Annotated in this window: 176 protein-coding genes, 9 tRNA genes and 2 pseudogenes (2 of these 187 running past the window's edge); 98 read left to right on the forward strand and 89 right to left on the reverse strand. The window is 45.8% G+C overall.

From position 1 onward, the window contains the following. The 11 genes from ureE to NAF29_RS05705 all read right to left on the reverse strand — a co-directional run. Nucleotides 1-272, reverse strand: the 5' portion of a protein-coding gene (gene ureE, locus NAF29_RS05655) for an urease accessory protein UreE (protein ID WP_251260521.1). 217 nt of this gene lie to the left of the window's left edge; 272 of the gene's 489 nt are visible here — the first part of the coding sequence; it begins with the start codon at nt 270-272; the stop codon falls past the left edge of the window. A 20-nt stretch (nt 273-292) separates the two neighbouring features. Continuing rightward, nucleotides 293-1,999: an urease subunit alpha gene (gene ureC / locus NAF29_RS05660; protein ID WP_251260522.1), complete on the reverse strand. Its 1,707-nt coding sequence runs from the start codon at nt 1,997-1,999 to the stop codon at nt 293-295. After that, nucleotides 1,992-2,315 (reverse strand): urease subunit beta, encoded by a 324-nt coding sequence (locus tag NAF29_RS05665; RefSeq protein ID WP_251260523.1) that lies wholly within the window; start codon nt 2,313-2,315, stop codon nt 1,992-1,994. Before NAF29_RS05665 ends, ureC begins: the two co-directional genes overlap by 8 nt. A gap of 9 nt (nt 2,316-2,324) precedes the next feature. Next, nucleotides 2,325-2,627, reverse strand: coding sequence for an urease subunit gamma (gene ureA / locus NAF29_RS05670; RefSeq protein ID WP_251260524.1), 303 nt, complete (start codon nt 2,625-2,627; stop codon nt 2,325-2,327). A gap of 12 nt (nt 2,628-2,639) precedes the next feature. After that, nucleotides 2,640-3,521, reverse strand: coding sequence for an urease accessory protein UreD (locus tag NAF29_RS05675; RefSeq protein ID WP_251260525.1), 882 nt, complete (start codon nt 3,519-3,521; stop codon nt 2,640-2,642). Then, nucleotides 3,518-4,213 carry an urea ABC transporter ATP-binding subunit UrtE gene (urtE, locus tag NAF29_RS05680; RefSeq protein ID WP_251260526.1) on the reverse strand — a complete coding sequence of 232 codons (696 nt, stop codon included), beginning with the start codon at nt 4,211-4,213 and terminating at the stop codon, nt 3,518-3,520. Before urtE ends, NAF29_RS05675 begins: the two co-directional genes overlap by 4 nt. Before the next feature lie 2 nt (nt 4,214-4,215). Beyond that, complete coding sequence (gene urtD, locus NAF29_RS05685; protein ID WP_285817645.1) at nt 4,216-4,989, reverse strand: urea ABC transporter ATP-binding protein UrtD; 774 nt, start codon at nt 4,987-4,989, stop codon at nt 4,216-4,218. 53 nt (nt 4,990-5,042) lie between these two features. Continuing rightward, nucleotides 5,043-6,128 carry an urea ABC transporter permease subunit UrtC gene (gene urtC, locus NAF29_RS05690; protein WP_251260528.1) on the reverse strand — a complete coding sequence of 362 codons (1,086 nt, stop codon included), beginning with the start codon at nt 6,126-6,128 and terminating at the stop codon, nt 5,043-5,045. Between the two features lie 3 nt (nt 6,129-6,131). Beyond that, nucleotides 6,132-7,793 carry an urea ABC transporter permease subunit UrtB gene (urtB, locus tag NAF29_RS05695; protein WP_251260529.1) on the reverse strand — a complete coding sequence of 554 codons (1,662 nt, stop codon included), beginning with the start codon at nt 7,791-7,793 and terminating at the stop codon, nt 6,132-6,134. A gap of 96 nt (nt 7,794-7,889) precedes the next feature. Next, entirely contained in the window at nt 7,890-9,176 is a 1,287-nt protein-coding gene (gene urtA / locus NAF29_RS05700) for an urea ABC transporter substrate-binding protein (RefSeq protein WP_251260530.1), read from the reverse strand. A gap of 24 nt (nt 9,177-9,200) precedes the next feature. After that, nucleotides 9,201-10,235, reverse strand: a complete 1,035-nt coding sequence (locus tag NAF29_RS05705) for an outer membrane beta-barrel protein (protein WP_251260531.1) — start codon at nt 10,233-10,235, stop codon at nt 9,201-9,203. A 255-nt stretch (nt 10,236-10,490) separates the two neighbouring features. On the opposite strand from NAF29_RS05705, the gene NAF29_RS05710 reads away from it, so the two are divergent. The 4 genes from NAF29_RS05710 to NAF29_RS05725 all read left to right on the forward strand — a co-directional run bounded on the left by NAF29_RS05710 (nt 10,491) and on the right by NAF29_RS05725 (nt 17,566). Continuing rightward, complete coding sequence (locus tag NAF29_RS05710) at nt 10,491-13,901, forward strand: hybrid sensor histidine kinase/response regulator (RefSeq protein WP_251260532.1); 3,411 nt, start codon at nt 10,491-10,493, stop codon at nt 13,899-13,901. Further along, entirely contained in the window at nt 13,882-14,799 is a 918-nt protein-coding gene (locus NAF29_RS05715; RefSeq protein ID WP_251260533.1) for a response regulator transcription factor, read from the forward strand. Before NAF29_RS05710 ends, NAF29_RS05715 begins: the two co-directional genes overlap by 20 nt. Before the next feature lie 102 nt (nt 14,800-14,901). Further along, entirely contained in the window at nt 14,902-15,486 is a 585-nt protein-coding gene (locus NAF29_RS05720; RefSeq protein ID WP_251260534.1) for a hypothetical protein, read from the forward strand. A gap of 46 nt (nt 15,487-15,532) precedes the next feature. Beyond that, the gene (locus tag NAF29_RS05725) at nt 15,533-17,566 is read left to right on the forward strand and encodes a multiheme c-type cytochrome (protein ID WP_251260535.1); all 2,034 of its coding nucleotides are present in this window, start codon (nt 15,533-15,535) and stop codon (nt 17,564-17,566) included. Here NAF29_RS05725 and NAF29_RS05730 read toward each other — a convergent pair. After that, nucleotides 17,563-20,946, reverse strand: a complete 3,384-nt coding sequence (locus NAF29_RS05730; protein ID WP_251260536.1) for an FG-GAP repeat domain-containing protein — start codon at nt 20,944-20,946, stop codon at nt 17,563-17,565. The genes NAF29_RS05725 and NAF29_RS05730 overlap by 4 nt on opposite strands. Before the next feature lie 221 nt (nt 20,947-21,167). Here NAF29_RS05730 and NAF29_RS05735 point away from each other — a divergent pair, with 221 nt between their 5' ends. The 7 genes from NAF29_RS05735 (at nt 21,168) to NAF29_RS05765 (ending at nt 35,934) form a co-directional block, all read left to right on the forward strand. Continuing rightward, nucleotides 21,168-21,920 carry a PEP-CTERM sorting domain-containing protein gene (locus NAF29_RS05735; protein ID WP_251260537.1) on the forward strand — a complete coding sequence of 251 codons (753 nt, stop codon included), beginning with the start codon at nt 21,168-21,170 and terminating at the stop codon, nt 21,918-21,920. A 194-nt stretch (nt 21,921-22,114) separates the two neighbouring features. Continuing rightward, complete coding sequence (locus NAF29_RS05740; protein WP_251260538.1) at nt 22,115-25,498, forward strand: carboxypeptidase-like regulatory domain-containing protein; 3,384 nt, start codon at nt 22,115-22,117, stop codon at nt 25,496-25,498. Nucleotides 25,499-25,512: 14 nt separating this feature from the next. After that, nucleotides 25,513-26,016: a hypothetical protein gene (locus tag NAF29_RS05745; RefSeq protein ID WP_251260539.1), complete on the forward strand. Its 504-nt coding sequence runs from the start codon at nt 25,513-25,515 to the stop codon at nt 26,014-26,016. Nucleotides 26,017-26,043: 27 nt separating this feature from the next. Then, nucleotides 26,044-27,087, forward strand: a complete 1,044-nt coding sequence (locus tag NAF29_RS05750) for a hypothetical protein (protein WP_251260540.1) — start codon at nt 26,044-26,046, stop codon at nt 27,085-27,087. 100 nt (nt 27,088-27,187) lie between these two features. Further along, a complete protein-coding gene (locus NAF29_RS05755; RefSeq protein ID WP_251260541.1) occupies nt 27,188-34,663 on the forward strand; it encodes an Ig-like domain-containing protein in 7,476 nt (2,491 codons plus the stop codon). Nucleotides 34,664-34,672: 9 nt separating this feature from the next. Next, nucleotides 34,673-35,077, forward strand: coding sequence for a hypothetical protein (locus NAF29_RS05760; protein ID WP_251260542.1), 405 nt, complete (start codon nt 34,673-34,675; stop codon nt 35,075-35,077). Further along, a complete protein-coding gene (locus NAF29_RS05765; protein ID WP_251260543.1) occupies nt 35,074-35,934 on the forward strand; it encodes a thioredoxin domain-containing protein in 861 nt (286 codons plus the stop codon). The genes NAF29_RS05760 and NAF29_RS05765 overlap by 4 nt, the downstream gene beginning before the upstream one ends. 73 nt (nt 35,935-36,007) lie before the next feature. Here the strand turns inward: NAF29_RS05765 and NAF29_RS05770 are convergent, their stop codons facing one another. The 4 genes from NAF29_RS05770 to lolB form a co-directional block, all read right to left on the reverse strand. Beyond that, nucleotides 36,008-36,952, reverse strand: a complete 945-nt coding sequence (locus tag NAF29_RS05770) for a ribose-phosphate pyrophosphokinase (RefSeq protein WP_251260544.1) — start codon at nt 36,950-36,952, stop codon at nt 36,008-36,010. A gap of 39 nt (nt 36,953-36,991) precedes the next feature. Further along, nucleotides 36,992-37,066, reverse strand: a tRNA-Gln gene (locus NAF29_RS05775). 6 nt (nt 37,067-37,072) lie between these two features. Then, nucleotides 37,073-37,921, reverse strand: a complete 849-nt coding sequence (ispE, locus tag NAF29_RS05780; RefSeq protein ID WP_251260545.1) for a 4-(cytidine 5'-diphospho)-2-C-methyl-D-erythritol kinase — start codon at nt 37,919-37,921, stop codon at nt 37,073-37,075. Between the two features lie 4 nt (nt 37,922-37,925). Further along, nucleotides 37,926-38,558: a lipoprotein insertase outer membrane protein LolB gene (lolB, locus tag NAF29_RS05785; protein WP_251260546.1), complete on the reverse strand. Its 633-nt coding sequence runs from the start codon at nt 38,556-38,558 to the stop codon at nt 37,926-37,928. 354 nt (nt 38,559-38,912) lie between these two features. Here lolB and hemA point away from each other — a divergent pair, with 354 nt between their 5' ends. The 14 genes from hemA to NAF29_RS05855 all read left to right on the forward strand — a co-directional run bounded on the left by hemA (nt 38,913) and on the right by NAF29_RS05855 (nt 56,216). Further along, nucleotides 38,913-40,178, forward strand: coding sequence for a glutamyl-tRNA reductase (gene hemA, locus NAF29_RS05790; RefSeq protein WP_251260547.1), 1,266 nt, complete (start codon nt 38,913-38,915; stop codon nt 40,176-40,178). Between the two features lie 29 nt (nt 40,179-40,207). Further along, nucleotides 40,208-41,299, forward strand: coding sequence for a peptide chain release factor 1 (gene prfA, locus NAF29_RS05795; protein WP_251260548.1), 1,092 nt, complete (start codon nt 40,208-40,210; stop codon nt 41,297-41,299). Then, on the forward strand, nt 41,299-42,135 hold the full coding sequence (gene prmC, locus NAF29_RS05800; RefSeq protein WP_251260549.1) for a peptide chain release factor N(5)-glutamine methyltransferase: 837 nt from the start codon (nt 41,299-41,301) through the stop codon (nt 42,133-42,135). The genes prfA and prmC overlap by 1 nt, the downstream gene beginning before the upstream one ends. A gap of 31 nt (nt 42,136-42,166) precedes the next feature. Continuing rightward, nucleotides 42,167-42,538 (forward strand): SirB2 family protein, encoded by a 372-nt coding sequence (locus tag NAF29_RS05805; protein WP_251260550.1) that lies wholly within the window; start codon nt 42,167-42,169, stop codon nt 42,536-42,538. A 67-nt stretch (nt 42,539-42,605) separates the two neighbouring features. After that, nucleotides 42,606-43,850 carry a DUF819 family protein gene (locus NAF29_RS05810; protein ID WP_251260551.1) on the forward strand — a complete coding sequence of 415 codons (1,245 nt, stop codon included), beginning with the start codon at nt 42,606-42,608 and terminating at the stop codon, nt 43,848-43,850. A 59-nt stretch (nt 43,851-43,909) separates the two neighbouring features. Next, the gene (gene kdsA / locus NAF29_RS05815; protein WP_251260552.1) at nt 43,910-44,767 is read left to right on the forward strand and encodes a 3-deoxy-8-phosphooctulonate synthase; all 858 of its coding nucleotides are present in this window, start codon (nt 43,910-43,912) and stop codon (nt 44,765-44,767) included. Between the two features lie 242 nt (nt 44,768-45,009). Beyond that, nucleotides 45,010-45,885: a patatin-like phospholipase family protein gene (locus tag NAF29_RS05820; RefSeq protein WP_251260553.1), complete on the forward strand. Its 876-nt coding sequence runs from the start codon at nt 45,010-45,012 to the stop codon at nt 45,883-45,885. A 254-nt stretch (nt 45,886-46,139) separates the two neighbouring features. After that, nucleotides 46,140-47,813: a sodium:solute symporter gene (locus NAF29_RS05825; RefSeq protein ID WP_251260554.1), complete on the forward strand. Its 1,674-nt coding sequence runs from the start codon at nt 46,140-46,142 to the stop codon at nt 47,811-47,813. Between the two features lie 249 nt (nt 47,814-48,062). Then, on the forward strand, nt 48,063-48,593 hold the full coding sequence (locus tag NAF29_RS05830; protein ID WP_251260555.1) for an acyltransferase: 531 nt from the start codon (nt 48,063-48,065) through the stop codon (nt 48,591-48,593). Beyond that, nucleotides 48,577-49,785: a hypothetical protein gene (locus NAF29_RS05835; protein ID WP_251260556.1), complete on the forward strand. Its 1,209-nt coding sequence runs from the start codon at nt 48,577-48,579 to the stop codon at nt 49,783-49,785. The genes NAF29_RS05830 and NAF29_RS05835 overlap by 17 nt, the downstream gene beginning before the upstream one ends. Continuing rightward, a complete protein-coding gene (locus tag NAF29_RS05840; RefSeq protein ID WP_251260557.1) occupies nt 49,778-50,905 on the forward strand; it encodes a glycosyltransferase family protein in 1,128 nt (375 codons plus the stop codon). The genes NAF29_RS05835 and NAF29_RS05840 overlap by 8 nt, the downstream gene beginning before the upstream one ends. Before the next feature lie 104 nt (nt 50,906-51,009). Further along, nucleotides 51,010-52,272, forward strand: a complete 1,263-nt coding sequence (locus tag NAF29_RS05845) for a hypothetical protein (RefSeq protein WP_251260558.1) — start codon at nt 51,010-51,012, stop codon at nt 52,270-52,272. Next, on the forward strand, nt 52,269-54,392 hold the full coding sequence (locus NAF29_RS05850) for a bi-domain-containing oxidoreductase (RefSeq protein ID WP_251260559.1): 2,124 nt from the start codon (nt 52,269-52,271) through the stop codon (nt 54,390-54,392). The genes NAF29_RS05845 and NAF29_RS05850 overlap by 4 nt, the downstream gene beginning before the upstream one ends. Continuing rightward, nucleotides 54,393-56,216, forward strand: a complete 1,824-nt coding sequence (locus tag NAF29_RS05855) for an alginate lyase family protein (RefSeq protein WP_251260560.1) — start codon at nt 54,393-54,395, stop codon at nt 56,214-56,216. Here NAF29_RS05855 and mgtE read toward each other — a convergent pair whose 3' ends face one another. After that, entirely contained in the window at nt 56,217-57,566 is a 1,350-nt protein-coding gene (gene mgtE / locus NAF29_RS05860) for a magnesium transporter (protein WP_251260561.1), read from the reverse strand. 233 nt (nt 57,567-57,799) lie between these two features. Here mgtE and NAF29_RS05865 point away from each other — a divergent pair, with 233 nt between their 5' ends. From NAF29_RS05865 to NAF29_RS05875, 3 genes are all read left to right on the forward strand, one after another. Beyond that, nucleotides 57,800-59,014, forward strand: a complete 1,215-nt coding sequence (locus tag NAF29_RS05865) for a sugar ABC transporter substrate-binding protein (protein WP_251260562.1) — start codon at nt 57,800-57,802, stop codon at nt 59,012-59,014. A gap of 6 nt (nt 59,015-59,020) precedes the next feature. Next, nucleotides 59,021-61,189 (forward strand): GGDEF domain-containing protein, encoded by a 2,169-nt coding sequence (locus tag NAF29_RS05870; protein WP_251260563.1) that lies wholly within the window; start codon nt 59,021-59,023, stop codon nt 61,187-61,189. A gap of 246 nt (nt 61,190-61,435) precedes the next feature. Further along, nucleotides 61,436-62,590 carry a TolB family protein gene (locus tag NAF29_RS05875; protein ID WP_251260564.1) on the forward strand — a complete coding sequence of 385 codons (1,155 nt, stop codon included), beginning with the start codon at nt 61,436-61,438 and terminating at the stop codon, nt 62,588-62,590. A 63-nt stretch (nt 62,591-62,653) separates the two neighbouring features. Here the strand turns inward: NAF29_RS05875 and NAF29_RS05880 are convergent, their stop codons facing one another. Beyond that, nucleotides 62,654-65,137, reverse strand: coding sequence for a glycoside hydrolase family 6 protein (locus tag NAF29_RS05880; protein ID WP_251260565.1), 2,484 nt, complete (start codon nt 65,135-65,137; stop codon nt 62,654-62,656). 547 nt (nt 65,138-65,684) lie between these two features. Between NAF29_RS05880 and NAF29_RS05885 the strand changes: the two genes are divergently transcribed. Further along, the gene (locus tag NAF29_RS05885) at nt 65,685-66,866 is read left to right on the forward strand and encodes a helix-turn-helix domain-containing protein (RefSeq protein WP_251260566.1); all 1,182 of its coding nucleotides are present in this window, start codon (nt 65,685-65,687) and stop codon (nt 66,864-66,866) included. Nucleotides 66,867-66,952: 86 nt separating this feature from the next. Next, nucleotides 66,953-67,267: a hypothetical protein gene (locus tag NAF29_RS05890; RefSeq protein WP_251260567.1), complete on the forward strand. Its 315-nt coding sequence runs from the start codon at nt 66,953-66,955 to the stop codon at nt 67,265-67,267. A 148-nt stretch (nt 67,268-67,415) separates the two neighbouring features. Here the strand turns inward: NAF29_RS05890 and NAF29_RS05895 are convergent, their stop codons facing one another. Then, entirely contained in the window at nt 67,416-71,576 is a 4,161-nt protein-coding gene (locus tag NAF29_RS05895) for a cellulose binding domain-containing protein (RefSeq protein WP_251260568.1), read from the reverse strand. Nucleotides 71,577-72,209: 633 nt separating this feature from the next. On the opposite strand from NAF29_RS05895, the gene NAF29_RS05900 reads away from it, so the two are divergent. Beyond that, nucleotides 72,210-73,973 (forward strand): cellulase family glycosylhydrolase, encoded by a 1,764-nt coding sequence (locus NAF29_RS05900; RefSeq protein WP_251260569.1) that lies wholly within the window; start codon nt 72,210-72,212, stop codon nt 73,971-73,973. Nucleotides 73,974-74,141: 168 nt separating this feature from the next. Here the strand turns inward: NAF29_RS05900 and tsaA are convergent, their stop codons facing one another. Together tsaA and rcsF are read right to left on the reverse strand one after the other, a co-directional pair. After that, nucleotides 74,142-74,831, reverse strand: a complete 690-nt coding sequence (gene tsaA, locus NAF29_RS05905; protein ID WP_285817614.1) for a tRNA (N6-threonylcarbamoyladenosine(37)-N6)-methyltransferase TrmO — start codon at nt 74,829-74,831, stop codon at nt 74,142-74,144. Then, nucleotides 74,828-75,214, reverse strand: a complete 387-nt coding sequence (gene rcsF, locus NAF29_RS05910) for an Rcs stress response system protein RcsF (protein WP_251260570.1) — start codon at nt 75,212-75,214, stop codon at nt 74,828-74,830. Before rcsF ends, tsaA begins: the two co-directional genes overlap by 4 nt. Before the next feature lie 92 nt (nt 75,215-75,306). Between rcsF and NAF29_RS05915 the strand changes: the two genes are divergently transcribed. Further along, nucleotides 75,307-76,239: a hypothetical protein gene (locus NAF29_RS05915; protein ID WP_251260571.1), complete on the forward strand. Its 933-nt coding sequence runs from the start codon at nt 75,307-75,309 to the stop codon at nt 76,237-76,239. A gap of 66 nt (nt 76,240-76,305) precedes the next feature. On the opposite strand, the gene NAF29_RS05920 is transcribed toward NAF29_RS05915, so the two are convergent. Continuing rightward, complete coding sequence (locus NAF29_RS05920; protein WP_251260572.1) at nt 76,306-76,701, reverse strand: H-NS histone family protein; 396 nt, start codon at nt 76,699-76,701, stop codon at nt 76,306-76,308. A 181-nt stretch (nt 76,702-76,882) separates the two neighbouring features. Beyond that, nucleotides 76,883-78,316 carry an OmpP1/FadL family transporter gene (locus NAF29_RS05925; protein WP_251260573.1) on the reverse strand — a complete coding sequence of 478 codons (1,434 nt, stop codon included), beginning with the start codon at nt 78,314-78,316 and terminating at the stop codon, nt 76,883-76,885. Between the two features lie 221 nt (nt 78,317-78,537). On the opposite strand from NAF29_RS05925, the gene NAF29_RS05930 reads away from it, so the two are divergent. Beyond that, entirely contained in the window at nt 78,538-78,900 is a 363-nt protein-coding gene (locus NAF29_RS05930) for a GNAT family N-acetyltransferase (protein WP_251260574.1), read from the forward strand. Nucleotides 78,901-78,909: 9 nt separating this feature from the next. Here NAF29_RS05930 and NAF29_RS05935 read toward each other — a convergent pair whose 3' ends face one another. Both NAF29_RS05935 and NAF29_RS05940 read right to left on the reverse strand, forming a co-directional pair. Continuing rightward, the gene (locus tag NAF29_RS05935; protein ID WP_251260575.1) at nt 78,910-79,620 is read right to left on the reverse strand and encodes a DUF3379 family protein; all 711 of its coding nucleotides are present in this window, start codon (nt 79,618-79,620) and stop codon (nt 78,910-78,912) included. Further along, complete coding sequence (locus tag NAF29_RS05940) at nt 79,613-80,128, reverse strand: sigma-70 family RNA polymerase sigma factor (RefSeq protein WP_251260903.1); 516 nt, start codon at nt 80,126-80,128, stop codon at nt 79,613-79,615. Before NAF29_RS05940 ends, NAF29_RS05935 begins: the two co-directional genes overlap by 8 nt. Before the next feature lie 158 nt (nt 80,129-80,286). Here NAF29_RS05940 and NAF29_RS05945 point away from each other — a divergent pair, with 158 nt between their 5' ends. Continuing rightward, nucleotides 80,287-80,580: a YfcZ/YiiS family protein gene (locus tag NAF29_RS05945; RefSeq protein ID WP_251260576.1), complete on the forward strand. Its 294-nt coding sequence runs from the start codon at nt 80,287-80,289 to the stop codon at nt 80,578-80,580. 116 nt (nt 80,581-80,696) lie between these two features. On the opposite strand, the gene NAF29_RS05950 is transcribed toward NAF29_RS05945, so the two are convergent. The 6 genes from NAF29_RS05950 to NAF29_RS05975 are packed head-to-tail and all read right to left on the reverse strand — an operon-like array spanning nt 80,697 to nt 87,814. Next, the gene (locus NAF29_RS05950; protein ID WP_251260577.1) at nt 80,697-82,346 is read right to left on the reverse strand and encodes a BatD family protein; all 1,650 of its coding nucleotides are present in this window, start codon (nt 82,344-82,346) and stop codon (nt 80,697-80,699) included. Then, a complete protein-coding gene (locus tag NAF29_RS05955) occupies nt 82,347-84,383 on the reverse strand; it encodes a VWA domain-containing protein (RefSeq protein ID WP_251260578.1) in 2,037 nt (678 codons plus the stop codon). Next, complete coding sequence (locus NAF29_RS05960; RefSeq protein ID WP_432763230.1) at nt 84,380-85,390, reverse strand: vWA domain-containing protein; 1,011 nt, start codon at nt 85,388-85,390, stop codon at nt 84,380-84,382. The genes NAF29_RS05955 and NAF29_RS05960 overlap by 4 nt, the downstream gene beginning before the upstream one ends. After that, nucleotides 85,384-85,899 carry a DUF4381 domain-containing protein gene (locus NAF29_RS05965; protein ID WP_251260580.1) on the reverse strand — a complete coding sequence of 172 codons (516 nt, stop codon included), beginning with the start codon at nt 85,897-85,899 and terminating at the stop codon, nt 85,384-85,386. Before NAF29_RS05965 ends, NAF29_RS05960 begins: the two co-directional genes overlap by 7 nt. Continuing rightward, the gene (locus NAF29_RS05970) at nt 85,896-86,858 is read right to left on the reverse strand and encodes a DUF58 domain-containing protein (protein WP_251260581.1); all 963 of its coding nucleotides are present in this window, start codon (nt 86,856-86,858) and stop codon (nt 85,896-85,898) included. The genes NAF29_RS05965 and NAF29_RS05970 overlap by 4 nt, the downstream gene beginning before the upstream one ends. Next, nucleotides 86,858-87,814 (reverse strand): AAA family ATPase, encoded by a 957-nt coding sequence (locus NAF29_RS05975; RefSeq protein ID WP_251260904.1) that lies wholly within the window; start codon nt 87,812-87,814, stop codon nt 86,858-86,860. Before NAF29_RS05975 ends, NAF29_RS05970 begins: the two co-directional genes overlap by 1 nt. Nucleotides 87,815-88,198: 384 nt before the next feature. Here NAF29_RS05975 and fadI point away from each other — a divergent pair, with 384 nt between their 5' ends. Both fadI and fadJ read left to right on the forward strand, forming a co-directional pair. Beyond that, a complete protein-coding gene (gene fadI / locus NAF29_RS05980; protein ID WP_251260582.1) occupies nt 88,199-89,515 on the forward strand; it encodes an acetyl-CoA C-acyltransferase FadI in 1,317 nt (438 codons plus the stop codon). Next, nucleotides 89,512-91,638 (forward strand): fatty acid oxidation complex subunit alpha FadJ, encoded by a 2,127-nt coding sequence (fadJ, locus tag NAF29_RS05985; protein WP_251260583.1) that lies wholly within the window; start codon nt 89,512-89,514, stop codon nt 91,636-91,638. Before fadI ends, fadJ begins: the two co-directional genes overlap by 4 nt. Before the next feature lie 467 nt (nt 91,639-92,105). On the opposite strand, the gene NAF29_RS05990 is transcribed toward fadJ, so the two are convergent. The 3 genes from NAF29_RS05990 to NAF29_RS06000 all read right to left on the reverse strand — a co-directional run bounded on the left by NAF29_RS05990 (nt 92,106) and on the right by NAF29_RS06000 (nt 100,100). Next, nucleotides 92,106-92,480 carry a hypothetical protein gene (locus NAF29_RS05990; RefSeq protein ID WP_251260584.1) on the reverse strand — a complete coding sequence of 125 codons (375 nt, stop codon included), beginning with the start codon at nt 92,478-92,480 and terminating at the stop codon, nt 92,106-92,108. Between the two features lie 203 nt (nt 92,481-92,683). Further along, on the reverse strand, nt 92,684-97,171 hold the full coding sequence (locus NAF29_RS05995) for an EAL domain-containing protein (protein ID WP_251260585.1): 4,488 nt from the start codon (nt 97,169-97,171) through the stop codon (nt 92,684-92,686). Nucleotides 97,172-97,316: 145 nt separating this feature from the next. Continuing rightward, nucleotides 97,317-100,100 carry an insulinase family protein gene (locus NAF29_RS06000; protein ID WP_251260586.1) on the reverse strand — a complete coding sequence of 928 codons (2,784 nt, stop codon included), beginning with the start codon at nt 100,098-100,100 and terminating at the stop codon, nt 97,317-97,319. 201 nt (nt 100,101-100,301) lie between these two features. Here NAF29_RS06000 and sixA point away from each other — a divergent pair, with 201 nt between their 5' ends. Beyond that, on the forward strand, nt 100,302-100,781 hold the full coding sequence (sixA, locus tag NAF29_RS06005) for a phosphohistidine phosphatase SixA (RefSeq protein WP_251260587.1): 480 nt from the start codon (nt 100,302-100,304) through the stop codon (nt 100,779-100,781). On the opposite strand, the gene smrB is transcribed toward sixA, so the two are convergent. Next, entirely contained in the window at nt 100,778-101,371 is a 594-nt protein-coding gene (gene smrB, locus NAF29_RS06010) for an endonuclease SmrB (protein WP_251260588.1), read from the reverse strand. The two genes, sixA and smrB, sit on opposite strands and share 4 nt — an antisense overlap. An 11-nt stretch (nt 101,372-101,382) precedes the next feature. Here smrB and prmB point away from each other — a divergent pair, with 11 nt between their 5' ends. The 3 genes from prmB (at nt 101,383) to NAF29_RS06025 (ending at nt 104,695) form a co-directional block, all read left to right on the forward strand. Then, on the forward strand, nt 101,383-102,303 hold the full coding sequence (prmB, locus tag NAF29_RS06015) for a 50S ribosomal protein L3 N(5)-glutamine methyltransferase (protein ID WP_251260589.1): 921 nt from the start codon (nt 101,383-101,385) through the stop codon (nt 102,301-102,303). A gap of 111 nt (nt 102,304-102,414) precedes the next feature. Continuing rightward, nucleotides 102,415-103,515: a chorismate synthase gene (gene aroC, locus NAF29_RS06020; RefSeq protein WP_251260590.1), complete on the forward strand. Its 1,101-nt coding sequence runs from the start codon at nt 102,415-102,417 to the stop codon at nt 103,513-103,515. Between the two features lie 10 nt (nt 103,516-103,525). Further along, on the forward strand, nt 103,526-104,695 hold the full coding sequence (locus tag NAF29_RS06025) for an MFS transporter (protein WP_251260591.1): 1,170 nt from the start codon (nt 103,526-103,528) through the stop codon (nt 104,693-104,695). 30 nt (nt 104,696-104,725) lie between these two features. Here NAF29_RS06025 and NAF29_RS06030 read toward each other — a convergent pair whose 3' ends face one another. Continuing rightward, nucleotides 104,726-105,589, reverse strand: coding sequence for an NAD(P)-dependent oxidoreductase (locus NAF29_RS06030; protein WP_251260592.1), 864 nt, complete (start codon nt 105,587-105,589; stop codon nt 104,726-104,728). A 208-nt stretch (nt 105,590-105,797) separates the two neighbouring features. Between NAF29_RS06030 and NAF29_RS06035 the strand changes: the two genes are divergently transcribed. Both NAF29_RS06035 and NAF29_RS06040 read left to right on the forward strand, forming a co-directional pair. Further along, a complete protein-coding gene (locus tag NAF29_RS06035; protein WP_251260593.1) occupies nt 105,798-106,337 on the forward strand; it encodes an elongation factor P hydroxylase in 540 nt (179 codons plus the stop codon). After that, a complete protein-coding gene (locus NAF29_RS06040) occupies nt 106,338-107,468 on the forward strand; it encodes an ATP-NAD kinase family protein (protein WP_251260594.1) in 1,131 nt (376 codons plus the stop codon). 12 nt (nt 107,469-107,480) lie between these two features. Here the strand turns inward: NAF29_RS06040 and mnmC are convergent, their stop codons facing one another. Then, the gene (gene mnmC / locus NAF29_RS06045; RefSeq protein ID WP_251260595.1) at nt 107,481-109,463 is read right to left on the reverse strand and encodes a bifunctional tRNA (5-methylaminomethyl-2-thiouridine)(34)-methyltransferase MnmC2/FAD-dependent 5-carboxymethylaminomethyl-2-thiouridine(34) oxidoreductase MnmC1; all 1,983 of its coding nucleotides are present in this window, start codon (nt 109,461-109,463) and stop codon (nt 107,481-107,483) included. A 159-nt stretch (nt 109,464-109,622) separates the two neighbouring features. Here mnmC and fabB point away from each other — a divergent pair, with 159 nt between their 5' ends. The 10 genes from fabB (at nt 109,623) to purF (ending at nt 121,841) form a co-directional block, all read left to right on the forward strand. Beyond that, on the forward strand, nt 109,623-110,834 hold the full coding sequence (gene fabB, locus NAF29_RS06050) for a beta-ketoacyl-ACP synthase I (RefSeq protein WP_251260596.1): 1,212 nt from the start codon (nt 109,623-109,625) through the stop codon (nt 110,832-110,834). A 147-nt stretch (nt 110,835-110,981) separates the two neighbouring features. Then, nucleotides 110,982-112,115, forward strand: coding sequence for a 4-phosphoerythronate dehydrogenase (locus tag NAF29_RS06055; RefSeq protein WP_251260597.1), 1,134 nt, complete (start codon nt 110,982-110,984; stop codon nt 112,113-112,115). A 17-nt stretch (nt 112,116-112,132) separates the two neighbouring features. Further along, on the forward strand, nt 112,133-113,149 hold the full coding sequence (locus NAF29_RS06060) for an aspartate-semialdehyde dehydrogenase (protein WP_251260598.1): 1,017 nt from the start codon (nt 112,133-112,135) through the stop codon (nt 113,147-113,149). Between the two features lie 198 nt (nt 113,150-113,347). Next, the gene (locus NAF29_RS06065; protein WP_251260599.1) at nt 113,348-116,035 is read left to right on the forward strand and encodes a FimV/HubP family polar landmark protein; all 2,688 of its coding nucleotides are present in this window, start codon (nt 113,348-113,350) and stop codon (nt 116,033-116,035) included. 89 nt (nt 116,036-116,124) lie between these two features. Next, entirely contained in the window at nt 116,125-116,919 is a 795-nt protein-coding gene (gene truA / locus NAF29_RS06070; RefSeq protein WP_251260600.1) for a tRNA pseudouridine(38-40) synthase TruA, read from the forward strand. 97 nt (nt 116,920-117,016) lie between these two features. Continuing rightward, nucleotides 117,017-117,895: an acetyl-CoA carboxylase, carboxyltransferase subunit beta gene (accD, locus tag NAF29_RS06075; protein ID WP_251260601.1), complete on the forward strand. Its 879-nt coding sequence runs from the start codon at nt 117,017-117,019 to the stop codon at nt 117,893-117,895. Then, nucleotides 117,895-119,151, forward strand: a complete 1,257-nt coding sequence (gene folC, locus NAF29_RS06080; RefSeq protein ID WP_251260602.1) for a bifunctional tetrahydrofolate synthase/dihydrofolate synthase — start codon at nt 117,895-117,897, stop codon at nt 119,149-119,151. Before accD ends, folC begins: the two co-directional genes overlap by 1 nt. A 5-nt stretch (nt 119,152-119,156) precedes the next feature. Continuing rightward, a complete protein-coding gene (locus NAF29_RS06085) occupies nt 119,157-119,732 on the forward strand; it encodes an SPOR domain-containing protein (protein WP_251260603.1) in 576 nt (191 codons plus the stop codon). 67 nt (nt 119,733-119,799) lie between these two features. Next, nucleotides 119,800-120,303 (forward strand): CvpA family protein, encoded by a 504-nt coding sequence (locus NAF29_RS06090; protein WP_251260604.1) that lies wholly within the window; start codon nt 119,800-119,802, stop codon nt 120,301-120,303. 14 nt (nt 120,304-120,317) lie between these two features. Further along, on the forward strand, nt 120,318-121,841 hold the full coding sequence (gene purF / locus NAF29_RS06095) for an amidophosphoribosyltransferase (protein ID WP_251260605.1): 1,524 nt from the start codon (nt 120,318-120,320) through the stop codon (nt 121,839-121,841). A 69-nt stretch (nt 121,842-121,910) separates the two neighbouring features. Here purF and NAF29_RS06100 read toward each other — a convergent pair whose 3' ends face one another. Beyond that, entirely contained in the window at nt 121,911-122,510 is a 600-nt protein-coding gene (locus NAF29_RS06100) for a Yip1 family protein (protein ID WP_251260606.1), read from the reverse strand. Nucleotides 122,511-122,766: 256 nt separating this feature from the next. After that, a complete protein-coding gene (locus NAF29_RS06105) occupies nt 122,767-125,781 on the reverse strand; it encodes an EAL domain-containing protein (RefSeq protein ID WP_251260607.1) in 3,015 nt (1,004 codons plus the stop codon). Nucleotides 125,782-126,266: 485 nt separating this feature from the next. Between NAF29_RS06105 and miaE the strand changes: the two genes are divergently transcribed. The 3 genes from miaE (at nt 126,267) to NAF29_RS06120 (ending at nt 130,663) form a co-directional block, all read left to right on the forward strand. Further along, complete coding sequence (gene miaE / locus NAF29_RS06110; RefSeq protein WP_251260608.1) at nt 126,267-127,028, forward strand: tRNA isopentenyl-2-thiomethyl-A-37 hydroxylase MiaE; 762 nt, start codon at nt 126,267-126,269, stop codon at nt 127,026-127,028. A gap of 350 nt (nt 127,029-127,378) precedes the next feature. Continuing rightward, nucleotides 127,379-129,454 carry a TonB-dependent receptor gene (locus NAF29_RS06115; RefSeq protein WP_251260609.1) on the forward strand — a complete coding sequence of 692 codons (2,076 nt, stop codon included), beginning with the start codon at nt 127,379-127,381 and terminating at the stop codon, nt 129,452-129,454. Between the two features lie 90 nt (nt 129,455-129,544). Continuing rightward, on the forward strand, nt 129,545-130,663 hold the full coding sequence (locus tag NAF29_RS06120; protein ID WP_251260610.1) for a PepSY-associated TM helix domain-containing protein: 1,119 nt from the start codon (nt 129,545-129,547) through the stop codon (nt 130,661-130,663). Between the two features lie 61 nt (nt 130,664-130,724). Here the strand turns inward: NAF29_RS06120 and NAF29_RS06125 are convergent, their stop codons facing one another. From NAF29_RS06125 to NAF29_RS06170, 10 genes are all read right to left on the reverse strand, one after another. Continuing rightward, on the reverse strand, nt 130,725-131,921 hold the full coding sequence (locus NAF29_RS06125) for an alginate export family protein (RefSeq protein WP_251260611.1): 1,197 nt from the start codon (nt 131,919-131,921) through the stop codon (nt 130,725-130,727). Nucleotides 131,922-131,956: 35 nt separating this feature from the next. Continuing rightward, nucleotides 131,957-132,802: an ABC transporter ATP-binding protein gene (locus NAF29_RS06130; protein WP_251260612.1), complete on the reverse strand. Its 846-nt coding sequence runs from the start codon at nt 132,800-132,802 to the stop codon at nt 131,957-131,959. A gap of 10 nt (nt 132,803-132,812) precedes the next feature. Then, a complete protein-coding gene (locus NAF29_RS06135) occupies nt 132,813-133,718 on the reverse strand; it encodes an ABC transporter permease (RefSeq protein ID WP_285817652.1) in 906 nt (301 codons plus the stop codon). Between the two features lie 139 nt (nt 133,719-133,857). Continuing rightward, nucleotides 133,858-135,198 (reverse strand): CmpA/NrtA family ABC transporter substrate-binding protein, encoded by a 1,341-nt coding sequence (locus tag NAF29_RS06140; protein WP_251260907.1) that lies wholly within the window; start codon nt 135,196-135,198, stop codon nt 133,858-133,860. A 531-nt stretch (nt 135,199-135,729) separates the two neighbouring features. After that, on the reverse strand, nt 135,730-137,475 hold the full coding sequence (locus NAF29_RS06145) for a sugar phosphorylase (protein WP_251260613.1): 1,746 nt from the start codon (nt 137,473-137,475) through the stop codon (nt 135,730-135,732). Further along, nucleotides 137,472-138,707, reverse strand: a complete 1,236-nt coding sequence (locus NAF29_RS06150; protein ID WP_251260614.1) for a glycosyltransferase family protein — start codon at nt 138,705-138,707, stop codon at nt 137,472-137,474. Before NAF29_RS06150 ends, NAF29_RS06145 begins: the two co-directional genes overlap by 4 nt. Nucleotide 138,708: 1 nt before the next feature. Then, nucleotides 138,709-139,557, reverse strand: coding sequence for an HAD-IIB family hydrolase (locus tag NAF29_RS06155; protein ID WP_251260615.1), 849 nt, complete (start codon nt 139,555-139,557; stop codon nt 138,709-138,711). Continuing rightward, nucleotides 139,554-140,474, reverse strand: coding sequence for a hypothetical protein (locus tag NAF29_RS06160; RefSeq protein ID WP_251260616.1), 921 nt, complete (start codon nt 140,472-140,474; stop codon nt 139,554-139,556). Before NAF29_RS06160 ends, NAF29_RS06155 begins: the two co-directional genes overlap by 4 nt. 101 nt (nt 140,475-140,575) lie before the next feature. Continuing rightward, nucleotides 140,576-141,307, reverse strand: a complete 732-nt coding sequence (gene lpxH, locus NAF29_RS06165; RefSeq protein ID WP_251260617.1) for a UDP-2,3-diacylglucosamine diphosphatase — start codon at nt 141,305-141,307, stop codon at nt 140,576-140,578. A gap of 5 nt (nt 141,308-141,312) precedes the next feature. Further along, a complete protein-coding gene (locus NAF29_RS06170) occupies nt 141,313-141,810 on the reverse strand; it encodes a peptidylprolyl isomerase (protein ID WP_251260618.1) in 498 nt (165 codons plus the stop codon). Between the two features lie 169 nt (nt 141,811-141,979). Between NAF29_RS06170 and cysS the strand changes: the two genes are divergently transcribed. Continuing rightward, nucleotides 141,980-143,362 (forward strand): cysteine--tRNA ligase, encoded by a 1,383-nt coding sequence (cysS, locus tag NAF29_RS06175; protein ID WP_251260619.1) that lies wholly within the window; start codon nt 141,980-141,982, stop codon nt 143,360-143,362. A gap of 81 nt (nt 143,363-143,443) precedes the next feature. Here the strand turns inward: cysS and folD are convergent, their stop codons facing one another. Beyond that, complete coding sequence (folD, locus tag NAF29_RS06180) at nt 143,444-144,304, reverse strand: bifunctional methylenetetrahydrofolate dehydrogenase/methenyltetrahydrofolate cyclohydrolase FolD (protein ID WP_251260909.1); 861 nt, start codon at nt 144,302-144,304, stop codon at nt 143,444-143,446. A gap of 148 nt (nt 144,305-144,452) precedes the next feature. Between folD and NAF29_RS06185 the strand changes: the two genes are divergently transcribed. The 9 genes and pseudogenes from NAF29_RS06185 (at nt 144,453) to NAF29_RS06225 (ending at nt 153,763) form a co-directional block, all read left to right on the forward strand. After that, nucleotides 144,453-144,529 (forward strand) — tRNA-Arg (locus tag NAF29_RS06185). Between the two features lie 214 nt (nt 144,530-144,743). After that, a complete protein-coding gene (tig, locus tag NAF29_RS06190; protein WP_251260620.1) occupies nt 144,744-146,048 on the forward strand; it encodes a trigger factor in 1,305 nt (434 codons plus the stop codon). Nucleotides 146,049-146,143: 95 nt separating this feature from the next. After that, complete coding sequence (gene clpP, locus NAF29_RS06195) at nt 146,144-146,755, forward strand: ATP-dependent Clp endopeptidase proteolytic subunit ClpP (RefSeq protein ID WP_285817616.1); 612 nt, start codon at nt 146,144-146,146, stop codon at nt 146,753-146,755. A gap of 109 nt (nt 146,756-146,864) precedes the next feature. Then, the gene (clpX, locus tag NAF29_RS06200) at nt 146,865-148,145 is read left to right on the forward strand and encodes an ATP-dependent protease ATP-binding subunit ClpX (protein ID WP_251260621.1); all 1,281 of its coding nucleotides are present in this window, start codon (nt 146,865-146,867) and stop codon (nt 148,143-148,145) included. Nucleotides 148,146-148,288: 143 nt separating this feature from the next. Next, the gene (gene lon, locus NAF29_RS06205; protein WP_251260622.1) at nt 148,289-150,622 is read left to right on the forward strand and encodes an endopeptidase La; all 2,334 of its coding nucleotides are present in this window, start codon (nt 148,289-148,291) and stop codon (nt 150,620-150,622) included. Nucleotides 150,623-150,951: 329 nt separating this feature from the next. Further along, on the forward strand, nt 150,952-151,224 hold the full coding sequence (gene hupB, locus NAF29_RS06210; protein WP_251260623.1) for a nucleoid-associated protein HU-beta: 273 nt from the start codon (nt 150,952-150,954) through the stop codon (nt 151,222-151,224). Between the two features lie 204 nt (nt 151,225-151,428). Further along, nucleotides 151,429-153,318, forward strand: coding sequence for a SurA N-terminal domain-containing protein (locus NAF29_RS06215; protein WP_251260624.1), 1,890 nt, complete (start codon nt 151,429-151,431; stop codon nt 153,316-153,318). Between the two features lie 131 nt (nt 153,319-153,449). Next, nucleotides 153,450-153,662 (forward strand): annotated as a pseudogene (locus NAF29_RS06220) (transposase domain-containing protein); the annotation flags it as partial. Next, nucleotides 153,614-153,763 (forward strand): hypothetical protein, encoded by a 150-nt coding sequence (locus tag NAF29_RS06225; RefSeq protein ID WP_251260625.1) that lies wholly within the window; start codon nt 153,614-153,616, stop codon nt 153,761-153,763. The pseudogene NAF29_RS06220 and the gene NAF29_RS06225, both read left to right, overlap by 49 nt. 489 nt (nt 153,764-154,252) lie before the next feature. On the opposite strand, the gene fadE is transcribed toward NAF29_RS06225, so the two are convergent. Beyond that, nucleotides 154,253-156,709 (reverse strand): acyl-CoA dehydrogenase FadE, encoded by a 2,457-nt coding sequence (fadE, locus tag NAF29_RS06230; protein ID WP_251260626.1) that lies wholly within the window; start codon nt 156,707-156,709, stop codon nt 154,253-154,255. A gap of 160 nt (nt 156,710-156,869) precedes the next feature. On the opposite strand from fadE, the gene NAF29_RS06235 reads away from it, so the two are divergent. Then, nucleotides 156,870-157,637: a class II glutamine amidotransferase gene (locus NAF29_RS06235; RefSeq protein ID WP_251260627.1), complete on the forward strand. Its 768-nt coding sequence runs from the start codon at nt 156,870-156,872 to the stop codon at nt 157,635-157,637. Here the strand turns inward: NAF29_RS06235 and NAF29_RS06240 are convergent. Genes NAF29_RS06240 through purM form a run of 3 tightly spaced genes read right to left on the reverse strand, consistent with a single transcriptional unit; the run spans nt 157,630 to nt 160,084 of the window. Then, nucleotides 157,630-158,370 (reverse strand): DUF3108 domain-containing protein, encoded by a 741-nt coding sequence (locus NAF29_RS06240; protein ID WP_251260628.1) that lies wholly within the window; start codon nt 158,368-158,370, stop codon nt 157,630-157,632. The two genes, NAF29_RS06235 and NAF29_RS06240, sit on opposite strands and share 8 nt — an antisense overlap. A 23-nt stretch (nt 158,371-158,393) precedes the next feature. After that, on the reverse strand, nt 158,394-159,044 hold the full coding sequence (gene purN / locus NAF29_RS06245; protein ID WP_251260629.1) for a phosphoribosylglycinamide formyltransferase: 651 nt from the start codon (nt 159,042-159,044) through the stop codon (nt 158,394-158,396). After that, nucleotides 159,041-160,084: a phosphoribosylformylglycinamidine cyclo-ligase gene (gene purM, locus NAF29_RS06250; protein ID WP_251260630.1), complete on the reverse strand. Its 1,044-nt coding sequence runs from the start codon at nt 160,082-160,084 to the stop codon at nt 159,041-159,043. The genes purN and purM overlap by 4 nt, the downstream gene beginning before the upstream one ends. A gap of 219 nt (nt 160,085-160,303) precedes the next feature. Here purM and NAF29_RS06255 point away from each other — a divergent pair, with 219 nt between their 5' ends. Next, on the forward strand, nt 160,304-161,344 hold the full coding sequence (locus tag NAF29_RS06255; protein ID WP_251260631.1) for a DUF2066 domain-containing protein: 1,041 nt from the start codon (nt 160,304-160,306) through the stop codon (nt 161,342-161,344). After that, the gene (gene hda, locus NAF29_RS06260; RefSeq protein ID WP_251260632.1) at nt 161,344-162,081 is read left to right on the forward strand and encodes a DnaA inactivator Hda; all 738 of its coding nucleotides are present in this window, start codon (nt 161,344-161,346) and stop codon (nt 162,079-162,081) included. Before NAF29_RS06255 ends, hda begins: the two co-directional genes overlap by 1 nt. Here the strand turns inward: hda and NAF29_RS06265 are convergent. From NAF29_RS06265 to bepA, 3 genes are all read right to left on the reverse strand, one after another. Continuing rightward, entirely contained in the window at nt 162,078-162,488 is a 411-nt protein-coding gene (locus NAF29_RS06265) for a DUF2069 domain-containing protein (protein WP_251260633.1), read from the reverse strand. The two genes, hda and NAF29_RS06265, sit on opposite strands and share 4 nt — an antisense overlap. A gap of 69 nt (nt 162,489-162,557) precedes the next feature. Continuing rightward, a complete protein-coding gene (arsC, locus tag NAF29_RS06270; protein ID WP_251260912.1) occupies nt 162,558-162,911 on the reverse strand; it encodes an arsenate reductase (glutaredoxin) in 354 nt (117 codons plus the stop codon). A gap of 100 nt (nt 162,912-163,011) precedes the next feature. Further along, on the reverse strand, nt 163,012-164,499 hold the full coding sequence (gene bepA, locus NAF29_RS06275) for a beta-barrel assembly-enhancing protease (RefSeq protein ID WP_251260634.1): 1,488 nt from the start codon (nt 164,497-164,499) through the stop codon (nt 163,012-163,014). Between the two features lie 137 nt (nt 164,500-164,636). Between bepA and NAF29_RS18480 the strand changes: the two genes are divergently transcribed. Both NAF29_RS18480 and NAF29_RS06280 read left to right on the forward strand, forming a co-directional pair. Next, a complete protein-coding gene (locus NAF29_RS18480) occupies nt 164,637-164,855 on the forward strand; it encodes a sulfurtransferase TusA family protein (protein ID WP_432763226.1) in 219 nt (72 codons plus the stop codon). A 45-nt stretch (nt 164,856-164,900) separates the two neighbouring features. After that, nucleotides 164,901-165,980: an AI-2E family transporter gene (locus tag NAF29_RS06280; RefSeq protein ID WP_251260635.1), complete on the forward strand. Its 1,080-nt coding sequence runs from the start codon at nt 164,901-164,903 to the stop codon at nt 165,978-165,980. A gap of 77 nt (nt 165,981-166,057) precedes the next feature. Here the strand turns inward: NAF29_RS06280 and bcp are convergent, their stop codons facing one another. After that, nucleotides 166,058-166,522 carry a thioredoxin-dependent thiol peroxidase gene (gene bcp / locus NAF29_RS06285; RefSeq protein ID WP_251260636.1) on the reverse strand — a complete coding sequence of 155 codons (465 nt, stop codon included), beginning with the start codon at nt 166,520-166,522 and terminating at the stop codon, nt 166,058-166,060. A 136-nt stretch (nt 166,523-166,658) separates the two neighbouring features. On the opposite strand from bcp, the gene dapA reads away from it, so the two are divergent. Then, complete coding sequence (dapA, locus tag NAF29_RS06290) at nt 166,659-167,540, forward strand: 4-hydroxy-tetrahydrodipicolinate synthase (RefSeq protein ID WP_251260637.1); 882 nt, start codon at nt 166,659-166,661, stop codon at nt 167,538-167,540. Between the two features lie 10 nt (nt 167,541-167,550). After that, the gene (gene bamC, locus NAF29_RS06295; protein ID WP_251260638.1) at nt 167,551-168,666 is read left to right on the forward strand and encodes an NlpB/DapX family lipoprotein; all 1,116 of its coding nucleotides are present in this window, start codon (nt 167,551-167,553) and stop codon (nt 168,664-168,666) included. A gap of 84 nt (nt 168,667-168,750) precedes the next feature. Here the strand turns inward: bamC and NAF29_RS06300 are convergent, their stop codons facing one another. The 4 genes from NAF29_RS06300 to NAF29_RS06315 are packed head-to-tail and all read right to left on the reverse strand — an operon-like array spanning nt 168,751 to nt 171,120. Further along, on the reverse strand, nt 168,751-168,936 hold the full coding sequence (locus NAF29_RS06300) for a DUF2897 family protein (RefSeq protein ID WP_251260639.1): 186 nt from the start codon (nt 168,934-168,936) through the stop codon (nt 168,751-168,753). Nucleotides 168,937-168,945: 9 nt separating this feature from the next. After that, complete coding sequence (locus NAF29_RS06305; protein WP_251260640.1) at nt 168,946-169,617, reverse strand: M15 family metallopeptidase; 672 nt, start codon at nt 169,615-169,617, stop codon at nt 168,946-168,948. Beyond that, nucleotides 169,614-170,753, reverse strand: a complete 1,140-nt coding sequence (gene dapE / locus NAF29_RS06310; RefSeq protein WP_251260641.1) for a succinyl-diaminopimelate desuccinylase — start codon at nt 170,751-170,753, stop codon at nt 169,614-169,616. Before dapE ends, NAF29_RS06305 begins: the two co-directional genes overlap by 4 nt. A gap of 4 nt (nt 170,754-170,757) precedes the next feature. After that, nucleotides 170,758-171,120, reverse strand: coding sequence for an arsenate reductase (locus NAF29_RS06315; RefSeq protein ID WP_251260642.1), 363 nt, complete (start codon nt 171,118-171,120; stop codon nt 170,758-170,760). A gap of 236 nt (nt 171,121-171,356) precedes the next feature. On the opposite strand from NAF29_RS06315, the gene NAF29_RS06320 reads away from it, so the two are divergent. Both NAF29_RS06320 and NAF29_RS06325 read left to right on the forward strand, forming a co-directional pair. Next, nucleotides 171,357-172,934, forward strand: a complete 1,578-nt coding sequence (locus NAF29_RS06320; RefSeq protein WP_251260643.1) for a methyl-accepting chemotaxis protein — start codon at nt 171,357-171,359, stop codon at nt 172,932-172,934. A gap of 77 nt (nt 172,935-173,011) precedes the next feature. Continuing rightward, nucleotides 173,012-173,515 carry an arsinothricin resistance N-acetyltransferase ArsN1 family B gene (locus NAF29_RS06325; protein ID WP_251260644.1) on the forward strand — a complete coding sequence of 168 codons (504 nt, stop codon included), beginning with the start codon at nt 173,012-173,014 and terminating at the stop codon, nt 173,513-173,515. Nucleotides 173,516-173,613: 98 nt separating this feature from the next. Here NAF29_RS06325 and NAF29_RS06330 read toward each other — a convergent pair whose 3' ends face one another. Next, the gene (locus tag NAF29_RS06330; protein ID WP_251260645.1) at nt 173,614-174,246 is read right to left on the reverse strand and encodes a helix-turn-helix transcriptional regulator; all 633 of its coding nucleotides are present in this window, start codon (nt 174,244-174,246) and stop codon (nt 173,614-173,616) included. A gap of 124 nt (nt 174,247-174,370) precedes the next feature. Between NAF29_RS06330 and NAF29_RS06335 the strand changes: the two genes are divergently transcribed. Continuing rightward, nucleotides 174,371-174,976 carry an NADPH-dependent FMN reductase gene (locus NAF29_RS06335; RefSeq protein WP_285817658.1) on the forward strand — a complete coding sequence of 202 codons (606 nt, stop codon included), beginning with the start codon at nt 174,371-174,373 and terminating at the stop codon, nt 174,974-174,976. Between the two features lie 27 nt (nt 174,977-175,003). Further along, nucleotides 175,004-175,423: a VOC family protein gene (locus NAF29_RS06340; protein ID WP_251260914.1), complete on the forward strand. Its 420-nt coding sequence runs from the start codon at nt 175,004-175,006 to the stop codon at nt 175,421-175,423. 103 nt (nt 175,424-175,526) lie between these two features. On the opposite strand, the gene NAF29_RS06345 is transcribed toward NAF29_RS06340, so the two are convergent. From NAF29_RS06345 to NAF29_RS06375, 7 genes are all read right to left on the reverse strand, one after another. Beyond that, the gene (locus tag NAF29_RS06345; RefSeq protein WP_251260647.1) at nt 175,527-175,736 is read right to left on the reverse strand and encodes a cold-shock protein; all 210 of its coding nucleotides are present in this window, start codon (nt 175,734-175,736) and stop codon (nt 175,527-175,529) included. Between the two features lie 352 nt (nt 175,737-176,088). Next, nucleotides 176,089-176,568: an Lrp/AsnC family transcriptional regulator gene (locus NAF29_RS06350; protein WP_432763231.1), complete on the reverse strand. Its 480-nt coding sequence runs from the start codon at nt 176,566-176,568 to the stop codon at nt 176,089-176,091. A gap of 352 nt (nt 176,569-176,920) precedes the next feature. Further along, nucleotides 176,921-177,397: a hypothetical protein gene (locus NAF29_RS06355; protein WP_251260649.1), complete on the reverse strand. Its 477-nt coding sequence runs from the start codon at nt 177,395-177,397 to the stop codon at nt 176,921-176,923. A gap of 86 nt (nt 177,398-177,483) precedes the next feature. Continuing rightward, nucleotides 177,484-177,912 (reverse strand): YqaA family protein, encoded by a 429-nt coding sequence (locus tag NAF29_RS06360; protein ID WP_251260650.1) that lies wholly within the window; start codon nt 177,910-177,912, stop codon nt 177,484-177,486. A gap of 32 nt (nt 177,913-177,944) precedes the next feature. Further along, nucleotides 177,945-178,316 (reverse strand): DUF7793 family protein, encoded by a 372-nt coding sequence (locus NAF29_RS06365; protein WP_251260651.1) that lies wholly within the window; start codon nt 178,314-178,316, stop codon nt 177,945-177,947. Nucleotides 178,317-178,463: 147 nt separating this feature from the next. Further along, a complete protein-coding gene (locus tag NAF29_RS06370; protein ID WP_285817617.1) occupies nt 178,464-179,921 on the reverse strand; it encodes a dihydrolipoyl dehydrogenase in 1,458 nt (485 codons plus the stop codon). A 90-nt stretch (nt 179,922-180,011) separates the two neighbouring features. Then, nucleotides 180,012-180,746: a glutathione peroxidase gene (locus NAF29_RS06375; RefSeq protein ID WP_251260652.1), complete on the reverse strand. Its 735-nt coding sequence runs from the start codon at nt 180,744-180,746 to the stop codon at nt 180,012-180,014. A 396-nt stretch (nt 180,747-181,142) separates the two neighbouring features. Between NAF29_RS06375 and NAF29_RS06380 the strand changes: the two genes are divergently transcribed. The 3 genes from NAF29_RS06380 (at nt 181,143) to NAF29_RS06390 (ending at nt 188,322) form a co-directional block, all read left to right on the forward strand. Beyond that, nucleotides 181,143-183,983: a beta-helix domain-containing protein gene (locus NAF29_RS06380; RefSeq protein ID WP_251260653.1), complete on the forward strand. Its 2,841-nt coding sequence runs from the start codon at nt 181,143-181,145 to the stop codon at nt 183,981-183,983. A gap of 122 nt (nt 183,984-184,105) precedes the next feature. Continuing rightward, complete coding sequence (locus NAF29_RS06385; RefSeq protein WP_251260654.1) at nt 184,106-186,775, forward strand: TonB-dependent receptor domain-containing protein; 2,670 nt, start codon at nt 184,106-184,108, stop codon at nt 186,773-186,775. A 341-nt stretch (nt 186,776-187,116) separates the two neighbouring features. Beyond that, a complete protein-coding gene (locus tag NAF29_RS06390; protein ID WP_251260655.1) occupies nt 187,117-188,322 on the forward strand; it encodes an aminomethyl transferase family protein in 1,206 nt (401 codons plus the stop codon). An 82-nt stretch (nt 188,323-188,404) separates the two neighbouring features. Here the strand turns inward: NAF29_RS06390 and asnB are convergent, their stop codons facing one another. Continuing rightward, nucleotides 188,405-190,078 carry an asparagine synthase B gene (gene asnB / locus NAF29_RS06395; protein ID WP_251260656.1) on the reverse strand — a complete coding sequence of 558 codons (1,674 nt, stop codon included), beginning with the start codon at nt 190,076-190,078 and terminating at the stop codon, nt 188,405-188,407. A 251-nt stretch (nt 190,079-190,329) separates the two neighbouring features. Then, a complete protein-coding gene (gene cysK, locus NAF29_RS06400) occupies nt 190,330-191,292 on the reverse strand; it encodes a cysteine synthase A (RefSeq protein ID WP_251260657.1) in 963 nt (320 codons plus the stop codon). A gap of 162 nt (nt 191,293-191,454) precedes the next feature. On the opposite strand from cysK, the gene NAF29_RS06405 reads away from it, so the two are divergent. From NAF29_RS06405 to NAF29_RS06420, 4 genes are all read left to right on the forward strand, one after another. After that, complete coding sequence (locus NAF29_RS06405) at nt 191,455-192,210, forward strand: sulfite exporter TauE/SafE family protein (protein WP_251260658.1); 756 nt, start codon at nt 191,455-191,457, stop codon at nt 192,208-192,210. Nucleotides 192,211-192,252: 42 nt separating this feature from the next. Then, entirely contained in the window at nt 192,253-192,621 is a 369-nt protein-coding gene (locus NAF29_RS06410) for a diacylglycerol kinase (protein WP_251260659.1), read from the forward strand. Nucleotides 192,622-192,745: 124 nt separating this feature from the next. After that, nucleotides 192,746-193,924 carry an efflux RND transporter periplasmic adaptor subunit gene (locus tag NAF29_RS06415; RefSeq protein ID WP_251260660.1) on the forward strand — a complete coding sequence of 393 codons (1,179 nt, stop codon included), beginning with the start codon at nt 192,746-192,748 and terminating at the stop codon, nt 193,922-193,924. 5 nt (nt 193,925-193,929) lie between these two features. Beyond that, on the forward strand, nt 193,930-197,076 hold the full coding sequence (locus NAF29_RS06420) for an efflux RND transporter permease subunit (protein ID WP_251260661.1): 3,147 nt from the start codon (nt 193,930-193,932) through the stop codon (nt 197,074-197,076). Nucleotides 197,077-197,160: 84 nt separating this feature from the next. On the opposite strand, the gene NAF29_RS06425 is transcribed toward NAF29_RS06420, so the two are convergent. The 4 genes from NAF29_RS06425 to cysZ form a co-directional block, all read right to left on the reverse strand. After that, a complete protein-coding gene (locus NAF29_RS06425) occupies nt 197,161-199,320 on the reverse strand; it encodes an FUSC family protein (protein WP_251260662.1) in 2,160 nt (719 codons plus the stop codon). Between the two features lie 218 nt (nt 199,321-199,538). Continuing rightward, entirely contained in the window at nt 199,539-202,253 is a 2,715-nt protein-coding gene (locus NAF29_RS06430; RefSeq protein ID WP_251260663.1) for a nitrate reductase, read from the reverse strand. After that, nucleotides 202,253-203,530 carry an NAD(P)/FAD-dependent oxidoreductase gene (locus NAF29_RS06435; protein WP_251260664.1) on the reverse strand — a complete coding sequence of 426 codons (1,278 nt, stop codon included), beginning with the start codon at nt 203,528-203,530 and terminating at the stop codon, nt 202,253-202,255. Before NAF29_RS06435 ends, NAF29_RS06430 begins: the two co-directional genes overlap by 1 nt. Nucleotides 203,531-203,767: 237 nt before the next feature. Beyond that, complete coding sequence (gene cysZ / locus NAF29_RS06440; RefSeq protein ID WP_251260665.1) at nt 203,768-204,526, reverse strand: sulfate transporter CysZ; 759 nt, start codon at nt 204,524-204,526, stop codon at nt 203,768-203,770. Nucleotides 204,527-204,776: 250 nt separating this feature from the next. Here cysZ and smc point away from each other — a divergent pair, with 250 nt between their 5' ends. The 5 genes from smc (at nt 204,777) to NAF29_RS06465 (ending at nt 213,790) form a co-directional block, all read left to right on the forward strand. After that, on the forward strand, nt 204,777-208,235 hold the full coding sequence (smc, locus tag NAF29_RS06445) for a chromosome segregation protein SMC (protein ID WP_251260666.1): 3,459 nt from the start codon (nt 204,777-204,779) through the stop codon (nt 208,233-208,235). A 22-nt stretch (nt 208,236-208,257) separates the two neighbouring features. Continuing rightward, nucleotides 208,258-209,085: a cell division protein ZipA gene (zipA, locus tag NAF29_RS06450; RefSeq protein ID WP_251260667.1), complete on the forward strand. Its 828-nt coding sequence runs from the start codon at nt 208,258-208,260 to the stop codon at nt 209,083-209,085. Nucleotides 209,086-209,149: 64 nt separating this feature from the next. Next, the gene (ligA, locus tag NAF29_RS06455) at nt 209,150-211,186 is read left to right on the forward strand and encodes an NAD-dependent DNA ligase LigA (protein WP_251260668.1); all 2,037 of its coding nucleotides are present in this window, start codon (nt 209,150-209,152) and stop codon (nt 211,184-211,186) included. A gap of 81 nt (nt 211,187-211,267) precedes the next feature. Continuing rightward, a complete protein-coding gene (locus tag NAF29_RS06460; protein WP_251260669.1) occupies nt 211,268-212,515 on the forward strand; it encodes a diguanylate cyclase in 1,248 nt (415 codons plus the stop codon). Between the two features lie 393 nt (nt 212,516-212,908). Beyond that, nucleotides 212,909-213,790 (forward strand): dienelactone hydrolase family protein, encoded by an 882-nt coding sequence (locus tag NAF29_RS06465; RefSeq protein WP_251260670.1) that lies wholly within the window; start codon nt 212,909-212,911, stop codon nt 213,788-213,790. A gap of 99 nt (nt 213,791-213,889) precedes the next feature. On the opposite strand, the gene NAF29_RS06470 is transcribed toward NAF29_RS06465, so the two are convergent. The 3 genes from NAF29_RS06470 to NAF29_RS06480 form a co-directional block, all read right to left on the reverse strand. Further along, a tRNA-Val gene (locus tag NAF29_RS06470) sits at nt 213,890-213,965 on the reverse strand. Nucleotides 213,966-213,975: 10 nt separating this feature from the next. Continuing rightward, nucleotides 213,976-214,051, reverse strand: a tRNA-Val gene (locus tag NAF29_RS06475). 10 nt (nt 214,052-214,061) lie between these two features. Continuing rightward, nucleotides 214,062-214,137 (reverse strand) — tRNA-Val (locus NAF29_RS06480). Between the two features lie 245 nt (nt 214,138-214,382). On the opposite strand from NAF29_RS06480, the gene gltX reads away from it, so the two are divergent. Then, complete coding sequence (gltX, locus tag NAF29_RS06485; RefSeq protein ID WP_251260671.1) at nt 214,383-215,864, forward strand: glutamate--tRNA ligase; 1,482 nt, start codon at nt 214,383-214,385, stop codon at nt 215,862-215,864. Nucleotides 215,865-215,913: 49 nt separating this feature from the next. On the opposite strand, the pseudogene NAF29_RS06490 reads toward gltX, so the two are convergent. Further along, nucleotides 215,914-216,797, reverse strand: a pseudogene (locus NAF29_RS06490) (transposase domain-containing protein). A gap of 252 nt (nt 216,798-217,049) precedes the next feature. Between NAF29_RS06490 and rhlP the strand changes: the two are divergent. Continuing rightward, complete coding sequence (rhlP, locus tag NAF29_RS06495; protein ID WP_285817618.1) at nt 217,050-217,880, forward strand: rhombotarget lipoprotein; 831 nt, start codon at nt 217,050-217,052, stop codon at nt 217,878-217,880. 58 nt (nt 217,881-217,938) lie between these two features. On the opposite strand, the gene NAF29_RS06500 is transcribed toward rhlP, so the two are convergent. Both NAF29_RS06500 and NAF29_RS06505 read right to left on the reverse strand, forming a co-directional pair. Further along, complete coding sequence (locus NAF29_RS06500; RefSeq protein ID WP_251260673.1) at nt 217,939-218,826, reverse strand: reprolysin-like metallopeptidase; 888 nt, start codon at nt 218,824-218,826, stop codon at nt 217,939-217,941. Then, nucleotides 218,807-219,499 (reverse strand): protease inhibitor BamI-like protein, encoded by a 693-nt coding sequence (locus NAF29_RS06505; protein ID WP_251260674.1) that lies wholly within the window; start codon nt 219,497-219,499, stop codon nt 218,807-218,809. Before NAF29_RS06505 ends, NAF29_RS06500 begins: the two co-directional genes overlap by 20 nt. A 380-nt stretch (nt 219,500-219,879) precedes the next feature. On the opposite strand from NAF29_RS06505, the gene NAF29_RS06510 reads away from it, so the two are divergent. The 4 genes from NAF29_RS06510 to NAF29_RS06525 all read left to right on the forward strand — a co-directional run bounded on the left by NAF29_RS06510 (nt 219,880) and on the right by NAF29_RS06525 (nt 220,444). Next, nucleotides 219,880-219,955: transfer RNA gene (locus NAF29_RS06510), tRNA-Ala, on the forward strand. A 105-nt stretch (nt 219,956-220,060) separates the two neighbouring features. Next, nucleotides 220,061-220,136: transfer RNA gene (locus tag NAF29_RS06515), tRNA-Glu, on the forward strand. A 78-nt stretch (nt 220,137-220,214) separates the two neighbouring features. Next, nucleotides 220,215-220,290, forward strand: a tRNA-Glu gene (locus NAF29_RS06520). A 78-nt stretch (nt 220,291-220,368) separates the two neighbouring features. Next, nucleotides 220,369-220,444 (forward strand) — tRNA-Glu (locus NAF29_RS06525). A gap of 263 nt (nt 220,445-220,707) precedes the next feature. Here the strand turns inward: NAF29_RS06525 and NAF29_RS06530 are convergent. Beyond that, on the reverse strand, nt 220,708-221,046 hold the full coding sequence (locus NAF29_RS06530) for a DUF3718 domain-containing protein (protein ID WP_251260675.1): 339 nt from the start codon (nt 221,044-221,046) through the stop codon (nt 220,708-220,710). A gap of 246 nt (nt 221,047-221,292) precedes the next feature. Then, nucleotides 221,293-221,907 (reverse strand): arylesterase, encoded by a 615-nt coding sequence (locus NAF29_RS06535; RefSeq protein WP_251260676.1) that lies wholly within the window; start codon nt 221,905-221,907, stop codon nt 221,293-221,295. Between NAF29_RS06535 and NAF29_RS06540 the strand changes: the two genes are divergently transcribed. Together NAF29_RS06540 and NAF29_RS06545 are read left to right on the forward strand one after the other, a co-directional pair. Next, nucleotides 221,906-222,598 (forward strand): ABC transporter ATP-binding protein, encoded by a 693-nt coding sequence (locus NAF29_RS06540; protein WP_251260677.1) that lies wholly within the window; start codon nt 221,906-221,908, stop codon nt 222,596-222,598. The two genes, NAF29_RS06535 and NAF29_RS06540, sit on opposite strands and share 2 nt — an antisense overlap. Beyond that, nucleotides 222,595-225,075, forward strand: a complete 2,481-nt coding sequence (locus NAF29_RS06545; RefSeq protein ID WP_251260678.1) for an ABC transporter permease — start codon at nt 222,595-222,597, stop codon at nt 225,073-225,075. The genes NAF29_RS06540 and NAF29_RS06545 overlap by 4 nt, the downstream gene beginning before the upstream one ends. Here NAF29_RS06545 and NAF29_RS06550 read toward each other — a convergent pair. The 3 genes from NAF29_RS06550 to NAF29_RS06560 are packed head-to-tail and all read right to left on the reverse strand — an operon-like array spanning nt 225,072 to nt 226,664. After that, on the reverse strand, nt 225,072-225,983 hold the full coding sequence (locus NAF29_RS06550; RefSeq protein WP_251260679.1) for a TIGR01777 family oxidoreductase: 912 nt from the start codon (nt 225,981-225,983) through the stop codon (nt 225,072-225,074). The two genes, NAF29_RS06545 and NAF29_RS06550, sit on opposite strands and share 4 nt — an antisense overlap. 12 nt (nt 225,984-225,995) lie before the next feature. Continuing rightward, a complete protein-coding gene (gene folX, locus NAF29_RS06555; RefSeq protein WP_251260680.1) occupies nt 225,996-226,367 on the reverse strand; it encodes a dihydroneopterin triphosphate 2'-epimerase in 372 nt (123 codons plus the stop codon). Nucleotides 226,368-226,406: 39 nt separating this feature from the next. Then, nucleotides 226,407-226,664, reverse strand: a complete 258-nt coding sequence (locus NAF29_RS06560; protein ID WP_251260681.1) for a hypothetical protein — start codon at nt 226,662-226,664, stop codon at nt 226,407-226,409. 155 nt (nt 226,665-226,819) lie between these two features. On the opposite strand from NAF29_RS06560, the gene NAF29_RS06565 reads away from it, so the two are divergent. Further along, complete coding sequence (locus NAF29_RS06565) at nt 226,820-227,443, forward strand: hypothetical protein (protein WP_251260682.1); 624 nt, start codon at nt 226,820-226,822, stop codon at nt 227,441-227,443. Between the two features lie 42 nt (nt 227,444-227,485). Further along, nucleotides 227,486-229,243 carry a gamma-glutamyltransferase gene (gene ggt, locus NAF29_RS06570; protein WP_251260683.1) on the forward strand — a complete coding sequence of 586 codons (1,758 nt, stop codon included), beginning with the start codon at nt 227,486-227,488 and terminating at the stop codon, nt 229,241-229,243. A 22-nt stretch (nt 229,244-229,265) separates the two neighbouring features. On the opposite strand, the gene NAF29_RS06575 is transcribed toward ggt, so the two are convergent. Both NAF29_RS06575 and NAF29_RS06580 read right to left on the reverse strand, forming a co-directional pair. Continuing rightward, on the reverse strand, nt 229,266-229,709 hold the full coding sequence (locus NAF29_RS06575) for a hypothetical protein (protein WP_251260684.1): 444 nt from the start codon (nt 229,707-229,709) through the stop codon (nt 229,266-229,268). Nucleotides 229,710-230,029: 320 nt separating this feature from the next. Next, a protein-coding gene (locus NAF29_RS06580) for a sulfatase family protein (protein WP_251260685.1) crosses the window boundary here: on the reverse strand, nt 230,030-230,686 show its end. It continues 774 nt past the right edge of the window; only the last 657 of its 1,431 coding nucleotides appear in the window; its start codon lies off the right edge, out of view — the gene reads right to left on this strand; it ends in the stop codon at nt 230,030-230,032.

A 230,686-nucleotide genomic window follows, 5' to 3' on the forward strand; every position in this document is an offset into this window, starting at 1 on the left:
TGATAACAAGCTTTGGCAAAGGTAAGCCAACAGTCAGTTCGAGCCGTCATGACTTGTTCCGACTGGGCTTGCACTTTGAAGTGATGTCCGCACTCGCTGATCAAGTAGTCGCCTTGGCGCAGCACGTCGCCTCGGGGTAAAAATATGCCAAGCTCAAAACCTTGCGCAGACGTTGTTTTGAATCGCCCTTTTTGACGCAGCTCATACGGCAAGATCACCGCGTCGATGACATCGGCATGGCAGTGATCAGACTTTTTAGTAATTCGGTACATAATTCCTCCAAATTAATCGCTTAGAACAGGCAGTAGCGTTGCGCTAGGGGCAATACTTCAGCAGGTTCACAGGTAAGTAGTTCGCCGTCTGCTCGCACTTCATAGGTTTGTGGATCAACGGTGATGTGCGGCATGTAGCTATTGAGCAACATGTCATGTTTGGTGACTTTTCTGCTGCCTTCGCAGGCGACAAGTTGCCGTTTCAAGCCTAGCTCTTCTGTCAAGTTAGACGCTGCGGCTACCTTGCTCGTAAAGGTGACAGAAGTCTTTGCGGCGGCGCTGCCAAAACCGCCAAACATATAGCGATAGTGGACCGGCTGAGGGGTAGGGATGGATGCATTTGCATCGCCCATAGGTGCTGCGGCAATAAATCCACCTTTGATTATTAAAGACGGTTTGATCCCGAAAAATGCAGGTTTCCACAGCACTAAATCTGCAAGTTTTCCAACTTCGATCGACCCTACAGTTTGGTCGATACCATGCGTAATTGCTGGGTTAATGGTGTATTTGGCAATGTAGCGCTTGGCGCGGAAGTTGTCGGCGCCAAGATCTTGATCTTCAGGTAATAACCCGCGCTGGACTTTCATCTTATGTGCGGTTTGCCAGGTGCGACAAATCACTTCGCCCACTCGTCCCATGGCTTGGGAGTCAGAAGCAATCATCGAGAATGCGCCTAAGTCATGCAGAATATCTTCAGCAGCAATGGTTTCTTTACGGATACGAGAATCCGCAAAGGCAACATCTTCAGGAATATTCGGGTCAAGGTGATGGCATACCATCAACATGTCTAAATGTTCGTCGACCGTATTGACGGTGTAAGGTCGAGTCGGGTTAGTGGACGAGGGCAGTACGTTTGGCTGTGAGCAAGCGGTAATAATGTCTGGCGCGTGGCCTCCACCTGCACCTTCAGTGTGATAGGTATGGATACAGCGTCCTTTGAACGCCGCTAAGGTATCTTCTACAAAACCCGACTCATTCAGTGTGTCGGTGTGAATCGCAACTTGTACATCGTACTGTTCGGCGATGCTCAGACAGTTATCAATAGAAGCGGGAGTTGTTCCCCAATCTTCGTGCAATTTTAGCCCGACTGCGCCCGCTTCAAGCTGCTCAGCCAATGGTTCGGGCAGGCTGCAATTGCCTTTGCCCAGAAAACCAAAATTCATCGGCAAGTCATCGGTGCTTTGCAACATTTTATGTATGTTCCAAGCTCCTGGGGTACAAGTGGTAGCGTTGGTGCCTGTAGCGGGGCCCGTGCCGCCGCCGAGCATCGTGGTGGTGCCGGACATAATGGCTTCTTCGATTTGTTGTGGGCAAATAAAGTGGATGTGCGAGTCGACTGCACCAGCCGTCAATATTTGACCCTCACCGGCAATGACTTCGGTGCTTGCGCCGATATGAATATCAACGCCTTCTTGAATATCAGAGTTACCGGCTTTACCAATAGCTACGATGTTGCCGTCTTTCATTGCAACGTCGGCTTTAATGATGCCCCAATAATCGAGGATTAAGGCGTTGGTGATGACACAATCAACCACGTCTTTTCGGCAAAGTTGGCCTTGGCCCATGCCATCTCGAATGACTTTTCCGCCACCAAATTTAACTTCGTCACCATAGACGGTGCGGTCATCTTCCACTTGAATAAAAAGTTCGGTGTCACCTAAGCGAACTTTGTCGCCAGTGGTTGGTCCGTACATGTCTACATAGGCTTGGCGCGATAATTTAGTCATGGCTATCTCCTTCCAACTTACCCATTACGTCGCCTCTAAACCCGTATACTGTGCGAGTTCCCATGAGTTCTACGAGCTCTACTTCGCGGCTTTGACCCGGTTCAAAGCGCACCGCTGTACCTGCTGCAATATTAAGTCGCATGCCGCGCGTGATTTCGCGGTCGAATTCGAGTGCAGGGTTTGCTTCATAAAAATGATAGTGGCTGCCAATTTGAACAGGACGATCACCATGATTGATAGCCGACACTTTGCACGTTTTTCGGCCTTGGTTAAGTGTGATTGGCGCGTCTGACAGTATGTATTCACCTGGCTTCATAAGGTGCTCCTACAGAATGGGATTGTGCACGGTGACTAACTTGGTACCGTCGGGAAATGTGGCTTCCACTTGCACTTCGTGAATGAGGTCGGCAATGCCGTCCATGACATCATCCTTGGTGAGCAAGTGGCGACCTTCGCTCATCAGTTCGGCAACTGTTTTGCCATCACGGGCGCCTTCCATGATCGCGGCCGATATATAGGCGGTGGCTTCTGGGTAATTGAGTTTCACACCGCGAGCTAAACGTCTTTCCGCAAGCAGTGCCGCAGTAAACAATAGTAATTTATCTTTGTCTCTGGGTGACAATTCCATGGTGATAGTCCCTTAAGTATTCCAAATGCGCGGCGGGCATGCTGGTTTGTGAATGAGGTGAGGGCGCAGCAAAGCCCAGCATTTTCTAAGTTGCTTTTGGGCGTGTTCACTGCAATGTCCTAGGTATCGAATGACTACTAAGTTTAGACGATAGGTCATGCTCAAATGTGGATTCGAGCAGTCGCCGAGTTCTTCTCTTAACAGTTGAATAACCTGTTCTGGGTTTGATAAACCAAACACCACTAAGGTTCCGGAAACCAATTGACCATTGAATCCAGCTTGAGCATGAATGAGTGCATCGTTAGACGTGAGCAATTGGCGCTCTAGCATGAGAGGTCTGTCGTTGTGATAAACAGAAATTCGTTGTTCTATGCTGCCCTGCGAGAAGGGCAGATCGCTTTTCGGGCGGCCAAGACAAAAAATGTCTAAGCCGATGAATTTTGCGTCTCCGTAAAGGTTAACCTGAGTGGTCAGCTTGCCATGTGCACCGTCAAAAATAATGGTTTCCATGGGAAGCCATTCGCAGCTTGCATCCTCAACCTGAATATCAACGCGTTGTTGTTGAACTACATCGTTGCTGTCGGAACAATAGATTTTTCCAGCTGAAGGTGTGGTCACCATGACTTCACTGTTGGTGCTGCAATCAATTTGAATGTGCAGATCATCGCCAGAAACCAAACCTCCCGGAGGGTGGAGTAAATATACATGACACAAACCACCTTCGGGGTAAAAAGGACGCTGAACACGCAACGGCCCCTTGAAGGTCATATCGAGCATGCGGGTGCGTTCGCCATCTCGGTCAAATCCAAGCGCCAAGTGGGCAGGCCAATGACGCGGATTGAGCGCCGGCTCAAGGTTGGAACTTAACAATTTAGAAGGCTGTGGTTTTGTCATACGGTTAAATACTGTTTCACCAGTTCCTCATTAAGCTCTGGCATGGCACCGGTTGCAACTTGGCGTCCTCGGTCTAGTAAACAGAAACGGTCGGCCACCTTTCGTGCAAACGGGAGTTTTTGTTCCACCAATAGTACAGTGAGGCCAATTTCCTGATCGAGTCGGCGAATAATGTCTCCTATCTCAGCCACTACATTGGGTTGAATACCTTCAGTGGGTTCATCCAAAATAAGCATTTTGGGATCGATGACCAAAGCTCGACCGATGGCCAGTTGTTGTTGTTGCCCGCCCGACAAGTCGCCGCCTCTGCGTTGCAGCATATCTTTAAGAACTGGAAATAGGTCGTAGATGTAATCGGGGACTTTGTTGGAGCGATCGGATCGCGCAGGCAAGCCGATGCGAAGGTTTTCTTCGACCGTCAGCAGCGGAAAAATTTGGCGACCCTGTGGCACATAACCAATGCCAAGTGGTGCTCGGCGTTCAGCAGACAAGGTTGCAATGTTTTGGTTTTGATATTCGATGCTGCCATCTTTAACCGGTAGCAACCCCATAATGCATTCGAGCAGGGTGGTTTTGCCCACTCCGTTGCGGCCCATAAGGCAGGTGCATTCGCCTGTTGGGACTTCTAAATCTAAATCCCATAGGGTATGACTTTGGCCGTAAAACTGATTGAGTTTTTTAACACTTAACACCTTTATTCTCCCAAATAGACTTCGACCACTTTGGGGTCATTCTGAACGTCATTCATGCTGCCTTCGGCTAACACTGAACCTTGGTGCAATACGGTGACCTTCTGCGCTAAAGAGCGTACAAAGTCCATATCGTGTTCGACCAAAATAACGGTGTGTGGCCCTGCTAAATCAGTGAGCAATTGGCCGGTTCTATCCATTTCTTGATGTGTCATCCCAGCAACGGGTTCATCGACCAATAATAGTTTAGGGCTTTGCATGAGCAACATGCCGATTTCTAACCACTGCTTTTGGCCATGAGACAATGCGCCAGCAGCCAGCCAGCGTTGCTCTGATAGTCCAATCTGAGCCAATACATGATCAATATGATCGATTTGGCTAGGTGTTAATTTGGCAAACAATGTGGCTAGCACTGATTTATCGCCCGCCATCGCTAATTCCAAATTGGAAAACACCGTTTGTTGTTCAAATACAGTGGGTTTTTGAAATTTTCGACCAATGCCCGCTTGAGCAATTTCAGGCTCCGACATTTCTAATAAGTTGATGCGCTGACCAAACCAAGCCGAGCCGTGGTCTGGGGAGGTTTTACCCGTGATGATGTCCATCATGGTGGTTTTCCCCGCCCCATTTGGGCCGATGATGCAGCGCAGCTCGCCTTCTTTGATGTAGAGGTTTAAGCCGTTAATAGCTTTAAAGCCGTCGAAACTGACGCTGATGTCTTCGAGGTATAAAAGGAAGCCTTTTCCCACATCCAGCATAGGACTAGTTTTGGGGACCATGAAATCGAATACGCGATCACGTTGTTGAAACTCACGCATAGTTGACGACAAACTCATGATTGCGCCTCCTTATTTTTCATTAAGCCCACAATGCCTCTTGGCAAGAACAAGGTGACCAATACAAACATGGCTCCGAGCGTGAACAACCAAACTTCGGGCAACGCTGCTGTGAGGTAAGTTTTGGAATAGTTCACTGCAATGGCACCGACCACTGCACCATAGAGTGTGGCGCGGCCACCAAGAGCAACCCAAACCACCAATTCGATGGAATTCAACGGCGAGAATTCGGACGGATTAATGATGCCAACTTGAGGTACATATAAAGCCCCTGCAACACCTGCTAGAACCGCCGAGAAAGTGAAGATCCAAAGTTTGACGTTTTCGACTTTATAGCCGGTAAAACGCGTTCTGTTTTCCGCATCGCGCACGGCCATTGCCACGCGTCCAAGCTTACTAGTGACAATGAACCGACAGGCGATATAGCCCAATGCTAATGCAATTCCTGAAGCAATAAATAACCCCATGCGAGTTGCGTCAGATTGCAAATCAAACCCTAAAATGTCTTTGAAGTCGGTGAGGCCGTTGTTGCCTCCAAAGCCCATTTCATTTCGGAAAAATGCCAGTAGTAACGCGTAGGTCAGTGCTTGAGTGATAATCGACAGATAAACGCCAGTCACTCGCGAACGAAATGCCAACCAACCGAACACAAATGCTAGGATGCCAGGCACCAACATGATCATGATGGCGGCAAACCAAAATTGATCGAACCCGTACCAAAACCAAGGGAGTTCATTCCAATTCAAGAACACCATAAAGTCTGGGAGTAAAGGGTCGCCGTAGACTCCGCGGTCACCAATTTGACGCATCAAATACATGCCCATGGCATAGCCGCCCAGGGCGAAAAAGGCAGCATGCCCCAAACTTAAGATTCCCAGGTAGCCCCACACAAGGTCAACCGCAACGGCTAATAAAGCATAAGTTAAGTACTTGCCGAGTAATGTCATAGTGTAGGTTGAAACGTGTAAAGTATGTCCCGGCTCGAACAGCATATTGAGGCCGGGAATTGCAACAATCACGATTGCTAACACCAAGAGAAACAATTGTGTTGAGCGGTCGAACATGGCTGGTTTATACGACATTGCTTAGCCCTCCGCCGAACGACCTTTCTGCGGGAATAGCCCGCGAGGTCGTTTTTGAATAAATAAAATGATGAACACGAGTACCAATATTTTGGCCAACACGGCGCCAGCCCAAGGTTCCATAATCTTGTTGGCGATCCCCAGAGATAATCCTGCCACCATGGTGCCCCAAAGATTTCCGACTCCCCCAAATACCACCACCATAAACGAGTCGATGATGTAGGCTTGACCCAAGTTCGGCCCCACATTGGTGAGCTGGCTTAATGCCACTCCGGCAATGCCGGCAATACCAGAACCTAAACCAAATGTCATTGCATCAACCCACTGTGAGCGAACCCCCATGGCTCTGGCCATGGCTCTGTTTTGCGCGACTGCGCGCACTTCGATTCCCAAACGGGTGTATCGCAAAACCATGAACAGCACTGCGAACACAATCATGCAGAATACGATGATATAGAGGCGGTTGAGGGTTAGGCTTAGCAGAGGATTAATATCGATAGTGCCCGACATCCACTCCGGTGTGGCAACGGAACGGTTAAGCGGTGAAAACACTGTTCGAACCGCTTGTTGCAGTATTAAGCTAATACCAAACGTGGCCAACAGTGTTTCAAGCGGGCGTCCGTATAAAAATCGAATCACGCCGCGTTCAATTAAAATGCCCACCGTGGCAGACACCAAAAATGCTGCCGGAATGGCGACAAAAATTGATGCGCCAATGTTATTTGGCATGAGCAGTTGAACGACATATGTGGTGTACGCGCCAAGCATAATGAGCTCGCCGTGTGCCATATTAATCACACCCATAACGCCAAATGTAATGGCCAAGCCAATGGCTGCGAGCACCAGAACAGAACCCAAGCTCAAGCCAAAGAAAAGTGTTTCGGCAAAGCTAGCGATAGATGCTTTTTGCTCGATGACTTTGAGCGCTTTGTTCGCTTCGTGTTTAAGCGAGAGCTCAGGCGTGTGTTCTAGAAATTGTTGGAGTGCGTTGCGAGCAGAAGGTTGCAGGCTGTCACTGAGAATCGCGATGGCTTCACGTTGAAGCTGCTTGTTTGATGTTGGAGCGTTCAAGTCAGTCACGGCAAGTGCAACGGCAATAAGTTCCTTCACATCAGCGTCTTGCTCTACTTGAAGTTGATCAGATAAAGCCTTGTACAAAGAAGGTGTGACCTTGCCGATGAGCTGGTTTACGGCTTTCATGCGCGCCGGAGCATCTCCGCTGGCAAGGTTTATTTGAGCCAATGCCACTTTGATTTCAGTGCGCAGATTATTGTTAATCCCGACTTTTTTAATCTTTCGTTTACTGAGTGTCTCTGAGGGCGTGGAATCATCAGAAAATAGCGGTTTTACAATGAGCTTTTTATCTTCCTTACCAACAATTTCCACTAACGTATTGGACTTTTTATGGCGATATAGATCACCTTCGAGCAGCATGTTAAGCACGGTAACGGCTCTTGGGTCATCACTTTTGGAGAGCAAGGCAACGCCAGCGCTGATGTTGCTGAAGCTCTTTGATGTGAGTTGTTGTAGGCCCGCTTCATAACTGTTTTTAGCGGGATCAGTTGTAGCATTTGCGTTGCCTAGAAACAGAAAAACAGCCGATAAAAGGCTGGTGAATATAGCGACCGTAAAAGGCCTGAAACATGCCAATGCTCTGAATACCATTGCTAAACTCCTGCTGGTATTGGGGATGGGCCTACCCCGTGTATTGCGTAAATGAGGTGGCCTTTCGGCCACCGTCTTCAATCTAATCTCAAAGGATTAGTAGTTTTGGCCTGAGCATTTTGCTGTTTTAACGTTGTAGTTACCGCAAGACAAAGGCGCGCGCCAATCTGAGATCAGGTCTTTGGAACCTTGCAAGTAATCAGACCACGCATCACCAGGGACTAAGCCAGATGTTTGCCATACTGTTTCGAATTGTCCGTCGGACTGAATTTCACCGATTAAGACAGGCTTCGTAATGTGATGGTTTGGCATCATCGCTGAGTAGCCACCTGTTAGGTTAGGAACCGACACACCGATGAGTGCATCACCAACCACTGATGGATCAGTTGTTCCTGCTTTCTTCACGGCTTCAACCCACATGTTGAAACCAATGTAGTGTGCTTCCATTGGATCGTTAGTCACGCGATCTTCATTCTTGATGAACGAATGCCATGCATCGATGAACTCATCATTTTCCTCAGCTTCAACGCTCATGAAATAGTTCCAAGCGGCTAAGTGACCCACCAATGGCTTGGTGTCCATGCCTGAAAGCTCTTCTTCGCCCACTGAGAACGCAACCACAGGGATGTCGTCTGCACCAATACCTTGGTTACCAAGCTCTTTGTAAAACGGAACGTTGGCATCACCATTGATGGTTGAAACAACAGCTGTTTTCTTGCCTGTAGATCCAAATTTCTTGACGTCAGATACAATGGACTGCCAATCAGAGTGACCAAATGGCGTGTAATTGATCATGATGTCTTCCGCTGCCACACCCTTGGATTTCAAGTAGGCTTCCAAGATTTTGTTGGTTGTGCGTGGGTAAACGTAGTCGGTACCTGCGAGTACCCAACGTTTCACACCAAGGTCATTCATCAAGTAATCAACGGCTGGAATGGCCTGTTGGTTTGGAGCGGCACCTGTGTAGAACACGTTTTTAGATGATTCTTCACCTTCGTATTGAACGGGGTAAAACAACAGACTATCGAGTTCTTCGAATACAGGAAGCACCGATTTACGTGACACAGATGTCCAACAACCGAATACGGCTTCAACATCATTTTTTTCAATCAGCTCACGTGCTTTTTCAGCAAACAGTGGCCAGTTTGAAGCCGGATCTACAACAACCGCTTCGAGCTTCTTACCGAGTAAACCGCCTTTTTTGTTTTGCTCATCAATGAGCATCAACATGGTGTCTTTCAGAGTGGTTTCACTGATGGCCATGGTGCCAGACAGTGAGTGAAGTACGCCGACTTTAATGGTGTCTTCTTCTGCCATAACGTTTGACGCTAGGCTCATGCTGCTTGCGATGGTGGCCGCTAACAATAATTTTTTAAGATTCATTGTGGTATGTCCTTTTAAGTGGGCTTAGAACGTCAACAAGGCTTCAATTGCAAAGCTATCAACGTCTTGGTCTTCAACCCCATCGGCTTCTAGGGTATCCATGCGGTATTCAAGAACGAGTAGTAGGTTGTCTGTGAGCGGTACACTGGGTGAAATGGTGAAACCACTCACGTCTTCAACGGTCACGCCTTCGCCAGATTCCACTTCCCATGCGTGGTAACGGAGCGTTAAACCGGCCATGCCGAAGTCATAGTTCGCCATTAACAAGTAGCCGTCTGCTTCTGTGTCTGTTATGTCGAGTGCTGGATTGAACCCTTCGACGGTGCCAACAGATGCAGGTGTGTTTTCAGAGGTGTTATATTCCGCTGCTAACGTTAATGGCCCTTCTGCATAGCTGGCCCATACGTTAATCATGCTGACGTCTTCACCGGTGTAGTCATTTTTATCCGCGAGGTAAAAGCCTTTCACGGTCACTGATTCAAGAGGCGTGAATGCCAACATGGTTTCGATGGCAGGATCTGAGAAGTCATCGCCTTCGCCCATTAAGTCGCCGGTGTCGGCCACAACTGACAATGCAGCACTGAACATGTCACTGCTATATAAACCTGACACACCTTGTTGGTATCCGCCGTAGAAGTATTTGGCGTACCCTGTTCCTGAATACTGGTACAAGCCTGTTGGATCTTCTGTTTCCCAACCTGAGTAGCTCAGGAATCGACCGGCTTTTGCGGAAAACTGGTCGGTAAATTTATAATTGATAAAGGCTTGCTCAAGATGCGTTTCTTCACCTTCGCCGTTGTCTTGCCATTCGATATCGGTGTGAACCGATAACTTGCCATCGAAGTCATAAGCGAGCTGAATCTCGGCTTGGTCTAAGCCGGCATTTGAATCAGAGCTGCCGCCATCCGGGTCAACATAGGTGTATGACATGTCAACAAAGCCTGATACGCTGAGTCGACTGTAATGATCGGCAAGTTCGTCAATCACTTCGTTGGCCATGGCCGCAGGACTTGCTGCCAATACCGCTGCTGCGAGAGCACTGATTTTCCACGTTTTCATAAGTCTATTTCCCTGAGTTGTAATTCGCATTGCTGATTTAGAAATTGGCCGATGACTGCATACGTGTTTGTGAGTATTATTTTGTGTAACAACTTTACAATCGCGTAACATCGGTAAGCTGGCGTTAGTATTAAAAGTTTCGGGAGATGAACCAATTGGCAGTTTGGCTTATGCAACTACGTCAAATGACGCATATTCACCTTAAAGTCAGCGCGGTAGCTTTGGTTTACAGTGGAATGGAAGAGTGGGGAAGTTATGACTAGTAAGTCACCTTCTCCGCAGCACAACTCGGGTAGCATGCAAAAAATCCTCGTCGCGCGTCGCAAGTACAACAAGCTCGTTGCTAATGAAATGTTAGAAGACTTTGCGCTGCGTTTTACTGCAAAAAGGGCGCGTAAGTGGTCTGCGGGTTGGATTGCAAACACTGCGCTGGGCACCGTGTCCTTTTTAGTTTTAGAGGCTTTAGGGGGAGCTATCACACTTAATTATGGTGTGATCAATGCACTTTGGGCGATTCTAGCTGTGGTATTGGTGGTGATTGTAAGTGGGTTACCCATTAGCTATTACGCTGCTAAGCATGGAGTCGATATCGACTTACTGAGTCGAGGCGCCGGTTTTGGCTATATTGGCTCGACCATTGTCTCGCTGATTTATGCCTCTTTTACGTTTATCTTCTTTGCGCTAGAAGCCGCTATTATGTCGATGGCTTTGCAGCTGTTGTTGGGGATTCCACTTTCAATCGGTTATGTTATCAGTGCCGTGGTGGTTATCCCTCTTGTGATGCACGGCATCACTAACATCAGTCGCTTTCAGGTCTGGACGCAACCGATCTGGTTGCTGATGCAACTTATTCCTTTATTTTATGTGTTTACCCACTCCAGCGTGCAAGTGGACGAATGGCTCGCCTTTGGTGGATTAAGTAACGCATCAGAGAATAATTTTGACTTGCTCATGTTCGGTGCAGCTTCGGCTGTTTTACTCGCTCTTTTGGCGCAAATTGGCGAACAAGTCGACTTCTTAAGGTTTTTGCCCGAACCCAATAGCATGAATAAGGCTAAATGGTGGGCTGCGCTGATCATCGGTGGGCCAGGTTGGGTTATTTTTGGTGCTGCCAAATTGATATTGGGCAGCTACTTAGCTTATTTGGCATTGAAGCACGGGGTGGCACCTGCTTTGGCAGATGATCCTGCACATATGTATCAAATCGTGTTTGGCTATGTAACGGACAACCCGCGTGTGAGTGTTCTTCTGGCTGCCGTCTTTGTTATTGTCTCGCAATTGAAAATTAACGTGGCGAATGCTTATGCAGGGTCTTTAGCGTGGTCGAATTTCTTTTCTCGCATCACCCATAGTCATCCTGGCCGAGTGGTTTGGATGGTATTCAACGTCGCCATTGCATTGTTGTTGATGGAGCTTGGCGTTTACCACACGCTCGAACAAATGCTGCAAATATACTCGGTGCTGGTCTTGGCTTGGATTGGTTCGGTTGTGGCCGATTTGATCATTAATAAGCCTTTGGGCTTGAGCCCAAAAACCATCGAATTTAAACGCTCTCAACTGCATGACATAAATCCTGTGGGTGTGGGATCAATGCTCATTGCGTCGGTGGTTGGTTTCTTGGCTCATTTTGAGTGTTTTGGCCCTGTCGCTAAAGCGCTGGGGTCGTATATTGCGTTTGCTTTACCGTTCGTCACCGTGCCATTAATTGCGGTGCTTACTCAAAGCCGATATTACCTCGTGCGCGAGCCTGAATCGATTCCATCCGATTCTGCTTTGTGCAGCATTTGCGAGATGACATTTGAGCGGGAAGACATGTCATGGTGTCCTGCGTATGCCGCCCCAATCTGCTCTCTGTGTTGTTCGTTGGATGTGCGATGTAATGACAAGTGTCGTCCTAAAGCGACCTTTGCTGCGCAAATGAAAAGCTGGTTTTCTCCTGTTTTATCTCCGCTCTGGATGAATCGTTTGTCGTCGTCGGTGGGGCAGTTTTTAGCGGTGATGCTTTCGATCAGCGCCATTATGGCATTGATTCTTGGTTTGGCTTATCGGCAACTTCCTATGTTGTCGAGAGCTCACCAAGAAGGCGTGAGCCTAGCCTTCATTAAAGCATTTGCGTTGCTGTTGATATTAATTGGTGTGGTCAGTTGGTTATTTGTGTTGGCTAGAAGCAGTGGCCGTGTTGCGATGCAGGAGGTGCAATCGCATTCGAGGTTGTTGGCGGTGGAAATTGATGCGCACAAAGATACTTACCAGGCTCTGCAACTCGCGAAAGATTCAGCTGAAACGGCCAATCACGCTAAAAGTCGCTATTTGGCAGGGATTAGCCATGAGCTCCGAACCCCGCTCAATGTATTGCTAGGGTATGCTCAATTGCTCAGCAATGATTCGGAGTTGCAGCCACAAAAGCGAGAATACGCGCAGATTTTGAAACGAAATGGAGAGCACTTGTCTGACTTGCTCGAAGGCTTATTGGAAATCTCCAAAATCGAAGCTGGGCGCTTAGAGCTGCAGCGAGATGAAGTACAAATTCATGCGTTATTGCAGCAGTTGGTTGAAATGTTTTCGATGCAGGCAAGCCGAAAGGGTCTGATATTCAATTATGAACCTTGCAGTCACCTGCCAGAATATGTGGCGGCCGACAAACAGCGCTTGCGACAAATCCTGATTAATCTATTGAACAACGCCGTTAAGTTCACACCATCGGGGCAGGTCACGTTGAAGGTATCGTACCGAAATCAGGTTGCGCGCTTTACGGTCGAAGACACTGGGGTCGGCATAGCTCAAGAGAATCATCAAATCATATTTAGACCGTTTGAGCGTGTTGATTCAGGCAGTGGTGGCCGCGTAGCAGGAACGGGATTGGGATTGACGATTTCGAGCTCGTTGGCAGATTTGATGGGCGGCGAAATCAACTGCCATAGCGAGCTTGGCAAGGGGAGCCAGTTTGTATTGAGCCTGATGTTGCCTCATATCGAACGACCCGAGTCAAATGCTCAGCTTACCAATGCCAAAGTGGTTGGTTATGGCGGAGTGCAAAAGACGGTGCTGGTTGTGGATGATGATCCGGAACAGCGCCGTTTAATGACCGATATTCTAGAACCCATTGGATTTAATGTTCTTGCGGTGGGCGGTGGATCAGAAGCTTTAGCACTGATAGAAAGTCGCCGAGTCGATATTTACTTACTGGACATTGCAATGCCAGAGATGAACGGTTGGCAATTGGCGATTCGTTTGCGCCAAGATGACATTCGCCAACCCATCATCATGGTCTCGGCTAATACCCACGAAATAGAAAAAGATAATTTGTTGGAAAACTATCATAACGACTACGTAACCAAACCTGTTTCGATAGAGCTCTTGTTAGGAAAAATAGGGCGGCAACTGGCGTTAAGATGGGTGTTTGAGCAAAATAAAGACGATTCTGAACCGCAAACTCAACTCACAACGCGTGACCTTATTCCTGAGCAAAGTGAGTTGTTGCAGCTAAAAAGCTGGGCTGAAATTGGTTTCATGTCGGCGTTTTCAGAGCACTTGCTGGGACTTGAACAAAGCGGTGTTGCAGGGCAGGAATTTATTGACGCACTACGAAAAGATATGAAGCAGTGCGATTTTGAAAAAATAGTGATTTATCTGGATGGACTAATAGATGAAAGCAGTCGCCTCTGATAGCGCCATAGTGCTGGTGGTTGATGATTCTCCCGAATCGTTAGGCATGCTTAATATCGCGTTAAATAATGCGGGGTTAATGGTGTTGGTTGCGCTTAATGGCGCGCAAGCTTTGTCGATTATCGAACGTATTACCCCTGATGTGGTGTTGCTAGACGGCATCATGCCTGAAATGGATGGCTTTGACACATGCCGAGCCATTAAACAAAAGTTACCGAATATCCCGGTTATTTTCATGACCGGGCTGACCGATTCAGAGTACGTGATTAAAGGCTTTGAAGTGGGCGGCGTTGATTATGTGACCAAACCAATCGTACCCGACGAGGTGCTGGCTCGTATTCGCGTGCATACTCAAAATGCCAAATTAACCCAGTCTGCCCAAGCCGCGCTAGATTATGCTGGGCAATATGTATTTTGTGTGTCGAACGATGGGGCGCTAGAATGGGCCACCCCGCATGTGCATGAGCTAGTGGACAGTTTGAATGGAGATGCACCGTGTGCTTGGGAACAAATTCAGCAATTGCTTGCCCCTTGGCTGGCCCAAGGCGATCAATCACAACCTTTAGAGTTGACCAATTTTGAACCTCCGTTGCAGGCCTACTTTGCTGGAGAGCACGGCAGTAATCATTTACTTGTTCGATTAGTGACACCAAAGAAAACCAAAACTGCAGAAGCACTTCAGCAAGAATTGCCGCTCACCAAACGTGAGGCTCAAGTACTGTATTGGGTGTCGTTTGGAAAAACGAATTGGGAAGTGGCTCAAATTTTAGACATGAGCCCTCGAACCGTGAACAAACATCTGGAGCAAGTTTTCAAAAAAATGGGGGTTGATAACCGAACCGCCGCGGCAGCTATTTCAATTCGAATATTGGAGAGTGACGAAGAAGCGGTTGGTTAACTATAAAATGTTCTATATATTGGTCTGCAATGAAAGGGAGCACGAAGCTCTCTTTTTTATGAGCATGTTTTGATGGGGCAACAACGCCGAAAAGGATTTTAGATGTTCACACACGGTGATAAGGTAACGAGCTTTTCTAGAGGCGGTTGTCGTTTTAAAAATGCAAAATTAGTGATTGAAGATTGCACCGCTACCATCAAACCCAATTGGCAAAGTTACGCATTCGAAAGTGCCTTCCACTTGGCGAGTATTGTGACATTACTCTTCATTGGCTCTATTTTACTTGAAGCAAACACTGACGATTCCATGCAGGGGCTGACTTACCTCATCGCGTTCTGTCTCGGCTTTAGTGCCCTTGTTCGAATCATTTGTTTCTTTGTTCGCAAATCCCAATACTTCGATCTCAATCAGAGATTGTTCTACTCAGAACGTGCTCAAAAAGATGCGATCTCAATTGATGATATCACCACACTGCAGTTGAGCAATAAAGACGTATATGCAAAACAAAAAAGCTTTAGCTGTGGCGAGTTGTGTCTCGTAACGCGAAGCGGAGAGGGTGTCATGCTATTGAATAATGAGGATATTAGAGAAGCCGAATATGATTCAGCCTCATTGGCTAAATTTCTAAGTGTACCCTTGGAACGTCTGCGAAACGGTGAAGTGTATTTGCCGAACCAAGCGTCATAAGACCCGACGATAATAGGTGCATTGAGCAAGGTTAGGCTACAAAGTAATGACTAAACCCAACAAAAATCAACGTGAAATAGGCTTGTTGCATTGGTTTACCGCACTATTTTTTGTGTTGTTTGTCACGGGGATAGTGCCGTGGCTTATTGCAGGTATACCACCATTATTGTCGCAAACTTTATCCTTGCTGCATTTAGTCTCTGGGATTGGTATCACGGGTATTTTTGCTACCTATAGTTTTTCCCATTTTCAACGAACCGTAGGGTTTCGACGTGCATCGGTTATTTTTGTGGGCGGGCTTTTATTTTTTGGTTTTTGCTATTTGATTGCCACAGGTTTTGCCTTGGCTTACCTAGGCGTTGTTGCTCGCTATGCATGGGTTTTTGACTCTCATAACTGGATAGCATTGTTGTTTTCAGTATTGCTGATTTTCCACATTGGGCATCACTACTTTAGTTTTCCTCAGCGAAGGCGCGCTGCGGTACCTTCTCGTTTTGTCACATTGGACGTGGCTATTATAAAACCTATTTTGGTGGCTTTATTGGTGGCGGCGGGTGCGTCCGTATCATTGTTGTTTCTGGATGCGTCTATCGTCTCGGAAGACTCCCAATATGCCGATTTACATCAGCAATACAGTGATGACTATGGAGAACATCCATTTAGTCCAAGTTTAACGCAAACCGCGTCAGGAAAATTTGTAGCTCAGCGAGACATTGCAGGTTCTGCACGCTGCATTGAGTGTCACCAAACTATTGGCGAGCAGTGGCTTGCCTCGGCTCATCGCCATGCAGCCAATGATCCAACCTATGTTAGAAACATTAACTTACTGGAACAAAATAAAGGGATATCAGCCACGCGATACTGCGAAGGGTGCCACGCGCCCATTGCACTTTTGTCGGGGACGCTGACAGAAGGTGGCCAGCATGGTGGTGTATCGGGCACTGTTGCAAACCAAGAAGGGATTAGCTGCATGTCTTGTCATGGTATGGCTGAGCTGACTGGCTCCGAAGGCGTCGCGAGCTATATGTTTAAAGAGCGCTCAAATTATTTGTTTGAGCATAGCCAAATTTGGCCGCTATCTGCGTTGAATGAACAAGCCATTCGCCTCAAGCCTCAACTTCACTCTCAAGAGCTTCGCCCAAGTGTGATGGGAACATCGGAATATTGTGGTACCTGTCATACTCAATTTATGGATAAGTCGATGAACAATTGGGGATGGGTAAAAATGCAAGATGAGCTTCTTGCATGGGCTGAAAGCAAGTTCAATAAACCGAAAGATTCACGCTTCTCACATCCAAATAACAAGCAGTGTCAAGATTGTCATATGCCTATGGTGCAAGGGCATGGTATGGCAACAGATGCGGATGGCAACATCAAATCTCATTACTTTGTGGGAGCCAATGTTGCGTTGGCCAAACACTTTGGGAATGAGAAACTCTTTGAACTAACAACGGAGTTTTTACAGCGCGATAAAATTGAATTGACTATCGACCCACCCGAAGACAAATTTGCGAAGCAAAGTGACTTGTTTGTTTCATCAGACATTCGCTCACAACAAAAATACCCCGTAGGGATGTATCGCGGTAGCACCACTCAAATTACATTGTTGCTTAGTAATCAGGGCGTGGGTCATCACTTTCCTGGCGGAACAATTGACTTAAATGAAGCTTGGATTGACCTGAAAGTCTATGACGGAAATCAGAAGCTTATTCTTACCAGTGGTGATTTGCTTGAAGACGGAAGCATCGAACAAAACGCAACCGTCTATAAAGAGGTCGCGATTGATCGCTACGGAAAAGAAGTTTGGCGACATGACTTGTTTAACATGGTGGGCCGAAGCTACGTGAATGTGATCCCGTCGGGAACAACGGATATTGTTGAATATGAGGTGGCAGTTCCTGACTGGGCGACGTCGCCATTAACCATTACAGCAACTTTGCGTTTCCGTAAGTTTAATCAGCGTTACATCAACTGGGTTAGGCAAGACCAACATTTATTGAGTAATCCTATCGTGGATATCGCGCGTGACAGTATCAGTGTACCGCTGCTTAAAACGCCAAGCACTCATCAATCCCATTAAATACCTATCATCTGTGCGTACGCTTGTGTTTGCTGCGTCATTAAATGTTGGTGCTGCAAGAGCCATTGCTTGTTGAGCGTTGCATTGTTTTGCACTGCATTTTGAATGAATTTTTCCAACCAATTAGCATCCACTTGAACCGGTGGGATTGAACGATAGTTGGAGTTCAAGCGCAACAGCTGACTGACATATTCAAGGTGTTTTTGTTCGGTAGCCAACGGCTGAATCCACTGTTTGTTCAGTTGATAGAGCTTCTGAATCAAGATATTTTTTGAAACCTGATTTGAAGACATTAAGACATACGTGACTCCCTGAGGGAAAGTCGCTAAGGCTTCTTCTAACTGAGCCTGCGATAACGTGGGCTGAATGGAAAGTTGTTCATCACATAGTGCTCGTAAAGTGGGTCGAATTGAGCATTGGTAAGCAACCTCATAGGCTGTTTTTATCGGCAATTCTTGACGTCCTACTTGGTTGATTAATTGTGCAAGAACTTTGCTCGAAAAGTAGGGCAGAAGCCAATCGGCTTTGCTGCCAAGTTCAATCCAAGTATCGGCATAGTCATCAATGGTAGTTCTATAAACTTGATGCCAGCGGATCGCTAAATGTGATTGCTGCGCATCTGGCAGAGTGTCTGCTTGGGCAAGCGCAAGGCGCTTTTTCGTGGCAGTGCTGGCGCTCGATAGAGCGTACAAGTGCGCAAGCTGTGCGTGTGACGTCAAGGCTGAATGTTCATATTCAGTGAGAGCTGATTTGTGAGTGTTCTGCTCAGCAGCAGTGCGACTGAAAGCTAGGTTGTCGATAATCACCCTGTCTTCATGGAGTGCAAAAACGTTGCGATCATCTGCACTGATCGTCATATTGAAATGTTGAAAATCAAAGCCAAATTTGGACAAAGTGACTAAGCACTCAGCCTTGATGATGGCATCTGATGCCTTTTCGCATGTTGAACGAACGTGTTCCGTCGACTTTGTATACTTCAAAAAGCCGAGAGCGCGAATGGTTGATGCCGTCGTTCGACGTTGATCTGAACTTTTTTGCTGTGCTAACAGTGGCAACAACGACTCACCAATGGTTGGATCTTCGCTTGCTGCAAGTGCGTGTAAACCGCACTCAATGACGTCAATTGAATCGCTATTGAGCACCTTGTGAACAAGAGGTGCTTTTAATAACTGTTTGGTTTTAGGAGCAACTTCTTCTTCCCAAAACCAGTAATTCAATTCCTGTGTCAGAGCACAAAAGTTGCTGTGCGAGAGACGTGCTATCAATACCTCCATGTAGTCCACATAAAGGCTACTTTCAGTGCCTCCCATGAGCCGAATAATATTGGCCATTAATGGTGGAGGAGAAAATTGAGGGTTGTTGAGCATTGCCTGTTCGATAACCCAGCTTGTAAGAACCTGAATGACTGGCGTATTGGAAACCGATAAGTGTTTATTGTTGAGTTTATAGTCGATTAGATATTGTGTGAGCTGAATGAGTTCATCATTAGAAATATGAGGACGTTGAGCGAGATAACCAAACAACTGCGAGTGACCTGCATTCACAAGGGAAGCAAGCGAGGGCGTTTCTGAAGCTCTCAGGTGATGACTTTGATTCACTATTTTGAGCGACGCAGAATTGACGTTTACGGCATGAATTTTGTTGCGCTCCAGCTTAGCGAAGCTAAGTTGCTTACCGTTTTTTAATGACACATTTAATGTGAGGTTCTGAGGGGGGGCATAAAACGCAAAATGAACTCGCTTTTGGTTGGATGATAGGAATGGTTGAGGCTTAGAATAGAGCGCTGTTTTTGATCGCTTTTGAGTGACGTTAGCGAGTTCGTATGTTAAATGCCAAGTACTCCCTTCACAGGCAAACATTGGAGTGCAAGCGAAAGAAACCCAGTTTCGTGTTGGCGAATGATTTACGTATAAGGAAAAGAAACCATTATTGTTGTTGAACGCAATGTCAATGAGCCCATCGTTATTGAAATCAGCGAGCGCCGCGCCGCGCGAAGAACGTTTGAGTGCCGGTAAAAGTGTTGCGTTTTGAGAATCAAACTGGCCGCTTTCGGTTTGGAGTTTAACGGTATTTAAACTGCCTTGAGGCTTGTATGGGCTATCGATATGACGACTGGTAAATCCGCGGCTAAATACAACATCTTCGATACCATCATTATTCAAATCTGAAATTAGAGTTGCCCATGACTGAGTGGCGTTGTCGAGATCAGTATTGAGCTGGGTGTTCCACGAAAGATCGGCTTTTGATTGAGCGCCCAAATCGTATAGTTGAGTGCCGCCAAATTCATGTTGAGTCAGAATCACCGAAGGAGACCCTGCCCAGTGAATTTGGGAAGCTTGTACAATTGGAGTTTTAATTGTTTGGAGCAGTTTCCGCAAGAAATTGGGCTTATACAATGATGCAATAGAATCGCCATTTTGAACATATGAATTCGACCCTGCAGCGTTGGCTACGTATAACCCCGATTCTTGCGAGTCGATGTGTTGGGCTCCGCTGAGTTGTGAAATAGGAACAATGGACAAGGTACGATCAAATGAGTCGAGCGACTCAAGGTTGCCAGTATTTTGGGGACTGAATCCTTTCTCAGGGCTGAGCAATATTTGATTTTGTTGGCCAGAATAATTGCGGGTGTCGAACTGCGAATGTCGTTGGTATCCATATTCTTGCGCTCCAACTTTCAGGTCGTTGGAAAATTCTGCGAAATTGGAAATGATGAGGTCGTCAATTCCATCGTTATTACCATCCCAAACTGTGGCCGACAAAGGCCAAGTTTGGCTGTTTTTCAATGGAATTGTGATGGCATGGAACGTTGGCGTGCCATCGTTGCTAAAAATCGTCAGCTGCCCTTGCTGAGTCAGCACCAGATCAGCGAATCCATCTTGATTGAAATCGCCTACGGCACAACCATATCCCTCAATTATTTGTGATTGCGATAATTTTTCTGTGGCATCGGTAAAGTAAGAGCCGCCCACATTTTGATATAGCTTGGAGCCTTGTTTTTGGTTCCACCAATGTTGTTTACCGTAGCGCCGAGTTTGGCCTTTGCCCCCAACAATAAATAAATCTTCAAAACCATCATTATTGAAGTCGAGAGCACAAACGCCGCTACCGAATGTGTCCTTCAACCCCGCGATTTCTGCGGCTCTGTGCTCGTGCTTAAAAGCAATGCCTTTGGAGACCGAAGACTCAATGAACTTGGCCGTAGGGACTGAGTTTGTTGAAACAGAGATTGGATCTGAAGGCTCTGTTTGAACCGAACTTTTATCAAGTTGTTGCACCACGAAAAAAGTGACCAAAACTGCAGCAATGGGTAGCCAAAATAAGGTGTGGTTTTTGTTGAATAGCTGAGTCACGTCTTGGCCTTCACTTGAATCTTCCATGAGCTCAGTAAAGTAACGGAATGCGCCTATTAAAAAAAGCTTTAACCACACAAGCGTTTTTTAATGTTCATAAAACAACCACTTTACTGTCACTATTTATTCGTAAGATTACGCTCGAGCATTTACTTTATTGATAGCACAAAAACACATAAGAATTGATTGTATTCTCATCGGTCCGTGCTATATTTCGCCAAAGTAAGAGGTATGTTCTGGAGCATTGAATGCCTCAAAGTGCGTCAACAGCACTGGGAATTTTTGTTTTGCAGCGCTTTGCAAAGCTGACTTTTAATAGAATGACAGGGATGTATTGCTTTATGGCAAACCTACCAAAAAATATTTTGGCGGTTCTTATCGCCTTCCAAACCATGCTGTTTTGTGGAGTGCTTCACGCTTCAGTGATTACCAATGGTGATTTTTCTTCTGGTTTAGATGGTTGGAATGACGCCAGCTCAACGGGAACTGTGGGCTCTGAAGGCGGTGCTGCTTACTTGCAGTCAGGTAGTGGGGTCTCTCCTTTTTCGTCCATTCTTGTTCAAGGTGACGACGGAAGTTTCTCGTTTAATGACGCTCTGCTGATTGCGGCTGATTATGAATATCTAACCTTCGATTTGTGGCAAATATCAGCAGACGTTGATGCCTCTGAAACAGGCGCTGCAAGCTTCGATGACTCTATCAGTTTGATAATTTATGACGCATTCGACTTTAATTACGATTTGTATTTGGCCCCCTTCGATGTCACCTCAGTACAAACTTCTTTTATGGTCGATATTACCAGCTTGATTGGTCGAAGCGTTGCGCTTTCATTTGAAGTGAGTGATGAGAATGACGGCTTTAATAGCAAATTTGGACTCGATAATGTGGCTTTTCTAAAGTCTATTGTGGGCCCAGTTCCTGTTTCTGAACCCAGCACGATTGCACTGTTTATGGTGATGTTGGTGTCTTTGGTCTTTGGAAATCGTAAGTTTAAAAAATAATAATTAGCTATTTGGATGTTGCTGATTCATTAAAACTTACTACTTTAAATTGTCACTGTTTATATCTTAAACAGACTTAAGGATGACTGTTGGTGCCGGCCCTAGGCTGGCGCTTTACATGGAGAGAAAAATTGAACATTTTCCAAACAAGCTACAAGTTTTTGTGGTTGGTGCTTATCTGTTTGTGCCCGTTCATGCCCACTTCATATGCTGCCGAAGCGATTGAAGGCTGGGATGAAAACTCACAACTTGAAGTCAGCCTCAGTAATCCTTCTCGAAATCGACGCTCTCCTGATGCGACAGTTGACATTACACTAAAAAACAACGGTGACGCTGATATTGCTGGCCCCGTTCGAGTTTTCGTGACCGATTTGAGCCCTGCTTCTGTTTCCTTGTCTGATGCAGACGGCCAAGAGTCAAGCACATCCTATTTTATGTTAGTGACGCCGTCACAAACTCTGAAAGCCGGAGAGTCCGCTCAAGTTCGTACTGTGACCGTTGCCGGTGGTGGTCGAGTGACGTTTGACATGAAGGCCAAGGCTTACATTCCAACTCCACCGAAGAGTTTAATTGTTGATATTACCTCCCCAAACACCTTGTTGACGGTGGGCACATCACCAGTATCGGTTTCCGGAACAATCAATAATGAACTTGCAGCGTTAACCTTAAATGGCGTGCCCGTGAGTCATACGAACGGCCAGTTTATGGCTGATGTAGAGCTCGAGGAAGGGTTCAATTCAATTGTTGCCAGAGCAACAACTTCAGCCGGTGAGCAAGTTACAGACTCCATTTCAGTGTCGTTGGATATGACACCGCCTTATTTAACTGTGGATTCGCATATAGATGGCGCAATCGTCTATACCGAAACCATTACAGTGACGGGACTCGTCAATGACATTGTTCGCGGGACTATTGAATCTGAACAAGCAAAAGTTCAGGTCAACGGTATTGACGCTATAGTTTCGAATCGAAGCTATTCCGCGCAAAATATAAAGCTTTCAGAAGGCCAGAATACGGTTGAAATTGTAGGTGTCGATGAGACCGGAAACCGTGCTTCTATCTCCTTTGCGGTTCAGTATAAAAAGCCGCTTGGACGACGCCTCGTTCTCATTTCAGGTCAAGATCAAACCGCAAATATTGGTGATATCTTACCTACGCCTTTAACGGTTCAGGTGGTGAATGATGCTGATGAACCCGTGGTTGGCGAATCTATCGTATTTCGAGTGATGCAAGGCTCAGGCATCGTCGGTGTTGATACGCCGAATGTTGGTCGAGCGGTTGTTGTATCAACCAACGACAGCGGTTTAGCAAGCACAAAATTCCAGCTTGGTGCTCGCACCGGTGTATCCAACCACAAAGTTAAAGCCGCAGCAGTAGGCTACGACGATGACGTTATTTTTAATGCCTCGGCGAACAGTGTTGTCGCTGACAAGATCAGCGTGAACTCGGGCAACAATCAACGTGGCATGGTGAATCAAGCGTTGCCCGCGCCGTTTGTTGTTGCGGTGACCGATAACGGTGCCAATACGGTGAAAGGGGCACGCGTTCGCTATGAAGTGATTACTGGCGACGGTGTTTTCCAAAACGGCGAGTCAAGCTTTGAGACTATCACGGATAGTGATGGCCGAGCTTCTGCACAATTGACGTTGGGAGAGCTAGAAGGCTTAGATGCGCAGAAAGTTGAGGCAATCTTAATTGACTCTCCGATTGGCGTGCAGCTCTTAGCTGGATTCTCAGCCACAGCATTTGCCGCTGCTGATGCCGGTAATACCAGCGTTTCTGGAGTGGTGTTGGATAACCAAGATACACCGCTTCCAAACGTAACAGTCCGTATTGAAGATACCGACCGTCTCGCGCTAACCGATTCGCAAGGACGCTTTGTGATTGAACAAGCGCCGGTCGGCCCTGTCCATATTATTGTGGATGGCTCAACCACAACGGTCAGAGGTGAATTTCCAACATTGAGTTATCACCTAGTGACCGTTGCCGGTGTTGATAACCCAATGTCTAGCCCTGTTTACATGGTCAAGCTTGATACGCTAAACGGCAAAATGGCGGGGCGCGAAGATATTGTGCTGACGCTGGATAATTATCCAGGGTTTAAGTTGGAAGTCGCCAAAGATTCAGTCACATTCCCTGATGGCAGCCGAGAAGGCATTGTGTCCGTGACAGCGGTGAATGCCTCTAAAGTTCCAATGGCGCCGCCAAATGGAATGCAGCCTCAATTTATTGTAACAATTCAACCCGTGGGCGCCACATTCTCGCCAGCTGCAAAACTGACATTACCGAACGTTGACGGTCATGCGCCGGGTGCTCAAGTTGAGATGTATTCGTTTGACCATGACTTAGAAGAATTTGTTTCCATTGGTCTAGGTTCGGTCAGTGAGGATGGCTCGGTCGTGTCGTCAAATCCAGGTGTGGGTGTCGTCAAAGCAGGTTGGCATTGTGGTTCACAGCCAGGTGGCTCGGGCACGGCTCACAACTGCCCTACATGTCAAAAGTGTGAAGGTAGCTCGTGCGTTAGAGATCCTGCGCAAGACAATAATGAACGTCCTGCCGATCAGCAAACGCCAGGCGACTGTAAAACAAATCTCTGTAAAGGTAACCGCGCAGAGCCGGGCGATATTCCACAAAATGACGTCCAGTTCGATTGCCGTAAACCCGGGTGTGAGGGCGATAAGCCTGTCCATGATGTGCCTGACGATAACGATATCAGCGAAGACGATAAGAAATGTAGTACCTGCTCTGGCGGCGATAAAATTGTTGATAAGGACAAAGAAGGTGCCAAGTGTAGCGGCGGAGACACAACCAAAGCCTGCTATACCTGCAAGAAGGGCTCTTGTGGAAACCACTGTGATGCAAGCAGTGTAACTAAAAAGTACACGACGACTGCGCCCGCTGGGTTCGACAAAATTATTTCTGGATTCGTCGACAAAGTAAACGCTGTGCCTCAGGTTGTAATGTCATACGGTGGCGTTGCGATATCAGGCTATGTCATTGAAGGCGAGCATTGTTGTACAGATTGCAGTAAAGGATTGAACGCCGTTCCATATCAAATAACGGGTGGGGAGGTTGGCGGCAATGCGACCATCACAGCTGCAGGCGCGGGAATTGCCGTGAATATTGGCCCTAAATATTTTGCTGGATTTCAGGTGAAAGCGAAGGTTGTGCTTTCTCCTTTAGCAGGTGAAGCAGTTGTTGCACTCTCTGGAAAAGGCGAATCTGAAAAGGTTTCAACCTGCCAAGAGGCTGATTGTTCTGAAGTCAGTATTCAAGCAGGCGTTAACCTAGCTGTGGGGGCAATCGGAGACGTGAGCGGTAAAGTTGAATATTGTGATACTCCTTCAGATTGTGACATCGAATTATTTTCAGCAAGGGGACGTGCCGAAGCAACAGGCAACCTAGCAATTCAATTGAAAGGTAACACCTTTCTCGGAGAGTCTTGCCCAGCAGGAGACATTAGTGCGGATATCGGAAAGTTCAGTTTACTTGTTCGAGCATTAGTGAGTGGTTCGGTCGGCCTTTATAGTTTCGAAGAAGAAATTAAAAAAGAACTCGTTTTGTATGAAGGCATTTAGTAACAGGTTTAAGCGTGAAAATTTCTAATTCTCGGTCGTTTATATTCTTGAAAGTTGTCGGGGCTTTTTTTTTGAGCGTTATCATCGGGAAGGTGTGGGTCTCAGATAGCTTAAATACAACCGGCATTGTTATTTCAACAATATTGGGCGCGTTGATGTTGTCTCTTATATTGCTGTCATGGGTGATTGAACTGCGCCCGGGTAAGATAATTTCAACGCTTGGTATTCCAGGGGTAAAACGCACCAAGATTTATAACAACATCAAGTGTGTTCGCTTAGGAGTTGACTCTCAAAATGTTCAGGGGCGCGGAAGCAACATTGTGATGACGGTGACGGCGGAAATGAGCGATGGCGTTGGACGTATTGCTTTGAAGGGTAACTTTCCATCTAAAGATGAAAAGAACCTAGATCAATATGGGGTAAAGCTCTCGGAAATTTTGGGCGTTCCTATTGAGGTCGAACCTAGGTTCAAACTTGTATATGAAGGTCGCTTCGGACATGCGCCTCGAATCAATTAATTTGAGATAACTATGAAAACTCTTTGCATGCTAATTGTTGTTTTATTTTCTGCGAATTTATTTGCGGGCGATATATATATTGAAAAAGATAATAAAGGGAATCCGTTGTTAGTGGTGTCAGTCCAAAATGAGTTGGTCACTGAGAAAATCTCGATTGGAAAACTTTCATCCAAAGCGAATACCTCGCCGTTAGCTGTATTGAATGATTTTTATTATTGGGCTTATAGAAATGACATCAAGCAACTGATGTCTCTTTTTTCAAAAACTGATGGCAGCTATATTCGCCTGGAAAATAAAGCTCAGGATGGAAAGTCGCCCTATAACAACTTTTCAAAATTAACTGACGTTAACGTGAATGAGCAGTTCTCATGGGGAACCTATTCTATTTACAGCGTGACTTGGATTGTGGGTTCTAAAAATTACCAATGGCTTGATGCGATTAATTGCAATAAGGGAACCTGCACGTATAGCGATTTTCTGCTGCGTTTTACGCCACTTGAGTCAGCTGTTTCACATGTGATCTCAGGCAAAAATAACTCTCTGCCCGTTGACAAAAGTAAGCTTAAAAAATTTACTGCTTTTCCTAAACGCTCAACGTCGAACCCTCTAGAAGTGAGTTACACGTTTGAGAGTGACGTATTTTCACTTTCATCGGAAGATGAAATGCGGAAAGATTTCGTGCTTAATCTGTATTTTAGAGCACTTAAAAAAGCTCAAGAAGCACCTGAAAAAAAAGTCGATGTGAAACGCTATTGGAACATCTCTGGTGAATCTGAATTCATCCCAAGCTATTCCTATTCAAATGGGAATATCAGAGTGCAGGACTATCAATTACGCGCATTTGATTTGCGTTTTTCATCTTATGAAGACGTGAACGTGTTAGGGCGTATTCCATCAGCAGAGAGCGATTTTTACCTTTGTAAAGGTCGTCTCGCTGAAGGGCAAAGCGAGTTGTTTTTTGTTCCTGTTTTGGACAACAAAATATTTGTACCAACGAAACCAAATGTGATTTGGAACTTTATTAATACCATAGAGTTTGCAGCACACATTAATACGGCTTCTTATTTGTGACAGGAATTGTTGTCGTCACAAAATATTAATTATAGCTATCGGGTTTAATCGATTAGATCGGATAGAACAAATTGCTAGGACAAAGGAAAGGGACCGAGTGATGAATAAGGGATTAGGAACGTCGAAGTGGATGATGGCTGTAGGCCTTGGATTATCCACTTTTACCATGAGTTCACACGCTTTTACGCTCAACGATAAGTGTGTTATCAACATCTTAAACCGAACCATTCAAGTCAGTGAAGACGGTGGTTGGGCGCTTCCTAATGTTCCCTCTAATATGGGACAAATTCGAGCTCGTGCAACCTGTATTCTCGATGATGGTCGAACCATCTCGGGACAAAGTGATTACTTTAACGTTGTTCGCAATGCCGTCACCAAAGTTGGTGATATTGAGTTTGAAGCACTAGAACCCATTCCCACGTCGCTCCATTTTTCTTCAACAGAGACGCTTTCCCTTAGCGCAGTTGATGAAACATTCCAACTCTCTGTCACTGCTTTTTACGCCGACTCGAGCGTCAAGGATGTGACCTCGGGTGACACAGGTATCAATTATTCCAGCACCAATAGCGCCATTGTAACGGTGGATTCCAATGGTGTGGTGACGGCTCAGTCAAATGGTGTAGCCTTGGTGAGTGCGCGTAAAGACGGCGTGTTAGCAAGTCGACGCGTTGCTGTGACGATTGGCGGCGATCTGGATGGCGACGGTATTCCTGATGAAGTGGAACGCGAGTTAGGTTTAAACCCAAATGATCCAATTGATGCATTAGAAGACCAAGATAAAGATGGTTTGTCCGCAATTGATGAATATCTAGCGGGTACCGACATGTTTAACAAAGATAGCGATGGCGATGGTATCGACGATCGTGAAGAGCTGGAGGCTGGCGACGATGGTTTTGTGACCAACCCACTGCTTGCCGATTCAGATGGCGATGGTATTTCAGATGGCCTTGAGATTTTAGGTGGTTCAAATCCGATCGATGCCACCAGTGGTGATTTAGCTGATTATTTAGATTTTATCGTTGCAGCGCCAGAAAACCTTTTTCTTACATACAATGCAATTGACGGTGAAGCTAGCGGGCAATTAACAGTTACAGGCTACATGCTCGATGGCTCAGCAGTTGACCTGACTTCCCAGTCATCGGGTACACGCTATAGTGTGGACGATATCAGTATTGCCAGCTTCGGTTTGACCGATGGTCAGATTTTCGCAGGGCAATCAGGGTCGACCAAAATCACCGTGACAAATGATGACAAGCAATTTGTTGTAGACGTCAATATTAATGAATTTGAGCCAGTTGCACAGGCCGCGCTTGCGATTCCAGGTTATGCCAACAACGTCGATATTCAGGGCAATGTGGCCTATGTTGCAGCGGGTAATGCAGGTCTTCAAGTTGTAGATGTAAGGGACAGGAAGAACCCTGCGATTGTTGGGGCTGTTGATACATCCGGCACTGCTATTGATGTCAAAGTGGTAGGCGATGTTGCCTATGTGGCGGACGGAGAATCAGGTTTGCAGCTGATCGATATTTCAGAGCCGGAATCACCCATTATTTTATCGGTTCTTGATACTGCTGATATTGCACAAGATGTAGCGATTAAGGACGATTTTGCCTTTGTTGCAGATGGCCGCTCTGGTTTTGAAGTTATCAATGTTGCGAACAAGAATAAGCCTTTCAGCGTGGGGGCTTCTGAACAAATCACAGACGTTAAAGGAATTGCGGTAGAAGGCAAATACCTTGCCGCTGTCGGCGGCACATCGTTGGCCTTATTTGATATCGAGGATGTCACCAACCCGATTCGTTTGTCCGCCGTGAATATTGGTACTGTGAAAGACGTAACTATCGACAACGGTTACATTTACGTTGCTGCTTATTCGACGGGCTACCGAGTATACAAGATCGGTGATGATGGAAGTTTAGAGTTGAAAGGCGGGGATCGGACCTTCGTTCCGCGTGATGTTGCAGCGACCAATGGCTTTGTGTTCTTTGCAGAACAGTTGTTTCCAAATGTTGTGGCTTATGTAAATACCAAAGACGCCGAAAACCCATTCTTCCAAGACACCATTAACTTGAGTCCTTTGGGAGACTATGCCGGTACAGGTCTTGCGCTCGATGCCACCCATGCCTTTATTACCGAGGAGCGTTTTGTCGTTAGCAGTGATTACAAAGCTTCCGGAGACAGCAAGCTGTTCATTGCTCAATACCGTGAGTTAAGCGATTTAAATGGTGTCGCGCCCACGATTACCATGACGGCTCCTGCAAAAGATGGCGTGACGGTTGAGGGCGCTCGCCTTACGCTTGCAGCCAATGCACAAGATGATATCGCAGTGGCTCGTGTCGATTTTTACGTGAACGAAGAGAAAGTTGCACAGGATACAACCTTCCCTTATTCCATCCCGTTCACTGTGCCGTTAGATAATGAACACATCGGTATTAGAGCGGTTGCATTGGATTTAGCGGGTACAGAAACTGAAACTCCGTTGATCACTTTGGAAGTTCAAAATGATGAAGATTCAGATGGCCTAGGCGATGAGGAAGAAATACAAACATGGTTGTCTGACCCTGCAAACCCTGATTCGGATTCTGACGGATTAAACGACGGTGAAGAAATTGCCCGCGGCACCGACCCAAATAAAGAAGATTCGGATGACGATGGTATTAACGATGGCGATGAAGTTCGCGATGGCACAGATCCGACGAACCCGGATGTGACGGCGCCAGTTGTATCGTTAACAGAGCCTGCGGCCGATGCCACAGAAGTGCCTGAAAATACGTCTATCGTGATTAGTTTTTCTGAAGTGTTAACTAAAAAATCGGTTCGAGCCGCTTCGGTCGTGGTGCTTGAAGAAGGCATATTACCGGTGGATGGAACCGTGAAACTGATCGGTGGCGATCAGCAGTTGCTGTTTACACCTTCCGGTTTATTGTCAGATTACACCCCATATACCGTCACAGTCTCTGGCGTGCGTGACACGGCAGGAAACGAGTTAGCTGAAGATTACAGCTTCGAATTTGAAACGGGCAATACGGTCGATACTGTTCGGCCGACGGTTGCGGCTATTAACCCAGTGAATAATTCAGTTGACGTTCCTGTGAATGCTGCATTGGTTGTGACCATGAGCGAGCGTATCGACCCCGATACGATTACCAATGATTCATTTTACGTGCTCGATACTTCGACCAATTTGAGAATTGAAGGCCTGATCGATGTCAAAGATGATAGTCAGTCGATCACTTTTACGCCGAATACAGCTTTCTTAGTCGGGCGACGTCATCGCGTGTATTTGTCATCTGAAGTTCGTGATTTGTTTGGCAACCAAATGTCGGCGCGCAGTTACTACTTTACCACTGCCTTCGAAGCCGATGGTGTTGCTCCGACAATAACCTCAACAACGTTGACTGACGGACAAACGGGAGTTCCTACAAATACCAAGTTGAAAGTGCGTTTTGATGAGGCCATTAACAGTTATTCAATTAAGAGTATTGAATTACTCAGCAATGGTGTTGCCGTGGCGGTAACGCAATCAGCAAGCAATGACCTTAAGCAAGTAACAATTAGTCCTAAATTGAACTTAGAGCCAAATACTAACTACACGCTAATAGTGGATGGTTTATCGGATCTGAGCGGTAACTTACTTGCTGTGCCCACTGAGATCGGATTTACCACATCTGATGGCACGGATACACAAACCGGCAGCCGCCAACAGTACAGTCCTCGCCATGGCGCGGTTGATGTTGGACTGAACGCGGTGATTAGCACGACGTACAGTGAGCGCATCGACCCCACAAGCTTGGTGAGCAATACGTACTACGTGACGAACCTGACCGAGAATCGTCGCATTGCGGGAGCGCTGAGTTTGAGTGCGGATGGACGTCAGGTGACGTTTACACCGGATGAGCTGCTCCAAGCTGGGCATCGTTATCAGGCATTGGCAAACTACGGCACGTTTATGTTGGACTTAGCGGGCAATCGTGTGGGCTCATACGAGAACATCACATTCACTGCCGGTGATGCAGAAGATGATGCAGCACCGCAAGTGTTAGTGACGAACTTAAGCGCTGAGACCACCGAAGTGGCGGTGAACACGCCAGTGAAGCTTCGCTTTAATGAAGAGCTTGCACCGTATTGCGTGTCGAGCGATACCGTGACGCTGACCGGTAATGCAGGAGCGGTTGCGGGTACGGTGAGTTTGAGTTCAAATCGCCTTGATGTTGTGTTTACGCCGAGCGCGCATTTAGCGGCTGGAGTTGAATACACCTTGAGTATCGATGGTGTGTGTGACGCCTCAGGCAATGCATTGACGGGCCAAGCAGTAACCTTCGAGACATCGGCTGTGGGCGAAATGGATACGACCACACCTCGTGTATTGTCAATTGTGCCGTCATCAGGCTCCCAAGATGTGAGTGTTTCAACTCGTATTGAAGTGACCTTTAGCGAAACATTAGATGTGTCGAATGCGGCAGAGATTATTCGCATTTACGCCAACGGCCAAAGCGGCGAAATCGCGGGTGATTACGCGTTTGATAAAAATGTCATGACCTTCACTCCGGCCCAGGTATTGCCGGGTGATACGCGCATTAATGTGCAGGTTTATCACGTTAAAGATAGGGTTGGAAATTCAGGTTGCTGCTGGAATTACAACTTCCAGACCGAAGCACAGTTTGATACGGACGCACCGATGGTGACATCGATTACACCGCGTGACGGGGTGATGGATATTGGTGTGAACACACCGATAGTGCTGACGTTCAGTGAATCGTTAAACGCCGCGACAGTGACCAACAACAACTTCAAGTTGTACAGCAACGGCAGCATTATAACGCCAAGCGTGTATCGCTCAGCTGATGCTCGCACGGTGACGTTGCGTGGCACATGGCCTGCAGGTCAATCGGTGTCAGTGATTGCCACGAACAACGTGAAAGACTTAAGTAATAACGCGCTGAGCGACTATGTGAGTTTGTTCAGTACCGCGGTGGTTGATACAGATACCAGCCGTCCGAGCGTGTCTCGCTTGTATCCAAACAGTGGTGCGACGAATGTTCCGTCGGTGGATAGTATCGTGATGTACACCTCAGAGCCGATGGATGAAAGTACATTGAACGATGCGTTCCATGTGGCTGAAAATGGCGTGATAGTGAATGGCCGTTTAGAGTTGACGGCTCAAGGTCAAGCCATTGAATTTACGCCAGATGAGGCTTTTGCTGAGAATGCCTTAGTGCATGTGTATTTAGACAGCACGGCACGTGATGACTCGGGCAATGCGGTGAATCAGTATCAAGGTCATTTCCGCATGGCTACGAGCGCTGCCACGGCGGGCGTGCGTCCAAGCGCGAGTGCTTATGTTCCAAGTAACGGCAGCCAGAATGTCTCGTTGAACCCAACGATTCAGGTACGTTACAACCAGTTGATGGATGAAGATTCAATTAACGACAGCTTGATTGTTTTACGAGACAACACAGGTGCAGTGATCGCTTCTGATATTTCACTGGATGCGGATGGTCAAACGGTTCACATTAAGCCGTTATCATTGCTGGCCGCCGACTTGTATCACTACGTGAGTTTATCGAGCAATATTCTGGATGCTGACGGAGACCGTCAAACTTGGAATCGTAGCTTTAGCTTTACCACAGGCGCAGATGCTGTTGAAGACTTGCAGCAGCCGATGGTGATTGCTATGAGCCCGGCCGAAGGGATGACAAATGTTGCCTTGAACCCGCGCTATCATGTTCGTTTTGACGAAGCGGTTAACCCTGTTTCATTCGCGAGCGAATCGTCAATGAGCGTATCGTTTGCCGCGAGTAATCAAGAGATCTTGTATCACCGTTACTCGCCATTAGCTGCGAATACGGCGTACCAAGAAGAAGTTCCTGAAGTGAAGGACTTCTCTGGCAACCTTGCAGTCAATCATCAAGTGTCATTCAGCACAGGCGAAAGCCCTGATTTGAAAACACCGAACTACGCCACGTATCGTCCGGTATCGAATAGCACTGTTGCTGTGAATAGCAGTGTGAAATGGGTGATGAACGAAGTCATTGATGCCGTCTCAGTAAGCAACTCCACGGTTTATGTGCAAGATGTTGATAATGGCTGGGTACGTGTTGCAGGTCAGGTATCACTGGATACAGATGGTCAAACGATTCATTGGGTGCCAGAAGAGCCGTTACCGGCAGGGCGTCGCTATTACGCTTACTTGTCGAGCGTGACGGACATCAGTGGCAATGTGAATTCTGCCGATGCATTTTACTTCTACACCAGTCTTGAAGAAGACTTGGAAGCGCCACGAGTGGTGAGCACCTCGGTCTTTGATGGACTGGCTGGCGTGCCAATCAATGCTCGCTTGCGTATCCAACTGAATGAAGCGGTGAATGAGCAGATGCTCGATGATGTTTATGTGAGTGTGAATGGTGAGAAACAAGCCGTGAACATGAGCTTCAACAGCGCGCGCACTTTACTGACATTGATTCCAAAAACCTTGTTGCCAAATGATACCGAAGTGCTGTTGCATGTCGGAGGATTAACGGACTTGTCAGGTAACGAGCAAGACTCAGCGATAGATATCCGTTTCACGACTGAGTTTGGTATCGATGTGTTAACCGGCAGCCGCCAACAGTACAGTCCTCGCCATGGCGCGGTTGATGTTGGACTGAACGCGGTGATTAGCACGACGTACAGTGAGCGCATCGACCCCACAAGCTTGGTGAGCAATACGTACTACGTGACGAACCTGACCGAGAATCGTCGCATTGCGGGAGCGCTGAGTTTGAGTGCGGATGGACGTCAGGTGACGTTTACACCGGATGAGCTGCTCCAAGCTGGGCATCGTTATCAGGCGTTGGCAAACTACGGCACGTTTATGTTGGACTTAGCGGGCAATCGTGTGGGCTCATACGAGAACATCACATTCACTGCCGGTGATGCAGAAGATGATGCAGCACCGCAAGTGTTAGTGACGAACTTAAGCGCTGAGACCACCGAAGTGGCGGTGAACACGCCAGTGAAGCTTCGCTTTAATGAAGAGCTTGCACCGTATTGCGTGTCGAGCGATACCGTGACGCTGACCGGGAATGCAGGAGCGGTTGCGGGTACGGTGAGTTTGAGTTCAAATCGCCTTGATGTTGTGTTTACGCCGAGCGCGCATTTAGCGGCTGGAGTTGAATACACCTTGAGTATCGATGGTGTGTGTGACGCCTCAGGCAATGCATTGACGGGCCAAGCAGTAACCTTCGAGACATCGGCTGTGGGCGAAGTGGATAACTCAGCGCCTCAATTAGTTTCGATTTCACCGGAGCATCGCTCTGTTGACCAGCCGCTCAATACGCCGATAGTGATGACATTTGATGATAGTCTCGATACTAGAGACATCACTGCGAACGTCAGTAGTGCTCAAATTCGAATTTATAGTGGCTCTAATTATTATGATGGAACCTTTAATGTCATCGAAAACGAAGTGACATTTACACCGACCAATCCATTACCGGAAAATACATCGGTTACTATCTATCTGCGCTATGTACCTGATCGTGTCGGCAATACAACATGTTGCACTAGCCGATCTTTTACAACAACGTCGTTATAAGGAGTGGGTATGACTGTGCTCAATAACAAATGGCTGCTCGCATTAGCGATCGCATTCACTGGCGTTTGTATCTTTTACTTCGCAGGCCAGTCTTCAGACGAAGCTCAGCAAAAGCCTTCACAGGAGTCGTCGGCGAGCAGTACGTTGCAAGCCTTGGACAACGGTGATGATGAGGCATTGCCTGATTATCGACATGAAGTTCACCCCTCAACAGTTGAACAAACTGTAGAAGTGGACTTTGATGCTGATGCACTTCTGGCTCAAGCGGAGCAAGGAACACAATTAATGATTGAAGAGTACAATCAGGTATTGGATGATCCTGAACAGCGTGAACGCATTGAGGCCGACTATAAAGAATCAGGTGAAGATGTAAAAAAAGCGCTTTTAGCAAAAATGAAGCGTGGTGAACTGTGAGTCGGTTATGGGCTGTCGTTTGCCTTTGTGCAGCCATTTTTCAAACATATGCCAAGCCGTTGTTGATCCCAAGCAAAGAGTTGCATTCTGAGTTCTTAATTGAAGCCTGGAAGCCAAATGCCCCCAGTATTGTGGTGTTTAAAGACCCTAATTGTGGGTATTGCATTAAAGCGTTGCAAAACCTCGAACGGTATCAAGACTTCAATGTATTCATGTTTTGGTCACCTATTTTGGGTGCGTCTAGCGTTGCCAAAGTGAATGATATTTTTGAATGTTCAGATCCATTGAGTCTGGATGTATTTTCCGCCGTGGTTAATCGGCAGCCAGTGTTATGCAACGATGCTGATGGGGGTAAAACGCTTAGGCTTCGTACTTTAAATGATGCAATGATCTCTAATTATGACCCAAACTCAGTGCCGTCTTATTACTTTGGAGGGCAGCGCGTTAATGTGTCATCTTTAGAACGCTTTCAAAAAGATATCATCCGCAACATTATGCCAGTTCAGCTTGATTGGAGTCGATATGAGCCCATTCGCATCGATCAGCAAGGTCACCAAGGCTTAGCCAATGCCATTGTGTTTATGCCGGCCTCAAGGCCAAATAAAGTTGATGTAGCAGCGCTATTGAAAAACGATATACGTTATAACTGGTATATCGCAGGAGAACAATGCGAGGCGTCAGCTTGCGATCAGGACATACATGCGAAAGCTTCTTCTGAACTTCGATTACTGTTGAATGTGACCAATACCGAACAACCTACAGTGGTAATTAACGGTATGGTAATACAACCAGAGCGTTACGCGTATTACCTGCATGCTGATGTGATTGATACGTTACAAGGGCTCACTGCTGGTTAACGTGAGTTAAATCATGACCATTAAAAAGGCGCCGAATGGCGCCTTTTTGCTTCAACAATGCAAGTCGTACGATTTACCTGAACATGGCTGAAATTGATTCTTCGTTACTCACGCGGCGAATGGCTTCAGCCAATAAACCTGACATGGTTAATTGACGAACAATCGGTAATTTAGCCATATCTGGATGTAGTGGAATTGTATCGGTCACAACCACTTCATCGAGCACAGAATCTTTTAAGTTGGCAACAGCTGAACCAGAGAAAACTGGGTGTGTTGCGTAAGCAAACACACGCTTAGCGCCTTGTTCTTTGAGCGCTTCAGCAGCTTTTGCTAAGGTGCCGCCGGTGTCGATCATGTCATCAACTAAGATACAGTCTCGGCCAGAAACTTCACCAATGATATTCATCACTTGGCTAACGTTTGCACGAGGTCGACGCTTATCGATAATTGCTAAGTCGCAATCGTCCATCAGTTTGGCAACTGCGCGAGCACGAACAACACCACCGATATCAGGTGAAACGATGACAGGTTTGTCAAAGTCGCGGCTCAGCATATCTTCGAGAAGGATAGGGCTGCCGAATACGTTGTCCACAGGCACATCAAAGAACCCTTGAATTTGCTCGGCATGCAAGTCGACTGTTAAAACACGATCGACGCCTACACTCGAAAGGAAATCAGCAACCACTTTGGCTGTGATTGGCACTCGAGTTGAGCGAACGCGGCGGTCTTGGCGTGAATAGCCGAAGTAGGGAATCACAGCGGTGATGCGGCCGGCAGATGCGCGACGCATGGCATCAACCATGACGATGAGCTCCATGAGATTGTCATTTGTTGGGGCACATGTGCTTTGAATAACAAAGACATCTAATCCACGAACGTTTTCTTTAATCTCTACGGCGATCTCGCCGTCACTGAAGCGACCAACGGTGGCTTGGCCTAACCGAACGTACAAGCGGTCGGCAATCTTCTGGGCGAGTTCTGGTGTTGCGTTACCAGCAAAAAGCTTCATATCGGGCACGATGTTAACCTCGGGGTCGTCGTTGCCTGGTTTCAGAAATGGCTGGGGTACCAGGATTTGAACCTGGGAATGGCGAGATCAAAACCCGCTGCCTTACCGCTTGGCGATACCCCATCACAATTATTTGATGCACTTTATAGCCTGATGCAAAGGAGAAATATTGCAACCTTTACAAACAAAACCTGTCATTGAACTTGGTAATCTTAGCAGTGCCTGATGAGCATGTGAGGCTGAGTCGAACGCAGCAAACACACAACTCCCAGTGCCCGTCATTCTGGACGGCGCATATTCTACCAACCAGTTCAGGGCCTTTTCAACTTGTGGATGCGTATCACATACAATTTGTTGACAATCATTGCCTACTTTAGTCATATCGAGGTCAGTGGGCGCTAACTTGGGAGTGTCTCTGGGTAAGTCTTGATGCGTAAATACGTCGACGGTGCCAACATGAACGCCAGGATGAATCACCAAATAAGTACACTCGGGTGGTTCCATATCAGTAAATTTTTCGCCCACGCCTTCAGCAAATGTTGCTTTGCCATGAATGAAAATAGGTACGTCGGCGCCGAGTTCCAATCCAATTTTTGCTAATGCCTCAATACTCAAATTTAAAGCCCACAACAGGTTACAAGCCATCAGCGTGGTTGCTGCATTCGAGCTTCCGCCGCCAATACCGCCTCCCATGGGCAAGCGTTTGACTAATTCAATATCGATGCCTTTTTGGCAGCCCGTTTTTTGCTGCAATAAGCGGGCTGCTTTGACTATCAAATTGTCATTGTTTGCAACACCATCGATTGGGGTGTTGAGGCAAACATTACCATCATCCCGAACGGCAAAGCTCATTTCGTCGCTGTAATCAATAAATTGAAACAAAGTTTGAAGCTCATGATAGCCGTTGGCTAAACGGCCATTCACGTGCAAAAACAAATTTAATTTCGCAGGGGACGGGAGAGTGATTGAATTCAACATTGAGTTATCGCCACTGGTGAATCACCAGCTTAATGGTGAGCTCTGGGTGTTTTAGGGTAATAGTCGAGGGCAATGCAGGCATTGATTTAGATTCAGGGTAATACGCATTATAGGTAACTTTCCATTCATCACCCCAACCTTCAAGTGTTTGGTTAAAGCCTAAAAGGTGGCCGTTGGCATCGAGTGACATATTGGAAATATGGTTGGGTTCTGCATTGCCTGTGAGCCACTGAGTCATCGCTGAAATAGGCATTTTAAACCCGCTTAATTGCCAAACTAAAGTAGCAAGAGATGATCCGGTATGCTCTTGTCCATCGGCCTTAATACGAGCAATAGCCCCAGATTGTTCCGCCTCAAGTAATGTTACGCCAAGCATATTACTGAGTATTAACTTGGAGTGAGTCGAGTGATGCGCCCAGTTCATTCGTGTGCTTTGGCGGTCATCCGGTGTGATAATGGCAATTTTGCCAGATGCATGCCATTGCTCAAGCTTGTTGAGAGCATGACGGTGTGCCACGTATTTTGACATAAGCTCTGATGTGACATTGACATGTGTTGAATCTGGAGGGAGTTCGGGAGAGAACAAAGCACAGCCATTAAGTGTTAAAAAAAGGGCGAGTAAGAGGCAATGCTTCATGCAATTTCTGGGTCTTTGATCGTTTTGTGCAAAGAGTATAACAGCGCAGATAAGTGCTTTCACTAACTCGATAGCGAACTTTGGTGATGAGAATATATTTCATATTAAACGTTTTCACTCAGCAGTGAATTGTTAATTTCTTTTCAATGAAGCACAAAACAGTGGGCGATGGGATGAATGCTCACTTTAATTACGGGGCTGTTTTGACGTAGAATGCAATTATAAATCACAATTTATGTGTGACATATAATATTGAGTAAGGTGGGCAATAGGCCTGACTTTAACGATAAATAAATGAGCTGAATGCCAACGCGCGTTCAGCCGCCAGTAGAGTTAGGTCCAGATTAAACAGTTATGGCATTAATTGCATTGGGAATTAACCATCAGACAGCACCGGTCTCGTTGAGAGAACGCGTGGCGTTTGATCCTGACTGTTTGCCCGATGCATTAAAGCAACTTCAAATGCGCCAAGGCTGCCAAGGTGCAGTGATTTTATCGACCTGTAATCGGACAGAACTTTATGTGGAAGATGAAGGCTCGCCAGAGCAGTTGCTCGATTGGTTAGTGGCTTTTCATCAGGTTGATCGTACAGAACTCGAACAGCACGTTTACGCCCTCAAAAAAACTGAAGCGATCAGTCATTTGATGTGTGTTTCGGCTGGCTTAGACTCGTTGATCTTGGGCGAACCACAGATTTTAGGGCAAGTAAAACAAGCGTATGCACAGGCAAAATCGCTTGATACTGTAAGCTATTTACTCGAGCGATTGTTTGACCGAGCGTTTACCGTCGCCAAACAAGTTCGGACTCAAACCGACATTGGTGCAAGTGCGGTATCTGTCGCCTACGCAGCGGTGAATCTTGCAAAGCACATTTTTGGGCAATTGGACAAAGCCAAAGTGTTGTTGGTTGGAGCTGGTGAAACTATCGAGCTTGTCGGAAAGCACCTTCAAGATCAAGGTGTTACTGAATCTGTGGTGTCAAATCGAACACTGGCAAGAGCATCAGCATTGGCGGATCAATTTAATGGTCGGGCAGTGACGCTGCATCAGTTGGGCGATGAATTGAATAAAGCTGACATTGTGATTAGTTCAACGGCTAGCCCAATGCCCATTGTGGGTGTGGGCGCTGTAAGTACGGCGCTTAAAGCACGTCGTCGGCAGCCCATGTTGCTTGTTGATTTAGCCGTGCCGCGCGATATAGAGCCCGAGGTAGGGGACTTGCGAGACGCTTATTTATATACAGTGGATGATTTGCAAAACATTATCGCTGACAACATGTCTTCACGCGAAGCTGCGGCCAAAGAAGCCAATGCAATGGTGCAAGAGCATGCCAAATTATTCATGCAATGGGTGAGAGCGCAGAAGTCGGTCTCGGCCATTAAGCAGTATCGTCAACAAGGTGAAATGAACCGAGATGAATTGGTGAATAAAGCCTTGTTGTCGCTCGACAATGGTCAACCCGCCGATCAAGTGGTCCGTGAGTTGGCTTACAAATTGACGAATACCCTGATGCATCCCACCACAAAAGCGTTGCAACAGGCTGGAACCGAACAACAGTCACAACGACTGGCACATCTCGCAGACAGTCTTGGACTGGCTCTTAAGAAAGACGAGCATTAGCTGCTCGCATACTCACATATCAGGTTTTCATGAAACAGACGATAGTCACCAAGCTCGAGACTTTGATCGAGCGCTATGAAGAATTGCAGGCGTTACTAGGTGACGCCAGCATTATTGCGGATCAAGAAAAGTTTCGCGCTTTGTCAAAAGAGTATTCTCAACTCGAAAGTGTTGTGACCTGCTACCAATCGCTTCAGCAATCCGTGTCGGACTTAGAGTCCGCCGAAGAAATGCTGCAAGAAGATGACGAAGAAATGCAAGAAATGGCTAAAGAAGAGATCAGCGAAGCCAAAACAACCATTGAAAGGCTCGAGCAAGAGTTAGAGGTGTTGTTGTTGCCGAAAGATCCAAATGATGCGCATAACTGTTATTTGGAAATTCGAGCCGGTGCCGGTGGTGATGAAGCCGCTATTTTTGCAGGTGATTTGTTTCGCATGTATAGCCGCTACTGTGAGACGCGCAAATGGCGTGTTGAGGTGGTCACTGCCAACGAAAGTGAACACGGCGGATTTAAAGAAGTCATTGCACATATCACAGGTGATAGCGTGTATGGTCAGTTGAAGTTTGAATCGGGCGGGCACCGTGTTCAGCGTGTACCAGAAACTGAAAGCCAAGGCCGCGTACATACGTCTGCATGTACCGTGGTAGTGATGCCTGAAATTCCAGAATCTGAAGCCATTGAAATCAATTCAGCAGACTTAAAGGTTGATACATTCAGGGCTTCTGGAGCGGGTGGGCAGCACGTTAACAAAACTGATTCAGCCATTCGTATTACACACATTCCTTCAGGCGTTGTTGTGGAATGTCAGGAAGAACGTTCTCAGCATAAAAATAGAGCTAAGGCGATGTCTGTGCTACAAGCTCGCTTGCAAACGGCTGAAGATGAAAAGCGTCAATCAGAAGAAACATCTATGCGTCGTTCGTTAGTCGCCAGTGGTGATCGATCTGAACGAGTTCGAACTTACAACTACCCTCAGGGGCGTGTGAGTGAACACCGCTTGAACTTAACTTTGTATCGACTCGATGAAATTATTAACGGCGATTTAGATCCACTGCTGACTCCTCTCATGCAAGAGCACCAAGCCGATATGCTTGCCGCGTTGGCTGAAGGAAACCAATAATGCGCTTAGACGACGCATTGGCTTGGGGCGCTGGAATGCTAAAAGAGCATGAAGGTTCAGTTGATGCAGCAGTCTTGATGATGCATGTGTTGCAGCAGCAGCGAAGCTACTTATACACATGGCCTGATAGCCAATTAACGGCCGATCAGGAAGTTCGCTATAAACAGTTGGTGGCTCAACGCAAATCGGGTATTCCCGTGGCACACTTAACTGGAAATAGAGAATTTTGGTCTTTGCCATTACAAGTGGATTCCAGCACATTAATTCCGCGTCCAGATACTGAATGCTTGGTGGAGTGGGCTTTGGAGTTATTGCCTCGCAAAGCTTCTCAAGTATTGGATCTAGGTACTGGTACCGGGGCTATTGCACTGGCGCTTGCCAGTGAATGCAATGCGTGGAAAGTGATGGCATTAGAACAACAAGCTCAGGCCGTCGCATTGGCTCGAGCGAATACTCGCTCGCTTAATTTACAGGCTCAAGTAGAAGTATTACAAAGTAACTGGTTTAGTTCCTTGACGGGCTCAGGTACCTTTGATCTGATTGTGAGTAACCCGCCTTACATTGCAGAAGATGATAAGCATCTTGATGAGGGGGATGTGCGATTTGAACCCAACTCGGCATTGGTCTCTGGGGCGGACGGGCTCGATGATATTCGACACATTATTCAGCAAGCTCCAAACTACTTAGCACATGGAGCCTGGTTATTGCTCGAGCATGGCTTCGAGCAAGGGCCAGCTGTTCAAGAGTTATTGACAAGTAATGGCTACAAAGAGATGCAAACGCGCTCAGATCTGGCGGGTAATCCGCGAGTGACCGGTGGCGTATGGCAACCCTAAATTCAATCAACCCGAAACAGGGATAGTTACTATGTATATGGGATTTAAACACCTTCACCTCACACTTGTTGTGGTGTCAATATTACTGTTAATCATTCGATTTGTTTGGTTGATGCGCGGCAGTCATTTACTACAAAAAAAGCTATTCAAAATCATGCCTCACGTGGTGGATACCTTCTTATTACTGACCGCAATTGGCATGGTGGCTATGGTTCCTTGGTTGGAGCAGGGCTGGCTACAAGAGAAGCTAGTGTTAGTGCTGGCGTATATCGTTCTTGGGTTCGGTATCTTTAAGCTCGCAACAAGTAATGTGGGCCGAATAGGTTGTTTTGTTGGTGCGATGGCGTGTGTTGGACTGATTGCAAATCTAGCTCGTACCAAAGTGCCATTCTTACTCGGGTAAAGTGTGTTGAAGTTGCACGCAACAGCTTCAACATTGATGTCTTGATTACGTTTAGGAGCGTACAGATATGCACCAAGCACTCATTACCAATGATGCCGTTGTTTTAGGCTTATTGGCTGTAATTTTGGGGGGTGTGTTTATGACTCATGCCAGTCCTCATCCTTTTTGGAAACGCTTCTATACCTTTATTCCTGCTGTGCTTTTGTGCTATTTCATCCCATCGTTATTGAATACATTTGGCATCGTCGATGGACATGAATCTAGTATGTACCACGTATCAACGCGTTACTTATTACCAACTTGTTTAGTGTTGCTGACGTTGAGTATCGACTTCAAAGCTATTATTGGTTTGGGGCCGAAAGCGTTAATTATGTTCTTAACCGGTACCGTTGGGATCGTTGTGGGTGGACCTATTGCGATTTTGATCATGTCAATTATATACCCTGACGCAGTTGGCGGACAGGGACCCGAAGCGGTCTGGAGAGGCATGACGACAGTTGCTGGCAGCTGGATTGGTGGTGGTGCAAACCAAGCCGCTATGAAAGAAGTCTACGAAGTTGGCGATAAAATATTTTCGTCGATGGTAACTGTCGATGTGATTGTGGCCAATATTTGGATGGCTTGCTTGCTATTTATGGCGGGCCGAGCAAAGCAAATAGACGCTAAAAATGGCGCTGATAGCAGTGCCATTGAACGCTTAAAAGATAAAGTTGAAGCGTATCATGCAGAACACTCCCGCATTCCCTCGGGCGTTGATTTGATGAAAATTACGGCGGTGGGCTTTGGCGTTACAGGGCTTGCTCATTTGGGTGCCGACTTCTTGGGGCCCTGGTTTGCCGAAAACTATCCTCAGCTGAAACAATATAGTGTGCATAGCACCTTCTTTTGGTTGGTGGTTATTGTCACGACTGTAGGCTTGTCGTTGTCGTTCACTAAGGTCAGACATCTTGAAGCGGCCGGTGCGTCTAAAATCGCTTCGGTCATGATTTATATTTTGGTGGCTTCTATTGGCTTACATATGGACGTGACTGCCATTGTTGAGTCGCCCCAGTATTTCGCCGTGGGTATGATTTGGATGGCGATTCACGCCAGCTTGATGTTGCTGGTCGCGAAGAAAATTAAAGCCCCGCTATTTTTTATGGCGGTGGGTAGTCAAGCAAACGTTGGCGGAGCGGCTTCCGCTCCTGTTGTGGCGTCTGCATTTCACCCGTCACTTGCGCCGGTTGGTGTGTTATTGGCGGTATTGGGCTATGCCCTTGGAACATATATGGCTTGGATGTGTGGGCAACTCATGCAAATCGTTGCTCCCTAGTCATTGAATACACTTAGACTCTCTATTTTATCTCGCGATACGAGAAACAAGGAATAACGATGCAACATAAAACGGTGAAGGTTCAGTCAATTGAAGTGGCGAACGATAAACCATTCGTATTGTTTGGTGGTATGAATGTATTGGAATCACGCGATCTTGCTATGTCTATGGCGGAACATTACGTGAAGGTCACTGACAAGTTGGGAATCCCTTTCATTTTTAAGGCATCTTTCGACAAAGCTAACCGTTCATCTGTATTTTCCTATCGTGGCCCTGGTCTTGAAGAAGGAATGAAGATCTTCCAAGAGATTAAAAGCACCTTTGGCTGCCCTGTGATCACTGATGTTCATACCGCAGAACAAGCCGCGCCTGTGGCTGAAGTGGTTGATGTGATTCAGTTGCCAGCTTTTTTGGCACGTCAAACTGATTTAGTTGAAGCGATGGCTAAAACAGGTGCTGTGATTAACATTAAGAAACCACAATTCTTAAGTCCTGGCCAAATGAAGAACATTGCTGAGAAATTTGCTGAATGTGGAAATGAACAGCTCATTTTATGTGAACGCGGCAGTAACTTTGGCTACGACAACTTAGTAGTCGACATGCTTGGCTTTACACAAATGATTGAAGCAACAAAAGGGTTGCCTGCGATTTTTGACGTGACCCATTCTCTGCAATGTCGCGATCCTTTGGGCGCAGCTTCAAGCGGCCGACGTTCTCAGGTCACTGAATTAGCTCGCTCGGGCATGGCTGTTGGTTTGGCTGGACTGTTCTTGGAATCACACCCTGATCCAGATAACGCGAAGTGTGATGGCCCGTCTGCATTGCCTTTGAGCAAATTAGAAGGCTTCTTGAGCCAAATGAAAGCAGTGGATGATGTGGTCAAAAGTTTGCCTGCGTTAGATACTGTAAATCCTTAATTTTGTATTGAATTGAGACCAAAGCCGGAGTTTTTTGCTCCGGTTTTTTTATGGCCTGAGCGCTACATTTTCGTCAAATAGACTGTCTATTGAGGTTCTCGATTTCGAAAGCAACAGCGCTTAAATAATATACTCACTCAATAAAATTCCTCTTTAAACTCACAAAATCTAATATTTGCCTGCCTGCTTTTTAGGGAGTGAACCATACTCAATTATCAAACCATTAACTTAAAGGCGTGTCGATGGGACAGAAAATACCTAAATCAGAGAGCAATTCACTCGTTCCCATTTTTGCTGGAGGGGGGACGCGCCTTCCTGCTCATATCGGTATTCTGGCCGCTTTAAATGAAATGAATATTAAATTTGATCGGATTGTTGGTGTGTCAGGTGGGAGTATTATTAGCTCATTTTACGCCAGTGGAAAGTCGTTGGACGACATTCGAAAAATTGCTCTGAGCACCGACTTCGAGCAATTTAAGGGCTTTTCTCTGCTGAGCTTACTCCGCAATGGCGGGCTGTGCTCGGGAGATAAATTTGAAACCTGGCTTGATCAACAGCTAGATGGAGCTCGTTTTGATGACCTTCCTCTTGATCTACATGTGGTGGCTACCGATGTAAAAAGCGGTAAACCCGTGGTATTCGACCGCCGGCATACGCCAATGGTTAAAGTCTCCACAGCGGTACGTTACTCAATGTCAATTCCATTGATCTTTGCCTTCAAACCCTATGAAAAGCATCTAATGGTAGATGGTAGCATCCTTTCTGAAGATGCGTTGCATCGAGATTGGGCTGAAGATGGTACTCCTGTTGTTTGCTTTAGACTTCGTGGTGATGGCGATGAAAAGCCCATTGATACCAGCGGCCTATTTCCTGTCGTCAACTATGTCTTATTGTTGATTAGAGCTTTTATGACCACCATCAGTCGAGAGTACGTGAATGATAAGTTTTGGCATAGTACTGTGGTGGTGAATACAGGAAATACATCGCCCGTTGATTTTCAGTTGAGTCAAGAAGATAAACTCCGGTTGTTTAGAGCGGGTTACAACACGGCAATGGATGTGGTTCCAGCAAAAATCCTACGCTCTTCAAACGTGAAGGGCTTTATGGCGAGTGCCTAACGTACTTCAAAACCTATTCTTATCAATGTTGATGACGTGTGCCGCTTAGTCCTCTCTAGGCTGTATCAATGGAGTCATTGGTCAACTAGCGTAAGGTCGTGAGGCGTGCCCTTTACGCGTTTCGCGATTATTTGCACTCTAATTCCTATCAATTCATAAGCTTGTTTTCACAACACTCCCATCTCGATTAAATCGATTTGTGTGAGTGTTTGAGGGCATGCCTTATTTTCATTTCATGACATTGGGAATATTTCATGACTAGCTTATCCATGCTTGATTGGTCGGTAGTTGCTGCCTACTTTTTGATCATTGTGGCGGTTGTTTATTTCAGCTCGCAACAACAAAAAACAACATCAGACTATTTTCTTGCTGGGCGGCATGCGCCTTGGTTTGTGGTCGGGGCATCTTTGTTTGCGTCCAATATCGGCTCTGAACATATCGTGGGTTTGGCGGGTAACGGCGCAATTAATGGGCTAGTGATGGCCCATTGGGAATTGCATGCTTGGGTAATGGTATTGTTGGCTTGGGTATTTGTGCCGTTCTACTACAAATCTGGCGTGTTCACCATGCCGGAGTTTTTGGAAAAACGTTTCGATACGCGCTCGCGTTGGGTGCTGACCATTGTGAGCTTGGTGGCTTATGTGTTCACTAAAGTGTCCGTGACGGTCTATGCCGGTGCGTTAGTCTTCAAAACTCTGCTACCCGATACCTTTGGAACGCCCGACAATGCCTTTTGGGTTGGCGCTTTTGCGACGGTTATTTTAACCGGTATTTACACTGTGTTTGGTGGCTTAAAAGCCGTTTTATATACCGAGGTCGCGCAAAGTGTGCTGTTGCTGATTGGTTCTGCATTTATTACTTACATTGGTCTAGAGCAGTTGGGAGGATGGGGTGAGCTGAAAACCATGGCGGCAGCCAATGCGGATACATTTGCTCTTTGGCGGCCGCTGTCTGATCCCGATTTTCCTTGGTTGGGAGTGATGATTGCCTCCCCGGTGATCGGTATTTGGTATTGGTGCACCGACCAATACATTATTCAACGCACGTTGGCGGCGAAAAGTTTGAAAGACGCGCGTCGCGGAGCTTTATTTGGTGGTTTTTTAAAGGTGTGGCCGGTGTTCATCTTCTTAGTGCCCGGTTTGATCGGTTGGGCATTGCATCAAAAAGGTATGATGATGATTCCAACCAAAGGTGAAGGCGCGATCGATGGCGATCAAGTGTTTGCAACAATGGTTGCTTCACTTTTGCCTGAAGGCTTAAGAGGGTTGGTGGTAGCCGGCTTACTGTCGGCATTAATGAGCTCGTTGGCTTCGCTTTTCAACTCTTGTTCAACTTTGTTTACGGTGGATATTTACCAGCGCCTAAAACCAGAGAGTACCCAATCGCAGTTAGTAAATGTGGGGCGTATTGCAACGCTGGCAGTGGTGGTGGCGGGAATGATTTGGATTCCTGTCATGCATAAAATGGCCGGCGGCGGTATTTATAAATATCTGCAAAGTGTGCAAGGCTACCTTGCGCCACCGATCACCGCGGTATTTCTGCTTGGACTCTTCTGGAAACGTATTAATGCCAACGGTGCATTCTGGGGAATGATGATTGGATTTAGCTTGGCCTTAGCCAAATTAATGCTTGAAGCGCTTTGGGATAATGGCATTAAAGTGACAAGTCTTGAGTGGTTTATCGACATCAACTTCCTTTACTATTCGGGCATACTATTGGCTCTCAGCGCCTTGTCGATGGTGATTATTTCCTACATGGGAACAGCTCAAAACATCGATGAGATGGGAGGGGCGACCTATAGTGCGTTAACCGATGACGACAAAGCCGAAATTCGCGCAAGTTGGAACCGGTGGGATGTGATTGGCACAATGATTGTGATGGGCTTGGTACTGACGATTTACCTCTATTTCAGTTTTTGGTTGGGGTAAATTATTACCTTGCTCTTTAACACTGCCAAAGATAGGCCCTACAAAGAGCGTTATATTTGACCGATGAGAAAGCAGCCTTGATGGTTGCTTTTTTTATGCCCGTAAAATGCTGTGATTTTTGTTTATAGTCTCACACCGGAAGACTCGAAGCGTGGACTTTTAAAGGGATGGCGTTTACTCTGCGACTGTAAACAACTTGTAAACAGCCTTATTTTACGTGCGCTAAAAGAATAAAAATAAAGAGATTCAATGTACTCGGTTTATAAAATTTTATTGTTGTTGATTCGGAACTCTCCGCTGTTTGACCTGAAGGGCTTCAGGAATATTCGTTGGGGGCTTTATCGCCGCTTATTCAAAAACCCGATGATTTATGCGGCCGAAGGTGCGGTGATCACCACTGCTCATCGCAACCCACACAGTCACTTTACTTCAAAGGGTAAGCTGAACATTGGCCAGTACGCTTACATAGACTATTCGGGCGGCATATCGATAGAACCCGATGTAGCGATATCGGAACATGCGTCTATTTTCACACACGATCATGACGTCAATGGGGCCAACAAGAATTGGGCATTAAACCAGATCCAATTTTCATCGCTTCATATTGGTCAGTATGCCTGGGTGGGCGCAAACGCAATTGTGTTGCCATCCGTATCTGAAATTGGCGAAGGAGCAATTATTGCGGCGGGTGCCGTATTAACAAAAAACGCAGAACCCTATGGTATTTATGGTGGTAATCCAGCCAAACTCATCAAGATGCGTCATGTTGCAGAAGATTAACCTAAAGCTTGTTGTAGCATTCGGTCTATATGGAACAGGGTTGTTTGCATTGTTGTTGGCAGATTTAATGATCTCTGCCTTTTGGACTGAGACGCAAATAGCAAATTGGGCTGAATTCAAATCATTGCTGTTTATTGTTGGTGGGCTCGCAGCTTTGGGTTGTGACCAAGCGGTGTTGCGATTTCAACACTCAGGAATGAGCATTATTCGCTACATGGTTCCACGCTCCGCATTATTTATTGTGATAGCGACAATAGGGTATGCCCAGTTCAGCGATGATGTTGACATCGCAATCGCAATGAGTGCGAGCCTGTGTTTTGCGTTACTTTCTCTTTTTGCAGGAAATTTTAGAGCCTCTCAACTTTTTGTTCTAAGCCAGCTGAGCACCCAAACATGGAAGATCTTGCTGTTGTTTATGCTGCTCGCCAGTTACTTCTTTTTACCTGAATTACAGCTTCAGCAAATACTTGTTGGTGCCCTAGCTGCCGCAGTGGCATTCGCTATTGTGATGGGGTGGAAAACGCTGGCGCAACAAAATGAGGCCGTGGACCGCAAAGAACTGCAAACTATCGGTGCGTCTTTCATGCTGCACAATGCCACTCTTGTCACTGCTATTTACGGCGAGCAGCTCATCTTAAATACATTATCTGGAGAACAAGCTTCGGTTGCTTTGTTTCGTCATGTTGCAGTGTTTACACCTATCGCTCTGGGGTTTAGCGGTTTTGCTGGGTTTGTGATCGCACCCAAAATAAGAGCAATGCAAGTCATAAAACCTTATCAATATCGACGATTCCTGTTTATTTCAGGGGGAGTGGGACTTGCGACTGTTGGATTGTCATTGGTTGTTGGCTTAGGCATTCATTATTTTGTTTTTCTTGATGATTTTGAGATATTTTGGCCGTTGGTTGCTGTGATGATGGGAACATGCTGGTTGCGTGCTATTTATGTCGTTCCTTCCAGCGTGATTGGCACACTAGCCGATGCGGCTATTTTACGTCGCACTGCACTGGCAAATTGGTTGTTTTTGGCACTGTACTTGATCGTGGCAGTGATTATTGTTGGCCAACTGAGTGTGCTTCATGCCGCATTAGCGGTGGCAATCCTGTCATTTTTGAATTGGTGTTGTCGCATTGCATATGCAAGTTACTGTGCGGTAGTGCATGTGTCTGTGAAGGAAAATTATAATGAGTAAGCCTGTTTATATTGTTGCGCCAGTGTCTTCTTTGTCACTGAGAACGCGTTTGTTGAAATTGGCTAAATTTGTTCATGGCGATTTAAATCGGCCAATTTCCTTTCATGGTTGGGAGCGAGAGCCTGGCGAGTCCGAGGAAAAATATTTAGATTTTCAGATCCAATCGTCAACGGTTCTCAAAGGGGCCGGTTATGGCGGACAAAAAGTAAAAATCTACTATGTATTTTGGATGCTGAAAGTATTTTTCTTGGGATTGAAATTGCCAGCTCGTTCAACCGTCTGGAGTTTGGGATTTGAGTCTGCTTTTCCTTTAGTCATTGCATCTTTATTCAAAAAACACCGTGTTATTTTTGATGATGCAGACCGTTTTTCCATGTTATTCAAACTTCCATTTGGCCTGACGCGCGTGGTGCAAACACTTGAAAAATATTGCTCCCACCATTGTGCCGTTCATGTGGTGCCGGGTCGAAGCCGGTACCAGTTTCAAAGTACGAAATTTTATGAACTAAAAAACCTTCCATCGGCTTTTGAGATTACTGAATCAAAGTCTCTAGATATTAAATTTCAACGCGACTCAAACCGGCTTGTGATCAATGTGAATGGTTGGTTAGCGTCACATCGGGGACTTGAGCAAGCATTAGCCCTGGCTAAAAAAGTGGAATCACTACCCATCGACTTTTTGCTGGTTGGAAAGTTACAAGCGGAAATGACCGATGCCATTGAGGCACAATCCAATATGACGTGGGTCGGGCAGGTTTCAAATTCAGAGTCGTTAGCCTACTACCAGCAATCTGATTTGGTGCTGACTTATTACGACCCAGCGCAGGAAATTAATCGTCACGCCGAGTCGAATAAGTGGGGCGATGCTTTGGCACTCGGAATCGGAATCATTGTCAATGAAGAAGTGCTGACGGCACATCATTTACGCGATGCCAATGTGGCTATATCTTGCCCTTATCATGATGTCGAAACCTTGTTCGAACATGTCACGGAATTGGTAAAACAACCGCAAAAATTGGTCGAACTCAAGCAAAACGCATTGGCTTATTACCAACAACAAGGTGGTTACGAAGAGAAGGTCAAGGGCGTATTTAATACCGCTGAAGGAGCCACCGAATAATTCGGCGAGAAACTCAGATTTTAGTAACAGCATTTGCGATCATCGCCACCATTTACGTGGCTGGGTACCTTTATTTTTTTGCGAAAGCAGGAAAAGAATCCCTATTGTCGCAACCGTTTGCCATGTTCTTTGGCTTTTATTGGTTACTCCACGTTTTTATGCCGAGCCTTCAATGGCACGTTCAGTATTTCAGGTACCCTGGCGCTAATGCATATCAAGAGCCTCTTTATGTGCTCTCTATGATTTTGTGCTTTTTGGGGATGATTGTGACGCAATTGGCCTACCGGTATTTATTTCAAGATGGCATGCGAATTAGCTTGAAATATAAAACATTTGAGCTGCGAACCTTTGGTGTGTTTTTCGTCTCAGCGAGTTGTATTTTTGCTACTGGCGTTGCATTCGGCGCGAAGCAAGCATTGGTGATTCTCTCCGTCGGTTTTGAGAATTATATGGCTGACCGTATTTCTTTTGGTGTGGGAGGCGGTATAAAGCTGCTGCTTGCTCACTGGATGTATGTTTCTGTCATCGTTTTCTTCTTTGGCTTTAAGGTATACCAAAAATTTGTTTGGCCTCGGCGCCTTTGTTTGTTGATGGCGACTATCGCGTTTTGTTGCACACTTTTGTATTACGGCCTGAATAGTAATCGAAATTCAGTGTTCATTCTGTTGCTCAACCTGATTGTTGTGTGGCGCTTGTTCGTGACCCCTGAAGATCTGAAAGCAACAAAAGCGAACAATATTAAATTGGTTCTTTTATTGTCTGTGATGGGATTGTTTTTCGCGGTCGCAAGCAGTCTGCGATATGACACCCACCCCGCCAAAGGCGGTGAAGATAAAAACGTCGCAGAAAAAGTAGTGAAAACTCTCAATGGTGGTTTTGGAAATCATGAAAACATTGTTTGGTTATTGCATAACCCTCAACCGTTACTTTATGGAACAACCTATGTTGCGGCCTTTGCTAACTTGATCCCAAGATCATTTTGGCCTGAAAAGCCTGTTGGTGGTGGGCCGGTGATTAAAAATATGATTTGGCCCGGCTCCTATCAGGTGGGTCGAAAAGGAAACTCTAGTCTCACCACAGGTTTTTTTACTGAAGGGCTGATGAATTTTGGATATCTGGGCTTTTTAATTGTTCCTGTGTTGTGGTCATTGTATTGTAAGCTGCTTGCAACGGTTGCTAAGAACCAGAGTAACCCACTGTGGGCATTAGCATTTACGTTTTTGTTTTTACAGGCGTCAACAGCTTTTATGTACGGCGAATTTCTGGGATTTTTTGCTCGTGTGGTGTTGTCTGTCTTTCCCGTACTTGTAATCGCAATGTTGATGTCAGCATTTCGTTTGGATGACTCAGAGGATAATAAGTCATGAAGCAATTGGTGCAGTATTTGGACTCAGGAAAAACCGAACTTGTGGATGCGCCTGATCCATCACCAGGAAGTCATAAGCTCTTGATTGATAGCCGTTGTACTTTGGTTTCTGTGGGCACTGAAAAAATGCTGGTGAGCTTTGGTAAAGCGTCCTACCTAGAAAAAGCGCGTCAACAGCCAGATAAAGTGCGCCAAGTGCTCGACAAAGTTAAAACAGATGGATTAATGACAACGGTTGATGCGGTGCGTTCTAAACTTGCAGAGCCTATTCCATTGGGATATTGCCATGTGGGTACGGTGGCTGAAATTGGAGGCAAGTGTCATCAATTTCAAGTCGGCCAACGTGTGGTTTCCAATGGCGCCCATGCCAGTCGTGTGTGTGTGGGGGAAAATTTATGTGCAGCAATTCCAGACAATGTAACGGATGAACACGCATCATTTACTGTTCTTGCGTCCATTGGTCTTCAAGGTATTCGTTTAGCTCAGCCCACACTAGGCGAAAAAGTGGTGGTCATAGGGGCCGGCCTAATTGGTTTGATGACGATTCAAATGCTGATTGCCAATGGCTGTGAAGTTTTAGCCATCGATTTTGATGAAAGCAAGCTTGAATTGGCCCAACAATTTGGCGCGCGCACTTGCAAAGCTGGTAACGATGGCGAATCGGTCAAAGCCGCACTGGCTTTCACTTCGGGCGTTGGGGTGGATGCTGTGTTAGTGACTGCATCCACACAATCTAGCCAACCGATGAGCGATGCTGCGACCATGTGCCGCAAGCGAGGACGAATCGTCTTGGTAGGTGTGACGGGCCTTGAGCTTAATCGCTCTGATTTTTATGAAAAAGAACTGTCTTTCCAAGTGTCATGTTCATATGGACCGGGCCGTTATGACGACGATTATGAACAACAGGGTCAAGACTATCCGATAGGCTTTGTAAGATGGACTGAACAACGTAATTTTGAAGCCGTGTTGCAACTAATTTCCTCAGGAAAACTAGATGTAGCGACTTTAATTAGCCATCGATTTAAGTTTAATGATGCCATTGAGGCTTACGATCTATTGACCAGCAATTCAGCTGTTCTTGGCGTGATTTTGACTTATCAACCCACAGAGCCAGTGGTCAAAGTTGATTTAAGTACAGGGCTGGAAACTGGCAATCAAGCGATTGCAGGAAAGCCTGTCATGGGAGTTATTGGCGCGGGTAACTTTTCCTCCCGAGTGTTGATTCCTGCCTTGAAAGCAAACAATGCAAGCCTACATACCTTGGTTAATCGCGGTGGTCTATCAAGCACAATTCATGGCAAAAAGGCAGGTTTTCAGTTTGCTTCTTCCTCGACGGACGACGTGTTTGAACAAAGTGCGATTAATACCGTAGCGGTATTGACACGACATGACAGCCATGCGGAGCTCACAGAGCAAGGGCTTCAGCAAAACAAAAATGTGTTTGTTGAAAAACCAATTGCGATTAATCACGAGCAACTACAGCGCGTAAAAGATGCACATGCTGCCAGCAGCGGTATCTTGATGGTCGGATTTAATCGTCGCTTCTCGCCCTATGTTGTGAAAATGAAATCACTGTTGCCAAGTGATGCTCCAAAGTCGGTTGTGATCACCGTGAATGCAGGCCACATCCCTGCTGAACATTGGACTCAAGATTTAAATGTGGGCGGTGGCCGATTAATGGGAGAAGCGTGCCACTTTATTGATTTGGCGCGTCATTTGGTGGATGAAGTGATCATCGAAGCTAAGATATCCGTCACACATGACACGCAACAACAAGTTGATGTGCCAGACAGCTTCACTATTTTGTTAACGCATGCCGACGGCAGTCACTCATCCATTCATTACTTGTCCAATGGTGCTGCGTCATTTCCGAAGGAGCGAATTGAAGTGTTTTGCCAGGGCAAAGTATTGCAACTCGATAACTTCAGAAAACTAGTTGGCTTTGGTTTTAATGGATTCAAAAAGCAGTCTGGCTGGCGTCAAGAAAAAGGTCATGCACAAGGTATTTCGGCATTTTTGAATGCCATTGAAAAAGGCCTTCCATCTCCTATTGATGCCGAAGAGTTATTTGAAGTCGCTGCGTTAAGTATTGATTTATCGGAACAAATATCAGGGTCTTAGGTGTCGAAATTTTTAAAGCTTAAAGCGTACTCTGACTTAGGTATTAAAAACTTGAGTCGGGTTCACTTCTATCGAAAAGGCTTGGCCAATGGGCGTTATCAACGCCAAATGCCGGTGAATACGATGGTGGGGGCTAAATCTCCACTTTTCCAACTCTCGTTGCCGAAAACAAATCACGATAAACCTTTAAATGATTCACCTTGGCTCCATCAAAAAGCGCTTTTTTGGGGGGATCAAACTGTTGATATCGAAAGCTTCCCTGAGTGGTGCTTTTCTTATTTAACTCAGCGCTCAGTGAAGCATTCAGACCGCCATTGGACACAATTGCCTGACTTTGATGAAGAACTTGGTGACATCAAGGCTGTTTGGGAATTGTCGCGGTTCGATTGGCTGTTGGTGTTCATAGAAACAGCCATTGCCCATCAAAACATCGACTTACTCTATAAAGCTAATCAATGGTTGAGCAATTGGTGCCAACGAAACCCCGTCAATCAGGGGCCTAATTGGAAGTGTGCACAGGAAGCATCATTGCGCTTGCTTCGAGTGCTCATGGCTGCAAGGTTACTTGATCAGCTGACCGAGCCCAGCGATGCATTGGTAGATTTTGTAGAACAGCATTTACAGCGAATTGATGCCACCCTATTTTATGCCATTGCCCAAGACAATAACCATGCGACGAGCGAGGCTGTCGCACTATATGCAGGGGGCAGTTGGCTTAGTCGTGTGAAGCCAAAGCACCGCCGTGCTCGCAATTGGTATCGCTCTGGGCGTCAGCTGATGGCTAGAGCAATGAAACGCTTAGTCGACAGTGATGGTTGTTTTAGCCAGTATTCCGTGAATTACCATCGAGTCATGCTCGATACGATGAGTTTGGCCAAAATGTGGCAACATTGGTTGGGTTTACCTGAACTGCCGAATGTGGTGATGAAACAGGCAAAAAGAGCGAGCACTTGGCTGGAAACTTTGTTGATACCTGAAACGGGTGACGTACCTAATTTGGGCGCTAATGATGGTGCATTATTTTTTGCTTTTAGTGCGAATCACTATCGCAATTTCGGTTCGTCAGTTGCTTTGGCGAATGTACTGTTTGGCGATGAGCGTTCAATTCAAACTCCAAAAGCAAATGTGTTGCTTGAAATATTTGAAGTAGAGCACCAAGAAGCACGGGGGACTCAAATTCACGACCTTCGGCGCAACGGGCTTGCCGTCCTTTGTGGTGGGAGGTGGAAAGCACTACTTAGAGCTCCTGTGTACAAATTTAGAACCCATCATGCTGACGGAGGCCATATCGACTTATGGCATGGGGGACGACCCGTTTTTCTTGATTCAGGCACATTCAGCTACTTGTTGCCAGATCACCGGATGAACCAATACAGCGGAGTGTGGGGGCACAACACGGTGGTGTTTGATGAGCGAGACCAAATGCTACGTGTTAGTCGCTTCTTGTATGCCGCGCAGCCCAAGATCAGACGTTTCAAGCAATCGCATCATCACGCTGAGCTTCGATATAAAGATTGGCTGGGCGCTGAACATACCAGAGCCGTAAAGCTGGATGAGGAAACATTTAGAATTGAAGATCAGGTCAGAGGTTTTAAAAACCAAGCTGAGCTGCAATTTAGGCTGCCCGAGCAAGATTGGCTAAGGCAAGGGAACCGAGTCACGTTGGAGCGAGTGACGCTTGACTTTGAACTCCCAGAGGAGGCTACGCTTGAAATTAGAGACAGTGAACATTCATTGTTTTACGGTGCCAGTTCACCCGCCTTATTGATTCGAATTACTTTGTTGAAAGCAGGGCAGGTTGTGACCCGCGTATCGCCATTGTAGTTAGCCATCCATACCAAGCAGAAGGGTTGCAAAACCAAAGTAAATTAATACTCCGCTGGCGTCGACAATGGTGGTTACCAACGGACCTGAAGCTGTAGCTGGGTCCATTTTTAACTTGGACAAGATAAATGGCAGACAAAGCCCTATCAAGCTCCCTACAACCACCACAAAAAACATTGAAATGGCAACGACAATTGCAATTTCAGGGCCGCCACGAAGTAGGCCAAGCAAATAAACGGTAGCGCCCATAGTCAGACCCAGCGCGCTTGCCACAAAAGCGTCGCGGCCAAGGACTTTTGCCCAGTCTTTGAACTCCACATCACCCGTTGCTAGGGCTCTTACCATCAATGCCGCAGCTTGCGAACCGGCATTCCCGCCACTGCCCACCAGCAGCGGCATAAAAAATACCAACGCGATTTGAGCGGCAATAGTATCTTCAAAAAAAGCCAAACCTGCGCCCGATAGCAGAGCACCAAAAACGAGTAACACCAACCAGCCGACGCGTTTCCTGTAGAGCTCCCAGAAGCCAATTTGACTCATTGGTGTGTCGAGTGCAGAGACAGACGCTGATTTTTGTGCATCTTCTGTGGCTTCTTCTTCCGCGGCATCCATTGCATCATCGTAGGTGACAATACCGACTAGTCGCTGATTGTCATCGAGCACTGGCAGAGCAAGTAAATCATATTTTCTGATGACTTTGGATACATCCTCTTGATCGCTCGATAGCGAAATAGAAACAACTTCAGTTCGCATCAGGTCTTTCACCAGCGCGGTAGGGGAGCACAAAATGAGTTCTTTTAAAGAAACAGTGCCGAGCAACTGGCGAACTTCGTCGATGACATAAGTTTGGTAAATCGTTTCTTTATCGGGGGCTTCTAAACGTAGCTTTTTCAGCGCTTTTTTTACTGTCCAATCAGCCTTCAGCGTGGCATAGGAGGAGGTCATGATAGCGCCAGCTGTCTTCTCTGGGTAACTCGCTAATCTGCGAACATCTTCTCGTTCAGCTTGTGCTAACCCGGGCAACAATGCATACCGTTGATCCTCCGATAGTTGGTTGTATAAATCGGCGCGTTTGTCTGCTTCCATAGTGGAAAATAGAGCTGCGAGATCATTGCGATCCATAAGTTCTGCGATATCGGCTTGTTGTTGATTACTCAAATAAACAAATAATTTGCCTTGCGATGGTAATGAGAGCAGTAGGAGCAGGTCGAGCATGTCAGCGACGCTAAAGTGCTGCATAACGCTGGCAAAATCGGCTTCATGCATTTGATCCAACAGCGTTCTAATATCGCGTTTATTCCGCTGTTTGAGCAAGGCTACAAGCGTTTCTTGAAGTACAGAAAAGTCCATACAGTCATTCCTTAGGAAACAAATTGAAATCAACAATAACAATTAATAATGTTGTTTTTGAGTTGCATCGCTATACCAACGCAGAGTGTTAGGCATTGTGGAGATGTCTAACAATATGAACGATTTACCCTTTAAATTATGACACAGCGCAACTGAATCACACATGAACAGCGCATATTAGTAAAAATTCACTAACCTTGTCGTTAGGTTGTGTTGAATATTGGAACTATCGATTGCTTCTTTCCTTCATGCTCAAAGTGAAACAAATCTCTGTCCGAAGCGCTTGCTCGATGCTTATCTGTACCGCTTGGTTTGCAGAGGCCGCTTCTATTGAACTTTGGCACTCTCACCAAGCCCATAATTTTATTGAGTTACGCGCAAAACAATTCGAAAAATTGACTGGGCACCCTGTAAGGGTCGTGGCCTATGACTCAGAAAAATTCAAAGCCGAACTATTGCTGAGTGCTGCAACTGGCAATTTGCCAGATATGATTTTTGTCCCGTCTGATTATTTAGGCTTATATGAAGAGTTGAAATTGATGCCTATTGATGAAGAGATCGCGCAGCTAGATATTGAGGAGAAGGCTTTAGATACAGTCACTATCGATGGAAAGTTTTGGGGAGTTCCAATTATTCAAGGAAATCACCTGCTGTTGTACTACAACAAAGAGTTAGTCAAGAATCCAGCCAACTCTTGGGACGAATTAGTTAACCAGAAGAAATATAAATTCCCAGAATACAACAGTGTTGTGGGGATGAATTACAACGCAATGTATTGGTTTGTAAGCTTTTTAGGAGCCTACGGAGGCGCTCCGTTAGACGGGGGGGTAATCACATTGGATACGCCTGCGATGAGGAAAGCGCTTCAGATGTACAAAAGATTAGCGACCGAAAAAATTCTGAATTCAGCATGTCTTTATGAGTGTGCGTTTGATGATTTTGTGGCGCATCAATATCCATATGCAATTAATGGCGATTGGGCTTACTCTGCGTTGAAAACCAAAATGGGTGACAAGCTTGGGTTAGCGACCTTACCTGAACTCTCCATTGGCCCTTTGAGATCGATGAGCGCAACGCATGCACTCGCTTATCCTAACGTTCGAATTAACCCAGAGCATCATCAAAAGCGACATCAATTTCATCGTTTTTTACTATCGGAAAAAACGCAGCTGGATAACTACGAACGCTTTCATTTATTACCGGTTAATTCGAGCGTCATGAAGCAGGTTACTCAAAACTCGAAGGGTGACTCCAATACTATTTTAAAGCAATTTGAAGGGTCTGTTGCCATGCCTAGTAGCGTACAAATGGCAATTGCATGGCAAGCTATAGCACAGGGCTTTATTCGTTTTTCTGAGCAAAATTATTCGGCGCAAGAAGCGGCAACCTACATGCAAAATTTGGCAGATAGAGAGCTCAATAAAATAATGCGTCACAAGGAGCTGTAACTTCTAATGAAGCTAAGAAACTTGCTCAGCCTGTTTAGTTTTGCCATAGCAATTTTGCCAATTGTTACGATTTCGTTGTTATTGCTATATCAGCAGAACAAAAGTATTGAACGTTCAATGTCAGAAGATTTCAAGCAAACGATGGTGAATTTGGAGCGCGATGCAGACTTTAATATCGAACTTTTTGCCAATGCATTCAAAGTTTTTACGCGAGATAGAAGATTAATACTAGCGTTGGAAAATTTCTTATTTACCGGCATCGCTCGTAAAGAAATGGCAGAATTTTCTAGTCAAAGAAGGTTGCTTACATCTTTGTATTTGATGAATCGTGATTTAGACGTCGTAGAAGAATACAAGGGTCGAATATCAGCACTAGAGCAAAGTACATTGTTGAGTGAAATAAAAGACACTCAGCAACAAGGTAAGTTATCGACCGATTACTTTTATATTATTCCTTTTGAAAACCAAGATTTGATTGTCAAAAACAAATTTTTTCAGCATGAAATTGATTCTCCCTATGGGTTAGCTGTTGTCACACCTTTATTTTTAAATATTTTACAAGATGGCTCTAAGCAAGAGCCTGAAGGTTTTTTGATTGCAGTGGTCTCGGTGGATGCTTTATATCAAGTGATTGAAAAGCACCTCGCTCCAACAGAGGGGGTTGAAATTATAGGAGACAAAGGGCGCGCATTGATGAGTTCATATAATGGGAATTGGCATGAAGAGGGTTCCGGTTACGCCAATGTGGAACAACAAATTACCATTGGTAACGATTTTATAGCCAACCCCATGTCTTTTAAGTTAGTGCTTCATGCGGACAAAGAAGCTAGAACAGAGAGCTTGAAGCAGTCGTATGAAACGGTCGTGATAGGGGTGTTGCTGACACTTCTTGTCACTTTGATTGCTGTGATTCTACTTTTTCGTCAAGTCTCCGCTCCTTTTGCTCGACTCGCGAGCTCATTGAAGGGGTTTAGTATTGGCAATTACGAACCCGTAAAAGAACAAAATAGGTTCATTGAATTTGAAGAAGTTCGGCTATTGCTGAATCAAATGGGAGATACTATTAGAAAGCAATTCTCTCATTTAGAAGAAAACAATGATGAGCTTGAGCGAGCCAACCAGTTAAAAGATAAGTACCTTGACGATGTGAAAACTTTAAACGCATCGCTTGAGCAGCGAGTGGCGGAACAAACCAGTGAATTGCGTTCAGCTTTGAGTCGTGAAGAGTCAAATCGAAATGTATTGGAGGGTATTGTAGACGTTAGTATCAAGCTTCAGCGAATCGGTAAGCGTCAAGATATGTTCTCATTAGCCGTTGATTCATTGCACGAAATTATGGCGAAGGTTCCAGTCGCTTTTTACTTGGGTGCGAGTAAATATGGACAATCTGATTATTATTCGGTTGCTATGGATGCCTCAGATAACAGTTATATTCGCTGCAGCTTAAGCCGTTTTGACTATCGTAAATCCAGTGCAGTACCTAGGCAATTAGACGGCATGAGCACTTCATATCAAGTGTTTACAATGGGAGCCAGAGACGACTTGTTTTTAGGAGCGCTAGTGATGAAAAAACAGGATGTCACTTCTGATGCTGTCGCTATTATTGGACTGTATGCGAAGCAAGTCAGCACGACTTTAGATGCGCTCCAACTCAAATCAGAGTTAGAGAATGTTGCCCGAACCGATGAGCTCACGAACTTACCTAATCGCAAAGCATTTAACGAAGATTTGAATTTGGTGAGTCATCGCCATGTTCGTTATCCTCAAAGTCATATTGGAATGTTTGTGATTGATGTCAATGGTTTAAAAAACACTAATGATAAATTTGGCCATGATGCGGGTGACAATTTAATTTGTTCGGTGGCCAATATGTTGTCGCGCATCTGCCGGCAATCCGATCGGGTTTATCGATTGGGAGGAGATGAATTTGCAATTTTGATTGCAGAAGGTTCCGATGAAAGCTGCCGTGGAATGATGGCTCGATTAGTTCGAGAAAATGAACGGCAGGTACTTAGTGTGAATGACAAAAGTGGTAATAGTTCACGATCAGTTGTGAGTTTCAGCACGGGGTATGCTTCTACAGAATCGGTTGTTGTCGCTGACTTATTTCAAGTGGCAGACGCACAAATGTATCGGCAGAAAGAAGCGTATTATCAAACCAAACTTAATGATTAAGGTCAGGATTTTTCTCCCAGCTAATGACACATGTTGTTTTAGCATCCTAGCTTATCACGCCTTTATTTTTTCTGACCCAGTAAAGCCTCAATGACTCCATAAATAGTGAGCTTATAGGTGAAGTAAAGCACATAAATGAAAACGTTTTCTTAGTGGCTGTTCTCGGCTGATTTATACTTGGAATAGATGTGATTTAACGATGAAACATTTGATACTAGATTGACAATGGAGCAGTTGAGAAAGACTATGTTTAGGAACAATTTACGTTTACCCCTAAAGTTGATTGCTTTGGGAATCTCCAGTTCATTGATGATGAACGCCTCATATGCTGAAATTATATTCAATGCCAAGGTAATGGGGCCTGTCACCAATATTTATTCGATGAAAGAGAGTGGAGAGCTTAAGGCGCTGACTCAGAATAAGTATTGGCGAGATGTTCAACAGGATGTGAGTCAAACAGGGCAAGTTATCTTTGTTTCCAATCGCCAAGACGAGTTAAAGCCAGACATACATCGCACCTCAGAATCGCTTCACTTGTACCTACGACAATCAGCAACAGGGCACGTTGAACAAATTACCGACGGCAGTTTCAATAGTGTCGAGCCCTTGTTTAGCCCCAATGGTCAGTATGTGGTGTATAAGCGCGTCGCGAAAGGCAAACCGAATGAGTTGGTTGTAAAAAGCTTATCGCCCGTCAATTCATCGCAAGTTCTATTGTTGGCATCCCAAGTAACCGGGTTTAGCTGGTCTCCATCTGGGGATTCAATTGCTGTGACTTATGTTGAATCGGGTATCTCAAAATTGTCGCTCTTGGGGCTGACGAATCAGCAAGAAACCAACCTTCTTAGGGTTCAATGGTCGAGTAAAGAACTTGAAAGTACATCAAATAAAATGGATGACGTGTTTTCTGGGCAGTATGTATCGCCGAGCTTTTCGCCTGATGGTCAATACATTGCGTTCATTCGACACCCCAATCAGCAATCGTCATTTCGTCAGTTGAGCGTGATACATTTGGAGACTGAAAAGGTGGTAAATATGGCGTTGCCCAAGGCTCAGGTTCAAGCGCCTATTCAGTGGAATGACGCAAGCGATCAGTTACTTTACTCTGCATTGGTCAATTATCGTTTTCGTTACGACGAATCAAAAATGGATCGGGTGTACGAAGGTGCAATGGAAGTGTTTGAGTCGAATTTAAAAGGGCAAACCAAACAGTTAACAAATTCAGGAGCCATGCATTTTCGACCTGTTTATTCGCCGGATGAGCGCCAAATTGCTTACTTGTTTTCCGACCGACTTGGAGATAACAGGCAGTTTGCGCTACGAGTGATGACATTAGCAGATGCTCACGAGAAGGAGTTATTTAATAAGGTATCTGTGCAATCTACTCTGATTTGGCGCTGATACTTCATCATAAAAAAGGGGAGCAAATGCTCCCCTTATACGGATTAATAAAGCCGTTGCAACTTAGTCAAAACGAAGTTTGATGGACGTTGCCGCATCAATTCGGGTGACCTTAACCGACGTCACTCCAGCAAGGCTTTGGCTCACAAAGTGACCTTGCGCCACATAAGAACCCCCAGCGTGCTCTACTAACACATCAAACTCACCGCCGTTGTTTTCAACGTATAGGTTCTGCTCGATAGGGTTTGGAAACTCCACATGAATGGCCGCTTCACAGCCAAGATCGATTTCCACTTGTGTTCCTTTTGCTGCAATAACAACAGGTTGAAGTGGGTCGATGCCTGGGCAATCATCTCTCGGTGGTGGTGGCGGTGGTGGCGGACCCGCAGGATCACTTGCTGCTGGGTAAGCTTTGTCAATGAGTACTGCAAATTGCTCAGGGAACCAACGTCCTGCATGCGGAGCGTTCTCCATGCCGCCCGTGCCAACTGCATTGTTATAACGGTTAGGAGCGTTTGGATCACACATGGGATCATGTTGCTTTGCTGGGTCGTTTGGATCAGGCTCAAAGTCAGGATCACTAATGCCATCTGATTCTCCCGGTGGTTTCACCCAGACAAAAGCGTCAATTCCTTCATACGGTGCTGCCCAAGGTTTGAAGCCAATGCCTCCTGGTTGGTTACACCAGTTTCCGCGATGGAGTCGGCGATCAACACGAGACTCGTTGACAAAGGTGTCAATGTCGGTTGCACTGCTCACTTGCGTTGGACGTTCAGCGCCACCCCAGCCATTTCGAGCGGTATCGATTAACATGCCCAACGATTCCGGAGCGCCAAGTTCGATCATGGCTAAACGCCAATCTTGAACATATGCCTTCTCTTCTAAGTAGTCATTCCACTCATAAAAGTCCGCGGAGCGAATAGGGAAACCAGCAAATGCTAGGTTCGCATCTGGCATGAATGGTTCTACCACAGGTGTATAGTTCGCTGAGTTTGAAATGAAACCATTGATGCTATCCCATCCTTTGTCAGTGCCTTTAATCACATCTGCAATCAATCGCGAACCAGCAGCAAAGTTATCGGACCAACCTAGCCAACCTGAATGAGCAATATCAACATATGAATAGATATTGTCTATCTGGGAAAGCTGATTTAGGGCGTAGGTAATTCCGTCACGGTATCCACCGGGGCCGTCTGCTTGCGAACAATCGGATTCTGACAAATTAGTGACAAGGTTTGGCAATGAATCCACTTCGATAATTGCGACGATGCGAATATTGCTGTATTTCGGATCAGATACAATCTCTACAATTGGCGCAATGTATTCGTCTTGATAGCGCTGGAAGCCATTTTCATCAATTCTGAGCTCACCATTGGAGGCTAACGCAGCACAATCTCGATTGGGTAAGTCATACACAACAAACATGAACATGCCTGCGTTCTGCTCAAGCGCTTCGTCTAGGTGGCCGCGCAAACCAATTCCGTCGGTGATTGCTCCGATACGATCCATCCATACGGCAGTGTTGTAACCCGAAATGAGATCCCCATTGGGTTCTGCTGCTGCCTTAGCAGACCAGATTGGATCAACATAGTATTTAACGCCAACAAATGGATTGTCGACACGTTCGGCTACGTCACCGACAAATATGCTGACGATGGTGGTAGAACTTAACTCGCCATCAGTCACAGTCAACGTTGCTTGGTAGCTGCCGTTTTCCGTGTATGTATGACTGGGTGAAACACCTGTTCCCGAAGTTCCGTCACCAAAATCCCAGCTATATGAGAGGTTATCAGGACCGTTATCTGGGTCGGAGGATTGCGAAGCATCAAAGTCTACGTCAAGTGGCGCAGAGCCGCTTACAGGTGATGCTGATGCACTTGCAATAGGTGCCTCATTTCCCACAGCGGTGATGGAGATACTTGCGGACGATTCCTTTTCACCATCACTGACTGTGACGGTTGCTAAGTAAATACCAGCACTGTTGTAAGTGTGACTTACCATATCTCCACTTGCAGTGGTGCCGTCACCAAAGTTCCAGCTATAAGTAAGGTTACCATCGGGGCCGTCTGGATCGGATGAGCCTGTCGCGTCAAACATCACGCTCAATGGTGCATCGCCTGATGTGATATCTGATGTTGCGACAGCAATCGGGGCTTGATTTGCGGGAACACAAATATCCCCTAAAATGTCTGGAACTTCGGCAGCCTCAGCACCTTTTGTGCCGGATATCCCAAATTCTGCAGTGGCTCCCGGCGCAATAGAGCTGTTCCAAGACAATCCTTCCGCTGAATAGGGGTTAGTGCCTGCAATAGTAGCATTCCAGATGCTTGATATTCGGTTGTCTCCTGAGTAATTCCAACTGATCTCCCAGTCGTCGATAGCTGTATTGCCGTCATTAGTGATACTAATTTGTGCGACAAACCCGTTGTTCCATTCGTTGTCAACGGTGTACTCACATTGTGCTGCATAAGCTGATGATGCAGACATAGATAGGAGGGCAGCACCTATCGATCGTCTCAACCATTGCAGTGCGTGTTGTTGTTTCATTTTTCGTCCTCAAATTGATTCCTTCAAATAGGGATCACGAATAATTGCGTTTCAATGAAATCTTCATTGTGTGTGCGTCACGCCTATTCATGGCGCTGGCCAGTCAAAGCTAATCAAGAAATCTTGAAGGGTCGTCAAAAGTAACGAATAAAAAGTACTAATATAGGCATGTGTTGAAACTTGTACCTAAGCTTTTTCGTAGTTTTTACATTTTTTGGATGGATACTGAAAATATGAAAGATAACGCTGTTTATCGTGAAAATAGTGGCTTTTTTCGTTCCTAGGAGGGTAAAAGAGAATTATTTTCAATGTTTAAGTATTTAATTTGAGAGTCGTTAATTTGTGCTTTGTCATGCATTTTTAATGCAATTTTTAGTTAACTTATTGATTAAAATTGTACCTATGAATCAGATGGTTAAATTGTGATGTGGGTCATTTGCTGAAAATAAAATGCTGTGAAAGACTTAATTGGGAAGAATTCTAAAGCAGTTATTAATTTGGGCTTCTACACTTTATTCACTCTGATTTTAGTAGGTGTCAATTACAAATGCTTCAACTGGTACTTTTTAATTTTCATGATGTCATATTGTTCATTACAGTGTTTCAATGTCTGTTCTTCTCGTGCTTAATTTTTTATACCAGCTCAGATAGTCAATTCAGCAATCTTCTGCTGGCTGGATTACTACTTTGTACCGCAGCCATCCCGGTCGACACTCTGATTAACTACGGTGCAGGAATGCGAGAGTGGATGGTGATGCATCATCCTAATTGGTTTTATGTATTTGAGTTTGGCTACTGGTTGCAAGGCCCTCTTTTGCTTTGGTTTGTTCGGTCTGTCGTCTACCGTAATTTCAAATTGGGGTTGTGGGATACGTTATATGTGGCCCCATGCGTACTTTACTTTGCGCATCAACTTGGCAATTACCATATGTTGTCAGATGACTTGAAAGCCCACATCCAACAAAATTATGACCTGTTGAGTAGTGAAGTGGCTATTTTTTATTTGACTCTCGTGCGTGAGTTTCTTCGCGTGTTTTTTGGCTACAAAGCCGTGATGGAATTGCGCAATTATCAAACTAAGTTGGGCCATCGTTCCATACAGCTTCAAGGTCATGCGGTAAAAGGCATGAATATATTGGCTTATGGCTTTCTGTCTGTTTGGGTCATTGCTTTTTTGATGAGTGCTTTAATTCTGCTTTCTGTGGAAGGGATAATGGCCGTCAGTGTAGGGTGGTTGGGTCTTTCTTCAAACTACGTTATGTGTGCGTTAGTGAGCATTAGTATGGCGCTGTTACTTGATTACAGCAAACAGCTTTCTGAAAATGAACAGATTAATCCTCAACCGGTGAAGTCTGTGAATCAAGTTGACCCTCGTCATGTGAAGGCTCTCGAGTCACTCATGGCGACTGAAAAACCGTATTTGGAAAGCAACTTAACTCTCGAATCTTTAGCGCAACTCATTCGTATCTCGCCAAGAAATCTTTCATCGATTATCAATCGTCACTACGGGTGTAATTTTTTTGAATTCGTAAACAAGTACAGGATCGAAGCGGCTAAAGCCATGTTGATTGGTAATGATTCTTGCAGAGACACAGTACTCGATATCATGTACAACTCCGGCTTTAAGAGTAAAGCGACCTTCAATAATTTCTTCAAAAAATCAGAAGGCGTCACCCCTCGAGAGTACAGAAAACGGCATGCTCAACTTGAACATGAAGAGGCTTTGTAGACCGTTATTTAACCCATTTGTCGTTATCATCTACATTAGAATGAACTAAATTACGCTGCGTTGTATTAACACGTCAGGATGACTTCATGAAGATACCCCGAAATGATCGATTAGTTTTTGGAGCGGCCGCCGTTGGTGTTTTGATTTATATGATTGCGGTCTTCATCCAACATCAAATTCTAGAGCAGAGCATTGAAAATTGCCGTTACTACGCTGATGGCAGAATTGAAAGCTACCTCCATTGTGATCGTCACGACCGTTCCTGTTTTGAGCTGGGCTCAGATAATATTGCGGTGCCGCCTGATTTTATGGCGCTGTACATGAAGGGCCGAGGCGAACGTCAAGCGTACGTTCAAAAGTATTATCGCTGGTATCTACAATGCCTTGAAAGTCATGATTAAAAGTTTAAGCTCCAAATCTGCGCTTGGAATCCATACTCTGGTTTGACTTAATCCCTGAATATTTGAGTTTAAAAAAAGGCCTCCCTCTGAAAAAGAGAGAGGCCTTTTTAGTACTCATTAACGCGTTTAGTGATCAAACTCTATTTCACTAGTCAACATCGCATGGAATGTTGTTCAATGAGAATGAATCAACCTCTTTTGCTGCTGTATTGTTGGGCTTAGACGCTTGAAAACCGAATGTGAGTGTCCCGCCGTTGGCAGCGATTGAACCATCCCATGTTCCCGGGGCTCCGCTGGCATGCATGACTTGTCCGGTTTGCGCTAATATGGAATTCCAGCCCGACGCAAGTTGCTCTCCGATTCCTAAATTCCAATGCAAATTGTAGCCGTCTATCGAATCTTCTGAATTATTGGTGATAACAACTTCCACGGTAAATCCAGTGCTCCATTGCTGGTTGATGTTATAGCTAATCGAGCATACGCCAGAGCCTGCAAATAAAACTGGGGTTTCAGCTGACAAACTGGCGGTATTGCCGTTGGCATAAGTCGCTTTTGCTTGTAACACCAATGTTCCGGGTTGAACCGGCAACCATGTGGCATCAAATGGTGGTGTTGATGACTCAGCAACAAGGACACCATCTGCCAAATATTCAACCTTGGTAATGCTTGGAATATTGGTTGAGATAGACAGGGGGATTGAATCGGTGACAACGGCTTGTCCGGCTTGAATTGATGAAAACTCCAATTCAATAGGTTGCCCTTGAGACGCTGTTTCTGATTCATCAATTTGAAGTAGGTACGCAATAAGATTTCGTTTTTGTGTTTGATTCAGGCCGGAAAACCCATGACCATTACCGATGTTCATAACGTCATCGAGCGTGTTGGCTGCTCCGTCATGAAGATAGGGTGCAGAGTTCCACAAATCCTTGAGAGTGGGGGTGTCGAGGCCTTGCAATGGTATGCCGCGACGTTGATCATTCACATTCGAGATAGTGCCTACATCATGCATCAAGCCTTGCGGACTATCGGTAAATGAAGCCCCTGTGTGACAGCTCCCACAGCCGGCATTTTGGAAAACAAGTTTACCAGCCGCTCCATTTGTGGTTAGGGTACCGTTTGCACTGCGATAAGGGCTTTTGCCAAATTCAGTGAGGCTGCTAACGTATGCTGCGAGGGCGTCAAGATCGGCTGAGCGTCCTGATTTGGGAGCTCCTAATGGATCTCGTGTGGCGTTGAAGTCAGTCGTTGAGAGAAATCCTGAACCATTGAAGCCGCTGCGAATGTCGTTTTCAAAATCTTGAATTTCATCAAAATTAGCGCTCCAGTGAACTCGGCCATGAGCCATACCTCCTCGGCCGTTGAGTGCAATGGTGTTGCGTAAACCCTCACCGCGATCGGAGAAGTCCCAGACTTGGCCGTCTGAGTCACCCTCGGTATGACATGTTGCACAAGTGAGGTATCCGTCGAGCGCCATTCGTGTATCTGCCGCGTTATAAAATACCTTTTTACCTGCAAGCACTTGGCTCGATAATGCTTCCGAACTGACAGTATTAATGGTTGTAACCAGCGGTAACGAACGTGTGCCTGATGTCAGCAATGCATCGGCGTCGAGCACTGATACAGAGCGGCCCATAAAGTTTTTCACAAAGACGCGGTTTGTGTCTTGATCCACCAAGATCGATTGAGGTGCGAGTCCTACATCAGCCTGTAGAACTTCCGTGCCATCGCTTGGATTTAATACAACAACCCGATTGTTCCCTTGCATCGCAACAAATAGATGTGTGCCATATGGGCTAAATGAAACTGCCGAAGGTTGGGCGTGATTGTCGATATCAACTCGACTCGATTGCTGTTCAGTATTTTGAGTCGCATCAATCGTCGCCATAACGCTTCGTACCGTTGTTTCAAATGTTAGTGGGTCTGTGCCAAAGAAAGGCCCACGATCCACATTGTCTTTTTTGCCGACTACAACAGACGATTGCCCATCAGGATGGAACGCCACGCTGGCTAGGTAATTGGGAAGCCCGCTGCCATCAGAGCCTGTGTCGGGAGTCGTGATGTCATTGGTCAGCACAATGCTCGTATCGAGCATAAAGTTAGACAAGTTGATGTTCCAAACTTTTCCATCTTCTTTGGAAATGAACCGGCTCGCCATCATTTCACTGCCGTCACTTGATATCGCCATAGCTCGCACGGTTGCTTCGATGTTGACGGTTCCAGTTTCTGCGAGAGTTGACACATCAAACGACTTAATTTGTCCTTTGTTGCTCAATGAAACATAGATGGTGTCGCCACTTGGATTCGCGACCACATGATATGGGTTTGAGCCGTAATCGAAATCAAACGATGTGACTGAGTTGCCGTTTGATAGGCGAATAACCTTAACTTGATCGCTCTTAGAGCAAGTAACCCAAGCATTGTCGTCTTGATCAATAGTGACGCTATTCGGCAAGTCACAAATGCTGTATTCGGCTTGCTTAGTGAGTGTGTCTGCATCAATAAATGACACGGTACCATTATCTGGATTAACTACGGCTAGAGTTCGAAGCGTGGTGCTCAATGCCATTTGTCCAGATTGAGTCGGTTGTCCAGAGATAGCATCGCTGACGACGACAATGTTACGAGCAGCTCCGGCGATATTACCCACATTGTCGCGCACCTGAGCGGTGACATTGTAAAGCCCTGCATCAGTAAAAGTATGGCTGTAGGTGTTACTTGTCGACCAAGCTGTCGAACCCTGACCCACATCCCATCGATACTCCAATGCCGCATCAGAGTCATCTGTTGCTGTCACTTCAAGAACAACATTTTGCCCTGCTTGGATCGGCGCATTGCTGCCGTATGTGATGGCCGATACATCGGGTGCAAAATCGGTGTTGATCTCACTGCCGGTGGAAAAGTAGTAAACGAACTCATTAACGCCATTACCGGCAATGTCTTTAAGCCCGCCTTCAACCAACTTCACCTCATAGGTGGTATTGGGCAACAACATTTGCTTGGGAATAAAGTTAAGTACGTGGTAGGAGTTCCAGGTGATATCGCCTTGAATCGATTGTCCTCCAATGGGCCTAATTTGAATGGTTTGATCATTGGCCGTGCGCTCATCGATCATCTCAGGAATCGAGAAACCAATGACAGTCGAAACTGGGTTTGATGTTGAATTAGCCGAAGGGCTGTGAAATCCAATTTCAGGGCCATTTTCATCGGGTGTATCTTGATGTTGGTAGAAAAAGGTGCGGCCCGCTCCGCCATTGGAACCTGTGCCGACTACCGCGGGACCAACGGGCATCCACTGATAATCTAAATAGGTTTCAGGCCATCCCGGAGCGGTAAAGGTTTGCGCTATTTCGCCTGTTTTCATGTTGATTTTGACCGCAATGTCGGTGTGACCGGCAAAGCCAAAATCATCTTGGAAGTACATATAGCGGCCCGCTGACATTTCAGATGTCTTGTAACCGGTTCTACCATTTTCGAAGGTATAAGGCTTTAAGTCAGTTGGATCGCTAAAATCGACCATCGCCATATTGTTACCGTTGAGATTGCCGTCAGTGCCGTTTAGAAATACGATTTTGTCTTTCCAAACATGGTAGGTGGTGGTGTACTGCTGAAAGCCAGAGCCGCTGATAGAATCCAAAAATTTAATGTTTTCTGGATCGCCTATATCTAACACGGCAATACCGGAGCCTGTGGTGGTAAATAGCAGGTTACCGATTCGAAACCTAAGACTGCCTTCCGCGCCATTATTAGTGTCAAAGGTCGCGGTAATGGCATCTACATTTACACTGGGATCGTTGTATCTACTGTCGTGCACATTGCCACCGTTGGTACCGGTGGGCCAAGTTTCTAGCAGCTGCCACTTTTGTAGACCTTGCCCGCCTTCAGCGATGGGCACGGGTACATTAGAGTTGGTCCATGGCTTCAAATCGAACATGTTACTCATGTCCATAAAGTGATATCCACTGCCAGTGATTTCGGGCGTTGAATATTCTCGCCAAAAAATATCAGTGTTAAGTTTCCACCAACGGTGGCCGTTGTCGCCGTAGTCTTGTTCGTCTAGTAACACCGGATTGGTCACATCAGAAATATCCCATAGGGTGGTTTTACCTTGCCCCATGATGTAGAGATAACCACGGTGAAACTGAACCATGCGGCCACCGTAGTTCAAAAATTTTAAGTATGTTCCAGCAGGGCGCGCGGTGTTGTCCACGCCTGGGCCATTAGTACCGTCTAGCTGGGCTAATGCAACACTTGATAGCAAACAGCAGGTGCTAGCAATGATGGCTTTGTACCCAAATGCTGAGTTGTTCATAGTGATTCCTTGTGTTCGATAAATTTTCGTTCACTAACCTCAAGCGTTTTGTATTGAAATAATCTTGCTTGAGTGAGCAGAAATTGCTGCCACTTCAGCGGTGGCATTGATGAACAATATGGATGTTTGGCTACTGATGTTTCGACCTTGAATCGGGGTATTTCGTAAAATCAACTCTCTAAACTCAAAGTTATACTTTGCTGGTCCAAAGTAGAACTTTGGCAAAAATCTGATGGTGCAAAGAGTTGTGATCCGTGTTGCTTGGATAGCAGCCTCAACTGATTCAAACGTGATGTTTCTTGCAGAAAAACTTTGAATTTTGAATTAGCCACCGGCGCTGCCCAAAAATGATTTGTCTATGAGTATTTTTTTCTACGTTTCGTTCATTTTTCATTTCTGTTTTGAAGTTGCACCAACTTAGTCCTCTATTCGGACGACCTCCTCTTTGTTGCTTGTCATGCTGACTCTGAACTCCGGAATAGCTGACGTTGTGCATGGTGGGTGTACTGAAATTTCGGGGTTCTTCGCTACTGAAATAGTCGAACTTGAAAATAGATCAATTGAGAACTTATTAAAAAGTGCGTGATCTGCAGAGTTTACCCCTTGCTGAATCGCGACCAATGGAGATACAAAATGTTTAAGCAGAAAGCACTGGCCATAGCAGTGATGCTCTATACCGGATCATCTCTTGCAGCAGAAGTGACTCTTGTTGTGGATAATGATTGGGGGGATGGCTTTGTTGGCAAAGTCGTCATTGATAACACCGACGGTGACGCTACGGTACAAGATTGGCAGCTCAGCTGGGAATTTGATCGAGAAATTGAGCAAATGTGGAATGCGACATATACCGCGACGGGGAATGTCATTGAAGCTGACAATTTAGGCTGGAACGGTTCTATTCCTGTCGGTGGTATTGTTGAATTTGGCTTCAAAGCGTCTCCGGGTAACTATTCGGGCCAGCCTATATTTGAACTTAACGGAAACTCAACGGGCGGTGGTGATGGTGGAGGAGATGGTGGCGGAGACGGTGGTGATTTACCCGGCGTTGTGGCCTGTGGTGTCGACCCGACTGAATTCCCCTCCAATGACGACTGGCTGACAACAGACGGAAACCAAATTGTTGATCAAGATGGAAATTCAGTATGGATCACGGGTGCTAATTGGTTTGGACTTAACGCTTCTGAGCGGGTGTTTCATGGCCTTTGGAGCGTGAATCTTGAAAATTTGGTAGAGCAAACTGCTGCTCGAGGCATTAATTTGATTCGGGTTCCGATTGGCACCGAATTAATGAAAGAATGGATGAACGGTGAATTTAACGATACCAATGTTAACTTGTCGACAAATCCAGATTTGACGGGCAAAAACAGCTTAGAAATATTTGATCAATTTTTGTCTGTGGCGAAAGCGTGTGGCGTAAAAGTGATGATGGATGTGCATCACCCCGATCAAAATAATTCAGGTCACACATACTGGGGATGGGAAAAAGGAAACATTACTGTAGATGACTTCTACGACACTTGGGGTTGGTTTGCTGAACGATATAAAAATGACGATACCATCGTCGCCTACGATCTACAAAATGAGCCCCACGGTATTCCAAATGGAAGCTTGGGCAATGACATTAATCGTCAAGAGGATGAAAGTTGGGAAGAATATTGCCTTCGTAAGCCCGAAAGTGAGATGACGGAGTTTGCAAAATGGGATGGCACTACGGACTCTAACAACTGGAAACATGTTGCTGAAACAGCCGCAGCTCGTGTGCTTGAGGTGAATCCGAATGCACTCATCTTGGTAGAAGGGATTGAGGCGTACCCTCGTTACGGCAAATGGGTGAACAACAAGTCTTCGCCAATTCCAGGGCAGGGTGATCAGTGCTATGACTTTAATTGGTGGGGCGGTAATTTACGGGGTGTGGCTGAACATGAAGTCATGGTACCCGGTCATCAAGCGCAAATTATGTATTCTCCTCATGACTATGGCCCGTTAGTGTATTTACAGCCTTGGTTCCAAACTGAATTTACGCGAGACAGTCTTCGTGAAGATGTTTGGAATCCTAATTGGCTCTATATCCATAACAACAACATTTCTCCACTATTAATCGGTGAGTGGGGCGGATTTATGGATGGCAGCATTAACCAGCAATGGATGGAAGCGCTAAGAGATGAGATTGTTGATTTGCAGTTGCATCATACATTCTGGGCCATTAACCCCAATTCCGGCGATACCGGTGGTTTATTGAAAGACGATTGGCTGACATGGGACGAAGAAAAGTACAGCCTGTTGAAGCCTGCGCTTTGGCAAAATGGTACCAAGTTCGTTGGTTTGGATCATCAAGCCAAAATTGGCGGTACGGCTGATGTAGGTATATCACTCTCTGAACACTATGAATCGCCTTAAAATAGATAGAGCAGCAATGTTGTGCTGCTCGAACCCTATCACTCAGGTAAGCATAAGATGTGTCCTTTTTTATGCTTATTGACCTGCCTCCACTGAGTGACGCTTGCCTCGACGTTAGCTACAATGTCGAGGCCTTTTTGCACCAAAGCTTTTAGTCAAAGTTTTTAGTCAAAGTGCCAATACATCAACAACTTCTATTTCGTCCACCGTCGCAAATCGAAACCTTATATTCCATCCATCTAGTTTTACGCCATAAATGCGATCACCGATTTGATCGCGTTGATACGCTGGCCGGGGATCTTGTTGCAACACTTGTTCAATCAATAGAATTGTATTGGGCGCTAATTGGTCGCGAGCTGATTGCCCAAAAACAATGCGCTTGGTTGCAGGTGGAGGACTGTCTGCGTAGCCTCCTTTGGCATCAGGAACGGATTCTGCGTAAGCAAGGTAGGGTTTTATGTCGAGAATAGGCGTGCCGTCCACCAGATCTAAACCTTCCACCGATATACGATTCACTGGCTTTCCATCGACGAAGAGATGGTCAATGGCAATTATTTTCACCAGAGACATTCCAATGGAGTTTGGCCGATAAGTACTCCGAGAGGCAAACACTCCGACTTTTCGATTTCCACCTAATCGGGGAGGGCGAACGAGCGGTTTCCAGCCTTGTTGTTTGGTTTGATGAAATTCAAAGATCACCCAGATGTGGCTAAATTCACCCAACCCTCGAACAGCTTCGGGATGGCCACATTCTCCCACTAAATCACAATGACCGATTGCTGCTTTGGCCAACCCAGGTTGGCGAGGTACTGCAAACTTTTCGAGATATGGGGAACGAACGTAGCCGATAGTAATCATGGCTGAGATTGACTCGGAACCGCCAAAGCGCGGGCATAACAGGTGACAAGCGTTAGGCATTGTGGTGATTCTGTGTTGTATTCTGTTTCACACACGTCAATCACGATACCATTGGCTTTGAGATTTGCAGCAGCAATGCGCGCTTGGGTTCTTGCATCTGCTGTGGCCGCCGGCACATCGTTTTCGGCTTGTTGGCAACTCATGCCTTCGATACTGCCGATATTTTTGTAGCCAGATGGGATCTGGTCACTTTCGAACACTTGGACTTGGCTTGGCTTGAAGTACTCGGTAAAATTTTCTTTATCGAGGTTGGTGCTCACATCGTAGTTGTTGGCGCATCCCACCAGCGTTGTCGCGCATGCGAGTAACAATATCTTATTCACATTCAGCTTCCGTACAGTTGCAAAGAGCGATTATTCTGCTTGGGTTAGCTGTATAGCGCAACCATTTAGCAGTGTTTTAATTAAGGAATAGCGTGTTTGAATCAAATCGAAAAGTACTCGTAGGCTCCCTTGTCTTGGCTTTAGTCATTGGCGTGGGGTTGACCCTTTGGGGGCAATCGCGAAAGAGTGCTGAATCACGCGAGGGGATTTTGTTGCCGATGTTGATGGTCCAAAGCCCTTATCTAAAACGCTTTAGAGTTGACTCGTTAGAGCATCAACCTTGGGTGGATATTCAACGCAGTGACAATCGTTGGCTGGTGAATGGCCAAAGTGGCTATCCCGCCAATATGACAGCGATGGCAGAAGTGATTCAGCGACTGTCGCAACGACGTATTTTAGATAGCATGCCTTACGCGGCTGAGTTGCCTAGCGTAGCGACGAATGAATGGGATCAAGAGTCTCCTGCATGGTTGCGTCTAACCTTGATTGGAGCGAGCAATTACCATCGACAAGTGTGGGTCGCTAAGCCTATCAAAAATAGCGAAGGGAACTGGGAGCAATGGGTTCGAGTGGAAAAGGAAGACTACAATTATTTAATTGATGATCTTGTGTTTCCGAGTCAATTCGTTTTGCCTGATATTCAACAGTGGTTAAAACCTATCCAAATAAAATTGTCAGATTTTTCTCGTTTTACCGTGAGCATTGAAGATGCAGCTCAACATCAATGGGTATTTAAAAACGTAAAAGGGCAATGGCTCGAGTCAACATCAAGTGTTATTTCTGCGCCCATAATGCCTGATGATTTGTTTGCTTTACTTTCAGCTGTTGAACCGAAATCGGCTTCATTAAAGCAAGCGGGGTTAAAAGGAAGATTGAGTTACGCTGCAAAAATTTCAAGTGATGATGGCCAATGGATTGAAATTGCATTTTATGAAGATGGCCCCGACACTTGGATTGATATTCGTTCGAGCATTGATTATCAAAATTCTAATGACGAATGGATTCGGTATTTGATTCAGATTTAAATGTCTATTCAGATACAAAAAAGCTCACCGTAGTGAGCTTTTTTGTTAGCCATTAAATCGCCTTAATTAAATTAAGAACTCTTCTAGTGCTTTTCCTGAATCAAGTTGTGCTTGTAAGGCCTTAGGTGTGCGACCTTGGCCAGTCCAAGTTGCTTCAGAGCCATCTTCAAGCCAAAACTTGTATTTCGGTGGGCGAGGAGCGCGTTTTGCTTTTATCGGAGCAGCTGCATCGCCCAACAAATCTTCTTCTGTGATATCGCTTTCAGCCATGAGGGCTTTAATTTTTTCAATTTGCTCGAGGCGTTCTTTTTGTTGTTCAAGTTCTTCGGCTTCTTGTTCTTCAACTTCAACAATTAAAGCTTCAAGTTTTTCCTTGAACTCAACAAGACGTTCAGAAGATTCGCCACGCAAAGCCGCACGTAAACGGCGGGTATTACCTAAAATGTCAGCAATGTCACTCATAAGTGTTCCTACTAGTAATTAAGAGAGCAATAAAAATTTTGAATTTTAATTTCCTTTAGATTGTATACCGGAGCTGAAATAATTCCAATAGTTTGAATTAGATTGATGAATAAAATATAAAGGAAGAGATGCAAAAAAGCCTGCAAAATATTGCAGGCTTTTGAAGAGATTATATCGAATGTTAGAAAGCGTAGTTATATTGCGCAGAAAACAAATATGCGTTTACTTTATCCAATGTTGCATCGAGTGTTGTAATGGGGCTTCCATCAACGAGAAACTCTTCATGAACAGATTCTTTACGACCATGAATAAATGCAGCGCCAACGTCAATACTCGATGACTTATCCAACTCATAGGTGAAGCCTGCAGTAAACCATTGGCGTGAGGTGTCTGGAATTGAAATCGTACGATATTCATCTTTGACGGGGCTATCGTCATAGGCGTATCCGCCTCGGATGGTCCAATGCTCATCCATGATATAGGTGAGCCCTAATGAAGCGCGCCAAGAGTGCTCAAAGTTTTCTTCCTTCAATAATATGTCATCACCGATGGGTGTCGTCTCATCGAAATCAACGGTGAGTTCTTCGAATGTTCCCCACCCTGTATAGTTGAGGCTAGCTTGCACTGACCACTGGTCGTCCATTCGATGATTCACTGCGAATTCTGCCAGAGCGGGTAAATCTAGGCCTAAACTGCCTGGAACATTCGACATCTGAAGCAGATCTGAATTGAAGTCGCCTTCCAAGTCTACATTCACCTCTGAACGATAGGTCAGTCCAATATCTGTATCTGGCGTTGGAGCCCACAATAGGCCGATATTCCAACCCCAGTCCCATCCGTCTCCGGAAACATCACCAATTTTAGCGCCGCCGGGAATCTGTGGAAGATTAGGTAACTGAGCACCATCAGGTAACTGGGGATTTAGCCCATTTGCAATGCTGTTATAAGCGCCGTATGCGGCGTTGTCATCATTAAAGTAAAGTGGCGTACTTGAGCGAATGCTGCCATCTGCGTATACGGCATTCACGCCTAAACCGATAGATAGCTCTTGGTTGACCTGATATGAGATATTGGGGTTAATATTAATCGTGATGAGCTCGGTTTTTTGGCCGTATTCTGTGGCATTGAAACCTTCCGAGAATTCGGTGCTTAAGCCAAAATTTGAAAATGTGGCTAAACCCACATGCCAGCGCTCGTTGATTGGCACAATGACGGCGAAACTGGGAACAACTGCGCTTGGCGCAAAATCTTCTGCATTTGCGGGGCGCTGCGAGTCGACCGATGGTAGTTGCTGACCTGAAAGCCCAGAAGCTATAGGTGCTAGGGTATTGTAGCCTTCAGCCAAGTGATTGGTGGTGGTTCCTTTGAGATCAACTGACGGATTTATATACGTCAGTTGGCCGCTCATAGATATTGTGCCAAAGCGGCTCATTGCCGCAGGGTTACGGGCCAAGATTGAGGCGTTTTCAACGGTGGCAGCTTCACCTGCAAATGCTCGGCCTAAACCATTGGCACTGTGCTCGTGAATTTGAAATCCAGCAGCGATAACTTGGGGCGATAGTATAGAAAATGCACAACCTACAGCGATTGCACAAGGTGTCGATAAAATTTTCATAGTGTTTTAATTGTATTGTTGTTGTAATAAATAATAACCAGCACTCGCAGTGTATTGTTCTAATAATGTTTTGCAAGATGACATTGGGTAATTCTCGAATACTTTGCAAAATATCGAATTTATAGGGTGGAATAGCGGTGTTTTTGCAACATTTTGTTAAATTTTGTCAGCTTTCAACACATCAACTTATGGCTTGCTTAAGGCTCCGCCAAGATATATTCATGATTGAACAAAATAGCCTCTATCGCGATCTTGATGGGTATGACGAGAACGCTTGGCACCTTATGCTATTTGATCAACAAGCACTCATCGGTTATGCCCGCTTGGTGCCTCCGGAACGTCCTGGTGATGTGGTGAAGTTGGGCCGCTTAGTGGTGGCCAAAAATTATCGCAAGCAAGGTGTCGCGCAACAAATGATGAAGACCCTCATTCAGTTCAGTAGCAAGGATTTTCCCAATTCAGACATCACGTTATCTGCGCAAATTCATTTAACCGAATTTTATTCGGGGCTTGGGTTTAAAGTACGGGGAGAGTCATATGATGATGGCGGCATTGAACACGTTGACATGTTCAAAACCGCCTAGAAGGTAGGGTTAGATAGGGCCCCAATTAATATTCTCTTCGAGGGTTTGTTCAAGTTTTTGAATGTGTTGTTCAGATTTTCCAATGACAACCAACCCTGTGGTGCCGTGCACGAATACTTGACCTTTGAACTGACCGTCGGAAAAGTGCTTGGACACTTCTTTAAAGTCATTCACGTTGGGTACAACAAACACCGTCACGCGCTCATCATTCACGCCCATTACCAGATGCAAGCTGCGCTTTCCCTTAAAATCACAGTGGTTTGCATAGTACACCGGTGCAACCGCTTCGGTTAGGTGTGCGCCATAACCCGCAAGTTTGGCATTGACTTGCGATAATGTGGCATGTTCATTTACGTCGCTCAAAACTGCTGGCTCATGATACACATGCGCCAACGCGTAATTAGCAAGTTCTGAATGGGGTTGAGGCCAAAGCGCAAACGTTGCTGTGACCACCAAAGTGATACTTGCCGCCATCGCAAATATCCATTTCCGAGTTTGATGCTGCTCTTTATGCTGGTCGAAGCGTTGCTTGAACAATAGCTCATCGGCTAGGCCCTCTGGCACATCCACTGCGAGTGCTGCAGCTATTTTATCATCAAACGCTTTCATTTCAGCCACTTGAGATTGGCGCTCACGACTGGTTTGTATGGCTTCCTTCATTGCCGCATCGTTGTCATACGGATCGGCAATCAGCCGTTTACGGAACTCTAAATCATCCATTGCTGTGCCTCCTATTTGAGATTTGGCCTTCCAGTGCTTCTTTTAACTGATTTCTGGCTCTGAAGAGCCGCGTCATTACCGTGTTTTTGTTCAGGCCAAGTTCTGCTGCTATTTCTTCGCCAGTATAGCCGCCGATAATTTGCATCATCAGTGGTTCTCGATATTCCGGTGCAAGCATTTGCATTTGTCGACGTATCAACTGCTGTTCCATTTCAGCTTCTGCGCTTAAAGTGGCGGTATCTGATAGCGTTACATCGTCCATGTCGACCAAATCAAACTGCTTACGTTCAAAGCGACGCGCGTTTTCACGCCGTAAAATAGTGATGAGCCAAGACTTTGCAGCTTTGGAATCTTTCAAGGAGTCGAGGGATTTCCAAGCTCGCAAAAAAGTTTCCTGAACCAAGTCTTTCGACACTGTACTATCCTGACAAAGCCAGTAGGCGTATCTGTACATGTCTTTATGAAACGCTTTAACAAGGGCTTCATAGCGATTTTGTTTTGTATTCATATCCGATAAGACCGGGATGGATTCATTTTTATTTCGCACGAATTACAATTTCCTTGCGTTTGACGAAGTTCACAGTTCGACTAGAACTTGATCCAGTTCAATATTCTGTTTTCAGTCAGGCGTATTATTCAAATTAAGTTAAGGAATCCGGTGACCCAATGAGTCAAAATCTTTCAGAAAAAGTTCATGAATCTCAAGCTTGTTGCTGCGTAGATGTTGGTTCAATTTTGGACAACAGCGACACAAAAGCAAGTCAAACGGCATTGTGTGCAAATGAAACAGAAGCGAAAGCACTGCTTGAAGTTTGGCATAAAAGCGCCGTAAAAGCTTCTTCTGAACCCTTTGAAATGACTCATCAAATTGATCCCGTACAAGACGGTGTTCAATTATCAGTGGAGTTCACTTTTTCGTGTCAAGCTGAAGCACTTATTTTTCAGCTCGGACAGCGATAACGATTCTCACAGCCTCTCCAGCACTTTTTGGGCATACCTAGTATGCCCCTTTTTTTGCCTGAATTTTGGCTATTCTATAGTGCCAACGTTGATGACGTTGGCGTCTCGGAATGTCCTCAACGATACAATTCAAATGTTTCGGACTTTGCTTTGCCTTGAGACGTTAGTTCATCTCGCATGAATTCAAGGGCCTGCTTCAATTCTTTGCATGACGCGTCGGATGAATCATGGCCGTAGCGTGTGGACTTCACTTTATTGTAAAGCACTTCGACGGCTTTGATATGTTGTGATGATTCGGGGTGTTGCACCAACAAATGACTCAAAGTCGACACTTGATAAGTTTCCTTAAGCCAACGGCGCATAGGCTGACTCAGATCGCCCATTTGTGGTTGTTCGAGTGCCTGAACTAAGTCTTTCCAACTTTCATTTTGCGGGGCTTTTGGCTTCTTCGGTGGGACTTTTATGTGACTAGGCAATATCTGCTTGAGATAACGCACATGAAGCCACCAAGCCAATAGCGTTACGAACCAAAGTACTGAAACGGCAGTGAGCGCCGAGTAAAGCCATACCGGAGCGCGAGTAGGCGTTGCCTCAAAATCTGGCAGTGCGACCTCTGGTTCTCCTGTGGCAGCTTGAGCTGGAAGTACTTCTATTGAGCGAGCTGGAAGTGTCACTTCCGCCATTTGATGGTATCGCGTATCCCAATACTTCAAGGTCACTGGGGGCAAACTTAAAGTACCGGGTTCTGTCGCAATAAATGCAGATGTTTCAACTCGTTGCGTAATGACGCTATTGCCACGATATGTGGTGCTGGTCTCAGTCTTATCAGGATAAACATTCACATTGGTAGGGTACTGAACACCTGAGACGGGAAGCCTATCTTCTGAAATACCATTCGCAGTAATGACAATTTTCCGACTGACAGGTTCGCCCACATAAATACTTGATTGGTCGTCAGATTGCTCTTCGATAGTGATATATTCAGCAGGAATGAACGGTTGTTCTGCCTCATCAGGAATCGGCATGATAAAGAGCTGTTTGTCATCTGATACCACTTGCACTGGTCGTGTTCTGGCATTGTCAAAGAAGCTACGAGCCTGGGCCGTTACGACCGTTCCGGCAAACATGGGCGGGCGCAATGAATACATGCCACTTTCTTCAGCTGATACTGCATATTTGCGGCTAATCACGCGATAGCGTTTACCATTTACAATTTCAATATTGTCCGTGTCTTCTCCCATTTGAGAAAAGTCCAGGCCATCGCCTTCCGGATCGGACAAGCGTCCTCGCTCCAGTTGCACCGATAGGTACAACTTGGTATCCAGCACAGCGACTTGTCCTGGGTAAGCGCGCTCGGTCGACATTTTGTTTTCTATATAGATATCGCGTTGATTGGCGGCACCTTGAGTTTCTTTTGCAACCGTCAGGCTGATTGGGCGAGAAGCAACTCCGTCGTAGCGAAAAGCCGGAATGGTATAGGTTCCAGGCGTGCGAGCAATGAGCACGGTTGTCCAAGTTGTGGAGCGTGAAGTTTTGAAATTTACGCTCTTGGTAGAACGATTCACGTGTGTTTGACCAACCACGAAATTTTTCAACAAAATACTCGTGTCGATGGCATCTCTTGGAATGTCGTCGTCGGCTACAATTTGCAGTACAAATGATTCATTCGTGAGCACTGGGTTTTTATCAATTGTGGCCTCAATGCTGGTGAGGGCTTTAGCCGGAAATGCGACCAGTACAATAATCCATATAAATAAACGATGCATTTACCAAACCTCATCATCGGTCATCAGGCGTCCATCGGCCTGGCGTTTACGATATTCTAATTGCATTTTGTTTCTGAGCAGCACAGCCGGATCGTCTGGCAATGTATTGAGCCGCACGTCCTCTATTTCTTCTGCGTCGGGTGATTCGTCGTCAGTGGGTCGTCCCACAATAGGGCCTTGTTGTTCAGGCTCCGCTTGGGCTGGGTGTTGTTCTGGAGAGCCACTGCCTTGTTGGGAATCTGGTGGAGATTGTTCGGCAAGATCAGGTTGCAACTGACTTTGTTGGGAGTCTTCACTGTTGTCTTGCGCTGACTCTTCTGGCTCAGAGGAGTCTGATTCAGGGGACTCCTCTGAGTCGCTATTCTGATTTTGTGGCTCATCCGATTCATCTTGCTCTGATGGCTGTTCATTTGAGTTTTGTGGTTGGTCTGAATCGTCGTTAGTTTTGTTGGCGTCAGATTCTTGTGGATCATCCTGATTATTTGATTCAGAAGTGTCGTCGGAACTGTTTTCAGAATCTGATGAATTGCTATCAGATTGTTCCGATTCAGAGTTGTCTTGCGACTGTTCTTGTTCACTATTGTCTTGCTGATCTTGCTGATCTTGCTGATCTTGCTGATCTTGCTGATCTTGCTGATCTTGCTGATCTTGCTGATCTTGCTGATCTTGCTGATCTTGCTGATCTTGCTGATCTTGGAGTTGTTTCAACACCTCGATATTGTGCAAGGCATCTTCCATTCCGGGTTCAAGCTCCAAAGCTTTCTCATAGGCGGCGATGGCATCATCAAATTGTTGTTGTTGAGCAAGCGCGTTGCCGAGATTGTAATGTCCGTCAGCACTGCCATCAGTTTGAAATTGTTTTGCCGCCGCTTCGAAATCACCACTGCGATATAGCGCTGCTCCTTTTTGCATTGGGTTTTGATACAGCTCGGCAGCTCGGCCAAAATCCTTATTTTGAAATGCATCATCTGCTTGTTGTGATTTGTTTTTCCACAAATCTTGCCACTCAAATGCATGCGCATGTGGAGGCTGCCAGAACAGCACTAGCACAAACGTGATAATTGCGCCCTTGCGGAATAAAAGTAGCATGAATGGAGCTAGTAAAAGCATTAGATAGGGGCCAAAGTCCTCACGCACTTGGGCTATTTGTTGCTGACGTTCGGCATCGCTCAGAGCAGCCTTAGAGCTAGCTTTTGCCAGTAACTCAATATCACGATTACTACTGCGCATGGTGACTGCAATACCTCCGGTCTCACGCGCTAAACGCTTACTTATATTGTGATTCGCAGTGGGTACAGCTATGCCGCCTGCGTTGTTTTTCAACAATTCGCCATTAGGTAGCTTGATCGGCGCGCCAATTTCGGTGCCCACTTGCATGATATTCAACGTGTAATCCGTTGATTGCAGTAGGGTACTGACCGCTTCCGCTCGTTTTTCTGAAATACCATCAGTGATTAAAATAATACTGCCGCGCTGGTGGCCCGCTTGTGTTAAAAGCTCGATGGCTTTTTCCATCGCGATATCAGGGCGAGAGCCATATGACGGCATAATGTCGGGTGAAAGCGAACCAATAAAGTTATTCAGCGTTTTTCCGTCACCCGTCATTGGGCTGACGACGAAGGCATCACCGGCATATGCGATCAGGCCTGTTTCACCCCCTTTCGTTTCTTTTACGAAGTCGATGGCTTTAAAGCGTAAACGACTGAGCCTGTTCGGCGATACGTCGGTTGACCACATCGAAAGGCTCATATCAAGCACCAACACGCGGGCTTGCTCAGAACTAAATAGAGGACTAGGCAATGTTCTAAAACTTGGCCCCGATAACGCAATAATTGCAATGAGCAAAGCGCTTATGAATAGAGGTGTGGGGTTTTGATGTTTCTCGGGTTTTTGCACCATGCGTGACTGCAAGTGTGGCGAAATCAACGAGTGCCATGAGGTTTTCTTGGGTTTATAAATGACAAACCCCAATGTCAAAATGACCCAAGGTACAAGTGCCCATAGCCAATCTGGGCGAATCCAAACGAAATCAATCATGCGTTAGAGCCTCCCGTTTTGGTTTTTCTAAATTCTCCGTTTTGTAATAAGCGTACGATGAAGAGCAGCACCGATAGACCAAGTGCTGCGGCTAACGGGTAGAAAAATATATCATGCATGGGACGGAAGAAAGTGGAGTCACTTGCCACGGGTTCCAAAGCATCAATGGCACTGTAAACTTCTGCCAAGCTTTGGGCATCTTTGGCTCGAAAGTAACGGCCTCCTGTGGCTTCTGCAATTGCTGTAAGGCCGCGTTCATTGAGGTCACTCGAAGGATTAATGGTTTGACTACCCAACAAAGAGCGCTTCACCATCACTTCAGCACCCACACCCACGGTATAGATGGTGACGTCATATTCTTTGGCGATCTGAGTCGCACGCTCTGGACTGAATTTGCCAGAGGTATTGTCACCATCGGTGAGTAACACCAGCACTTTGTGGTCCGATTTTTGGTTCAACATGTGCTTAACTGAAACACCGATAGCGTCGCCAATGGCGGTCATTCTGCCGACTAAACCAAGCACTGCTTCATCTAAAAACGTAGAGACAGTTTTTCGATCGAATGTGAGAGGGGCTTGTAAATAGGCGGTATCGGCAAACAGCACAAGGCCAATGCGGTCGCCTTGTCGGCGCTCAATAAAGTCACTGAGTACCTGTTTTACGATGGTCAGACGATCCACTGTTTGACCATTGAGATTCATGTCTTTAATCGACATTGATTGTGATAAATCGACGGCCACCATCAAGTCTCTTCCCTCCAGAGGACGACCAATAGGTTCGCCTTCCCATTGAGGGCGGGCCATCGCGGCAATCAGAAGTATCCAGATCACCCAAATTAGAGCAAGCTGCGATCGTTGAGGTGTTACATCTCTCATTTGCCCCGCTAATTGCGTTGCTGTGGGTAAATATAACTTTGCCAATTGTGCGGGCTGAGCCGGTAAAAAGCGTCGAACAACCCAAGGTAGTGGCAGTAATATGAACAGCCAAGGCCACGCAAACGTCATGATTTGGCCTCTTTCTTGGTGATTTTCCAGCTTTGCGCAACCCAGCTTGAGGCGCCTTTTTGGAGGGCTTCAGCATGTTCTGGTGTCATGCTTTTACCTGAATATTGATAGGATTTTAATTGCTCAATCATTGGTAGAACGTGAGCTTTAGCTTGTGTGTCAGTATGTGCGGATAACCATTGTTGCCAAGCTTGACCGCTAAGAGAAGCAACATGAGGTGCTTGACTGTAGCGTAAAGCCACCACTTTCAGCACTTCATTGATAGATTCTGGATTCACTTTGGAACGAGGCCAAGAACGTATTTCTTGGCTTGCTTGCTGAGCATATTCACGGTGTTTCTTTTGCTTGATATAGCGTGTTACGACAACCGCTATGCAGCTGACTAAAACAGCCAACACCGCCCACCAACCCGGGGCGAGTGGAAACCAACCCGACAGCCGGGGTAAATGAATGTCGGCGATCGGTAATTGCTGCTGCGTTGCAACGGTCAAAAAGAGGTTGTAGAAGCTCATAATAAAGCTCCTTGCAACTGTTGTTCGAGCGATATGGCTGCGCTTAATTTGTATTGGTGGCGTGTCACTTGCGAAAGAACTTGTCGGCAGTATTGCTGTTGACGCATTACGCGTTGTTGATAGTCATCTCTAACTGAGTTGTTTGATAAGTTTAACAAACCACTTTCAACACCATCGCTAACGCAAAGGTCGCCTTTAAATTTTTCTGCGAGATGCTGTTCAAGCGGATCAAATATATTGAACGTCATAATTTGATTGTGACGTTTGAGCATCGCTAGGGCTTGCTCGGATTCTGCATCTAAACTTTGAAAGTCGCTAATCACAGCAATCATTGCACCGGTATGGGCATGACGCCTTAAATGTTCAAGTGCTTGGCCTAAGCGGTTTGATGGGGACTGACCCTGCTCGGCCAAATGGTGCTGATGACTGTCTTCAATGGTTTCTAACACGTGTGTCAATCCCTGACGTCTGGCGCGAGCAGGAACTTCGCTAAATTGGTGATCGGTAAGGCATACCATGCCAACGCGGTCGCCCCCTTTAAAAGACGACCAAGCCAAGGCCGCGGCCAGATAACATGCTTGAGTAGATTTTAAATAGAGGCTTGAACCAAAACGCATTGAAGCCGATAAATCTAACAAGATAAAGACTGGGCGTTCGCGCTCCTCTTCATACAGTTTGGTATGGGCTTTGCCCGTTCTTGCGGTAATACGCCAGTCAATAGCTCGAATGTCATCGCCTTGTTGATAGGCTCTGACTTCGCTAAATTCCATGCCTCGTCCCTTCATTCGAGACAAGTATTGTCCGTGGCGGCGCCCCACTAAACGTGGATCGGGGCGCAGCGACAGCAAGCCTGCAAGCGGCTGGCATGCGAGCAAATCGTTCATGGTGATATGAATGCCATCGCCAAGAGTAAGCTGCGCTTGAGCCTCAGACTGATTTTCTGAAGACCACCATTTCATTAGGGTGCAGGTACCTTGTCTAAAATATATTCAACCACTTGTTCTGCGTTGATACCGCTGGCTTCAGCTTGATAACTCAGCAGCAATCGATGGCGCATGACGTTCGCGAACACGGCTTGAACATTATCGGGTGAGACAAAATCTTGGCCTTGTAGCCATGCATGTGCTCGAGCACAACGCTCCAAAGCGATTGTTGCGCGAGGCGACACACCATAAGACAGCCATTGCGCCAATTCAGCGCTGTACTTGGCCGGTTCCCGTGTGGCAACAACAAGCTCGACCAAATAACGCTCTACTATATCTGCCATGTGTAGCGATAATGTTTGCTGACGGGCTTCAAATAGTGTGGCAAGCGGCATAGGCGTGATTCTTACCGGGGCGCTGTGTTGTGCTTCTGCTCGGTTAAGGCGCAAAATTTCTTGCTCAACATCAGCTTTGGGGTAATCCAAAGAAAGGTGCATTAAAAAACGGTCGAGCTGCGCTTCTGGAAGCGGATAAGTGCCTTCTTGTTCAATGGGGTTTTGCGTGGCCATCACCATAAACAATTCGGGCAGAGGATAGGTTTTTCCACCGACAGTGATCTGTTGTTCAGCCATGGCTTCGAGCAATGCTGACTGAACTTTTGCTGGTGCTCGGTTAATTTCATCGGCCAGGATCAGCGGATGAAACAGCGGGCCAGGCTGAAATTTGAATGTGCCATCTTCAGGACGATAAATTTCTGACCCTGTTAAATCGGCAGGGAGTAGATCAGGTGTAAATTGAACACGCTGGAAGTCTCCCTCAATACCTTCTGAGAGAGCTTTAACTGCTCTGGTTTTTGCCAGCCCAGGAGGGCCCTCAACAAGAATGTGACCTTCAGCAAGAAGGGCGATAATCATGTTCTCGACTAATTCGGGCTGACCAATAATTTGAGTGCCCATGTACTCAGCTAAGGCTTCGAATGCTTGTTTCATAATCCTGTTGCGTACTCCGTGTTTGTGAGCAACATTACACTAATTTTTATACCAATGAGGGACTGTAAAGTTTCAAAATATGTCACGTTATGCAAATACGAAAGATTTGTCATATCGAAGTCTCCTGATTTGTTCAAAATCTATACTTTTTGTCACCTAGCACACGCTTGGCGTGGGGAAACACTCACGCACTTTTAAATCGCACCTAGTTTTACCTTGTCTAAACTTATTCGTCCAGAGCCGTGAATTAATGAACTAAGAAGCTTTGAACTTGGTTCAAATCAAAACAGGTGTTTTAAAATAATCTGAACCTGATACACTCAGTTGTTGTTACAGGTCAGACCTCTAATAAAAGAGGCTTATCGATAGAACTCTACAGGAGCACCCATGTCTGCGAATGCTATTCCCTTGACGACCCTGAGCGGTGACCGAATTGCCGTTGTTTCAGGGCTTCGAACCCCATTTGCCAAACAAGCAACAGCGTTTCATAAAATCCCCGCAGTAGACATGGGGAAAGTTGTAGTCCAAGAACTATTGACGCGTTTAGAGCTGTCGCCTAAAGAGGTTGATCTGCTGGTCTTTGGTCAAGTTGTACAAATGCCAGAAGCACCCAATATTGCGCGTGAAATTGTATTGGGCACGGGGATGAACGTCGCGACCGATGCATATAGTGTGTCTCGCGCTTGTGCTACCAGTTTTCAGGCCATCGCTAACGTGTCGGAAAGTATTATGGCAGGACATTCTGATGTGGGTGTGGCCGGTGGTGCAGATTCCTCATCGGTGTTGCCGATTGGTGTTTCTAAAACGCTTGCCACCGCGTTAGTCGAACTGAATAAAGCGCGAACGCTAGGACAACGTTTAAACATTATTAAGCGCTTGCGACTTAAACATCTGATGCCTGTACCACCAGCTGTTGCCGAATATTCCACTGGCCTCAGCATGGGACAAACTGCCGAACAAATGGCCAAATCACATGGCATCCTCCGAGAAGATCAAGATGCACTTGCGCATCGCTCGCACACACGAGCAGCCAAAGCTTGGCAAGATGGCCTGCTTAAGCCGGAAGTAATGACGGTTCATACGCCTCCTTTTAAAAGCTTTATTGAACAAGATAATGTGGTTCGGGGTGACTCTAAACTCGAATCATATGCGCGACTTCGCCCAGCTTTTGACCGCAAACATGGCTCTGTCACTGCCGCCAACAGTACACCATTGACCGATGGTGCAGCCGCTGTTGTATTGATGTCTGAATCTAAGGCAAAGGCCCTAGGGTATGAGCCTTTGGGCTATATTCGTTCATACGGCTTTTCAGCGATTGATGTTTGGGAAGACATGCTAATGGGGCCAAGTTATGCCACGCCATTAGCTCTAGCAAGAGCAGGTTTAACATTGAATGATTTAACGCTGATCGATATGCATGAAGCCTTTGCTGCCCAAACGTTGGCGAACGTGAAAATGTTTGGTTCTAAGGCATTTGCCAACGAGAAATTGGGCCTAAACCAAGCCATTGGTGACATTGATATGGACAAATTTAATGTTAATGGTGGTTCCATTGCTTATGGCCACCCATTTGCAGCGACAGGTGCTCGAATGATTACACAAACCCTCAATGAACTGCGCCGAAGAGGCGGAGGATTAGGACTGACAACAGCATGTGCAGCCGGTGGGTTAGGCGCGGCGATGATTGTAGAGGTGGACTCATGAGCACACAGAATAGCGCGTTCTCATTAACGTTTAGTGACGGCGTTGCCATTGTCACCATGGATGTGATTGGCGAGTCAGTGAATACATTAAAAGCTGAATTCGCTTCACAAATTAAAGGCGTTTTGACAGACATTAAAGCGACTTCGGACATCGTGGGTGTGGTGATTATCAGTGGCAAAAAAGATAGCTTTGTTGCTGGAGCTGATATCAGCATGCTCGATGCCTGCGAGACCGCAGCAGAGGCTGAAGCTTTGGCCTTGTCAGGGCATGAAGTGTTTTCTGAAATAGAGAATTTTCACGTGCCGGTCGTGGCCGCGATTGATGGCACTTGCTTAGGTGGAGGACTCGAGCTCGCAATGGCGTGTCATCACCGCATCATTTCCAACAATGAGAAAACGCGCTTGGGTTTACCTGAAGTACAACTGGGGCTTTTGCCTGGCGGCGGCGGTACACAGCGTTTGCCTCGACTTGTGGGGGCAACCAAAGCACTTGATATGATGCTCACTGGTAAACAGCTGCGTGCAAAACAGGCGTTGAAAGCAGGATTAGTTGACGATGTAGTGCCTGCGAGTATTTTATTGCGCGAAGCGAAGGTGCTGGCTTGCAAAGCCAAGCCTGCAGTTCGTACTGTTAAGCGCGATTTGATGGGCAAGTTGCTCGAAACTAATGCACTGGGACAAAAAGTTTTATTTGACCAAGCGCGCAAAAAGCTCTTGAGCAAAACTAAGGGTAACTACCCTGCGCCCGAGCGTATTGTTGAAGTGGTGGAGTTTGGTCTCAATAACGGCATGCAAGCAGGGTTAGCAAAGGAGGCAAAGTTGTTTTCTGAGCTAGTCATGTCGCCAGAATCTGTTGAGTTGCGACAGATCTTCTTTGCAACCACAGAAATGAAGAAAGAATTTGGTGTAGAAGGGGTTGAACCTGCGCAAGTCAATAAGGCGATGGTGTTAGGTGGCGGGCTGATGGGCGGGGGCATTGCCAATGTGACAGCAATTAAGGCTGGCATACCTGCGCGTATTAAAGATATTAGTGAAGTCGGTATCGGTCATGCATTGAAGTATTCTTATGATTTACTTCAGAAAAAAGTGAAGCGAAGAATCATGACTGCATCTGAGCGTGATCAGAACATGAGCTTATTAAGCGGCACGCTCGATTATTCTGGTGTCAAAGATGTTGATATTGTTGTGGAAGCCGTATTTGAGGACATTCAGCTAAAACATCAGATGGTCAAGGAAGTGGAAGCGCATTGTGCCGAGCACACGATCTTTGCATCAAACACTTCATCTTTACCTATTTCAGATATTGCTGAGGCTGCTTCTCGTCCTGAGAATGTCATTGGCCTTCACTACTTCTCACCCGTGGATAAAATGCCGTTAGCCGAAGTGATTGCGCACCCGGGCACATCGGATGAAACTATTGCCACGACTGTAGCTTTTGCGCGTAAGCAAGGCAAAACGCCAATTGTTGTAAAAGACGGCGCAGGCTTCTATGTAAATCGTATTCTTGCGTTGTACATGAACGAAGCAGCGCAATTACTGTTAAGTGGCGAGCCTGTTGAAAAACTTGATAAAATATTGGTTAAATTCGGGTTCCCTGTGGGGCCAATGACGCTTCTTGATGAAGTTGGTATTGATGTAGGAGCAAAGATTTCTCCAATACTTGAGTCGAAGCTTGGCGCTCGTTTTACGGCTCCTGCAGCTTTTGACAAGCTCATTGCCGATGATCGTAAAGGTAAGAAAAACAGTCGTGGTTTCTACCAGTACGGTGCTAAGAAAAAAGGCCCGAAAAAAGTTGATGACACGGTGTATGCAACGTTAGGTGTGACCCCAGCAGGGCACTTACCTGCAAATCGCATTGTTGAGTTGTGTGTGATGCAAATGTTGAATGAAGCTGCTCGCTGTTTAGAAGAGGGGATACTCGCATCTGCGCGTGATGGAGATATTGGCGCTATTTTTGGCATTGGTTTTCCTCCGTTCTTAGGAGGGCCATTCCGCTATATGGACCGTTTGGGCGCAGATAAAGTTGTTGAACGACTGACTGAGTTTGAGCAGCAATTTGGTGAACGTTTTACGCCATGTGACTTGTTGAAATCAATGGCTAAAAACAACGAGTCTTTTTACTAGGCCGATAAAAGTGTGATCTAGGTAGTGTTTTATAAGTGACAGCTTATAATGGTTGTCTGTTCACACTGGAGTTGCATTTGTGTTGTCGTTGCTTGTTTTAATCAATGTAGTGTTGGCTATCTGGGCTTTTTATTCGGCTCAATTAAACCAAATGAATGCCAAAACATGGCCACTGATCGTGTTGATGATTGGACCGTTGGGTTTGATATTGATGCGGACTCATCGTCGGATGCACTGGCAACGTCACATTGGGCGTGATGCACAATTGGTATTGTTCTGAGTGACTGAGCACAAAGCTTTATGAAAACGGGCAGAAGAGATGATCTCCTGCCCGTTTTTTTATCCCCACCAGCGATTGGCTTGAATCACTTCAAGTTGCTCTAAACCTTCGGGTAATTCCACTTTATATGTTTTTGCTTTACCTGTGAGTAAACGCATAATTGAATCGAACATATAGAAAACTCCTGTTAGATTCGGATTTGAATTCGCTTTTGCTCTTGTTCTGGGCTAATACGAATTTGAATTCGATCGTCTGATGCCGTATTCAGTTGAGCTAATTCAGGGGAGATACGAATCTGGATGCGCTCTTGTTCTTGCTCAGGGGAGATACGAATTTGAATTCGATCGTCTGATGCCGTATTCAATTGAGCTAATTCAGGGGAGATACGAATCTGGATGCGCTCTTGTTCTTGCTCAGGGGAGATACGAATTTGGATACGCTCTTGTTCTTGCTCAGGGGAGATACGAATTTGGATACGCTCTTGCTCAGCATTTTGTGTAGTTTCAATTACAGGGGCTTGTGCAGCAGCGAGAGACATTGAAAGTAATAAGCTAGTTAACATGGTAAATTTCCTTTGTGTTTTTGGTTTGATTATGAAACGCAAAGTTAATGAGCAAAGGAAGTGCCATTGGTTTTAAGGTTTTGTTTTTGTTTGATTTTATTTTGTTTTTTGAGGTTTTTTGACGCGAATTTAAACAGCCAGTTGATTGCTGACGAGTTATTGACGCAGTGAGAATGATTTGTGTTTAAAGGGAGAGTGAAGGACTAGTCGTGTATGTTTTCAGACATCGCAGGGCGGTTTAGACGTTGATTGCTTTGGATATGTAAAAATGCAGCGAAATCTGTCTCGTTCAGGGGGCGACTCATGAGAAAGCCCTGTAAGGTTTCACATTCAAGCTCTGTGAGCACTTTGCGCTCCGCTTCTGTCTCTACACCTTCTGCGACGACCGTAAGGTTTAGGTTGTGGGCGAGGGCAATAATGGACGAGACCATATTACGGCCGCTGTCTGTTGAGGTTAAGTCGCGAATAAATGTTTGATCGATTTTCAGAGTATCGATCGGAAAGCGCTGCAAGTATGCGAGCGATGAGTAACCCGTTCCAAAGTCATCCAACGAAATATGCACGCCAATTTTGCGAATGGACTGCATCACTTTGATTGCTCCTTCGGGATCTTCAACCAGTGCTCCTTCGGTTAACTCCAGCTCAAGACAATGTGCAGGCAGACCTGTGACTTCAAGAGTCCTCTCAATGCGCTGAGTTAAGTCAGGAGATGCGAACTGTCGTGCAGACACGTTGACCGCAATACGTCCCTTCATCAAACCTTCTTTGCGCCATTTTTCAGCAGCAAAACATGCTTTTCGCAGGACAATATCTCCAATCTCAATAATTAAGCCATTGTCTTCTGCTAGTGGAATAAACTCTCCAGGAGAGATGGGGCCGTGCTCTGGATGATGGAGACGAATGAGCGCTTCGGTACCATCGAGCTCGTTGGTGCTTGCAGTAAACTTCGGTTGGAAATGGAGTGTAAAATTGTCGTCTCGAATGGCTTGGCGCAATAGCGATTCGATATGCAGCTGATGCATTGCGCTCTGGTTCATTTGCGACGAGAAGAACACGTAGCCATTACTACCTTGGCTCTTTGCGTGATACATGGCTGTATCAGCATTACGAAGCAGTTCTTCGGAACTTTCGCCGTCAAGAGGATATAAAACAACACCAATAGAGCAAGTCACTACGAGTTCGCGGGCTGCAATTGCAAAAGGACGTTCTAGTGCTGTTTGTAGATTTTTAACGGTTTTGGTGATGGTATTAATATCGGTGGTGTCTTCCATCAATACGGCATACTCATCACCACCGAGTCTAAATAGAGTGTCTTGCCGACGAGTGCAATGATTGAGTCGAACCGCAACCTGCTTTAATAGCTCATCGCCTGCTGCATGGCCGAGTGAGTCATTTACTTTTTTGAAGTTATCAAGGTCAAACACCATCAACGCATGACGTGTATTTTTGCTGACCAGTTTTTCGTGTTCAGCTTGGAACCACGAGCGGTTTGGCAGCTTCGTGAGAGTGTCTTCAACACTTAGGCGATGGAGTTCGTTTTCGGTTTGTTTTCTTCGAGTAATATCAGAGAATACGCCTACGTAATGGGTGACATCGCCTTCTTCACTTGAGATAGGATCGATAGCAAGTTCTAGGTAAAACGATTTTCCATCTTGACGAATATCTTCGAGTTCACCGACCCAACGTCCTTGCTTTGACAGCCTCATTTTCACTTGTTCAGTGAATGTGGGCGGGTAATTTCTAAACCGCAGAGAGTGATTTACAACTTGGTTTTTGTTAAAGCCAGTAATAAGTGCGAAAGCTTCATTCACTTCAACGACTCTAAAGCGACGATTGAGAATGAATACGCCATCTGAAATATTTGCAAATGAGCGAGCAAACAGCGTGAGGCGTTGCTCTGCTTCTTTAAGTTTGCTGATATCTTTGATAGTACCGGTCATTCGTGTCGGCGTATTATTTTCGTCGCGTTCGACAATCTTGCCGCGGTCTAAAATCCAAATCCATTCTGAGCTTTTGTTTCGAACACGATACGTTGCTTCGTAATAGGTGGTTTCATTGTCAAAGTGCCGAGATAAAGCATTTTGAACACGCTCTAGGTCCCTTGGATGTATGTTGCTTTGCTCTCCGTTATGTGGATTTCGTCGTCCGTCATTGGGGAACTCTAAAAGCCCCCATATATTGGAGCGATAGATTTTTCCGGTGGAGATATGCCAATCCCAAAGTTCGTCTCCGCTTCCCCACAAAGATAACTTCAATCGTTCTTCGCTTTCGGCGACTTTCTTTTGCTGTTCATTGCGCTTTTGATTGATTCGAAGGTAACCCATGAACAACACAATTAAGAAACCGGCATATAAAACGTAGGCGGCAGGTGTGCGCCAAAGCGGCGGGCCGACGGTGATTGATACTTGTGTCGGATCACTTTCCCATAAGCCATCTTGACTTACTGCTTTGACTTCAAATACAAAATCTCCAGGTGAGAGATTGGTATATGTCGCTCTGGGGTGGCTTGAATCCGTATTCAACCAAGCCTGATCTTGATCGATTAATCGATATTGATATGAAATTGTATTGGCGTATGCCGGTGACGGGTACGAAAACTCAATCGTGACTGGGGAATCATTAGCCAGCAAGTGAACTGGTTTTAAAGAGCTGATTTGAGCTGAAAGTCGATTGTGTTCGCCATGAGGCAGTATGACTTCATTGAATACCATTAAGTTCTCGAGTTGCACTTGCCCTTGATATTCCACCGGGACCACAGCTTTCGGATGAAATTTGGTAAAGCCAGATGTTCCACCTAAATAGATACTTCCGCTATCAGATATAGTGCCAGCATGCTGATTAAACTCAATGTTTTGTACGCTATTACGGTTGTTATAGCTAGACACTCGGCCGGTAAACCTATCGATGAAACTAATTCCAAAATTAGTTGCCATCCATACTCCGTTACCATCAACGGGCACTATATGGCATATCCCATTGTCGGTTAAACCGTCCTTTATGCTGTATTGGCGTGTGGTGCCGGACTCTTTGTTGAGAAAAAAGATGCCATCAAGAAGTGTTCCTAACCAGATCCCAGATTCATCAGTTGCGATTGACGAAACCCAAATAGAGTCGGCCAACTCTATTTCTTGGAATTTTTGGTTTTCTATATTGAACGATATAACTCCTTTTTCGGTACCAAGCCAAATGGTGCCGTCAGCTTCGAGAGTTAATGTATTAAGTGCACTTGAACCATCTGGAATAGAGAACTGAATTGTGGTGTTATTTGTTAGATCATATCGCAGTAAACCATGGCTTTTACTCGCTATCCAAATATAGCCGGAACTATCAATTTCAAAATCGAATGTTCCTGATAGTAGGGTGTCCCCAATCATAATCTGATGGTATTCGAGCTCGCTCGTATTCACATTCAAACTCATTAAACCCGCATCGGAGCTTACCCATAATAAGCTTTGCTTTGGGTCTAATCTAAGTCGAGAATCAATGTGTGTTACGTTACCGCTCGGAAGAATAGCAATTATTTTTGCTTGTTGTGATAGCAGATCCCACAGAGCGAGTTCGCCTTTATCAGTTAAAATCCAAATTCCTGAAGATGATTTTTCGATGGCTAAAATGTTTGATAAGTTTGCGGGGTTATCATCTAAAGCTATTTCATAGTACTGAAATGGGTCTGCGGTGATTCTATGGAGGCCAAATAAAGATCTGCCACCAGCCCATATATTGCCGTAGCCATCACCGAACAAGTTATAAATGTAGTCGTTTGTATCTGCATTACCATCTCGAACTAGTTTAAATGTAAAGCTGTCCTGGCTTAACAATAACCCTTGTTCAGTACCCACCCATATTGATGAATTGGCAGCTTTTAGAATACTTCGCGTTGGTATGTGAGACAAAACTTGAGAATGATGCTTAGAGATACGCATCGTTTGGCGATCCAGTATAAACACCCCATCGCTGGTAGAAATCCAATATTGGTCGCTCGATATGGGAGTAATATCGTGCAGCAAGGTTTCTTTGTTTGTGAAGATATCGTTTTGTTGATGAGCTTCGATCGTACCATTTTGAATATTGAGTTCAAGTAAGCCGTTGGCATATGTAGCTGCTAAAATACTACGTTCTGATTGAAAAATTATCGATTTAATCTCGACAGCTTTCGAGTTTACTTCCAGGATAGGAGTGAACGTATCGGTCGCATTATCTAACTCGTACATGTTTTGGTTAGTACTGACGAGCAAACGGTGTTCTGATGATTCAAAGATTCCCCAAATCGTTTCACCATTTAGATCCGAATGATTTCCTTCAAATAAGTACCTCTTGAACCCATCTATTTCCGGTAAGTATCGGTTTAGTCCATTTTGAGTGCCGACCCACAAGTCGCCTTTACTTGAGCTGAATACGACTCGAGCCAAATTGTTGCTTAAGCTATTCGGATCAGTCGAAGCGTAGTTGTAGCCGTGATAATTAGAACCATCAAACCGATAGAGGCCTTCAAGAGTGCCAAGCCAGATAAAGCCGTTCACATCTTCTACTATAGAAAACACGTCCGTTTGCTTGCGCGTTTCGTTGATTTTGAGTTGTTGAAGTTGAGTTACGCCGCTAGACGATGCAGGGGAGGCCATCATCACTGCCAGGATGGCAGTAACGGTTAGACAAAATTTTAATAGTGCATCCAAGCAGCGTTTAGAGTTCATCGCAAAGCTGATTTAATTGTGCACACGGCTGATAACTTCCACGCCGACTACCGCCTTATGTAAAGGAATGGTAAGAATAATTCGTTAATTCATTTTTATACGGAATGGGACTCTGGATGTCAAAGGATTAGTAAGAGTTACAGCTCTAAATTACTTGTCGACTGAGTCGGGTCGCTCTTTCCTGAAATGACTCGATGCTTCCAATATCGTCAAGTAAGTCGTCTTCTTCAATATGATTATGGCTTGAACCAAGCGCTGAGAGCACAACGCGATCAGCGTTTTTAGGCCGTAGTTGGGTGACGATAAACTTCAACACGTCTGCGCGTGAAATTTGTTTGAGCTCTTCGATAATCCGTTCTCGTTGATCAAACTTTAAATCGCCATTGCCAATACTGACCCAGAACCGTTTGCTCTTTTCCTGCAATGAGCGATCTTTGTCCATAATTTGTGCCATCAAAGATTGCTTGGTTTGTTGCCAAGATTCTTCATTTAATTCAAGCAGCACCAAAGGGAACTGTTGGATAAAGTCATCGATAGCGTCGATGATTGCAGTTGGCCCAGCCACGTTCGATTGTACGTAGAACAACAGTCCAGGATAGGACGCAAGTGGCATATAACCGGTACCCACACTGTACCCAAATTGTTGGCGCGTTCGGAGTTCATTGAAGAACGTTGCACTCATTAATTGATTGGTTAGTGCGTACAAGGCGGTACGGTATGGTGTTGCATGTTGGCTTTGATAGTAAATTACTAGCGCTGAATCTTGATGTTGATTGTCGATTCGATGATTGAGCTGCCCAAATCCTGCAATGGAAGCGATTTGTTTTGCCGGAGTGTTGTAGGGAACACCTTCGCGAAACACTTGGCTCGACATCTGATCAGCCAAAGATCGCGCCTCCCACTCCGTATAATCTCCGTAGGCCAACACCTCCAAAGCAATGGTTTTTCGCCATGTACTGGAAAACTCCAAAATGTCATCATGACTGGTGTTCTCTATATGGTATGCCATTTTTTCAGGGGTGAGGCTGGCGGGTTGGACTAAGTTAGACAGTGTTGCAAACAGCCGGTTGAGTGGGCCTGTATTCGCTTGATTTTTAATATTTCTCAGCAATTGCGATTGAATTTCGATGAAGCGAGATTTACTCAATTTGGGATTACGAAATTGCTCGAAAATAAGTTCAAGTAAAAAAGACTGGCGTCCGGTAAAACCTCCTAAATGCAGCGATACGCCGGTTGAATGAGAGAATAGCTCATAACCAATACCCGCAGTTTCAGCCTGATAAGTTATTTCGCTCAGTTCATCGTAAAGCATATCAACATAGAGCTTTGTCCATGCCCGGTGTTCAGGTTGAGCGTCCACCAAAGGGCTGTCTGATGCGATGTATAAATGCCCCTTTGGTTGATGGAAACTTTTACTTTGGCCATGCCACATTTTCAACCCTGGGCGTTTTACTAAAAGCCTAGGTTTAGGTTGGCTTCTATCGAGCTCTCTGGCCTTGAGTGTCTCTTGGATAAATGGATTGGCTGGCGGCAATTGCCAGCTTTGGTCGCTAATTTGAAGTGTGTTCCATTGATTGAGGTTCGACGAATCAATCTGAGACACTCGGTAAGGGGTGTTATACCAAGAGGAGACTTGATCGGTTTTAACGTCTTGATGAACTCGGGTGACTCGCATGGAATCGGGGGTGAGTCGTTGGCTTAAATCAATAATTTGATCGCCATTGAACTCAGTCATCGCGTAATCGCCAAAAATATAATCCTCCGCTGCATATTTCTGCATGTTCATCACAAGATGACTCACAGTATCAAGTGCAGAGGAAGGTTGCGAAAATTCAAATGCTTGCTGGTACAACCGTTGTTTTTCTAAATATCGCCATTCCTCTATGCCTTGTTGTCGAATCAACTTTTGATATCCGAATAATGCTTCGATGACTTTATTTTGATGCTTCCAGCCGAGCTCTGTGAAATTTAAAGACACGTTAAAATCATGATAGTTGCTTCCCTTAATGCCTCCACCGGCAGTGAGAGTGTTAATGAGTCCTTGGTCCTTAAGTCCAGCAAATAATGACCGTTGGCCTTCGTAGCCCAATAAGTGACTCATTAGGGCCACGGGTTTCGTAAGGTAGTTTTGGGCTTGAGGAGGAAGCGGAAACGAGATCATGGCTCGTCGCATTGATTTGAGCGGTTTAACGTCAATATTGATCTGTAAATGTTCGGGTAAATAAAGCTCAGGTAATGTTAGCCGCTCAATATTAGTGCCTGTTTTAATAGAGCTAAACAAAAACTCGATACCTTCTTGCAAATCATCCAAATCCATGGGGGCTAGCACGCACAATGTCATTCGTTTTGCATCGTACTGCTGTTGATAAAAGGACATCACTTCATCTCGAAGCGTATTTTCTGAATCATTTAACGTTTGTAAATTTCCGACCGAGAATCGGCTAAACGGGTGTTCAGGGTTGACGGTTTCTTTATGTGCTTGATAAATACGCCGCGTGTCATCATTCACCTTCATTTGAAATTCTGACTCGATCGCATTGCGCTCCTTGTCGATGCAATCGTGATTGAACAGTGGGCAAACAAAGAATTGACTAAAGCGTTGCAACCCTTCGCCAAAGGCTGGGGCTTGTACATCAAAGAAAAAACAAGTGTGTTCAGTGCCGGTCCAAGCATTGTGATTACCGCCATTGCGTTGGATATATGCGGCGTATTCACCTGCTTTTGGAAAATTCTCGGTACCCAAAAAAAGCATATGTTCGAGAAAGTGGGCCATGCCGGGTCGTTCAGTCGGGTCGTCAAATTGTCCAACATTGACCGCCATAGCTGCAGCACCTTGTTCAGATTGTGGGTCGCTAATCAATAAAACGCGCAGTCCGTTCTCTAATTTCAAGGTTCTGTAATCGCGGTGGTCCTGTGGACTCTTTCTCACTCGATTTTCTCAATTAATTTAGTTTGATACGTAATAGTAGACATTGAATTCAAAACCATGTTGGGATAACAGTCAAAAATTTTATTTGTTAGCGTTTGAAACTATGCTTGTGACTTGTAATGAATGTTCTCTTGAGTTAGTGGGCTGGAAGGGTACAATGCGCCAACAAAAATATAGTTTCTTTTAGGCTAGGCAGATTCAATGCTGGTATACATCATGCGTCATGGCGAAGCAGAAAGCTTGGCTGGGCGAGATAAAGAACGTCAGTTGACCCCGCTGGGATCCTCAGAGTGCGCTTTGGTGGGGCGATGGTTATCCGCGCTTCAACCGAAGATTGATTATGTCCTATCAAGTCCTTACGTCAGAGCTCAGCAGTCGCTGGAGGCCGTTAAGACCAGTTGGCACTTTGGTCACGCCGTAGAGGAAACTCACGAATACCTTATCCCTGCTGCTCACGCTGAGCAGGCTGCGGGTTATTTATGGGAGCTTGCAAATGCAAAAGCAGTGTCGTCCGTGTTGGTACTGAGCCATATGCCGCTGGTTTCTTTTTTGGTAGAGGCGTTGGACTCTGCAAAGCAATCCCCAATCTTTTGGACGTCGGGTGTTGCTTGTCTAGAATTAGACATAGAAACTCAAATGGGGGCTTTGAAGTGGATTAAAGCACCCAACGAATGTCGTTAAAATATAGGATCAGACGTTTCCAACATAATCAGTAGTGCGCTGCGGCCGCCCCAAGCCTTTGTCGCTTGCGTGAATGCTAATACTGCAGGATGCTGAACCAACCAATGGGGCAACCTTTTTCTCAACACGCCTGTGCCCAAGCCCGTCATAACGGTGATGCAATCAATGTTTTGACGCTGCGCTTCAACTAATAGCGCTGCTAATTCAATTTTTGCTTGTGCTTGAGTCATGCCGTGCAGATCAAGTAACAACTCAGGTTCGAGTTGCCCGCGCTTGAGTTTTTTTACCGCATCAGCGGGTGCTGATTGCGATAACCATCGAACGGTTTCGTCGTCGTCAAAATGAGCTTCGAAAGTATCAGAGAAAAAGAAATCAGCCTCTCGCTGTGCTGTTTTCTGCTGTGCAACAATTTTGTCGGAACGGATTTTTTTACGCTGTACTGGGGGCGTTATGGTATCCTGCCGCAATTGTTTTACATCGGCCATAAGCTGTCGAAATTCTAGTTCTTGGTCTTCAGGTTGATCGCTCATTGTGGTTTTAAAAATCGTAATAATGTGTTTGATTTTACCTGCCAAGTCTTGAGTTACCAAGGTAATACTTGATGGATAAAAATATTATTGAAGAAGCCGTGGCTGAATTGAGTACAATTCAAGATTTACTCCGTTGGGCGACCAGTCAATTTAACGGGGCCGCAATTTATCTAGGTCACGGTACTGACAATGCTTGGGATGAAGCGGTGGCGCTGGTCACTCATGCGTTACATTTACCCGGTGATGTAGGGCATGAAATTCTTACTGCCAGATTAACCCGCACCGAGCGCCAAGCCGTTGTTGATTTGATTCTTCTCCGAATTGAAAGGCGTTTGCCGTTGCCATATCTCACCAATAAAGCGTGGTTTGCAGGCTTACCGTTTTATGTTGATGAACGTGTGCTGATCCCTCGCTCGCCGGTAGCAGAAATGATTGAGCACGAGTTTCAGCCTTGGTTAAAACATGTCCCTGAGCGTATTCTTGATTTATGCACGGGCAGTGGTTGTATCGCGATTGCTTTGGCTCATGCATTTCCCGCTGCAGAAGTTGATGCCGTTGATATTTCAGCCGATGCGCTGGCAGTGGCTGAGATCAACATTAGTGAATATGGCCTCAATGAACGCGTGTTTCCCATGGAATCAGACTGCTTTGATGCTTTATCCGGCACCACATATGATTTGATTGTGAGCAATCCTCCGTATGTTGATGCCGAAGACATGGCTGATTTACCGGAAGAATATCAGCATGAACCTGAGCTAGCGTTGGCTGCAGGACACGATGGTCTAGATTTGGTTCGACGCATGCTCAGAGAAGCGCCCGATCACTTAGCTGAAAATGGGCTTTTAGTGTGTGAAGTGGGTAATTCTCAAGTTCATATGCAACATGCCTTTCCAGATGTACCGTTTATTTGGATTGAATTCCAAAATGGTGGTGATGGCATTTTTGTGATTGATCGCAATAGTTTGTTGACCCACAGAGCTGTGTTTGGATAATCACACAAATTAGCAATATACAAGGCGAATGGGAATGGCCTTGTATGAATCGGTGATTGCTGAATAAATCATCCGAAAACTTTCATTAATAAAAGCGGACGTAGAATCAATATGTCAGGAAATACGATTGGTAAGCTGTTCAGCGTGACCACTTTTGGCGAAAGCCATGGTACAGCATTGGGCTGTATCGTTGACGGTTGCCCTCCGGGTTTGGAAATTACTGAAGAAGATCTACAAATTGACCTCGACCGTCGTAAACCGGGAACTTCGCGCTATACAACTCAGCGCAGAGAAGCCGACGAAGTGAAAATTATGTCGGGCATCTTTGAGGGGAAAACCACAGGTACCTCCATTGGCATGATTATTATGAATGGCGATCAGCGCTCCAATGATTATTCCAACATTAAAGATTTATATCGTCCAGGCCATGCCGATTATGTGTATGACCAGAAATATGGATTCCGTGACTATCGCGGTGGTGGACGTTCATCTGCTCGTGAAACGGCAATGCGCGTGGCCGCCGGTGCCGTCGCTAAAAAATACCTCAAGCAAGTGCATGGGGTAGAAATTCGGGGTTATTTGTCGCAGCTTGGGCCTATCCGAGCAGAAACTATCGATTTTAACGAAATTGAAAACAATGCTTTTTTCTGTCCTGATGTGAACAAGCTAGAAGCGCTTGACCAATACATGCGTGATTTGAAAAAAGAAGGCGATTCGGTTGGTGCTGAAGTGACCGTGGTGGCTAAAAGTGTTCCTGTAGGGCTCGGTGAACCCGTATTCGATCGCCTCGATGCCGAGTTGGCACATTCATTGATGAGTATTAACGCTGTTAAAGGTGTCGCGTTTGGGGATGGTTTTGATACCGTCACACAAAAAGGCAGCGAACACCGAGATACGCTTACACCCCAAGGCTTTGCTAGTAATCACGCTGGCGGTGTTTTGGGTGGAATATCCACCGGCCAAGATATTGTGGCGCGCATTGCGATGAAACCTACATCTAGCATTACTGTACCAGGTCAAACTATTACTAATTCCGGTGATACTGCGGAAGTGATCACTAAAGGTCGTCACGATCCATGTGTGGGAATTAGAGCGGTGCCTATTGCAGAAGCGATGATGGCCATTACCTTAATGGATCAACTATTGCGTCATCGTGGCCAAAATGCGGGCGTATCCGGTCCAATTTCACCTATACCAGGTTCTATAAAATAGCGAGTCTTATGTGATTAGCCCAGCGCGCCGCAGCGATATTATGTCGTTGAGCGGCGCTTATTTTGCGTTTTTTGCAATCGTAGGGCTGGTTGTTCCCTATCTAAGTGTTTACCTCGACCGGCTTGGTTATGATTCTGAAAGCATCGGAATTGCTCTTGCGTTAGTGTCAATCATGCGAATTATCGCGCCGAGCTTGTGGTCTGCCTTAGCCGACCGCACTGGGCAGCACGTACTGATTGCGCGGATTGGTATTTTCTTAGCTCTGCTCTGCTTACTATTGCTGTTCTGGATTGAGTCGCGCACGCAACGACTGATCGCACTTGCTGCATTTAACTTCTTTTGGACCGCGATCTTGCCGCAAATTGAGGTGATTTCACTGCGACGCTTAGCGTCGAAAGAGGGGCTTTACGCCAAGGTAAGAAGTGCTGGTAGCATTGGTTTTATTGTAATTGCGACCTTCGCAGGCGTTGCCATTGCTGATTATGGCGCACAAGCCTTTGTTGCTATTGGTGCGTTACTTTCACTGCTTTTATTTGCCATTCTGCTGTTAATTAAGCAACCTGAAGCACCCCAAAAATCTGTAAGCCAGGATGCGGGAGGTTCTCGATTTTTGTCTTGGCCGCTGATTGGGCTGGTCGGATGCGCTTTCTTAATCCAAAGCAGTCATGGTGCTTATTACACTTTCTTCATTTTGCATATGAATGACCTTGGTTATAGCTCATTTATGGCGGGGTGTTTGTCAGCCTTAGGTGTTGTGGCTGAAGTGGCTTTATTTTGGGGAATAGGCTATTGCTTTGCGCGATGGTCGTTACTGGGAATATTGCGACTTGCATTGGTGCTTACCGTTGTGCGCTGGCTGCTCATGGCCTATTTTTCAGATGTCTGGCCGCTATTGCTGACCTCGTTGTTGCTGCATGCTGCTAGTTTTGGAATGGTACATGCGTGTTCTATGCGTTGGTTGCATTCAAATGTCGATGCCCAACACCAAAGCAAAGCTCAAGCGCTATATAGTGGTATGGGGTTTGGTGCTGGCAGTGTGGTAGGGGCGGCATTAGTTGCACCGTTGTGGGCACAAGGGGAAGGGGCAACCGTGTCTTACGTGGCTTGCGCTACTTTGGCATTGGCTGCTGTTGTATTGTTTCAATTCACCTTGGCCAAACCGTCAAAGCAATCCGCTTGACGAGCGGATACCTTGACGCATCGAAATTATTTAGCGGCTGAGGCGAGCCATGAGCGATGAGGTATCCCAGCGGCCGCCTCCCATTGATTGTACTTCAGCGTAAAATTGATCAACCAATGCAGTGACAGGTAATAACGAGCCGTTGCGGCTGGCTTCTACCAGTGCATAGCCTAAATCTTTGCGCATCCAATCCACAGCAAAACCGAAATCATATTCGCTGTTGAGCATGGTTTGCCCGCGATTTTCCATTTGCCAACTTTGTGCCGCTCCTTTGCTGATTACTTCTAGCACTGCAGCTCCATCAAGTCCTGCTTGTTGCGCAAATTGCATTCCTTCCGATAAGCCCTGAATCAATCCAGCAATACAGATTTGATTCACCATTTTTGTTCTTTGCCCTGCGCCAGACTTGCCCATATGCTTGACTGATTTCGAGTACACTTCCATCACCGATAAGGCTGATAGATAAGCGTGTTCGTCGCCTCCGACCATGGTTGTGAGTGCGCCATTCTCAGCGCCAGCTTGGCCTCCTGAAACCGGAGCATCCAAGAAACTCAGTTGATAAGATGCCGCCAGTGTCGACATGCGCTCGGCCAGTTCAGCGGATGTGGTTGTATGATCAATAATGATTGCACCGGGCTTCATGGCCCGCATCACCCCTTGTTGCTCGAGTAATTCGATCACGTCCTCGTCTCGACCAATACATAAACAAACAATATCGGCATGTTGAACAGCGTCAATTGCAGATTGAAAGGCAATCCCTTGATAATGCTTGGCCCACTGTTCAGCTTTGGGAAATGTCCGATTGTAGACTTGAGTAGTGAACTTTCTGCTCAAATGGCCAGCCATGGGATAACCCATCACTCCTAAGCCTAAAAATGTCACAATTGGGTTCATTTGCACTTTCTCTATTTGGCCAAATTTATAGTACTGATAGTAAAGGATTGGCTGTACTTGGAATAGGGGGGGGCCTATTTTCTAGGGCGGAGCCTGTCAGGCTAGCGATGCACCCTGTATAACGGCATTTCCAGTTTTAGCTGTGTAAAAAGCTGATCTTCTTTGACTCTATCTATAAAATAGCGCTGTTAACGCTGAGGAGAAGGTTTTGAGCGACGCCGAGTACCCACAAACAGAGCAACTGATTGCATTGTTTAATCAAACGTTTAAGCCACTCAATACCGTTTTAGTCCGCGGCCAAGTCGAGCCTATCTATTACCCTGCTTGTGCTGAAAAACCGGCTCAAATCGTGTTTGCTCATGGCTACTTTGCCAGTGCTTTGCATGAAATTGCGCATTGGTGCTTGGCGGGGGAAGATCGCCGCAAGTTAGAAGATTATGGCTACTGGTATTGCCCGGATGGTCGCAGTGCGGAGCAGCAAGCTGAGTTCGAGAAGGTCGAAATTAAACCGCAAGCCATTGAATGGGCGTTGACGGTTGCAGCAGGTCGGTGCTTTAAAGTCAGCACTGACAACCTCAATGGTGTTGAACCCAACCGAATTGACTTTCAAACCAAGGTACACGCGCAAGTATGTCGTTATTTAGCCGTTGGTTTTCCAGCGAGAGCTCATCAATTCATTGGTGTACTCCAGCAGCATTATCAATTGCCTGCCTTGAGGCTTACCGATTTCGACTGGAGAGATTCTTAAATGAATGACAAGTTGACGGTTGCATTTGTGATCAATCCGTTCGCAGGAATTGGAGGCTCTGTAGCGCTCAAAGGCAGTGATGGTGGCAATACAGTCACCGAAGCATTGGCACGCGGTGCAGAGCCCCTGGCCCAGCAAAGAGCCGCTGTGGCTTTCGCTAAATTTTCGGCTTACAGCGAGCAAATTCATGTCATCACAGCAGCAGGAGATATGGGAGAAGACTGTGCGCGTGCCGCGGGTTTAAGCACGGATGTTATCTTCACGCCTGAGTCACCCAGTTCAGCGCACGATACCCAAGAATTTGCGCGAACTATCTTAGCGCTCAAACCTGATATTTTGCTGTTTGCAGGCGGAGATGGCACAGCACGCGATGTGTGTGAAATTGTAGAAAATAAATTTCCCGTACTTGGCATTCCTGCTGGATGTAAAATTCATAGTGGAGTGTATGCAGTAACCCCAACGGCTGCGGGTAGGATGATTGCAAGCATGGCGCAGGGACAACTTCTATCGTTGACTGAAGCGAACGTCATGGACATTGATGAAGATGCCTTTCGACAAGGAGTTGTGCGGGCCAAACGTTATGGTGAAATGACGATTCCAGATGATTTACGTTATTTACAAAGCGTCAAATCAGGCGGGCGTGAAAGTGATGAGTTAGTGCTTGCTGATATTGCCGCAGAAGTTGAGGATGTCATTGGTGATGAATGGGCGGTCATGGGGTCGGGGTCGACGGTAGAAGCTGTGATGGAGCACTTAGGGCTCGACAATACGTTATTGGGCGTTGATGTGGTCCATCAAGGTCAGTTGATTGATTCAGATGTCACTGCTCAGACATTGTTGGATTATGTGCGCGATGCTCAAACAGCTGTAAAACTCGTCATTACTTTAATTGGTGGCCAAGGGCATATTTTTGGGCGAGGTAATCAGCAATTGAGCCCATCGGTTATTCGGCAAATAGGCCGAGAGAACATTGTTTTGGTGGCTTCAAAATCAAAACTACAAGCACTTAATGGGCGCCCCTTGATTGCCGATACAGGGGATACCGTTCTCGATCAGGAACTGGCGGGCTATATTCGAGTCATTACAGGCTATCGCGACTATGCGATGTACCATATCGCCAGTCCGGAGTAGTCGAAAAAATGATTATTCGGGTCCAAATGGTGTGCGACCTTTTCTAAGCCGGCGCCAACCAAAGCGGCTTGGATCGATGACATCTAAAATAGATTGCTCAACCGGTTGAGCCGTGCCATCGATATAGTTAGCGATAATATTGGCCGCGATGGGGGCTGAACAAATACCACGCGCGCCTAGTCCTGAAATTATATACAAGCCTTGAGCATGGGGTAGATTTTTCATGTCACCATGCGTTGTTCTAAGTGCTAAAGAATCCCAGTCGGGTACGGAACCAACCAATGGCATGTGGTCACGTACTGAGGCTCTAAACCCAACTTTGCCAGCCATTGGCGAGTGTTCCCACTCATTGGCAAGCACTGAGCTTTGCAACCGATCGGACAGACGCTGAAGGTTCGTTTGATGCTCCTCTTCTGACAGTTCGGTATGAGTTGTTCTTCTTACAAATGTAGCGCCAATACAGTGCTCGCCATCATGAGCGGGAGTGACATATCCGGTATGGCATAACACTGTTTTCAATGGGCTAGTATTGGAGGTTTCTGGAACATGGCTGACCTGTCCTCTGACTGCATTGAGCGGAATGTGCTGAGTCACATCGAACTTGGCACTATCGGCACCTGATGCAATCACCACGGTGTCGAACTCCAGTACTTCTGCCGATGTTGTTAATGCCCACACATGTCCGACTTTCTCAATCTCATCAACGTTCATATCCAGCTTTACTGGTTGACCTTTTGCATGGAGTTCGGCTGCGATGAAGCGACAAATGTCGCCGGGGCAAAACCAGCCTCCATTGGGATAGAAAATACCTGGATATTCGAGCTCTATTCCCGCCAGGTCAGATGCTTGAGCGGCATCTACACTATGTACGACTGACTCTGGAAAGTGAAAATTTGCGATGCTTTTATGTTTGCGAATGAGGTCATCATTGCAGCTCAAATGTAATACACCACACCATTGGTGCGCAATTGATGCGGTTAATGATGTTAGTTGTGCCAAGCGCATGCGACTAAAACGGTAAGCGTGTAAAAAAAATTGTGAAACATGCTCTTCAGCAGGGCTTAATAATGGATAAAGTGCGCCTTGTCGGTTGCCACTTGCCTGTTGTGCTAGTGACGAATCTTTGCAGATTAAAGTGACGGAATAACCTCGGTTGGATAGCTCCCAAGCGGTCAAGCAGCCCGATAATCCACCACCAATGACGGCTACTTTTTGCTCGCAAGGAGCCGTTCCTGTCTGTGTGATAGTTTTATTGGGTTTGGTGGCAACGGTCATGTCTCTTTTGTTGCCATAACCCGATATTTTGGAGACCTCAAAACCTGCTTCGGCCAACCCTCTGCGAACAAAGCCTGCTGCGGTAAAAGTGGCTACCGTGGCATAAGGTTTTGCTAAACGGAACATATGCTTGAAGAGTGTACTGCTCCACATGTCGGGATTCTTACTGGGTGCAAAACCATCAAGAAACCACGCATCGACAATGCCATGGTTGGCTGTCGACAACTCAGGCAGAATGTCGTTGGCATCGCCAAACCATAAATCTAATGTAATGCGGCCCTGATCAAATTCGAGGCGGTGACAGCCCGGTATAGGGTGCTCAGGATATTGCGCTCTCAATGCTTGCGCATAGTTGCACAGAGAAGGGAATTGCTGATGCGATTGCTCAAGCGCGTCGAGCGTCATGGGGTACTTTTCAAATGTTATAAAGTGGAGGCGGCAAGCGTTGCGGTTGGACTGAGTGACTAAAAAGTCATCAAATGCTTGTCGAAGCGCAAGAAAGTTCATACCGCTGCCAAATCCGGTTTCAGCCACAGTAAAAACGGAACAAGTGTGCGCTCGCCACCTTTTTAATAGCTGATTACCGGCCAAAAACACATATTGTGTTTCTGCTAGACCATCGTCGTTAGAAAAATATACATCGTCAAAATCATCCGCAACTGGTGTTCCATCGGCGTTGAAATGCAGGTTTGCATGAGTAATTTTGATGTTTGTATTCATATCGTATTGGTCAGGGCGTAAAAGTCGGGCTACTATAACCTCAAAATTAGCGTACACGTGTAACTTTATCGATATCTAAGCAGACCACTTAGGGAATAACTTCGCATTACAATCCCTCGGTCTACAAGCCAGAATTCTATTATTCAACAGGGTTTATTCATGAAAAGAGCTGTGATCACTGGTCTGGGTATTGTTTCCAGCCTAGGTAACAATGCCGAGGAAGTATTAGCCTCATTGCGTGCAGGTAAGTCAGGTATTTGTGCTTCAGAATCATTTAAAGAAATGGGTTTGCGAAGCCAAGTATGGGGCGGAATCAACATTAATACCAAAGAACATGTTGATCGCCGCGCACTGCGCTTCATGGGAGATGCTGCTGCTTATGCCTACATCGCCATGAACGAAGCGATTGCTGATGCCGGTTTGGGTGATGATCAAGTGTCGAATGACCGTACTGGTTTAGTTGCCGGTTCCGGTGGTGCAAGCTCTGATAACCAAGTTGCAGCGGCAGATATTTTACGCGAGAAAGGCGTGAAGCGTATCGGTCCATACATGGTGCCCCGCACCATGGGTAGCACCACATCAGCGTGTTTAGCCACTCCGTTTAAAATTCGTGGTGTGAACTACTCAATGAGTTCCGCATGTGCCACATCTGCTCACTGTATTGGTCACGCGCTTGAGCTTATTCAGCTCGGCAAGCAAGATGTGGTATTCGCTGGTGGTGGTGAAGAAGTGCATTGGTCGTTGGCGATGCAATTTGATGCAATGGGCGCTTTATCAACCAAGTATAATGAAACGCCTGAATTAGCGTCGCGCACATATGATGCGAACCGCGATGGTTTTGTTATCTCAGGTGGCGGCGGCATGGTCGTGGTTGAAGAGTTAGAGCATGCCTTAGCTCGTGGCGCTAAAATTTACGCAGAGATCGTCGGTTATGGTGCAACTTCTGATGGATACGACATGGTAGCGCCTTCAGGCGAGGGTGCCGTGCGCTGTATGAAGCAAGCATTAGCAACTGTTGAAGGTCCAATTGATTACCTCAATACACACGGCACATCGACGCCTGTGGGCGACGTCAAAGAGTTGGCAGCGATTCAAGAAGTGTTTGGCGGTAACTCGCCGATGATCAGTGCCACTAAAGCGATGTCAGGTCATGCGCTTGGAGCTGCTGGCGTTCACGAAGCCATCTACTCGCTGTTGATGGTTGAACATGGCTTTGTTGCGCCATCGATTAACGTGGATGAGTTGGACGAAGCAGCCGAAGGCCTCAACGTCATTACAAAAACAACCGATGCAGAGCTGACACAGGTTATGTCGAACAGCTTTGGGTTCGGTGGTACCAACGCAACATTGGTGATGAAGAAGTATTCGTAACACCGATTGGTCGTTGATGAAAACCGGCCGATTGGCCGGTTTTTTGGTTTAAAGGCTGGTGATTGTTCATATCGCCATGGTGGACACCTAGGCTAAAAAAGCATACATTCGCTCGCTTACAAATGGACACTCAAATGGGGATTGCAGATGCGCATCATTGCTGATGAAAACATGCCTTACGTCAACGAGTTATTTTCAGCTCATGCGGAGGTTATCCAAGTGTCAGGCCGCGACATCACGCCCGAAATGTTGGTTGATGTGGATGCTCTATTGGTTCGCTCTGTTACCAAAGTCAATGAATCGCTGCTTGCCAAAGCAAACAGGTTGAGCTTCGTCGGAAGTGCAACGATAGGCACCGATCATGTTGATCAATCTTTGCTCAAAGAGCGCGGTATTACATTTACCAATGCCCCTGGCTGCAATGCGAATGCAGTATGCGATTACGTACTCAGTTGTCTTGTTTTGTTTGCGGAACGCAACCAGTTACAAATCTCAGGTTTAACTGCCGGAATCGTTGGAATTGGCAATATTGGCCGACGTTTGCTGCCGCGCTTGCAAGCGCTTGGCATGACTGTTTTATGCTGCGATCCATTGCGAGCAGAGCAAGAGCCGGAATTTCAATCGGAATCACTACACACGCTGCTCACACAAAGTGATGTTATTACTTTTCATGTGCCTTACACCCGTCAGGGCAAATTTGCCACTGAACATATGATCGGAACAGCAGAGCTTCAATTGATGAAGCCGAGAGCCATTCTTATTAATGCCTGTCGAGGTGAGGTGATAGACAACCTCGCGCTTAAAGCATTTTTGATGAGCAAACCGGAGCTCACCGTCGTGCTTGATGTTTGGGAAAATGAACCGAACCCCGATGAAGAGCTGCTGGCGCTGGTTGATATTGCGACGCCCCATATTGCAGGATACTCGCAAGAGGGCAAAGCATTAGGGACAAGTATGGTGTATGACTGCTGGGCTGAGAAGAACCAGTTAGCTTTGTCAGATATTAATCAATTGTTACCCTTGCCCGATCTCAGTGCCATGAGTATTGCCGCTGAGCCATCACAAGAGTTACTCAAACAACTGATTCAAGCCGTGTATGATGTGCGCAATGATGACGCGCGCATGCGAGCGAATGCCGGAAATGCAGGATATTTTGACCATATGCGTAAAAACTACCCGCTTCGCCGCGAACTGATGAGCACTCAAGTGAACTTTGCCCATCCAATTTCCTCCAACGCCAAAGACTTATTGTCAGGTATTGGATTTCAAGTAACCCAATAGTACGGAGTGAAAACTACATGTCAGCCAAATATAATGTTGCCGTTTTAGGCGCGACCGGTGTTGTCGGTCAAACCATGTTGGATATTCTTGCAGAACGTGATTTTCCAGTGGATCGCGTTTTTCCCTTAGCCAGTGCCAGAAGTGCAGGCGGTACGGTCACGTTTGGAAATCGCACATTAGATGTGATTGACGCCGAAGAGTTTGATTGGAGCCAAGTACAAATTGGTTTCTTTTCAGCAGGCGGCTCTGTTTCTGCCAAGTATGCGCCAATCGCAGCAGATGAAGGCGTCGTGGTGATCGACAATACCTCTGAATTTCGCTACGAACCTGATATTCCACTGGTTGTGCCTGAAGTGAATGCGCACGACCTCGCCAATTTTAGAAACCGAAATATTATTGCCAACCCGAACTGCTCCACCATTCAGATGATGGTTGCGCTGAATCCTATTCATCGAGCCGCTGGTATTACTCGCATTAACGTATCGACCTACCAATCGGTATCGGGAACCGGTAAAGAAGCCATTGAAGAGCTGGCCAAACAAGTAGGTGACATGCTCACAGGTCGCCCAGCGGAGCCTTCTGTTTACCCCAAACCGATTGCATTTAATGTGATTCCTCAAATTGATGTATTTCAAGACAATGGGTACACCAAAGAAGAAATGAAAATGGTGTGGGAAACACAGAAAATACTGGGCGATGAAAGCGTACTTGTGAATCCAACCGCTGTGCGAGTACCGGTTATGTACGGCCACGCTGAAGCCATACACATCGAAACTCGCGACCCGATCGATGCGGAGGGTGTGAAAGCCTTGCTTCGAGAGTCAGAAGGCATTGAAGTATTTGAAAATGATTCTGAATACCCAACCCCTGTAGAAGAGGGCAGTGGTTCAGATTTAGTTTATGTTGGACGCATTCGCAACGATATTAGCCACCCAACAGGTGTGAATTTATGGGTCGTTGCCGATAATGTGCGCAAAGGCGCGGCGCTCAATAGCGTACAGATCGCGGAAGTACTTATTCGCGACTATTTGTAATCATTGTTGTTTTTTGCAAGCAATTCGATAAAAAGCCAGCCATTCGCTGGCTTTTTTGTTTGCCAGCGAACTAACATTGTTTAGAGTATGCGGTAGTATATACCGTGCTGAGATCAGCGTTGGAACGCAGTTTGCTTGATTGTTTCAGTTATAAGCAAATGTGCCAGCATTTTGGCGCAGTTGATAAAGGAAGGGGAAATGTCTCGAATATCATGTAGCCGACTCGACAGTATTGGGCGCAAAGTCCGAATTGTGGTTGTGTTGTGTACAGCAATGATTGCTGGTTTAGCTGTTGCGCAGCAAGAGTCTGGATATGTTGACATTGTTGGCCCAGAAGGCCGTCCCGCGCAGAATCAGATAACATCTAGCGCGATGAAACGCTACGGACCTGTGAACAGTGCCGATACTTTATGGCGTATAGCGAGTGCTACGCGGCCAAACAATAGCGTGTCTGTTTATCAGATGATGATTGCCCTTTATGATAAGAATAAGCACGCATTTGAGAGCGAAAATATTCATTTATTGAGTCGTGGAAGCATCATGGTTGTGCCATCTGCAGCGGAAGCACGACAATATTCCGATCGGCAAGCCGTTGCCAAATTAAAAGCCGACCAGCAATCTCTTGCCGCTCTCAAGCCAAAATCAAATACAAAGCCGGCGACAAAACAGCCCGAACCTGAGGTCATCGCCAGCACAAAATCAGCAGCGACCCAGTCACAAGCTAAACCAACCAGTGGAACGACGTCTAAAACCGACACGGCTCAAGTTGCACCTACTGCACCAGAACTTTCTGCTGATGAAAAAGCAGAAATTGATCGCACACGCCGTATTCAAGAAATACAAATGCGTCAGCTCAAAGATGATTTAGCTGATTCGATTGGAAGCATCGAAACCTTAGTCAATCAAAATAAAGCCCTCACCGATCGTATTGAGAGCTTGTCCTCTGTTATTTCAGATCTGGAAGAGCAGCTAACTGAAGAAAAAGTTCAGGCCGAACAAGCGCTGCAAGAAATGGCTCAGCAAGCGCAAACAACACAAACACAAGTTGATACCTTAATTGAGCAGCCCAAAGGTGCATCCAGTCTTTGGTTGTGGCTTCTCTCTGGAGGTCTGTTCGTTGTCTTCGGTTTGATTGGTTGGCTCATGTTCCGCAGCAGTAAGGCAAAGGACGCTCCAGAAGTGATTGAAGAAAGCGTTGCCGAAGCAGTGCCAGAAGTCGCAGAGCCTGTTGCTGAAGAAATTGAAACACCAGAACCACCGCCTGAAGAAGATGTGTTGCTTGATCTTGGACTCGATGATGACGGCACAGAAGACAACAATGTTGATTTAGCTTTAGATGAATTAGACTCGGTCAACTTAGATGATGAGCTTGTTGCCACCGAACAAGATACGCTTGATGAATCTATTGATTTACTTGCAACAGAACCAACACCAGATGCAATAGTGCAAGATATTCAAGAGCTTGACTTAGATCTTGAAGCTGCTGGTGGTGAACTGACGCAAGATGCTTTAGACGCTTTAGCAGCGATGGATGAACTCGGAGAAGAGGAGTCATCTCAAGCCGATGAAGGCGAGATTGATTTAGAAGAAGCATTTGATGCCATCGGACAAGAGCAACCCGCTCCAGAAATCACAGAATCTGCAGCTGAGGAGCCCACGCCGGTAGTCGAAGCTGAGTCTGATGTTGAGGTAAATATCGACCCTGACGATATTTTGGCTGAGCTGGAACAAGAGGGCGAACTTGACCTGTCTTCAAACGATGATATTCGTCTTGATGAACCAGAAGTAGAGCTTGAGTCAGAAGATGCCGTTCTTGACGAGGTTATGGCGGATTTTGCAGATGAAATCGACCAATTGATTGATGCTGAAAACCCGGTAGAAGAGGTTGAAGCGGCTGTACAATCGACCGCACAAACACCCACTGAGAACTTAGACGAAGCAGATGCAATACTCGACCAAATTAACGATGGCAGCATCGATTTGGCCGAGGCAGCTACCCCAGAAGCCGACATCATGGATGATGACGAAATCGACACATTGATGGCTGACTTGGACGATATCGGCGACGATATTGAGGTTGAAGAACTCGATAACGAAACGCGGGTGGCTGAAGAGCTAGAACAGCCTGAAGCGACAACTGAGTTGGATACGAACTCTGATCTCGAGGCGGTTGATATTGACAGCCTGCTTGAAGAAAACAAATCTGCAGGCTTGTCTGAAGAAGAATTAACCAATGGTGCAATTGATATATCGAGTCTTTTGACCGAGCCTCAAGTGCAAACAGAACCTGAAGTCGCAGAGCTGCCGATTGACGATGAGTTGAACTTGGTGACTGAGGAGCTAGAAGCAGAGACCTCTGAAACTCCAATGACAGCGGAAGAACTGGAAGCTGAGTTTGATTTGGACAACATTGCAGATGAGTTGCTTGCTGAGAATGCTGACGAACAGCCGGTTGCATCAGAACTGGAAGAGGTGTCCGAAGCTGTCGAACTCGACATTGATGAAAGCGAAACCGTTTCGGCGCAGGAGTTGGCCGCTCAGCTTGCCGATCTTGAAGCGAAAACCCAAGCTCTAGACAAGGCTAATGTAGAAGCCCCTACAAATGCGGAAGAAGTGGCCGATGAATACTTAGATATTGACCAACTGCTTGCTGAAGCTGATGGAGCGGGTGTTGTGTCGGACGAAGACACTATGTTGCCCGGAGAGCTTGAAGGGTTAGAAGATCTGGATGAGGAAGACAGTGTTTCAGCCAAGCTTGATTTGGCGCGCGCTTACATTGAAATTGGTGACAACGAAGTTGCAACCCAGTTATTACAGGAAATTGTGAAAGATGGCTCCGATGTGCAAAAGACAGAAGCGTCAGAACTGCTCACGCGATTAACTTAACTGGAACTTCTCACACGATTCACTTAAGTTGATGGATTTGCCCGATAAGCCCGCTATAATGCGGGCTTTTCCGTTTTAAGGTTGTATTGATGCGCATCGCGTTAGGAATTGAATATCAAGGAACTGAGTATTGTGGCTGGCAGCGTCAAAATGATGTAGACAGTGTGCAAGCTCAGCTCGAGCGGGCGTTATCAAAAATTGCCAACGAACCCCTATTAGTGACCTGTGCAGGACGCACTGATACGGGAGTTCACGGGACTGGCCAAGTGGTTCATTTCGATTGCGAAAAAGACCGTGGCTTACGTGCGTGGACCCTAGGTGTGAATACCATTCTGCCCGACGATATTGCGGTCAGATGGGCTCACCCAGTAAACGATGATTTTCATGCTCGCTTTTCCGCTACCGCTCGGCGTTATCGCTATATTATTCAGAATCAGCCGCTACGTCCTGGCATATTACGTTTTGGCGTGACGCATCATCATCACCCGTTGGATGCGCAAGCAATGGAGCAAGCGGCAACATGTTTGCTCGGCGAACATGATTTCACCAGTTTTCGAGCGACTCAGTGCCAATCGAAATCACCCAATCGAAATATTCATCATTTAAAAGTCAGGCGCTTTGGTGGATTTGTGGTAGTTGATGTGAAAGCGAATGCGTTTGTGCATCATATGGTGAGAAATATCGTAGGTTCGCTATTATTAGTTGGAGAGGGGGAAAAGTCCGCTGAATGGCTTAAAGATGTATTGGAGGCAAAAGATCGAACAATTGCTGCCGCCACATCGAAGCCACATGGTCTATATTTGGTCTCAGTCGACTACCCTGAAAAATTTGGTTTGCCATCAGCCCCTATGGGGCCGCTATTTTTGCCTGATGACATCGGGTAAGACCAGTTAAAGGTGTGTATATTCGTGTGCATTGTGGTTTAATGTCGCGGATTAGTCAGGTGGCAAATTCGCCCATAAATCAGCTGGATCGAGAATCATGAGCTGGATTGAAAAGATTCTTCCAAAGAATAAAGTCGATGCTTCATCGCGTCGCAACATCCCAGAGGGTATCTGGAGTAAGTGTTCTTCTTGTGAGCAGGTGTTGTACCGTGCAGAATTAGAACGCAATTTAGAAGTATGTCCTAAGTGCAATCATCACATGCGGATCACAGCGCGCAAGCGTTTAGAAGCGTTGTTAGATGAAGGCGAGCGCGAAGAAATTGGCGCAGACCTTGAGCCTAAGGATGTGCTCAAATTTAAAGACTCTAAGCGTTATAAAGAACGTTTAGCGAGTGCCCAAAAAGCAACGGGTGAAACCGATGCTTTGATCGTTCTTAAAGGTTCAATTAAGGAAGTGCCTGTTGTGGCTGCTTCGTTTGAATTCTCCTTTATGGGCGGTTCTATGGCCTCGGTGGTCGGTGCACGTTTTGTGAAAGCCGCCGAGTATTGCTTGGAGCACAACTTACCGTTGATTTGTTTTTCAGCGAGTGGTGGTGCGAGGATGCAAGAAGCTCTGTTTAGCTTAATGCAAATGGCTAAAACCTCTGCGGCATTGGCAAAGATGTCGAAAAAAGGCTTACCGTTTATTTCAGTATTGACCGACCCTACTATGGGGGGCGTATCGGCGAGCTTGGCAATGTTGGGTGATATCAATGTTGCAGAGCCTAAAGCTCTGATTGGCTTTGCTGGACCTCGCGTGATCGAACAAACCGTTCGTGAAAAGCTACCAGAAGGTTTTCAGCGGAGTGAGTTTCTAGTTGAGCACGGCGCGGTTGATATGATCGTTGACCGTCGCGAAATGCGTGACACCTTGGCTCGTTTATTGGCCAAAATGTGTAACTTACCGACAACTGAAACCTCTGTCGTTCCTGAATAATGACCTCTCCTTTATCTGCCGGTCGCTCACTTGATGAGTGGCTGGCATATCTCGAATCAATTCACCCCACTGAAATTGAACTCGGTCTTGAGCGAGTAGGCAGCGTTGCCGATGCTTTGTCATTACGCTCGCTTGCGCCATCGAAAGTCATATTGGTGGCTGGAACCAATGGCAAGGGGTCGACTTGCTGCTTTATCGAAAATTGTTTGCTTCAAGCGGGCTATCGAGTGGGCGTTTATTCCTCTCCACACATTTGTGATTATCGCGAGCGCGTGAGAGTCAACGGTCAGATGCAAGATGCTGAAGCATTTTGTGAAGCCTTTTGCGCTGTTGAAGAAGCGCGTGGAGAAACGAGTTTAAGCTACTTTGAATTTGGAACTTTAGCCGCGCTATTGATGCTAAAGCGTGCTCAATTAGATGTAGCGATTGTTGAGGTTGGCCTTGGTGGCAGGCTTGATGCGACCAATGTAATATCGCCAGACGTATCAGTTGTCACGTCGGTGGATTACGATCATGAAACATTTCTTGGCAGTGATATTAATATTATTGGGCAAGAGAAAGCAGGTGTGTTCCGCACTGGAAAACCAGCCATATTAGGTAGTGTAGACTTGCCGCCGACGGTATTGCAGCATGCGCTCGATATTGATGCCCAGGCATGGCAGTTAGGTCGTGATTTTGCCTTGCACAAAGCTGAAGATGGGCTTTGGGCGTATCGAGGACGCAATCAGCAATGGCATTCATTGCCAGTGCCAGCACTTCCTCTGACAAACTTAGGCACTGCTCTTGCGACACTTGATGCATTGCAGATCGATGTCGCCGAAGATGCGATAGCTAAGGGTGTCGCAGCGGCAAATCTACCGGGACGATGGCAGGTTGTGCAAAATGCTCCTTTAGTGGTGCTGGACGTTGCTCATAACCCTCAAGCCACGCGTTTGTTAGCAGAGCAAATTAGAACCAATAAATCACAGCGTGTGATTGGTGTGGTGGCAATGCTCAGCGACAAGGACAGTGTCAACTCCCTCAATCCTCTTAAACAAATTATCGATTGTTGGTACGTGGCGAACCTTGATGTGCCCCGAGGCGCGCAAGCATCAATGCTAGCTGAAAGTTTATCGGAACAATCGCCTAACATTTGTCTCAACGTAGAGACTGCGCTGCGTCATGCGCTTGAAACCGCAGCCGAAGATGATATGGTTGTGGTCTTTGGTTCGTTTTATACAGTAGCGGCGGCATTGGAGTCGTTGCAAAGGTCTTGAGCTTCGTGAATCCAATATTGAAACATCGATTAGTGGGTGCTTTGGTGTTAGTGGCACTTGCAGCCATTATTCTGCCTGATGTGCTTGATGGAGAGAAGATAAAGCGAAAGCAGGAGTTTGCTGCTATACCGTTACAACCTGCGCTCGAACCACGCGAATTTGAAGCGTTAGAAGAGCCTCAACGACTTCCTGTCATCGCTTCTGGCTCTGACTCTATTGATCTTCAGCCGCTTGAATCCACAGAGCCGTCAGCAACCGTTTCTGCTAACGATACTGAAGTAACGCAAGTAGGCGATATCAATCCAACGGACAAAAAACTTGAGCCTTTTAGCGACAGCGCTCATGTGATTCAGTTGGGTGTGTTTCGTAATGCAAAGAACGTGAACGCATTAGTTGAAAAGTTGAGAGATGCGGGTTACCCCGCATTTAGTAAGCCCAAAAAACCTATTCAAGGTGAGCCGACTTGGGTATATGTGGGCCCTGATTTAGACACCGAAAAACTTAAATCCATGCGCCCGGAACTGAAAGCGTTGACCGGATTAAACGGTAAAGTTTTTCCTTACAATCCGAAAAGCCAGTAAATGGGCATAGGCAAGTGGCTAGGGAATTTGTTAGAATCCGCGCCGCAATCACAGGACTGGTACTCACATGGTTTGGATTGACTACGCGATTTTAGGAATTATCGGAATTTCTTCGTTAGTGAGTCTCGTTAGGGGCTTTACTCGAGAAGCAATTTCGTTAGTGACTTGGTTTGTTGCATTTCTTGTCGCCAGCCAGTTTTATCAAGATCTGTCGATACACATTGTGGCCATTGAAGACGAAATGGTCCGAGATGGCGTATCCATCGCATTGTTGTTTGTCTGTACGTTATTTTTAGGCGCAATGATTAATCATCTGCTTGGCAAATTGGTCGATAAAACCGGCTTGTCGGGCACAGACCGAGTGTTAGGACTTGTGTTTGGCGGTTTGCGTGGTGTACTTATTGTGTGTGCTTTACTGTTCTTTATGGATGCATTTACCGCATCCTCTAGTACCGATTGGTGGCAAGCATCTGTCTTGATACCTGAATTTAAAATCGTTGTTCGTTGGTTTTTTGATTATTTAGAGCAATCATCTTCCTTACTTCAAGAGACGATGGTTAGCTCCGGCTGAGGGTAACCCTGTATATGTGTGGGATTATTGGTATCGTGGCGAATTCGCCCGTAAATCAAACCATCTATGATGCGCTGACTGTATTACAGCATCGTGGCCAGGATGCCGCGGGTATTATGACCATTGATGAGCAAGGACGTTTTCGCTTACGGAAAGCAAACGGCCTAACGCGCGATGTATTTGGCAATGTGCACATGCATCGTTTACAAGGGCATGTGGGTATTGGCCATGTTCGCTACCCAACAGCAGGCAGCTCAAGCTCTGCGGAAGCTCAGCCTTTTTATGTGAACTCCCCGTTTGGAGTATCGCTGGCGCATAACGGTAATTTGACCAATGCTGAAGAGCTGAAAAAAATGCTCTATCAAACAGCTCGCCGTCACATTAACACCACATCAGATTCAGAAGTTCTATTGAACGTCTTTGCACATGAGTTGTGTGTGTCGCGCCAATGGAACATTAGTACTGACGACGTTTTCAAAGCCATTACAGCGACCATGCGACAAATTCGTGGGGGCTATGCTGCGGTATCCATGATCATTGGTCACGGCCTTGTGGCGTTTCGAGATCCGAACGGCATCCGTCCATTAGTTCTTGGTACACGGACAGGTGAAAGTGGTAAAACAGAATATATGGTGTCCTCTGAGAGCGTTGCTTTAGACGTTTGTGGATTCTCTTTGCTGCGCGATGTTGAGCCCGGAGAAGCCATTTACATCACTGAGTCAGGTGAACTGCACTCGCACCAATGTATTGATAAAGTTGCTCATAACCCATGCATCTTTGAATTTGTTTATTTTGCCCGTCCTGATTCATTCATCGACAAAGTGTCGGTTTACCAATCGCGCGTGCGTATGGGTAAATTGCTGGGCGAAAAAATCAAACGAGATTGGGCTGACAAAGACATTGATGTAGTGATTCCAATTCCTGAAACTTCCTGTGATATCGCACTTGAAATTGCGGCGGAACTAGATCTGCCGTATCGTCAAGGCTTTGTTAAAAATCGCTATATTGGCCGGACTTTCATTATGCCGGGCCAAAAAACACGTAAGAAGTCTGTGCGTCAAAAGCTCAACGCAATTAGCGCCGAGTTCAAAGGCAAGAATGTACTTCTGGTTGACGATTCTATCGTACGTGGAACCACGTCTCAGCAGATCATTGAAATGGCTCGCGTGAGTGGTGCTAAAAAGGTGTACTTTGCGTCAGCAGCACCTGAGATTCGCTTCCCGAACGTTTATGGTATCGATATGCCATCTGCACATGAGTTGATTGCTCATGGACGTGATGTAGACCAAATCTGTGAGGCTATTGAAGCCGACGGTTTGATCTTCCAAGAGCTCCCCGATTTAATTGCGGCGGTGAAGGAAGGTAACCCAGAGCTCAATGGCTTTGAAACATCAGTATTCAACGGCTGTTACATTACTCAAGATATTGATGAAGATTATCTCGACCGCTTGAACAACTTGCGAAATGATGATGCGCAAGCAGATAAAGCGGCTGAACTAGCATCGAACCTTGAAATGCATAATGAAGGTCACCCGTAATTATGTGTGGTGATATTGAAAAGGCAGCTTTTACAGCTGCCTTTTTTGTATTGAAATTTCGTCTTTGTGCTAGTGCACAAACTCTGGTCCCAATCCTAGGTTCCATAAAATCACTGTTGCAACCATGGTTGAGACAAGTAGAACTAAGCCACACGTCACTACGGAGCTGGCATAGATAAAACCGCGCTCTTCGGGGATATGCATTAAAATTGGAATGCCTGAATACAGTAAATAAACAGAATAAGACAACCCTACAAGCCCTACCAGCATAATGAACCACACTACAGGATACAAAGTAGCAAAACCAACCATCAGTAAAGGCGTTGCCGTATATGAAGCCAGTTCCAAGCATTGGGTGTATGTGGGGTTCGAACCGAATGTTTGTGCCATCCACTTAGCTAAATAAGCCAACGCACCTACGCCACAAAGCACTGCAACGTACATGGCAATGCCCATAACCAGCGCACTATTAGGAGACAGGTAAATCGGATCGCCAGCGCCAATACGCCAACCGATATAAACAGTCGAAAAGTATGAACAAACAGACGGGATTAGTGCAATCAGCATAATGTGCATGATGCTGTAACTTGCGCCTTCATGTTCGCGATCGATGGTATGCCATTCTTCACGTGGATGTGCGTAAAGTCCCCAAAGATGATTCAAAATCATAAGCCACTTCCTTTCTATTTAACGCCGCTCTTTTTGTACGACAAACCGAACATTGCAGTTCAACGGTTAGAAAAACTGAATAGCAATTAGACGAAGTAGGTGGTTTTTTTGGGATCCCGACTTTGAAGGTGAAATAGGATAGCCTTCAATTCCCTGTGTTGCAGTAGAGTCAATACTCTCCGACGTTCCACATACATTGTTCAATTGTTATGCAATCACTGTTGACGAGACTGTAAAATTCGTCAAGCAGTGTTTTTTACCCAAAACTCCGAATTTTGGAGTCTTGAGGCAGAAAATATGAGGCTTCTAGGGCTGTTTGAGCCAGAGGTTGGCTATATACATATCCTTGAACAACATCACATTCAAGCTCTCTAACGAGGTCTAACTGTGCGAGCGTTTCAACGCCCTCTGCGACGACTTTATGTCCCATCGCAGAGCCGAGTTCTTGAATGGCTTTGATAATCAGCCAATCTTGGCTATCGCGTTTTAATTCATTGAAGAAGCTGCGGTCAATTTTAAGACTTGTGAGTGGCAATTGACGCAGTAAGGAAATGGATGAAAAGCCGGTCCCAAAATCATCGAGTGAAATTTGAATACCATGTTGGCTTAACTGTTCTAGTATGGAACGCACATTGTCCATGTCAGCAATAGCTGTGGACTCTGTGATCTCCATGGTGATGTATTTGGGGTTGATAGCAGACACTTGCAGAATTTGGTGCACTGTTTTTAAGAACATGGGATTGGCAAGCTGCGCGGCACTCACATTCACCGACATGTTAATGTGGGTTGAGAATGTTTTTTGCCATTTTTTTAGAGTGCTACAGGCTTCTTTGAGAACCCAGTATCCGAGCTCTACAATTTGTCCATTTTCTTCGGCCAGCGGAATGAATTCTGCTGGAGAAATCTCGCCAAGTTCTTTTGAATGCCACCGGATAAGGGCTTCGACGCCCGTTAATTTATTGGTGACAGGGCAAATCTGTGGTTGATAAACCAGCGATAACTCATTGCTGATAATCGCCTTTCTTAATTCATTGTCAATGCGTGCTCGTGTGTTGCGGTCAGCCTGAATACTGGCTTTGTATAATGAAGTTTGATTTTTACCATTGGCTTTTGATTGGTGCATGGCCATATCCGCACGTCTTAGCAAGTCTGCGGGTGTGTCTGCATGATCGGGATATAACGCAATGCCAATGCTTGCGGTGACAAAGAAATCAATGTCGAGGGCATCATGCAATGGCTGCTCGATTTTGTTCAAAAGCCGATTGGCAGTGACGATGGCCTGGCGCTGATTATCAACAGGACATAAGCACACAAATTCATCGCCACTAAAACGAGCATAAAAATCATGATCACGCAGCGAGTTCTTTAAAATGGTTGTGACGTGGCGCAGTAGTTTGTCGCCTGCTTCATGCCCGTGTTGGTTGTTCAGGTGTTTGAATCGGTCTAAGCCAATTTGAATGACGGCCAATGGCTGTTGGGGAGAACGTCGAATTTGCTGCGCAAGCTGATCGCTTACCATGGAACGGTTTGGTAAACCTGTTAGGGCATCGTAGCTGGCCATCATTTTGAAACGTTGATCAGAGCGGCGCTTTTCAGTGACGTCCTGAATACTGCCAATCACGCGTTTGGGGCGGCCATCAAAGCCGGATATAACCTCGCCTGTCGCAGCAAACCAGCGTGTGGTTTTGTCATTGCACAGCATTCTGAAATTAACTGATAGCGGCATGCCATGCTTGATATGAGAGGCAATGCGCTTTTGCACAACCGCGCGATCAAGCGTGTTCATGCGATCAAACAAGCCCATATTGCGCACTGAACTTTGGCTTTCAGGTGACGTGAATCCAAGCATCTCAAGGGCGCGGTCATTCCAAGTGGTTTGGTCTGTTGCTAGGTCCCATTCCCACAGCCCTCCAGTCGACTTTTGCGCGGCCGCTTGTAAACGTCGTTGTAACCGGTCGGACTGCTTACCTTGTTGAATCGCCAAGGTTTCCAATACATCGCGCTCGTGGCGCTGAGCTAGCTGACTGACCAACCCCACAAATTGTTGATACAAGGCTAACTGTTCGGGGGAGTGTAAGCTACCCGCAACACAGATAAAGCCCCAAGCTTCATTATTCACGATGATAGGAAAAGACAAGATCTGAGCAGTGTTTACCACATACTTATCAAGCCAATGGTTTAAAGGAAAGTCTTCTGCACGACAAAATGCTTTAGCGCCTAACACTTCTGTGTCTAACTTGGAGCCATCGCCATGCATCTCAATTATTTTAATATACGGTCGTTGATTGTTATTGCGTTGCCAGTTTGCTAGACAAGCCCATTCGGTAAAGTGACCGATCTGTTTCTTTAAACTCAGTAACTCTTCTAATCCAGAGTGTAAGTTCTCATCTGAACTGACAAAGGCATTCGATAGCTCTAATAAATTGAGCGCCTTGGTGCCTTTGGAGGTAAATGCGGGGTCGTCATTTGCAGCTGAGTTCAGCAGTTTGTTTTCAACAAGGATTGTTTGCTGCCCCTGTTCAGGGTGTTCAGCGCGTCGCATCAATTGTTCAATGGCAAACTCTGCAAGTAGAAATGGATCATGAGAAACGCTGACACGGTTCGAATGATCGCTTTGCTGGGCTTCAAAGCTAACCACACAAACATCTTCTGGAACTCGCCAACTATGATGTGCTAAGCGATCGATTAGACCGGATGCAATTAAATCGTTTCCGCAGATCACCGCTTGAGGAGCATCTTCAAAGTTCACTAGATGATCGGCCGCTTGGTTACCTGCACTATATGACTGACCCTTTAAATTGATCAGATCATTTGCCAATGGGACTATTTGATAGGCTTGCTGGCATTCCATAAATGCATGATAGCGCTCGTTAATCTCTTGGCAGTCCAGATCACCAGCAAAGGTTATTTGTTGATATCCTCGTTCAAATAAATAGGCAAAAATCTGAGCAAGGCCATCTCTGTTATCGGAAATCACACAATCAATCTGATGCTCTGAGTATTGGTGCCCAATAGATATGAGTGGAATTTGTTTGTTGACTATGGTGTTGATTAATGACTTGCCAATGGCATTTTTGATCGAGATAACGGCATCCACATTATTGAGCGATAGCTCAGAATCATAGCGGCCTAAATTGCCAGTGCAGATCATGTGAATTTCTAGATTGAGTTCAAACGCGAGATGATTGAGGTGCTGACAAAGCTGACCATAGTAAAAACCATGTGCCATCGGTGTATACACTGCTACAGACCGGATTGTCTTCGCACCCATAAAGTTACCACTATTGGAGTGAGTCTAAACTCACATCAAATACTTTAGATTTTTGAACAAGGCTCAGCTTACCTGAATTAATGAATACTTTAATGACTGTAGTGAAAAAAAAGACACGTTCATGCATCTATTTGTGACTCATGTTGCTCAGGTGATAACAAAATGTTGACGACATTCACACTATATTATCGTTTCGATTGTTTTTTATATGGATTTTTAGGCGTTTTCAATCGATAACTTGCTAATCAGCGAAGATTATTCATGATTTATGCGGTTGGTTGTATGTCGATTTCCTGTTCATCAGGAAAAGTGCACGATGTTAACTTACGGTTAACATACGCATGTGTGGGGAACGACTTGTTCTACTTCGAGACTATGATGCTTCTGTCTGAGCATGATGTGGAATGACGGCTAAGCCTTAACGCCTAAGCTGATAGATGGTAGAATTTGAGTCACCCAACACTGGTATTTAGTTGTATTGAAAATTGACCACCTCTGATTTACTTGCCCCAATTTTATCATTTCTTAAATGTGAAACCCCGCAGGCGTGGCTTGATGTTGCTTCGTCAAAGCAAATGCTCCCCGACTTACTCATTGATCACTGCAACTGCGAGCTAAAAGCAGCGCAAACCGCAATGTGGTTGATCCGAAAATATGCCGTCGACACCAGTAGTAGTGCCGAATTGCTGCAATGGCTCAAGCCCTATGAAGATTTCGTTTATCGCCAAGGAGCAATGCCGGGCAGTGAGCATAGTGGGCTGGGTAAAAAATTACAGGTAAAAGAAGGCGTAGAGTTCGGTTCTGACCTTATTCAGAAAATGGTGTTGCTCATTAAAGAAGAGCTTCATCACTTTCAACAAGTTCTCGACATCATGAACCAGCGTCATATTCCTTACCAACCATTAGGCGCAGGGCGCTATGCAAAGGGTTTGATGAAAAAAGTGCGAACTTATGAACCTCAAGCCTTGACCGACAAACTAATTTGCGGCGCATACATCGAAGCTCGGTCGTGTGAACGATTTGCCGCGCTCGTGCCATATATTGATGATGATTTAGGCAAGTTCTATGTGTCCTTATTGCGCTCAGAGGCGCGACATTTTGAAGACTATTTGCATCTTGCACAACAAGTTGCAGGTGATGTATCAATTGCCGATCGAGTCGACATTATAGGCGAGGTTGAAGCTGAGTTAATTTTAGCCCCGGATACTGAGTTCAGATTTCACAGTGGCACTCCGAACAATACTTAAATCTCATTCAGGCCACTTTGTCTTTGGCAAGGCAAGGTGGCAACGCAAAGCCTTTCAATGGTGCTCTTGCTCTACCGTTTATTCTGGTGTTTTTGCAAAACTGAGCATCACGATGACATCCCTAGCCCCCCTTAATTGTTAACAAAAAGTATAGATTTAAAGTTAATGTTAATTTCGAGAGTTAACTAATTTCGCTTGAAAATTAATTAAGTTGTTGAAATTAAATGTGAATAAAATTTTAGAGTTCAACTTAGTGTAACGAGTATGTAAATGATAATAGTTTGCATTTGTATTTTATTTGTGTACAATCTCGCTCGTTTTAAAGTTAAGAAGTCTTTAATGGGAATCACATGAGAATCAACGTTTTATCTACAGCTGTATCCATAGCATTGGCGTCGTATGGCCATGTCGTAATGGCAGAAGAATCTAATATTGATGTAATTGAAGTGAAGGGAAGCTACTTTAACGACTATAAAGTAGATGATGCGTCGGGCGCGATGCGCATGAATACGTCTCTGTTAGACACTGCTCAAGCAGTGACTGTTATTCCTGAAATCGTGATTGATGAGCAATTAGCGACCACTCTGGGCGAAGTTCTCTCCAATGATGCAAGTTTGTCACCAGGCTCTAAACAGCGTAATCGTGAAGTTTTTAGTTCACGTGGATTCGAGCTCAGCTCATCCACAGGCTACCTCAGAGATGGTCATCAACACTGGTCACACTACCAACAACCGATCGAAACGTTGTCGAGTGTTGAAGTCATTAAAGGCCCTTCAAGTATTTTATATGGACAATCCGCCCCTGGTGGTGTGATTAACATGGTGACGAAGCAACCTACTTCCACTCGATTGTTCGATATCAGTGCCGATACCGATCAGAACGGCTCTTCTCGCTTTATGCTCGATGCAGGTGGTGAAATTGTAGAAGACCTGACATATCGAGGTGTGTTGGTGAAGCAAGACGTGGAATACGATCGGGAATACCAGAATGGTGAATCACGAGAGCGTGACCGTTTCTTGGGGTCGATCGTATTAGACTATTCAGTGAGTGATGATTTATCGATCAATGTTTACTATGACCGAACCAGCGATAAAACCGGCTTAGATACAGGCGCTTGGCTTGATAATAACGGCAATGTAATCGGTAGTGATGACACTATCTATGATTTCTCATGGGCTTTCACAGACATTGATGTTGAAAACATCGGTACCAAAATCAGCTATTTTTTCAACCAAGACTGGATGATGAAAGTTGGTTACAACGAGCAAACATTTGAACGCCAACGTTTCGAGTCTTCGCCTAGAAAACCTTCGGACTATGTTGAAGGTGACAGCTATACATCGAATCCGTATGACCGATTCGACGATTGGAAGTTCAAAACCGCCTACGTTGATTTGGTGGGGCAATTTTCGATTGCGTCAACCGAACATCAAGTATTGGTCGGGATGAACAGCCTAGATTATTACTACGGACAGCTCAGAGTTACAGCTCCTTCTGTGGACTATGTGCCAGGTGGCACTGAACCCACTCGACCCGACATTAGCTACAAGGACGATGATAGCCTCTATACCAGCGAATATGACTACTACGGTTTTTACTTTCAAGATCTGGTGACGCTCAATGAAAATTGGCAAGTTGCTTTTGGCGGTCGTTTTGATCGTCAAAATAGTGAGGGAGCAGATAGCGAATCCTTCGTTCCTAAATTTGGTGTGTTGTATCACCCGATTGAAAATGCCACCGTGTATGTGAACTATTCAGAAAGTTTCGAACCTGCTTCAAGTGAAACATTGAACGATGAGACAGATGCAAACCACGGTATGGATCTGGATGCGGTCACATCTGAGCAAATTGAAATTGGTGCCAAATGGCAAGTGTCAGATCGACTACTTGTGGAAACGGCCTTGTTTGATATTGAAAAAACAGGTGCTTTAATTTCCGAACGCCTTGATGATGATTCTGATTTCGACACCATTACAACTCAGTCGGGTGTGCAAAAACACCAAGGTTTTGAGTTGTCAGCTCAAGGTGCCGTGACCGACAAGTTGTTCTTGATGGCATCTACCATGTACCTTGATGCCGAGTATGAAAAAGATGAAAACTATCAGGGTAAAACGCCAATTGATGCTCCTGAATGGTCTGCATCGGTCTGGTCTCGATATGAATACACAGAAAACTTAGCACTGAACTTAGGAGCTTTTTACCAAGGTGAGCGCTATGCCGATAGCAATAACACGGTGAAAAAAGACGGGTACACGCGATTTGATTTGGGTGCGACTTATCAACATGAAATAGGTGGTGTGGACGTAAATTATCGATTTAATATCGAAAACTTGTTTGATACCAATTACCTTGCCGGCGGTGGCGTGAATAATGTCACTATTGGTGATGAACGTATGGCTCGATTCGAGATCAAAACATCGTTCTAGCCTGACTCAAGGCAATTAGATTATTGCCTTACTTTAAATTCAGGGAAGTTAGTTAAACCAGCACACAGTGCTGGTTTTTTTGGTATGTACATGAGCATCAAAAAAACTCTATTTTGGGCACACCTGGTTTTAGGTTGTAGTGCCGCTCTTTTTATCTTTCTAATGTCTATCAGCGGCGTAGCACTTACCTACGAGCGTCAGATGATTCAAGCCGCTCAACGGGCTGACTATCCGGTTGCTCCTTCTACACAAAGCCAGCCTTTGGAGATGGATGAAGTTGTTGATTTTATCGAAAACTACCATTTCAAAAAAACGCCTCAAATTCAGATCAGTCATGAGCAATCCGCTCCAGTGGTGTTAAAGGATGGCCGCCGCACAGTGGCTTACCTCAATCCCTACACAGGAGAAAAACTAGATTCTTTGGGAGAGGGAACAGTCACATTCTTTAAAAAGCTCAGAGCCTTTCACCGGTGGTTAACGTTCGACGGAAGCTTCAGTGAAACGGGGAGTTGGGTGAATGGCATCTCCAATGCTTTCTTTTTAGTACTGGTTATCAGTGGAATTTACCTTTGGTTTCCACAACGCTTTAAAGCCCGTGCGTTTAAGCAGAAACTAACCTTGAATGGACGCTATGCAAATAGCAAAGCCAGAAACTACCAATGGCATAATGTATTTGGCCTATATATGGCACCTATTTTGTTTGTTGTGGTTTTCACTGCTTTGTTTTTTTCATTTAAATGGCCGGGCGAAGCGTTAAAGAACTTTGCTACATCTGAGTCGCCTTTATTCCCGAGTCAGTTGGTACTGCAAGAGTTGAACGTTGACACAGCTTTACCACTGGCCCAGCAACTTGATGCAGTGAAACAAGCCTTTCCTCAGTGGCAGACGATTCAGTTTTCGTTGTCGAACCGAAATGAGGGAGTTAGTGTTTATCAAGTTGACTATGGCAATGGCGGAGAACCTCAAAAGCGCTTCTCGGTTGCTCTGAATACATCCAATGCAAACGTGTTAGAAACACAGTCATTTGAGCAGTTGTCTGATTACCGAAAAGTACGCAGCTACATTCGATTTTTGCACACGGGCGAGATTTATGGGCTTGTTGGACAAACTCTGGCGGGTATCGCATCGTTACTTGCATGTTTGCTGGTGTATACCGGAATTATGTTGTCGTGGACACGATGGAAAAACAGCCGTAAAAAACGTGATTAAACTGGATTATGTCGATAAAAAGGGAGCCGAGGCTCCCTTTTTATATCGATAGCAAGAGTGATTAGAATTTAGCGCCAACCCAAACCCAAGCTTTATCAGTGTCTGCTTTGTAGTCGTCAGCAGAGTATGCCGCGTACTTCACGCCACCACTGAAGACATCGTTAAATTTGTATGCGTACAATAAATCAAGCTCGGTACCGAGATCATCCAATGTATCTGAAGACTCATTGGCAGTGAAATCGTGATAAACAGCAGCCCACTTACCACCAAACAATTTACCTCCAGCAGAGAAGTACAAGTCTTCTACACCTTCAGCTGGTGTGCTCAAGAACATGTCTGCCCAACCTTGGAACTTATGCAATGTTGCCAGTGGAGTTTGGAATGCACCTTTACCATCGTCAGAGCCCAATACTTCATAACCGAGTTTGAAGGTAATACCGCTGTAGACAACACCACCTTCTACTAAGTAGTAGTCGGCATCGTAATCTTCTTTGCCTTCTTCTTCATAGCTTTGGCTAGCAAACTCTAGAGCGTATAGGACTTTTACGCTATCTAAATCAGTACCGCCTTTGAAGCTCGCGCCCCAAGTGTCGTAGCTTTTTTCTGTATCAGTGTCTTCTTCAAGTAAGTAGCCGTAACCGCTTAATGTACCGTAAGACGTTTTATACGATGCGTTCAACAAGTGATCGTTTGATTTGATGTCTTTGTCTTCAGCGAAAATACGGTTGCGCTTGTCAATATAGGCGTACTTTACAGCAACATCTTTTGCTGGAGTCACGTCGATGCTTACTGCATCAAACGTTTGACGATCTTGACGCCAGCCAACATGACCTACAAAACGCTGACCATCCAACGCAATGACTTGGCGACCAATTTTACCGCCGAACATGCCGTTTTTGTATGCAAGGTAACCTTGATCCAATTCTGTTGTTTCTGGATCGGCAATCACAGAGTATTCAGGTTTACCGTTCAGACCTGCTGCGTTGTAGTCGTCGATACCGGCCACGACGCGAACATCTTCCATACCAACAACGGCAGAGAAACCTTCGAATTCGCCCGTGGTATAGGTAATACGAGTACGCAACGTCAGTGCGTCAGCGTCTTTAGCAGCAGTATCGTCAGAAACATTCTCGTAACGTAAGTTAGCATCTACGGTAGCTTTGCCTGATTTCAGTGCAGTTGTGAAGTCGTTTGCAAGTGCAGGAGTCGCCGCTGCTGCAAGCGCGAGTGAAACGGAAAGTGCGAGTTTGTTCATCATTTTATCCTTATTGATTTAAATCCTAACGGAACTGTTTAAGCCACTTCGGAGGCTTTTTTATTCGTTTTTTTAGTATTGCTAGAAGGTGCAATAGGCTCTACCTTGCGTTGCTTTTCGTATAAGAATCTTAATACGGCAGAGCGCAAGTGATTGTATTCTTTATCTTCAGCAAGAGATAGGCGGTCACGTGGGCGTTCCAAGTTAACATCCAAAATCTCGCCAATGGTTGCCGCCGGACCATTCGTCATCATCACGATACGATCAGACAGGAGTACGGCTTCGTCTACATCATGCGTAATCATGATGACGGTATTGTTGAGTTCGGCTTGAATCTCCATCAGAGAATCTTGCATATGAGCGCGGGTAAGGGCATCGAGCGCGCCAAAAGGTTCATCCATCAACAATACTTCTGGCTGCATGGCTAAAGCTCGCGCAATACCAACACGTTGCTTCATACCACCAGAAATCTCATCTGGACGTTTGTGCATGGCATGATCCATATGAACGAGTTTTAGGTTGTGCTCAATCCACTCTTTGGTTTCCGCTTTTGATTTGCTGCGTCCAAATACTTGTTTTACTGCCAGCTCTACATTTTGATAAGCCGTTAGCCAAGGCAATAGCGAGTGATTTTGAAACACGACGGCTCGTTCTGGACCCGGCTCTGACACTTCGCGCCCGTTCAAAATGACACCGCCTGTTGTAGCCTGATATAAGCCAGCAACGACGTTCAATACAGTTGATTTACCGCAACCAGAGTGACCGATAAGAGAGACGAACTCGCCTTTTTTTATTTGTAAATCAACGCCTTTAAGAGCTGTAAACGGGCCTTTTGGAGTTGGAAAGACCATGTCCATTTGACTGATATCGAGAGTAATACTCATGGTGTTCTCCTTATTGCGCTGACGCTTTATCCCAAGATGCGAGACGTTGTAGTTGAAGCATGGCTCTGTCGAGTAAGAAGCCGATGAAACCGATGACAATAACAGCGGTCATGATACGTGACAGAGAGTCTGAACTTCCGTTTTGGAATTCATCCCAAACGAACTTTCCAAGCCCTGGGTTTTGCGCCAACATTTCGGCTGCAATGAGTACCATCCAAGCCACACTAAGCGATAAGCGCATACCTGTGAAAATCATTGGAATAGATGCAGGAATCACAATTTTTTGTACATGCTTTAAAGCGGGTAAGCGTAATACTCGGCTTACATTGACCAGATCGCTGTCTATCGATGCAACGCCTACCGAAGTATTAATCACCATTGGCCATAAGCAACAAAGGCTTACAGTGATCATTGAATTGACGAATGATTTAGGAACAATGGGGTCTTGCGATACATATAACGCACTAACAACCATGGTGACTAACGGGAGCCATGCGAGTGGAGAAACCGGCTTAAAGATCTGGATGATTGGATTAATGGCCGTATTCAATGTTTTGTTCAAGCCGATCGCAATACCGAGAGGAATTGCAATGATTGCGGCTAATAGGAAGCCACTCATCACGGTAATTAAGCTGGTAATGATTTGGTCGAAGAAAGTTTCTTTACCCGTGTAGTTACGAACCTTCGCTTCGTAAGTTGGGTCTTTTTCCAAGCGCGCTGCATTGCGTTTTTCTTGGCGTTCGTAAAAGGCTTCAGCTTTTACGCGTTCTGCAACATGCTCGTCGTAAAGGGTCGACATTTGTGTTGCTACGTTTGACGGTCCAGGGAATTTACCTAAAGAAGTATCAATGCGATCAGCAGCCATTGACCAAAGTATCAAGAATATTGCGATACCGACCAATGGAAGAGCGATCATATTGGTGACTTTGTTCAATGCCAACTTGAATTGAGCCGAATTCAATTGAAGTGCTGTCATTTTGGCCACCTTATTAGTAATAGTTGTCATTATTTAATCTCCAGATTTCCTCGGGCTTTACGCCCGAGGTATCAGGTTTTTACAGTTTGTCGCCAGTTTTAAGGCCAATTTTGAAGCTATCAATGTAAGCGTTTGGTTTAGTACCGTCGTAAACTACGCCATCAATGAACTCTTTTTGAGGTGGCTTGAAGCCTGTTTCTGTATCGAAGTTCGGGAAGTCTTTTGCGTCTGCTAATTTTTCAGCAATCAAAGATTTCGCAGCAGTTGTGTAGATGTCTGGGCGGTAAACGCTTTTCGCCATGTCGATGTACCAGTCATCAGATTTGTCTTCTGAAATTTGACCCCAACGACGCATTTGGCTCAAGTACCAGATTGCATCTGAGTAGAACGGGTAAGTCGCGTTGTAACGGAAGAATACATTGAAATCTGGTACTTCACGTTTGTCGCCTTTCTCGTACTCAAAGGTACCTGTCATGCTGTTCGCAATCACATCGTAGTCAGCACCTACATAGTTAGGTTGTGACAAGATCTTCACTGCTTCTGGGCGGTTTGCGTTGTTGTTTTCATCCAACCACATTGCAGCTCGAATAAGCGCGCGAGTTAAACGAACTGTGGTATTTGGGTATTTTTCAGCAAATTCAGCGGTGATACCGAATACTTTTTCAGGGTTGTTTTTCCAGATTTCGTAATCGGTAATGACCGGAACACCAATACCTTTAAATACAGCCTGTTGGTTCCAAGGTTCACCTACGCAGTAGCCGTAGATTGTGCCAGCTTCTAGAGTTGCAGGCATTTGCGGTGGAGGCGTTACAGATAACAGTGCTTCTGCATCAATAGTACCTGATGAGTCACCTTTGTGAGGTGCGTAGTAACCAGGGTGGATACCGCCAGCAGCTAGCCAGTAGCGAAGTTCATAGTTGTGAGTTGATACAGGGAATACCATTCCCATGTTAAATGGCTTGCCGTCGGCAATATACTTGTCAACAACAGGTTTGAGCGCGTCAGCTTTAATTGGATGAACTGGACGGCCATCAGCCATTTTTGGAATGTTTGGCTTCATTTGCTTCCAAATTTCATTGGAAACTGTAATACCGTTACCGTTTAAGTCCATTGAGAACGGCGTAATGATGTGTGCCTTTGTACCAAAACCCATTGTCGCGGCAATCGGTTGGCCGGCTAACATGTGAGCACCGTCTAAGCTGCCATCAATTACGCCGTTGAGTAGCACTTTCCAGTTGGCTTGAGCTTCAATAGTGACGTAAAGGCCTTCATCTTCGAAGTAACCATTTTCATAGGCAACAGCGATGGGCGCCATATCAGTGAGTTTAATAAAGCCAAACTTAAGCTCTTCTTTTTCTGGGTACCCTAGTTCCTCAGCTGTTGTGCTGGTTACAGTAAAAGTAGAGGCGGCTAAAGCAATTGCAGATGCAAGCACTGCCTTTTGCTTTGATACTTTAGATAAGCTTTTCCATGTGTTTTTAATAAAGGACACGTGTTATCTCCATCAGATAGTAATAAGTCATTCTTAAAATGAAAAAGGCGCTCTCTATCTCAGCAATGAATACTGAATTAGAGAGCGCCTTTGCTCTTTAAAATATGTAGGTTCATGGCATGCCACACTTGAAGGCATTCAAGAACTTTGTTGAATAACCTATAGCTAAGTCTGTGCCATGTTTTAAAATTACAATAAAAACAATCACTTGTGTTTTTTTGTTCGTTTGGGGTGCGCTTTTTAAAATATCAGATGTGCAATTCATGCACCTAAAATGCAACTTACGGATCGAAGCAGGGCGTTATTGCGTGCACTAATATGGTGATTTGCATTAAATGTGATCTCGATCTGGTTTGATCTAAAGTTGTGCGTGCACGTTTGTGGGGATATTTTGTGATGTTTAAGGCAGAAAAAAGCCCTGATAAATACAGGGCTTGAATGCTGACATTTCAAGTCAGGTTAGCGGTTGGTGATCCAAACTGTTTGATAAGGGGCCAGAATCATAGTGCCGGCGCTAACGTCGATGGTTGAATTGGATATCAGGTCCACCCAAGACTGAAGATCAATTAAGTTAATGTCAGCTAAATTCAATACCTGTTCTTGATCCGATACATTACTGACAGAAAAAACACTCTGTTCGCGATCGAGACTTTGTCGCCATATGCCAAATAATTGCCCACCTAATTGCAACGTAAATTGCGTTGCGTTGGGGTGAAACGCTTTTTGCTTGATGCGTAAAGCGAGCAAGTGCTTCATTCGAGCCAATACCTTGGCATGTTGCGTATGGCTGCGTGCCAATTGCGACGTTAAGTCTTCTATTTGCCAGCGATGGCGATTGATCGAGCGATTATGTTGTGTGTTTTCCAGTTTCTCATAGTCATTACCTGTTGCCAGTAAACTATGAATGTACAGACCCGGAATACCCTCTAGCGCAAACATAATGGCATGAGCACACATAAAGCGGTCTTCACCCCAGCGGTCGGGGCCATTAACGGTGCCTTGCAGTGCGTCATATAGCGCAATGTTAATTTCGTAAGGTTTACGCTGACCATTTTCCGCGTTACGCCAAGACACGCATCCTCCAAATGAAGACATGGTATTGACCAATTGATTAATTTCTTCATCATTGAGTAACCCTTCAGCTGGGCGCAGCCCGATGCCGTCATGTGACGCAATGAAATTAAAGTATGCTGTGCCGTTACGGGCAGGGGGCATGCTCATCAACCATTGTTTGAGATAACGGCAGTTCCCTGTGACAAGGGTATTCAGCAATAGCGGTGGTAATGAAAAGTTATAAATGCAGTGGGCTTCGTTGGCATTCCCGAAATAGCTTAGATTTTGCTGGTTTGGAATATTGGTTTCTGTAATGACTACGGCATCAGGTTGAGCGTGCTCAATTAGGCAGCGCAAAAGCCGAATGACTTCATGAGTTTTGGGCAGGTTAATTGATGTTGAACCGACTTCTTTCCAAAGGAATGCAACTGCGTCTAAACGGAATAGATTGACTCCACTATCAAGATATTGGCGAATAATCGAAATAAACGTCAGCAATACTTTGGTGTTACGAAAGTCGAGATCGACTTGATCGTGACTAAATGTACACCACACATGTTGAGTGCCTTTGAGGGTTTCGGTTTCGCGTAATAAAGGAGAGGTTCGAGGACGCACAACCTGCGATAAATCATCGTCTGGACTGGCGGTATAAAAGAAGTCGTGGCCAGGGCCATCGCATTTGATAAAGTTCTGAAACCAAGCACTTCGTGAAGAGCAATGGTTGATCACTAAATCAGCCATCACTCGATAATCGCTAGAGAGTGCTTCAATGTCGCACCAATCGCCTAGTGATTCATTCACACTGGAATAGTCAATAACCGCAAAGCCATCGTCGGAACTGTATGGAAAAAACGGCAGCACATGCACGCCGTTGATATAGCCCTTACAGTGCTCCTGCATAAAGCCATGAAGTTCTTGCAGTGGCTTTTTAGCATCACTAATTAAGCTATCGCCATAGGTAATTAGAATGACATCTTGCTCATCCCAATGATTGATAAATGCTTCGGGGGACGTTTCAACGTCATTGACCCGCATGGTATCAATGGCCGCTTGGGCCAAAGATTCCATGTCGTCTGGCTCTACAATTCCATCATAAATGGTTGAGAGATGGTGAATGACTCGTTGGTGCAAGTGTTCACTTGCATTGTTCATACGACCTCCTGTGCCGCAAATTCCTTGCGATCTTCTTCCACCGCGGTATGTAGGCGCTCAAGCACGTCTGGCATGGCGCTAATGACTCGGTTCCAGCTTGGTATGAAAGGTGTATCCATTGGATATTCAAGGAAGTGTTGGCCCGCTGTCATAATATTTTGGGCAAACATCTCAACGGCTTTTTCTTCATTATGGATATCAACGGTCAGACCATTAATGATCGCGTCGTTTCGATATGCTTCGATGAAATCTAATGCAATTCGATAGTATGTGGCTTTGAGTGAACGAAACACTTCAGTGGAAAATGTTTCGCCTTGTGTGGCCAGCTTTCTGAAAAGCGCTTTGGTAATGTCGATGGACATTTTGCTGAGCCCTGCATTGGCATCTTCAATGGACAGATCTTGATGCTTGTGATCGTAGATTTGAGCGATATCTACTTGGCATAGGCGATTGTTTGAATAGTTGCGATGCATTTCTGAAAGCACCCCAATTTCTAATCCCCAGTCGCTTGGAATACGAATATCGGTTAACACATCACGACGAAATGAAAATTCTCCGGCTAACGGATATTTAAAACTGTCCATGTACTCAAGGTATTCGCTATGCCCCACAATCCGTTTCAGAGCTAACAAGAGAGGCGTGACGAGTAAACGTGACACACGACCATTGAGTTTGCCATCGGCAACACGGGCATAAAAACCTTTACAAAATTCGTAGTTAAATTGTGGGTTGGCCACGGGGTAAATGAGTCGCGCGAGTAAATCTCGCTTGTAAGTGACAATATCGCAATCATGCAATGCAACGGACTCAGAACGTTTGGAGGCTAGAATGTAGCCCATGCAATACCAAACGTTACGGCCTTTACCCAGCTCTTTTGGTGCGAGGCCTAATTCTGCCAATTCAGCATCTAACGCTTTAAGTCGTGGGCCGTCGTTCCAAAGAATTCGGTGGTGTTGTGGTAGCTTTCCAAAAAATTCAGTGGCGTGTTTGTATTCGTCTAGATTGGCGCGGTCTAGCCCAATAACGATCTCTGTGAGGTAATTGACGTGTGTCAACTCATCGATAATTCCGCTGAGTGCAGGGCCTTGCAACTCAGAATAAAGCGACGGCAAGATGAGCGCCATCGGGCGAGTTTTATTGAACTCGAATAATTCAGCTTCGATATCTTCAACTGAGCGATCAGCAATATTATGCAGGGTGGTGATCACGCCATTTTGATAAAAATCAGCCATTTTACTTCTCCTTTTCCAGTAACGATTGTTCCGGAATATTTAATAATTCAGAAAGTGACTCTGCCCAGCCGATAGGGCCAAAAGACTGGGTGAAAATAGTGTTTTTGGTTCGCTTTAACGCAAGAGGGTCATGAATTGGCGATGCAATAACGACGGCATGATCGGCACTTTCGAGCATGTCGATATCATTATCGCTATCTCCTAATGCAATGGTTTCAAATGCGATTTCTGGTGATTGTTGGGTGTAAATATTTTTCAGCCATTGCATGGCTGTACCTTTGTTGGCGCTGCCGCCTACATGAAGAAAGCGTCCGCCTTGAAGTACGTGTCCGCCGAGTTGCTCAATCGCTTCAACAAATAAGGCTTTGTCTTCACGGTTGCCGTGCCATAGCACGGGTTCACCGAATTGGCGCTGAGATGCGCGCTCGGCTTGTTTTAAATTTAATCCTGTTAATTGAGAAATGTCCTCAATCGAGATGTTCGAAAACGAGGTATACAAGGACTGAAAACGAGGCTTTAAATGATGCAGTAAATCTACCCAGTGCTGACGGTTTTTACTAAAGCTAAACTGCCACAAAGCGCCGTCATCAATGCAGCCCTCGGGAGCTGTAGGAAATAACTTTTTGGGTAAATAAATAGCCGCTCCATTTTCCACAATGAATGGACAGCTGTTATTAATTTCTTTGCGAATATGAATCAGCTCGGCACAGGTTTTACTGGTATTGGCAATGACAGGGATTCTCTGCTCGGAACAATAAGCCAGGGTGGTCTTCGCTGCTTCAAATGAATAGCTATAGTGGTCAAGCAGAGTGCCATCTAAATCGGTGAAAATAAGAGGGTGCTTGATCATATTAAGTATTCCTTTGGTCGGTGCAATGATTGAATGCGGCGATCGCTCCTGAGATCCCAGACGTAATGACAATGATTTGGGAGCTGTTGCAAACCATGCTCCGTAAGTCGTTGAAAATAGCTAATAAATTCGGATATTTGTTCTTGCGTCATTACTTTGGATGAATCGCCTCCTGTTTGTTGAACTCTAGCTGCGAGCTTTTGTTCTTGTTCAAAGCGCCATTGCATGACCGTTGAAAAAGCTGGGGCTTTTAGCATCAGCCAAATATCGACGAGTTCGTACAGCGGTTCGTAAGCGGTTTTGAGTTGATCATTGACATAGTTGCGCCAAACCGCGTTGGCATCTTGTTGTACTTCGAGAGAGTTGGCAGGGCATGTGATGTCATTCGCTCCTTGGGCGCGAACTCCCCAGCACCAGCCTTCAACGATAATGATATCGACAGGGGGGGTGATGTCAGTCCATTCTGAGATGGGAAACGGGTTATCAATGGCCTTGTTAAAACGCGGGATGGTGGTGTGCAATGATGATTTTAGATTAGACATGACCCGTTGCAATAGTTGGGTGTCGTGGGTGCCTGGCACGCCGCGTGTTGCTAAAAGTGGGTGTACCTGTTGCGCTAATTCATTGCGCTTGTCTTGCGTGAAGTAGAAGTCGTCGAGCGACATGACCACGCATTTAAGATTGTACTCAGATTCAAAGATCATCGATAAATAGCTAGCCAGCGTCGATTTCCCTGAGCCTTGTGAGCCATTAACTCCAATGATCAATGGGCTTTTTGCACCTTTTTGGTGCTTGCTAATTTCTGCTGTAATTGGCTTGAACCAATGTTGAGCATGTTCTAAGTAGGCTTCAGACAACGCATTTTCTAATAAGAAGCACTGTTCTGCTTTACTTGTATTAATAACAACCTCCGCCACACAGTCTTGATACTGTGAATACAATTCAACAACTGTGCCACAGTGTAGTCATTGACTATGGAAAGAGCTGAAGAAATGGCAAAGACACGTAAAGTTTAGGTTTAAAGAGGGAGTTCGATAAAGTTCATTGTGCCATCGGGAGTGCATGCAAGCACATTGCCTGATGAGAACCAGTCACCTAACACAATGCGTGTAGCAGGGGACTCGTCTAAAGAAAATTGGTGAATAGCCTGACGGTGAGTGTGGCCATGAATTAAGGTCAACACCTTATGTTGGCGCATTTGCAAACTAACTTCTTCCGCCGTGACATCCATGATCATTTCACTTTTCATCGATTTGGATGATTTGCTTCGACGTTTTAGTTTTTCAGCAATTTTTGTGCGGACAAACAACGGCAGATTGCACATGAACAGTTGCCACCACCATGAACGGCTGGTTTTACGAAATGCTTGATAGTCCACATCGAGGGTGCAAAGTGTATCGCCGTGCATGATGAGAGTTGGTGTGCCATATAAATCGACAACAGAATGTTCATCGAGCAGCGTACAGCCGGTTTCGCGACTAAAGCGTTTGCCTACTAAGAAATCTCGATTACCCCCGATAAAGAACAATGAAACGCCTGAATCGGAGAGTTCTTTGAGTGCATTTTTAACGATTTTAACCGCATCTGTAAGGTAGTCATCTCCAACCCAGTAATCAAATACATCGCCGAGTAAATATACGGCGTCGGCTTGACGAGCTTGTCCCGAGAGAAAGTTGACCAGCGCCCTGGTAATATCCGGGCGCTGGTCACTGACGTGCATGTCCGATAAAAAGTAGATAATACCGGACATTGGCCTTATACCTCTACAACTTCAGCAGAAGTGACTAATACTTCTTCAGTTGGGACATCTTGATGAAAACCGAAGTTACCGGTTTGTACTTCTTTAATGCGCTCAATGACGTCCATGCCTTCAACAACTTCTGCAAATACACAGTAACCCCAGCCTTGGACAGATTCATTTTTAAAATCCAAGAAAGTGTTGTCTGCAACGTTAATGAAGAACTGCGCAGATGCTGAGTGAGGATCTTGCGTGCGTGCCATTGCCACCGTGCCAATCTTATTACTCAAACCGTTGTTTGCTTCGTTACGGATTGATTCATTTGACTCTTTCTCTTCCATGCCTGCGCTGAATCCACCGCCTTGGACCATGAAGTTATCGATCACTCGGTGGAAAATAGTGTTGTCATAGAATCCGTCTTTTACATAAGACAAGAAGTTCGCGACGGTAATAGGTGCTTTGTCTTCAAACATTTTAAGTTTGATATCACCGAAAGTTGTATGCAGGACAACCATAGAAAAATACTCTTTAATCTAAACAAGGACGCGAATATTACCCCAATCGACCTAAATAGTTAAAGCCCGAAGCTGATAATTAAGTTGGGGGGCGGTAAAGCTGTTGCTTGAGCCAAAGCCAGTGTTAAAATGCCGGCTAATCTATCAAGAATAAGGCCGAGGAGCCCAAGTGCTGCAGCTTTTCAATACGTTAACGCGACAAAAATCCGATTTTTCACCGATTAATCCGCCACATGTTGGTATGTATGTCTGTGGCGTTACCACTTACGATTTCTGTCACATTGGTCACGGCCGCACGTATGTTGTATTCGACATACTAGTGCGTTACTTGAAGTTTAGCGGGTATCAGGTGAACTACGTTCGAAATATTACGGACGTGGAAGATAAGATTATCAAGCGAGCGAATGAAAATGGTGAAGGCTATGAGCAAGTCGTCGATCGCTTTGTGGCAGCCATGCACGAAGATTTTGATGCACTTGGCATTGCTCGTCCTGATATTGAGCCCAAAGTGAGTACGTCTATGGACGCTATCTTGAAGCTCATTCAACGCCTAATTGACCGTGGTCACGCCTACGTGGTGGACAATGGCGACGTATTGTTCGATGTATCTACATTCGATAGGTACGGAGCCCTAAGCCAGCAAGACCTTGAAATGTTGCAATCTGGCTCTCGCGTTGAAGTGGATGAGTCCAAAGATGATCCGTTGGATTTTGTGTTGTGGAAGTCGGCAAAACCGGGTGAACCATTTTGGGAGTCTCCATGGGGACAAGGGCGTCCGGGCTGGCACATTGAATGTTCGGCCATGACGATGGAGCATTTAGGAGAAGAGTTTGATATTCACGGTGGCGGCTCTGATTTGACCTTTCCTCACCATGAAAATGAAATTGCTCAATCATGTTGTGCCACGGGTAAAGACTACGCCAAAGTTTGGATTCATGGCGGAATGGTGCAAATTAATTCTGAAAAGATGTCTAAGTCATTGGGCAACTTCTTTACCATTCGAGACGTGTTAAAAGTGTATCCTGGCGAAGTGATTCGCTTCTTCTTAATCGGGTCCCAATATCGCACGCAGTTGAATTATAGCGAAGACAATCTGAATCAAGCTCGTCAGAGTTTAGAACGTTTATATACATCTTTGCGAGGTGTAGAAATTGTAGATGTTGAGATTGAAGGCACATCGTGGGCGACACGTTTTAGAGCTGCGATGGATGATGACTTAAATGTGCCTGAAGCAATGGCAGTGCTGTTTGAACTGGTGCGTGAGCTTAATCGAGCTAAAGAGCAACACAGTTCAGACGCGGCCGAGCTTGCGTCTATTTTACGTCAACTGGGAGAAGTGCTGGGTATTTTGCAGCAAGACCCGGAAGCGTTCTTGCAAGGCGAAGGGAATGAAGGTGAAGTGGCTGAGATTGAAGCGCTTATCGAAAAACGAGCGCAAGCTCGAATTGATAAAGATTGGACAGCAGCAGATGAAGCTCGTGATGCATTAGCGGCGCTCAATATTGAACTTGAAGATGGCGCGGGTGGCACGACTTGGCGCCGAAAGTCTTAATCATTATGAGTGTTGAATAAGCATCCCATAAAAAAAGCGACCGAGAGGTCGCTTTTTTTATGGCCGGGAAATCACGTTCAATCACTTTTTATCGTGATAGGTTTCCGCAGCGATTAAGGTGTTTTCGATCAAACTGGCAACGGTCATTGGGCCAACGCCACCAGGTACCGGCGTGATAAAGCCTGCACGCTGTGCAGCTACTTCAAAATCAACATCTCCTGCAAGCTTGCCGTTTTCTAAGCGGTTAATGCCCACATCGATCACGATTGCACCTTTTTTAATCCACTCACCTGGAATGAACGCAGGTTTGCCTACCGCCACAACGACTAAATCAGCTTCGCTAACATGTTTTTGTAAGTCTTTCGTGAAGCGATGACAACAGGTAGTGGTGCAGCCAGCAAGCAGAAGCTCCAACATCATTGGGCGACCCACAATGTTTGACGCTCCGACGACAACCGCATTTAAGCCGTGAGTTTTTTGGCCAGTGGACTCAATTAAGGTCATGATGCCTTTTGGAGTGCAAGGTCTTAGCGCTGGAATACGCTGAGCCAAACGTCCAATGTTGTATGGATGAAAGCCATCCACATCTTTAAATGGAGCAATACTCTCTAACACTAGCTCGGAATTGATGTGCTCTGGCAATGGTAACTGCACCAAAATTCCATCTACTTCGTCATCTGTATTGAGCGTTTCAATCAACTCGAGTAAATCTGCTTCGCTTGTTTCTTCAGACAAATCATAGGAGCGAGATTTAAACCCCACTTGTTCGCACGACTTGCGCTTATTGCCAACATAGACTTGAGAAGCCGGATCGGCTCCCACTAGAATCACTGCGAGGCCTGGAGCGCGAAGGCCGTTTTCGATACGCTTAGAAACCTTCTCAGCGACACTTTGTTTTAAATTGGCGGCAACAGTTTTGCCATCAATGATCTGTGCGGACATAGGGAGCAACAATTGGTTTAACAAAAATATAGCGCCATTGTCGCAGAAATAGTGTCTCTTAGACAAACAGAAAAAGCGTTTGACGGCACCGTTTCTCATCGCTATTATCGCCGCCTATTCAATGGACTGTAAAAGTTCAATTGCTTAAGACCCCATAGCTCAGCTGGATAGAGCATCTGCCTTCTAAGCAGACGGTCGCAGGTTCGAATCCTGCTGGGGTCGCCATTCATTTGCGCTAGACCACATTTATTAAGCGAATTTCCTGCTTTGAGCTCTCGACTCACTCAATTGTGATCGCTATAATGTTGCGTCAATTTTTAACCGAGCATATATTGCTCAACCCATAACGCATAAGCGTGAGGCTTTGAACGACTACGAATTTAGAGTTGTTGAGTCTCCGAAGCGGCCAAAAAAGGCCGAATGACTGAGGTATTATCGAATGCAAGTTTCTGTTGAGACGACTCAAGGTTTAGAACGTTGTCTAACGATCACCGTACCGGCTGAAAAAGTCGATTCCGCTGTTCAAAGCCAATTACGCCGCATGGCTAGCGATAAAAACCGCCGTGTGCCTGGCTTCCGTCCTGGTAAAGTGCCAGTAAGCGTGATCACCAAAATGTACGGTCCTAGCGTTCGCCAGGATGTTGTGGGTGAAGTTGCACAACGTAGCTACGTTGAAGCAATCATCGCAGAAAAAATTAATCCAGCGGGCTCACCACGCCTTGAGTTGACTGAGTCAACTACAGGCACAGATTTACAATTTAAAGCAACGGTTGAAGTTTACCCAGAATTTGAAGTTGCTGGCGTTGATAAAATCGAAGTTGAAAAACCAGTTGTAACGATTGGTGAAGCAGACTTAGATGACATGATTGAAACACTTCGCAAGCAAAATGCTGAGTGGGAAGACGTGTCACGTGCAGCGGCAGACGGCGACAAAGCCAACATCAACTTTGTTGGTAAAATCGACGGTGAAGAGTTCGAAGGCGGCAAAGCTGACGCATTCGATATCACAATCGGTGGCGGTCAAATGATTCCGGGCTTTGAAGACGCAATCATCGGCGCAGAAGCGGGTAAAGAAGTTGTTGCAAATGTAACCTTCCCAGACAACTACCACGCTGAAAACTTGAAAGGCAAAGAAGCAGAATTCGCAATCACTGTGAACTCAATTCAAGGCCAAATTCTCCCTGAAATCACTGAAGAATTTGTTAAAAAATTCGGTGTCGAAACAGGTGATATCGCTCAGTTGCGCGAAGAAGTGAAGAAAAACATGCAGCGTGAACTTGATCAAAACTTGAAAACTCAAGTGAAAGAACAAGTGATCGAAGGCTTAGTATCTCAAAACGAAATCGACCTTCCTAGTGCGTTGATCACGCAAGAAATTGATGCGTTACGCCAACAGGCAATGCAACGTTTTGGTGACCAAGCTAAAAATGCTCCAGAATTGCCCGCTGAGTTGTTCAAGGAACAAGCAGAGAAGCGCGTGAAAATTGGTTTAGTTTTAGGTGAATTCATCAAAGCAAACGAATTAAAAGTTGAAGATGAGCGTGTTGAAGCGCAAATCGCAACCATGGCTTCTGCCTACGAAGATGCAGATCAAGTGATCGAATACTACAAAGGTAACGAGCAGTTGATGGAGCAAATGCGTAATGTTGCTTTAGAAGACCAAGCAATTGATGCTTTATTAGCCAAAGCGAAAGTCACTGAAGTAGAAAAATCTTTCAAAGACGTGATGCAACCTGCGCAGTAAGTCAAACCGATTGACGAAACTGCCTGCTTAGCGCCTATAATGGCTCGTGTGTAATCCGCACGAGCCATTTTTTTTGGACAAGGAGAATGTACTGAATGTCTGACATGATCGAATCCCCTATGAATGCTTTGGTTCCTATGGTTGTAGAGCAAACCAGCAAAGGCGAGCGCTCGTACGATATTTATAGTCGCTTACTTAAAGAGCGTGTTATTTTTTTGGTGGGGCAAGTAGAAGATCACATGGCCAACTTGATCGTGGCGCAAATGTTGTTCCTCGAATCAGAAAATCCAGATAAAGATATTTATTTATATATTAATTCACCGGGTGGTTCTGTGACTGCGGGTATGTCAATTTACGACACCATGCAGTTTATCAAACCAAACGTGAGTACCGTATGCATGGGCCAAGCGGCTAGCATGGGAGCTTTCTTGTTAGCCGGTGGAGAAAAAGGTAAGCGTTATTGTTTACCAAATGCGCGTGTCATGATTCACCAGCCATTGGGTGGCTTCCAAGGACAAGCGTCAGATTTTGAAATTCATGCGAAAGAGATTCTTTCCATTAAAGAAAAATTGAATCGTTTGTTATCAGAACACACCGGCCAAGATTACGACATTGTTGCCAATGACACAGATCGCGACAACTTTATGAATGCACAGCAAGCTGTGGATTATGGCCTAGTAGACGAAGTGTTGACCAAACGTTTGTAAGTTTCTTGATTTAGCGAGCCTGCATTCTAGTTGAATTTAAAGTACACTCAACTGAAATAGCTGTAAGCACGTTAAAGAAAAGAACGTTAGAAAAGTATCCGAGGTTTAAATGTCTGATTCTCGCAGAGGCGGAAGTGACGGCGACAACAAGCTGTTATTCTGCTCTTTTTGCGGCAAAAGCCAGCATGAGGTTCGAAAACTCATTGCTGGCCCATCAGTATTCATCTGTGATGAATGCGTAGAGCTGTGTAATGATATTATCCGCGAGGAAGTGAAAGAGCTTGCTCCGCGCAAAGACGCCAGTTCATTGCCGACACCTCATGAAATCCGTGACCACCTCGGTGATTATGTGATTGGCCAAGAGCACGCCAAAAAAGTATTGGCCGTTGCGGTTTATAACCACTACAAGCGTCTCCGTAATGGCGACACTGTGGATGGTGTTGAGCTCGGTAAAAGTAACATTCTATTGATTGGCCCTACCGGTAGCGGTAAGACCCTCTTGGCAGAAACACTTGCACGTTTGTTGGATGTGCCATTTACCATGGCTGATGCAACAACGTTAACCGAAGCGGGCTACGTGGGCGAAGATGTTGAAAACATCATCCAAAAGTTATTGCAGAAATGCGATTACGACGTAGAAAAAGCGCAGCGTGGTATTGTGTATATCGATGAGATCGACAAGATTTCTCGCAAGTCAGACAATCCATCGATTACGCGTGACGTCTCCGGTGAAGGCGTACAACAAGCATTGCTAAAATTGATTGAAGGCACCATTGCTTCTGTTCCGCCTCAAGGTGGTCGTAAGCACCCTCAACAAGAATTTTTGCAAGTTGACACCTCTAAAATCCTGTTCATTTGTGGCGGTGCATTTGCTGGCTTAGATAAAGTTATCGAGATGCGCACCGACAAAAATACCGGCATTGGTTTTGGCGCTGAAGTTAAAAGCAAAGACGAAAATCGTTCGTTGTCCAAAACCTTTGAGGATGTTGAACCAGAAGATTTGGTGAAGTATGGCCTGATCCCTGAGTTCATCGGTCGTTTGCCTGTTGTTGCAACGCTGACAGAATTGGACGGCGACGCGCTGGTTCAGATCTTAAAAGAACCTAAAAACGCACTCACTAAGCAATACAATGCATTATTCTCATTGGAAGATGTAGAGCTTGAGTTCCGCGATGATGCGTTACAAGCCATTGCCAATAAAGCAATGGATCGTAAAACCGGTGCGCGTGGCTTACGTTCGATTGTTGAACATGTGTTGCTTCATACAATGTATGAGTTGCCCTCAATGGATAACGTCACCAAAGTGGTGGTTGATGAGTCTGTGATCAAAGGCGAATCTGATCCAATTTTGATTTATGAGAGTAATGATAAACAGGCTGCTTCGGAATAGCTCGAACAGATCTGATTAATTAGTAATCAAAGAGGGAGCTGATGCTCCCTTTTTTTTGCTTTTGAGATGACTAAGTGTTTAAAAGTCTTAGTTTGTCCCCATATGCTTTGTAACGGCTAAGCAAATTCTCTGGAGAATGCCCTATGGTGCAAGAGCACTCCGATTTACTCGAAATCCCAGTTTTACCTCTACGTGATGTTGTGGTTTACCCACACATGGTCATTCCTTTATTCGTGGGTCGAGAAAAATCCATTCGTTGCCTTGAAGCTGCAATGGAACATGACAAACAAATTTTTCTAGTAGCACAAAAAGATGCTACTACCGAGGAGCCTGAAAGCTCTGATGTGTATAGCGTTGGTACCATTGCCTCTATATTGCAGTTACTCAAACTGCCAGATGGTACGGTCAAAGTACTCGTTGAAGGCAGCCGACGTGCAGCCATTGATTCATTTCATCAAAATGAACCTTTCTTCAGTGCATCGGTGACTGAAGTGGCCGAGCAAGAGCCAGACGAGCGTGAGCTTGAGGTGTTGATTCGCTCGACCATCAATCAATTTGAGGGCTATGTAAAGCTCAACAAAAAGATTCCGCCTGAAGTATTAACGTCGTTGCAGGGGATCGAAGAAGCCTCACGCATGGCCGATACTATGGCGGCTCATATGCCGTTAAAGCTTGATGATAAGCAGAAAGTTTTAGAACTCGGTGACGCCAAAGAGCGCCTTGAGTTCTTAATGGCGATGATGGAATCTGAAATCGATCTGCTGCAAGTGGAGAAGCGTATTCGCTCTCGTGTGAAGAAGCAGATGGAAAAGAGCCAACGCGAGTATTACCTCAACGAACAAATGAAGGCGATTCAAAAGGAACTGGGTGATCTTGAGGATACGCCTGACGAATTTGAAGCCTTAGTGAAGCGTATTGAAGACGCGCAAATGCCAGAGGAAGCGCGCGATAAAACACAAGCTGAATTGAATAAACTGAAAATGATGTCTCCGATGTCTGCAGAAGCGACTGTGGTCCGAGGTTACATCGATTGGATGTTGAATGTTCCGTGGAAAAAACGCAGCAAAGTTAAGAAGAATTTAGCGCTGGCTGAGAAAATACTGAATCAAGACCACTACGGTCTCGATAAAGTGAAAGAACGCATTCTTGAGTATCTAGCGGTACAAAGCCGAGTGAACAAACTCAAAGGGCCAATTTTATGTTTAGTTGGACCTCCGGGAGTTGGTAAAACTTCATTAGGGCAATCCATCGCTAAAGCAACAGGGCGTCAGTATGTGCGAATGGCACTGGGCGGGGTGCGTGATGAAGCTGAAATTCGAGGCCATCGTCGGACTTACATCGGCTCGATGCCGGGTAAGTTGATTCAAAAAATGTGCAAAGTTGGTGTTAAAAACCCACTGTTCTTGCTCGATGAAATTGACAAAATGGGCTCTGACATGCGCGGCGATCCATCGTCAGCATTACTTGAAGTGCTCGACCCTGAGCAAAACAATGCGTTTAACGACCACTACATGGAAGTTGACTACGACCTGTCGGATGTCATGTTCGTTGCTACGTCAAACTCAATGAACATTCCTGCACCATTGCTCGATCGGATGGAAGTCATTCGTTTATCGGGCTACACCGAAGATGAAAAGCTCAATATTGCGCGCCAGCATTTGTTGAGCAAGCAAGTGAAGCGCAATGGCTTGAAAGAGCATGAAATTGAAATTGAAGATTCAGCCATCATTAGTATTATTCGCTACTACACACGCGAAGCCGGGGTGCGTAATCTCGAACGTGAAATATCGCGCGTTTGCCGCAAAGCTGTGAAGTCGATACTGCTTGATAAAAGTTTGAAGAAAGTGCAAGTCACAGCCGATAACTTGAAAGAATTTATGGGCGTACAACGCTTCGATTTCGGCAAAGCTGATGATGAAAATAGCATTGGCCAAGTGACGGGCCTCGCGTGGACTGAAGTGGGCGGCGACTTGCTTACCATTGAAACCACGAGCGTGCCAGGCAAAGGCAAGCTAACCTATACCGGATCGTTGGGCGAAGTTATGCAAGAGTCGATTCAAGCGGCCATGACCGTCGTTCGTTCGCGGGCCCAAAAGCTTGGTATTGCAAATGATTTTCATGAGAAACGTGACATACACGTGCATGTACCAGAAGGGGCCACTCCTAAAGATGGGCCAAGTGCTGGTATTGCAATGTGTACTGCGCTTGTTTCTACGCTTACCGGTAATCCTGTGCGTGCTGATGTGGCAATGACGGGAGAAATCACACTTCGCGGAGAAGTTTTACCGATTGGTGGTTTGAAAGAAAAGCTGCTGGCTGCGCATCGTGGTGGTATAAAACGCGTATTGATTCCTCATGAAAATAAACGTGATCTGGAAGAAATTCCGGACAATGTTAAAGCAGACTTAGAAATTCATGATGTTCGTTGGATTGATGACGTACTGAAACTTGCGCTTCAGAATGCGCCAGATGTTTAGCACGTCAATATATTAGAGTGCTCAAAAATGCGGCTTTTAGCCGCGTTTTTTGTTTATTGGCCATACTATTTATGCAAATTTGACCTTGCTCTCAAATTTAATTGAAAAAAGTTAGAATAAAGACCTTCCAAGATGATTTTCATGTGATAGCCTAAGTCCATTCTAGCAATTAGGACTCAAAGCCAGTGGTTATGCGGCCTAGAAAGGAACGATTTTCGTTTTTTTGAGCTTGAATCTTAAAATTAGGCTTGATATAAAAGCTTGCGCAGGCCACCGACTAGGGAATAAAACTAACGGTGGTCGAGATAAAAATCAAAGGGGATGTAAACGTGAATAAATCTCAACTTATCGACAAAATCGCTGCCAGTGCAGATATTTCTAAAGCTTCTGCTGGTCGTGCTCTGGACGCTTTTGTAGATTCAGTTTCTGAGTCATTGAAAGATGGTGATCAAGTAGCTCTAGTTGGCTTCGGTACTTTTACTGTTCGTGAGCGTGCCGCTCGCTCAGGTCGCAACCCACAGACGGGTGAAACGATCGAAATCGCAGCTGCTAAAGTACCAGCATTCAAGCCTGGTAAAGCTCTGAAAGATGCAGTTAACTAAATTGCATTTGCAGTTTTAATACTGCAATGAACGAAGGTCGAATTATTCGGCCTTTTTTTATGTCTGTTTCGCACGTGGTCTTACTATGGTCGAAACATCCCATGTGTTAATATGCGGACCGAGTTTGAGCCGATGGTCGGCCAAACCATATATATTTTTCCAATCAAGCTTTTGATTCAGGCAAAAATCCGCAAGAGAGAAACCATGCTTGAAAGAATTCGTGAAGGATCACAAGGCACAGTAGCCAAAGTGATTTTGGGCGCAGTTATTCTGTCGTTCGCATTGGCAGGTGTTGGTAGTTATTTAGGCCAACCTGCAGAGTCAAACGCAGCCATCGTAAATGGCGAGCGTATTTCAAACCAAGCTTTAGAAGGTGCGGTTAGAAATGAACGTGATCGTTTGAAGCAACAATTTGGTGATAACTTTGATCGTGTTGCAGCAAATCCTGCATTCATGGAGCAAGTTCGCGCTTCCGTATTAGACCGTCTCATTACCGAAGTGCTGTTAGATCAGTTGGTAATTGATTCTGAACTTACGGTAGGTGACGACCAAGTTCGTCAGGCGATTCGCGAAATACCATCGTTCCAAGTTGATGGTCAGTTTTCAAATGACCGCTACATGGCGATCATTAATGCCCAAGGCTATACGGCCGCAAGCTTCCGAGAATTCATGCGCAGCGATATGTCACGCCGTCAATTGGTGACTGGTGTGCTCGATAGTGAATTTGTATTGCCAGGTGAACTGACCCGAGAGCAAAGTTTGTTGTCGCAATCACGCAGCATTCGTTATTGGACGGTAGACGTTGAAGCTTTGTCTAAAGACGTGATTCCAACCGAAGAGCAAGTTCAAGCCTATTATGATGCGAACCAATTTGCTTTTAACCAACCAGAAATGGTATCGGTTGAATTTATTGAATTGAATGCCGCTAAATTGTCGGAAAAATCTTCCATTTCCGATGAGGATGTAGAGGCGTACTACAACACAAATATCGAGTTGTATCGTACCAGCGAGGAACGTCGCGCATCTCATATCTTGTTAGCAAATGATGAAGATGGACAAGCAACGGCGAAGAAAATTGAAGCGGAGCTGGCAGCAGGAGCTGATTTTGCGGCACTTGCTGAAGAATACTCTGCGGATACTTTTTCATCGCAAAAAGGCGGTGATTTAGACTGGTTTGCTCGCGGTGTAATGGGCGATGAGTTCGACGCTGCAGTATTTGCCCTTGAAAAAGAAGGCGCAGTGAGTGGCGAAGTTGTGACTCCATTTGGTTTGCACATCATTAAACTCACCGGCCTGCGACCTTCTGTAGCGAAACCTTTGTCAGAAGTCGCTACAGAAATCAAAGAAGATCTGATCCGCAACGATGGTTTGGAGCAGTACTATCAGCTGCAAGAAGAAGTGACGAATTTGGCATTTGAAATTCCAGATTCGTTGAACGAACTTGCTAGCCAAACAGGCCTTGTGGTTCAGTCTAGTGACTTATTTAGCCGAAATGCAGCGCCAACATTGCTTGCGGATGATCGCGTTCAGGCGGCCATATTCTCTGACGAAGTGTTACGTGATGGTCTAAACAGCGATCCGATTGAGATTGGTGAAGGTCACTTAATGGTTGTACGTTTGAAAGAGCATCAACCCTCTCACATCAAACCACTTGATGAGGTTCGCTCTGATGTTGCACTGGCTGTTGCTGCTGAAGTAGGTACCGCTGAAGCGAACGTGAAAGCTGACCAGATGATTGCTACTCTGAAATCTGGTGAGCAATTGATTGTTGATGCGGATGCACCTGTTCAGGTTCAAACAGAGGCCGACTTTAGCCGTAATAGTGTGGCGTTGAATCCTGCCGTTCGTGATCGCGCATTTGCAATGGTGAAACCTGCAGAAGGCCAAAGCACTTACGATAAAGTAGTAGGACGCGGTTTTGTTAGCGTAATTGCGCTTGATGAGGTGAAAACTGACACCGCTGACGTGGCCGACAGTGCTCTTGAGCAACGCCTGCAACAGCAAGCCACTCAGCATGCCTATGTAGAGTTGGTGAATACCCTGCGTGCAAGCGCTGAAATTGAGTATCCTAAATTGGTTGTTGAACAACAATAACGTTGCGATAACCCATGTGGAAAAAGGAGCCTGAAGGCTAATGCCGATCAGTTAACGACAAACTGATCGGTTGACCGATCTTCCCAAGGCTCTATAAAGGTCTTAGCTGCTTCAGTTAGGACCTTTTTCTTCTGCAACTGACAACCGCGCTGGCGATGGCCAATGGCTATGCCCCAAACACCGAAGAGCCCGGTCAACTCTCCGATATACTCTGCCCTGATTTTATCAATCAATGCCTCGAAACCCGTGGTGTTGCGACCGTTAGAAAACGCCGAATTCCGTGAGATATGGCAGTGTGGACCGTCATTGCGATGTCGCTGTACCGGCAAGAGCCGGTTTGGAGCTCGGCTTGTACCCCAATCAATTAAGCTTTACCACCAGTGCAGCAGCGATTATCCACTTAATATATGGCTTTTGGCTCGAAGCGGCTGGCACCATCCCGTAGCGAATCAATCACCTACTTGATGAAACGTCACATCACGTTCTACCGCCGAAAAGCGAAGGTAGAATTTACCCTAGATGCGTGAAGCACAGGGCGCGGAAATACCCCAATAAGAAAAATGCCAGTCAGCTTAACTGACTGGCATTAGCCTGAAGGCTCCTTTTTTATGTCTGTGTGACAGTCTTTATTGGTCTGGGTGAGTACAGCCGTTGTCTTGCTCATACACGCCTAGGGATTGCTAAAGCTCAATCAGAGTTCATCAGTACATTCGTTACACGGTATAGGTGATCCTGACTCAGGGGCGATGTTGGGTGTGGAATAGTGGAAGTGGCGTTGTTGATGCCAGAATTTAGCCGTTGATGGGCGCAAGGGCTAATACTTCACGGCATGCCTAGCAAGCGACGTATTGCCATATAGAGAAATACCTTGGGACAAAAAAATACCAGCCTTGCGGCTGGTATCGGGGAAAGCTTAATAAGGTTGGGGGAGTTATTAAGCTGCGTTTTGAGTACTGTTCTTTACGATGGTCGATTTATCGGCAACAAGTTCATCGGGGTCGAAATCATCCACATTGATTGCTCGCATGCGGCCTTTTTCTGCACGGCGAAGCAACTCTGCTTCAGTATCTGAAATCACGCCCATTTCTAAACCTTCTGCTGCGATCTTATCCAGCCACATAAATGCCAATTTCTTTTGCTTTGCCTTTGCTACTTTGGCAACGATAGGCTCGGCGGCTAGTATGTCTTTGAGCGCGGTTTGTAGTGCACCCACTGGGTTATTGTCGCAGTCCGTAAGGAAGCTCATCACACCTAAGCGATCGCGCGTTTCGCCAGGAATCATGGAGAGCTTAGCAATTTTATGGTCTAAGGTATCAGAAGGGCGCTTGGCATGGCCTCCAAACGGCATAATGAGCGCTTTCATCACCCCCCCCACACCTGCCACGGGGAAGTTGTTTAAAAGCTCCTTTAAAGATGACTCTAAGCGGTAGAGCGAATCTTCAATGGTCCACTGAACCAAAGCCAAGTCTTCGGCTGGGCGGCCGTCATTATCAAAGCGTTTTAATACAGCAGATGACAAATAGAGTTCACTGAGTAAATCACCCAAACGCGCAGAAACGCGTTCACGACGTTTCAACGACCCGCCCAGAGTGGCCATTGAGATATCGGATAATAAAGCTAAGTTCGCTGAATAACGGTTCATGCGTTTGTAGTATTTTGCCGTTTGGTCAGCGTATGGTGAACTTGAGAAAACTGAGCCGCCAATACCAAACCAAAGGCTACGGAATACGTTACTTATAGCAAAACCAATATGGCCAAAGACGGCGTTATCAAAATCGGATAGAGCTTGGTTTGCATCTTTAAGGCTGGCGGCTTCCATCTCAGCAAGGACGTATGGATGACACCGAATAGCCCCTTGACCATAAATGATCATTGAACGCGTGAGAATGTTCGCCCCTTCAACGGTAATGGCGATAGGCGCTCCTTGATAGCCTCGCGCAAGGTAATTTTCGGGCCCCATGCAAATGGCTTTGCCACCGTGTATATCCATGGCATCAATCATGGCTTTTTGACCGCGGTCGGTCATGTGGTATTTCACAATCGCTGAAATAACTGAGGGCTTTTCACCTAAATCAATAGCAGTGGTGGTGAGCGTTGATGCCGCGTCCATCATATAGGCAGCTCCGGCGATGCGAGCGAGGGGCTCCTCAATACCTTCCATTTGACCAATCGGAACTCGAAATTGACGGCGCACTCGCGCATAGGCACTGGTTGCCATTGCTGCCATTTTAACGCCGCCTGTGGTGTTTGAGGGAAGGGTGATCCCGCGACCCACAGACAAACATTCAACGAGCATGCGCCAACCTTGGCCTGCCATCTCTTTGCCACCAATAATGAAATGAATGGGGACAAATACATCTTCACCGCGTGTTGGGCCATTCTGGAATGGCACGTTCAGCGGAAAGTGACGACGACCGATCTCTACGCCCGCAATATCAGTGGGGATAAGCGCACAGGTAATTCCTAGGTCTTCTTGGTCACCAATGAGGTGTTCTGGATCGTACAAGCGGAATGCCAAACCAAGCACAGTGGCTACAGGCGCCAGCGTTATATAGCGTTTGTTCCACGTCAGGCGCATCCCCATCACTTGTTTGCCTTCCCACTCACCCATACAGACATGGCCAGAATCTGGAATCGCGCCAGCATCTGAGCCTGCTTCGGGGCTGGTAAGTGCAAAACATGGAATTTCTTGACCTTGCGCCAGACGAGGAAGGTAGTGGTTTTTTTGATCTGTGGTGCCGTAGTGTTGCAATAATTCACCTGGGCCGAGAGAGTTAGGCACACCAACAGTACTGGCAAGAACACCGCTGATACTCGCGAGCTTCTGCAAGACACAGCTTTGCGCATAAGCAGAAAACTCTAAACCACCATATTCTTTCTTAATGATCATGGCGAAGAAGCCATTGCTTTTTAAGTATTCCCAAATTTGAGGGGGGAGATCCGCACGCTCATGCGTGATTTCAAAATCATTGGTCATCTGACATACAGTCTCGACAGGACCGTCTAAAAAGGCCTGCTCTGCATCGGTCAATTGAGGTTTTGGGTAGCTATGAAGCATCTTCCAATTGGGAGCTCCACGAAACATTTCTCCTTCCCACCAAGTGGTTCCTGCAGCAATGGCATCGCGTTCAGTGGAAGACATTTCGGGCATTATTTTGCGGTAGGCATTGAGCATATTTTTGCTCATCAGCATTTTTCGTAATGCCGGAGTATTGAATACGGTTGCGAGTACAGCAAAAATGACAATACTCATCGGTCCGATAATGGCGTAGAAGTAACCTGCAGCCATCCAAGCGGCAATGGCGATCGTGGTGACGATAAGTCGGCTGCGGTGATAAGAAAAGACACCAACAATGGCGAACAATCCGATAATCCAGAGTAAGACGTTCACGAGAGAACTCCTTGGTTATAGTTATTTTTAGTGGTCAGACCTCTTACGAGTTGTGTCTATTAATAGATCATTCACTCGCTGTGATCAAGTGAAAATGCTTTTCGATGGGTTACTATGTTTACCTTTGTGAGCTGTCGCGAGAATCTTCAAGAGTTACTTTATGTGTGAATTACTCGGCATGAGCGCCAATGTCCCAACAGATATTTGTTTTAGCTTTTCTGGTTTGATGAAACGAGGTGGGGAAACGGGTCCACACCGAGATGGCTGGGGAATTACCTTTTATGAAGGTAAAGGCAGTCGTACTTTCAAAGATCCCGAACCTAGTTGCCGCTCTAAAATTGCTCAATTGCTTGAACAATATCCAATTAAAAGTTGTGCTGTAATCGGGCACATTCGGCAAGCGAACCGTGGTGGAGTGAATCTACAGAACACGCACCCTTTCGAGAGAGAGCTGTGGGGGCGAAATTGGACATTTGCTCACAATGGCCAGCTCACTGATTATCGGGCGTTGGAGGTAGGGGCTTTTATGCCCGTGGGCAATACCGACTCGGAGTTGGCATTCTGCTACCTATTGGGGCAAATGAAAGATAGATTTGCTAAAGCCCCTCGGAACCCGGTGACACTGGCCCGATTTTTGGCCAAGCATGCAGATGTACTTCGCCAGAAGGGAGTCTTTAACATGCTATTGACGGATGGCACGTTAATGTTTGCCTATTGCACCTCAAAGTTGCATTGGCTAACGCGTAAAGCGCCGTTTGGTAAAGCGCATTTGGTTGATAGTGACTGGGAAATCGATTTTTCACAAGAAACAACGCCTACTGATGTGGTGACGGTGATTGCCACAGAACCACTGACTAAAGACGAACCTTGGAACAAGATGGACACCGGCGAATGGCTGATGCTTAAAGATGGGGTGCCGGTTAGTTAGAGGGCTCAGGTGTTTGAGTTGGAATGTCGATGTGTTTGAATTGTGCAAGCCTTAAGTCGGCTTGCTCTTCCCCTTCTTTGGCTTGCCATATCCGTGCAACAATAAAGTCGTGGTCTTTGGAAAGCCAAACGAATGTCTCTCGCTTTTTGTTCGAACGAATACGTTTTAATTTCACGGTATGGATTTCACCAATAGGTAACTTGAGTAATTCCTCGCCAACGACTTCAAACTTGTAATCACGTCGGCCACCCTTATACAAAACCGGGTATTCGAGTTCTTTTTTACCTTCTGCAACATCAATTCGCATCTGTAACTGATAGCCTACCGGATCAAGCAGATCTTCAGTCCATTTGGTTTTCAGAGGGTAGTCGTCTTGTAACTCAACCAACGACTGATCGCCGTTATTAAATATCAGATGACTTTCTTTGTTCGGCCCAGTTCCTGTGCGTTCATATTGATATTCCAATGAATTCACATTGCCCGCGTCTGTCATGGTAAGCCAGCTTTGCTCTTTTCGCTTATCGCTTAAAATAAACCATTTGAGTTTACTCTCGGTGCAGAAGTACATGCGGCCGTCGGGTCTTGGGTAAAATGTGCGTTTTCCTGTACCGACTTCGCTGCCGTTTCGGAACACTTTGTAATTGCTTTGGAAGGGAGTGAAAGAAATGGACGTGTCAGCAAAAGCGTTCGGTATGATACAGAAACAGCAAGCTGAAATAAGCCAGTTGCGCATGGCACGTCCTCTAAAGTGAATGATTAATCAGCAGCGTAACCGTCTTGGGGCAATCGCTCGCCGTCCATCTCTGCAGTACCATCCACCAGCTTTACACGACCACTCGCGAGCCACTGAACAGTAAGAGGGAAAATTCTATGTTCTTGTTCTAAGATTCTATCTTGCAGCAATTGTTCCGTATCGTCTTCAAAAATTGGCACTTTTGCTTGTAAGATCACAGGTCCTCCGTCTAATTCTTCAGTGACGAAGTGAACCGAGCAACCGTGCACGTCATCGCCCGCTTCAATCGCTCTGCGATGGGTATGAAGTCCAGTGTACTTAGGCAACAATGATGGATGTATATTGATCATTTTGCCACTAAAACGGCGGACAAATTCTGGCGTTAGAATTCTCATGAATCCGGCTAACACGATCACATCGGGTTCAAAGCTATCAATTAAGCCAGCGAGAGACTCGTCGTAGTCGTCTCGGCTGCTGAACATTGTATGGTCCAATACTTTGGTTGGAACGCCCGACTCTGCGGCACGTTCTAATCCAAAAGCTTCTGAGCGGTTGGAAATGACCCCAACCACATCACCATCAATTTTGCCATCGTTGGCATGATCCAAAATCGTTTGAAGATTTGAACCGCTGCCTGATATTAGCACGACAATGCGTGCATTGGAGTCAATCATGAATTGATCTCTACTTGTTCCTCACCGTCTGCTGCATCTGCAATTTCTCCAATGTGCCATGCGTGTTCGCCTTGGGCATTGAGAATGTTTAAAGATGCTTGCAGTTGGTCTTGAGCAACAGCAATCACTAATCCAACACCACAGTTAAAGGTACGGTACATCTCGTGTGTTTCAACATTACCATTCTCTTGTAACCAGTTGAAAATTTCTGGCCACTGCCAACTATTACCGTCAACAATTGCTTTTGTGCCTGATGGAAGAACACGTGGAATGTTTTCCCAGAATCCGCCGCCTGTAATGTGGCTGATGGCATGCACATCAATTTGCTTGAGCAATTCGAGTACTGATTTTACGTAAATACGAGTAGGTGTCAGTAAGGCATCACCGAGCGTTGCATCACCGAAGGCTGCAGATGTATCGGCGCCAGAGACTTCTAGAATTTTACGAACCAATGAATAGCCGTTTGAATGCGGGCCACTTGAACCCAGAGCAATAAGGGCATCACCTGCACCAACTTTAGTACCGTCGATGACTTTGGCTTTTTCAACTACGCCAACGCAAAAACCTGCAATGTCGTAATCTTCGCCTTCATACATACCTGGCATTTCAGCTGTTTCACCACCTATTAAGGCACAGCCCGACAGTTCACAGCCAGCGCCAATACCTGTCACAACATCTGCGGCAGTGTCAACGGACAATTTCCCAGTGGCATAGTAATCAAGGAAGAACAGAGGTTCTGCACCTTGAACAATTAAGTCGTTGACACACATTGCAACGAGATCGATGCCAACGGTGTCATGCTTGTTTAAATCAAGCGCTAAGCGTAGCTTGGTTCCAACACCATCGGTGCCCGCTACCAATAATGGTTCATTATAACCCGCAGGGATTTGGCACAGTGCACCAAAGCCACCCAAGCCACCCATCACTTCCGGACGAGCAGTGCGTTTTGCAACGTGTTTGATTCGATCAACCAGCGCATTACCTGCATCAATATCAACGCCTGCATCTTTGTAACTTAGGGACGGTTTGTTGTCGCTCACTTAATAACCTCAATCGCACATGCCAAAAAAAGACGCGATATTCTACCAATACCACCGCGTCTACGGAACCATTGTTAGGCGTTAATACAAAAAATAAACAAACTTTGCTCAATAATAGCTAGATCTCACTTTCGATCATAATGGATCTCGTCACCTTTATCTGGAGTTGCTACTATAAATGCCGTTGTTATTAAAACTATTGCTCGACAAGGAATTATCGTGGGTCGAACTGTTCGAATTTTGTGCGTTCTTTTGATGGTGTGTCCTTTCTGGGCGTCTGCTGTTGAAGTCGCAAATTTATACACTGCTCGTGTGGATGCGAAGCTCAAGCTCAACGACGGCTTGGCGCAAGCTTTTGATCAAGTCATCGTTCGCAATTCAGGCCACCGAGATTCATTAGCCAATGTGCTGGTCTCTCAGCAGCGCTCCAAAGTGAAAGATTATCTCGTTCAATATGGCAACATTGATGAAGGCGGAAAGCGCTGGTTAGAAGTGGCCTTCAATCAAGAAGCGATTGATCGTTTGCTCCGACAAGCGAATCTGCCAATTTGGGGAAGCTTGCGCCCCATGACCATTGTCTGGTTAGTGGAAGAAGAAAATTTTAAACGCGAACTGTTGAATGATCAAAGTCCGATTTTACAAGACTCTGAATTGAAAGTGGCTGCACGTAGTCGCGGAGTGCCTTTGATGCTGCCGCTGCTTGATTTAGACGATATCTCGACGGTTGACCCTTCTGATATTTGGGGCCAATTTCCAGGGCCTGCGCGTCAGGCCTCTGCTCGTTACAGCGCTGATCAAATGGTCATGGCGAAGTTATTTTCCATTGGAGCTGAGCAATATCAATTGCAGTGGAGTGTCTACGACTTGTCCGGAGGGCCACTCGATGTGCAGCCCGCTTGGATGAGCAATGCGCTCACAGGTGACAAACAAACCTTGATGATGGAGTGGCTGGAGCAAATGGCCGATGAGTTTGGCGCTCACTTTGCCACTCAAACGGGGCTTGTCGCAGCAGACAGTGTACAGGTGATTGTCTATAACCTTAGCGATTTAAAACGTGTACTTGAAGCAGAGTCGAGCCTTGCCGGAATGGCGATCGTGTCGCAAGTCGAGTTGCAACAAATCGACGGTAACCAGGCTGTATTCAATGTTAATTTGCTGGGGCCTTCGGATGACTTTTATCGGGCGTTAGAACTCGACAAACGTTTGGACGCTTTAGAGGTGGCTCCAGAAGAGTTACCGAGTTATATGTGGAAATATTAGTGCATGATTGCATTGGCGATGACGCGGTTGAATTGATGACTTCTATTCCTGATCAGTTGCCTCTGGCAATTCAACTTCCTGATGATGAAACCTTTGCTAGCTTTTGGTTAGGCGGCAAGGAGGCGGCTGTGTCTTCTTTGCAACAAGGCTTGAATGCCGATTCTGGCGGCTTTTTGTATTTGTGGGGGCAAAGCGGCTCTGGAAAGAGTCACTTGCTTCATGCTGCGATGAATTGGTGTGCCAGCTGTCACCAACTCAGTAGCTACATTCCATTGCAACACTCAAATCAATTATCGCCAGAAATGCTCGATGGTCTCGAACAAATGCACCTAGTGTGTCTGGATAATATTGACATGATCGCTGGGGACATGAGGTGGGAAGAGGCTATTTTTGATCTGTTCAATCGTATCAAAGAGCAGGGTAGGTTATTGGTGATCACCGCATCCGCTGCTGCTCGTCATGTGAATATTGAATTGCCAGACTTGATGTCGCGTTTGGATTGGGGGACGAGCTATCAGCTATCGAGCCCCGGTGATGATGAAAAGTTATCGATACTACAGCTTAGAGCGAATGCTAGAGGACTTGTTTTGTCCGACGATGCTGGGCGATTTCTGCTTCACCGAGCCAGTCGAGGCATGTCTGAACTATGGCAAACACTTGCTCGACTCGATACTGCATCTATGGCGGCTCAACGTAAGTTAACCATTCCATTCATTAAAGAAGTGTTGGGGTATTAGCCTTTACCTTGAGGTTTCTTCTTCTTTAGGCCCAACCCAAGTTGGCGTCCGCGCCACCTCGCATAGAAAATTGACCCGACTAACCACATCGACACCAATATAAATTCTACTGCGGCTAGATACCTTTCGGCAGGTTCAGTGTAAAACTGAACAAGCGCGTGAGTGACATACAAACACGCAACAAATGAGCTCCAAGCATGTGTGTAGGGATTCGCTTTAATCATCCCTTTGAGTGGGAATATCAGGGGGATGAGCCACAAAATGGCCGTGACCGTTGGATTCACATGTGGATGAGGGGAGAGCCAAATTTGCCAGCATAGAATCAAGACGATGAGACCGAAGTAGCCGATTTCAGCGCAGCGTCTGGCAATTAAAACGTTTTTTGGATTGGCTTCAGTGTCAGTCATAATCGGCTTTACCCTGCAAAAATTTGTATCGCGCGCAGGGTAAAGCTCAATGCACCCTAGTGCAAGAAGTTAATCGATGATGGTGAGAACATTTTCGGGAGGTCTGCCAATGACGGCTTGTTCACCTTTCACCACAATAGGACGCTCTAACAGTTTAGGTGTTTTGGCAATCGCATTAATTAGAGCTGCGTCAGAGAGTGATTCATCCGCTAAGTTTTGTGCTTTATATTCAGCTTCTTTAGTGCGCATTATGCCACGAGGGGCAACATGTAGCATATCAGCAAGATGCTTGATTTCATCCGGTGTTAACGGTGTTTTTAAATACTCAACGATTTCAGGTTGCACACCATTTTGTTCTAATAGGGCGAGCGTTTCGCGTGACTTAGAACAGCGAGGATTGTGGTAAATACGATATTTGTTCATCCGTTTTGTTCGGCTTGCGCCGCCTACATTTCCTAAAAAGAGCACAGTTTATGCCACGTCAGCGAGCAACTCGCAAGTTCCTCAGAAGTGGCACGATGAGCTATAACGTTTTCAGTCGCGCTAATTCATTTCGATACTGACGAACTTTCGCTTCCAGCTTGACTACTTCGATATTGTCTTTGACCGGCGTGGCTCGTAAGGCACGCTCTAACATGGCGATGGCTTGTTCATATTGCGCCATGAGTGCATAGCCATCCGCTTTGGCGCTGTATTGCTGCCCTGTATTGCCAATTTGAGAGTAGGCATCGCCAATGAGTTGTATGGCGAGCAAATCATCTGGACGGCTTTGACGATATAGCTTAAGTATCTCAATAGCTTCTTCTGATTTTTCTTGCTCGATCAATATATTGGCGTAGTTGAGAGCGATGACTTGGTTATCTGGCATGTAGCCGTAAAAGCCTTTGAGCCTTTCCTCGGCTTTTTCCGGTTGTTTTAATTTCATATTGATGTCGGTCAGAGAGTCGACGAGAAATAAGTTGCGAGGGTACTTTTTAGCTAATGGAGTAATTGTCTCTAGTGCTGCTTTGGCATCATTATCGTCAAACTGAGCAAGCGCTAGACCGTACAACGCTGCATCCTTATTAATGTATTCTTTGCGAGCGATTTGCTGCTCTAGACGTTGAATGACAGCTTTTGAGCTTCTTCCGCTGTAGCGGGCTTCAATTCGGGCTTTGGCAAATTGGTAATCAATATTTTGGGGGTAAGCCTTGCGCGGAAATTGCTGCGCGCGAAGTTGAGCATCAGCCACACGGGTTTCGGGGACAGGGTGAGTCAATAGAAAAGCGGGCGGTTTGCTTGCGAAGCGATACTGCGCTGCTAACTTGCCAAAGAATTCTGGGGCTGCATACGGGTCGAAGCCGGCTGCGACTAAGGTTTGCATTCCAATTCGATCGGCTTCCGCCTCGTTCTTACGAGTAAAGTTAATCGACATTTGTTGCGATGCTGCCAAGGTGGTTTGCAACGCAGCAATACCTGCTTGTGGCGCTAAAACTGTAAGTAAAATAGAGCCTAAAGTGGCGCCAATGGTTGCGGCTTGCATATCCATTTGGCTTTCCATTCTTCGTGCCAGATGGCGTTGATTCACGTGAGCGATTTCATGCGCGAGTACAGAGGCTAATTGACCCTCTGTATCGGCATTCATAAACAGCCCAGTATGAACACCTACATGGCCTCCAAAAAATGCAAAGGCGTTAATATTTGGATCTTTAATGAGAAAGAAGGTGAAAGGGTGAACAGGCGTTGAGCCCGCTGTTACGAGCTTGTATCCGACGGATTCTAAATATTCTTGCAAGGCTGGGTCTTGAAGCAGCGGGTAGCTTCCTCGGATTTGGCGCATAGTGATGTCGCCTACATCGCGCTCTTTTTCAAGCGTGAGTGCTGAAAGGCCAGCGGTGCCAATGTCTGGAAGGTTGTTTCCAGTTGATATGCTGTGCGCTGAGTGAACCACAAGCGCTGAACCGATGATCGCGAATCCCACGTTTCGTAGGGCTTTGACGGACTTTTTAAACAGGACTACCGATTTCTGCACCAAGTCTTTCCTTGTTTTTATGATTATACTCTGCAATTAAGAGTTCTCTCAGTTTAACGCGTTGTGGCTTTAAAACGCCATCGTATGGCCTGAGAACAGTTTGAAATTATAACTTATACGGTCAGACCAGTGAAAGTGTGGAAAAGTTTCTAGATTTATCCGATTTTAGGTGTCCTTTAGCATTTGTGCGATGTAAAGCAGCTCTTTTGAAGCTGCCTATAGGGCATTCTTTACACGTTGTTTTAGCCGATCCTTCGAGTATTGAAGATATTATTGATTGGGCAGTGAGGCATTCGTTGCATTATGAGCGAGTAAAAACTCATAATGGGGTTGAGCTGAGGTTCAGCCGAAGCTGAAATTATAGTCGTGAAAAGTTGATGGCGTTTGGAGCGTAAGTCGTAATGTTCAATATGTTAAATCGCTGGTATCAGAGAAAGTTTTCTGATCCCGCCGCAGTAAGCTTGTTCATGATTTTATTGAGTGGCTTTTTAGTTATTTATTTTGGGGGTGCATTACTTGCCCCTATTTTATTGGCATTAGTATTAGCGTACGCCCTGGAGTGGCCGGTAGAGCGGTTGGAGGCGTGGGGAGTTCCTCGTCGTTTTGGAGCTACAATTGTGCTGCTTGCATTCGCTAGTATTGTGCTTTTAGGAGTGCTGATTTTGGTGCCTATAGTATGGAACCAAAGTGTCAATTTAGCGCGTGAGCTACCGACCATGGTGGAAAAACTTCAGCACACAATGTGGGACTTACATTCAGCTTACCCTGAATATGTGAGCAGAGAGCATCTCGATGGTGTGACCCACAACGTTCGGGATTCTGTCATTGAGTACGGTCAAACGTTTTTATCAACCTCGTTGCAGTCACTCGTGAGCGTTGTAGCGTTACTGATCTACGTGGTGGTTGTGCCGTTATTGATGTTCTTTTTCTTAAAAGATAAAGATGAACTTATTCAAGGTATTAGTCGTTTTTTGCCTGCCAATCGCCGATTAGCCAACCAAGTGCGCGATGAAATGAACGCGCAAATTATCAACTATATCCGCGGTAAAGTGCTTGAGATCTTAATTGTAGGTATCACCACGTACATCTTCTTTTTCATCATAGAACTGCGTTATTCGGCATTGCTAGCTGTACTCGTAGGGCTGAGTGTGTTGATTCCCTATGTTGGTGCGGCGTTGGTGACGATTCCTATTGCTGTGGTTGGGCTATTTCAATGGGGGGCGACCGCTGATTTTGGATATTTGATGCTCGGATATGGGGTCATTCAGGCGCTCGATGGCAATTTACTAGTGCCCATCTTGTTTTCTGAAGCGGTCAATCTTCATCCTGTTTTAATCATTATTGCGGTATTGGTGTTTGGTGGGCTTTGGGGGTTCTGGGGCGTGTTTTTCGCGATTCCATTGGCCACCTTAGTTAAAGCTGTGATTAACGCATGGCCTACAAACGCGGATGAAATATTAAGCGAGAAACAGCAAGAGTAGATAAAACTGCACTGGCAGTATTTGATTAAAAAAGCGACCTGTAGGTCGCTTTTTTAATGGGACTTAGTCTCAGGGGATTAACCTTTTAAGTAATTTAACACTACATCGTGATGTTCTTTTGTTTTAAATTTGTCGAATACATGCTCAACCGTACCGTTTTCATCGATTAAAAATGAAGTGCGATGAATGCCGTCGTATTCCTTACCCATAAACTTCTTTAGGCCCCATATCCCAAAAGCATCGGCTATGGCATGGTCTTCATCAGACAATAACGAGAAGTTCAGGTCATATTTTTCAATAAATTTGACCAGTCTTGCAACTGGATCTGGGCTAATGCCGAATACCACTGTATTCTGAGCCTCTAGCTCTGACTTTACGTCACGTAGGCTGCATGCTTGAGTTGTGCAACCCGGAGTCATGGCTTTAGGATAAAAATAGACCAATACTTTTTTACCTTGATAGTCCGTTAAATTGACCGTGCTTCCATTTTGGTCAAGTAATGAAAACTCAGGTGCTTTAGAGCCAGCTTGAATCGGCGTCATGGTAATTTCCTTTGTTTATTTCTAAAAATACGAAGTCTGTGCTGTTACGGCGTAAAACAGTATGCAGTTCAAACTTGTCTTTAACATGGGCGCAAATTAACATAAGACGCTCACGATTTCAGGGGAATAAGAATACATGCTGTCAGGAAGCATTGTTGCTTTGGTTACACCAATGGACTCAAATGGCTCTGTCGATTATGACGGACTCAAGAAACTCGTCGATTGGCATGTTGAATCAGGCACTAGCGCAATTGTTGCAGTTGGAACTACAGGTGAGTCTGCAACATTAAACGTATCGGAACACTCCGAAGTTATCCGTAAGACTGTAGAGTTTGCGGCAGGCCGAGTTGATATCATTGCCGGAACAGGTGCAAACTCCACTCATGAAGCAATTGAGTTAACATTGGCGGCAGAAAAAGCCGGTGCAATGGCGTGTTTGAGTGTAACGCCTTATTACAATAAGCCGACGCAAGAAGGTTTGTTTTTACATTACAAAACGATTGCCGAGCGCTCTAAACTACCTCAAATTTTATACAACGTCCCTGGGCGCACTGCCGTTGACCTGCTTCCTGAAACCGTGATTCGCTTATCAGCTATTGATAATATCGTGGGCATCAAAGAAGCCACGGGTGACAATTCAAGAGTTGCGGTGTTGCGTGAAGGCTGCGGCGAAGAGTTTTTATTGTTCAGCGGAGACGATGCCGCTGGATGTGAATTCATGACTCTTGGCGGCAACGGTGTTATTTCGGTCACGAATAACGTAGCGCCCGTTGAAATGGCTGAAATGTGCCGTTTGGCACTGGCGGGGCAGAGTGGTGAGGCTGAAGTGATTAATCAACGATTAATGCCGCTTCATCAGAACCTATTTATTGAAGCAAATCCTATTCCTGTGAAATGGGCTTTGTGGCGCTTAGGCAGAGTTGAAACTCAGCATTTGCGTTTACCTTTAACCACGCTCTCGGAGGCTGGGCAAACTGTTGTCGAAAAGGCCATGCGAGAAGCGAATATGCTGAACTGAGTAGTCACTTATGGTAGTTAAAAAGGCGCTCATTTGCGCAATTCCCGCAGCGTTTGTTCTCGTGGGGTGTGCTGGTAATGATGACCGAGCTCGTTCAGATTACAAGTATCTTGAAGAACAACAAAGCACTCCACTGATGGTACCTGATGGCATGGAAATGCCGTTACAACGTTCAGAGTATGCGATTCCTAAAGTCAAAGATAACCCTGAAAATGTGGTTGGCGAAGACTTAGTGATTACGGCTCCAGTTCAAGTTCTGACGCTTGTTGACGGCAGTATTCGTCCGCAAGATGGTCGTCGTGCATCTATTGAATTTGATGTTCTAGACCAAAATGGCGCTGACCAAAGCGATCAAGTGTGGGAGTCGTTGTGGAATTATTTACGAAACAACCAAATCCAAGGGCGTTTTTGGGATAAAGAAGGCGGTACATTGGTCACTGATTGGTTCGTGGCCGACAGTCAAGCCGACCCAGCTTATTTCTGGGGGCTTGAGGATTACTTCATGGATCGCCGAGGCGATCTAGAAGTCAAAGCGCGATATGTTTTTAATTTAGAACTCAGTAAATCAGGCCGTACAGCCAAGTTGAGCGCAGCCATGGTTGGTTTTGAACGTTACTTAGATAGTGACTTAGAACGTAGTACCCCAACATCTGTTGAACGCGATAACTTCACGGTTAACTTTTTGAATGGTGCAGTGTTTCAATACCAAAAAGATGTTGCTTATCAGCAGCGCGAGCGCGTGAAACAAGAGCGCAGAGCACTTGCTTTGTCGTTACAAACAGACGAGAAAGGAAATACCTCTGTGATTGCTGCAGTGCCATTTGAGCAAGCTTGGGATCACATGTTTGACGTGCTGACACAAGCTGGATTTGTGGTTGAAGATAGAGATAAGAACCAAGCGACTTACTTCGTCAATGTGCCAGGTAGTTGGAGCTTTTCTAACCTGTTTAGTACTGACGACGGGGTATTGGAACTTGAATCGGGCGATTACAAACTGTTCTTTGGTGACCGAGGCAAAACAACCTCTATCTCGATCTTCGATGATGACAACAAGCCGTTAAGCTCGAAGAAAGTGACCAAAGCTTACAATGCACTGAAGGCTTCTCTGGATGCTGCTGAAAAGTAGTCACAAGAACCCACAAAAAAGGCCTTACACATGTAAGGCCTTTTTTATGTCAAGTTCATTTAACGATAGGCAAACTGCCTCTGATTAAACCTTCTCATCTTGTTCTTTCTCAGCATCTCGTTGCTTCTTCGCTTTTGCCACTGGGTCGACCAGATCTTCTCGGCTGGGTAGTTTCATTTTGGCTGAGTATTTCAACAACATCAGGTTGCTCACAATTACGCCAATTGCGAGTGCAATAATGCCAATAACAGCCCAGTGGTTTAACTCCATGTCATTCCCTTATTGGTTGACCCGTAATACGAAGCGCTCGAACAGCATTGGAAGGTTATCAAGCAAGGTTTGCTTTCCCGAGATTTTACTTTGATTCAAGCGTTCAGCAAGTATAGTGACGGAAATTTCTCGTGCGATGTGTTGTGCTATTTCACAATAGCTTAAGTGCCATGGTTCGATGGCCACACCATCTAAGTCTGCTGAGTAAGGCGCCATAAAGCCATATTGACACGCGTGTTGACGAAGCCAGCTTGACACGTCGGCTTGTGGGCCTCCGCTGCCGTATTCAGAAGCGACTAAATCAAATGGAATGTCACCTTGCAGACGTTTGCTATAAACGTCGAGGTCGGTTCCCCAATGGTGTCTACTTGCACCGGGTAGTGCTGAGAAACGCAGTATGGCGATAGCACGTTCTAACTCTGACAGTGAACCTATATCAAGGTGTTGATTTTGATCGTCAAGAACAGGTCTGAGTCCATTAAACTTTGCATTCCAAATAGCCAACTGGCGATCAAAGCTACGGTAGCTGCTCACCAAGTCCAATGATAATCCACACTCCGCTGCATGGTGTTGCATAGAACGCCAAGCATCAAGTGTTTCCTGCGTAAGTCCGTGACGTTCAGATAGCCACACTATGTGGCTATCGTCATCGCCTAACCAATTCGCAGCGGTTAGGTTCATGCGAGCAGGTGCTCCAAAATACCTTCGTACATATCGGTGAGTTGGATTAGATCGGTGCAATTCACGCATTCATTAATTTTGTGAATCGTGGCATTGCATGGACCCAATTCAATTACCTGCGCGCCTGTTGGCGCAATAAATCGGCCATCGGAAGTACCTCCAGTTGTGAGTAGCTCAGGTTCGTTTCCGTTCACTTTTTTGATGGCGACTTTTACCGCCTCGAGTAACTTGCCTGCGTCGGTCAAAAATGGTTGACCGTTGTAGGTCCAGCTTAAATCGTAATTTAAACCATAACTATCGATCAGACTTTCTACTCGTTGTACTAATCCGTCAGAGGTGCTCTGTGTGCTAAAGCGGAAGTTGAATTGCACATGCAACTCTCCGGGCACTACGTTTGAAGCCCCTGTGCCGGCATTGATATTGGCAATCTGGAAGCTAGTAGGCGGAAAATACTGGTTGCCGTCATCCCAAGATTTACTGCTTAATTCAGCCAGCATTGGGGCCGCTTTATGAACCGGGTTTTCAGATAAATGCGGATATGCGACGTGCCCTTGAACGCCTTTGACGGTTAGGTCTCCGGTGAGTGAACCGCGGCGCCCATTCTTCACAACATCGCCCACATGATTGGTGCTCGAAGGCTCTCCCACAATACACCAAGTGATTTTTTCTTGGCGTTGCTCTAAGTGGTCAATGACGCGGACCGTACCATTGATGAATGGCCCTTCTTCATCACTGGTGATCAGAAATGAAATTGAGCCTTGATGGTCTGGATTCTCAGCTACAAACCGTTCTACCGCAACGACCATAGCGGCCAATGAGCCTTTCATGTCGGCGGCACCGCGGCCATGTAAATGGTCATCGATAATGGTGGGCTCGAACGGTGGAGTGTGCCACTGAGTAAGGTCCCCAGGAGGAACAACATCCGTGTGCCCAGCAAAGCAAATAAGCGGAGCTTGAGTACCTCGTCGTGCCCAAAAATTAACGGTATCTTCAAATATAATGTGTTCTATGCGAAATCCACAAGCTTTAAGGCGCTGAATCATTAAATCTTGACAGCCTTCATCAAGAGGCGTGATCGAAGGACGAGCAATCAGATCTTTGGCTAGATCTATGGTGGGGTGCTTTATATCAGTCATCGACTTAACCTGATGTTAGTGGTTGATATAATTTTTCGTTGAAACCGACAGCAACTACTTGATCGCTGTTGACGAGTACGGGGCGCTTCATCAGCGTTGGGTGTTCAATAATGAGCGTCAATGCAGATTGTTCATTGAGATTGTCTTTCACCGATTGTTCCAATCCACGATAGCTTGTTGAACGCTTATTGAATAAAACTTCCCATCCTACTTGAGCCGCCCAGCCTTGCAATATTGTTGCATTGAGAGGTGTTTCGCGAACATCTTGAAAATCGTGAGAAATATTATTTTTTTCCAGCCATTTACGGGCTTTTCGAACGGTATCGCAATTGCTTATACCTAAAAGTGTCATGTGTGGCACTGACATAAAAAATCCTGATGCATATTATTTGTAGCCAAGCATATCAAAGCCCGCGTTCAAGGGCACACCTTCAGCTGATAGATTTCATTAAATCAGTTCAAAACAGGTATGTGGAAAATTTATTGTTGTATGTCATCGGACAATCGTTTTTAGCGGCATTGAATATCGAATATTGATTCAGCTTGGATTCAGCTTGGATGGTGTACTCTTCGCGATTTATTGACTAACGTAACAGCTGAACTATGAAACGAGATCGCGCCACGACCGGTCGGGAGCGCTTATTTCCCGCAGAACAAAAATTGATCTCAACGACAGATCTAAAAGGCGTGATCACATACGCAAACCAAGCGTTTATCGATATTAGTGGATACGGTGAAGAGGAATTGGTTGGTCACTCTCACAACATTGTTAGGCATCCTGATATGCCAGCCGCTGCTTTCAAAGTGATGTGGGACTATTTACAAGACGGCAAGCCTTGGATGGGGGTTGTAAAAAACCGCTGTAAGAATGGCGATCACTATTGGGTAAACGCTTATGTCACTCCGATTTTTGAAGAAGGACAACTCATTGGTTATGAGTCTGTTCGAACGATGCCCGAGCGCAACGATATAGCACGCGCAGAGTACCTTTATAGCCAAGTTAAAGCCGGCAAAAATCTCCCTAAAAACTATGCGCCTGTGATTGAGGGCATCATTGTTGTTGCGCTGATTACGTTAGTTATGACGTTATATGTGTTGGATTTTTCCAACCTGTCACTATTGATAGCGGTGTGTGCGGGCTTGACGGCTTTCGTTTATGGAAAAGTTGTGCGAAACGGCATTTTGAATCGGATCGAGCAATCACTTTCGTCTGGCTTTTGTCATCCACTTACCGCAGCGGTGATCAGCCCTGAGCGAGCGGATGAGGCTCGTTTACATTCAAAACTCAGGAGTCATCAAGCGCGATTAGAAACCGTGATGACTCGGGTTTTAGACGCAGCTCAGCGCGTATCTGACGAATCCAATTTAGGCTTAAAACTGTCTAGCGACGCATCGCAATTTATGCTGCAGCAACAACAGGAAACCGAACAAGTCGCAACAGCAATGAATGAAATGACCAGTACTATTTTGGAGGTGTCATCCCATATTCAAAGTACTGCTGAAAAATCATCAGAAGTGAACACCTTGGTCAGCCATGGAATGAATGTGGCTACAACCGCTAAAAGTGCGATTGAAAACTTAGATGATTCGGTCAACGATATTTCAGATGCGGTGACGGATTTGTCTGAACAAACCTCATTGATTATCGACGCGGCGCAAATTATTGAGCAAATTGCAGAACAGACGAATTTATTGGCGCTCAATGCTGCAATTGAGGCGGCTCGGGCAGGCGAACAAGGCCGAGGTTTTGCCGTCGTGGCCGATGAAATTAGAAAACTAGCCCAGAGAACGCAAGGGTCAACCCAAGATATTCATGAGATTGTGAAAAAACTCACTGTGACAGTGACTGAGTCTGAAGGTATGGCAAAAACCGGCAGAAAAGACGCGCTAGCGGGCATGGAGAAAGTTGCAGAAGCCGAGCGTGTATTGAGTGAAATACAAATGTCTGTCGTCACTATTAATGATATGACGCACCAGATTGCCACCGCAGTTGAAGAGCAAACTTTTGTGTCGGAAGGTATCAATAAACAGGTGACAAATATTTCAGATTTAGCCAACGACACCTTAGATACTGGCACCAAAGCGGCAGAAGGAGTCGTGCAGTTGAGCAAAGTTGCTGTGAGCTTACAAGACTTAGTGGTTCGTTTTGGGCGTCAATTGGACGACAAAAAACGAATGTAAATGCGTATATTTGATGTTGAACAGCAGCCGAATAATGGATATGTTGAAATGCTTATTGAAGTGAAAGGATTACCGCTGTGGTTAGCATTCGAGAGGTCCAAAGCACTGACGCTGGTGCAATAAGTGAAATCTACAACTATTACATTCATCATACGGTTATCACATTTGAGGAACATGAAGTATCTGCAGATGAGATGAAAAATAGGTTTGTAGCAGTTCACCATCAAGGTTTGCCGTGGCTGGTGGCACAACACAACGGAGATGTCGTTGGCTATGCCTATGCTAGTCAATGGAAACAAAGGTACTCCTTTCGGTTTTCAGTTGAAGTGACGGTGTATCTTGCACCTTCAGCATCTGGCAAAAGGATTGGAACTGCGTTGTATCAATCCCTTTTTGACGCGTTAAAAGCAACCTCCGTTCACATCATGATTGCCGGAATCACTGTTCCCAATGAAGCCAGCGTGGCTTTGCATGAAAAATTTGGCTTTCGAAAAGTAGGGCACTTTTCAGAAGTTGGATTTAAATTTGAACAATGGCTCGATGTGGGCTTTTGGCAGGTTGAAATGTCTGAAGTTCAATAAATCCTTACCATATCTGGCCGCTAAGGCAATTAGCATCAATATGACGCTTCACTAGCCGAACTGAGATCAGCATTCCAATGTTCCTTGTCACTTCAAGTTTAAATCTGCGATTCATTGCATGGTGTGACCTTATAGGCGCAGCGTCTGGCACCACTGATAATGTGCTCTTCTCGATTAACCGAGGCGATTCCGTCAAACAGGCGTTGAAAGATTTCGAGCTCTGAGCGACAGAAACCGATGCAGTGAGTTGCAGCAGCGCAGATAGGGCAATGATTCTCAAGCAGCAGAAAATAACAATCGTGCGTTTCAATTGCGGCCATGTAACCTTCTTGTGAGCGCAGTTCTACTAATTTGGCCAGCTTCTCTTCAACACTATTGAGCGGGTTTAATAGTGCTTGATAACTTAATTCTGTTGCACTTTCTCGATGCGAAATTAATTGGCTTAACCCCTCATCTCCAAAGATTTCTTTCACCGAGTCAATGAGTTGCACAGTCAGTTCATCATGTCGGTTTTCAAAGTGTTGATCGGCAACTGAGGTCAATGACCAGTATCGCGTTGGACGACCTCGTTTGGCTTTGCGATCTTCTATCGTTAGATCCCCGTTTTGCTCTAGGTGTTGCAGATGCTGTCGAACGCCCATTGATGTCATCTGTAACTCTATAGCGAGTTGAGATGCAGTCATGGGGCCCGATGTCTTGATGAGCTGAATAATTCGTTCTGTTGACTTCACGTAATACCTCTCTTGAGACCTTTATTATCGAAACCAAATTTAATTAAGTAAAGTTTTTTATTTACATTTATAGGTAAAGCAAATAGTTTATAAAATAAATGTAAAGCAAAAGGTTTATTAAATGATGAGTCTAGTGATCGTAAGCGGCAGTCAGCGACCTCATTCAGAGAGTGCCCGCGTTGCTGAATATATAACCCGAGCGGCGGTTATGTTTGAACACACGCGTCACATTGAATTGTGCCAAATGGACTTGCCATTTTGGGATGGTAGCCAGCAAAGCAGAGCAAATCATCCTCATTGGAATGAAATATCCGACGCACTCAACAATGCAGATGCCATTGCTCTGGTGACACCGGAGTGGGGTGGCATGGCATCGCCGTTGATGAAAAATTTTTTGCTGATGTGTGAACAACATACGCTAGCACATAAGCCATTGTTTTTATCCGCTGTAGTGAGTGGCGTTAGTGGTACGTATCCCATCGCAGAACTAAAAATGAATGCGCTGAAGAACTTGAAGTCGGTGGTCGTTCCTGACCATTTGATCGTGAGAAATGTGAATGACTTACTCCACCACTCCGAGCAAGTGTCAGAACGCGATCAAAGCTTAAGAACTAGAATTGATTACTATTTACACATGTTAAAACACTATACCGATGCAATGGTTCCGCTCAGAGAGCGAATTAGCCGTGAGCCTCACCCTCAACAACAGCAATTTATTTACGGCATGTAATGCAATAAAGCGCCAAAGGAGACAATGATGATTCGTTTAGAGCATATCAATCTGGTGGTATCAGATATCGAAAAAGTTCTGAGTTTTTATCGGGCGGCATTTCCTCATTGGAGGGTGCGTGGTAAGGGCACTGCAAAATGGTATGGCAAAGATCGGCAATGGGTACATTTTGGTGATGACGAGAATTACCTTACATTGAACGATGATGGCGAAGGTCACAATCGAAATCTAGAAGGGCATCAAGTGGGTCTTGCTCATTTTGCATTTGTTATTAATGATTTAGATGCGATGAATGAAAGGCTAGCGCTTGCTGGGTTTAATATTGCAAAACAAGGCGCGCAAGACCCTTATCGTAAAAATGTTTACTATCTTGATCCGGCAGGGTTTGAGGTTGAATTTGTTCAGTATTTCAGTGATTTGCCGCATCAGCGCAATCTTTATGCTTGAGTTAAACAAATGGGGAATATGAATTTCAGGCAATAAAAAAGCGGATTGAATAATCCGCTTTTTCGAAACATACGTGTTAGCCGTGTTGCTAACTTAATCGTAGTTATACGACAACGATGTTTTCAGCTTGAGGACCTTTTTTGCCCTGAGTCACTTGGAATTGTACTTTTTGGCCTTCAGCCAAAGTACGGAAACCAGTGCTTGAAATCGCGCTGAAGTGAGCGAATACGTCTGGACCAGACTCTTGCTCGATGAAACCAAAACCTTTTGTTTCGTTGAACCATTTAACGGTTCCAGTAGTTGTCTCTGACATCACTATATCCTATGGGTTAAAACTATATCTTAATGCTCGCCATTTTTGGTGAGCGGGTGTAGCGGGAAAACAGACTGAAACTTAAACCTACAGGACGTGATGACAAGCTGCGCATCCAAAACGAGAGGATAAATATTCGACTTTCTTTCTAGCTATGTCGGATTTTAAAGAAAAAATCTCAAATGCCAAGCATTAATAGAAAAATTCATACAATTGTCTTAAATTCATCAAATATTGGTCGTTTTGAAAACCAATAGCCATCCGAAGGAAAACGCTTCAGTGTCATTAAGCTAATTTAGCAGCGAGATCTTAACTTGCAAGCTTTTGGAAAGTTAAGATTTTCTGTGACACATTAACGAGAAGAATAGGGCTCCAGTGGTAGTTCTGTTTTGTCGATAACTTTTCTAAGCACAAAGCTTGAATGAACACCTGTAACGCCATCAATTCGCGTGAGGCGGCCCAGCAAAAACGCTTGGTAATAATCCATATCGGGCACCACAACGCGCAATAGGTAATCTGCGGATTGGCCCGTGACGATACTGCATTCGATGACTTCAGGAAATTGAGCAATGGTTTGTTCAAAGTTATCAAAACGTTCTGGCGTATGGCGATCCATGGTGACGGTCAAAATGACTGATAATTTCAACTCCAAGGCTTCTTGATCCAGCAAGGTCACATGTTTCTTTATCACTCCTGATTGCTCTAATCGCTTTACTCTGCGAGCGCATGGGGTAGGGGACAAACCTATTTTTTCGGCTAACTCTAAATTGCTGATGCGGCCGTTGGATTGCATTTCAGACAAGATTAGTTTGTCGTAATGGTCGAGCTTCAACATAACAAGGCCTATATAGAGACTAAAAGTGATATCTATTTTATGTTTGGTGATATTAACTCAATATTGTTTTTTTTGTAGTGTAAGTCGTTAGTTTTTGTTGGCTGTAATGATTTTTTAGTGACACTCGCTCAATCAATCAAGATAGACTGTGTCATAACGTCATTGCTTCCTGAGTTGGTGATCCTAGCAACGGAAGAGAATACTACTTGTTATGATGTGGCGGCCTTTTACCCAAAGGTTTGAAGCACATAAGCTAGGTACTTCACAAGAGTATTGTAGTGAAATTGATGTGAGGTGTTCGAATTGAGTACAGAAACCCGCATGCATTTGCTTGCGGGTTTTTTGCTATTTAGTTCACTCGTGCCGAAGGAAGAGTTGCAGCGGTGGCTTTCATTTGAGTGCAATACGCTGCTATTCGAACTTCACTGCGGAAATGTTCAACAATATCTATGTCGTAATTCACGGGGCATAGGCTTCGTTCTCGAAGTTGTTGTTCAAGGGCATTTAAAGCGATATGTTCGCGCAACACATCGGTATTGCTAGGTGTGCTTAAAATGTAAGGCGCTTGTTTGCGTGTCGCTAAACGCGGATCCCGTCCATTGCGTTTGTTCTTGGTTCTGCGAGGCTGATCATCGCTAAGTTCTCGACTAAGCTCCGGACCGGTTTTGATGAGGTGCGCAATATAAATGACCCCTACTAATCCATCTTCGCGACGATCAAATTTGAATTCCTCAGATTCGATAGGATTGACTTCTTCTGGGTCACTTGCGCATCCTACGAGAGACGCCAAAAGAGCAATAAAAATGAGTCGATATAATTGATACATAAGGCGCTTGGATTTGTTAAATGATACAAAGAAATTAAACATTACCATACCGTCTCGGCAGACAATTGCAAATAGAGAACAAGGCGTTAAGAGGCGATAAAAGGTGATGCCATCAGCAAAATAATGGCATAGCGTGCAGCTTTCCCAATGAACATGGCGATCGCTGTTTTCAAATAGGGCAGTTTAAGCCAGCCAGCCGCCAAACAAATGATATCCCCCACAATGGGTAACCAACTGAAAAGTAATGCCCATGCACCCCATCTGCGCACATAAGTTAGATACTTTAATTGTTGGTTTTTTTGGGCCAGCTGTTCAGGCGTGCGATACCGAGCGGCCTGAATGCCCATCCAGAATGTAATTAACCCACCTATTGTATTGCCTAAGGTGGCCGCAATGAAAAGCTGGAACGTGGGTGCCCATTGATTTAGGTGGGCTGCTAATAGTGCTGCTTCAGAGCCACCAGGAAGCAGAGTTGCTGCCAATAAGCTCGTTAGAAATAATCCGAAGACAGTCATGAAACCCACATATTTTTACGGCCAGGTGGGCACTATAACGTATTCAGCCAAGTCAGCGCACTGTCGCGAGAATTGAAAATGCGCATAGGTCGAGATGGAAAAGCAATGGTGTTGATCTCAACAAAAGATTCAGCCGACAAGCGCGCGAACCTACTAGTGGCGATCATCGCAATCGCTTTTAGACGATGCTGGTTGCCAAAATTTCGAATACCGTCAAAGTCAAAGTAGTTATCGTCTCGCCATTCAAATAACAGCGCAAACGGTTTTGTGGTATTGAGCTGAAGCCAGTGATTAAACACTAACTGGGTGGTGCTATCGACCTCAGCATCGGTCGCAGGAATCCACTCGACCAAATGGTCGGAATGATGTTTGAAACTTCCAAGTTCTTGGATGTCTTCGGTCATAAGGCTCTCCAATCATAACCACAGAGCTAAAACAATGACCTTCCTTGGTAGTGTTGGGAGTACATATTGATATGATTTAGAGAAGCAAACCTTCGGTTAGTTCAATTAATTCGAAGGACGCTCGATTTGAGCGTCCTTGATTAAAAACTAGGCCATGCCTTCTTGCTCACATTCCATACAGGTTGTTGCACAATCAGAATTCGAATCGAGTTGGTCAGCTGCACTTCTGAGTGCTGTGCGGACGCCTTCTTCAATCACAGGGTGATAAAATGGCATGTCCAACATTTGGGCAATTGTCATTTGCTGTTGATGCGCCCAAGCCAATAGGTGGGCAAGGTGCTCGGCTGCAGGACCAATCATTTCAGCCCCCATGAGTATGCCGGTGCCTTGCTCTGCATAGATACGAAGGAGTCCCTTGTTTTTTAGCATCACTCGACTTCGGCCTTGGTTTTCAAAGCTTACTTCGCCAATGACCAAACAATTGCACGCGCCAAGACGACGTTGAGCTTCTTGATAGGTCATACCGATCATTGCTATTTGCGGGTCGCTAAACACAACAGAAATGGCGCTTCTTCTCAATCCATTCTGTAATGTTGGGTATCGTCCTGCATTGTCACCCGCGATTCGCCCTTGATCTGCAGCTTCATGCAATAGCGGCAATTGGTTGCTGGCATCTCCTGCAATAAATATATGCGGCATAGATGATTGCATAGTGAGAGGGTCGGCAATTGGAACGCCTTTCGAATCAAGATCCAGCGATAAGCTTTCTAAGGCAAGTTTATCTACATTTGGGCGTCTGCCAGTCGCAGCAATTACGTAGTTAACTTTGATGTCTTGCAATGTACCGTGATCATCAACATAGCGAATATCAACAGCATTTCCATTGCGTTTCATATGCTCAAGTTTAACATCGGGGTAGAGTGGAAATTCATGTTTGAAGGTTTGTGTTGCATACTCTCGAACAGCTGGATCCGTTAAGGGACCCACATTACCGCCAACACCGAACATGTGAACCTGAACGCCAAGACGATGCAAAGCTTGCCCTAACTCAAGGCCAATCACCCCTGGGCCAAATATCGCGATAGAGGCAGGAAGATCATCCCAGTCAAAAATGTCGTCATTGACGACTAATCGGTCACCCAGTTCGTTCCAGACTTGCGGATAGGCTGGGCGTGAGCCGGTTGCGATGACAATGCGTTCAGCATGAATTTGTGTGTGCCCATCCACTTGCAACGTATGAGTGCCAACAAACTTTGCATAGCCTTCAATCTTGTCTTCACTCGGAATTGAGTCGACGCCTTCGACCACAAAGCCGACGAATCGATCGCGTTCACTTTTGACACGAGCCATCACTTGTTTGCTATCAACAACCACTGCTCCTTCAATGTGTACACCGAAGGCGTCGGTCGATTGTGCTTGATGAGAGGCCTCGGCGGCAGCAATCAGAAGCTTTGAAGGCATACAGCCCACTCGAGCGCACGTTGTTCCAAATGGGCCGCCTTCAATCATAACGACGTGATTCGCATGTTGCTTTGCTGCGCGGTAAGCAGATAAGCCGGCAGTACCACCGCCAATCACGGCGACGTCAACAGTTAGTTGTTTCATAACAGCTCCAAGAAATACAGTAGAAGAGGTAGATACGATATTGAGTGATGAGAAGAAAGGCTCGGCAACCCGAGCCTTGAGAGCAATGACCTATGCTTGACTAAGGTAAGCGTCGAGCTCTTCGCTACCACCGATGTGTTCACCATTAATAAAGATTTGTGGCACTGTTGAGCGCCCCGTCATCGCTTTCAAGCTGACCGTGGTGGCATCGGTCCCCAAAATCACTTCCTCATAGCGAATGTGGGCATCTTGTAGTGCTTGCTTCGCCTTGGCACAGAACGGGCAACCTGGTTTTGAGATCACACTCACCGAAAGCGGCTTTGCTGCCTCTGGAGCAATGTAGTTCAACATTGTGTCTGCATCTGAGACTTCAAACGGGTCACCTGGTTTGTTGGGTTCGATGAACATTTTCTCAATGACCCCGTTTTTCACCAACATCGAGTAGCGCCAAGAACGCTTGCCGAAGCCGATGTCAGACTTATCCACCAACATTTCCATACCGTCACTGAATTCGCCATTGCCATCTGGAATGACGTTAATATTTTCAGCTTCTTGATCAGCCAGCCAAGCATTCATAACAAATGTGTCGTTAACGCTCATGCAAACGATATCGTCCACGCCATTTTCCTTGAATACACTGGCAAGCTCGTTGTAACGAGGTAAGTGTGTTGAGGAACACGTTGGAGTGAAAGCTCCCGGAAGAGAGAATACAATCACGGTTTTGTTGGCAAAGATATCTTCGGTCGTTACATCCAGCCATTGATCGTCTTTACGAGTGCGAAAAGTAACCTGTGGAACTGATTGACCTTCTTTATTATTTAACATGGTAAAGCTCCTAACTTGTTTAAAATTCAAATGTCGTGTTGATGGAACCTAGTATTACCGAAGTTCATTGAAAGGTTAAGTCGTATAAACCTATTAGTTTGATAGGAATCAATGTTTATTAATCTTGTCGATATAGGCAGTTTTTTAAGTTTTATTCGACTTGTTATAGTGCTTTAGCCGTTAAAGCTCAGCAGCTAGTGAAATATTTATTACAAATGTAGATTTTTTGATGCGGCTGTAATTTCTTTGTATCCCTTATTCCTATTGGTCTGAAATTTTTCTGAAACATTTGTGTTGCTGTTCTGTAACAAAGTTGAAGTCTTTTTGTAATTTTTTGGGGGTAGCTTTGCTGTCGCTTATTACTAAATGCGATTAATTCCATCCTCGGAGAAGACAATGGAACTGAAAAACCTGTTTAAGCTTGGCGCGATTGCAGCTGGGCTTGTGCTTGCTGGTTGTGGCGGTGGCGACATCAACATTAATACTGGCGATGAAATTGTTGATGGCGGTACCGGTGGTGGTACTGGTGGCGATCAACAGACTCCTCAAGAAATAGCCTACGGCGGTTTCGCGACTAAAAGTACCACAATTGCTGCGATTGATGGAAAAGAAGTTTGGACCCTCGGCGGGTTGATCGAGCCGACGACTGAATCTGCATCAAACTTCTTAACAGGCGGCCAAAGCGGCAATGAAGTTGTTTTAGGTGACGACGTTGTATGGTTGCTTGAAGAGCCAGTCATCATTGGTGGCGATAACGAAAACTCTGTTGAGTTGACGATTCTTCCAGGCACTAAGATTTTAGGTGACGACGGTTCTTACATCGTTGTTAGCCGTGGTTCAAAAATCATGGCAGAAGGTACGGCCGACGCGCCAATCGTAATGACCTCTTTGGCAGCAGAAGTGACTGAAGGCTCTAAAGGTGATTGGGGTGGATTAGTACTTCTTGGTAACGCTCCTGTAAATACATGTGCTGAAGCAGCAACATGTGATGCATCGTTTGAAGTAGGTGACTACTCATACGGTGGCGACGATGAAACTGATAGTTCAGGTTCATTGAAATATGTTCGTGTTGAATTTGGTGGTTTCAAAATCAATGATACTCAAGAAATGAACGGTATCAGCTTTGCTGGTGTGGGTTCAGGAACTGAAGTTGATTACATTCAAGTCCACGAAAACAACGATGACGGTGTAGAGTTCTGGGGCGGTAACGTTTCTATTTCTCACGTTGTGTTGACGAATAACTTTGATGATTCTTTAGATTGGACAAACGGTTGGAACGGTTCTGCGCAACACGTCTACATCAGCCAATCTGATAACGGTTCTAACCGTGGTATTGAAGGTGATAGCAACGGCGGTCAACCTGCTTCAATCCCTGTTTCTCACCCAACACTTGCTAACGTAACGATTCAAGTTGCGAACGGCACAAACTCTTCTGACGACGACGCTGAAGGCATCATCTACCGTGCAGGAACGCAAGTTACTGCATACAACGTTCTGGTTAAAGGCGACGTCGATTCAGGTGAATGTTTAGAAATTAACGATGACTCAACTGTCACAAACGCAGAAGCGGGTATGTTGAAAATGACGCACAGCTTAATTGACTGTGTTGAACCTTTCAAAAATGCAAAAGCAGATGAAGAGAAAGGCACAACTTTAGCGTATGACGTTGAAGCTTGGTTCATGGGGCAAGAAGGTAACTTGGCGGCAGCTGCTGACCTTACGGGTTACATGCCAAACACTTCTTCTGTTGCATTGACAGGCGGCATGGCTGACTTGTCTAACATGGACGACCGTTTAGATGACGCTGATTACATCGGAGCATTCGATGGTGAAAATGATTGGACCGAAGGTTGGACTTACGATGCTGATGCAGTCTCTGCTCCAGTAGAACTTCAACCACTCACATCTTGCCCTGCTGGCACAACAACCGAACAGGTTGCGAGCGGCTTGTATAAAGATGCAGCAGTCACTTTAGTTTGTTCGTTCTCGGGCACATTGACTTCTGATGTGACGCTTTTAGCTGGCTCAAACGTCCTGTACAAAGTTGACGGCGGCCCAGTCATTGTTGGCGGCGACAACGAACAATCAGCAACACTTGCTATTCAAGCCGGTGTAAACCTTTTCGGTACAAGCGATAGCTACATTGCGGTGAGTCGTGGTTCAGAAATCATGGCTTTGGGTACTGCTGATTTGCCAATCGTGATGACATCTGAAGAAGATGTGATTGCGGGCGCTGAAGGCGAACGTGCTCAATGGGGCGGCTTGGTATTGTTGGGTAACGGCTTAACTAATGCGTGTCCTGACAAAAATGATTGCGATGCTTCATTTGAAGTAGGTAGCCATTCTTACGGCGGAAATGACAACACAGATAGCAGCGGTCAATTAAGCTACGTTGTTGTTAAGTATGCTGGTTTTAAAGTGAACGATACTCAAGAAATGAACGGTATCAGCTTTGCAGCAGTCGGTTCTGGAACTCAAGTAGACCACATCCAAGTCCATGCGAATGGCGATGATGGGGTCGAATTCTGGGGTGGTGCGGTGAACTTGAAATACGTTTACTTGACTCACAACTTGGATGATAGCTGGGATTGGACTAACGGTTGGACAGGTAAAGCACAGTTTGTATTCATCGAGCACGAAGATGGTGTTGCAAACCGTGGTATCGAAGCCGACAGCCACTCAGACCCAAAAAATGGTGAAGCGGAAGCAACTCCAACTTCAGCTCCAATGCTTGCCAACGTAACTATCCTTCCAGGTGTAGACGTTGCTAACCCAAGCGGTGACAAAGGCGAAGGTATTATTCTTCGCAAAGGCACAGCGGGCGAGCTTTACAACCTATTGGTTCAAGGCCGCAAAGGTGACACGGGTGAAACTGAATCAGGCGAATGTTTAGAGCTTGATGGTGAGCAAGCAGGCCTTATTGAGCACGTTGAAGACGGTACTTTGTTAATTCAACACTCAATCATCGATTGTAACGAAGAGTTCAAATACTCAAACGGCGACAACGAGAACACGGTAGATGCTGTCAACGTTGAAACTTGGTTCTTAGGTCAAGATGGTAATTCCGCAACGGCAGTAATGCTAACTGACGGAATGCCTGCAGCTGACGATGCCACTTTGATTGGTACTGGTAAAGATATGCCAGCAGTTGATTCATTCTTTGATGAAGCTGACTACATCGGTGCATTCGACGGTCAAAACAATTGGCTAGAAGGTTGGACTTACAGCCCTAAGTAAGCCCGACAAGCAGGGAGCTTCGGCTCCCTGATATTCAACCTCCTTATTTTTAAGTTTGAATATTTTTCGGGTTACTCCAAGTGAGTGGCCCGACTCTGAATTGCATACAGGATTGTAATAGTATGAAAACCAAGCCGAGTTTTACCGCCAAGAAGGTAACCCGCGCCGTTGCATCAGCCTTATCAGTAGCCGCATTGTTCAGTGCTCCTTCGGTCTTTGCACAAGAAGAAACCGAAACAACTTATGAGCCAGGCGAAATTGAAGTCATTGCTGTGACAGCTCGCCTGAAAAGCGCTGCATCAGACGTCATGGAAGAGCGTCGTGACCAAACCTATGTTGCAGATCTCATGGGGGCGGACCAAATTTCAAGAACAGGTGATAGTGATGCCGCTGCAGCCTTACGTCGTGTGACCGGTTTGACGCTGAAAGATGGCAAATTTATTTACGTACGTGGTTTAGGCGAGCGCTATTCAAGCACTTCGCTAAACGGCGCTATAGTTCCTTCTCCAGATCCAACACGTAATGTTGTGCCTCTGGATATGTTCCCAGCGTCTATTATTGAGTCGCTGTCGGTCCAAAAGTCGAGCACAGCGAAGACTCCAGCCGCTTTCGGTGGTGGACACGTTGATATTCGCACTAAATCTATTCCTTCAGATTTTTTCTTCAAGCTATCTGCTGGAACGCGCTATAACACCAATGATTCAGACGACACCTACACATATGCTGGTGGCGATGACGATTGGTATGGCAAGGATGATGGCACGCGTGAAATGCCATCCAGTATTAACAGTACAATCGACCAGTATGGTGGCATCAGCCCCATTGATATCTTGACTGGATCGAATGGCCAAATTGATTTTGCTACGGCTCAGCAAATGAACCGTGAATTGGCGTTGGACATGAACCGCGATATGACGGTTAAAACTGAAGATACCGATCTCGGTTTACGTGGCAACGTGGCATTAGGAAACAGCTGGGATTTAGGCAAAGATTCTATTTTTGGTATTGTCGGGGCGCTTTCTTACAAGGAACAGTCTGAGAACTACAGCCAATCAGAAAAAGAAATTGCAGGTTCAGGCGATAATGTATCGTTAGAAGGCTCTAAAGAAGAGCAAGGTACCGATTCAATTACTCAATGGTCAGCAATTTTGAACATGGGTTTTGAACTCAACGAAAACAACAAAATTGAAACTTTCTCAACTTATTTGAGTGACACATCAGATGATGTATCCGTCACCATTGAAGAAACGATTGATACCTTAGGTGAACCTCAAGCACTGCAAGTTTACTCTATCGATTACGAAGAGCGTACATTGATGAGTAACCAAGCCAAGGGGACTCACTTTTTGCCCCGCTTTTGGGACTTAGAAGTCAACTGGATGGCGTCTGATGCTCGTTCGCGTCGATACGCTCCCAATGAATTGTCGTACACCTACAACGTCGCGTTTGACGACGCAGGTACAATGACTGGACGCTCATTGAATACGCAAGATGCGCCCAAATATGTCTACAGTCGTCTCGATGATGACACTGAAAACTTAGCTTGGGATGTAACATTGCCTTTGAGTCTTTCATGGGCTGAAGTACGTTTGACCGGTGGTTACAACTACTTCGAGCGCACCCGTGAAAGCTATGCAACACGTTTAGGGTTTGATGTCGACTTAGCACCTTCTGATCCAAACGGCGACATTCTGAGCCAAGAATTTAACGACATCTTCTCAGACTCAAATATCAGCACTAACGTGTTGGACATTGAACTTAAAGATGCTTCAACCGACACAGAAGACTATATTGCAGCAGAGAAAAACGATTCAGCGTTTGGTGAAATTGACCTGAATTTCGACGACGTATGGCGTGTTGTTGCTGGTGTTCGCTATGAAGATTTTCGCCGCGCTACTTTACCTTTAACGCCAGATGGCGATATTTCTGATGAAGGTGGCCGTTACGACGTAGAAGATTATGTGATTGCCGAAGATGGTTGGTATCCATCTTTGTCTGTGACTTGGCAGCAAACGGACGAAATGCAATGGCGTTTTGGTGCGAGTAAAACAATTGTTCGCCCTGATTTGCGTGAATTGTCTCCTGTACGTTTCCAAGATCCGGTCACCGGTTTTGATTTCTTCGGTAACCCAGAGTTGGAAAGCTCTGACATTATCAACGTCGATGTACGTTGGGAATGGTACATGGAGTCGGGTTCTAACTTAAGCGTCGGTGCATTCTACAAAGATCTAGAAGCGCCTATCGAGCCGGTTCAGCGTATTTCCGAAGCGGGTCGACAGCTGAAGTTCTATAACGCTGAATCAGGATACATCTATGGTATTGAAACTGAATTCTTGCGTGACTTCTCGTTTATCGATTCGCAATCAGACGTTTGGGAAGGGTTCTTCGTATCGGGCAACTTAACTGTCAGCGACTCTGAAATTGAAATCGCTAAAAGTGGTGAAATTGACCCAACGAATCTGAAGCGCCGCATGACAGGCCATTCGGAGTGGGTTGCAAACATGCAATTTAGCTTTGATTCTCCAGACGGATATCACTCAGCAACACTTGCCTACAATGTATTTGGTGAGCGAATTGCTTGGGGCGGAACCGCCGGACTGGATGACGTTTACGAGCAGCCATTTCACAGTCTTGATTTGACCTACAGCTACTTCGCAACGGATAGCCTTGCGTTCAAATTCAAAGCAAAGAACATGTTGGGTGAAGAATCTGAATATGACCAAGAGGACACAACGGTCTATCAGAAAGATCCAGGTACAGAGTTCACGCTTCAATTCACATACGAGTATTAATACTCATGTTACACCGGCTCACTAGAGCCGGTGTTTATCTAATTACTATAACTATAAGCTTAATCGCACTTAACACTCCGTCTGCACCCTTGTGGTGCTTTTTTTTTGCGCGCCCCAAATTTCCTTATAAATGCAAGCCAGAGCACATCTTACCTGTGCATCTCCCTTCGATATTTTGACAATATTCAGATCCCTTCTACCTTGAGTTTCTGAGTCTTCTATAAATTTCAGGTCTCGAATTTTAAGTGCGCTAAATATTTGAGGCCACATCAAGTGACGTAGTGCCCGCTAGAAACATTGATCTAGTAAGGGTCGAATACATGAGCGACAAGGAAGTTAGAATGGACAAGTACTCTTCTGTAGAAAGGTATCCTCAAGCGACAGTTCAGCACACAAGAGCTCTCACTTTAAATACGGCTCTTCATGCCAAACATCTTGCCAATGGTGCTCAAATGGAGCAGCAGGGCGGGTGGATACGGCCTTTATATTATGGGTATGCGCATAAGCGGCAGGCATCAGTGCTGTCCGAAGCGCTCAATGTGCGTCGTAATGTGGGAATGTTAGATATAAGTACATTAGGCTGTATTCATGTGCGCGGTGTAGATGCTGTGAAATTGCTAGATTGGGCTTACACCGGCCGTTTTTCTACCCTCTCTCTTGAGCGGGCGAAGTACGTGGTGATGACCAATGATTCTGGCATCGTGACCGATGATGGATTGGTGTGCCGTCTTAAACAGGATGAATTTTGGCTGACGACAACCACCAGAGGTCTTAAACAGGTTATGGATCAGCTCATGCGAATTGTAGAATCAGAGCAATTCAACGTCAGTGTGAATGATGTGACGACTGATTATGCAGCGATCAATCTTACGGGGCCCAATGCGCGACATGTTCTTGCGGAGCTTGTGCCTTTAGCTGCAATAGAAAATGATAAATTCCCCTATATGAATCATCGTTTAATGGCGGTTTTGGGTTTCTCCGCACGTATCATACGGGTGGGGTTTGTGGGCGAGCTTAGCTACGAAATACATGTGGAAACCCAACATGCAGAAGCCCTTTGGGATGCTTTAATGGCGGCAGGGAAAACCATGAAAATTCGCCCGTTTGGACTCTTAGCGCAACGCATGCTTCGGCTGGAAAAAGGCCATATGATCATCGGTTGCGACACAACCCTTAGCTCAACTCCCTATGAGCTGTCGTTGGGAGACTTAGTTGATCTTTGTAAAGACAATTTTATCGGTAAGCAGAGCTTATTAAATCTTCAGAATACGAGCACTCAGTTGCTAGTGGGTGTTCGGATTTTTTCAGATGACAAACCAGAGAGCCTGGGTATTCCTATCTTTTCGGATCAAGGCTTGTGCGGAAGTTTACGTACGTGCGATTTCTCACCTTCCACAGGGCAAGTGATCGGGTTGGCCATCGTGGACCGACAATACAGTTGTGCAGGCCAAGCTCTAGCATTTAAATCAACCAGTGGGCGTTGGGAAAGAGCGGAGGTCGTGAATATGCCTTTTTACGATGGTGACTTGGTTCGTCAACGGCTTTAATGCCTTGTGTTGGTCGCTGAATGGAAGGTACAAAAAAGCCAGCATCAGCTGGCTTTATCACTAAGTCTTGAGTGATGACGATTTATTCGTCGTAAGACTCATTATGAACACCCACAGTGCGACCTGAAGGGTCGTTGAGGTTCTGGAAACTTTCATCCCAAGCTAACGCCTCTGGTGTTGAACAGGCCACAGATTTACCATGAGGCACTGTTTTCAATACAGTCTCGTTATTGCCGAAGTGCTCTTCAAAAATAGTGCGGTAGAACAAAGCTTCTTTGCTGTCAGGAGTATTGATTGGGAATTTGTATTCCGCACTCGCTAACTCTTGATCAGTCACTTCTGATTCAGTCATTTCCTTGAGTGTGTCGATCCACGAGTAACCTACGCCATCAGAGAACTGTTCTTTCTGACGCCATGCAACACTGTGCGGTAGAGTGTGCTCAAATGCCTCACGCAAAATATGCTTTTCAATTTTTCCGTTGCGACCGCAGAGTTTGTCTTCTGCATTAATGCGCATTGCCACGTCCATGAATTCTTTGTCCAAGAACGGAACTCGTGCTTCAACGCCCCATGCAGACATTGCTTTATTAGCACGTAAGCAATCAAACAAGTGGAGTTTGTCGAGCTTGCGCAGCAACTCTTCATGGAATTCTTTCGCGTTGGGCGCTTTGTGGAAATATAAGTACCCGCCAAAGATCTCATCAGAACCTTCGCCTGATAACACCATCTTAATGCCCATCGCTTTAATTTGGCGAGCCATAAGATACATTGGAGTGGATGCACGAATGGTGGTCACGTCATAGGTTTCGAGGTGATAAATCACATCGCGAATGGCATCTAGCCCTTCTTGCACGGTGAAGTGAACTTCGTGGTGAACTGTACCAATGTGATCCGCAACTTTTTGTGCCGCAATTAAATCAGGCGAACCTTTCAGGCCTACAGCAAATGAGTGAAGTCGAGGCCACCAAGCTTCAGATTGCTCACCATCTTCAACTCGTTTCTTCGAGAATTTTTGAGCGACAGCAGAAATAACAGAAGAGTCCAAGCCACCTGATAGCAATACGCCGTAAGGCACGTCCGACATCAGTTGGCGCTTCACAGAATCTTCCATGGCTTGACGCAATTCGTCTACGCTGCTTTCGTTGTCTTTCACGTTATCATAGTCGTGCCAATCACGGCTGTAATAACGTGTGATTTTACCTGTGGAGCTATCCAAGTAATGACCCGGAGGGAAGCTTTCTACTTTGTTACAAACAGGAGTTAACGCTTTCATTTCTGAAGCAACGTAGAAGTTTCCGTGTTCGTCCCAGCCGATATACAAAGGAATGATTCCCATGTGATCGCGAGCAACCAAATAGCTATCTTTGCTTTCGTCATATAATACAAAAGCAAACATGCCATTGAGTTCGTCTAAGAATTCGATTCCTTTCTCTTCATAGAGCGCAAGTATTACTTCGCAATCTGAACGTGTTTGGAATTCAAAGTCGATGGACAAGTTTTCAGCGAGTTCTTTGTGATTGTAGATCTCACCATTCACTGCAAGTGCATGTGTTTTATTCGGATTATAAAGCGGCTGGGCTCCATTTTCGACGCCAACAATAGATAGACGTTCATGAACCAGAATTGCATTATCGCTGGTGTATACACCGGACCAGTCTGGCCCACGGTGACGCATCAGTTTCGATAGTTGCAGTGCCTGCTTACGCAACTCCGCAACATCAGATTTGATGTCGAGAATGCCTAGAATAGAACACATACATACTCCTTAATTGAAAACTTGCTGCTTGGAAATCGGAGCTTGAACCTCTGGCTTTCAAAGCCCGCTAGAACAGCGTCCAACAAACATAAAATGAACTGGCAACTTTGCACCAAAATTGGTGGCCGCGCAACCACTAGTAAGATGAAAAAGTGACTTTTTATTCACTTTATCGCATAAAAATTCGCTACGCCCCGAAAAACAAAAAAAGCGACGGCAGAACCGTCGCTTTTTTAATCAATCAGTTTTAACTACTGAACGTTTTCTTGTTCAGTAAAGATGCCTGCAAACAAGGCACTTGATAAATAACGCTCAGCGGCACTTGGCAGAATGACCACAATTTTCTTTTCAGGGAATTCTGCAGATAAGCGCTGTGCTGCAACAACTGCTGCACCTGAGCTAATCCCAGCCAGGATCCCTTCTTTTTGCATCAGCTCTTGAGCCATTGCAATCGCGTCTTCACTGGTGACTTGCTCTACGCGGTCAACCAAATCTAAGTCGAGATTGCCGGGAATGAAGCCAGCACCAATCCCTTGAATCTTATGAGGACCAGGTGTCAAATCTTCACCTGCTTTTGCTTGCGCAATCACTGGAGATTCAACGGGTTCTACAGCGACAGACAAGATTTGCTTGCCTTTCACTTCTTTAATGTAACGGCTAACACCGGTAATCGTGCCGCCGGTACCAACACCTGCGATGAAAACATCAACTTCACCGTCTGTGTCTTCCCAAATTTCTGGACCCGTTGTTTTAACGTGGATCTCAGGGTTGGCAGGGTTATCGAATTGCTGAAGCAAAACGTACTTGCTTGGGTTGCTGTCGCGAATCTCTTCGGCTTTCGCAATTGCGCCTTTCATGCCTTTAGCGCCGTCTGTGAGTTCAAGCTCAGCACCTAAAGCTTTAAGCAATTTACGACGCTCCAAGCTCATTGTATTTGGCATGGTTAAAATGATTTTGTAACCGCGAGCAGCAGCAACAAAAGCCAATGCGATACCCGTGTTACCACTGGTTGGCTCAATTAAGACTTTGTCGGCCGTTAATACGCCACGTTTTTCTGCATCCCAGATCATGTTGGCGCCAATACGGCATTTCACAGAAAAGCTTGGGTTGCGAGCTTCAACTTTAGCGTAAACATTGCCGCCTTCGACGACACGGTTCAATTTAACAAGAGGCGTGTTGCCGATAGCGGCAGAATTATCTTCATATACTTTCATGGCCAGGTCCTTGATCCATGGTTACAGGAGTGTCGCTAGCATATGAGCTTATGGCGATCACTTGAAAGTCAACTTTGTTATATCGTTATGTTATGAACAGATATAAAATAGAGCGATGCTAATTATAAGTGTTGTTTCACGTACCTCAAGCCGCGATGTCACATGTTTGAACAGATTGAACTTTTTCTTATTTCTTTGATTGCTAATACGTTTTCTGCATTTTCAGGGGGAGGGGCAGGTTTACTTCAATTCCCAGCGCTAATTTTTTTGGGTTTACCCTTCGCAGTGGCTTTGGCAACGCACAAGGTTGCATCGGTTGCGCTTGGGGTGGGAGCTGCATTCCGACACTATAAGGAAAGAAACCTGCATCTTAAGTTGTCGGTGTTAATGGTGGTGTCTGGCGTGCCTGGCGTATTGATTGGCGCATGGGGCATTTTAAGTGTGCCAGAGCGCTTAGCTCAAATTTCTTTGGGCGTTCTTACCATCAGTCTTGGCATCTATTCATTTCTCAAACCAAACTTAGGCACATATCACTATTTTAGAGACATGAGCCGAAAACAATATGTCACCGCCGGAATTGGACTATTTTTGATTGGTATTCTTAATGGCTCACTCACGTCTGGTACAGGTTTATTTGTCACATTATGGTTGGTGACACATCTCAAACTCGATTATCAACGCGCGGTGGCGCACACCTTAGTATGGGTCGGAATTGTTTGGAACGGTAGTGGTGCAGGCTTATTGGGCGTGATAGGACAAGTGCATTGGAGCTGGCTACCCGCTTTATTAATTGGGTCGCTGTTGGGGGGGTATCTAGGCGCACATTTGAGCATTAAGAAAGGCAATAAAATGATCAAGCGCGCGTTTGAGTGCGTCACTATTGCGGTCGGTTTGGCTCTATTAATTAAAGCAATGTGATGAGTTGTTTAGACATTTACAACGTTTTTTAATTTGGAATGGATGATGAATAAAAAAACAGGTATTGCCCGTATTTTGGCGGCGACAAAGTATTCATATAAAGGATTTAGGGCAGCGTGGAAGCACGAGGCCGCATTCAGACAAGAAGTGCTACTACTGTTGGTGATGGCTCCGCTGGCGTTTTGGTTAGGCGACAGTTTTACCGAAATTGCGATATTACTCGGCAGTGTTTTAATCGTGGTAATTGTTGAACTTCTGAATTCTGCCATCGAAGCATTGACAGACAGGGTTTCCACTGACTTTCATAAACTCAGTGGGCGTGCCAAAGACATGGCATCGGCAGCCGTATTTTTATCGATATTGCAGATGATTATGATATGGACAGTTAAGGTTTGGTTGCTATTCATGTAATGTGCTTAATCACATAGAATCAATATTCTATATCATCAGAGACAGTTCAGTCGCATCAGGAATCATCCGCCATGTCGGTCAGTTATGCGACTTTTTGAAGTAAGATCAAGGAGAAGATTGAAGTATGAATAACATGTGGATTAAGGCCGGCTTGCCGATTGTTATTTTATCAGTGGTATTCATGCTTGCATTTATACTCCTGTCCGGAGCGGAACCGCCTCAACAGGAAGCTGAAGAGCGACTACCCATGTTGGTTAAGGTCATGACCGCTGAGCGCAGTAATGTGCGTTACAAAATTTCCTCCCAAGGTACAGTTCAACCGAAACTTCGTGGTGACTTAGTTAACGAAGTTAGCGGTAAAGTAGTGAGTGTTTCTGAAAACTTTGTCGTGGGCGGGTTTGTTCGCAAAGGTGACTTGCTGCTCCAAATCGATGACTCCGACTTTAAAACTGAAGTGAAAGCGGCAGAAGCAACGCTGTATGGCGCAAGAGCATCTCTTGAAGAAGAAAAAGCCCGAGCACGGGTTGCAGAAGAAGATTGGCGCCAATATAAAACTGAAGAAATTCCAGAGCTTGGCTTGCGCAAGCCGCAACTGGCTAAGGAGCTTGCCAACCTCAGTTATGCACAAGCACAGCTTGACCAAGCCAAGCGCAATTTGAAGCGCACACACATTGTTGCGCCCTATGATGCAATCATTAGTAAAAAACAGGTGGAAATGGGAGAGTTTTTAAACAAGGCATCAGTGATTGCTGAGCTTTATGGTACAGAGATAGCCGAAGTTCGTCTGCCCATTACTGACACAGAATCGACCTATTTAGAGCTGCCATCCGACGGCACACCATCAAGTATTCAGCTTAGCAGTGTCATTGGTGATAAAACTATTCAATGGCCTGCTAAATTAGTGCGCTCTGAAGGCATTATCGATGAGTCGTCGCGATTCATATACGCTGTGGTTCAGGTTGCAGATCCGTATCAGCGTGATGGGAAAAACGATTCATTATTGCCGCTTAAATTTGGACGCTTTGTCAGTGCCCAAATTGTGGGTGCAACCGAGCGCAATATGATTCGAGTGCCTCGCAGCGTGGTGCGCACTGGGCAGCAAGTTGTGGTGGTGAACGCTGATAACATCATTGAATTTCGTACGGTTGAAATAGAACGTTCTGAACAAGAGCATGTGTATATTCGCTCTGGTCTAGAAGACGGTGAAAAAGTGTCACTCACGCCTGTATCGGGGTTGCCGGCAGGTTCTGTTGTTCGTACTGCTGAGAGTACCGAACAATCCGCTCAATTAGTGCAGGAGTAAACTCAATGGATGAGTCTTCGCAAACGCGATCCAAGGGCTTAATTGCATGGTTTGCATATAACCCTGTAGCTGCCAATTTACTCATGTTGCTCATTATTATTGCCGGGTTGATGTCACTTTCGAGCATTCGTAAGCAAGTCTTCCCCAATATTGAGTTCAATATTATTAGTGTGCGTGTGCTTTACCCCGGAGCTGCTCCACTGGAAGTGGAAGAAGGGATTAACGCCAAAATTGAAGAGTCACTCTCTGACATTAATGGTATTAAAAAAGTCACATCGATCGCCTACGAGGGGCTTGGCACAGTTGACGTTGAAGTCCAAGATGACTTCAGCGTGCAAGAAGTGCTCGACGAAGTAAAAGTCAATGTTGACGCCATTATCAGCTTCCCTGAGAACGCTGAAAAACCCATCATTTCACGCGTAAAACCGACTAGCCAAGTATTGTGGCTATCGATTAATGGCGCCATTGATGAAGCCAGCATGAAAGCGATTACTCATGAAGTACGCGACGAAGTTGCAAATTTACCGACGGTTTCATCAGCCAAGATCTTTGGTGCACGAGATGATGAGGTTGCGATTGAGGTTTCAGAGTCACAATTGCAAAAGTATGGCGTAACTTTTAATGAAGTGGTGTCGGCAGTGCGTCGTAGCTCCATTGATTTACCTGGAGGTTCGATCAAATCCGATGCAGGAAGCTTATTACTTCGTACCAAAGGGCAGGCTTATACGGGGGCCGACTTCGAGAAAATCATCTTAAGAACTAGGCCTGACGGAACGCGTTTATATGTTGGCGATGTGGCCTCGATAAATGACGGTTTTGTGGAAGAACTCAATTATTCACACTTTGACCGAAACCCAAGCATCGCCATTCAAATTTCAGCCGTAGGTAACCAGAGCGTGCTCGAAATTGCAGCCGACGTAAAAGCTTACGCGAAAGAAAAGCAGGCAAGCTTGCCTGAAGGCGTCATATTGTCCGAGTGGGCCGATAACTCGTTCTACTTGCAAGACCGTTTAGATCTGATGACGCGTAACATGATCTACGGCGGCCTGTTGGTGTTTTTGGTACTGTCATTGTTTTTGCGGCTTAGTTTGGCGTTTTGGGTGATGCTGGGTTTACCCATTTGTTTCTTAGGTACCTTCATTGTGATGCCCACGCCACCGATAGACGTCTCCATTAATATGATCAGCTTGTTTGGCTTCATATTAGTGCTTGGGATTGTGGTGGATGATGCCATCATTATCGGCGAGAGTTCCTGGGCGGAGGCCGAAAAAAAAGGGCATACACTGGAGAACATTATTCGTGGCGCAAAAAAGGTTGCTATGCCAGCAACCTTCGGTGTTCTGACCACCATCGCAGCGTTCTGGCCCATGTTAATGGTGCCTGGTCCCTTCGGTGTGATTTGGAAAACCATCGGTATTGTCGTCATTGTGTGCTTGGTGTTTTCTTTGATTGAATCAAAACTGATATTGCCGGCGCATCTTCGCCACATGAAGGTGAAGAAAATTGACAGCAGCAGCCGAAATCCGTTTTATCGTCTTCAAGCATTTTTTGCCAAAGGCATGTCGTTGTTTATTGCCAATCAATATCAACCAGCGCTGTTAGTTTGCTTGAAATACCGCTATGTCACCTTGTCCAGTTTTATTGGCATGCTGATTTTATCGGTTGCCCTGTTGGGCAGTGGCAAGGTGCGATGGGAGTTCTTCCCCAACATTCCGAGTGATTTCATCATGGTCAGCGTTGACATGATTGAAGGCAGTGCTGACACGGCCACTATTCGAGCGCTTGAAACGATTGAAAATTCCCTTTATGAAATGGATCAAGAGCTGTTTGAAGAGCATGGCTACCGCGTGGTGAAACACAGCAATACGTGGATGGAAGGAAGTTTGAGCGGGCGTATGGTCGTCGAGCTACTTAAGAATGAAAATCGTGATGTTGATGGCTTTGAGATCGTCAATTTTTGGCGCGAAGCAACTCCCGAAATTGCCGGCGTGCGAGTACTTGATTTTCAAGGTTCGACCAACCCAGGAGTTGGTGCAGATTTGGGCTTTCAGTTGACCGGTAAGAACATGCAAAGCTTGCAAGCTGCCTCTGCTGAGCTAAAAGCTAAGTTGGTGAGTTATGGTGGCGTTTACAATGTCAAAGATAGCTATTCAGGTGGTGCGCAAGAGATTACCTTGAGTATTAAACCCGAAGCAGAGGCGCTAGGCTTGTCGTTGTTTGATCTTGCCCAACAAGTTCGTTTTGGATTTTATGGTGCCGAAGCGCAACGCATTCAGCGCGGCGATGAAGAAGTAAAAGTGATGGTGCGTTATACCAAGCGTGAGCGAAGCTCTATTGGCTACCTCGAAAACATGCGAGTGCGCACCGAATCTGGCAAAGAAGTACCTTTTAGCAGCGTGGCTACCTTTGAAATTTCAGATGGCTATTCGTCAATTACTCGTATTAATGGCAGCCGCGCAATTGATGTCACTGCTGCTGTGGATAAAGCGGTAGCGGAATCCGACAAAATTAGAGCTGATATTGAAGACAATTTCATCCAAGAATTGTTAGCACGTTATCCTGATGTAAGTTATGCACTTGAAGGCGCAAGTTTAGAAGAACAAAAAGCACTGGTGAGCTTAGCAAAAGCATTTGGCGTAGCCTTAATTGTGATTTTTGGGCTGATCGCGATTCCGCTTAAATCTTACTCTCAGCCGTTAATTGTGATGTCAGTGATCCCATTTGGCATGATTGGCGCCATTGTTGGGCATTGGATCTTAGGCTTGTCGGTAAGCGTTCTTTCGTTATGTGGCATCGTGGCGTTAGCCGGAGTGGTGGTTAACGACAGCCTAATCTTGGTGGACTTTGTCAATCGAGCTCGCAATGAAGGCGTTCGAATTTATGATGCGGCTGTAAGTGCCGGCGGGCAACGTTTTAGAGCGATTGTATTAACTTCTCTGACTACATTCTTTGGTTTGGCCCCAATTGTGTTGGAAAAAAGTCTACAAGCTCAAATTGTGATTCCAATGGCGGTGTCGCTGGCTTTTGGAATCTTGTTTGCGACTGTCATTACTTTATTTATGGTGCCTTGCTTATACTTAATACTGGACGATTTCAAAACCCAGTTTAGACGTATGTTCCAATACGTATCCTCACTTTACTCCAACGCTTAAAGGCGTTAGACAAAAGCCGTGTTGGTTCGCTGGTGTTCCAACATGGCTCCTTTCACCCAATATGGTTAATCAGGTTTTAGTCGTTTAAAGCGGAGTTCCCTGAATATTCGGTCTATGTGACTTTGCCACGATGAGTGCTCGGATCTGCTGAATATTTTCGTTGAGGCGAAGTAGCTGAAACGTCACCAGCAAATCATCTCCTTGCAAGGTTGTGGTGAGTGTCGAAAGCTGCTCAGAAAGCTGGGGCTGTGCACCGGGAATATCGACTTCGCCTTCAGCGCTTAAGTAAGTTTCAAGTTGAGATAATTGGGTGTTCAATTGTGAGCCAATACTATCGATCAGAGGTAAAGCACTGACGGCTTTAATACGGCCTCTATGCGATGCTAATGCCGAAAGGTGGCTGAGGTAAGAATGCAATCGGCCGGTCAGACGGTAGAGCATTTCTGACTCAGATCTTTTTGAACGTGGCTCCGCCAAGAGCGCTTGCCAATGTTCCACCAGAGTCGCTTCCCCAACGTGCGCATGAAAGCGGCCCAATCGGTATGCCTCGTCTTCCACTCTGGTTTGCTGTAAGTATTGCTGAAAGACTAGTTCTTGGTAAAGGCGAAGTTGTTTCAGGCTATTTGAAATGGCACCTTTTGAGCGCTGCTTGAGCCAGTTTGGCCACAAAAATCTCAATGCAAGAAATACCATGCCGGCGGCAAATAAAGTGATCACCACTCGTTTTACAAACAGTGCTTCGGCATTCAGGCCGTAAAATTGCAAGATAATGGCAACGTAAACTGACACACAAGCAACCGCTATACTATAGCCTTGCTGCAAATACCAGAAAAAGGCGAATTTGGCCATGCCAGCAATGACGATTAGCGTGAACACAGGTAGATTTAACAAGTACAAACCGGTAGCAACACCAATGCCCAATACAGTTCCCACTACGCGCTGCAATAACCGTTGTTTCGTTTCAGAGAAGGTCGGCTTAGTGATGAACAAGATAGTCAGCAGAATCCAATAATTTTGACTGTCGGGCGGCAGTGACATGATCACCATATAGCCACAAAACATACATGCGGTGAGCCGAGCAGCATGCCTAAATAACGGTGTTTTAGGCGTTGTGAAAAGTCTCCAATAGTAGTTCCAGCTGTATCTGCGCTGTTCGGTGAACAGAAAATCGGAGCTTGGGAACGGTAATTCTTTTTCTGTAATTTCAGCAATTTTGTTGAGATTTTCAAGCAAAAAGCTGAGCTGACTCGCGCATTGTGCGCTGAACACATTACGTTCAGCGAGTCGCTTGGTTGACTGTACTAACTCAGCAAGCTCTGATTTGACCTGATCGTCGATTTCATAATTTTCAACTCGACGATACCGCGGTTGCCGGAGCATACGTTTTGAAAGGCCTACCATGACTCGCTGAATTCGGGCAGGTAAAGACGTATCGGCCAGCTCAACCCTTAAATCTTGATATAAAATGTGCGATGAACTTAGCCGTTCTAGCAATACTTGAGCCTTAAAGAATTGGGCCAAATAGCCAGATTTATGATTCGCGTGTTTATTTTGCTGTTGGCGAATAATTAACTGTTGTCGAACATCTGCTAGCGCTGAAGATGCTTGAGCTCCTAATTTGGCAAGGTGTAGGCGAACTTCCTCGGGGTCACTGTTATTGTCAAAAAAGCGAGCTTTGAACAGCTGATATTTGGCCAGAGTTGAAAATAGCTTTTGGTTATCGTGCTCTAAATCGAAATTTGGCATGAACCAATGAACTAATGTCGATACTACAAAATAGGTGAGCGCACCGAACATCAAGCTCGCTGGAAGCAATAATGTGTCTTGGTAATGCGGATAACTCAGCATGGTAAAAACGGCAATAGTTAACGCGCCAAAACTGATTTTTCCAAACCTTGGGCCCAAAGAAGAAGCCATTGATAAGCAAAACGTACTGGCGCACAACCCGAGCAAAAACAGCCAAGGGATGTCGTATGAATACACCACAAATAACGAAGCGGGTGTGTAGCACACAACGAGGGTAAGCAATGAGCGCAAACGATAGTGATATTGTGAAGGGTGATCGGCTAATGCTGCAGCATTGACCCCCATCGACATTGAACTGGCAATAATAAGCTGATCTTGGATGATTCCAATCACCAAAAAGATAACCGTGAGTATGCTGGCCTTTATGGCCGTGACGAACAAAGGCGAACGCGAGGAGGGAGGCTTGAGAAAGTCAAAAATTCTGATTGCGTTGCCCATAATTACAAGTCCAATTTGCTAGCATCACTAAATGTTGAGGATTCTATAGTACTTAATTTCCTTGTGTTTGATAGGGATTACATCAAACTAAGATGCCGATTTGACGCTAGTTTTAGCTCTGTTTTTGATATGAGTGGCGGGCTCGGTAAGCCAAGGCTTTAGATTGATTGAAGGCCGTTCACACTCAGTATGAGAGCCTTCAATCTGACGCTGGCATTTTATGCCGGTGCTGTGGCAATCACAGAGGCAAGGATTCCTTTAATCTCAGGAACACATGAGCCGCAGTTAGTGCCCGCTTTGCAACATTGTCCAACTTGCTGATAGGTTGACAAATTATTGTCTTTAATGGCCTTGCGAATGGTCTTTTCACCCACATTGAAGCACGCACAGATTTGCGTGCCTACATCTTCAGTACCCGCTGTGGGCAGGCCACTTAACAATGCGAGTCGTTCTATATCCGTCAGTTCTGCTTTGGCGAATAAACTGCTCAAAAACGCTCGCTCTGGAAGAAGAGCACTTTCTGGTGACCGAGCAATACACACGACAAATTGTAATTGACCGTCTAGATAACCCGCAGCTCGGAAAATTCCCTGGTGCGAGTCATCAAAATGTTGCCAGTTGATCGCATCGTACTGTTTGCCTATCCAATCTTCACTCCATTGCTGCCAGTTATCGATGGTTTCAGTATGAGCGAGCTCATAACGCTTGTAACCCTCACAGTTAACCGTCACTTGGTAGTCTAAACCTGACAGCGGTAGAGAATGACGAGACAGAACAAAGCCGTGCCAATCTGCACCGAACGGAGCGATGGTTATAGGAGTGTGCTTACTTTCAGGTTGACCAGAAAACGGATCGACAATCGGGTTAACCAGCGTCCCCATTCGTCCGTGATTTGCGAATTGTTGAGTCCAGTGCATGGGGACAAACACATCACCTACAGCTTGAGATGCAGTGAAATTAACGCGTGCAAACATGTCGCCCCATTGGCTACTCAATTTCGCAATATCGCCATCGGTGAGCTTGAATTTGTGGCCATCATCAGGATGAATATCTACAAAAGGCTCAGGCCGATGTAAGTTCAGTCGCGGCGCCAAAGCAGTCCGGGTCATGGTGTGCCACTGATCGCGAAGGCGTCCAGTATTCAATACTAAAGGAAACTCTTTGGACGGCTGATTAGCAGGTGCTTTGTATTTCAATGCAACAAGATTTGCTTTGCGGTTTGGCGTGTAAAACTCTCCTTCAGCAAAGAATCGCGCTTTTCCTTTGGGGTACTCTTTGGTAATGGGCCATTGGGTGGGCTCAAAGTTGTTGTATTGTTCTTCTGAAATATCAGCCAGTAGTGAAATATCGAAATCTCGAAGCCGCTGATCACTGCTGTTTTCAAATCCTGAAAGAGCTGCATGTTCTCTAAATATTTCAACTTGATGCGAATAATTGAAGGCATCCTCAAAACCTAAACGCTTTGCAACTTCAGAAATAATCCACCAATCAGGCTTGCTATTGCCTGCAAGTGGGAATAGTGCTCGCTGGTGAGAAATACAGCGTTCAGTGTTGGTCACCATACCGTCTTTTTCGCTCCAGCCTGCTGCCGGGAGTTTCACGTGTGCTAAATCAAGTGTATCTGTATTGGTAACGCAATCACTGACCACTAAAAATTCACAGCGTTTAAGCGCCTCTTTCACTTTATTAGCGTTAGGCAGACTTACCGCTGGGTTGGTTGCAATGACCCAAACGGCTTTTACTTTGCCGTCGTACACTGCGTTAAACAGGTCCACCGCTGGCAAACCCACGCCTTTGGACATTCGGTCGGTCTTCCAGAAACGGGCTACTCGATCTGCATCGCCTTCAATGTGGAAATCCATGTGAGCCGCAAGAGTGGTGGCTAAGCCTCCGACTTCTCGGCCGCCCATCGCATTCGGTTGACCTGTCATCGACAATGGACCGCTGCCGATTTTACCTATTTTTCCGGTCACCAAGTGGCAGTTTAAAATGGCATTTACTTTGTCGGTTCCGGTCGATGACTGATTTACACCTTGGCTGTACGCCGTAACCGTTTTTTCGGTTTCAGCGAACCAGTTATAAAATGTCAGCAGATCTTTTTCATTCAGTTCACAACGATTGGCAATGGTTCCTAAATAGGGGCAGTCATCTTGCGCCGCGGCAACGGCTTCCTCAAAACCTTGAGTGTAGCTTTCAACATAGTTCTGATCGATGTACTGACCATCCACTAAAAATTTAAGAAGGCCATTAAACAACAATACATCGGTGCCACTTGCCAATGGCAAATGAAGGTCGGCAATATCACAGGTGTCGGTGCGGCGAGGATCAATCACCACAATTTTCATGTTTGGATTACGTTCTCTAGCAGCGCGAATGCGTTGAAAAGTAACTGGGTGACACCAAGCCATATTAGAACCGGTAATAATAATGAGGTCGGCTTGTTCTAGATCTTCATAGCTGTTTGGAACGGTGTCGGAGCCGAAAGCTCGTTTGTGGCCACTTACCGCAGACGACATGCACAAACGGCTGTTGGTATCGATGTTGCCAGAGCCAATAAATCCCTTCATGAGCTTGTTGGCGACATAATAATCTTCGGTTAATAGTTGTCCGCTACCATAGATTGCAACAGCTTCAGGGCCGTGCTTGTCGATAATCGTTTTGAATTTGTGCGCCACTTCATCAAGAGCTTCATCCCAGCTTGCTTGGCGTCCATTTATCTGTGGATCTAACAGTCGTGTGGACAAGCCCACAGTCTCACCCAAGGATGAGCCTTTTGAACACAAGCGTCCGAAATTCGCAGGGTGATCTTCATTCCCTTTCACGGTGACTTCGCGGGTGTCGGTATTCACAGTGGCGTTAATGCCACATCCCACACCGCAGTATGCGCATGTTGTTTTAATCGTTTTACATGAAGGCTGTGTTGATTCAGACATTAAGCAACCTCCATTTGAGACGTTGTTGATACATTGGATTCCGTAAGTTGCTCGGTCACTGCATTTGCATATGCTTGGCCAAAAATCATCACTGTCCTGAAATGGCTCACGTTGGTTTCTTGCTCAACTAATTGTTGATACCAGCCGCCGTCAATTGTATTGCCATACACAACTGCGCCAACTAATCGTTGGCCTCTAAATACAAGTCGCTTATAGACCTGCAACTTAGGGTCATGGAAATGCTGAAATTGGCAGTCATCATCACCGTTGAATTCGCCCACTGAGAACAAGTGAATGCCAGATACTTTTAGTTTAGTGGCAGAGGGGAGTGTTTTATATTCGGCAACACCGTGTTGGCATAGATGATTGGCGCATACTTTTGCTTGGTCGAAAACCGGCGCAACCAGACCAAAGGTTTGCCCTCGATGCTGCACGCACTCGCCAACAGCATAAATACTTGGATCAAAGGTTTGTAAGGTGTCGTTGACCACGATGCCGCGCTCGCAATGTAGCCCAGCAGATTGAGCCAAGGTTTGATTTGGCCGCACTCCAATGGCCATCACAAATAGATCGCAGGGCAATTCAGTGCCATCAGCAAATTTTACCGCTCGAACATGGCCGTGCTCATTGCCCTCAAGAGATTCGGTTTTTGCTTGCATTTTGAAATGAATTCCTCGGCCTTCCAGCTCATCTTGCAGCATGACCGCTGCGGTGCGATCGAGTTGGCGGTTCAAAAGGATATCGCTATTATGCAATACCGTAACGTGCATGCCTCGCTGGCGTAAGCCATTAGCGGCTTCGAGCCCCAACAAACCGCCGCCTAAGACAACCGCGTGTCGATGTGTTTTGGTGTATTGCAACATGGTGTTCACGTCGAAAATACCACGAAAAGAAATAACGCCGTCGAGCTCGTGGCCTGGGACTGGCAGTACAAAGGGGTTTGATCCCGTTGCTATTAATAATTTGTCGTAAGGGGCTTCAGTACCGTCTTGGGTGGTGACAATTTTATGTTTGCGGTCAATTGCGACAACAGCTTTGGATTCGCCTGCATGAAGTGTGATGTCATTGTCTTTATACCACTGACGATCGTTGATCATGATGTCTTCAACGGTTTTCTCGCCGCTGAGTACAGGAGATAGCATGATGCGGTTGTAATTGCCGTAAGGCTCAGCACCAAACACAGTGATGTTGTAGGCGTTTGGATTGGCTTCGAGTACTTCTTCTACGGTGCGCATTCCCGCCATTCCGTTGCCAATGACCACCAAACGTTTTTTCATTAAAAAGCCTATTTAAAACTGATAAGAACAAATCAATAGAGAGTAATAAGCAAAGACCATACCAATTTTAAAAATGACTAATAATTAGAGAAAAATGATTTAAATCAGTATCTTTAGATGTAATGCACTGAAGTGGTGAGTTTGTTTCTGAAGCGAGCTCAAGAGGTTTGCACTAACATGGTGCGATTGCAAACAAAGCAAGCGAGAAAATGCATGCTTTGCTTGCGTGAAATGCGGCTACTTTTTGTGCGCCAACACGTCGTCTCGCTGTGTCTGAACCCACATTGCTGTTGCGCCACAAATGGCGACGGGCATGACCAATAAATTTAAAATGGGCACCATTGTGAATAGCATCACCATCACCCCAAAACTCATAGATTGCCCGCGCTGGGCTTTGAGCGTTGCTTTCATATCTTTGAACGAAATTTTGTGATTATCAAACGGGTAATCACAATATTGAATTGCCATCATCCATGCTGAAAACAAAAACCAAAGCACAGGTGCAAGCGTTTGTCCTATCAAGGGAATAAAAAACAAAATCAAACAACCTATCGCGCGAGGAAGGTAATAGCCCAGCTTCTGAAACTCACGAGCGAACAGTCTTGGAATATCTTTGATCAAGTCGAGAAAACCATCGTCATTGATCGGTTTACCCGTCATATACAGTTCAACCTTTTCCGACAATAAGCCGTTAAAGGGCGCGGCTAACCAATTGGCGACGGTGGCAAAAAGGAAAGAAAACACCACGATGACTGAAAGAATTGCCAGTGGCCACAGCACATAATGCGCCCAGTTGAGCCAGCTTGGTAAGTAGTTTTCTAATTGGGTCATCCAGTCGCCCAACTGCTGCAATAGCAAGGTGAACGATACGGCGAAAATAATGAAATTGATGGCTAAAGGCACAATCACAAAGGGGCGAATGCCCGGTACCGTGATGAGATCAAAACCTTTGAAAAAATAGGCTGCGCCCGAGCTTTTGCGATCAGTGACTTGCATAGAGTGTCTAATCCAGAATGTTTGATTGGATTATAAAGCTTCCCATCGCGCTGTAAAATTTGTCTTTGTTACAAAGCATGATTTTATCGTCATGAAAGGGCTTTGGTGGAGTTGAATTAGGCTGCGAGTTTGGTTTGCTAGAAGACTTCTTTAAGAGCGTAACAAAATAATTATCAATCGCTTAAATCATGAAGATAACCGTGTTATGTTCGCACTGTCTTTGACTTTTTGATGGCTTCTAAACAACGTCATGCGCCTGAAATCCATAAAGCTGGCCGGTTTCAAATCCTTTGTCGATCCGACAACAGTTCCGTTCCCGCAGGCGCTCACCGCAATCGTGGGCCCCAATGGTTGTGGCAAATCGAATATTATTGATGCCGTTCGTTGGGTATTAGGCGAAAGCTCTGCTAAAAATCTGCGCGGTGACTCCATGACCGACGTCATTTTCAATGGAGCCCTAGAACGCCAACCTGTCTCGCAAGCCAGTGTGGAACTGATTTTCGACAATCAAGATGGGCGATTGTCAGGCGAATTTGCCAATTACAACGAAATTGCGATTAAACGTCAGGTCAATCGTGACCGTCAAAATATCTATTTTCTCAACGGCAGTAAGTGTCGCCGCCGAGATATTACCGACATCTTCCTAGGTACCGGCCTTGGGCCTCGCTCTTATGCGATTATTGAGCAAGGCATGATTTCTCGCCTGATTGAATCGAAGCCCCGTGAATTGCGTGTGTTTATCGAGGAAGCGGCTGGCATTTCAAAGTACAAAGAGCGTCGACGAGAAACAGAAACACGTTTGCGCCATAGCCGAGAAAACTTAGACCGTTTAAATGATGTACGACAGGAGCTGGGTCAACAAATCTCTAAACTTCATCGTCAATCAACCGCAGCGCAACGATACAAAACGCTGAAAGCCGATGAACGACGTCTTAAAGCCGAACTGTCGGCCATTCGATGGTTAAATTGGCAAAGCCAATACGATGACTTGGCCACGAAAATCGAAGATTTAAATGCTCAAATTGAAGGCTTTGAAGTTCAACGGATCACCAAGCAAAGTCAGCAGTCTGAGTTGCAAGTAGAGCTTGATACACTATCGCTATCGCATACTGATGCACAACAAAAATTATTTGAAATTAGCCATTCCATTACTCGGCTTGAACAACAAATTGTGCATCACAATCAGCATCAGCATCGGATACAACAAGAGCTAGATCGTATCCAAACAGAGCTTACTGACCAAGCCGAATTCATAGATCAGCAACAACAAGAGTCAGTTGAGTTAGAGCAAGAAGCTGAGTTACTCGATGAGCAGTTGGCTGAGTCAGAATTAATTCAAGAAGAACTCAGCTGTCAGTTCGAGCAAGCCGAGCACGCTTTGTTGCGCTATCAAAGTCAGTCGAAAGGGCATGTTGATGCGGTGAGTGATGTGCGTCATCAGTTGGAGCGGAGCACCCAGCAGTCCCAACTTCTTAAACAGCAACAATCTCAAGTTCAGCAGCGCATCACTCAAATTGAACGACAAAAACATGCGTTGAGCAATGACACCATTGATCGCGATTTAGAACAAAAAACACTTCAGATCTCGGATGAACAAGCCCACGTGCAACAATTGACAGAGGACATTGAACGTCACCGGCAGATTTTAGTCGGATATGAAGCCCAATATGCGCAGTCTCAACAAGCGCAACAGCAACGCCAACAAGAGCTTTCAAGGTTGCAAGGGCAACAAGCAACACTCACGCAATGGCTTTCTGCCGATGATGAATGGAATGGCCCTATCAAAGGGCAAACCGGGTTACCCGTTGCAGATCTATTGCGTATTGAGCCAGGCTGGGAAAAAGCTGTTGAAGTTGCGCTTGGCTCGCTAAGTCACGCATTGCAAATTGAGACTGATGAAATTGAATTAGATGATCTGCCAAATGGTAAGTCGGTGATGCTGCCGTTGCCAGATAAACCATCCAATGCATGGCATGGAACACTGGCAGAAAAAGTAGAAGGGCACGAGGGCGTTCAACAACTACTGAGCACAATACTCGTCGCAGAATCGAACGAACAGTTTTGGCGTATTCAGCGTCAATTAATCGCTCAGCGGTCTGTCATGCTTATCACTGGGGTATGGGCGGGACAAATTTGGATCAAAGCACCGGAGCAGGCCCAAGGGCAGTATGCCATTCGTGCACAACTGCAACGCATTCAGCAACAGATTGATGCATTCCAAACCAATCTTGATAGTGCCCAGCAGGCGGTCACTGAAGCGTCTGAAAAACAACAGCAGCAGGCCGCTTTATTGGTGCAAGTGCAGCAACAAAGTGCAACGATAGCCGAACAATTGCAACGTTTGAATACCGAGCGGGAGCTATTGGTCCAGAAAATTTTACTTCAATCGGAACAATCCTCAGCACTCCAGCATGAACATGACGAGGGATTGGTGCAGTTAGAATCTCTTGAGCAAGCGCTCATGATGAATGACGAAGAACACGAAGAATTCACTGCACGCCTCGAACGAGCGAACGTGCAATATGGCGCATTTGAAGCGGAATTACAGCAACGGCAAGAGCGAGTCGGCGGCCACAGAGCACAGCGTGATCAACAGCTGCAACAACATCATCAGTTGGTATTGCAACAGTCGGCTAATCATGCGCGCCTAGACAGTGCTCAGCAAGCGCTCATTCGCGCTCAGCAACAAAAAGAGCAAGGTCTAAAGCGCCAGCTAGAACTTTCTGTAGAGCTGGAACAAGGCGAGAACGACGAGCAAATGCGGCTAGAGTTGGAATTGCAATTGGCCGCCCGTATCGAAGCGCAACAGCATGTTACCAGCGTGAATGATGCAATGAATCATGCGCAAAACCAGTTGATTGAATTAAAGCACGCCGAACAAAAACTTTACTCTCTGCAACAATCCGTTCAGCAACAGCGTGATAGTTTGCTGTTGGAGCAGCAAACTGCAAGTGTGCGAGCTCAAAGTGCCACCGAACAATTGCATGAAATGGAGCAACCTCTCAAAGCGATTGTTGAGAGTCTTCCTGTCGAATTTTCCGAGAGTCAATGGCAACAAGATTTGGAGAAGATTGCAAAGTCAGTGGTTCGTTTAGGCCCGATTAACTTGGCCGCTATTGAAGAATATGAGCAATCGGTTGAACGTAAAACGTATCTCGATCAACAGAATGATGATTTAGTCAGCGCGTTGGATACGCTCGAAAATGCGATTCGCCGCATCGATAGAGAATGCAGAACACGCTTTAAAGACACTTTTGAACGTGTTAATTCAGATCTTAAGTTTCTGTTTCCTAAAGTGTTTGGTGGCGGTGCGGCCTATTTAGAATTGACCGATGATGATATGCTGGACACCGGAGTCACCATTATGGCTCGGCCTCCGGGCAAACGGAATGCGACGATTCATCTATTGTCTGGTGGCGAAAAGGCGCTGACCGCTTTATCATTGGTGTTTGCAATTTTTCGGCTGAATCCTGCTCCGTTTTGTATGTTGGATGAAGTTGATGCGCCGCTGGATGATGCGAACGTTGGACGATTTTGTAATCTCGTTCGAGAAATGGCAGAAACGGTGCAGTTTATTTATATAAGTCACAACAAGGTGACCATGGAGATGGCAGAGCAACTTTCTGGCGTTACTATGAACGAACCTGGTGTGTCGAGGCTTGTCTCAGTAGATGTAGACGAGGCAGTGGCACTGGCTGAAGTGTCTTAAAAAAGATGAAGAAGGACATGGAATGGATGATTTTCGATGGGTGTTGATCCTCGCAGGTGCGCTTGGGATCGGTGGTCTGTTATGGCACGGCCTTTGGTCTCTAAGAAAGCAACAACGGGGCTCTATTGGCAAAGAAAAACCACTTGCCGAGCTTTATAAAGAGCAGCAAGAGCGCGATCGAGATGACCAAGGGTTTGACGGCGTGGGTGTGAGCGAAGTGAAGACCTTAGGTGGCGAGAGTGCCGACAAGTCAGATGCTCAACGCTTGGAACCTTCTTTTTCTGCCATCAGCGACAACGAACCTGATCCTGAACAAGTGGAATTTCAGTTGGAGCAGCCCGAAGCTCAAATGTCTGACGAAACGCCTAAAATAACCGCCGAAGCAGAGCCTCAACCAGAGCCTGAAACAGTTGTGAGCGAACCCGAACAGGTATTGATCCTCACGGTTGTTGCAGCCCCAGGCGACGAAATTAGTGGTGCAGATTTGCTGCCCAACATGTTGACGCTCGGTTTCAAATTTGGCGATATGGGAATTTTTCACCGCCACGAAGATAGCTCAGGCCAAGGCGCGGTTCTGTTCAGCATTGCCAATATGGTGAAACCTGGAACCTTTGATGTGGATAATATGGAGCAGTTTCAAACTCCGGGAATTTCCTTGTTCATGACATTGCCAAATGCCGGTGATGCCGCTCAGTCTTTCAATATGATGCTTAACGGCGCTCAAAAGCTAGCGCGCGAGCTCAAATGCCAAGTACTCGATGAGTCTCGAAGCGTCCTGACAAACCAGAAAATTCGTCATTATCAAGAACGAATTCGAGAATTTGAACGCCAACGTTTAATTGTTAGTTAAATATCCCATCCTTAACCGGTATTCGTTGTCTGACGAGTGCCGGTCTCTATGACGAACAATCACTATGAACATACAGCAGGCCCAAAGTCGAGTTGTTGAGCTTTCGAAGCAACTGCAATCGCACAGTCACAATTACTATGTGTTGGACACTCCATCCATTCCCGATGCTGAATACGACCGCTTGTTCAAAGAGCTACAAAGTCTTGAAGCTGAATTTCCAGAACTAAAAGTTCCAACCTCGCCAACTCAAAAAGTAGGTGGGGCCGTATTGCCTCACTTTGAATCAGTTCAACATGAGCAGCCCATGTTGTCGCTCGATAATGTTTTCAATGCACAAGATTTTGCAGAGTTTGATCGCCGCTGTCACGACCGATTACTCGATGAATCCGAACTCACTTATTCAGCAGAGCCGAAACTAGACGGCCTAGCAATCAGTTTGATGTACATGAATGGTGAGCTTGTGCAGGCAGCGACACGGGGTGATGGCCAAAAAGGCGAGAATGTAACCGCTAATGCGAAAACCATTCGGGCGGTGCCTTTGCAACTCATTGGCAATGATATTCCTGCGCGCATTGAAGTGCGGGGCGAAGTCATTATTCCAAGCGCAGATTTTGAAGCTATGAATGCGCGGGCCCGTAAACGAGATGAGAAGATTTTTGCCAATCCGCGTAATGCAGCGGCCGGCAGTATTCGGCAACTGAACTCTAAAATTGCTGCGAGCAGGCCGTTGAGCTTTGTAGCTTATGCCGTGGGCGTGTTTGAAGACGACAATATTGAACTGGCGTCAGGCCATTTTGAGCGTCTGCAACAATTAAAAGCATGGGGACTTCCCATCGCGAAAGAGTTAGAGCTATGCAAGGGGGTTGACGCGGTCAATTCCTATTGCCAAAAAATCCAACAGCAACGCGGTTCACTAAGTTACGAGATTGACGGAGTTGTGATTAAAATCGACTCGGTTGACGCTCAACAACAATTGGGTTTTGTTGCCAAAGCTCCGCGATGGGCAACTGCTTTTAAGTTTCCAGCCCAAGAAGAAGTCACAATTCTACAAGATGTGGAATTTCAAGTGGGACGAACCGGAGCGATTACACCAGTAGCACGCCTAAAACCGGTATTTGTAGGCGGAGTCACCGTCAGTAATGCAACACTGCATAATGCTGATGAAATCGCTCGTCTAGGGGTTCGTGTGGGCGATACCGTGATTGTGCGGCGTGCAGGCGATGTAATCCCTCAAATTGTGAGCGTTGTGCTGGAGCAACGCCCTGAGGACGGCGCTGAAATTGAATTTCCAAGCAGTTGTCCGGTGTGTGACTCTGCGGTAGTGCGTTTAGAAGGCGAAGCGGTATTGCGATGCACCGGAGGCTTAGTCTGCGCAGCCCAACGCAAAGAAGCGATTAAACACTTTTGTTCCAGAAAAGCATTCGATATTGATGGCATGGGCGACAAAATAGTCGAACAGCTGGTGGATCGTGAATTCATTCAAAACCCGTCGGACTTATTCAAGGTGAGTAAAATCCAACTGCGTTCATTGGAGCGAATGGGAGATAAGTCGGCAGAAAAGTTGTTGGTGTCGCTCGATAAAGCTAAGCAAACAACCTTGCCGAGGTTTTTATATTCACTAGGAATTCGAGAAGTGGGTGAAGCCACAGCATTGAACTTAGCCATGCACTTTCTAACGCTTGATGCGGTGATGGCGGCGAATCATGAAGAACTGGTCGCAGTGCCCGATGTAGGCGAAATCGTCGCCTCTAGAATTGTCAGTTTTTTTGCTGAATCGCATAATCAAACCATTATTTCGAATCTACTTGAGGTTGGCATTCACTGGCCAACAATTGAGGCGCCAACCTCTCCCGATGCTTTACCGCTGGGCGGTAAAACTGTTGTTTTGACCGGCACTTTGTCAGCCATGGGACGAAATGATGCGAAGGCTCTTTTACAGCAATTAGGGGCAAAAGTTTCCGGTTCGGTCTCGGCGAAAACCGATTGTCTTTTTGCTGGCGCCAATGCGGGATCAAAATTGACCAAAGCGCAATCGTTAGGCGTAGAAGTAAAAGATGAAGACGCGATGCTTAAACTGTTCGAGGATCATGGTCTCACTTAATTATTTTAATTCGCTATGTGACAAGTTAGATTGCCAATTTTGTCATATGCTCAAAGTATCGTTTTTATAGAGGAGCGGGACATGCCGCGTCTTTTAATTGTTGAAGATAGTTCAACAGTCATGCGGGTGTTAAAGCACCTTGCCAGTACTCGACTTCCGAATGTCGACACCGTTTTTGCCACGAGTATGGCCGAAGCCAAACAAGCATTTATTCAGAACCCAGATTTCTACGCCGCAATTGTGGATTTGAATTTACCTGACGCACCGGATGGTGAAGTGGTTGAATTCACATTGAAACAGGGCGTTTCGACCATCGTACTTACGGGCAACTTTAATGAACAGCGCCGTAAGTCTTTGGTCGACAGCGGTGTGGTGGATTATGTCGTTAAAGAAAGTCGTCATGCCTACCATTACGCACTTAAACTGGCGAGGCGACTCAAAACAAATCATCGCATTAAAGTGATGGTTGTGGACGACTCTAAAATGTCTCGCAATCATATTCGTAACCTTTTAGAGCGTCATTTGTATCGCGTGATTGAAGCGCAGGATGGCTTAGAAGCCATTGAGCAAATGGGGATTCACCCTGATGTTCGGCTCGTGATCACCGACTTTGAAATGCCCAACATGGACGGCTTTAAACTTGTAAACGAAATTCGTTCGAAGTTCGATAAGCGCGGTTTAGCCATTATTGGCTTGTCGTCAGTAGAAAGTGGGATTTTATCTGCACAATTTATTAAACACGGCGCCAATGACTTTTTAAACAAACCATTCTACCCCGAAGAATTCTACTGCCGAATTTCTCAAAACCTTGAAGCTATTGAATTAATCGAAGAAATTGAAGATGCCGCTAATCGTGATTATCTCACGGGGTTGTATAACCGCCGTGCTTTCTTTGAACGTGCAGAGGCGCTCATTAGTAAGGCTCAAAAGAAACAGGTACCCACATCATTCTGTATTATCGATTTAGATAATTTCAAACTGATCAACGACGAATATGGCCACGCGTGTGGCGACGAAGTATTAAAGCGCTTCGCGCGACTGTTTGATAAACATTGTGAGAAATTTTTGTATGCCCGTATCGGTGGCGAAGAGTTTGCTATGGTCATGGTTGGGCTCGACAACGATAAAGCACTTACTTTAGTGAACGGTTTGCGGCAGGCGCTAGTGGCTCAAGCTATAGAATGGGACGGAAAACAATTCCATGTTTCATTCAGCGGTGGTGTGATCACCGATTCTGAAGGCTCGGTTGATCACTTGTACAACCGCGCAGATGAAATGCTGTACCGTGCAAAAGAAGCAGGGCGCAACATGGTGTTCGGCAACGATTAAGTAAATACACTAACCATTCATGATAAAGCCGACTCTCTGTTCATACCTAGGATCGGCTTTTTTGTCTTTATTGAATTTTTGGAGAATTTAAAGCCCAGCAACCTCCCTAACGACCAAAACGTCAACTCAATGCCGTATCACTGCAATCAACGTGATTAACACCTAAAAGCAATCTCCAAATTCAGTGCGAAACTAGACAAAATCAGCAGAATTGTAGACCTCATATTTCAAAGGAAATCTAAACTTTTGATCTAAATTTCAACTAGATGTGTGCATCATGTCAATAAAACCAGAACTTATTGAAATATGGACTTTTTATGCTGAATTTCCTATGCTGCATAGGCCAATAAAGGCAACATTGTTTAAAACGAATTCATATAAAAGGATGTATCTATGTTTCGGACACTACTCACGGCCCTTTGCGTGGCCGCTCTCATACCTTTCGCCGCTTCAGCAACCATTGCGAAGCAGCAATCACCGTTTACTTATTACGTAAACCTGCCTGTTCAAACGTTAGAAGGCACGCTCAACGTGTCTGCTCAGTATCGCTTACCGCGAGAGCGAGAAGACGGGCCTATTCCTGCTGTTGTCATTCTGCACAGTACCGGTGGTGTTGATAGCACTGGTAGTTACTATGCTGCTGCGCTGAATCAAGCAGGTTATGCCACACTTGAGTTAGATATGTGGTCTCCTCGCGGCTTTGCGGGGGGCTCTGATAGCCGTCCTGCGTTACCTCAGCAAACCATTCCCGATGCGTTTGCAGCATTGAAATACCTCGCGGAATTGGAAGAAATTGATGCCACTCGTATTGGCGTGATGGGTTTTTCTTGGGGCGGGGTTGTAACCTTGTTATCTGCAACGGAGCAGTACAACGCCTTAATGAACCAAACCGGTTATCGCTTTGCCGCACATGTGGCGCATTACCCAATCTGTTATTTGTATAACAACGACTTGGTACCTGTACCTGGATTTGACTTGGTGAACATTACTGCGCCGGTATTAATCCAAAGCGGTGGCAGAGATGATTATGATTTGCCGATTAGCTGCCCATTACTAGTCAACGGACTTGCCCCTGCCGACAAGGATTTGGTGGATTTGAAAATGTACCCATTTGCTTATCACGGCTGGGATCGCTTGGAGCCCACTTGGGTTGTGGAAGACCCATTTGCAAATTTAGGGCAGGGCGGCGAAGTGACGCTTAAACCATCGCCTTGGACTGCGTATTTTTCACGCGCCAAAGTGGTAAGACATTTTGACAAAGCATTTGCAGATTAAGAGATTGGAATGATTGGAGTCAGCTATTGTGGCTGGCTTAAATCAAAACATGCAGACACAAAAAAGCCAGCTCAATGAGCTGGCTTTTTCATAAGAATTTGGTGGACGCTACTGGGCTCGAACCAGTGACCCCCTCCTTGTAAGGGAGGTGCTCTCCCAACTGAGCTAAGCGTCCAGGGAGATAGTGGTGGACGGTACTGGGCTCGAACCAGTGACCCCCTCCTTGTAAGGGAGGTGCTCTCCCAACTGAGCTAACCGTCCTGACGAAATTTGGTGGACGCTACTGGGCTCGAACCAGTGACCCCCTCCTTGTAAGGGAGGTGCTCTCCCAACTGAGCTAAGCGTCCTTTCGTGGGGGCGTATTATAGGGAGGTCGGAAAGAGTGTCAACACAATTTTTTAATTCTCTTTGTTATGTCGAATATTTGTTCAAAATGACGAGTTTTACGTTTATTAAATAGACAATTGACGAGACGATTTTGTTTTTTGCTTCAAAATCAGTATTTCCTAGTGTGTTGATTGTGTCTTTGCCATCGGATCGCTAAACTTGCTGGCGAAATCACTCTTATCTAATCTCGAGGTTTTTACTCGCTATGACCGTTCGTACTCGCGTCGCTCCATCACCGACCGGTGACCCTCATGTAGGCACAGCCTATATTGCTTTGTTCAACTATGTATTTGCCAAGCAACAAGGCGGTGAATTCATACTTAGAATTGAAGATACTGACCAAGCGCGCAGTAGCAAAGCATCGGAGCAGGCTATTTATGATAGCTTGCATTGGCTGGGACTGGATTGGGATGAAGGCCCAGATGTAGGTGGTGATAAAGGGCCATATCGTCAAAGCGAGCGCACAGAGCTGTATCGCAAGTATGCTGACCAATTGATTGCCCAAGGAAAGGCATTTCGTTGTTTTGCTACGTCAGAAGAATTGGACGCTATGCGAAAAGCGCAAGCTGAAGCCGGTGAACCGCAAAAATATGACGGCCGCGGCTTAAAGCTAACTGAAGACGAAATTCAAGCCTATCTTGATGAAGGTCGCCCTTATGTGGTTCGCATGATGATCCCTGAAGAAGGTTCATTCGTGTTTGAGGATTACTTGCGTGGTGATGTTGAAATCCCTTGGGCGCAAGTCGATATGCAAGTGTTGCTAAAAGCTGATGGCTTCCCAACATACTTCTTAGCGAACGTTGTGGATGATCACCTCATGGGCATCACCCATGTATTCCGTGGTGAAGAATGGCTGAACTCAGCCCCTAAACTGCTAAAGCTGTATGACGACTTAGGTTGGACTGCACCTGTATTGGGCCACATGCCATTGTTGCGAAATACCGACAAGAGCAAGCTGAGCAAACGTAAGAATCCAACCAGCGTAAACTATTACAAGCGCATGGGCTTCTTGCCTGAAGCATTACTGAACTATTTAGGGCGCATGGGCTGGTCTATGCCTGATGAGCGTGAGAAGTTCAATTTGACGGATATGATCGAAAATTTCGACATGAAGCGCGTCTCTTTGGGGGGGCCTGTATTCGACGTTGATAAACTCAAATGGCTTAATGGCTTGTGGATGCGCGAAGAATTGACCGATGAAGAGTTGGCTCAGCGCATGGTTGATTGGGCGTTGAATCGTGACACGCTGTTGTCTCTTATTCCTGAAGCAAAAGGGCGCTTAGAAACCTTTAGTGATTTCACACCACTGATGGGGCACTTTGTGAGTGGCTTGCCTGAATATGATCCAGCATTGCTCACTAGCAAAATTGAAGCCGACAAAGTTCGTATCGCGCTACAGTTCATGTTGTGGCAATTCGATGCTGCTCGTGAGTGGGATAAAGACGTTGTATTCGGAATTGTGAAAGAAACCTCGTCCTACGTTGATTTGAAAATTCGCGATTTCTTACAACCTATTTTTGTGGCGATTACAGGGAAAGAATCTTCAACCTCTGTCATTGATGCGATGGTGATTTTGGGTTCTGATATGACCCGTGCTCGCCTACGTGTTGCACTGACCCATATTGGTGTGAGTAAGAAGCAAGCCAAATCACTTGAACGCGCATTCAGAACCTTCCCTGAAAAGTAAATAGTAGTGCGCTGAAGCATATTAAAAGGAGCCTTTTGGCTAATGCCAGTCAGTTAAGCTGACTGGCATTTTTCTTATTGGGGTGTTTCCGCGCCCTGTGCTTCACGCATCTAGGGTAAATTCTGCCTTCGCTTTTCGGCGGTAGAACGTGATGTGACGTTTCATCAAGTAGGTGATTGATTCGCTTCGGGATGGTGCCAGCCGCTTCGAGCCAGAAGCCATATATTAAGTGGATAATCGCTGCTGCACTGGTGGTAAAGCTTAATTGATTGGGGTACAAGCCGAGCACCGTTTGTGCCATCTTAGCCATCTGATAGCGAATGATGTTGTAGCCGAGCAGCAGACCCCATCGCTCCTGCTCAACCATTTCTGGCAGTTTACTTCGCAGCGTAAACTCGTTGTTGAGCAGCGATGATTTCATCTCTCGATAGCCCACTTCAATTTCCCAGCGGTGACCATATAAATCAACAATATCAGCACTAGGAAACCGCATGGCGTCAGTCATTGACGTCAGGATACTGATCTCTTTTCCTTTGATCGTCTTGGTCAACAACCTGACTTCCACGCGATCAGGGAGGACTGTGGTCTGGCGTGGTTTCAATCAAACGTAAAGACTTCTTTTACTGCGTCGGCTCCTAGCCGCTGACGTGCTTGAACCACAGGGCTCGGAGCAACCAAGGGCTTCTTTCCAGGCAACATCAGTTGAGCTTTACTGACAATGCTCCAAACCGGCTCTTGCCGGAACAGCGACATCGCAATGACGGCCCACACTGCCATATCTCACGGAATTCGGCGTTTTCTAACGGTCGCAACACCACGGGTTTCGAGGCATTGATTGATAAAATCAGGGCAGAGTATATCGGAGAGTTGACCGGGCTCTTCGGTGTTTGGGGCATAGCCATTGGCCATCGCCCGCGCGGTTGTCAGTTGCAGAAGAAAAAGGTCCTAACTGAAGCAGTTAAGACCTTTATAGAGCCTTGGGAAGATCGGTTAACCGATCAGTTTGTCGTTAACTGATCGGCATTAGCGCTTAGCGCTCCTTTTTTATGCGGCACTGCGAAGTGAAATGATTTTTACGTGATAGAATTTTTGTTTGAGAATCTAAAAAATAGAACGCAGCATTAGTTCTGTGCTTCAAAATTTAATAGCATGAGATTGTTTTCAATTGCTTGAGCAGGGATGTTTATGAAGATTAAATGGTTATCAGTATTAATGGTTTTGTTTTGCCTCGTTTCTTGTAGCTCTTTGATGAGCAATAGTGGAGAAAAGAATACCGTCTCAAGTAGTTTGATGGACTTCCTTTATCCGGATGAGGAATCGCGTCAAACACATTCATCTGAAATACCTACGCTGCGATTACCGGTAACTGTTGGCCTTGCATTCGTACCCACCAAGAATCGCTATCAGAACCACATCAATTCTGCTAGTCAGATAGAGTTACTAGACAAGGTAAAACAATCATTTTTAAAGTATGACTATATTGACCGAATCGAAGTGATTCCAAATGATTACCTGCAATCCAAAGGTGGTTTTGATTCGCTTGAGCAGGTTTCTCGTCTTTATGATGTTGATGTCATGGCTTTAGTGTCTTATGACCAAGTGACTCAATCTCACGAAAACAATGCTGCTTTGTTGTATTGGACCATTGTGGGCTTGTATGTCATTCCTGGAAATGAAAATTCAACACAAACGTTTGTCGATACAGCGGTGTTCGATGTGAAAAGCAGAAAAATGCTATTTCGAGCGCCAGGTATTAACAAGATTGAAAAGCGCACGAGCGCGGTTAGGTTAGATGAGGTCAAAGAAGAAGCTTCATTTAAAGGATTTGAGCGAGCTGTAGAGGATATGACCATCAATCTTGAATCAGAATTGGCGCGTTTTAAAACTCGTGTTGAAGAAGAGAAAGTGGCTAAAATCGAACACAAGAAAGGTTACTCAGGCGGTGCTTGGGGAATGTTAGGAGTGACTCTGTTGTTGCTGTTGTGCATCTCAAAGCGAACTCGATTGAAAGTATGAGTTTAACGTGAGTGATTAAAAGGAGCCTTCTGGCTCCTTTTTCATGAAGGCTTTTGACTTACAGCCACTTATTGCATCGACCTCTGAACGTGCCAATGCATACATTGTTGCCGCATGCATGGATATTTCTCGGCGCTTTACCCACACGTTTGTTCGTTGTGGGGTAACAGGCTTGATAGCGATATGCCCAATCTTCCACAAATTGATCAATATATCGCGCGGCATTATTTTTCGACGTGCCGCATGCTTGTCCTTTGCAATTGCGAACATTGGGGTTGCTAAAATATGCCACTCTTGAAGCACTGTATTCACTTGGGTAGCCCATCACCGTTGAAAAGCTATAGTCGATACCGTGTCCCCTGGAGTATTTATGCGGACGACCGTCTCCGCGACTGCCTTGTTTAGGGCCATGACCCGCACCTAAGTTATGGCCAATTTCATGGGCCATAGTCATGGTGCAAACACTGTCTAAGCTTGAAATGTTTGTTCCTTTAAATGCGGCTTCCCGATCTTGACGGTAACCTCGATAAGAGGTGCCCGGAGGAAAGTGAGCAATACCACAAAGGCCGTTGTCGTTTGCACTTCTAGGCCTGTGGTTGGTGGCATAAACTGTTAAATGAGGTTTATGGGAATTGCGCAATGACATTATGGTGGCAGTGGTTGAGGTGTGCGTTGAACTTGATAAACTATTGAGTAACGTACTTGACGCTTCTTGATCGTTCGCTACATTGGCAACACCGTGGTGAACGAGCCGGATGCGGGTACTCATCTGACTATTTGAGAATGCCGTATTCGCCAATGCAACTTCGGCTGCAATTTTAGCACCTATGTTCGAGTATTTAGCACTGTAACTTATGGGGTAAACCACCATCACATCCAGCGTGGTAGCATGGGCCGCTTGAGCCATGAACAGCAAAGCGCCGATGCTAGTGATGAGTTTTTTCATGATTACTTTCTTCCGTGTTGTTGTGTAAAAATTCCGTATCATTCTGATTAGAAACTATATCGCTGGCAGCCAAAGCAATCACAATAGGTTGCATTCCCGCTAAGCTTTCCAATTTGTAGGTCGTGGTCTCCGACATAATTTCGCCGTATGCATAGTCTTCACCCAACACCGCAATAGCTGCATATTCGGGCCCAAGACCTTCGATGTAACCATTCACTAACAGGCCTTCGTTCATTTGTTGTGTGGAGTTAATGATGATATCGAGATGACTATTTGAGTCGAGAACGAAATTTAAGACGTCTCCACTTTTAAGTGTGCTGATTTGCGCTAAGTCTATTTGAAGTGCAAACAGCTCACTATTGGGAGTTGAAAGTTGTTTTTTTAAGGTTGTGAGCAGCGTGTCATCTAAGATCGGACTGGTTTGCATATGAGTATTTTGTAGCGTTTGATTAAATGTGGGAGTTGCGATGGCTACTTGTGCTTGTTCAACGCCGCTTTCTGGAGGAACCGTCAAAGGAGAGTGTTCGGCAATCGTTGTCTCTTTAGTTATATGAGAAGGGGGGGCGTGTGTTGTATTGGTTATGGGCGAACTTTGGTCGCTACAGTCATTGCAGAACAGGTATACGCTAACCAGCGCTATTGCCACAATCGTCGTGATTAGTATGTATTTCATGTTTGATTTATTAATTCCCTGTAAATCATTGATTTAGGTAGACTAGTGTATTTGATCTGGATGTCAAAAGTTATTCTGTTAATTGTTGGATATTGATTATGTTGTTGAGAGAAAGAGCTGGATTGAGCAGACTCCGTTGATTGATATTCATTGAGTGGCGGGCTGGGGAGTCTTCAAACAAGCTTTCTGTAACAGTGCGATGAAAATTGCTTTCATTCGGTCTTTTGGGGAACTGAACTGAATGCGATTTATCCAATTCGCTCAAAAGGCAGTCGATTGCAACATTTGCCTTAAAAAATTGTTGACAGGATCGGGGCATCTGCATAGAATGCCGCTCGCTCTCAGGGCATGACGTCAAGTCTGACTGAGTGCAAAACCCAGGGGCCATAGCTCAGCTGGGAGAGCGCTTGCATGGCATGCAAGAGGTCGGCGGTTCGATCCCGCCTGGCTCCACCAAGAATATCGTTTAAATTGATCATTCAATTTAAACCATCAACGAGGAATTAGGCGCCTCTCTCTTTACGAGAAAAAGTTGATGTAAAACTGACACCGCTTTCGTGTGTCCCGTTCGTCTAGAGGCCTAGGACTCCGCCCTTTCACGGCGGCAACAGGGGTTCGAATCCCCTACGGGATACCATCTCTTCGTATCGGAGATTAAACGATGCGTTTGGGCCAGCGTTCATTTCGGTGAGCGTAAAAAGGTCACACTCTGTGTGTCCCGTTCGTCTAGAGGCCTAGGACTCCGCCCTTTCACGGCGGCAACAGGGGTTCGAATCCCCTACGGGATACCATCTCTTCGTATCGGAGATTAAACGATGCGTTTGGGCCAGCGTTCATTTCGGTGAGCGTAAAAAGGTCACACTCTGTGTGTCCCGTTCGTCTAGAGGCCTAGGACTCCGCCCTTTCACGGCGGCAACAGGGGTTCGAATCCCCTACGGGATACCATCTCTCTTTCCGGAGATCAGAGTTAGCATTACGCTAAACACAAAGAAGTCGCTTAGGCGGCTTTTTTTGTGTCCAAAATTTGGTTTTATTTTTGCGACTCATTCCATTTTTAATCACGTACGTGTACCTACTAAGTCAATCCTCTTTTTTGGGCATAAAAAAGCCGCGGGGACACGCGGCGAAAATTGATCAAAAGAAAAAACAAACTATGTTTGCCAGATTGAACCTCTCAGTTGACAGAAAACTTAGAGGGCTAGCGACAATCAGGCCTTCGGCTTGGTCTTAGCTGAAGATTTTACAAGGTCCTGTACTTGGACGTTCCCTTCTTGGTACGTGCGAATTAGGTTTGCGGTTCTATCGGCACCATTTTCTGCAGCAAATGTACCTATATCATTGCCATTACACACCACGCCATTTGCGACCTTCTTCATGCTCAAGCGATATGATTGAGCGGTTTTTCGAAGTTCAAGGGTGCTGTTCGACAAACTGCTATAACAAATATCTTGTAAGGCGCTTTTCAGCTGATCATCCATGCTATCGGCATGAGCTGCACTGGCAAAAATAGCAGTACTTAATACGGCTGTAATTATTGAAGCTTTCATGGTCCTTCCTCTCCAGTTGTTTGGACAGGATTAATGCTAAACCTATTTTTTATTGAAGGTATTACCGGGTATGACAGACATGTAACAGATGTGAATGATAAATGATGAAATATTGTATACAAATTTGTTAAATTGATTACCTATCAATGAGTTGAAAATATTTTTTGGGGCGTTAGTTGGCAATGCCCCAAAAAATCATTCATGCTTTCTATTTCTTTTTTACAAATTGAAACATTCTCGCAAGCCTCACTCGTTTATATTGGCAAGCAAGAATGGGGCAATAAAGTCAGCAATTTTGGGCTGAGCCGCCAGATTAGGATGGAGGCCGTCGGGCTGCATTAATTGTTGATTTGGCGCGATGTCTATTAAAAAGAACGGCATGAGAGCAATATTGAACTGTTGCGCCAAATCTGCGTACATACGAGTGAAAGACTGCGTATAACGTGGGCCATAGTTAGGTGGAATCATAATCTCTGCCAGCACAACGGTGGCGCCGCTATCGATTGATTTTTGGATCATTAACTCAAGATTTTGGCGGACCGATGGTATTTTATAACCGCGCAACCCATCATTTGCGCCGAGTTCAATTAAGACTAAGTCGGGTTGATGTGCTCTGAGAGCGGAAGGTAACCGAATGACTCCACCTTGCGTGGTTTCCCCCGAGACACTTGCATTCACAAGCTTGAGTTGAGGTGTCGAGGTTTTCCAACGTTCGGCAAGTTGAATAGGCCAAGCTTGGTGCGGCTCTAATCCATAACCGGCGCTTAAGCTATCACCAAACACCAATATGGTTTTGGCATAAGCCGTTTGCGCCAAACATGAAAAAATAACCACTAAACAACAAACGAGACTTTTAAACATGACTACAACTGCTCCTGAATATGTGTTGAATGCTAGTGCAATACGAAAAGATGTCAGCACTCGGGATCATGACTTGACCATACTTCAACCGACTGATTTGAAAGTCAAGCGCGGTACAACTTTGAGCGTTGTTGGCGCCTCAGGGTCGGGAAAGTCCACGTTATTGAGTGTATTAGCTGGGCTCGATGTGCCCAGTTCAGGTTCGATTGATTTATTAGGTCAAGATATTGCTCAGTTGGATGAAGACAAAAGAGCTGCCGTTCGTGCCGGACAGGTTGGATTTGTGTTTCAGTCGTTTATGTTATTGCCGGGGCTGACTGCGTTAGAAAATGTCATGCTTCCTGCAGAGCTTGAAGGGTTAGCGGACGCCAAGGAACGCGCGCTTCGGTGGCTCACAAAAGTAGGATTGGCAGACCGTGCTGATCATCGCCCAGCCGAACTTTCTGGAGGGGAACAGCAGCGTGTTGCAATTGCTCGTGCTTTTGTTACTGATCCTGCCTTGGTGTTTGCGGATGAGCCCACTGGAAACCTCGATAGCCAAACAGGACATACGATTAACGAATTGCTGTTCTCAACCCATGCCGAGCAAAACACCACGTTAATTCTTGTGACTCATGATGACGAGTTGGCGCGCCAGTGCCAATATCAATACCGAATGAATGCAGGCATTCTAACAGAGGTTGTTGCATGAACTGGTTCACAATGCAACGCCGGCATTGGCGTCAGGGCGAAACATGGTTGTTGTTTATTTCTGTAACATTAGCCGTTTTTGCTTGCTACTCGCTCACATCGATGGGCGTTTTAATGCAACAGTCTTTGATGCGCACGTCAGCAGAGTTAATGGGGGCAGATCGTATTTTGAGTGCCACCCGCAAAGCTGAGCCAGACTGGCTGGCTCAGGCTCAAAGCCAAGGGGTGTCATACAGCGAGCAGTGGTTGTTTAATTCGATGATTTTTGCTGATGACTCAGATGATGCTGAGATGCAGTTAGCGTCGGTCAAGGCGGTTGATTCAAACTACCCAGCAAAAGGCGAGTTATTGGTTGAAACTCAAGATGGAACTTTCATGAAACGCCCTAAAGCGGGCGAGATTTTTGTGGATAAACGCTTCGAAGAGTTATTGGGGTTAACCCTTGAACAGCCTTTAAAACTTGGTGTGGCATCATTTAACATTGCCGGTTGGATTGTTCGTGAACCCGATTCAGGCCTGAGCATATTTGGAAACCTGCCTAGCATTATTATGCAATTAGATGATGTGGAGACCACCGAAATCATTCAGCCAGGGAGCCGCCTTCGGTATCGTTATCTACTTACTGCGAGTGACCAGCAGCTCAACGCGTACGATGAATGGATTAAGCCTCAATTAACTGAAATTTATCGATATGAGGGCGTGGGTGATGAAGGCTTTGCATTGTCAGATGCGCTCAAACGTAGCGATACATTTTTACGTTTGGCCGGCCTTTTAACCATGCTACTCACACTTGCTGCAATGGCAGTTATCAGTGCCCGTTTTGCCGATATGCAACGCCGAGAAGTGGCGTTATTCAAAGCCTTGGGGCAATCTCGAAACGTATTGGTCAAACGCTATGCTGCACTGATGTTCACTATTGTGGGGCTCGCCGGTGGCGTAGGACTTGTGTTTGGCCATCTTGCACTTGTGGGTTTGGCCACTCAACTCACGCAGATGATGCCTAACCTTGAAATTACGTTGGTACCTTCTGCGATATTGTTGAGTCTTGCGAGTGTAGGGGGAGGCTGTGCAATGTTCGCTTGGCGACCTTTCCGGTTCATGCTTGAAACCCCAGCTGCAAGTCTGATTCAAGGCTTGCAAGGCCAGCTCCCTAAGCCATCGATGCTATGGCGAGTCAGTCAAGTGGCGTTTGTATTTGCCTTATTGGCGGGTTTCGCTCAGTCGTTGTTATTAGCGGCATTGTTGCTAGCTTCAGGTGTGATTGCGATTGCGCTGGTGGCCATTGCGAGTCAAACCACCATTCGAGTGTTGGAAAAGGTGGGTGAAAAACGCAGTTTAGGTTACCGCCTAGCAGTGCGAAACCTTTCCCGTCGAGTGAGCCAAAATAGGCTGCTACTCAGTGGCTTTACCTTAGCCAGTTTAATGGTGATGAGTATTTTCTATGCTCGAAGTGATCTTATTGATCAATGGCGAAACCAATTACCAGAAGGCGCAGCCAACCACTTTGCAATGAATATTCAGCAACATCAGCAGCACCCTTTTTTGCAATGGCTAGATGCCCATCAGGTTAACTCTAGTTATATGTATCCAGTCATTCGAGGACGTTTGTCGGCGATTGCTGGTGAGCCGGTTGGCCAAGTGGTGAGTAAAGATGATGAAATGGCCCGACGCAGCATTCAGCGCGAATTGAGCCTGACCTATCGCAATGATTTACCAGAGGGAAATGAAGTTATTGAAGGCGAGTTCTTAACCGGCTCAGGACAAGTCTCTGTTGAATCTAAATTAGCGGAGCGCTTAAATATCAAAGTGGGTGACATGCTCGACTTCGACATCGCGGGTCAGCTGGCTTCGGCCAAGGTATCGAGTTTGCGAGAAGTTGATTGGAATAGCATGCGGCCAAATTTCTACATGATTTTTTCGGACGATGTGCTCGCTTCGTTCAACGCTAGTTATTTAGGCAGCTTCTATTTGAGCGATACGCAAAAAGGTATTGCGAATCAGTTGATACGAGAATTCCCTACAGTGACTTTGATTAGCGTTGACTCAGTGGTGCAACGCTTAGAGTCAGTCATTAAGCAATCGACGATGGCGATGACGGTGATCCTTGTTTTAGTCACGGCAGCAGCAGGGCTGTTATTGATCGCTCAAATACGCGCTGGGCTTGATGCTCGCCAACGAGAATTAATCACCATGCAAACCTTAGGTGCAAGTCGTCAATTACTGGTGAAAGTCACTCTACTCGAATTTGCACTATTAGGTTTGGTTGCTGGCTTGGTTGCCGTTATCGTCACAGAGCTGCTTTTAGGTGGGTTATTCATGTGGGTGTTTAAGCTGTCTGCGCAGCCCCATTTGATGTTGTGGCTGATTGGGCCAGCGTTTGCGTCCAGCATTATCACATTGACAGGGTGGCGACAGTGCCGTCGTATGCTCCGAGAAGGCGCTTTATCACGCTTGCGTCAATCGATTAGTGGTGGCTAATCTAATGGCGATGATTTATTGATAAGGCGCTCTAGCGCTGGCCCTAACTCGGGGTGGTGGAAGTTAAATCCCGCTGCCTCGATTTTTTTCGGGATGACTCTTTGGCCGCCCGTTAATAAGTTCGACATCTCCCCGAGCAATAGCTGCATCACTAACGCCGGTGTTTTGAAAATGTGAGGACGGTGTAGGGTTCGAGCGAGCGTCTCGCTAAATGCTTGGTTAGATACTGGGTTGGGGGCGGTGGCATTGAATGTGCCATACACGGTTGAGTTTTCAAGTAAGAATAAAATAATCCGAACCATGTCATCAACATGAATCCAACTCATGTACTGCGAACCATCACCAATAGGGCCACCCAAGCCCAAGCGATAGGGTGGGAGCATTTTTTTCAAAGCGCCAAACTCTGGAGCCAATACAATCCCCGTTCGCACAATACAGACGCGTGTAATTTGGTTCACTGAGCGTGCAAGCTCTTCCCATTGTTGGCAAACATGATGAGCAAAGTCTGTCGCATCGTGACAGGGGCTTTTCTCATCTAGAATCTGGCAGCCTTGGCTCCCATAAAAGCCAATAGCAGAACCACTAATGAGTATTGGTGGGTGCTGACTTTTGCGAATATTCTCGGCCAATTGCGCGGTGAGCTGCCAGCGACTATCACAAATACGTTGTTTTTGGCGTTCTGTCCAACGCTTATCGGCAATGGGTTCTCCTGCCAAATTAATCACTGCATCAAAAGCATCAAAATCGGCTCCTGACGGCAGTGATGTTAGACAATGAATGTCGTGGCCTAAAATTCCGTAGGCTTTGTTCGGAGAGCGCGTGAGCACTGTTACATCGGATTGATGCTTTAAATGTTTAATCAGATGTCGGCCGATAAAGCCGGTGCCGCCAGTGACGAGTACTTTCATAGCTTAGGACCGTTACGCAGAGTCTTTATGATAGCTTAGACTCAAAGATACGGAGTCGGCAAAGCGTAGTGCGTGAGGTTTGTCGACTTCGACTTCAGCAAAGGCGACCCAAGGATGCTCTGATGCTAACGCTAAAATATCTGAAGTCAGCTTTTCGAGCAGTGAAAATCGGTTATTTTCAACCAACGCGATAATTTGTTTAGTAATTGTTCGATAGTTAAGAGCATCGTCCATGTTGTCAGAAGTGGTGGCGTTGTCTGCTGGATAGCTGATTTTCACATTCACAATAATGTCTTGCTTGTTTTTGATCTCGTCAGTATTGATTCCAATATAGGTGCGAAGTCTTAAATTCTTAATGCGTATAGTTGCGGTAGCGCCTTGCATAGTCAGCGGTTCTCTTTTTTGATAAATGAAGTGTACCTGTTAGTCGGTACTTGTTTTGTTGAGCTCTTTGAAAGAGCGGTTTAAGTCATATTTTTCATCTGTAACGATTTTTTCGAGCACTTGGATTCGTTGCTCTAATGACTTTATAGTTTGAGACTCGAGTTGTTCGAATTGTTTTTGTAAATCTGAGTTCGATGGATGCCTACGAGAGACAAGTATTTTTTCCAACAAACGGAGAAGGCCACCGCCCAAAAAAACGACAGCGACGATTAGGAAAGCTAGAGTAGTACCCTGCATAAAGCGTCATCCATGGCAAAATTAATTGCTCTAAAACTAGCACATATTCGCGTGAATTCAGAAGCTTTGTTGGTGCCGGTATTTACGTTATGAGAATGCAGTATAAGATCGGTATACTGACAATTACTTACCGAATCCTATGCAAGGAGCGTTGAATGTACTTTCGCAAACCCCTAACGGCAGTTGTCGTCGCATCGAGTTTATTTTTGAGTGCGTGTGAGCAGGCCCCTGTTCAGCAGCTCAAGTCGTTAGTGATTGAATTTCCAAGCCAAGACCTTGTTCAAATTACAATTCAATCCGAGAGCAACGAGTACCAATATCAATTCTCGCCTGAATTGCTATCGCAACCGGAACAACTCGCCGCACAGTTGAAACGTGTTCCAGACCCAATGCGCGATGAAGTGTTGGGAATGCTGGCCGATGTTGAACCGCCTGCACCAGAACCCATTTCTAAAGAGCTGAGTAGAAGCGTTGAGGCTTTTGAAGGTCTATTAAATGCAATGGGTGAAGATTTAGAAAGCCTCAATGTTCAACTCGACAATCACGGCAGTGAATATCAGTCTGAGCTCGAAAAGCACATGGGCCAATTGACTGAAGAAGCCAAACAAATGGCTCAAAAAGCTGAACAAGAAGCCAGCGGATTTATGAGTAAAATGAAGCGTGAGTATGTCAATCATATGGCCGAGATGATTGTCTCTGACGAGCTGACTGACGAGGATGTCAAAGTACTGGAGCAAGCCATCATCGAACGCTATAAGGCCCAAAAGAACGCCAAATAGGCGGTGACGTTGAGCACTAATCAAATGACAAGCAGAGTGAATATGAGACGTGTAGTAAAACTATCGACGTATGTACCCGCGTTGGTATTAATGAGCGGGATGTTATTTGCAGAGCAAGTACATAGCGCTGAAGAGCCGCTTGACCCCGAAGTAACAACGGGGGTTCAAACGCATCAGGTTGTGATTGGCGCTCAATCGATGGTGGTAACCGCAAACCCTCACGCCTCAAATGCTGCTGATGCAATGCTCAAAAACGGGGGCTCAGCAATGGATGCCGCAATCGCTGCGCAATTGGTCTTGGGGCTGGTTGAACCTCAATCCAGTGGCATTGGTGGCGGCGCTTTTTTATTGCATTACTCAGGTCCACAAAAACAATTAGTGACTTACGATGGTCGCGAGGTTGCTCCCGCCGCAGCTAAGCCAGACCGTTTCTTGCAAGACAATGGTAAACCCATGAAGTGGATAGAAGCACTCGTGGGAGGGCGTTCAGTAGGAGTGCCTGGTGTCGTTGCGATGCTTGAAAAAGCGCATAAAAGACATGGTAAGTTGCCGTGGACATCATTGTTTACCCCTGCTATTGAACTTGCAGAACAAGGATTTGAGGTCTCTCCGCGGCTTGCAGGGCTGTTGAGCCGACGTTACAACCCTGGATTGACCAAGATTGAACCGGCTGCAAGCTATTTTTATCCGGATGGAAAACCACTGCAAGCGGGCATTTTGTTGAAAAACCCCGAATTTGCTAAAACGTTGAGAACCATCGCGGCTCAGGGCGCAAAGGGATTTTATCAGGGCGAAGTGGCAACGGGCATCGTGAACACCGTGAGCAACTCACCGGCAAACCCTGGGGATATAACAGAAGCCGACTTGGCGTCTTACACTCCGGTCATACGTGAGCCTTTGTGCGGCCCTTATCGGCAATACAAGGTCTGCGGAATGGGGCCTCCAAGTTCCGGTGGCTTTGCCATTATTCAGCTGCTCGCGTTATTGCAAGACTTTGACATGAGCGGAATTTCCACATCAGATGTGCAAGCAAGCCATTTGTTTACTCAAGCCTCGCGCTTAGCTTTTGCTGACCGCGATTTTTACATTGCCGATCCAGACTTCATAGATGTTCCCACTGCAAAACTGTTAGCTCCTGAATACCTTAAACGCCGCGCTGTGTTGATTGATAGTGACAAAGATATTGGACGCCAAAAGCCGGGGACGCCTATTCAAATGAATCTAGCTGCGGGGGATACGCCAGAATTACCCAGCACAAGTCATGTAAGTATTGTTGATCGGTGGGGCAATATTGTGTCCATGACATCGAGTATTGAAATGGCATTTGGTTCAGCGTTGATGACCGGCGGATTCTTATTGAATAACCAACTGACAGACTTTTCTTTAGCGCCATCTCAAGGTGGCAGTTTGGTGGCTAATGCTGTTGCTGGGGGAAAGCGTCCGCGAAGTTCAATGGCTCCGATGATTGTTTTTGACGAGAAAAATTCACCTTTGTTGATCATTGGTTCGCCTGGGGGCAGTCGAATTATAGATTATGTGGCTCAAACGATATTGTCGGTGCTTGATGGTAAAGTAGGGGTTCAGTATTCCATTAATCTGCCAAAAATTACGAATCGCAATGATTACACAGCACTTGAAAAAGGACGCTGGTCGGAAGAAGCGGTCAACGAGTTTGAAAAGCGTGGTCATGTGGTCAAGCAGCAAGATTTAAACTCGGGCTTGCATGGCATTTTAAAAGTCAAAAAAGGTTGGCAAGGTGGCGCTGATTTACGCCGTGAAGGGTTGGCTATCGGTCATTAAACCGATAGCTTTGAATGAGTTATTAGCCATTTGAAGCGAATGGATCGGCCACTACTTTTTTGACCACCCATTGGCCCTGAAATTCTTGCGAGACAATGACAAACCGAACGTCTTTGTATACGCGACCATCAATGTAAGCGCTAAAGTGAAGCTCTACTTCCACATCATCGGTTAGTTTCCTAAAGAAGTCGGCACTACTGTTTTTGACTTGAATGTCCGGCGACTCGATTTCCATTCCTATCACGTGGCGTTTAATCGCGGTGACGTTGCGGTAATGGCTGAGCAAATCTTGTAAATCGGGGCCCGACACTTCCAGCGCTTTTTCTACATTGTCATCAACATAAATGGCAGTAAAGAATGCTAAAGCAACATCTTCAGGGTCAGTCGGTACTTTTTCTTCGGGTTCACCGCAGGCGAATAACACGGTCGTCATCATCAATAACGCAGCAGTTTTTAACCAGCTCATTGCTCTATCCAAATATGAAAAACGCCCAAACCTTACCATTAAAAAAAACCATTTCAAGATTTTCTTTTTGTATGTCAAAGGCTTGTCTAGAGTCATTTTTATGACCCAGCATTTATAGCCTAGCAGCAATCCAAGGAATGGGGGATTTATCGAATTGCATGCTTAATGATTGAGCAGAAGTATAAGCTCTAGAAGTATGACGCAGCGGAATGAGATCGCAGTATTGTATTGATGAAGCGGCTGAAATAAGACCTTTGATAAGGTTAATTTCAGCCGCTTTGAGGGCGTCAACTCGCTATATTTACGAGTGAACTTTGCTGTTAAAGCGACGATTCATAGGTTGTGACCATCGTTTGTAATTCTGCGACTCGCTCAGGGAAGCGATCAGCAAGATTTGTTTGCTCGGCAGGGTCGTCTTTCAAGTTAAACAGAAGCTCTTGTTCATTGTTTGGCGTTCTGCCCGACTTACCGTACACTGCCATCCCTGAGCGAATATATTTCCAGTCGCCTACACGCACTCCAGCAACTTTGTTTTTGAAATGAAGGAAGTTAGGGTGCTCTAAAGTGCTTTGTTTGCCTTCTAGATAGTCAGCAATGTTGTGCCCGTCAATTGTTCGCTTGGGTAATTCAGCTTTGGCGTAATGAGCGATGGTAGGGAGTAAATCCAATGCGCTGACGATCTCTGAGCTTTGCTGCCCTTGCTTGATCTTTGTTGGCCAGCTAATAATGGCAGGGACTCGAATTCCGCCCTCATAATTTGTGAATTTACCGTGACTAAATGGCCCAGCATTGCCGGCATGTTTACCATAGCCAAGCCATGGTCCGTTGTCAGAGGCAAACACTAAGATAGTATTGTCGCGCAGATCTTTGGCTTCTAAAAAGTCCATTAAACGCCCTATGTGATAGTCGATTTCTTCAACGGTGTCACCGTATAGGCCGCCTTTACTTTTGCCTTTAAATTCGGGGCTGGCAAATAG

The sequence above is a fragment of the Echinimonas agarilytica genome (genome assembly GCF_023703465.1).
Classification (GTDB): Bacteria; Pseudomonadota; Gammaproteobacteria; order Enterobacterales; family Neiellaceae; genus Echinimonas; species Echinimonas agarilytica.

Coding starts and splice junctions, on each gene's coding strand:
- ureC (WP_251260522.1), bottom strand. CDS start 1,999: ATGACTAAATTATCGCGCCAAGCCTATGTAGACATGTACGGACCAACC.
- NAF29_RS05665 (WP_251260523.1), bottom strand. CDS start 2,315: ATGAAGCCAGGTGAATACATACTGTCAGACGCGCCAATCACACTTAAC.
- ureA (WP_251260524.1), bottom strand. CDS start 2,627: ATGGAATTGTCACCCAGAGACAAAGATAAATTACTATTGTTTACTGCG.
- NAF29_RS05675 (WP_251260525.1), bottom strand. CDS start 3,521: ATGACAAAACCACAGCCTTCTAAATTGTTAAGTTCCAACCTTGAGCCG.
- urtD (WP_285817645.1), bottom strand. CDS start 4,989: ATGGTCCCCAAAACTAGTCCTATGCTGGATGTGGGAAAAGGCTTCCTT.
- urtC (WP_251260528.1), bottom strand. CDS start 6,128: ATGTCGTATAAACCAGCCATGTTCGACCGCTCAACACAATTGTTTCTC.
- urtB (WP_251260529.1), bottom strand. CDS start 7,793: ATGGTATTCAGAGCATTGGCATGTTTCAGGCCTTTTACGGTCGCTATA.
- urtA (WP_251260530.1), bottom strand. CDS start 9,176: ATGAATCTTAAAAAATTATTGTTAGCGGCCACCATCGCAAGCAGCATG.
- NAF29_RS05705 (WP_251260531.1), bottom strand. CDS start 10,235: ATGAAAACGTGGAAAATCAGTGCTCTCGCAGCAGCGGTATTGGCAGCA.
- NAF29_RS05710 (WP_251260532.1), top strand. CDS start 10,491: ATGACTAGTAAGTCACCTTCTCCGCAGCACAACTCGGGTAGCATGCAA.
- NAF29_RS05715 (WP_251260533.1), top strand. CDS start 13,882: ATGAAAGCAGTCGCCTCTGATAGCGCCATAGTGCTGGTGGTTGATGAT.
- NAF29_RS05720 (WP_251260534.1), top strand. CDS start 14,902: ATGTTCACACACGGTGATAAGGTAACGAGCTTTTCTAGAGGCGGTTGT.
- NAF29_RS05725 (WP_251260535.1), top strand. CDS start 15,533: ATGACTAAACCCAACAAAAATCAACGTGAAATAGGCTTGTTGCATTGG.
- NAF29_RS05730 (WP_251260536.1), bottom strand. CDS start 20,946: ATGGAAGATTCAAGTGAAGGCCAAGACGTGACTCAGCTATTCAACAAA.
- NAF29_RS05735 (WP_251260537.1), top strand. CDS start 21,168: ATGCCTCAAAGTGCGTCAACAGCACTGGGAATTTTTGTTTTGCAGCGC.
- NAF29_RS05740 (WP_251260538.1), top strand. CDS start 22,115: ATGCCCACTTCATATGCTGCCGAAGCGATTGAAGGCTGGGATGAAAAC.
- NAF29_RS05750 (WP_251260540.1), top strand. CDS start 26,044: ATGCTAATTGTTGTTTTATTTTCTGCGAATTTATTTGCGGGCGATATA.
- NAF29_RS05755 (WP_251260541.1), top strand. CDS start 27,188: ATGAATAAGGGATTAGGAACGTCGAAGTGGATGATGGCTGTAGGCCTT.
- NAF29_RS05760 (WP_251260542.1), top strand. CDS start 34,673: ATGACTGTGCTCAATAACAAATGGCTGCTCGCATTAGCGATCGCATTC.
- ispE (WP_251260545.1), bottom strand. CDS start 37,921: ATGTTGAATTCAATCACTCTCCCGTCCCCTGCGAAATTAAATTTGTTT.
- lolB (WP_251260546.1), bottom strand. CDS start 38,558: ATGAAGCATTGCCTCTTACTCGCCCTTTTTTTAACACTTAATGGCTGT.
- hemA (WP_251260547.1), top strand. CDS start 38,913: ATGGCATTAATTGCATTGGGAATTAACCATCAGACAGCACCGGTCTCG.
- prfA (WP_251260548.1), top strand. CDS start 40,208: ATGAAACAGACGATAGTCACCAAGCTCGAGACTTTGATCGAGCGCTAT.
- prmC (WP_251260549.1), top strand. CDS start 41,299: ATGCGCTTAGACGACGCATTGGCTTGGGGCGCTGGAATGCTAAAAGAG.
- NAF29_RS05805 (WP_251260550.1), top strand. CDS start 42,167: ATGTATATGGGATTTAAACACCTTCACCTCACACTTGTTGTGGTGTCA.
- NAF29_RS05810 (WP_251260551.1), top strand. CDS start 42,606: ATGCACCAAGCACTCATTACCAATGATGCCGTTGTTTTAGGCTTATTG.
- kdsA (WP_251260552.1), top strand. CDS start 43,910: ATGCAACATAAAACGGTGAAGGTTCAGTCAATTGAAGTGGCGAACGAT.
- NAF29_RS05820 (WP_251260553.1), top strand. CDS start 45,010: ATGGGACAGAAAATACCTAAATCAGAGAGCAATTCACTCGTTCCCATT.
- NAF29_RS05825 (WP_251260554.1), top strand. CDS start 46,140: ATGACTAGCTTATCCATGCTTGATTGGTCGGTAGTTGCTGCCTACTTT.
- NAF29_RS05830 (WP_251260555.1), top strand. CDS start 48,063: ATGTACTCGGTTTATAAAATTTTATTGTTGTTGATTCGGAACTCTCCG.
- NAF29_RS05835 (WP_251260556.1), top strand. CDS start 48,577: ATGTTGCAGAAGATTAACCTAAAGCTTGTTGTAGCATTCGGTCTATAT.
- NAF29_RS05840 (WP_251260557.1), top strand. CDS start 49,778: ATGAGTAAGCCTGTTTATATTGTTGCGCCAGTGTCTTCTTTGTCACTG.
- NAF29_RS05850 (WP_251260559.1), top strand. CDS start 52,269: ATGAAGCAATTGGTGCAGTATTTGGACTCAGGAAAAACCGAACTTGTG.
- mgtE (WP_251260561.1), bottom strand. CDS start 57,566: ATGGACTTTTCTGTACTTCAAGAAACGCTTGTAGCCTTGCTCAAACAG.
- NAF29_RS05870 (WP_251260563.1), top strand. CDS start 59,021: ATGAAGCTAAGAAACTTGCTCAGCCTGTTTAGTTTTGCCATAGCAATT.
- NAF29_RS05875 (WP_251260564.1), top strand. CDS start 61,436: ATGTTTAGGAACAATTTACGTTTACCCCTAAAGTTGATTGCTTTGGGA.
- NAF29_RS05880 (WP_251260565.1), bottom strand. CDS start 65,137: ATGAAACAACAACACGCACTGCAATGGTTGAGACGATCGATAGGTGCT.
- NAF29_RS05885 (WP_251260566.1), top strand. CDS start 65,685: ATGCTTCAACTGGTACTTTTTAATTTTCATGATGTCATATTGTTCATT.
- NAF29_RS05890 (WP_251260567.1), top strand. CDS start 66,953: ATGAAGATACCCCGAAATGATCGATTAGTTTTTGGAGCGGCCGCCGTT.
- NAF29_RS05895 (WP_251260568.1), bottom strand. CDS start 71,576: ATGAACAACTCAGCATTTGGGTACAAAGCCATCATTGCTAGCACCTGC.
- NAF29_RS05900 (WP_251260569.1), top strand. CDS start 72,210: ATGTTTAAGCAGAAAGCACTGGCCATAGCAGTGATGCTCTATACCGGA.
- tsaA (WP_285817614.1), bottom strand. CDS start 74,831: ATGATTACTATCGGCTACGTTCGTTCCCCATATCTCGAAAAGTTTGCA.
- NAF29_RS05920 (WP_251260572.1), bottom strand. CDS start 76,701: ATGAGTGACATTGCTGACATTTTAGGTAATACCCGCCGTTTACGTGCG.
- NAF29_RS05925 (WP_251260573.1), bottom strand. CDS start 78,316: ATGAAAATTTTATCGACACCTTGTGCAATCGCTGTAGGTTGTGCATTT.
- NAF29_RS05930 (WP_251260574.1), top strand. CDS start 78,538: ATGATTGAACAAAATAGCCTCTATCGCGATCTTGATGGGTATGACGAG.
- NAF29_RS05935 (WP_251260575.1), bottom strand. CDS start 79,620: ATGGATGATTTAGAGTTCCGTAAACGGCTGATTGCCGATCCGTATGAC.
- NAF29_RS05940 (WP_251260903.1), bottom strand. CDS start 80,128: ATGAATACAAAACAAAATCGCTATGAAGCCCTTGTTAAAGCGTTTCAT.
- NAF29_RS05945 (WP_251260576.1), top strand. CDS start 80,287: ATGAGTCAAAATCTTTCAGAAAAAGTTCATGAATCTCAAGCTTGTTGC.
- NAF29_RS05950 (WP_251260577.1), bottom strand. CDS start 82,346: ATGCATCGTTTATTTATATGGATTATTGTACTGGTCGCATTTCCGGCT.
- NAF29_RS05955 (WP_251260578.1), bottom strand. CDS start 84,383: ATGATTGATTTCGTTTGGATTCGCCCAGATTGGCTATGGGCACTTGTA.
- NAF29_RS05965 (WP_251260580.1), bottom strand. CDS start 85,899: ATGAGCTTCTACAACCTCTTTTTGACCGTTGCAACGCAGCAGCAATTA.
- NAF29_RS05970 (WP_251260581.1), bottom strand. CDS start 86,858: ATGAAATGGTGGTCTTCAGAAAATCAGTCTGAGGCTCAAGCGCAGCTT.
- fadI (WP_251260582.1), top strand. CDS start 88,199: ATGTCTGCGAATGCTATTCCCTTGACGACCCTGAGCGGTGACCGAATT.
- fadJ (WP_251260583.1), top strand. CDS start 89,512: ATGAGCACACAGAATAGCGCGTTCTCATTAACGTTTAGTGACGGCGTT.
- NAF29_RS05990 (WP_251260584.1), bottom strand. CDS start 92,480: ATGTTAACTAGCTTATTACTTTCAATGTCTCTCGCTGCTGCACAAGCC.
- NAF29_RS05995 (WP_251260585.1), bottom strand. CDS start 97,171: ATGAACTCTAAACGCTGCTTGGATGCACTATTAAAATTTTGTCTAACC.
- sixA (WP_251260587.1), top strand. CDS start 100,302: ATGCTGGTATACATCATGCGTCATGGCGAAGCAGAAAGCTTGGCTGGG.
- prmB (WP_251260589.1), top strand. CDS start 101,383: ATGGATAAAAATATTATTGAAGAAGCCGTGGCTGAATTGAGTACAATT.
- aroC (WP_251260590.1), top strand. CDS start 102,415: ATGTCAGGAAATACGATTGGTAAGCTGTTCAGCGTGACCACTTTTGGC.
- NAF29_RS06030 (WP_251260592.1), bottom strand. CDS start 105,589: ATGAACCCAATTGTGACATTTTTAGGCTTAGGAGTGATGGGTTATCCC.
- NAF29_RS06040 (WP_251260594.1), top strand. CDS start 106,338: ATGAATGACAAGTTGACGGTTGCATTTGTGATCAATCCGTTCGCAGGA.
- mnmC (WP_251260595.1), bottom strand. CDS start 109,463: ATGAATACAAACATCAAAATTACTCATGCAAACCTGCATTTCAACGCC.
- fabB (WP_251260596.1), top strand. CDS start 109,623: ATGAAAAGAGCTGTGATCACTGGTCTGGGTATTGTTTCCAGCCTAGGT.
- NAF29_RS06055 (WP_251260597.1), top strand. CDS start 110,982: ATGCGCATCATTGCTGATGAAAACATGCCTTACGTCAACGAGTTATTT.
- NAF29_RS06060 (WP_251260598.1), top strand. CDS start 112,133: ATGTCAGCCAAATATAATGTTGCCGTTTTAGGCGCGACCGGTGTTGTC.
- NAF29_RS06065 (WP_251260599.1), top strand. CDS start 113,348: ATGTCTCGAATATCATGTAGCCGACTCGACAGTATTGGGCGCAAAGTC.
- truA (WP_251260600.1), top strand. CDS start 116,125: ATGCGCATCGCGTTAGGAATTGAATATCAAGGAACTGAGTATTGTGGC.
- accD (WP_251260601.1), top strand. CDS start 117,017: ATGAGCTGGATTGAAAAGATTCTTCCAAAGAATAAAGTCGATGCTTCA.
- folC (WP_251260602.1), top strand. CDS start 117,895: ATGACCTCTCCTTTATCTGCCGGTCGCTCACTTGATGAGTGGCTGGCA.
- NAF29_RS06090 (WP_251260604.1), top strand. CDS start 119,800: ATGGTTTGGATTGACTACGCGATTTTAGGAATTATCGGAATTTCTTCG.
- purF (WP_251260605.1), top strand. CDS start 120,318: ATGTGTGGGATTATTGGTATCGTGGCGAATTCGCCCGTAAATCAAACC.
- NAF29_RS06100 (WP_251260606.1), bottom strand. CDS start 122,510: ATGATTTTGAATCATCTTTGGGGACTTTACGCACATCCACGTGAAGAA.
- NAF29_RS06105 (WP_251260607.1), bottom strand. CDS start 125,781: ATGGGTGCGAAGACAATCCGGTCTGTAGCAGTGTATACACCGATGGCA.
- NAF29_RS06115 (WP_251260609.1), top strand. CDS start 127,379: ATGAGAATCAACGTTTTATCTACAGCTGTATCCATAGCATTGGCGTCG.
- NAF29_RS06120 (WP_251260610.1), top strand. CDS start 129,545: ATGAGCATCAAAAAAACTCTATTTTGGGCACACCTGGTTTTAGGTTGT.
- NAF29_RS06125 (WP_251260611.1), bottom strand. CDS start 131,921: ATGATGAACAAACTCGCACTTTCCGTTTCACTCGCGCTTGCAGCAGCG.
- NAF29_RS06130 (WP_251260612.1), bottom strand. CDS start 132,802: ATGAGTATTACTCTCGATATCAGTCAAATGGACATGGTCTTTCCAACT.
- NAF29_RS06135 (WP_285817652.1), bottom strand. CDS start 133,718: ATGATCGCTCTTCCATTGGTCGGTATCGCAATATTCTTGATACTTTGG.
- NAF29_RS06145 (WP_251260613.1), bottom strand. CDS start 137,475: ATGAACAATGCAAGTGAACACTTGCACCAACGAGTCATTCACCATCTC.
- NAF29_RS06150 (WP_251260614.1), bottom strand. CDS start 138,707: ATGGCTGATTTTTATCAAAATGGCGTGATCACCACCCTGCATAATATT.
- NAF29_RS06155 (WP_251260615.1), bottom strand. CDS start 139,557: ATGATCAAGCACCCTCTTATTTTCACCGATTTAGATGGCACTCTGCTT.
- lpxH (WP_251260617.1), bottom strand. CDS start 141,307: ATGTCCGGTATTATCTACTTTTTATCGGACATGCACGTCAGTGACCAG.
- NAF29_RS06170 (WP_251260618.1), bottom strand. CDS start 141,810: ATGGTTGTCCTGCATACAACTTTCGGTGATATCAAACTTAAAATGTTT.
- folD (WP_251260909.1), bottom strand. CDS start 144,304: ATGTCCGCACAGATCATTGATGGCAAAACTGTTGCCGCCAATTTAAAA.
- tig (WP_251260620.1), top strand. CDS start 144,744: ATGCAAGTTTCTGTTGAGACGACTCAAGGTTTAGAACGTTGTCTAACG.
- clpP (WP_285817616.1), top strand. CDS start 146,144: ATGTCTGACATGATCGAATCCCCTATGAATGCTTTGGTTCCTATGGTT.
- clpX (WP_251260621.1), top strand. CDS start 146,865: ATGTCTGATTCTCGCAGAGGCGGAAGTGACGGCGACAACAAGCTGTTA.
- lon (WP_251260622.1), top strand. CDS start 148,289: ATGGTGCAAGAGCACTCCGATTTACTCGAAATCCCAGTTTTACCTCTA.
- NAF29_RS06215 (WP_251260624.1), top strand. CDS start 151,429: ATGCTTGAAAGAATTCGTGAAGGATCACAAGGCACAGTAGCCAAAGTG.
- NAF29_RS06235 (WP_251260627.1), top strand. CDS start 156,870: ATGTGTGAATTACTCGGCATGAGCGCCAATGTCCCAACAGATATTTGT.
- NAF29_RS06240 (WP_251260628.1), bottom strand. CDS start 158,370: ATGCGCAACTGGCTTATTTCAGCTTGCTGTTTCTGTATCATACCGAAC.
- purN (WP_251260629.1), bottom strand. CDS start 159,044: ATGATTGACTCCAATGCACGCATTGTCGTGCTAATATCAGGCAGCGGT.
- NAF29_RS06265 (WP_251260633.1), bottom strand. CDS start 162,488: ATGACTGACACTGAAGCCAATCCAAAAAACGTTTTAATTGCCAGACGC.
- arsC (WP_251260912.1), bottom strand. CDS start 162,911: ATGAACAAATATCGTATTTACCACAATCCTCGCTGTTCTAAGTCACGC.
- NAF29_RS06280 (WP_251260635.1), top strand. CDS start 164,901: ATGTTCAATATGTTAAATCGCTGGTATCAGAGAAAGTTTTCTGATCCC.
- bcp (WP_251260636.1), bottom strand. CDS start 166,522: ATGACGCCGATTCAAGCTGGCTCTAAAGCACCTGAGTTTTCATTACTT.
- dapA (WP_251260637.1), top strand. CDS start 166,659: ATGCTGTCAGGAAGCATTGTTGCTTTGGTTACACCAATGGACTCAAAT.
- bamC (WP_251260638.1), top strand. CDS start 167,551: ATGGTAGTTAAAAAGGCGCTCATTTGCGCAATTCCCGCAGCGTTTGTT.
- NAF29_RS06300 (WP_251260639.1), bottom strand. CDS start 168,936: ATGGAGTTAAACCACTGGGCTGTTATTGGCATTATTGCACTCGCAATT.
- NAF29_RS06305 (WP_251260640.1), bottom strand. CDS start 169,617: ATGAACCTAACCGCTGCGAATTGGTTAGGCGATGACGATAGCCACATA.
- dapE (WP_251260641.1), bottom strand. CDS start 170,753: ATGACTGATATAAAGCACCCCACCATAGATCTAGCCAAAGATCTGATT.
- NAF29_RS06315 (WP_251260642.1), bottom strand. CDS start 171,120: ATGTCAGTGCCACACATGACACTTTTAGGTATAAGCAATTGCGATACC.
- NAF29_RS06320 (WP_251260643.1), top strand. CDS start 171,357: ATGAAACGAGATCGCGCCACGACCGGTCGGGAGCGCTTATTTCCCGCA.
- NAF29_RS06335 (WP_285817658.1), top strand. CDS start 174,371: ATGAGTCTAGTGATCGTAAGCGGCAGTCAGCGACCTCATTCAGAGAGT.
- NAF29_RS06340 (WP_251260914.1), top strand. CDS start 175,004: ATGATTCGTTTAGAGCATATCAATCTGGTGGTATCAGATATCGAAAAA.
- NAF29_RS06345 (WP_251260647.1), bottom strand. CDS start 175,736: ATGTCAGAGACAACTACTGGAACCGTTAAATGGTTCAACGAAACAAAA.
- NAF29_RS06355 (WP_251260649.1), bottom strand. CDS start 177,397: ATGTATCAATTATATCGACTCATTTTTATTGCTCTTTTGGCGTCTCTC.
- NAF29_RS06360 (WP_251260650.1), bottom strand. CDS start 177,912: ATGACTGTCTTCGGATTATTTCTAACGAGCTTATTGGCAGCAACTCTG.
- NAF29_RS06365 (WP_251260651.1), bottom strand. CDS start 178,316: ATGACCGAAGACATCCAAGAACTTGGAAGTTTCAAACATCATTCCGAC.
- NAF29_RS06370 (WP_285817617.1), bottom strand. CDS start 179,921: ATGAAACAACTAACTGTTGACGTCGCCGTGATTGGCGGTGGTACTGCC.
- NAF29_RS06375 (WP_251260652.1), bottom strand. CDS start 180,746: ATGTTAAATAATAAAGAAGGTCAATCAGTTCCACAGGTTACTTTTCGC.
- NAF29_RS06380 (WP_251260653.1), top strand. CDS start 181,143: ATGGAACTGAAAAACCTGTTTAAGCTTGGCGCGATTGCAGCTGGGCTT.
- NAF29_RS06385 (WP_251260654.1), top strand. CDS start 184,106: ATGAAAACCAAGCCGAGTTTTACCGCCAAGAAGGTAACCCGCGCCGTT.
- NAF29_RS06390 (WP_251260655.1), top strand. CDS start 187,117: ATGGACAAGTACTCTTCTGTAGAAAGGTATCCTCAAGCGACAGTTCAG.
- asnB (WP_251260656.1), bottom strand. CDS start 190,078: ATGTGTTCTATTCTAGGCATTCTCGACATCAAATCTGATGTTGCGGAG.
- cysK (WP_251260657.1), bottom strand. CDS start 191,292: ATGAAAGTATATGAAGATAATTCTGCCGCTATCGGCAACACGCCTCTT.
- NAF29_RS06405 (WP_251260658.1), top strand. CDS start 191,455: ATGTTTGAACAGATTGAACTTTTTCTTATTTCTTTGATTGCTAATACG.
- NAF29_RS06410 (WP_251260659.1), top strand. CDS start 192,253: ATGATGAATAAAAAAACAGGTATTGCCCGTATTTTGGCGGCGACAAAG.
- NAF29_RS06415 (WP_251260660.1), top strand. CDS start 192,746: ATGAATAACATGTGGATTAAGGCCGGCTTGCCGATTGTTATTTTATCA.
- NAF29_RS06420 (WP_251260661.1), top strand. CDS start 193,930: ATGGATGAGTCTTCGCAAACGCGATCCAAGGGCTTAATTGCATGGTTT.
- NAF29_RS06425 (WP_251260662.1), bottom strand. CDS start 199,320: ATGGGCAACGCAATCAGAATTTTTGACTTTCTCAAGCCTCCCTCCTCG.
- NAF29_RS06430 (WP_251260663.1), bottom strand. CDS start 202,253: ATGTCTGAATCAACACAGCCTTCATGTAAAACGATTAAAACAACATGC.
- NAF29_RS06435 (WP_251260664.1), bottom strand. CDS start 203,530: ATGAAAAAACGTTTGGTGGTCATTGGCAACGGAATGGCGGGAATGCGC.
- cysZ (WP_251260665.1), bottom strand. CDS start 204,526: ATGCAAGTCACTGATCGCAAAAGCTCGGGCGCAGCCTATTTTTTCAAA.
- smc (WP_251260666.1), top strand. CDS start 204,777: ATGCGCCTGAAATCCATAAAGCTGGCCGGTTTCAAATCCTTTGTCGAT.
- zipA (WP_251260667.1), top strand. CDS start 208,258: ATGGATGATTTTCGATGGGTGTTGATCCTCGCAGGTGCGCTTGGGATC.
- ligA (WP_251260668.1), top strand. CDS start 209,150: ATGAACATACAGCAGGCCCAAAGTCGAGTTGTTGAGCTTTCGAAGCAA.
- NAF29_RS06460 (WP_251260669.1), top strand. CDS start 211,268: ATGCCGCGTCTTTTAATTGTTGAAGATAGTTCAACAGTCATGCGGGTG.
- NAF29_RS06465 (WP_251260670.1), top strand. CDS start 212,909: ATGTTTCGGACACTACTCACGGCCCTTTGCGTGGCCGCTCTCATACCT.
- gltX (WP_251260671.1), top strand. CDS start 214,383: ATGACCGTTCGTACTCGCGTCGCTCCATCACCGACCGGTGACCCTCAT.
- rhlP (WP_285817618.1), top strand. CDS start 217,050: ATGAAGATTAAATGGTTATCAGTATTAATGGTTTTGTTTTGCCTCGTT.
- NAF29_RS06500 (WP_251260673.1), bottom strand. CDS start 218,826: ATGAAAAAACTCATCACTAGCATCGGCGCTTTGCTGTTCATGGCTCAA.
- NAF29_RS06505 (WP_251260674.1), bottom strand. CDS start 219,499: ATGAAATACATACTAATCACGACGATTGTGGCAATAGCGCTGGTTAGC.
- NAF29_RS06530 (WP_251260675.1), bottom strand. CDS start 221,046: ATGAAAGCTTCAATAATTACAGCCGTATTAAGTACTGCTATTTTTGCC.
- NAF29_RS06540 (WP_251260677.1), top strand. CDS start 221,906: ATGACTACAACTGCTCCTGAATATGTGTTGAATGCTAGTGCAATACGA.
- NAF29_RS06535 (WP_251260676.1), bottom strand. CDS start 221,907: ATGTTTAAAAGTCTCGTTTGTTGTTTAGTGGTTATTTTTTCATGTTTG.
- NAF29_RS06545 (WP_251260678.1), top strand. CDS start 222,595: ATGAACTGGTTCACAATGCAACGCCGGCATTGGCGTCAGGGCGAAACA.
- NAF29_RS06550 (WP_251260679.1), bottom strand. CDS start 225,983: ATGAAAGTACTCGTCACTGGCGGCACCGGCTTTATCGGCCGACATCTG.
- folX (WP_251260680.1), bottom strand. CDS start 226,367: ATGCAAGGCGCTACCGCAACTATACGCATTAAGAATTTAAGACTTCGC.
- NAF29_RS06560 (WP_251260681.1), bottom strand. CDS start 226,664: ATGCAGGGTACTACTCTAGCTTTCCTAATCGTCGCTGTCGTTTTTTTG.
- NAF29_RS06565 (WP_251260682.1), top strand. CDS start 226,820: ATGTACTTTCGCAAACCCCTAACGGCAGTTGTCGTCGCATCGAGTTTA.
- ggt (WP_251260683.1), top strand. CDS start 227,486: ATGAGACGTGTAGTAAAACTATCGACGTATGTACCCGCGTTGGTATTA.
- NAF29_RS06575 (WP_251260684.1), bottom strand. CDS start 229,709: ATGAGCTGGTTAAAAACTGCTGCGTTATTGATGATGACGACCGTGTTA.